General features: G+C 64.9%; 164 protein-coding genes, 3 tRNA genes, 2 pseudogenes and 2 riboswitches. Of the genes and pseudogenes, 77 read left to right on the plus strand and 92 right to left on the minus strand.

Going from position 1 to position 184822, the window contains the following annotated elements; translation table 11 throughout:
• The 11 genes from BHE01S_RS16850 to flhD form a co-directional block, all read right to left on the minus strand.
• Window positions 1–453, minus strand: a 453-nt coding sequence (locus BHE01S_RS16850; RefSeq protein ID WP_157025447.1) for a response regulator, incomplete at its 3' end; no start/stop codon positions are given.
• Window positions 450–1226, minus strand: coding sequence for a chemoreceptor glutamine deamidase CheD (gene cheD / locus BHE01S_RS16855; RefSeq protein WP_042265891.1), 777 nt, complete (start codon window positions 1224–1226; stop codon window positions 450–452). The genes BHE01S_RS16850 and cheD, both read right to left, overlap by 4 nt.
• Window positions 1223–2191, minus strand: a complete 969-nt coding sequence (locus BHE01S_RS16860) for a CheR family methyltransferase (protein ID WP_042265897.1) — start codon at window positions 2189–2191, stop codon at window positions 1223–1225. Before BHE01S_RS16860 ends, cheD begins: the two co-directional genes overlap by 4 nt.
• Before the next feature lie 222 nt (window positions 2192–2413).
• A complete protein-coding gene (locus BHE01S_RS16865) occupies window positions 2414–4279 on the minus strand; it encodes a methyl-accepting chemotaxis protein (RefSeq protein ID WP_042265899.1) in 1866 nt (621 codons plus the stop codon).
• Window positions 4280–4512: 233 nt separating this feature from the next.
• Window positions 4513–5049, minus strand: a complete 537-nt coding sequence (cheW, locus tag BHE01S_RS16870) for a chemotaxis protein CheW (protein WP_042265902.1) — start codon at window positions 5047–5049, stop codon at window positions 4513–4515.
• A gap of 57 nt (window positions 5050–5106) precedes the next feature.
• Window positions 5107–7383 carry a chemotaxis protein CheA gene (gene cheA / locus BHE01S_RS16875; protein WP_042265904.1) on the minus strand — a complete coding sequence of 759 codons (2277 nt, stop codon included), beginning with the start codon at window positions 7381–7383 and terminating at the stop codon, window positions 5107–5109.
• A gap of 57 nt (window positions 7384–7440) precedes the next feature.
• A complete protein-coding gene (locus BHE01S_RS16880) occupies window positions 7441–7815 on the minus strand; it encodes a response regulator (RefSeq protein WP_042265906.1) in 375 nt (124 codons plus the stop codon).
• Window positions 7816–7828: 13 nt separating this feature from the next.
• On the minus strand, window positions 7829–8905 hold the full coding sequence (motB, locus tag BHE01S_RS16885) for a flagellar motor protein MotB (RefSeq protein WP_042265909.1): 1077 nt from the start codon (window positions 8903–8905) through the stop codon (window positions 7829–7831).
• A gap of 10 nt (window positions 8906–8915) precedes the next feature.
• The gene (gene motA / locus BHE01S_RS16890) at window positions 8916–9776 is read right to left on the minus strand and encodes a flagellar motor stator protein MotA (protein WP_042265911.1); all 861 of its coding nucleotides are present in this window, start codon (window positions 9774–9776) and stop codon (window positions 8916–8918) included.
• A 361-nt stretch (window positions 9777–10137) separates the two neighbouring features.
• Window positions 10138–10680: a flagellar transcriptional regulator FlhC gene (gene flhC / locus BHE01S_RS16895; protein ID WP_042265914.1), complete on the minus strand. Its 543-nt coding sequence runs from the start codon at window positions 10678–10680 to the stop codon at window positions 10138–10140.
• 105 nt (window positions 10681–10785) lie between these two features.
• The gene (gene flhD, locus BHE01S_RS39560; RefSeq protein ID WP_042265916.1) at window positions 10786–11103 is read right to left on the minus strand and encodes a flagellar transcriptional regulator FlhD; all 318 of its coding nucleotides are present in this window, start codon (window positions 11101–11103) and stop codon (window positions 10786–10788) included.
• Window positions 11104–11700: 597 nt separating this feature from the next.
• On the opposite strand from flhD, the gene BHE01S_RS16905 reads away from it, so the two are divergent.
• Window positions 11701–12765, plus strand: coding sequence for a glycosyltransferase family 4 protein (locus tag BHE01S_RS16905; RefSeq protein WP_042265917.1), 1065 nt, complete (start codon window positions 11701–11703; stop codon window positions 12763–12765).
• Between the two features lie 189 nt (window positions 12766–12954).
• Here the strand turns inward: BHE01S_RS16905 and BHE01S_RS16910 are convergent, their stop codons facing one another.
• Window positions 12955–13251 (minus strand): H-NS histone family protein, encoded by a 297-nt coding sequence (locus tag BHE01S_RS16910; RefSeq protein WP_028203342.1) that lies wholly within the window; start codon window positions 13249–13251, stop codon window positions 12955–12957.
• A 286-nt stretch (window positions 13252–13537) separates the two neighbouring features.
• On the opposite strand from BHE01S_RS16910, the gene aqpZ reads away from it, so the two are divergent.
• Together aqpZ and BHE01S_RS16920 are read left to right on the plus strand one after the other, a co-directional pair.
• Window positions 13538–14284, plus strand: a complete 747-nt coding sequence (aqpZ, locus tag BHE01S_RS16915; RefSeq protein WP_042265918.1) for an aquaporin Z — start codon at window positions 13538–13540, stop codon at window positions 14282–14284.
• Between the two features lie 211 nt (window positions 14285–14495).
• Entirely contained in the window at window positions 14496–15230 is a 735-nt protein-coding gene (locus tag BHE01S_RS16920) for a histidine phosphatase family protein (RefSeq protein ID WP_245639765.1), read from the plus strand.
• Window positions 15231–15339: 109 nt separating this feature from the next.
• Here the strand turns inward: BHE01S_RS16920 and BHE01S_RS16925 are convergent, their stop codons facing one another.
• Both BHE01S_RS16925 and BHE01S_RS16930 read right to left on the minus strand, forming a co-directional pair.
• Window positions 15340–16161: a Cof-type HAD-IIB family hydrolase gene (locus BHE01S_RS16925; protein ID WP_042265922.1), complete on the minus strand. Its 822-nt coding sequence runs from the start codon at window positions 16159–16161 to the stop codon at window positions 15340–15342.
• 102 nt (window positions 16162–16263) lie between these two features.
• On the minus strand, window positions 16264–17160 hold the full coding sequence (locus BHE01S_RS16930) for a BadF/BadG/BcrA/BcrD ATPase family protein (protein ID WP_042265924.1): 897 nt from the start codon (window positions 17158–17160) through the stop codon (window positions 16264–16266).
• A gap of 179 nt (window positions 17161–17339) precedes the next feature.
• Here BHE01S_RS16930 and BHE01S_RS16935 point away from each other — a divergent pair, with 179 nt between their 5' ends.
• Both BHE01S_RS16935 and BHE01S_RS16940 read left to right on the plus strand, forming a co-directional pair.
• On the plus strand, window positions 17340–17936 hold the full coding sequence (locus BHE01S_RS16935; protein ID WP_042266133.1) for a DNA-3-methyladenine glycosylase I: 597 nt from the start codon (window positions 17340–17342) through the stop codon (window positions 17934–17936).
• 310 nt (window positions 17937–18246) lie between these two features.
• Window positions 18247–18705 carry a hypothetical protein gene (locus BHE01S_RS16940; RefSeq protein WP_042265925.1) on the plus strand — a complete coding sequence of 153 codons (459 nt, stop codon included), beginning with the start codon at window positions 18247–18249 and terminating at the stop codon, window positions 18703–18705.
• Between the two features lie 131 nt (window positions 18706–18836).
• Here BHE01S_RS16940 and rpsU read toward each other — a convergent pair whose 3' ends face one another.
• On the minus strand, window positions 18837–19049 hold the full coding sequence (gene rpsU / locus BHE01S_RS16945) for a 30S ribosomal protein S21 (RefSeq protein ID WP_004198205.1): 213 nt from the start codon (window positions 19047–19049) through the stop codon (window positions 18837–18839).
• A 386-nt stretch (window positions 19050–19435) separates the two neighbouring features.
• Window positions 19436–20377, minus strand: coding sequence for an aldo/keto reductase (locus tag BHE01S_RS16950; protein WP_042265934.1), 942 nt, complete (start codon window positions 20375–20377; stop codon window positions 19436–19438).
• Between the two features lie 371 nt (window positions 20378–20748).
• Between BHE01S_RS16950 and BHE01S_RS16955 the strand changes: the two genes are divergently transcribed.
• The 12 genes and pseudogenes from BHE01S_RS16955 (at window position 20749) to rffA (ending at window position 34088) form a co-directional block, all read left to right on the plus strand.
• A complete protein-coding gene (locus tag BHE01S_RS16955) occupies window positions 20749–21924 on the plus strand; it encodes a flagellin (protein ID WP_042265936.1) in 1176 nt (391 codons plus the stop codon).
• A gap of 145 nt (window positions 21925–22069) precedes the next feature.
• Window positions 22070–23653, plus strand: coding sequence for a flagellar filament capping protein FliD (fliD, locus tag BHE01S_RS16960; RefSeq protein ID WP_042265937.1), 1584 nt, complete (start codon window positions 22070–22072; stop codon window positions 23651–23653).
• A 23-nt stretch (window positions 23654–23676) separates the two neighbouring features.
• Window positions 23677–23976 carry a flagellar protein FliT gene (gene fliT, locus BHE01S_RS16965; RefSeq protein ID WP_042265938.1) on the plus strand — a complete coding sequence of 100 codons (300 nt, stop codon included), beginning with the start codon at window positions 23677–23679 and terminating at the stop codon, window positions 23974–23976.
• Window positions 23977–24252: 276 nt separating this feature from the next.
• Window positions 24253–26646 carry an O-linked N-acetylglucosamine transferase family protein gene (locus tag BHE01S_RS16970; RefSeq protein ID WP_042266135.1) on the plus strand — a complete coding sequence of 798 codons (2394 nt, stop codon included), beginning with the start codon at window positions 24253–24255 and terminating at the stop codon, window positions 26644–26646.
• A gap of 36 nt (window positions 26647–26682) precedes the next feature.
• Window positions 26683–26832 (plus strand): annotated as a pseudogene (locus BHE01S_RS39990) (IS701 family transposase); the annotation flags it as partial.
• A 69-nt stretch (window positions 26833–26901) separates the two neighbouring features.
• Window positions 26902–29139, plus strand: coding sequence for a glycosyltransferase family 4 protein (locus BHE01S_RS16980; protein ID WP_084068937.1), 2238 nt, complete (start codon window positions 26902–26904; stop codon window positions 29137–29139).
• A complete protein-coding gene (locus BHE01S_RS16985) occupies window positions 29136–29834 on the plus strand; it encodes a WbqC family protein (RefSeq protein ID WP_042265942.1) in 699 nt (232 codons plus the stop codon). Before BHE01S_RS16980 ends, BHE01S_RS16985 begins: the two co-directional genes overlap by 4 nt.
• 46 nt (window positions 29835–29880) lie before the next feature.
• The gene (locus tag BHE01S_RS16990) at window positions 29881–30705 is read left to right on the plus strand and encodes a phytanoyl-CoA dioxygenase family protein (protein ID WP_042265945.1); all 825 of its coding nucleotides are present in this window, start codon (window positions 29881–29883) and stop codon (window positions 30703–30705) included.
• A gap of 13 nt (window positions 30706–30718) precedes the next feature.
• Window positions 30719–31354, plus strand: coding sequence for a class I SAM-dependent methyltransferase (locus tag BHE01S_RS16995; RefSeq protein ID WP_042265946.1), 636 nt, complete (start codon window positions 30719–30721; stop codon window positions 31352–31354).
• On the plus strand, window positions 31351–32016 hold the full coding sequence (locus BHE01S_RS17000) for an acetyltransferase (RefSeq protein ID WP_042265948.1): 666 nt from the start codon (window positions 31351–31353) through the stop codon (window positions 32014–32016). The genes BHE01S_RS16995 and BHE01S_RS17000 overlap by 4 nt, the downstream gene beginning before the upstream one ends.
• The gene (locus tag BHE01S_RS17005; RefSeq protein WP_042265950.1) at window positions 32013–32945 is read left to right on the plus strand and encodes a glycoside hydrolase family protein; all 933 of its coding nucleotides are present in this window, start codon (window positions 32013–32015) and stop codon (window positions 32943–32945) included. Before BHE01S_RS17000 ends, BHE01S_RS17005 begins: the two co-directional genes overlap by 4 nt.
• 9 nt (window positions 32946–32954) lie before the next feature.
• On the plus strand, window positions 32955–34088 hold the full coding sequence (rffA, locus tag BHE01S_RS17010; RefSeq protein ID WP_042265952.1) for a dTDP-4-amino-4,6-dideoxygalactose transaminase: 1134 nt from the start codon (window positions 32955–32957) through the stop codon (window positions 34086–34088).
• A gap of 30 nt (window positions 34089–34118) precedes the next feature.
• Here the strand turns inward: rffA and BHE01S_RS37850 are convergent, their stop codons facing one another.
• Complete coding sequence (locus BHE01S_RS37850) at window positions 34119–34280, minus strand: hypothetical protein (RefSeq protein WP_157025449.1); 162 nt, start codon at window positions 34278–34280, stop codon at window positions 34119–34121.
• 105 nt (window positions 34281–34385) lie between these two features.
• Window positions 34386–34461, minus strand: a tRNA-Arg gene (locus BHE01S_RS17015).
• A 306-nt stretch (window positions 34462–34767) separates the two neighbouring features.
• Here BHE01S_RS17015 and BHE01S_RS17020 point away from each other — a divergent pair.
• Window positions 34768–35691: a c-type cytochrome gene (locus tag BHE01S_RS17020; RefSeq protein ID WP_042265954.1), complete on the plus strand. Its 924-nt coding sequence runs from the start codon at window positions 34768–34770 to the stop codon at window positions 35689–35691.
• Between the two features lie 90 nt (window positions 35692–35781).
• Here the strand turns inward: BHE01S_RS17020 and BHE01S_RS17025 are convergent, their stop codons facing one another.
• Window positions 35782–37872: a UvrD-helicase domain-containing protein gene (locus BHE01S_RS17025; RefSeq protein ID WP_042265955.1), complete on the minus strand. Its 2091-nt coding sequence runs from the start codon at window positions 37870–37872 to the stop codon at window positions 35782–35784.
• A gap of 285 nt (window positions 37873–38157) precedes the next feature.
• On the opposite strand from BHE01S_RS17025, the gene BHE01S_RS17030 reads away from it, so the two are divergent.
• The 8 genes from BHE01S_RS17030 to BHE01S_RS17065 all read left to right on the plus strand — a co-directional run bounded on the left by BHE01S_RS17030 (window position 38158) and on the right by BHE01S_RS17065 (window position 49629).
• On the plus strand, window positions 38158–39213 hold the full coding sequence (locus tag BHE01S_RS17030; RefSeq protein ID WP_042265957.1) for an oxidoreductase: 1056 nt from the start codon (window positions 38158–38160) through the stop codon (window positions 39211–39213).
• 178 nt (window positions 39214–39391) lie between these two features.
• Window positions 39392–39760: a hypothetical protein gene (locus BHE01S_RS17035; RefSeq protein WP_042265958.1), complete on the plus strand. Its 369-nt coding sequence runs from the start codon at window positions 39392–39394 to the stop codon at window positions 39758–39760.
• Window positions 39761–39975: 215 nt separating this feature from the next.
• Window positions 39976–40076: riboswitch (glycine riboswitch) on the plus strand.
• Window positions 40077–40133: 57 nt separating this feature from the next.
• A riboswitch (glycine riboswitch) is annotated at window positions 40134–40269 on the plus strand.
• Window positions 40270–40359: 90 nt separating this feature from the next.
• The gene (gcvT, locus tag BHE01S_RS17040; RefSeq protein WP_042265960.1) at window positions 40360–41478 is read left to right on the plus strand and encodes a glycine cleavage system aminomethyltransferase GcvT; all 1119 of its coding nucleotides are present in this window, start codon (window positions 40360–40362) and stop codon (window positions 41476–41478) included.
• Window positions 41479–41553: 75 nt separating this feature from the next.
• Window positions 41554–41934, plus strand: a complete 381-nt coding sequence (gene gcvH / locus BHE01S_RS17045; RefSeq protein WP_042265962.1) for a glycine cleavage system protein GcvH — start codon at window positions 41554–41556, stop codon at window positions 41932–41934.
• Between the two features lie 88 nt (window positions 41935–42022).
• Entirely contained in the window at window positions 42023–45007 is a 2985-nt protein-coding gene (gcvP, locus tag BHE01S_RS17050) for an aminomethyl-transferring glycine dehydrogenase (RefSeq protein WP_042265964.1), read from the plus strand.
• 325 nt (window positions 45008–45332) lie between these two features.
• Window positions 45333–46334 (plus strand): alginate lyase family protein, encoded by a 1002-nt coding sequence (locus tag BHE01S_RS17055; protein ID WP_157025461.1) that lies wholly within the window; start codon window positions 45333–45335, stop codon window positions 46332–46334.
• Between the two features lie 102 nt (window positions 46335–46436).
• A complete protein-coding gene (locus BHE01S_RS17060; protein ID WP_042265967.1) occupies window positions 46437–47825 on the plus strand; it encodes an L-serine ammonia-lyase in 1389 nt (462 codons plus the stop codon).
• A gap of 85 nt (window positions 47826–47910) precedes the next feature.
• Entirely contained in the window at window positions 47911–49629 is a 1719-nt protein-coding gene (locus tag BHE01S_RS17065) for a thiamine pyrophosphate-binding protein (RefSeq protein WP_042265969.1), read from the plus strand.
• Between the two features lie 123 nt (window positions 49630–49752).
• Here the strand turns inward: BHE01S_RS17065 and BHE01S_RS17070 are convergent, their stop codons facing one another.
• On the minus strand, window positions 49753–50901 hold the full coding sequence (locus BHE01S_RS17070; RefSeq protein ID WP_042265972.1) for a branched-chain amino acid ABC transporter substrate-binding protein: 1149 nt from the start codon (window positions 50899–50901) through the stop codon (window positions 49753–49755).
• A 95-nt stretch (window positions 50902–50996) separates the two neighbouring features.
• On the minus strand, window positions 50997–54941 hold the full coding sequence (gene putA / locus BHE01S_RS17075) for a trifunctional transcriptional regulator/proline dehydrogenase/L-glutamate gamma-semialdehyde dehydrogenase (protein ID WP_042266136.1): 3945 nt from the start codon (window positions 54939–54941) through the stop codon (window positions 50997–50999).
• Window positions 54942–55230: 289 nt separating this feature from the next.
• On the opposite strand from putA, the gene BHE01S_RS38420 reads away from it, so the two are divergent.
• Complete coding sequence (locus BHE01S_RS38420) at window positions 55231–55380, plus strand: hypothetical protein (protein WP_167337690.1); 150 nt, start codon at window positions 55231–55233, stop codon at window positions 55378–55380.
• An 85-nt stretch (window positions 55381–55465) separates the two neighbouring features.
• On the opposite strand, the gene BHE01S_RS17080 is transcribed toward BHE01S_RS38420, so the two are convergent.
• Window positions 55466–57721 carry a primosomal protein N' gene (locus BHE01S_RS17080; protein ID WP_042265973.1) on the minus strand — a complete coding sequence of 752 codons (2256 nt, stop codon included), beginning with the start codon at window positions 57719–57721 and terminating at the stop codon, window positions 55466–55468.
• A 417-nt stretch (window positions 57722–58138) separates the two neighbouring features.
• Window positions 58139–59230, minus strand: coding sequence for a uroporphyrinogen decarboxylase (gene hemE, locus BHE01S_RS17085; protein WP_042266137.1), 1092 nt, complete (start codon window positions 59228–59230; stop codon window positions 58139–58141).
• A gap of 236 nt (window positions 59231–59466) precedes the next feature.
• Between hemE and BHE01S_RS17090 the strand changes: the two genes are divergently transcribed.
• A complete protein-coding gene (locus BHE01S_RS17090) occupies window positions 59467–60279 on the plus strand; it encodes a transporter substrate-binding domain-containing protein (protein WP_042265975.1) in 813 nt (270 codons plus the stop codon).
• Window positions 60280–61015: 736 nt separating this feature from the next.
• On the opposite strand, the gene BHE01S_RS17095 is transcribed toward BHE01S_RS17090, so the two are convergent.
• The 27 genes from BHE01S_RS17095 to BHE01S_RS17225 form a co-directional block, all read right to left on the minus strand.
• Window positions 61016–62776: an AMP-binding protein gene (locus BHE01S_RS17095; protein ID WP_042265976.1), complete on the minus strand. Its 1761-nt coding sequence runs from the start codon at window positions 62774–62776 to the stop codon at window positions 61016–61018.
• A 331-nt stretch (window positions 62777–63107) separates the two neighbouring features.
• Window positions 63108–63533, minus strand: coding sequence for a F0F1 ATP synthase subunit epsilon (locus tag BHE01S_RS17100; RefSeq protein WP_042265978.1), 426 nt, complete (start codon window positions 63531–63533; stop codon window positions 63108–63110).
• Window positions 63534–63664: 131 nt separating this feature from the next.
• Window positions 63665–65059, minus strand: a complete 1395-nt coding sequence (gene atpD / locus BHE01S_RS17105) for a F0F1 ATP synthase subunit beta (protein WP_042265981.1) — start codon at window positions 65057–65059, stop codon at window positions 63665–63667.
• A gap of 78 nt (window positions 65060–65137) precedes the next feature.
• The gene (atpG, locus tag BHE01S_RS17110; RefSeq protein WP_028203312.1) at window positions 65138–66019 is read right to left on the minus strand and encodes a F0F1 ATP synthase subunit gamma; all 882 of its coding nucleotides are present in this window, start codon (window positions 66017–66019) and stop codon (window positions 65138–65140) included.
• A gap of 85 nt (window positions 66020–66104) precedes the next feature.
• Window positions 66105–67646, minus strand: coding sequence for a F0F1 ATP synthase subunit alpha (gene atpA / locus BHE01S_RS17115; protein ID WP_042265983.1), 1542 nt, complete (start codon window positions 67644–67646; stop codon window positions 66105–66107).
• Between the two features lie 67 nt (window positions 67647–67713).
• Entirely contained in the window at window positions 67714–68253 is a 540-nt protein-coding gene (locus BHE01S_RS17120; protein WP_042265985.1) for a F0F1 ATP synthase subunit delta, read from the minus strand.
• 2 nt (window positions 68254–68255) lie between these two features.
• Window positions 68256–68726: a F0F1 ATP synthase subunit B gene (locus tag BHE01S_RS17125; RefSeq protein ID WP_028213229.1), complete on the minus strand. Its 471-nt coding sequence runs from the start codon at window positions 68724–68726 to the stop codon at window positions 68256–68258.
• Window positions 68727–68866: 140 nt separating this feature from the next.
• The gene (atpE, locus tag BHE01S_RS17130) at window positions 68867–69136 is read right to left on the minus strand and encodes a F0F1 ATP synthase subunit C (protein WP_028203308.1); all 270 of its coding nucleotides are present in this window, start codon (window positions 69134–69136) and stop codon (window positions 68867–68869) included.
• 66 nt (window positions 69137–69202) lie between these two features.
• Complete coding sequence (gene atpB, locus BHE01S_RS17135) at window positions 69203–70054, minus strand: F0F1 ATP synthase subunit A (RefSeq protein WP_042265988.1); 852 nt, start codon at window positions 70052–70054, stop codon at window positions 69203–69205.
• 171 nt (window positions 70055–70225) lie between these two features.
• Window positions 70226–70807, minus strand: a complete 582-nt coding sequence (locus BHE01S_RS17140; RefSeq protein ID WP_084068940.1) for an ATP synthase subunit I — start codon at window positions 70805–70807, stop codon at window positions 70226–70228.
• 303 nt (window positions 70808–71110) lie between these two features.
• Complete coding sequence (locus BHE01S_RS17145) at window positions 71111–72226, minus strand: SLC13 family permease (protein WP_042266139.1); 1116 nt, start codon at window positions 72224–72226, stop codon at window positions 71111–71113.
• 102 nt (window positions 72227–72328) lie between these two features.
• On the minus strand, window positions 72329–73216 hold the full coding sequence (locus tag BHE01S_RS17150) for a ParB/RepB/Spo0J family partition protein (RefSeq protein ID WP_042265990.1): 888 nt from the start codon (window positions 73214–73216) through the stop codon (window positions 72329–72331).
• A gap of 20 nt (window positions 73217–73236) precedes the next feature.
• Window positions 73237–74007, minus strand: coding sequence for a ParA family protein (locus BHE01S_RS17155; RefSeq protein ID WP_042265991.1), 771 nt, complete (start codon window positions 74005–74007; stop codon window positions 73237–73239).
• 97 nt (window positions 74008–74104) lie between these two features.
• A complete protein-coding gene (gene rsmG / locus BHE01S_RS17160) occupies window positions 74105–74803 on the minus strand; it encodes a 16S rRNA (guanine(527)-N(7))-methyltransferase RsmG (RefSeq protein ID WP_042265992.1) in 699 nt (232 codons plus the stop codon).
• Window positions 74800–76767 (minus strand): tRNA uridine-5-carboxymethylaminomethyl(34) synthesis enzyme MnmG, encoded by a 1968-nt coding sequence (mnmG, locus tag BHE01S_RS17165; RefSeq protein ID WP_042265994.1) that lies wholly within the window; start codon window positions 76765–76767, stop codon window positions 74800–74802. Before mnmG ends, rsmG begins: the two co-directional genes overlap by 4 nt.
• A 196-nt stretch (window positions 76768–76963) precedes the next feature.
• Window positions 76964–77713: an ABC transporter ATP-binding protein gene (locus BHE01S_RS17170; protein ID WP_042265995.1), complete on the minus strand. Its 750-nt coding sequence runs from the start codon at window positions 77711–77713 to the stop codon at window positions 76964–76966.
• Window positions 77710–79497: a branched-chain amino acid ABC transporter ATP-binding protein/permease gene (locus tag BHE01S_RS17175; RefSeq protein ID WP_084068942.1), complete on the minus strand. Its 1788-nt coding sequence runs from the start codon at window positions 79495–79497 to the stop codon at window positions 77710–77712. The genes BHE01S_RS17170 and BHE01S_RS17175 overlap by 4 nt, the downstream gene beginning before the upstream one ends.
• A 4-nt stretch (window positions 79498–79501) precedes the next feature.
• Window positions 79502–80557: a branched-chain amino acid ABC transporter permease gene (locus tag BHE01S_RS17180; RefSeq protein ID WP_042265999.1), complete on the minus strand. Its 1056-nt coding sequence runs from the start codon at window positions 80555–80557 to the stop codon at window positions 79502–79504.
• A 256-nt stretch (window positions 80558–80813) separates the two neighbouring features.
• On the minus strand, window positions 80814–81983 hold the full coding sequence (locus BHE01S_RS17185) for an ABC transporter substrate-binding protein (RefSeq protein ID WP_042266001.1): 1170 nt from the start codon (window positions 81981–81983) through the stop codon (window positions 80814–80816).
• Between the two features lie 293 nt (window positions 81984–82276).
• Complete coding sequence (locus BHE01S_RS17190) at window positions 82277–83443, minus strand: ABC transporter substrate-binding protein (protein WP_042266003.1); 1167 nt, start codon at window positions 83441–83443, stop codon at window positions 82277–82279.
• A 678-nt stretch (window positions 83444–84121) separates the two neighbouring features.
• The gene (locus BHE01S_RS17195) at window positions 84122–85093 is read right to left on the minus strand and encodes a branched-chain amino acid ABC transporter permease (protein ID WP_042266140.1); all 972 of its coding nucleotides are present in this window, start codon (window positions 85091–85093) and stop codon (window positions 84122–84124) included.
• A complete protein-coding gene (locus BHE01S_RS17200) occupies window positions 85093–85977 on the minus strand; it encodes a branched-chain amino acid ABC transporter permease (protein WP_042266142.1) in 885 nt (294 codons plus the stop codon). The genes BHE01S_RS17195 and BHE01S_RS17200 overlap by 1 nt, the downstream gene beginning before the upstream one ends.
• A 117-nt stretch (window positions 85978–86094) precedes the next feature.
• Complete coding sequence (locus BHE01S_RS17205; RefSeq protein WP_042266005.1) at window positions 86095–87312, minus strand: ABC transporter substrate-binding protein; 1218 nt, start codon at window positions 87310–87312, stop codon at window positions 86095–86097.
• 110 nt (window positions 87313–87422) lie between these two features.
• Entirely contained in the window at window positions 87423–88193 is a 771-nt protein-coding gene (locus tag BHE01S_RS17210) for an ABC transporter ATP-binding protein (protein WP_042266008.1), read from the minus strand.
• Window positions 88190–88969 carry an ABC transporter ATP-binding protein gene (locus tag BHE01S_RS17215; RefSeq protein ID WP_042266011.1) on the minus strand — a complete coding sequence of 260 codons (780 nt, stop codon included), beginning with the start codon at window positions 88967–88969 and terminating at the stop codon, window positions 88190–88192. Before BHE01S_RS17215 ends, BHE01S_RS17210 begins: the two co-directional genes overlap by 4 nt.
• A gap of 369 nt (window positions 88970–89338) precedes the next feature.
• A complete protein-coding gene (locus BHE01S_RS17220; protein WP_042266013.1) occupies window positions 89339–91042 on the minus strand; it encodes a GMC family oxidoreductase in 1704 nt (567 codons plus the stop codon).
• A gap of 117 nt (window positions 91043–91159) precedes the next feature.
• Window positions 91160–92683 (minus strand): CoA-acylating methylmalonate-semialdehyde dehydrogenase, encoded by a 1524-nt coding sequence (locus tag BHE01S_RS17225; protein ID WP_042266015.1) that lies wholly within the window; start codon window positions 92681–92683, stop codon window positions 91160–91162.
• A 112-nt stretch (window positions 92684–92795) separates the two neighbouring features.
• Between BHE01S_RS17225 and BHE01S_RS17230 the strand changes: the two genes are divergently transcribed.
• A complete protein-coding gene (locus BHE01S_RS17230) occupies window positions 92796–93683 on the plus strand; it encodes a LysR family transcriptional regulator (RefSeq protein ID WP_042266017.1) in 888 nt (295 codons plus the stop codon).
• A gap of 205 nt (window positions 93684–93888) precedes the next feature.
• Window positions 93889–94413, plus strand: coding sequence for a class IV adenylate cyclase (locus BHE01S_RS17235; RefSeq protein ID WP_042266019.1), 525 nt, complete (start codon window positions 93889–93891; stop codon window positions 94411–94413).
• 58 nt (window positions 94414–94471) lie between these two features.
• On the opposite strand, the gene BHE01S_RS17240 is transcribed toward BHE01S_RS17235, so the two are convergent.
• Complete coding sequence (locus tag BHE01S_RS17240; RefSeq protein WP_028203286.1) at window positions 94472–94963, minus strand: Lrp/AsnC family transcriptional regulator; 492 nt, start codon at window positions 94961–94963, stop codon at window positions 94472–94474.
• 141 nt (window positions 94964–95104) lie between these two features.
• On the opposite strand from BHE01S_RS17240, the gene phhA reads away from it, so the two are divergent.
• Window positions 95105–95998 (plus strand): phenylalanine 4-monooxygenase, encoded by an 894-nt coding sequence (phhA, locus tag BHE01S_RS17245; protein ID WP_042266021.1) that lies wholly within the window; start codon window positions 95105–95107, stop codon window positions 95996–95998.
• Between the two features lie 86 nt (window positions 95999–96084).
• Window positions 96085–96438 carry a 4a-hydroxytetrahydrobiopterin dehydratase gene (locus BHE01S_RS17250; RefSeq protein ID WP_281177760.1) on the plus strand — a complete coding sequence of 118 codons (354 nt, stop codon included), beginning with the start codon at window positions 96085–96087 and terminating at the stop codon, window positions 96436–96438.
• A 79-nt stretch (window positions 96439–96517) separates the two neighbouring features.
• Here BHE01S_RS17250 and BHE01S_RS17255 read toward each other — a convergent pair whose 3' ends face one another.
• Window positions 96518–96748 (minus strand): DUF3717 domain-containing protein, encoded by a 231-nt coding sequence (locus BHE01S_RS17255; RefSeq protein ID WP_028203283.1) that lies wholly within the window; start codon window positions 96746–96748, stop codon window positions 96518–96520.
• A gap of 106 nt (window positions 96749–96854) precedes the next feature.
• Between BHE01S_RS17255 and BHE01S_RS17260 the strand changes: the two genes are divergently transcribed.
• Entirely contained in the window at window positions 96855–97541 is a 687-nt protein-coding gene (locus tag BHE01S_RS17260) for a response regulator transcription factor (protein ID WP_027815974.1), read from the plus strand.
• Between the two features lie 184 nt (window positions 97542–97725).
• Entirely contained in the window at window positions 97726–99294 is a 1569-nt protein-coding gene (locus BHE01S_RS17265; RefSeq protein ID WP_042266024.1) for a sensor histidine kinase, read from the plus strand.
• A 79-nt stretch (window positions 99295–99373) separates the two neighbouring features.
• Here BHE01S_RS17265 and BHE01S_RS17270 read toward each other — a convergent pair whose 3' ends face one another.
• From BHE01S_RS17270 to mnmC, 7 genes are all read right to left on the minus strand, one after another.
• A complete protein-coding gene (locus tag BHE01S_RS17270; protein ID WP_042266026.1) occupies window positions 99374–99880 on the minus strand; it encodes an SET domain-containing protein in 507 nt (168 codons plus the stop codon).
• A gap of 316 nt (window positions 99881–100196) precedes the next feature.
• The gene (locus BHE01S_RS17275) at window positions 100197–101309 is read right to left on the minus strand and encodes an NADH:flavin oxidoreductase/NADH oxidase (protein WP_042266028.1); all 1113 of its coding nucleotides are present in this window, start codon (window positions 101307–101309) and stop codon (window positions 100197–100199) included.
• 115 nt (window positions 101310–101424) lie between these two features.
• Window positions 101425–102153 carry a glutamine amidotransferase gene (locus BHE01S_RS17280; protein WP_042266029.1) on the minus strand — a complete coding sequence of 243 codons (729 nt, stop codon included), beginning with the start codon at window positions 102151–102153 and terminating at the stop codon, window positions 101425–101427.
• Window positions 102154–102416: 263 nt separating this feature from the next.
• Window positions 102417–103055, minus strand: coding sequence for a MarR family winged helix-turn-helix transcriptional regulator (locus BHE01S_RS17285; RefSeq protein ID WP_042266031.1), 639 nt, complete (start codon window positions 103053–103055; stop codon window positions 102417–102419).
• A gap of 776 nt (window positions 103056–103831) precedes the next feature.
• Window positions 103832–104947: a YbdK family carboxylate-amine ligase gene (locus BHE01S_RS17290; RefSeq protein ID WP_042266145.1), complete on the minus strand. Its 1116-nt coding sequence runs from the start codon at window positions 104945–104947 to the stop codon at window positions 103832–103834.
• A 55-nt stretch (window positions 104948–105002) separates the two neighbouring features.
• Complete coding sequence (locus BHE01S_RS17295; RefSeq protein WP_042266032.1) at window positions 105003–106208, minus strand: cation:proton antiporter; 1206 nt, start codon at window positions 106206–106208, stop codon at window positions 105003–105005.
• 930 nt (window positions 106209–107138) lie between these two features.
• Window positions 107139–109115: a bifunctional tRNA (5-methylaminomethyl-2-thiouridine)(34)-methyltransferase MnmD/FAD-dependent 5-carboxymethylaminomethyl-2-thiouridine(34) oxidoreductase MnmC gene (gene mnmC / locus BHE01S_RS17300; protein ID WP_042266147.1), complete on the minus strand. Its 1977-nt coding sequence runs from the start codon at window positions 109113–109115 to the stop codon at window positions 107139–107141.
• A 463-nt stretch (window positions 109116–109578) separates the two neighbouring features.
• On the opposite strand from mnmC, the gene BHE01S_RS17305 reads away from it, so the two are divergent.
• Entirely contained in the window at window positions 109579–109857 is a 279-nt protein-coding gene (locus BHE01S_RS17305; protein WP_027815965.1) for an HU family DNA-binding protein, read from the plus strand.
• Window positions 109858–109989: 132 nt separating this feature from the next.
• Here the strand turns inward: BHE01S_RS17305 and BHE01S_RS17310 are convergent, their stop codons facing one another.
• Together BHE01S_RS17310 and BHE01S_RS17315 are read right to left on the minus strand one after the other, a co-directional pair.
• The gene (locus tag BHE01S_RS17310) at window positions 109990–111327 is read right to left on the minus strand and encodes a GTP-binding protein (RefSeq protein ID WP_042266033.1); all 1338 of its coding nucleotides are present in this window, start codon (window positions 111325–111327) and stop codon (window positions 109990–109992) included.
• Window positions 111328–111493: 166 nt separating this feature from the next.
• On the minus strand, window positions 111494–111940 hold the full coding sequence (locus BHE01S_RS17315; RefSeq protein WP_042266034.1) for a lytic transglycosylase domain-containing protein: 447 nt from the start codon (window positions 111938–111940) through the stop codon (window positions 111494–111496).
• Window positions 111941–112449: 509 nt separating this feature from the next.
• Here BHE01S_RS17315 and gspD point away from each other — a divergent pair.
• Genes gspD through gspF form a run of 3 tightly spaced genes read left to right on the plus strand, consistent with a single transcriptional unit; the run spans window position 112450 to window position 117573 of the window.
• The gene (gene gspD, locus BHE01S_RS17320; protein WP_042266036.1) at window positions 112450–114804 is read left to right on the plus strand and encodes a type II secretion system secretin GspD; all 2355 of its coding nucleotides are present in this window, start codon (window positions 112450–112452) and stop codon (window positions 114802–114804) included.
• Window positions 114801–116297: a type II secretion system ATPase GspE gene (gspE, locus tag BHE01S_RS17325; RefSeq protein ID WP_042266037.1), complete on the plus strand. Its 1497-nt coding sequence runs from the start codon at window positions 114801–114803 to the stop codon at window positions 116295–116297. Before gspD ends, gspE begins: the two co-directional genes overlap by 4 nt.
• Window positions 116298–116355: 58 nt before the next feature.
• Window positions 116356–117573 (plus strand): type II secretion system inner membrane protein GspF, encoded by a 1218-nt coding sequence (gspF, locus tag BHE01S_RS17330; protein ID WP_042266039.1) that lies wholly within the window; start codon window positions 116356–116358, stop codon window positions 117571–117573.
• Window positions 117574–117618: 45 nt separating this feature from the next.
• Here the strand turns inward: gspF and BHE01S_RS17335 are convergent, their stop codons facing one another.
• The gene (locus tag BHE01S_RS17335) at window positions 117619–118032 is read right to left on the minus strand and encodes a hypothetical protein (RefSeq protein ID WP_042266041.1); all 414 of its coding nucleotides are present in this window, start codon (window positions 118030–118032) and stop codon (window positions 117619–117621) included.
• Window positions 118033–118286: 254 nt separating this feature from the next.
• Between BHE01S_RS17335 and gspG the strand changes: the two genes are divergently transcribed.
• From gspG to BHE01S_RS17375, 8 genes are read left to right on the plus strand one after another with little or no spacing between them, the layout of a single operon-like run.
• Window positions 118287–118721, plus strand: a complete 435-nt coding sequence (gspG, locus tag BHE01S_RS17340) for a type II secretion system major pseudopilin GspG (protein WP_110383239.1) — start codon at window positions 118287–118289, stop codon at window positions 118719–118721.
• A 21-nt stretch (window positions 118722–118742) separates the two neighbouring features.
• Window positions 118743–119267 (plus strand): GspH/FimT family pseudopilin, encoded by a 525-nt coding sequence (locus BHE01S_RS17345; protein ID WP_042266042.1) that lies wholly within the window; start codon window positions 118743–118745, stop codon window positions 119265–119267.
• Window positions 119268–119280: 13 nt separating this feature from the next.
• Entirely contained in the window at window positions 119281–119709 is a 429-nt protein-coding gene (gene gspI, locus BHE01S_RS17350) for a type II secretion system minor pseudopilin GspI (protein ID WP_042266151.1), read from the plus strand.
• Window positions 119687–120370, plus strand: coding sequence for a PulJ/GspJ family protein (locus BHE01S_RS17355; RefSeq protein WP_042266044.1), 684 nt, complete (start codon window positions 119687–119689; stop codon window positions 120368–120370). The genes gspI and BHE01S_RS17355 overlap by 23 nt, the downstream gene beginning before the upstream one ends.
• Window positions 120367–121488: a type II secretion system minor pseudopilin GspK gene (gspK, locus tag BHE01S_RS17360; RefSeq protein ID WP_042266045.1), complete on the plus strand. Its 1122-nt coding sequence runs from the start codon at window positions 120367–120369 to the stop codon at window positions 121486–121488. The genes BHE01S_RS17355 and gspK overlap by 4 nt, the downstream gene beginning before the upstream one ends.
• Window positions 121489–121522: 34 nt before the next feature.
• Window positions 121523–122911 (plus strand): type II secretion system protein GspL, encoded by a 1389-nt coding sequence (gene gspL / locus BHE01S_RS17365; RefSeq protein ID WP_042266047.1) that lies wholly within the window; start codon window positions 121523–121525, stop codon window positions 122909–122911.
• The gene (locus BHE01S_RS17370) at window positions 122887–123426 is read left to right on the plus strand and encodes a type II secretion system protein M (RefSeq protein WP_157025455.1); all 540 of its coding nucleotides are present in this window, start codon (window positions 122887–122889) and stop codon (window positions 123424–123426) included. The genes gspL and BHE01S_RS17370 overlap by 25 nt, the downstream gene beginning before the upstream one ends.
• A gap of 53 nt (window positions 123427–123479) precedes the next feature.
• Window positions 123480–124259, plus strand: coding sequence for a type II secretion system protein N (locus BHE01S_RS17375; RefSeq protein ID WP_042266048.1), 780 nt, complete (start codon window positions 123480–123482; stop codon window positions 124257–124259).
• A 60-nt stretch (window positions 124260–124319) separates the two neighbouring features.
• Here the strand turns inward: BHE01S_RS17375 and BHE01S_RS17380 are convergent, their stop codons facing one another.
• Both BHE01S_RS17380 and BHE01S_RS17385 read right to left on the minus strand, forming a co-directional pair.
• Window positions 124320–125909 carry an efflux transporter outer membrane subunit gene (locus tag BHE01S_RS17380; protein ID WP_042266049.1) on the minus strand — a complete coding sequence of 530 codons (1590 nt, stop codon included), beginning with the start codon at window positions 125907–125909 and terminating at the stop codon, window positions 124320–124322.
• A gap of 159 nt (window positions 125910–126068) precedes the next feature.
• Window positions 126069–126398: a hypothetical protein gene (locus BHE01S_RS17385; protein ID WP_042266156.1), complete on the minus strand. Its 330-nt coding sequence runs from the start codon at window positions 126396–126398 to the stop codon at window positions 126069–126071.
• Between the two features lie 228 nt (window positions 126399–126626).
• Between BHE01S_RS17385 and BHE01S_RS17390 the strand changes: the two genes are divergently transcribed.
• Window positions 126627–127151 carry a MarR family winged helix-turn-helix transcriptional regulator gene (locus BHE01S_RS17390; protein ID WP_042266051.1) on the plus strand — a complete coding sequence of 175 codons (525 nt, stop codon included), beginning with the start codon at window positions 126627–126629 and terminating at the stop codon, window positions 127149–127151.
• A 150-nt stretch (window positions 127152–127301) separates the two neighbouring features.
• Entirely contained in the window at window positions 127302–128858 is a 1557-nt protein-coding gene (locus tag BHE01S_RS17395; RefSeq protein WP_042266053.1) for a DHA2 family efflux MFS transporter permease subunit, read from the plus strand.
• Window positions 128859–128940: 82 nt separating this feature from the next.
• Here BHE01S_RS17395 and BHE01S_RS17400 read toward each other — a convergent pair whose 3' ends face one another.
• From BHE01S_RS17400 to ada, 4 genes are all read right to left on the minus strand, one after another.
• The gene (locus BHE01S_RS17400; RefSeq protein WP_042266055.1) at window positions 128941–129423 is read right to left on the minus strand and encodes a hypothetical protein; all 483 of its coding nucleotides are present in this window, start codon (window positions 129421–129423) and stop codon (window positions 128941–128943) included.
• 191 nt (window positions 129424–129614) lie between these two features.
• Entirely contained in the window at window positions 129615–131237 is a 1623-nt protein-coding gene (gene gshA, locus BHE01S_RS17405; protein ID WP_042266057.1) for a glutamate--cysteine ligase, read from the minus strand.
• 202 nt (window positions 131238–131439) lie between these two features.
• Window positions 131440–132462 carry a DNA-3-methyladenine glycosylase family protein gene (locus tag BHE01S_RS17410; protein ID WP_084068945.1) on the minus strand — a complete coding sequence of 341 codons (1023 nt, stop codon included), beginning with the start codon at window positions 132460–132462 and terminating at the stop codon, window positions 131440–131442.
• Entirely contained in the window at window positions 132459–133631 is a 1173-nt protein-coding gene (gene ada, locus BHE01S_RS17415; protein WP_042266058.1) for a bifunctional DNA-binding transcriptional regulator/O6-methylguanine-DNA methyltransferase Ada, read from the minus strand. Before ada ends, BHE01S_RS17410 begins: the two co-directional genes overlap by 4 nt.
• A 526-nt stretch (window positions 133632–134157) precedes the next feature.
• On the opposite strand from ada, the gene BHE01S_RS17420 reads away from it, so the two are divergent.
• The gene (locus BHE01S_RS17420; protein WP_042266061.1) at window positions 134158–134568 is read left to right on the plus strand and encodes a VOC family protein; all 411 of its coding nucleotides are present in this window, start codon (window positions 134158–134160) and stop codon (window positions 134566–134568) included.
• Window positions 134569–134585: 17 nt separating this feature from the next.
• Here BHE01S_RS17420 and BHE01S_RS17425 read toward each other — a convergent pair whose 3' ends face one another.
• Both BHE01S_RS17425 and sap1 read right to left on the minus strand, forming a co-directional pair.
• Window positions 134586–135140 carry a YaeQ family protein gene (locus tag BHE01S_RS17425; RefSeq protein ID WP_042266062.1) on the minus strand — a complete coding sequence of 185 codons (555 nt, stop codon included), beginning with the start codon at window positions 135138–135140 and terminating at the stop codon, window positions 134586–134588.
• A gap of 235 nt (window positions 135141–135375) precedes the next feature.
• Complete coding sequence (sap1, locus tag BHE01S_RS17430) at window positions 135376–135717, minus strand: surface attachment protein Sap1 (RefSeq protein ID WP_042266064.1); 342 nt, start codon at window positions 135715–135717, stop codon at window positions 135376–135378.
• Between the two features lie 483 nt (window positions 135718–136200).
• Between sap1 and BHE01S_RS17435 the strand changes: the two genes are divergently transcribed.
• From BHE01S_RS17435 to BHE01S_RS17440, 4 genes are all read left to right on the plus strand, one after another.
• Complete coding sequence (locus BHE01S_RS17435) at window positions 136201–136827, plus strand: LysE family translocator (protein ID WP_042266065.1); 627 nt, start codon at window positions 136201–136203, stop codon at window positions 136825–136827.
• Between the two features lie 196 nt (window positions 136828–137023).
• Window positions 137024–137188, plus strand: coding sequence for a hypothetical protein (locus BHE01S_RS38425; RefSeq protein WP_165822733.1), 165 nt, complete (start codon window positions 137024–137026; stop codon window positions 137186–137188).
• Window positions 137189–137240: 52 nt separating this feature from the next.
• The gene (locus BHE01S_RS37855; protein ID WP_157025457.1) at window positions 137241–137399 is read left to right on the plus strand and encodes a hypothetical protein; all 159 of its coding nucleotides are present in this window, start codon (window positions 137241–137243) and stop codon (window positions 137397–137399) included.
• Window positions 137400–137535: 136 nt separating this feature from the next.
• Window positions 137536–137925, plus strand: coding sequence for a hypothetical protein (locus tag BHE01S_RS17440; protein WP_042266068.1), 390 nt, complete (start codon window positions 137536–137538; stop codon window positions 137923–137925).
• 57 nt (window positions 137926–137982) lie between these two features.
• On the opposite strand, the gene BHE01S_RS17445 is transcribed toward BHE01S_RS17440, so the two are convergent.
• The 6 genes from BHE01S_RS17445 to mnmE all read right to left on the minus strand — a co-directional run bounded on the left by BHE01S_RS17445 (window position 137983) and on the right by mnmE (window position 142837).
• The gene (locus tag BHE01S_RS17445; protein WP_042266159.1) at window positions 137983–139008 is read right to left on the minus strand and encodes a S1C family serine protease; all 1026 of its coding nucleotides are present in this window, start codon (window positions 139006–139008) and stop codon (window positions 137983–137985) included.
• 262 nt (window positions 139009–139270) lie between these two features.
• Window positions 139271–139507 carry a hypothetical protein gene (locus BHE01S_RS17450; RefSeq protein WP_042266069.1) on the minus strand — a complete coding sequence of 79 codons (237 nt, stop codon included), beginning with the start codon at window positions 139505–139507 and terminating at the stop codon, window positions 139271–139273.
• Between the two features lie 145 nt (window positions 139508–139652).
• Entirely contained in the window at window positions 139653–139856 is a 204-nt protein-coding gene (locus BHE01S_RS38790; RefSeq protein WP_084068948.1) for a hypothetical protein, read from the minus strand.
• Window positions 139857–140278: 422 nt separating this feature from the next.
• Window positions 140279–140590 carry a DUF4148 domain-containing protein gene (locus BHE01S_RS17455; RefSeq protein ID WP_042266070.1) on the minus strand — a complete coding sequence of 104 codons (312 nt, stop codon included), beginning with the start codon at window positions 140588–140590 and terminating at the stop codon, window positions 140279–140281.
• Window positions 140591–140838: 248 nt separating this feature from the next.
• On the minus strand, window positions 140839–141156 hold the full coding sequence (locus BHE01S_RS36840; protein WP_084068950.1) for a DUF3761 domain-containing protein: 318 nt from the start codon (window positions 141154–141156) through the stop codon (window positions 140839–140841).
• 280 nt (window positions 141157–141436) lie between these two features.
• The gene (gene mnmE, locus BHE01S_RS17460) at window positions 141437–142837 is read right to left on the minus strand and encodes a tRNA uridine-5-carboxymethylaminomethyl(34) synthesis GTPase MnmE (protein WP_042266072.1); all 1401 of its coding nucleotides are present in this window, start codon (window positions 142835–142837) and stop codon (window positions 141437–141439) included.
• Between the two features lie 343 nt (window positions 142838–143180).
• Here mnmE and BHE01S_RS17465 point away from each other — a divergent pair, with 343 nt between their 5' ends.
• Entirely contained in the window at window positions 143181–143600 is a 420-nt protein-coding gene (locus BHE01S_RS17465; protein ID WP_042266074.1) for a helix-turn-helix domain-containing protein, read from the plus strand.
• A 135-nt stretch (window positions 143601–143735) separates the two neighbouring features.
• Here BHE01S_RS17465 and yidC read toward each other — a convergent pair whose 3' ends face one another.
• The 4 genes and pseudogenes from yidC to rpmH form a co-directional block, all read right to left on the minus strand.
• Complete coding sequence (gene yidC, locus BHE01S_RS17470) at window positions 143736–145415, minus strand: membrane protein insertase YidC (protein WP_042266075.1); 1680 nt, start codon at window positions 145413–145415, stop codon at window positions 143736–143738.
• A 30-nt stretch (window positions 145416–145445) separates the two neighbouring features.
• Complete coding sequence (gene yidD / locus BHE01S_RS17475; RefSeq protein WP_042266160.1) at window positions 145446–145676, minus strand: membrane protein insertion efficiency factor YidD; 231 nt, start codon at window positions 145674–145676, stop codon at window positions 145446–145448.
• Between the two features lie 203 nt (window positions 145677–145879).
• Window positions 145880–146302, minus strand: a pseudogene (rnpA, locus tag BHE01S_RS17480) (ribonuclease P protein component); the annotation flags it as partial.
• A 91-nt stretch (window positions 146303–146393) separates the two neighbouring features.
• Window positions 146394–146528: a 50S ribosomal protein L34 gene (gene rpmH / locus BHE01S_RS36845; protein ID WP_026120950.1), complete on the minus strand. Its 135-nt coding sequence runs from the start codon at window positions 146526–146528 to the stop codon at window positions 146394–146396.
• Between the two features lie 422 nt (window positions 146529–146950).
• On the opposite strand from rpmH, the gene dnaA reads away from it, so the two are divergent.
• From dnaA to gyrB, 3 genes are all read left to right on the plus strand, one after another.
• A complete protein-coding gene (gene dnaA, locus BHE01S_RS17490; RefSeq protein ID WP_042266079.1) occupies window positions 146951–148522 on the plus strand; it encodes a chromosomal replication initiator protein DnaA in 1572 nt (523 codons plus the stop codon).
• A 288-nt stretch (window positions 148523–148810) separates the two neighbouring features.
• Entirely contained in the window at window positions 148811–149914 is a 1104-nt protein-coding gene (gene dnaN / locus BHE01S_RS17495; protein WP_028203240.1) for a DNA polymerase III subunit beta, read from the plus strand.
• A 113-nt stretch (window positions 149915–150027) separates the two neighbouring features.
• Complete coding sequence (gene gyrB / locus BHE01S_RS17500) at window positions 150028–152502, plus strand: DNA topoisomerase (ATP-hydrolyzing) subunit B (RefSeq protein WP_042266080.1); 2475 nt, start codon at window positions 150028–150030, stop codon at window positions 152500–152502.
• Between the two features lie 81 nt (window positions 152503–152583).
• On the opposite strand, the gene BHE01S_RS17505 is transcribed toward gyrB, so the two are convergent.
• The 4 genes from BHE01S_RS17505 to adh form a co-directional block, all read right to left on the minus strand.
• Window positions 152584–153255: a SagB/ThcOx family dehydrogenase gene (locus BHE01S_RS17505; RefSeq protein ID WP_042266081.1), complete on the minus strand. Its 672-nt coding sequence runs from the start codon at window positions 153253–153255 to the stop codon at window positions 152584–152586.
• Between the two features lie 532 nt (window positions 153256–153787).
• Window positions 153788–154267: an AraC family transcriptional regulator gene (locus tag BHE01S_RS17510; protein ID WP_042266082.1), complete on the minus strand. Its 480-nt coding sequence runs from the start codon at window positions 154265–154267 to the stop codon at window positions 153788–153790.
• Between the two features lie 103 nt (window positions 154268–154370).
• Window positions 154371–154751, minus strand: coding sequence for a DUF779 domain-containing protein (locus BHE01S_RS17515; protein WP_042266084.1), 381 nt, complete (start codon window positions 154749–154751; stop codon window positions 154371–154373).
• Window positions 154752–154853: 102 nt separating this feature from the next.
• Window positions 154854–156374, minus strand: a complete 1521-nt coding sequence (gene adh, locus BHE01S_RS17520) for an aldehyde dehydrogenase (RefSeq protein ID WP_042266085.1) — start codon at window positions 156372–156374, stop codon at window positions 154854–154856.
• A 330-nt stretch (window positions 156375–156704) separates the two neighbouring features.
• On the opposite strand from adh, the gene BHE01S_RS17525 reads away from it, so the two are divergent.
• Together BHE01S_RS17525 and BHE01S_RS17530 are read left to right on the plus strand one after the other, a co-directional pair.
• A complete protein-coding gene (locus tag BHE01S_RS17525; RefSeq protein WP_042266086.1) occupies window positions 156705–156899 on the plus strand; it encodes a hypothetical protein in 195 nt (64 codons plus the stop codon).
• A 336-nt stretch (window positions 156900–157235) separates the two neighbouring features.
• Window positions 157236–157493 carry a hypothetical protein gene (locus tag BHE01S_RS17530; RefSeq protein ID WP_042266092.1) on the plus strand — a complete coding sequence of 86 codons (258 nt, stop codon included), beginning with the start codon at window positions 157236–157238 and terminating at the stop codon, window positions 157491–157493.
• 70 nt (window positions 157494–157563) lie between these two features.
• On the opposite strand, the gene BHE01S_RS17535 is transcribed toward BHE01S_RS17530, so the two are convergent.
• Window positions 157564–157639 (minus strand) — tRNA-Lys (locus tag BHE01S_RS17535).
• Window positions 157640–157914: 275 nt separating this feature from the next.
• Here BHE01S_RS17535 and BHE01S_RS17540 point away from each other — a divergent pair.
• Complete coding sequence (locus BHE01S_RS17540) at window positions 157915–158319, plus strand: PaaI family thioesterase (protein WP_042266093.1); 405 nt, start codon at window positions 157915–157917, stop codon at window positions 158317–158319.
• A gap of 48 nt (window positions 158320–158367) precedes the next feature.
• Complete coding sequence (locus BHE01S_RS17545; protein ID WP_042266096.1) at window positions 158368–159246, plus strand: patatin-like phospholipase family protein; 879 nt, start codon at window positions 158368–158370, stop codon at window positions 159244–159246.
• Between the two features lie 71 nt (window positions 159247–159317).
• Here BHE01S_RS17545 and BHE01S_RS17550 read toward each other — a convergent pair whose 3' ends face one another.
• On the minus strand, window positions 159318–160331 hold the full coding sequence (locus tag BHE01S_RS17550; protein WP_042266098.1) for a D-2-hydroxyacid dehydrogenase family protein: 1014 nt from the start codon (window positions 160329–160331) through the stop codon (window positions 159318–159320).
• Between the two features lie 428 nt (window positions 160332–160759).
• On the opposite strand from BHE01S_RS17550, the gene BHE01S_RS17555 reads away from it, so the two are divergent.
• A complete protein-coding gene (locus BHE01S_RS17555) occupies window positions 160760–162610 on the plus strand; it encodes a phosphoenolpyruvate carboxykinase (GTP) (protein ID WP_042266099.1) in 1851 nt (616 codons plus the stop codon).
• Between the two features lie 20 nt (window positions 162611–162630).
• Here the strand turns inward: BHE01S_RS17555 and BHE01S_RS37860 are convergent, their stop codons facing one another.
• A complete protein-coding gene (locus tag BHE01S_RS37860) occupies window positions 162631–162927 on the minus strand; it encodes a hypothetical protein (RefSeq protein WP_157025459.1) in 297 nt (98 codons plus the stop codon).
• Between BHE01S_RS37860 and BHE01S_RS17560 the strand changes: the two genes are divergently transcribed.
• Window positions 162926–164035: a LysR family transcriptional regulator gene (locus BHE01S_RS17560; RefSeq protein ID WP_042266100.1), complete on the plus strand. Its 1110-nt coding sequence runs from the start codon at window positions 162926–162928 to the stop codon at window positions 164033–164035. The two genes, BHE01S_RS37860 and BHE01S_RS17560, sit on opposite strands and share 2 nt — an antisense overlap.
• Window positions 164036–164158: 123 nt before the next feature.
• Here the strand turns inward: BHE01S_RS17560 and BHE01S_RS17565 are convergent, their stop codons facing one another.
• The 3 genes from BHE01S_RS17565 to dprA form a co-directional block, all read right to left on the minus strand.
• On the minus strand, window positions 164159–166819 hold the full coding sequence (locus BHE01S_RS17565) for a DNA topoisomerase III (protein ID WP_042266102.1): 2661 nt from the start codon (window positions 166817–166819) through the stop codon (window positions 164159–164161).
• A gap of 257 nt (window positions 166820–167076) precedes the next feature.
• Window positions 167077–167454 carry a thioredoxin family protein gene (locus BHE01S_RS17570; protein WP_042266105.1) on the minus strand — a complete coding sequence of 126 codons (378 nt, stop codon included), beginning with the start codon at window positions 167452–167454 and terminating at the stop codon, window positions 167077–167079.
• A gap of 95 nt (window positions 167455–167549) precedes the next feature.
• The gene (gene dprA, locus BHE01S_RS17575; protein ID WP_245639767.1) at window positions 167550–168800 is read right to left on the minus strand and encodes a DNA-processing protein DprA; all 1251 of its coding nucleotides are present in this window, start codon (window positions 168798–168800) and stop codon (window positions 167550–167552) included.
• A gap of 305 nt (window positions 168801–169105) precedes the next feature.
• Here dprA and def point away from each other — a divergent pair, with 305 nt between their 5' ends.
• From def to htpX, 4 genes are all read left to right on the plus strand, one after another.
• Window positions 169106–169609, plus strand: a complete 504-nt coding sequence (gene def, locus BHE01S_RS17580) for a peptide deformylase (RefSeq protein WP_042266108.1) — start codon at window positions 169106–169108, stop codon at window positions 169607–169609.
• A gap of 52 nt (window positions 169610–169661) precedes the next feature.
• Window positions 169662–170657, plus strand: coding sequence for a methionyl-tRNA formyltransferase (fmt, locus tag BHE01S_RS17585; protein WP_042266109.1), 996 nt, complete (start codon window positions 169662–169664; stop codon window positions 170655–170657).
• 112 nt (window positions 170658–170769) lie between these two features.
• On the plus strand, window positions 170770–171420 hold the full coding sequence (locus BHE01S_RS17590; RefSeq protein WP_042266113.1) for a LysE family translocator: 651 nt from the start codon (window positions 170770–170772) through the stop codon (window positions 171418–171420).
• Window positions 171421–171551: 131 nt separating this feature from the next.
• The gene (gene htpX, locus BHE01S_RS17595; RefSeq protein ID WP_042266165.1) at window positions 171552–172406 is read left to right on the plus strand and encodes a zinc metalloprotease HtpX; all 855 of its coding nucleotides are present in this window, start codon (window positions 171552–171554) and stop codon (window positions 172404–172406) included.
• Between the two features lie 48 nt (window positions 172407–172454).
• Here the strand turns inward: htpX and BHE01S_RS17600 are convergent, their stop codons facing one another.
• Complete coding sequence (locus tag BHE01S_RS17600; RefSeq protein ID WP_042266114.1) at window positions 172455–173639, minus strand: hypothetical protein; 1185 nt, start codon at window positions 173637–173639, stop codon at window positions 172455–172457.
• 234 nt (window positions 173640–173873) lie between these two features.
• On the opposite strand from BHE01S_RS17600, the gene rsmB reads away from it, so the two are divergent.
• From rsmB to BHE01S_RS17650, 10 genes are all read left to right on the plus strand, one after another.
• Window positions 173874–175412: a 16S rRNA (cytosine(967)-C(5))-methyltransferase RsmB gene (rsmB, locus tag BHE01S_RS17605; RefSeq protein WP_042266115.1), complete on the plus strand. Its 1539-nt coding sequence runs from the start codon at window positions 173874–173876 to the stop codon at window positions 175410–175412.
• Window positions 175409–176002, plus strand: a complete 594-nt coding sequence (locus BHE01S_RS17610; RefSeq protein WP_042266116.1) for a DUF4390 domain-containing protein — start codon at window positions 175409–175411, stop codon at window positions 176000–176002. Before rsmB ends, BHE01S_RS17610 begins: the two co-directional genes overlap by 4 nt.
• Entirely contained in the window at window positions 175992–178433 is a 2442-nt protein-coding gene (locus BHE01S_RS17615; protein WP_042266117.1) for a sensor histidine kinase, read from the plus strand. The genes BHE01S_RS17610 and BHE01S_RS17615 overlap by 11 nt, the downstream gene beginning before the upstream one ends.
• A complete protein-coding gene (gene esaR, locus BHE01S_RS17620) occupies window positions 178434–179135 on the plus strand; it encodes a response regulator transcription factor EsaR (RefSeq protein WP_042266118.1) in 702 nt (233 codons plus the stop codon).
• Between the two features lie 94 nt (window positions 179136–179229).
• Window positions 179230–179305, plus strand: a tRNA-Phe gene (locus BHE01S_RS17625).
• A gap of 303 nt (window positions 179306–179608) precedes the next feature.
• Window positions 179609–180340 carry a 7-cyano-7-deazaguanine synthase QueC gene (gene queC, locus BHE01S_RS17630; RefSeq protein ID WP_042266119.1) on the plus strand — a complete coding sequence of 244 codons (732 nt, stop codon included), beginning with the start codon at window positions 179609–179611 and terminating at the stop codon, window positions 180338–180340.
• 158 nt (window positions 180341–180498) lie between these two features.
• Window positions 180499–181131, plus strand: a complete 633-nt coding sequence (queE, locus tag BHE01S_RS17635; RefSeq protein ID WP_042266120.1) for a 7-carboxy-7-deazaguanine synthase — start codon at window positions 180499–180501, stop codon at window positions 181129–181131.
• A 31-nt stretch (window positions 181132–181162) separates the two neighbouring features.
• Window positions 181163–181606 (plus strand): 6-carboxytetrahydropterin synthase QueD, encoded by a 444-nt coding sequence (gene queD / locus BHE01S_RS17640; protein ID WP_157025463.1) that lies wholly within the window; start codon window positions 181163–181165, stop codon window positions 181604–181606.
• A gap of 232 nt (window positions 181607–181838) precedes the next feature.
• Window positions 181839–182621, plus strand: coding sequence for an HpcH/HpaI aldolase family protein (locus BHE01S_RS17645; RefSeq protein ID WP_042266123.1), 783 nt, complete (start codon window positions 181839–181841; stop codon window positions 182619–182621).
• Window positions 182618–183358 carry a tetratricopeptide repeat protein gene (locus BHE01S_RS17650; protein WP_084068956.1) on the plus strand — a complete coding sequence of 247 codons (741 nt, stop codon included), beginning with the start codon at window positions 182618–182620 and terminating at the stop codon, window positions 183356–183358. The genes BHE01S_RS17645 and BHE01S_RS17650 overlap by 4 nt, the downstream gene beginning before the upstream one ends.
• A 99-nt stretch (window positions 183359–183457) precedes the next feature.
• On the opposite strand, the gene rodA is transcribed toward BHE01S_RS17650, so the two are convergent.
• Entirely contained in the window at window positions 183458–184624 is a 1167-nt protein-coding gene (gene rodA, locus BHE01S_RS17655; RefSeq protein ID WP_042266125.1) for a rod shape-determining protein RodA, read from the minus strand.
• Window positions 184625–184822: the final 198 nt, after the last annotated feature.

Consider the following 184822-nt stretch of genomic DNA (forward strand, 5'->3'; position numbering starts at 1 on the left):
CGCGCCCGCCGGCGCCGTGGTGCTCGCGTGGTGCGCGCGCACGCGGGCGCGCGCGGCGGCGCGCACCTTGTCGGCGAGCTTCTCCGAGTATTCGAGCATGCCGTCGCGAATGCCGACCTTCGGCTTCGTCACGAAGTCGACGGCGCCCAGTTCGAGCGCGCGCAACGTGATTTCGTTGCCGCGCTCGGTGAGCGACGACACCATCACGACCGGCATGGGCCGCAGGCGCATCAACTTCTCGAGGAAGTCGAGGCCGTCCATGCGCGGCATTTCCACGTCGAGCGTGAGCACGTCGGGGTTGTGCTGCTTGATCAGCTCGCGCGCGACGAGCGGATCCGGCGCGGTGGCGACGACCGTCATGTCGGGCTGACTGTTGATGATTTCCGTCATCAAACTGCGGATCAGCGCCGAATCGTCGACGCAGAGAACCTTGATTTTTTGCACAGCGTTCACGCCTCCTCTACTGTCCTGGCGTTGTCTTGACCGGATGCGCGCAGCGCGGACGATACGCCCGAGCCGAACAGCTCGATGCGAGGGCGCGCGCCTGGCGGTTGGGATTGGGAATTTTGGGGTGCCGCACGCCCGGCGCTGCCGACGCCGAACAGTTCGACGCGCGCACGCGCACGCGCGAGCCGCTCGGCGCGCGCTTCGGCGGTTTGCGCGGCGAGCCGCTGTTCGCGCTCCGCCACGCTCGTCTCCTGCGAGAGGCGCAGCTTCTTGACCATCACCTGGCCCGTGCGCGGCAAAAACGCCACCTTGCGCGGATGCGAGCCTTGCAGGTCCTCGGCGACGATGCGGATGTTCTCGGTCGCGAGATAGCGGCGCACAAACGCGGCGTTGCGGTCGCCGATGTTCATCGTCGTCATGCCCGCGAGCACCGCCGCGCCGCCGAACACCTTGGCCTCGAAGCGCTCGCGCCGGCCGCCCGCCTTGATCAGCTCGTTGATGAGCACTTCCATCGCGTAGGCGCCGTAGCGCATCGCGTCGGAGGCGCCGGCGAGCGCGTGGGCGGAGTCCGCGCCGTCGTCGGGCAGCATGAAGTGGTTCATGCCGCCAATGCCGGCGGTGCGGTCCTGAATGCAGGCCGCCACGCACGAGCCGAGCACGGTGACGAGCACCATGTCCTCGCCCGTCGTATAGAACTCGTTGGGCAGCAGCTTCACGCCGGGGCGCTGGAAATGCGCGTCGAAATAGCGATTCGTCGCGATCGGGAGACTGGCGCTCATGCAGGCACTCCGAGCGCGTCGTTCGCGCGGCGCGGCGCGGCATTGGCCTGGGTCTGAGCCCGACTGCCGCGCGTGAGTTCGTACACCGTCTGGCCGCGCAGACGGAACGCTTGCGTGACGTAGGTGAAATTCTCCGAGTGGCCCGCGAACAGCAGGCCGTCCGGCTTCATGAGCGGCTCGAAGCGCGCGAGGACCTGTGCCTGGGTCGGCTTGTCGAAATAGATCATCACGTTGCGGCAGAAGATCGCGTCGAACGTCGTGCGCAAGCCGTAGTCCGCGTCGGTGAGATTGAGCTGCTCGAACTTGATCATCGCGCGCAGCTCCGGGCGCACCTTCACGAGTCCCGAGTGCGAGCCGGTGCCCTTGAAGAAGAAGCGCTTCAGACGCTCCGGCGACAGATGCTTCACCTGATCGAACGAATAGACGCCCGCGTCGGCCTTGGCGAGCACCTGGGTGTCGAGGTCGGTGGCAAGCACGCGCGCCTCGCGCGCGGCGCGCTCGCCGAGCGCTTCCACGAGCGTCATCGCAATCGAATATGGCTCTTCGCCCGTGGAAGCCGCCGAACACCATACCGAAACCGGCTGCGCACCTGACCCGCCCGCGCGGCGCTTCACGAAATCCGCGAGGATCGGAAAGTGATGCGCCTCGCGGAAAAACGCCGTGAGATTGGTGGTGAGCGCATTCGTGAACGCTTCCCACTCGGCCGCGTCGTTGCGCGCTTCGAGCTGGTCGAGATAGTCGCGAAAACTGTCGAGGCCGAGTGCGCGCAGGCGCCTCGCGAGGCGGCTGTACGCCATGTCGCGCTTGTGGTCCGAGAGCGAGATGCCCGCGCGGCGGTGAATGAGCGCGCGAATGCGCTCGAAGTCCGCCGGGGTGAAATCGAAATCGCGGTTGCTCTCGACGCCCTGAGTGCCCGTAGCGCCCGTCTCGCCGGCGTCCTGGCGCGTATTTCGCAGCGCTTTCATGCTGATGCTCCTTCGCATTGCGCGCCGCCCACTGCATGGGATACCGCGGCGCAGGACTGCTGCGCGCCGCGCCTGCCCGGTTGCAATGCGTGCGGCGCATGGGCGGCCTGCGCGACGCGCGCGGACCCGTGGGTCCGGCGCGGCAGGTCTTGCCGTTGTATAGCGCTCATGTGCATTGCAGTTGCTCGTGTTCAGTACTTCACTACTTTTCTGTGCGTTCGATCAGAACGTTTCCCAGTCCGAATCGTCCGAAGCGGATGCTGCCGTGCTCGCATACGTCTCGGCGCGCGCAGGCGCGGCCGGTTTCGCTGCGGGCTTTGCCGCCCCCCTGGCTGCCGGTTGCACCGCGGGCTTTGCCGCAGCCTTCGCGGTCTCCGCCGGTGTCGCGGCAGTTGCCACCGCAGGTGCGACCGACGTTGCCGCCGCCGCGGCCTTCGTCCCCGCCGCAGCCGAAGACGGCATCGTGCGTTTCGCGGCAACCGGCGTGGCCGGCATGACGCGAGGCTCGCTTGCCCCCGCGCTGCGCGCCGTTGCGCCGCCCGTCGTCCACGCGCCGAGCACATTCTGCAGCTGGCGCGTCTGCTCTTCGAGCGAGGCCGCCGCAGCCGCCGCCTGCTCCACCAGCGCCGCGTTCTGCTGCGTGACGGTGTCCATCTGCGTGACGGCGCGGTTGACCTGCTCGATGCCGCCCGACTGCTCCTCGGACGCCGCGCTGATCTCACCCATGATGTCGGTCACGCGACGCACGGCCTGAAGGATTTCTTCCATCGTCGTGCCGGCGCGGCCCACCAGTTGCGAGCCGCTTTGCACCTTCTCGGCCGAGTCGTTGATGAGTTCCTTGATTTCCTTCGCCGCGCTGGCGCTGCGCTGCGCGAGGCTGCGCACTTCGCCCGCCACCACGGCGAAGCCGCGGCCCTGCTCGCCCGCGCGCGCCGCTTCCACGGCCGCGTTGAGCGCAAGAATGTTGGTCTGGAACGCGATGCCTTCGATCACGCTGATGATGTCCACGACCTTCGCGGAACTCGCCGCAATGCCCTGCATCGTGTTCACGACTTCACCCACCACCTCGCCGCCGCGCGTCGCGATGTCCGAGGCGTTGACGGCCAGCTGGCTCGCCTGGCGCGCGTTCTCCGCGTTCTGGCGCACGGTGCCCGTGAGCTGCTCCATGCTCGACGCCGTTTCCTGCAGCGAAGCGGCCTGCTGCTCGGTACGCTGCGAAAGATCGGTGTTGCCCATGGCGATCTCGCGCGCGCCCACGTCGATCGAGCTTGCGCCCGTATGCACCGCGCTCACCAGCGTAACGAGGCTTTCCTGCATGCGCTTGATGCCGCCGAAGAGACGCCCGATCTCGTTTTCGCTGTAGACCGTGACCGGCTGCGAGAGATCGCCGTGGGCGATGCGCTCGAAGCACGCCACGGCGTCCGCGAGCGGCTGCACGATGAGGCCGCGCATGGCGAAGCGCAGCACCACCACGAGCACGAGCGCCACGGCGATCACCACGCCAATCGCGATGCGCATCACGGCGATCTTGTCGTGCGCGCCGACCTCGCGCGCCTGTGCGCTGTCTTCCAGCGCCTGCGCGAGCGGCTCGGCGACGCTGTCGTAGTCGACGAACATCGGGCTGATCTTCGTATCGGCGATGGCGTGATAGGCCGGTTGATCGTTTGCGCGCAGGGCCGCGAATTCGGGCTGCACGCCGTCCTGCATGAGCGTGGCGCGCTTCGCCGCGAGCGCGTCGAGCGCGGCGGCGTCAAGACCGCTCTTCGGCGCGTTCTGGAAGGCCTGCCAGGCTTCGTTGGATTTGCCGAATAACTCCTGGGCGCGATCGATCGCCTTCTTCGCATCGTCGGCCTGGCCTGCTGCCGTAAGCGCGCTGGCGCGGTCGATGGCGACGCGCGTGCGCAACAGGTACGACGATGAGTCGTTCAGCGCATGCATCGCCACGAGATCGCCTTGCACGATCTCGGTGAACGCGTCGCTCGCGCGCCCGAGCGCGACGAGCCCGAGTGCGCCGACCAGCACGGTCAGCGCAACCAGAATGAGCCCGACGCCCGTGAGCGTGGTGCGGATCGACCATCTTTGCAGCATCTCGTTTGCTCCTGTCCTGTGCGAATCGGGGCGGCCCATTGTGGCCGGACGCGGTCGGCTAGACGCGGTCGGCTAGACGCGGTCGGCTAGACATGGCCGGCCAGACGCGGCTCCGCCCAAGGCCCCGCACGAAGCGCGCGCGAGAACGAAGGCGGCTTGCCGCTCTTTGGCGGCGGCTTGTCCGCTCTCTCTCACGCCGGCCTCGCGGCCCCCCGGTTTTACGTCTGCGTACGTTAGACCAGCGCCTCGATCAGCGCCATTTCGCGGCTCGTCATCAGTTTTTCGATGTCCATCAGGATCAGCATGCGGCCCTCCACGGTGCCGAGGCCAGTGAGGTACTCGGTCGTGAGCGTCGCGCCGAATTCGGGCGCGGGCATGATCTGCTCCATCTGCAGCGTGAGCACGTCCGAGACGCCGTCCACCACCATGCCGACCACGCGATGCGCGACGTTCAGGATGATGACGACCGTCTGGTGGTCGTACTCGACGCGGCCCAGATGGAACTTGATGCGCATGTCGACGATCGGCACGATGATGCCGCGCAGGTTGATCACGCCCTTGATGAAATCGGGCGCGTTCGCAATGCGCGTCACGCTGTCGTAGCCGCGGATTTCCTGCACCTTCAGGATGTCGATGCCGTACTCTTCCGCACCGAGGGTGAAGACGAGGAATTCCTGGCCGCCTGCGTCGGCCTGCAGCGCGTCGCGGCGTTGCGCGCCGGCAAGTGCGCCGTGCGCGCCGTTGCCTTGAATCGATTGGACTTCTGCCACGTTAGCCCCTGAACGGTTGGGAGATGATGGATTGAGTGCGTCCGGTCTTCATCACGATTACGCGAATTCGGCGAACGCACCCGAATTTGCGCTGGCGCTGACGCCATGCGTGGCGCGCGTCTCGCGATTGAGCGCGGCCACGTCGACGATCAGCGCGACGCTGCCGTCGCCGAGAATGGTCGCCGCCGAAATGCCGTGCACCTTGCGGTAGTTCGTTTCGAGGTTCTTCACCACGACCTGCTGCTGGCCGACCAGTTCGTCGATCAGCATGGCGAAGCGACGGCCTTCGGTTTCCATGATCGTGACGATGCCCTGCGTCGGGTCCGTGCGCGCGCCTTCCACGTTGAACGCCTGGTGCAGCGCCACGAGCGGGAGATACTCGCCGCGCACGCGCACCACGCGGTCGCCGTTGGTGACCGTGTAGATGTCTTCGTGGCGCGGCTGCAGCGACTCCATCACGAAGTTCAGCGGCAGGATGAAGATCTCGTTGCCCACCTTCACCGACATGCCGTCGAGAATCGCCAGCGTGAGCGGCAGCACGATGCGCGTGGTGCTGCCCTTGCCTGCGTGCGAGGTGATCTCCACGTGGCCGCCCATCGCCTGGATGTTGCGCTTGACCACGTCCATGCCCACGCCGCGGCCCGAAACGTCGGTCACCTGCTCGGCGGTCGAGAAACCCGGCAGGAAGATGAGGTTCCAGACCTCTTCGTCGGACATCGTGTCGCTGACCTGCATGCCCTGCTTGATCGCCTTGGCGAGAATCTTGTCGCGGCGCAGGCCTGCGCCGTCGTCGCTCACCTCGATCACGATGTTGCCGCCATGGTGCGCGGCGGAGAGCACGAGCTGGCCCGTCGCGTCCTTGCCCGCGGCGCGGCGCGCTTCCACGGTTTCGATGCCGTGGTCGAGCGAGTTGCGCACGAGGTGGGTGAGCGGGTCGATGATGCGCTCGATCAGGCTCTTGTCGAGTTCGGTCGCCTGACCGAAGGTGACAAGCTCGACTTCCTTTCCGAGCTTCGCCGCGAGATCGCGCACGAGACGCGGGAAGCGGCTGAAGACGTAGTCCATCGGCATCATGCGGATCGACATCACCGCTTCCTGCAGGTCGCGCGCGTTGCGCTCGAGCTGCGCCATGCCGTTGTAGAGACGGTCGTGCAATGCCGGGTCGAACGTGCTGGTCGTCTCCGCCAGCATCGCCTGCGTAATGACGAGTTCGCCCACGAGGTTGATCAGCTGATCGACCTTTTCGACGCCCACGCGAATCGAGCTGCCTTCCGCCGACGCAGCGGCAGCGGCCGGACGCGCCTTGCGCTCGCCTTCGGCTTGCGCGGACGCGCTCGCGGGAGGGCGCGGCAATTCGTGTTCGGCTTGCGCAGCCGGTGTGCTCGCAACCGGCGCCGGCGCGGCGACGGGCGCAGCCGGTGCGGCGGAAGGCGCGGCCGGCGCCGGCGCTGCGTCGGGTTCTGCCGCCGCCGGTTGCGCGCCGCCCTGCGGCGCGGCGCCCCGGCCGATCGAAATCTGTTTCTCGTCGATCACGAAGCAGCACACCGCGATGATGTCGTCGGAGGTCACATCGGTTTCGAGCCACAGCGTGAGGTCGTCGCCGGTCTTCACCTGGCCGAGAATGCGGCCGAGGTTGCCGAGCTCTTCGACGAGCAGCTCCTGGTCCTTCGCGTCGACGGCACGCAGCGTGACGCGCAGGTGCGGACCTTCCGCTGCGGCCTCGCCGCCGGCAGCGGGCGCAGAGGCTGCCGCATCGATCGCCTCGCTCACGACGTGCTCGGGCGCGCCCGAGCCTGCCGCCGCCAACGTGCTGTGCATTTCGAAAGCGGCTTCGAGATCTTCTTCCGAATCACCCACGCTCGCGCCGGCGCTCGCCTGCGGGGCCGGCGCGGGCGCGGGGGCCGGAGCCGGCGCGGGTTCTGGCGCGGCCGCGGGCACGCCGCGGCTTTCCGCATACAGGCGCTCGAGCTTCGCGCGCACGGCCGCCGCCGCTTGCGCGTCGGGCTCGGCGCTCGCGCGGTAGGCGCCGAGCTGGTCGGAAAGCACGTCCTTCGTTTCGAGGAACGTGTCGATCATGTCCTTGCGCAGCACCAGCTCGTTGTTGCGCGCGCGGTCGAGCAGCGATTCGAGAATGTGGGTCGTCTCGGTCAAAGCCGTGAAGCCGAACGTCGCCGCGCCACCCTTGATCGAGTGCGCCGCGCGGAAGATCGCCGCCAGATCCTCGGGATCCGGGCGGCCGACGTTCAGGTTCAGAAGAAGCTGCTCCATCTGCGCGAGCAGCTCGTCCGCCTCGTCGAAAAACGTCTGATAGAACTGAGTGATGTCGAGAGTCATTGCTCTTTCACCGCGTTGATTGCCTGGGGGGTGCCTCGTCGCTCGCCGCGCGGCACCTCAAGGGTGGGCCTCGCCGAGCGCGCTCGCCAGATCGACGAGCAGCTCGGGGTCCACCGGTTTTTCGATCCAGCCGGTCGCGCCTGCGTCGCGTACGGCTGCCTTGAAGCCTTCGTCCGATTCCGTGGTCAGCACGAGAATGGGCGTTTCGAAGTACGAAGGATTCGCCCTCAGCTGCTTGATCAGGTCGAGCCCGCCCATGCGCGGCATGTAAAGGTCGGTGAGCACGAGATCGAAGCGCTGGGCGAGCGCATGCTCGAACCCTTCTTCGCCGTCGCACGCCACCGTCACTTCGTAGCCCGCCGAGCCGAGCGCCGCACGCAGGATCTCCCGCATGGACACCGAATCGTCGATCGCCAGAATGTTCCTGATCATCCGTTCCTCGTTGTCATTGCGCTGCCGGCGCGACGGCTGGGGCGAGCGCCGGCATGGCCGGCGCCACCGCTGTCGCCACCTTCGGGGCGATCGCCACCGGGGCCGGCGCCGCCTTGCGCGGCACGGCGTCCGGCGTGAGCGCGGGCAGGCTCTTGCCCGAACCCGCTGCGTCGTCGGAGAGCGTGGTGGTGGTCGAGTCGTCGTGCATGAGCGCGTCTTCGGACTTCTTGTTCAATACGATGATGCTGATGCGGCGGTTCTCCGGATCGAGCGGATCGGCCTTGTTCAGGTTCTGCGTGGAAGCGAGGCCGAGCACGCGCAACACCTTCGATTCGTCCATGCCGCCCGCGATCAGCTCGCGGCGCGACGCATTCGCGCGGTCGGCGGAAAGCTCCCAGTTGCTATAGCCCTTCTCGCCGCCGGCATAGGGCACGGCGTCGGTGTGGCCCTGCACGACGATGCGGTTGGGCACGTCGTTGAGCGTCTTGCCGATCGCCTGCAGGATGTCGCGCATGTACGGCTCGACCACGTCGCGCGCCGTCGCGAACATCGGGCGCTTCTGCGAGTCGACAATCTCGATGCGCAGGCCCTGCAGCGTGGAGTCGATGCGGATCTGCTGCTTGAACTGGCGCAGCACCGGGTTTGCCTCGATCGCCGCCATCAGCTTCACCTGCAGGTCGTGCAGGCGCACCTGCTCCTTGCGCTCGAGCGAGCCTTCGAGCTGCTTCGTGGCGTCGTCGTCGTTGTGCTTCGACTGGTTGCGCTCCGAGCGCTCGGTCGCGCCGTCGCTGCGGCGCGTGACGCCTTGATCCTGCGACGAGATGTCACGGCCACCGCCCTTCAGGATGCTCGAGTCTTCGGCGCTGCGGTCGCCGCCCCAGAGCGTGATCTTCAGCGGCTGGTTGAAGTAGTCGGCAATGCCGCGCAGCTGCACCGTCGACGCCGACGAAAGCAGCCACATCAGCAGGAAGAACGCCATCATCGCGGTCATGAAGTCCGCGTAGGCGAGCTTCCACGCGCCGCCATGATGGCCGGCCTTCTTCGGCGCGGCGCGCTTGACGACGATTGCGCGGTCCTTGTTGTTGCTCATGGGCCGTCCCTTACTTCGCCTTCACGCGGCGCACGTGCTCTTCGAGTTCCGTGAACGACGGACGCTCGGTCGAGAACAGCACCTTGCGGCCGAACTCCACGGCAATGGCCGGCGCGTAGCCGTTCAGGCTCGCGAGGATCGTCACCTTGATGCACTGGAACATCTTGGTCGACTCGGTCACGCGCTGCTCCGCGAGGCTCGAGAGCGGGCCGATCAGGCCGTACGAAAGCAGAATGCCGAGGAACGTGCCGACCAGCGCCTGGGCGATCATCTCGCCGAGCACCGCGGGCGGCTTGTCGGCGGACGCCATGGTGTGAACCACGCCCATCACCGCCGCGACGATACCGAACGCCGGCATCGCGTCGCCCACCTTGGCGAGCGCATGGGCGGGCGCCTCGCCTTCGGCGTGGTGCGTTTCGATTTCCTCGTCCATGAGGCTTTCGATCTCGAAGGCGTTCATGTTGCCGCCCACCATGAGACGCAAGTAGTCGGTGAGAAATTCGACGATGTGGTGGTCGGCCAGGATCTTCGGATACTGGGTGAAAATCGGGCTCTTCTGCGGATCGTCGATATCCGCTTCGAGCGTGAGCGTGCCTTCCTTTCGCGCCTTCGCGAGCAGGACATAGAGCAGCGCGAGCAGCTCCATGTACACGTCCTTGTTGTATTTGGCGCCCTTGAACAACGTGGGAAGCACGCGCAGGGTGGCCTTGATGGTCTTGATGCCGTTGCCGAGGATGAACGCGCCGACGCCAGCACCACCGATCATGAGCAGCTCCATCGGCTGCATGAGCGCGGCCAGATGGCCGCCCTCCAGTGCATAGCCGCCGAAGACGCAAAGGATCGTCAAGAGGGTTCCAACGATAATCAGCACTGCCGGGTCCTCACTAGAAATGCGCCGCGAACCGCCGTCGGCCCGCGCCCTTAGCTGGGTTTACGGCAACGGCGCGAAAAACTTTGGCTTTGAATGGGCGCGGATCGTAAGCCGGCCGGGCATCTGCCGCCGGCCTGGCATCGGCGTGACGGGAGAATCTGGGGCCGGTTCGCAAAGCCCCGCGGGAAGGGAGGCAGCTCGCGCCTGCGACTGCTTGTGACGATGCCGCCGCGCCGCGGCGGGGGCCGTCCGGCGGCGCTGCGCGGCCTTTGCGTCGGGACGGGCCGGGTTTATCCGGAGGCCCGGCCTGCACGGACGGCAGCAAGCGGCATCAATCGAGGTCAAGCCGCGTCGATCTGTCTCAGGCGGCGATCTGCGAGGCAAGCGCATTGCGCCGGGTGCGGCCCGCCCGCGAGGGCGGCTGGCACAGCCCGCAGACGAAGCCGCGCTGCGGGTCGTGCGCGTGAGCCACGTAACGGCCGCCGCAACGGCTGCACGGCGTCATCTGCAAGAGGCCCGACGAGAAATAGCGCACGAGCGTCCAGGCGCGCGTCAGGCTCAGTGCGGGCGTTTCGTCGTGCAGCCGCAGGTGCTCGAGATAGAGCCGGTAGCTCTTCACGATCGCGTGGATCGGCTCGCAGCGCGCGTGGCGGCTCATGAACATGAACGTGTTGTAGAACAGCGAGGAATGGACGTTGGGCTGCCAGGTCATGAACCAGTCTGTCGAAAACGGCAGCATGCCCTTGGGCGGCGACTCGCCCTTCACTTCCTTGTAAAGGCGGATGAGCCGGTCGCGCGAAAGCGAGGTCTCCGCTTCGAGCAGTTGCAGACGCGCGCCCAGTTCGATCAGCTCGATCGCGAGCGCGATCTCCTTGACCTCCTGCACCACACTCTTTGTCGCCATAGACACCCGTTGGAAGCCGCAATGGAATGCGCTTGCCCTCTGCCGCCGTTCAGGTAGCCGCAAGGGTGCAATGCGCGGCCGCGCTGCAGCGCGGGGCGAAGCGGTTCAGCCGATCTGCTCGATGTCCTGGCCCGCCATGATGATCGCCGAGTGGGTCAGCGCGATTTTGCCCTTGTCGGCAAGCGCGCTCAGGATGGCGTGGTCGTCGAACCGGAAGCGGCAAAGCAACTGGTTCGATGCGGCAAGGCGTACGGTCTGCGCGAAAGTGAGATTGGCGAGCACCTCGGCAGATTGCTCGGAGATGCCCATGCGGAACATGCCCGCCGACTTGTCCTCGCGCAAAAGACGTTGCGCGAGCAACAGGTACGACAAGTTCACTTCCTTGATCTCACCCAGCATGTCGCTGTGCGTCGTCGCGCTCATGGATTTCCCCGAATCAAATCGCGGCGGCTGGTCGGACCGCCCGCGGAAAACGTTTGCTCGCCCGGATACAACCCGAGTGCATCCGAACGGCCTGTTTATGGTCGTGGGTCCATTGTGGCCGGGGTGGGAACAAATGGAAATCGGACGGATGCCGCGACGCGTTGCGAGAAAAAGTTTCGCTAACGTGTAGGAATTTTTCTGACAAAGAGGCAGGAGCAGCGGCGGGGGGCGGTGCGCACCATGTCGCGCGCATAAGCCGCGAAATGGTGCGCCGATTATAGGCTTTTTCATGGATGCGTCACGCGTGCGTGCTAGCCGCCCTGCGCGCAGCCCTCACATGCCTGCCTTTTGACCCTTGTTCGGCCATCCAGGCACGCGGCTTGCGCAGTGCGCGCGCAAGCCGCGTCACGCTTTGCAATGGGCTCTTACACCTGCTGTATCCCGCTGTAACAACATTAAGCGTTTGCAAAACCGCGTGTATCGGGCCGCGAAATGGCCATAATCGCCCTCAGGGATAACCCGATACGTTGTACCGCCGCAGTGCCGCATCACAGCGTTTCGTTGCACACGCGGCTCTTTTGCCCAGGAGATCGAACAATGCGAATCGCACAAATTGCGCCACTTTATGAAGCCGTTCCGCCCAAGCTTTATGGCGGCACCGAGCGCGTCGTGTCCTACCTGACCGAAGCGCTGGTCGACCTCGGCCACGATGTGACGCTGTTCGCCAGCGGCGATTCGGTCACCTCGGCGAACCTCGAAGCCGCCTGGCCGCGCGCACTGCGTCTGGATCCGACGATCCGCGACGCACTGGCCCCGCACATGGTGCTGCTCGAGCGCGTGCGCCGCGTCGCGCACGAATTCGACGTGCTGCACTTCCACCTCGACTACCTCCCGTTTCCGCTTTTCACGACCATGGACGCGCCGTTCGTCACGACGCTCCACGGCCGCCTCGACCTGCCGGAGCTGCAACCGGTATTCGAGCAGTTCCCGAACGCCCCGGTGATCTCGATTTCGGATTCGCAGCGCCAGCCCTTGCCGCAGGCCGCGTGGCAGAACACGATCTATCACGGCCTGCCAAAGAACCTCCTCACGCCGCAGGCCGACCGCAAGCCCGAGTACCTCGCGTTCCTCGGCCGGATCTGCCCGGAAAAGCGCGTGGACACGGCGATCAGGATCGCCGCGCTCTCCGGCCTGCCGCTGAAGATCGCCGCCAAGGTCGACAAGGTCGACGAGGACTACTTCAAGACCGAGATCGAGCCGCTGCTTTCGCAGGCCCACGTGGAATTCATCGGCGAGATCAACGAAGAGCAGAAGCCCGCGTTCCTTTCGGGCGCGAAAGCGCTGCTGTTCCCGATCGACTGGTCCGAACCGTTCGGCCTCGTGATGATCGAGGCGATGGCGTGCGGCACGCCGGTGATCGCCTTCAACCGCGGTTCAGTGCCGGAAGTGATCGACCCGGGCGTGACCGGTTATGTCGTCGAGGACGTGCAAGGCGCCGTGGCCGCGCTTCAGAATATCGATTCGCTTTCGCGGGTGGCGATTCGCAACCAGTTCGAACACCGTTTCACGTCGCACATCATGGCCGGCAATTATGTCGACACGTATACGGCGCTGATCGAAGCGGCACAGCGTCCGGTACTGCGTCGCGTCGCGGCTGGCTGAGTGCGAAGCATTCCATTTTTCGCCGTCAATCCAGACGAATGCGCACCGTGAATCGTTTGCGAGTCGTCGAATAGCGCCATTGCGCGCTGATTACAGAAGACGCACAAAAAAGAGCCGCATGATTCGTGCGGCTCTTTTATTGCATTTGCGGTTGCGGCGGTATGGCGGCCGGGCTGTTCCCCGTATGCGTCAGGCGATCAGGTAGCGTTCGCGGTTCTTGCCGGCGATCCACTTGGGCGGCTTGCCGCGCCCGCTCCAGGTCGCGCCGGACTTGGGGTCCTGATAGCGCGCGGGCAGCGGCGCCTTTTTCGGCGGGCGCCCGCGGCGCGCGGCCTCGGCAAAGCCCAGATCCTGGGCGGAAAGGCCGTACTCGGCGATCTTTTCCCTGATCGTGGCGATGACGTCCGCAATCTCCGTGCGCCGCGCCTCTTCGGCCTGAGCCTGGAGTTTTGCGATCTGCGCCTTGATTTCCGTATATTGCGACATTTCCATTCCCCCTTCATTGCTCTTGAAACCGGCTCGATCGGAGATTAGACGCAAATAACGGAATTCGCAATCGCTATTATTACTGCCTTTTCACTCCATTCTTCAATTTAACGATCGACCGGCTCCAGCGCAATTGCGCGCACATCGATCGCAATAATTCGACCAATTACGTCGAAATTGACAATCCTTGACAGCATCGAAAAGGGCGACTGCATAGAATCTGGCATTTCCCGGTGCCGGCACTTTACGCGGCGCCGTCAAAATCGACTTTTCGAGGTGTCACGCAATGCACTTATCCAGGCGTCTCATTGCCGAGATGTTCGGCACTTTCTGGCTCGTTCTGGGTGGCTGCGGCAGCGCCGTGCTCGCGGCCAACTTCGCCGGCCCGGTTCACGGGCTCGGCATCGGCTTCGTGGGTGTGTCTCTCGCATTCGGCCTGACCGTGCTCACCATGGCCTTCGCCATCGGCCCTATTTCGGGCTGCCATCTGAACCCCGCCGTGAGCGTGGGCCTGACCGTGGCGGGCCGCTTCCCGGCGCGCGACCTCGTGCCCTATATCGCCGCACAGGTCCTGGGCGCGGTGATCGGCGCGTTCGTGCTCGCGCTCATCGCAACCGGCAAGCCGGGCTTCGACCTCGTCGCGAGCGGCTTCGCGACCAACGGTTACGGCGAGCACTCGCCGGGCCACTACGCCATGGGCGCCGCGTTCGTGTGCGAGGCCGTCATGACCGCGTTCTTCGTGTTCGTCATTCTCGGCGCAACCGACCAGCGCGCGCCCGCAGGCTTCGCGCCGATCGCCATCGGCCTGTGCCTCACGCTCATTCACCTGATCTCGATTCCCGTCACCAATACTTCGGTGAATCCGGCTCGCTCGACCGGCCCCGCGCTCTTCGTGGGCGGCGAGGCCATCTCGCAGTTGTGGCTGTTCTGGGTCGCGCCGATCGTCGGCGCCGTGATCGCGGGCATCGTCTACCCCGCGGTGGCAGGGCGGCGCGAAGTGGTCGCGGCTGTCGCCGCGTGCGAAAAGGCCTGACGCGTACTCACGCGCCTCGCCGGCTCGAACCGCGCCGAACCGCGGCACATTCACCGTGCAACGGCAACGGGCGCTTCGGCGCCCATTTGTCTTGCCGGCCCTGGCGCTGCAAGCGTGCCGCCCGTGCGCGGCTGAGCGGGGCCACGGCGCCCGCGCTGCTAGAATCAGGCGAATTTCCCACCGTCTCGTCACCTGGAGCATCACGCCCGGCATGAAGCGCCCACGCCCCCGGCCGGTCCGGCTCGCTCCGACGCTCGCCGCAGGTCTGAGCGCACTGTTATACGCCTGCGCGCCGCTGCCGCAGGCAAGCGCGCCCACGAATGGGGGCGAGGCAACGCAAACGAGCGCGAGCAGTGCGCCCGCCGCTCGCAATCCACAAGACCCGCGCAACGTCGAGACACTCATCTTCGTGAGGCATGGCGAAAAGCCGCCAGAGGGATTCGGCCAGCTCGACTGCAAGGGGCTGAACCGCGCGCTCGCGCTGCCCGCCGTGATCGCGGCCAAGTACGGCAAGCCCGATGCGATCTACGCGCCCGACCCCGGCGAGCAAAAGGAAGACAACGGCCATTCTTATTACTACGTGCGCCCGCTCGCGACGATCGAGCCGACCGCGATCCAGTTCGGCATGCCGATCCAGACGCCGTTTGGCTATTCGAAGATCGACGCGCTGCAAGCCACGCTCGTCGATCCGCAGTGGCGCGGCCGTACCGTGCTCGTCGCGTGGGAGCATCGGGAAATCGAGACGCTCGTGCGCCGCGTCGTCGCTGCACACGGCGGCAGCGCGAGCGACGTACCGCGCTGGGAGAGTGCGGACTTCGACAGCATCTATGTGGTGCGCATCGACTGGAGCGGCGCCGGCGCGCGCGCGCGTTTCTCGCATGAGCACGAAGGGCTCGATGGTCGTGCGGACGACTGCCCGTGCGCGCAACTGCCCGCCGCGCAATAACCGTCCCGCAGTAGCCGTCCCGCAATCACCGCGCGGATGGAATCGCGACAGCGGTGATAGCGCGATTTGCACCGCGCCTTTATTGCATCCGGTGATGGGCCCGTGCGGACTACGACGCGAGTTCGTCGTCGAGCGCGAAAAGCTTGCGAAGATGATGCGCGACTCCGGCTTCGAAGTTGTTGCCGATGCGCGGCACCCGAGGCAGACGCTTGATGAGATCGGGATTGGCGTTGTTCATCATGAACGGATGACCCGCCGTTTCGAGCAGATCGATATCGTTCATGTTGTCGCCGAACGCAACGCAACCGGCGGCGTCCACGCCGAGCCGGTCGAGCACGACACGCAGCGCACGGCCCTTCGAAACGCCGGCCACCATCACTTCGAGACAATCGGGCAGGGAGTAGGTGACATAGAGCGCGTCGCCGAACTCGCGCGCGAGATTTTGCGCGACGTGTGCGAGATCCGCCGGATCGCCAATATAGAGCGCCTTGGCAATGCCTGCGCCTGCGTAGTCGCGCAGATCCGCGACACGGTACTCGAAGCCCGAGTCCTGGTGATACGCGAGCAGTTCGGGCGCGTCGCGGTCGATGAGCCAGGCGTCGTCGGTATAGATGCTCACGATCACGCGACCGTGCCCGCCCGCGGTGTCGGCGGCAACGAGACGTTCGACCATGGGCGCGCCCAGATTGCTCGCGTGGATCAGCGTGTCGTCGGGCGCGTGCACGCGCGCGCCGTTCGCGGTGATGAGATATGGCCGGATGCCGAGCACGTCGCGAATGCCGGCCACGTCGCAATAGTGGCGGCCGGTCGCAATCACGAACGGCAGCCCCTGCGCATCGAGCGCGCCCAGCGTGGCAACCGTGAACGGATCGACCTGATGGTCGCTATTGAGCAGCGTTCCGTCGAGATCGGTTGCAATGACCTTGTACATGGTGATCGGACAGCTAGCGGGAAACGTTGAATCGTAGCATCTGCGGCGCGGCTATGCCGTCGGCCTACGTTCCCGACGTTCCCGCCCCTTCTCGCCTGCCGTTCAGCAGTGCGCGGCGGCGCGGGCCAGCCGCTGGGCCTCCATCTGCGCGAGCCGAAGCGCGCCGGTCGTGGAATCGGCGAGCGGCGCGCGCAGGCGGTCGCGCACCGCTTGCGGCACCCACTCGCGCAGCGGCTGCCCAAGGCCGCCCGAGAGCGCCGCCGGCAACTTGCCCGGAGGATCGAGGGCGGCAATGAGTTTCGCGATTTCCACGCCGGCTTCGGCGAGCAGCCTGGCGACGAACGGATGTTCGCGATGCGCGAGGACGACCGGAGCGAGGCTGGCATAAGCCGTCTGGTTGGCCGCGCACTGCCACACGATAAGACTGTCGCGATCGGTGGCCTGCGCGTGCGCGAGCAGGGCCCGTGCGAAGTCGTCCATGGGCACGCGTGCATCGAGCGCCTGTTGCGCCCAGACGATTGCGCGCAGGCCGAGCCAGGCGCCGCTCGCTTCGTCTCCGGAGGGAAAGCCAAAACCGCCCGCAATGCGGCACTGGCCGTCCTCACCGAGGGCCGCGGCGATGCTGCCGGTGCCAAGGGCGACCACCACGCCTGGCGCGCCGCCGTGCGCGCCCAGCAGCGTCGTGTAGGCGTCGCTTTCCACCGCGAGTCCGGCCACCGGGGGCGCGGCGGCGAGAAAGGGCGCCAGCCAGGCGGGGTTGTTGACGCCCGCGAGCCCGCAGCCAAGCACGCATTGCGACCAGTCGAACGCGAGCCCCGCCTGTCCAAACGCCGCACGGCAGCCTTCCTCGATCGACTGCCAGGCGCGTTCGATACCGAGCCCGAGCCCCGACGGCCCCGCAGACGCGCGCGCGAGTTCGACGCCATTGGTATCGCCAAGCGCGATGCGCGTGCCGGTGCCGCCGCCGTCCACGCCAATCAACCAGGTGTATTTCTGCATGATGTCCGCCGCGCCTCGCGCGCCTGTGAGTCCACTTCGAAAGCCAGAATTCTTGTCGTGCCGCAGAGACTAACGGCTTCCCCGGGTTCGCACAATCGGCCATCCGGCCAGGGTGGCGGCGCGGCGCCGTTCCGCTATGCTTGCGTGGCTCGAACGACGTCTCGCAAGGAGAACTTTCCGTGACACACCGCTGCAACTGGGTATCGGCCGGCGCGTCGCCGCAGTACGTGCAATACCACGACGAGGAGTGGGGCGTACCGTCGCGGGACGACCAGCACCTGTTCGAAATGATCGTGCTCGAGGGTGCGCAGGCCGGACTTTCGTGGTCCACGATACTCAACAAACGCGAAGGCTATCGCCGCGCTTTCGCCAACTTCGACATCGCCAAGGTTGCGCGTTTTACGCCCCGGCACGTCGAAACGCTCATGCAGGACGCCTCGATCGTGCGCAACCGGGCGAAGATCGAGGCTGCCGTCGCCAACGCCCGCGCCGTACAGCAGATCCAGGCGGAACACGGCTCGCTCGCGAAGTTCGTCTGGTCGTTCGTGAACGACACGCCCATCCAGAACGACCTCGCCTCGTATCGCGACGCACCGGCCTCTACCGAAGTCTCGGACGCCCTTAGCAAGGCGCTCAAAAAATACGGCTGCAAATTCGTTGGCACGACGATCTGTTACGCGTTCATGCAGGCTGTCGGCATGGTCAACGACCATGAGCGCGACTGCATGTGCCGCAAGACCTGTGCAGCGCTGGGCAAAAAGAAGCGCCGTGCCTGAGCGCAGCGAGACTCGCACGCATTCCCGCCATATCAGCCGCGAACGGGGAAAGTCCCGAGCGGGAGGACGCGCCCAACCCGCTGGCCGGCAAAGCTTCCGATATGCGAGGGCGCTCGCCCTCAACGCCAGCCGAGGCTATTTCTGATCGCTACCGTGCGCGGCCCAACGGTTTTCCACTGGCGTGCCGTTATAACGGGAAGTGAATGCAGGCGCGTCAGGGGAACGGGTAGTGATGTCGGCTGGAAGGCCGGCGGCGCCGCATTAGAAGGGAATTAACCTGTGCCCGGCACCTCGGCAACGGGGGGGTGAAATGAAAAACGTTCACTTCCTGAGTCATCAGGAGATCTTCGACCGCGCGGTGGCCCATCTCTTTGGCCAGGGGCGCGCGGCACTCCTTCCACGCGGCGGCGGCGCCTACCGGGGCGGCGGCTGTGGGGGCGGCTACGGCAGCGCACACAGCTACGGCGGATGCCCAGTCGGCAACTTTATCCGGCCACGCGACTATACGAGCGCCATGGAAGGCATACCCGTGCGCTACCTCGGCCGTAACGAAAACGACGTGCCGCTCTATATGGACGTGGGCGTCGCCGCGCTGAAAAAGGCACTACTGCGCGCCCATATCAACATCTACGATCCCGCGACGATCAATTTGTTGAGTTGCCTGCAGAACGTGCACGACGTGTTTGGCGTATGGGAATGGCGCGAACGCCTTTGCTCGATTGCGGCGCAGTTCGGGTTGTCGCCCGAGCAGCTGAAAGACGCCGCCTGAAACTGACCGGTACGCAGGTGCTACGCGCAAACACGGGCAAGCGCGCACCAGCACACACAAACGCAAACGGCGGCGCAGCTTCTTGCGAAGCATGCGCCGCCGTCAGACGGAACACCGAAAAGCGAAAAAGCTTAGTGGAGCTTCTTCGGCAGCATCTGGCTGCGCAGGCGCTTGTGCAGGCGCTTCACAGCAGCTGCCTTCTTGCGCTTGCGAACTGCCGTCGGCTTTTCGTAAGCTTGACGCTCACGCAGCTCGGCGATCAGGCCGTTTTTTTCGATTGCGCGGCGGAAGCGGCGAATCGCCACTTCGAACGGCTCGTTTTCCTTCAGAAGAATCGTCGTCATGTATTTCCTAACTCAAATCGCTTAATACGGTTCAAATGCGCGAGCGTCGAAGCCGCTCACGCGCCGGCCCTCCGGTCGTTCGCCACATTGGGGCTGAACGAGAGGCAAGGCGGCCACGGAGGCCGGAAAAGAGAAGTAGGGGGTTCACAGCGGAACGCGATCAGGTCGACCTTGCTGCAACACACCTGACCGCCGGTTTGCGGCCGCCAACAGTAACGAACACGGCAACAAAACAGGCAAAGATCTCAATTCACTCCTAATGATATCAGGAAAAGATCCGCCCGACCAGGGTTTCTTGATTCTAGTCAGTCACTTGCGCGGCGTGTCACAGCCGCCGCGCAAGCCCCGTCAATCAGGACACCTGGGTAAATGCCGTTTCCTGCTGGTCAGGCGCTCGCATCATTGAGCGCCTGAACGTCGGCCGGATCGAGTTTCAGCCGCACCGCCGCCGCAAGGCTCTCTAGCTGATCCAGAGAAGTCGCGCTCGCGATCGGCGCGGTAATGCTCGGGCGCGCGATCAGCCACGCCAGCGCAACGGCCGCGAGCGTGCTGCCGTGACGTTCGGCCACGTAGTCGAGCGCCGCAAGGATGCGGATGCCGCGGTGATCGAGGTACTTCTCGACGCGTGAACCGCGCGTGCTCTTCGCGAGATCCTCGCGCGAACGGTACTTGCCCGAGAGAAAGCCGCTCGCAAGGCTGTAATAGGGCACGACCGCGAGCTTCTGCGCCATGGCCACCGGTTCGAGATCGGCCTCGTAGCGGGCGCGGTCGTACAGATTGTATTCGGGCTGGATGATCTGGTACGCGGGCAGGCCGGCGTGCTTCGAAACCGCGAGCGCCTCCTCGACGCGCGCGCCCGTGTAGTTCGATGCGCCGATCACGCGCACCTTGCCGGCCTCGATCAGTCGCTGGTACGCGCCGAGCGTTTCCTCGAGCGGGACTTTCTGGTCGTCCTCGTGCGAGAAGTACACGTCGATGTAATCGGTCTGCAGACGACGCAGCGAATCTTCCACGGCAGCCGCGATGTTGGCGGCGGAAAGCCCCGGGCGGCGTGCGTCTTTTGCGACCTTCGTTGCGATCACCACCTTGTCGCGCTTGCCGCTCTTCGCGATCCATTTGCCGATGATCGTCTCCGATTCGCCGCCCTGGTTGCCGGGCACCCATGCGGAGTACACGTCGGCGGTGTCGATGAAGTTGAGGCCCGCGTCGGTGAAGGCATCGAGAATCGAGAACGAGGTGGCTTCATCAGCGGTCCAGCCGAAAACATTGCCGCCGAACATGAGCGGGGCGACCTGCAACGAGGATGTGCCGATCCTGCGTAGTTCCATGGGGCCTCCAGAAAAAGGGCGAACGGGGAACCGCTGAGCATACGCCGCCTCGCGGCGCGCTGCAGCCGGCACGGGCGCGCGGCCGCGGACGTGCTCTGACGGCGCTGCGCTAAACCACGCGCGATACCTGCCGTAAACACGCTTGCAAACTGCATTACGCAGTCGTAGGTGCGGGAAGGAGCGGCAAGCACACCGCAGCGCGACAGAATTTTTATGCGCTGCGCAATTGAGGTCTCGATTGTCTGTGCTTCCCCTCAAGTTTTTCTTACCCACGCCGACAACCTTCACTGAGGCGGCCAGCAATGAAAGATTGCACCCGCCGCGGCCATAGTGGCTTGTAACGGGCTTTCAGCCCGCTTAGGAGAATTTCCATGCTCGGAATTAACAGCAACATCAACTCGCTCGTCGCGCAACAGAACCTGACGGGCTCGGGCAGCGCGCTGTCGCAAGCGATCACGCGCCTGTCGTCGGGTAAGCGCATCAACAGCGCAGCTGACGATGCAGCAGGCCTCGCGATCTCGAACATCATGCAGACCCAGATCAACGGTCTGAATCAAGGTGTGTCGAACTCGAACGATGGCGTTTCGCTGGTTCAAACGGCATCGAGCGGCCTCTCGTCGCTGACGAGCAGCCTGCAGCGTATCCGCCAGCTGGCCACGCAAGCGGCCAACGGCTCGATGACCGCAGACGACCGCGCGGCACTGCAGCAGGAAGTCAACCAGCAAGTTTCGGAAATCAACCGTATCGCGTCGCAAACGACGTACAACGGCATGAACGTGCTGAACGGTTCGCTCGGTAACGTGTCGTTCCAGGTTGGCGCGAACGTCGGTCAAACGATCAGCCTGAGCCTGACGCAAAACATGTCCGCCGCTTCGATCGGCAGCGGCGTGCCGCAAGCTGGCCAGACGCTCGGCACGTTCAGCGGCCTGAGCCTGAGCTCGGCTGGTGCAACCGCCGCGGCCGGGGCGGGAACCATCACCTCGATCAACGTTGTCTCCGACGGCAGCGGCGGCTTCACGTTCACGGACCAGAACAACCAGGCAATCAATAGCACCGCAGTCAGCGCCGTGTTCGGCGCCGGAGTCACCGCCGACGCCAACGGCAACGGCGTCATTCTGGGCTCGGGCACCGCGGTCGCGCTCAGTTCCACCACCGTCATCGCGGATGCTGGCTCGGCCGGCTCGGCTGCTGCCACCGCTGTGGCGTCCCAGATCAAGGCCTACAACTCGCCGACGGATGTCGCAAACGTCGACATCAGCACGGCAAGCGGCGCAAGCATGGCCATGGAGTCGATCGACAACGCGCTGAACACCCTGAACAACCTGCAAGCAACGCTCGGCGCAGCACAGAACCGCTTCACGGCAATCGGCACGACGCAGCAAGCCCAGTCGACCGACCTGTCGACCGCCCAGTCGTCGATCCAGGACGCCAACTTCGCGGAAGAAACGGCGAACCTCTCGAAGGCGCAAGTGCTGCAGCAAGCGGGTATCTCGGTGCTCGCACAAGCTAACTCGCAGCCGCAGCAGATCCTGAAGCTCCTCCAGTAATACGAGCTTCTCTAGCCCAAGCGTTGCGTGCCCGGCCGCCATACCCGTGAGCGCAACGCAAGCCAATCGGGAGGATCGCCTCCCGATTGGCGTTTCCCAAAGCTGAATCGATTCACACTGCAACGCCGACGCACGGAGCCCCTTCATGTCCACCGTATCCAGCTCGACAGCCAGCACGATTGCAAGTAGCGTCGCCGCTACGACTGCAGCGAGCAATGCCGCTTTGCAGCAAGCCGCTCAGTCGATCGTCAGCGGTTCGACCGGCAACACGTCGATGGACGTGAATTCGCTCGTCACGGCGCTCGTCAACGCCAAGATCGCCGGCCAGGCCGCCACGATCAGTGCCGAACAGACGCAGGACAACACCGAAATCTCCGCGTACGGCGCGCTTTCCGCCGCGCTTTCCGCACTTCAGGCAGGCCTCTCGCCGCTCTCGGACGGCACGACCCTCAATGCGTTCAGCACGACGATGAGCGGCACGGGCATTACGGCCTCCGCGGGCAGCGGCGCGGCGGCAGGCACGTATTCGCTCGACGTCAAGCAGGTAGCGCAGGCTCAGGTGCTCACTTCGACGGGCTACGGCGCCACCACTGCGCTCGTCGGATCAGGGGGGGCGGCCACGATGACGCTTACCGTCAACGGCGCCAGCACCACGATTTCGCTTAATAACTCCAACAGCACCGTCGCAGGCATTGCGTCGGCGATCAACTCGGCGACCAACAATCCGGGCGTGACGGCAACGGTCGTCAACGGCGCCGACGGCGCGCACCTCGTGCTGCACTCGACGTCGACCGGTTCGCAGAACGGCATCAGCATCGCCATCAGCGATTCGAATTCTAGCGACGCAGTGAACAACCTCGCCGTGACGACTACATCAGGTACGGCGATCACGAGCTCGAGCGCGACTTCCGCGAACCTCACCGCCAACCAGTCGACGATCTCCAGCACGACCAACTGGACACAGTCCACGGCCGCACAGGACGCCTATTTCACGATCGACGGCACCGGTGCCACCAGTTCGACGAACACCGTGACTTCCGCATTGTCGGGCGTCACGCTGAACCTCACCGCAGCGGCCGTCGACACGTCGAGCACGGGCAGCGGGGCACAAACCCTCACGGTTTCGCAGAACACGAGCGCCGAATCCAGCGCGATCAACAATTTCGTCACGCTGTACAACACGCTCGTGACGACGATGGCCACGCTCACGTCGTTCAGCTCGACCTCGACGTCGCAAGGCGTGCTGCTCGGCGACTCGACGCTGAACATGATTCAGAACCAGCTCGCGACGATCGTGGCAACGGGCGTGAAGAGCGGCAACACCACGACGAGCCTTGCTTCGATCGGCGTCACGCTGAATTCCGACGGCTCGCTTTCGGTCGACAATGATACGCTGAACACGGCACTGCAGAATAATCAGTCGACCGTAGCGGCGCTGTTCAATTCGACCAACGGCGTGGCCGCGCAGTTGAACAACAACATCACGAGCTATACGTCGAGCACGGGCGTCATCACGACGCGGACCAACGCGATCCAGACCGACCTGACAAACCTTTCGACGCAGCAATCGAATCTCGCCGATTACCAGTCGCAGCTCACCAGCATGTACACCGCACAGTTCACCGCGCTCAACACGCTGATGGCGACGATGAACAGCAACCAGCAGTACCTCACGCAGCTCTTCGGCGGCACCAACAGCGCAGGCGCGCTGGCCACCAACAAGAGCTGAGCGCATCCAGCAGGAGAGACGACATGGAATTCGCAGCGCCCATCGATCGCATCTGGCAGATCACGAAGGACATCGAGCAGGCGGCAGCCGTTGGCGAATGGGAAAAGGCGGCCGAGCTTGCAGACGAGCGCTCTCCCCTTCTCATGTCGCTCTCAGCGAAGCAAACGGGCGCCGCGCTCGACGTGCTCAGGCAGGTTCACGCCATCGATGCGCGCGTCGCCGCAGCGGCAGAGTCGGCACAAAACACGCTCGGCGCCGAGTACCGGACGGCCATGCAGGCAACGCGCAACGTGAACCAGTATCAGCGCGTTGCGCAGTTCTGAAGTTCGGGCTTCGCAAAGCTTTACGAAATAACAACCAACCAATGCACCATCGGGGTGCATATGCGTACCTCGGCCCGCCTCGTGCGGGCTTTTCTTTTGGGCACCGTCTTCGCTCGCGTTCGGCCGCGATGTCCGGCCACCCCGCCCCCATCTCCGCCCCTCGCTTACCCCATCGAATTGGCGGGCGTTTTGACGTCAACTCGGCAATTCGTCCCGAGTGAGCGCCCTCGATAATTGGCCTACTTTCGTTACTTGCGGCGCAAGCACGCCTTCGTCATGACCGCTTTCCTCCCCTCGACCGAACCCACCGCGCTCGCCCCCCAATCGCAAATGCGGAGCGACATCCAGCTCGTCATGGAAGCCGGGATCGAACATCATCGCAAGCAGGAATACGACGAAGCCGAAGCGCTCTACAGCATCGTGCTGGAGGCGGATCGCGATCACGTCGACGCCAATTACCACATCGGCGTGCTGTATATGCAGACGGACCGGCCGGCCGAGGCCGTGCCGCACTTCGAAGCGGTGCTCGGCCATACGCCGAACTTCGCGCAACTCTGGGTCTACTACTTCAACGCCCTCACCGCGAGCAACCAGTTCGAAGCCGCGCGGATGGCACTCGACCTGGCGCGGCAAGGCGGCGTTCCCGCAGACGCCGTCGATACGTTGCGCGCTCGTCTGCCTCAGCGTGACGCCCTAGCAGCGCCAGAGCCCTCGCTTGGGGTGTCGCCCGCCGCCGCCACAACCGAAGATAAGCCGAAGCTGGACGCGCCAGACACGCCTGCAGCGAAATTCGACCCGCGCCGCGCAAGCGCGACAGAGTTGCGCAAGTTTTCAGATCTCTTCAACGGCGGAAAAACCGAAGCAGCGTTGAAAGTTGCCCGTCGCTTGGCGAAGCAAAACCCGTCGCACGGCGAATGCTGGACTATCCTCACGCACGCCTTGCGGCGCGCGGGCGAGTATGCGGAGTCCGTGGCGTCGGCCGAGCGGGCCGCCGCCCTGCTGCCTGACAATCTCCTCGCACAGATCATGCTGGCTGACGCGCTATATGTCACGCGCCAGTCCCAGCGAACCGTAGCCCACTGCCGCCAAGCACTCGAAAAGCATCCCGAGAGTGCAGCACTGCATCGCACAATGGGTGCCGCCCTGCTGACAATGGGCCGAGCCGGCGAGGGCATCCTCCAGATACGCCGCGCCGTGGAACTGGCACCAGATGACGCTCTCGAACTCGACGCGCTTGCAAATGCGCTGACCGAAGATGGCCAGTACGATGAGGCGCAACGTGCCTTTCGCAAGGCACTCGCACTCGCGCCAATGCAGGCGGCAACGCACAGCAACCTGCTGTTCTGCCTGATGCACCAGACCGATCTCGATGCCGCAAGCGCATTCGCAGAGTTCAGCGAATTCGGGAAACGCCAGGAACCCCCCCTGCGTGCGCAGCGTTCGGAGTACACCAATGTTCGTAATCCGGCGCGGCGTCTGCGGATCGGCTTCGTTTCGGGCGACCTGATCAATCACCCGGTCGCCTATTTCTTCCAGTCGATCATCGAGCATCTGGCGCGCGACACAAGCCTGTCGCTGCACGTCTATTCGAATTACGTGGTCACCGACGCTTTCACGAAGCAGATCCGGGAGCACGCGCACGGGTGGCACGCAATCTTCGGCATGACCGACGCCGCCGTCGCGCGGAAAATCCGCGATGATGGCATCGATATCCTGATCGACCTGTCCGGCCATACCGGCCGCAATCGTCTCGTGGCCTTCGCGCACAAGCCCGCGCCCGTCCAGGTAAGCTGGATCGGCAATCCGGCCACGACCGGCCTGACGTCCATTGACTATTACATCTCGGACCGATTTGTCACACCGCTCGAGCAGTTCGCCAGCCGTTTCACGGAAAAGCTCGTGTTCCTGCCAGCTCTCGCGCCATTCAAGCCGAACGAACAGGCGCCGGCCGTGAACGAGCTGCCTGCCTTGAAAAACGGCTTCGTGACGTTTGGCAGCTTCAGTCGCCTGGTTAAGGTCGGGCCGGAAGTCGTGGCGCTCTGGGCACACGTGCTTCGCGAGATACCGAATTCGCGCATGCTCATCGGCGCAATCACGTCGATCGAACAAATGAACAGAGTGGCCAAGCTGTTCGAAAGCGAAGGCACCGACGTGAGCCGCATCAGCTTCATGCAGCGCAAGGGTACCGATGTCTATTTGCAACAGCACCAGCAGGTTGATGTCTGTCTCGACGCGTTCCCATTCGCCGGGTCGACCACGACCATGCACGCCCTGTGGATGGGCGTGCCCACGGTGACCTTGCCCGGTGTTTCGATGGCAAGCCGTGGCAGCACGGGGTGGCTCTCGCACCTCGGGCTCGACGAGGCGTTCGTCGCGAGCGACAAGGACGACTTCGTAAGTAAGTGCGTCGCCCTAGCCAACGACCTCGACGCGCTCGCGACGGTACGCCGCGAACTGCGCGAGCACTGCAAACAATCGCCCATCATCAGCGCAAGCATGATCGCCAACGCCGCGTCGCGTGCGCTGCGCACCATGTGGCAGCGCTGGTGCGACGGGCTTGCGCCTGAGCATTTCGAGGTCGAGGCCAACGCCGCGCCCGCTGCCGTGAACGACCCGGTAAACATGTTGCCAGAGCAGTGCGCCACACTAAACGTTACGAACTCCGGCTAACGCAGCGGGCTTGGCGAATGCGTATCGTACCGTCGCATCAGCAAACACTTGATCCACCTTGGCTACTGCCAGTGCCTGCTGACGAGCGCAACCAACTGCATGCTAACCAATTTTGGCGAGCACGTTGGCAACGTGAGCCACGATGCCATCAACCGATTTTTGCCACGGGAGTACATGACGACTCGTCCGGCAGAAAGCCAAGCGCCTTTAGCGACCTTTTGATTGACACATGCCTTCCTGGCAAAGTAGAAACTCATGAATCGCCAGCTGCAATTATTTGCGAAACTCAATTCGCCGTACTATATCCATGCGCCGGCGTTCACATCGGCATCCGGCGGCATTCGTGCCATGCACTATCTGTGCCATGCACTCAATCTGGCAGGTGAGGAAGCGTACGTCACGACCGATACGGTTTCTCCCGGTCTGCGCACGCCCACGCTCTCCGTCAAGGACGTTGCGCGTCATCGCCTTGAAAATCGCGAGCCGATTACCGTATATCCTGAAGTGGTGAGCGGCAATCCTTCCGACGCCAGATGCGTCGTACGTTACCTGCTGAATATACCAGGCTTTCTGCACCAAAAAGAATATATGTGGGGCGCCGATGACCTCATTTATGCGCATGGAAGCTGTGTTGTTCCGCCTGGCATGCGTGTGGAGCTTCTTCAGTTGCCGCTCATCAATACGAGCGTCTATAACCGGGACGGCGTTGATGATACGAAGCGTTCCGGAAGTCTTCTATTCATTAACCGCTATTTGCGCCGTGGGGGACAACTCAGCCCAATAACGGAAGGATTTACTGAAATTTCATTTCGTGTGTTTCGGCGTACGCCGGAACAGCTCGCTGAGCTTTATCGGTCAGCCGAACTCCTCTACACGTATGAGCCCTCGACAGCCTGCTATGAAGCGATGCTATGCGGATGCCCGGTAGTTTATCTGCCGAATAATGTCATGCTTGACATGCTCCCGCCTAGCTACCTGACGGATGTCGGGTCCGCATGGGGCAATTCGCCCGAACAGATCGAACACGCGCGGCGCACGATAAACCGCGTCCCGGAAATTTACGAGCAGGTTAATCAATCGTTCCTGCGCGAACTTGAAGCATTCATCGATCGGACTCAGCAGCATGTGCGTAAAGCGGCTCCCCTGCAAATTACGCCGGTCACCAACGTCGAAGTGAAAAAGCGCGTTGTCTTGATGTCAGCTGATCCAGTGGGCGCCACCGCACCGCTCATGCGCATTATCAAGCCACTTGGCTTCGCACCGCAAAACTGGGAGGTCATCTCGGGTCTACAGGATGGCCAGGTAACGCTCGATTTGGAGAACCCACCTCAACTGATCGTGCTTCAGCGGGCAATCGCCGGCATATTCTCGATCGATACCTTGAAACAGTTGTTCGCTTTGGGCGCTCCGATTGTCTACGATACCGACACGCGCTTCGATGTCCCACCAGGTCGTCAAAGTGATAACTTCCAGACCTCGATCGAATATACGTTGCAGCACGCGGATGCAGTTATCGTAGCCAACGAGCAATTGGCCGAGGTCTATCGTTCACTATCCTCACGGGTGCATGTCGTACCCAGTTTGGTCGAATTTGAGCTATTCGAATGTCCCGTACGCGCTGCTACTCCTGCCGTTCGTATCGGCGTATTCGGTAACTCGCTTGAACCATCGAATTTTGCGTTGCTTGATAAGGTGATCCATAAAATTCAGGCTCGTTACGGCGACCGGATTAACTTCACGCTAGTGGGCGAGACGCCTCCGGCGGGTTGGGTTGCCTCGACTGGTGCCACGTTTGTCAAGATAGCGCCGACGCTTGAGTCGCGCGCCCGTCAATTGCGCGAACTTGAACTCGATGCCTGCCTGGTTCCGCTCGAAAATACGGCTTTTAATGAAAGCGGCTCAACGGTTGCGTATCTGGAGTTCTCCGCAGCCGGTCTCGCCACGATCGCGAGCGCACGCGCGGCATTTTGCGCCGTAATTCAAAACGGTTATGACGGGTTGTTGGTGAACGATACGGAACAAGACTGGGTTGATGCCATCGGCAAGTTGATTGAAGCACCGGTATTGCGTAGGCAACTGGCTTACACGGCACAAGCAAAAGTTCGCAGATTGCATGCATTGCGTGAATTGCCCGCGTCCCTGCAAAACGCGCTGGCGACGGCTTTGGGCGGGCAACCCACACCGCCGTCGCAAACGGCTAACGAGCTGGCGGTTGTGCGTGGCGTACTCATTCTCGATCCTGACGGACGTGGAAACCATATAGATCAGACTTTTGGTTATATCGACTCCACGCCCTACAAGGATTTGATCCGGGTCGTGCTCACTATGCAGCAGGACGCTCTGCCGGAATGGACTACAAAATTGAGGTACCTGAAAGCGGCCGATTTACAAGAATACGCGGCAGCAACGGCTCAACTACTTGCGCTGCCGACATTCGACTGGGCACTCGTGACAGAGGCGGGATCAGTTCAGGCAGGGATTCAACGTCAATGAAAAAGGTCGCCATCGTCCAATCCAACTACATTCCGTGGAAAGGATATTTCGACATGATAGCGGCCGTCGATGAGTTCATCCTCTACGACGACATGCAATATACGCGACGCGATTGGCGTAACCGCAACCAGATTAAGACACCACAAGGCGTTCAGTGGCTGACGGTACCCGTGCGCGTCAAGGGCCGCTACGATCAGAAAATCAATGAAACAGAGATCGATAGCGATACGCCATGGGCTGCCAATCATTGGAAAGCGCTAATGCAGAATTACCGCCGGGCTCCGCACTTCGGAGAAATTTCCCGCTGGCTTTCGCCGTTCTACGAGGAAAATTCCTTCGCAAGGCTATCGGACTTAAACAGAGGCTTGATAGGCGCGATTTGCAGATATTTGGGTATTGGAACTCATATTTCGAGTTCATCGGACTACGTCTTGGCGGACGGAAAAACTCAGCGACTCGCCGATCTGTGCATGCAAGTCAATGGTGAGACGTACATCTCGGGGCCTGCCGCGAGAGATTACATCGACGAGAGCTTTTTTTTGGACGCCGGCATCGAATTGCGATGGTTCGAGTATTCGGGTTATCCCGAGTATCCGCAGTTGTGGGGAAGCTTTACGCACGGCGTGACCATACTGGATCTGCTGTTTAACTGCGGAAAATCATCGGCTCAATACATGAAATATGTCTCAGTATGACGCGCAACTGTCGCGTCGCGCTGTTCTAAAACGGGAAAACTGAACCATGTTCGTCGAACGTACTGTACCCAACGCCCGTTATGGCATCCTGGAACAGGCCCAAGGGACATCCGAAGCAGAACTCGCAGCCGAGAGTATCCGCGAGCTAGGCTATGCCATCCTCGATGCGGGATACGACGAAGCCAGTCTGCAGGCGTTGCGAGCGGAATTCGAACGGGTTCGTCACGCCTACATTCAGCGTTTCGGCGAAAAGCATCTGCGTAGCCTGAACGAATTTCATACAGTGCGCTCGCCGCTTACGCACGATAGTCGGATATTCATCGATCTTGCCTTGAACGCAGCAGTGCTCGATACGCTCAAGTGCGCAATCAGCGGGAGGTTCATTCTGAATCAGCAGAACGCATTGGTGAATCCGCCCGGAGAAGCATACAGCCAAGCGGCATGGCACAGGGATCTGCCATATCAGCACTTTGTCGCTTCGCGCCCGGTCGCAGTCAATGCTCTATTTTGCGTTGACGACTTCACAAGCCAAAACGGCGCAACCTATATTCTGCCCGCATCGCACAAATCCGAGAAATTTCCGAGTGACGATTATGTGTGGCGCAACGCACTCCAGGTTGAAGCCAAAGCCGGTTCGTTCATTCTGCTGGACTGCATGCTGTATCACTGTGGTGGCATCAATAGTTCACCATTGCAACGACGCGCGGTGAATCATGTATTCAACATCCCGTACTTCAAGCAGCAGATCAATATTCCGGCCAATCTGGCTTCAGCTGTATTGACGCCACGTGAACAAGCGATCCTGGGATTCGATGATCAGGAGCCACCATCCGTCGACGCTTACCTAACGCGAAGAGAGTCGCGGCAGTAGCCAGGGGAAAGACATGAACAGTAGTAAAGATACGATTCACGCAGAAGTTGCGAACTACTACAGCAGGAAGCTAAGCGAACATGGCGAAAGCCCGCGCGGCGTCGACTGGAATGGCGAAGAAGGCCAGACCTTGCGATTCGTCCAGCTTTCCCGTGTCATCGACACCGGCCGCCCGTTCTCGATCAACGATATCGGCTGCGGATACGGTGCGTATTACGACTTTCTGTCGATGAAACATCGCGCTTTCAGTTATATCGGAACGGATATCTGCGACGACATGATTGGCGTAGCGCGGAGTCGACATTCCGAAGTCGACAATGCGAAGTTTCTGCTTTCCGACCGACCGGTCGAGCCGGCCGCATATAGCGTGGCGAGCGGAATTTTCAATGTGCGAATGCAACGCAGGGACGAAGAGTGGCTCACCTACATAAAGGCGACACTCGATATGATCGCTGAATCCAGTCGCGAAGGTTTTTCGTTCAATTGTCTTACGTCGTATTCCGACCGAGACCGAATGCGCGACTATCTCTATTACACCGACCCAGCTTGGGCGTTTGATTTCTGTAAACGTCGTTATTCCCCTCACGTTGCACTGTTGCACGATTACGGTCTGTACGAATTCACAATCCTTGTGAGGAAGAAAACGTGAAGAAGCCTTTGGTGATTTTTGGCGCCGGTGATATCGCTGAGCTGGCGCACTTCTACTTCACGAACGACTCGGATCGCGAAGTCGTTGCTTTTACCGTCGACGCGAACTGGATCGAACAGCCCGTGTTCTGCGGGCTCCCGGTGGTACCGTTCGAATCGCTGGCATCGACTTATCCGGCTGACCGGTACGACATCTTCATCGCATTAAGCTATTCGAAACTTAACGCGATTCGCAAAGAAAAATATTTGGCGGCGAAAGCCATGCGTTACGGAATCGCCAGGTACGTTAGCTCGCGTGCGTACGTGCCAGACCCAGATCGAATTGGCGAGAATTGCTTCATTCTTGAACACAATACGATCCAGCCGTTTGCCCAGATCGGAAACAATGTGACGCTTTGGAGCGGTAATCACATTGGGCATCACTCGCAAATTGGCGATCACACCTTTGTGGCGTCGCACATTGTCGTCTCTGGCGGCGTAAAGATCGGTGAGCAGTGTTTTATCGGCGTCAATGCAACGCTTCGCGATCATATTCAGGTCGGCGACCGATGCGTAGTAGGTGCCGGCGCGATCCTTCTGGCCGACGCCGAATCCGAAGGGGTCTACGTCGGCCAAGCGACGGAGCGCTCACGTGTTCCCAGCACAAGGCTGAAAAGCATATGAGCCGGCTCCTGCTACGTTGGGAGAAGCAAGGATTGATCTACTGCCCGCCAGAGAAGGGCGAGCATCCCAAACTACGTTCGCACGCAGCCAATCCGCTTCCGTTACGCTTGACCGGTGACGTCTATCGCATCTTCTATAGCGGCAGGGATGCGCAGAATCGCTCGTCTGTGGGGGCGGTTGATGTCGACGTCGTCCGGCGCGAGGTTGTTGCCACGCATCGAGAGCCATTCTTGACTCATGGCCCTCAGGGCAGCTTTTATGCTGCCGGAGTGAGCATCGGCAATTGCTACGTGGCCGACGGCATCCGCTACATGTTGTTCATGGGCTGGCAAATCCCTGAAGGCGGCCATTGGCGCGGGGATATTGGCAGGGTAGCCATCACAGATGATCTTTTTCTCGACGAGAGTCGAGTCGAAATGTTGATGGGCTCGGATGTCTGTGATCCGGTCAGCCTGTCATATCCTTGGGTGATGGAAGCCGAGGGCGGTCGGTTGCAGATGTGGTACGGATCGACTGTGACGTGGGATGCCGGTAACGGAGAAATGCTCCACGTTATCAACTATGCAACGTCCGACGACGGCAATCAGTGGACGCGTCACGGTCAGGTTCTACCTCATCAACTTGGTACGGCACAGGCATTTTCTCGTCCCACCGTGTGCATTGGCTCGCAAGGTGGCTATGAGATGTGGTTTTCCTATCGAAGCGGTAGCGGCACGCCGTACGAGATCGGATATGCAAAGAGCGCCGATGGAAAAAATTGGGCGCTCGCCCTCGATGAAGTCCGCATAGAGCCGTCATCTCAAGGTTGGGACGCCAACATGGTCGAGTATCCCTACGTATTTGATCATAAAAGCGAACGATACATGCTTTACAACGGCGACCGGTTCGGAGCGACTGGATTCGGACTCGCGATCTTGCGTCGAAACTAAAGTCACAAAATGAGAAAAATTCCGTTTAATCAGCCCCACATGAGCGGTAAAGAACTATTCTATATTGCTCAGGCACACATCAATGGAAAACTGGCCGGTGATGGCCCGTATACCAAGCGATGCCATACCTGGCTGGAAACAACGACAGGCAGCGATAAAGCGCTGCTTACCCACTCGTGTACTGCAGCGCTGGAAATGGCGGCGCTGTTGCTCGATATCCAGCCGGGTGATGAAATCATCATGCCGTCTTACACCTTTGTATCGACTGCGAACGCGTTCGCACTGCGTGGCGGTATTCCGGTGTTTGTCGATATCCGGGAAGACACGCTCAATCTGGACGAGCGCCTCATCGAGGCGGCGATCACGCCGCGTACGCGCGCGATTGTGCCGGTTCATTATGCCGGCGTTTCGTGCGAAATGGACGTGATCATGGCTATCGCACAGCGCCACAATCTGAAGGTTGTGGAAGACGCCGCACAAGGGGTCATGGCGACATACAAAGGTCGACCGCTGGGGAGCATCGGCGACCTCGGGACCTATAGTTTTCACGAGACGAAAAACCTTATCTCGGGCGAAGGCGGTGCGTTGCTGGTCAATCGGCCGGAACATGCCGAGGCCGCGGAAATCATTAGGGAAAAGGGTACCAATCGAAGCCAGTTTTACCGTGGACAGGTTGACAAGTACACCTGGCAGTCCATCGGTTCGTCTTTCCTGCCCGGAGAGCTCGTCGCTGCTTTTCTTTGGGCGCAACTGGAAGAGGCCGAGCAAATCACGACAACGCGCCTGGAGAGCTGGGCGCGGTATCACTCATTGCTGGAAAGATTCGAAGCGAGAGGCGTGCTAAGGCGCCCCATTGTCCCCGTGCACTGTCAGCATAATGCGCACATGTATTACGTGTTGGTTGATTCGCTGACCGAGCGACAGCGTATTCTCGATGGACTTCACCAAAGCGGGGTAGATGCTGTCTTTCACTATGTACCGCTACATTCCTCACCAGCGGGGCTGCGGTATGGGCGTAAGCATGGCTCGCTTGCGGTAACCGAGTCCAGGGCAAACCGGCTCATCCGGCTACCGCTCTGGTTTGGAATGGCAGAGAGCGATCAACAGAACGTAGTCAACATTCTCAAGAAAGCCGTGACCTGATACTGCTTCAGCGATATTTGTGCTGCATTCTCACTGCGGCAGGCCGCGAACGTCGTCGGGCTCGCCTGGCGTGACGGCCGCCTGATCGTCAATGAAGGCCCCGACTGCTACTTCACCGAAGCCGAAAAGCAGTGTCCGTACCACAACCTGATGCAGCGATACGCCCACCTGTCGGCTGACCACCTGGCGCATTGGGTGACGCCGCTGACGGAGCTGCCGGCACCGAAGTTAGCTGCAATCTAGCTGCAATGTCGGAGCTTGACGAAGAGGGGAAACCGCTGAAAGCCTTACGGCTATTGGCGCGCCCGGCTGGGATCGAACCAGCAACCCCTGCCTTCGGAGGGCAGTACTCTATCCATTGAGCTACGGGCGCGTTGACTTGCTGGCACTGCCGTCTGCCCGAAGAACTCGGGGAAAGCAGCGCCGAAGGGAGACCGAGAGAATAACCGGTTTCGATTAAACCGTCCACCGCACAGGTTATCAAGGGTCGCATCACTATCCGGCAAAACAGCGCAGGCCGCCGCCCTCCCGCTCCGGGTAAACGCCCGCTGAACTACGCCCACGGCCGCCCACCAGCCGCAAACCCTTCCGTCTATAATCGTCGGTGTTTGATCTGCCGCATGGCCATTGCCGTCCTGCTGTACCGCTCACCATAAAACCAACGGGAGTCGAGACAAGCATGAGCGAAGCACCCCACGGAGCCCCGATCAAAACGCCCGGCCAGCTGATCGCCGCTGTCATCGCCGGGTTTGCCGTCCCCATCGCCATCATCGTTCTGCTCGCCTACTACGTCGACAACACGACGCGCACCGGCGCGGGTACCGACGAACTCTCCGCCCAGCAGGTCGCCGCGCGCATCGCGCCGGTCGCGCAGGTCAACGTGCGCGACGCCAATGCGCCGCGCGTCTACAAGACCGGCGAGCAGGTCTTCCAGGCAGTCTGCTCGGCGTGCCACGCCTCGGGCGCCGCCGGCGCGCCGAAGTTCGGCAACTCGGGCGACTGGGCGCCGCGCATCGCCCAAGGCTTCGACACGCTCTGGAAAACGGCGCTCTCCGGCAAGGGCGCGATGCCCCCGCGCGGCGGCACGAGCCCCGACGACTACAGCGACTACGAAATCGGCCTCGCCGTCGCCTATATGGCGAACCATGCCGGCGCGAACTTCCAGGATCCGCCCAAGCCCGCGCCAGGCGCAGCCAATGCAGCCAATGCCGCTTCGGGCGCGGCGGCCGCTGCACCGGCCTCGGGCGCGTCGGCCGCCGACGCGAACGCCGCCCAGGCGCAAGCCGCTGCGGCGGCGATCGCGGCCATTCCGCAGGCCTCGTCCGCTCCCGCGGCAGGCGGCGGCGCGCAGAGCGCCGATGCCTCGCAAGCGGGCAAGGCGCTCTATCAGCAGGTTTGCCAGGCGTGTCACGCCGCGGGTGTGCTGGGCGCGCCGAAATTCGGCAACAAGGCCGACTGGGCGCCACGCCTCAAGGACCCGATGGACACCATCTACAACTACGCGCTGCATGGCAAGGGCCAAATGCCGCCCAAGGGTGGCTCGACCGCCTCGGACGCCGACGTGAAGGCCGCCGTCGATTACATGGTCAGCGCGGCGAAGTAGGCGACTCACGCGCGCATCGCGCAAAAACACGAAGGGCCGCATCGATTGTCGATGCGGCCCTTCGTGTTTTCGATCGGAGGATAGCCGGGCTCACCCCTTCTGCAACAACGCCTTCAAACTCGCCAGCCGGTCCTTCGGCGTCATCGGCGCTTCGTCAGCAGTCGGCGGCGGCGCATCGTCCAGGCCCATTTCCGGAATGAAGCGCGACGCCTCGCACACCACGGTCTCGCGCGCCCGCTTGCGCTTCTTGCACCAGTTCAGATGCAGGCTGCGTTGCGCCCGTGTGATCGCCACGTACATGAGGCGGCGCTCTTCCTCGATGCGCCCGTCGTCGATCACATCGTCTTCCGAGCCGCCGCGGTGCGGCATGATCCCCTCTTCCACGCCTACCAGGAACACGTGCGGATACTCCAGCCCCTTCGAGGCGTGCACGGTCGAAAGCCGCACGGCGTCCGGGTCCTCTTCCTTGCCTTCGAGCATCGACATCAGCGCGACCGTCTGGATCAGGCCCATGAGGTTCTTGCCGGTGTCGGCGAGACCGTCGGCGTTGTCGTAACCGGTCGCTTCGCTGTCCTCGCCAGGCTCCGGCTCGGGCTTCGTGCCCTTGCGCTTGAGCCACTCCAGGAATTCGAGCACGTTCTGCCACTTCGACTGCGCCTGGCGCTCGTCGAAGGCGTCGTAGAGATACGCCTCGTAATGAATCGCGTCCATGAGGTCGTCGAGCACGACCGTCGCCGGGTCCTTCTGGGCGCGCTCGGCGAGGCGCTGCATGAAGTCGCAGAACACGCGCATCGGCTCGACCTGGCGCGCGGAAAGCCGCGCCTCGATGCCGCCCATGTACACGGCCTCGAACAGCGACACCTTCGCCTGGCCCGCGAACGAGCCGAGCGCCTCGAGCGTCGTATTGCCCACGCCACGGCGCGGCGTGGTGATCGCGCGGATGAACGCGGGATCGTCGTCGTGATTGGCGATCAGGCGCAGGTAGGCGCAGATGTCCTTGATCTCGGCCTTGTCGAAGAACGACTGGCCGCCCGAGAGTACGTAGGGAATGCGCTCGCGGCGCAGCACCTGTTCGAAGATGCGCGCCTGGAAGTTGCCGCGATACAAAATCGCGTAATCGCGGAACTGCGCGCGCCGCTCGAACTTGTGCGCCGAAAGCCGGAACACGACCGATTCGGCTTCGTGCTCTTCGTCGTTGCAGGGCGTGACGGTGATGGTGTCGCCCATGCCGTGCTCGGACCACAGCTTCTTCTCGAACAGCTTCGGATTGTTCGCAATGACGTTGTTTGCCGCCGTGAGGATGCGCACCGTCGAGCGGTAGTTCTGCTCGAGCTTGATGACGTGCAGCTTCGGAAAGTCCTTGCCGAGTTGCGCAAGATTTTCGAGCGTGGCGCCGCGCCAGCCATAGATGGCCTGATCGTCGTCGCCCACGGCCGTAAACGCCGCGCGCGGGCCCGCCAGCAGTTTCAGCAGTTCGTACTGGCAGGCGTTGGTGTCCTGGTACTCGTCGACGAGCAGGTAGCGCAGCTTGTTCTGCCAGCGGTCGCGCACCTGCTCGTTCTTCGCGAACAGCTCGGCAGGCAGGCGGATCAGGTCGTCGAAGTCCACCGCCTGATAGGCATGCAACGTCGCCATGTAGTTGCGGTAGACGATGGCCGCCTGGTGCTCGTCCTCGTTCGAGGCCGTGGCCAGCGCCTCCTCGGGCATGACGAGTCCGTTCTTCCAGAGCGAGACGATCGACTGGATCTTGCGGATGAAGCCCTTGTCCGTCGAGCCCACCTGCTCCTGGATCATGGCGAAGCAGTCGTCGGCATCCATGATCGAGAACTGGGGCTTCAGGCCCAGGTGTTCCGCCTCCTGGCGCAGGATCTGCACGCCCAGCGAGTGGAACGTGCAGACCGTCAGCTGGTTGGTCGGCACCTTGCGGCCTTCCTTGCCGGGCGTCGTGAGCGTCTTGCCTTCGAGCAGCTTGCCCACGCGCTCGCGCATTTCGGCGGCGGCCTTGTTGGTGAAGGTGACGGCCGCGATGTGGCGCGGCTCGAAGCCTTTCGCTTCGATGAGGTGCGCGATCTTCTGCGTGATGACACGCGTCTTGCCGCTGCCCGCGCCGGCGAGCACGAGACAGGGACCGTCGAGATAGCGCACCGCTTCGTTCTGGGCGGAATTGAGGCCTGCGGACATCGTTGCTGGACTGGAAAAACGGATGGAATGGGTGGTACGGCCGGGAGGCGTGCGGCCGAGGCGCGTAGCCTTTCGTGACGCCGCACGGCGCGAGGCGTGCGAACGTCGCAGCAGCCTCTCACGCGGGAGGTGCGATGTTAACACGGCACAGCGCTACGCCGATGGCGCCCCCGATGTTCCTCTTGCCACGGCTTATCCGTCCCTCGCCTCGTTCCGCACGTTTTACGCGCCGTGCCACAATACCGGGCTCCCGCCACCCGCACTCGCTGGAAAAGGATGCGCTAAATGACTGCACCGCAACCGCTGCAAATCGGCCTGATGGGCTACGGCTTCGCCGGCCAGACCTTCCACGCCCCCGTGATCGCGCATAGCGGCGCCGCGCAACTCGCGGCCATCGCCACGAGCCAGGGCGAACGCGCCCAGGCAGACTATCCCGACGCCGCGATCGTGCCCGATCTCGACGCGCTGCTCTCCGTCGACGCCATCGAATGCGTCGTGATCGCCACGCCCAACGACACGCACTACGACCTCGCGCGCCGCACGCTCGAGCGCGGCAAGCACGTGCTGGTCGACAAGCCGGTCACGCTCACGGCCGAGCAAGCGCGCACGCTCGCGGCCATCGCGAAGCAGCGCGGCCTCGTGTTCGCGCCGTTCCACAACCGCCGCTGGGACGGCGATTTCCTCACCGTGCGCGAGCTGATCGCCCGCGGCGAACTCGGGCGCATCACGCACTACGAATCGCATTTCGACCGCTTCCGCCCGCAAGTCAAGCAGCGCTGGCGCGAAGACGCCACGCGCGGCGGCGGCCTGCTCTACGATCTCGGCCCCCATTTGATCGACCAGACGCTCGCGCTCTTCGGCGCGCCCGAGTCGATCACGGCGTTTGTCCACACGCGCCGCGACAACGCGAGCGCACCGGATTACGCGCACCTCGTGCTGCGCTACCCGCACCACGACGCCGTGCTGCACGCCAGCGCGCTCGCCGCGTACGCGCCGCGCTTCGCGATTCACGGCACGCGCGGCAGCTATCTGAAGAACGGGCTCGACACCCAGGAAGATCAGCTCAAGGACGGCCTGCGCCCGGGTCAGCCCGGGTTCGGCGCGGGCAACGAGATGGGCCGCCTGCACGTGCTGCGCGACGACGGCCAGGAAGCCGATCTCGAAGTGCCTAACGCCGCCGGCAATTACGCCGATCTGTACCGCGCGCTCGCCGCGGCGATCCGCGAAGGCAAACCGTTCCCGGTAAGCCCGCAGGACGCCATCGACGTCATGACACTCATCGAGCTCGCCATGCAAAGCGCGAAGGACGGTCGCACGCTGGCGTTCGTGCGCCAGTCCTGAGCGCGCCGGCACGCACTTTCGGCTGCGGCGTCGACCTTGCATTGCGCCGACGCCGCTGAAAGGTCCATACAAATGGTTACATCTGGTTGCCGCAGCGGGGTCATCACGCGGCAATCGCCGGACGTTTGTGGACATGCAGGACAAAAAAGCAGCAACGACAAGACAAAGGAGAGTCTGAATGACCCGCTACACCCACGCTCTACGCCTGATCGCCGCTGGCGCGCTCGTCTCGACGCTCGCCGCGTGCGTGGTCAACCAGCCGGCGCCGCGCCCCGCTCCCCCACCCGGCCCGAATCCGCATGAAGTCGCCGTCGATCGCCTGCATCAGGTCGACAGCCGCATCGACAACCTGGGCCGCCGTATCGACATGCGCGTGAGCCAGGGCTACTACCCGCCGCCCCAGGGCGGCGCGCTGCATCACCGCCTCGACACGATCCGCGGCGAAGCGCACGACATGGCCGCGCAGCATGGCGGCGGCATCTCGCCCGACGAGCAGCGCGTGCTGAATCAGGAACTCGACACCGCCGCTCGCGCCATCGGCGAATAAGCGTTACGCGCATTCGCCTCCCGGCACGGATCGCCCGCTCGCGGTTCGTGCCCCGCCTGACGGCCGCCCCGAACCGCCCCCGTTTTTCTGCGGCGCGCTGCACGGCGCGCCGCCGATCCGCGCAAGCCAATACCGGCAAGCCTCACGCCCGTTTGCTCGCGTCGCATGCAGAATTTTTCCGCATTGACATAGCCCCGAGGCGTCGCGCACAATCGCTGCGCGCGCCGGGAGAGCGCGCCGTTTGTCACCGCAAGTGCAACCGGCGCCGCCGAAGGGGCAACCCACAAACTCTCAGGCAAAAGGACCGTGCGCGCCGGACCGCCGATTTGCTGCACTTGCGCTTTTTGCGCGAGATGACGCGAAGCGGCATACAGTCCGCAACTCTGGAGAGCGGCAGTAGAACGGGCGGCGGAAAAGTAACCCCCACGCGTTCAGGCTGCCCACCGAAGGGGCGCGCGCCCGCCGCAACAGGGCGCAATCTCTCAGGTACCGAGGACAGAGGGGCCATGCAAGAACCGACCGCGGGCATCGTGCCTGCGGCGTTTCCTGCATGGCCTTTTTCGTTTTCGCGCGAATTTTCGCGTTTCGCCTGAGGCCCCATGACCGAACTCAAACGCACCCCGCTGAACGATACGCACCGCGCGCTGAACGCGCGCATGGTCGACTTCGGCGGCTGGGACATGCCCGTCAATTACGGCTCGCAGATCGACGAGCATCGCGCCGTGCGCACCGACGCCGGCATGTTCGACGTCTCGCACATGTGCGTCGTCGACTTTTCGGGCCCGAAGGCGCGCGAGTTCTTCTCCCGCGCGCTCGCCAACAACGTCGCCAAGCTCACCACGCCGGGCAAGGCGCTCTATTCGTGCATGCTGAACCCCGCAGGCGGCGTGATCGACGACCTGATCGTCTACTTCTTCGCCGACGACCAGTTCCGCACCGTCGTCAACGCCGGCACAGCCGAAAAAGACATCGCCTGGTTCGACAAGCTCAACGCCGAAGGCGGCTTCGGCCTCACCATCACGCCGCGCCGCGATCTCGCGATCGTCGCCGTGCAGGGCCCGAACGCGCGCGAAAAGGTCTGGCAGGTCGCGCCCTCGTCGCGCAGCGCCACCGAAGTTCTCAAACCCTTCAACGCCGCGAAGATCGAAGCCACGCCGTTCGGCGCGCTGATGATCGCGCGCACGGGCTACACCGGTGAAGACGGCTTCGAAGTCGTGCTGCCCGCAACCGCCGTGTGCGAGTTCTGGGACGCCCTGCAGCGCCAGGGCGTGAAGCCCTGCGGCCTCGGCGCGCGCGACACGCTGCGCCTCGAAGCGGGCATGAACCTCTACGGCCAGGACATGGACGACGGCGTCTCGCCGCTCGACGCCGGCCTCGCCTGGACCGTCGACATGAAGGAGCCGCGCGACTTCGTCGGCCGCGGCGCGCTGGAGGCAAACGGGTCGCGTTCGGCCTTCGTCGGCCTGATCCTGCAGAAGGAAAACGGCAAGGCGGGCGGCGTGCTGCGCGCGCACCAGAAAGTGCTCACGCCGCACGGCGAGGGCGAGATCACGAGCGGCACGTTCTCGCCGAGCATGCAGGAATCGATCGCCTTCGCGCGCGTGCCCCAGGGCGTGCAGCCGGGCGACGTCGTGCAGGTGCAGATCCGTGACAAAGCCCTTCCCGCAAGCGTGGTAAAACTGCCGTTCGTGCGCAACGGCAAGGTGCTCGCCGCCTGATCCGCGAGGATCCTGCCGCCGCGCACGCCCTCCCCCTTTCGAGCAACGAAAACCGAACCACGCACTGGAGCAACCATGAGCATCCCGGCCGATCTGAAATACACCGAATCGCACGAGTGGGTCCGCACCGAAGCCGACGGCACGCTGACCGTCGGCATCACCGACCACGCGCAGGAAGCGCTCGGCGACATCGTCTTCCTCGAGCTGCCCGAAGCGGGCCGCGCGGTCACCGCCGGCGACGCCGTTGCCGTGATCGAATCGGTCAAGGCCGCCTCGGACATCTACGCGCCGGTCGCCGGCGAGATCATCGAAGCGAACACGTCGCTCGTCGACACGCCCGACCAGGTGAACGGCGCGCCGTACGAGTCGTGGCTCTTCAAGATCAAGCCCGCCGCCGACGCCAGCCTCGACTCGCTGATCGACGCCGCCGCCTACGAAAAGGCGATCGGCGCTTAATCGGCAAACCCGCCTTTGTAACCGCAACGGCGCGGCGGCGCGCTCAAGATCCGCACCGCCCGCGCCGGCAGTAAAACCCGGAATCCCCATGAAGCTCGAACACCCGGATCGTCTGATGAACTCCCCGCTCTCGCTTGCTGCGCTCGAAGCGCACGACGCTTTCGCCGCCCGTCACATCGGCCCCGACACGGCCGACCAGCAGGCGATGCTCGACGCACTCGGCTTCGCCTCGCGCGCCGCGCTGATCGATGCGGTGATTCCGGCGAAGATCCGCCGCACCGAGACGCTGCCGCTCGGGCCGTTCTCGCAGCCGCGCTCGGAAGCCGAGGCGCTCGCCGGCCTGCGCGCGCTCGCGGACAAGAACCAGGTGTTCCGCTCGTATATCGGGCAGGGCTACTACGACACGCACACGCCGGCCGTCATCCTGCGCAACGTGCTCGAAAACCCGGCGTGGTACACCGCGTACACGCCGTACCAGCCGGAAATCTCGCAGGGCCGCCTCGAAGCCCTCCTGAACTTCCAGCAGATGATCACCGACCTGACGGGACTCGCGATCTCGAACGCGTCGCTGCTCGACGAAGCCACCGCCGCCGCCGAAGCGATGACGCTCGTGCAGCGTGTGGGCAAGTCGAAGTCGAACGTGTTCTTCGTCGCCGACGACGTGCTGGCGCAGACCATCGAAGTCGTGAAGACGCGCGCCAAGCCGATCGGCATCGAGGTGAAGGTCGGTCCGGCCGCCGAAGCGGCCGAATTTGCCAAAACCACAGGCGCCTTCGGCGTGCTGTTGCAATATCCCGGCGTGAACGGCGACGTGCGCGACTACCGCGCGCTCGCGCAAGCCGTGCACGCGGCCGGCGGCGCGGTGGTCGCCGCCGCCGACCTGCTCGCGCTCACCGTGCTCACGCCCCCGGGCGAATGGGGCGCGGACGTGGCCGTCGGCAACTCGCAGCGCTTTGGCGTGCCGATGGGCTTCGGCGGCCCGCACGCCGCCTATCTCGCGGTGAAGGACGAATTCAAGCGCCAGATGCCCGGCCGTCTCGTCGGCGTGACTGTCGACGCGCAAGGCAACCCGGCGCTGCGCCTCGCGCTGCAAACGCGCGAACAGCACATCCGCCGCGAGAAGGCGACCTCGAACGTCTGCACGGCGCAGGCGCTGCTCGCGATCATGGCGAGCATGTACGCCGTCTACCACGGCCCGCAAGGCTTGAAGCGCATCGCGCAGCGCGTGAACCGCGTCGCCGCGATCCTCGCCGCGGGCGCGAAGCAACTGGGCTACACGCTCGTCAACGATGCGTTCTTCGACACGCTCACGTTCGAGGCCGGCCCGCGCACCCAGGCGCTGCACGACGCGGCGCTCGCGCGCGGCATGAACCTGCGCCACGTGAGCGAGACGCGTGTGGGCGTATCCGTCGACGAAACCACCTCGCGCGCCGATCTGGCCGACCTGCTCGCCGTATTCGCGCAAGCCGCGTTCGCCGGCGAAGCGCCTTCGCTCGACAAGCTCGACGCCGAACTCACGCAAGCCGCCGCGTCGACGTTCCCGGCCGCGCTCGTGCGCGAGAGCACATACCTCACGCACCCGGTATTCAACCGTCACCATTCGGAAACGGAAATGCTGCGCTACCTGCGCAGCCTCTCCGACAAGGACCTCGCGCTCGACCGCTCGATGATTCCGCTCGGCTCGTGCACGATGAAGCTCAACGCGACCTCGGAAATGCTGCCGGTCACGTGGCCCGAATTCGGCCGCATCCACCCGTTCGCGCCTGCCGAGCAAACCGTCGGCTATCGCGAGATGGTCGATCAGCTCGAACAGATGCTCGTGGCCGCAACCGGCTACGCCGCCGTCTCGCTGCAGCCGAACGCCGGCTCGCAGGGCGAGTACGCGGGCCTGCTCATCATCCAGGCGTACCACGCCTCGCGCGGCGAAGCGCATCGCAACGTCTGCCTGATCCCCGCTTCGGCGCACGGCACGAACCCCGCATCGGCGCAGATGGCCGGCATGCAGGTCGTGGTCGTCGCGTGCGACGCGCAAGGCAACATCGATCTCGCCGACCTCAAGGCCAAGGCCGCGCAGCACGCGGCGAAGCTCGCGGCGATCATGATCACGTATCCGTCCACGCACGGCGTGTTCGAAGAGAACGTGCGCGAAGTCTGCGAGATCGTGCATGCGGCGGGCGGCCAGGTGTACGTGGACGGCGCGAACATGAACGCCATGGTGGGTCTCGCGGCGCCGGGCCAGTTTGGCGGCGACGTCTCGCACCTGAACCTGCACAAGACCTTCTGCATTCCGCACGGCGGCGGCGGCCCGGGCGTCGGTCCGGTCGCGGTGGGCGCACATCTTGCGCAGTTCCTGCCGAACCAGCTTTCGTCGGGCTACAAGCGCTCGACCGACAAGGGTCACGGCATCGGCGCAGTGAGCGCGGCGCCTTACGGCTCGGCGTCGATCCTGCCGATCTCGTGGATGTACATCGCCATGATGGGCGCGGCCAACCTGACCGCGGCAACGGAAAACGCGATCCTCAACGCCAACTACGTGGCGAACAAGCTCGCGCCGCACTTCCCGGTGCTCTACAGCGGCCCAGGCGGGCTCGTCGCGCACGAGTGCATTCTCGACCTGCGCCCCATCAAGGATGCCAGCGGCATCACCGTGGACGACGTGGCCAAGCGCCTGATGGACTACGGCTTCCACGCCCCGACCATGAGCTTCCCGGTGCCGGGCACGCTGATGGTCGAGCCGACCGAGTCGGAGTCGAAGGAAGAACTGGACCGCTTCATCGACGCGATGGTGGCCATCCGCGAGGAAATCCGCGCAGTGGAAGACGGCCGCGCGGACAAGGAGGACAACCCGCTGCGCCACGCGCCGCACACGGCCGCCGTGGTGGTCGCCGACGACTGGAAGCACGCTTATTCGCGCGAGCAGGCCGCCTATCCGGTCGCGTCGCTCGTCGCGCGCAAGTACTGGCCGCCGGTTGGCCGCGCCGACAACGCGTACGGCGACCGCAACCTGTTCTGCTCGTGCGTGCCCATGAGTGAATATTCGGGCGAACACGCCGACCAAACGGCCGGCGAATAGTCCGCTGCCAAGCCGCTGCGTTATCTTCGGTGAACGCAGCGGCGCTCATCCCTCTCACATTTGCCGCCGCAAACCGCTAACATCACACACCTGTCAGCCTTGAATCAGGGAGTCGCGCATGGCGCGGAAGGTGGGAACGGATCTACTGCGGGTTCCACTGCGGGACTCGGTGCGGGACTTGCCGCATACCGCAACGCGCCATTCGGTCCGGCAGACCCGGCACGCGCGCGGCAGGTTGCAACGCCGCCCGCAGCGCCTTGCCGCCGCGCTGGCGCTCGCCTGCGCGACGCTCACCGGCACCTTCGCCGGCTCGGCCCACGCGGCCATGAACTTCTGTGCGGCACCCGCGCTGCAATCGAGCGAGCGCACCAACTCCGATCCGGGCGTGAAGGCGCTCGTGGCCGAGGTGCTGACGCACGTGAACGACACGCCGCGTCCGCTGCCGCGCCTGCACACCGAAGGCACGCTGCCGCACGAGGGCATCTACGATCAGAGCGTCGAGGCCGCGAAGGAGCTCGACCTCATGCGCAACGCGGCGCTCGCGTGGCGCGCGACGAGCGACGAGCGCTTCCTGAAGCTCGTGGACCGCTTTCTGCTCGCGTGGGTCACCACCTACAAGCCGAGCTTCAATCCCATCGACGAAACGCGTTTCGAGGGGCTGATACTCGCCTACGACATGACCGCGAGTGCGCTGCCCGTGAAAACGCGCAACGCGACCATGCAGTTCCTGAACAGCTTCGCGACCGGCTACATCGCGCAAGTCGACGCGCAGCCGCGCCCGCTCAAGGGAAATTTCGCGAACAACTGGCAAAGCCATCGGGTCAAACTGATCGCGATGATTGCGTTCACGCTCGACAACCGCAAGATGATCGCGACGGCGCAGCGCCTGTTCGTGGAGCATCTCGGCGACAACGTCGCGCCCGACGGTTCGACACTCGACTTCACCGAGCGCGACGCGCTCCACTACGTGACCTACGATTTGCAGCCGCTCGTGACCGCCGCGCTCGCCGCGCGCCGCCACAACCGCAACTGGCTGACCGAACGCGCGGCCAACGGCGCCACGCTCGCGGGCGCGCTCGACTGGCTCACGCCTTATGCGCTCGGCCAAAAGACGCACGAGGAATTCGTGCATTCGAACGTGCCGTTCGACGCGAAGCGGCGCGAAGCGGGCCTGCCGGGCTACACCGGCCAGTGGGACCCGAAAAACGCCGCCGAACTGTTTCACCTCGCGGCGCGGCTCGACGGCCGCTTTGCGCCAGTCGCGCTGAAACTCGCGCCCACGCCGCCCGCGTGGCTCGCCGTCTGTCTGCCGTTGCCGGCGCGCTAAGCGCGCGGGTTGCGGCGGCGGCACGGAAATCACGATGCCGCGGAACGTGACTTCCGCGCCGCATCCCCGCAAACCCTCGTCAGACAAGCAGGAGCAGTACCCATGGCAGTCAGCGTTTTCGATCTCTTCAAAGTCGGCATCGGGCCCTCCAGTTCGCACACGGTCGGGCCGATGCGCGCGGCGCTGATGTTCGCCGAAGGACTCGAGCGCGACGGCCTGCTCGCGAGCGCCGCCGCCGTGAAGGTCGAGCTGTACGGCTCGCTCGGCGCCACCGGCAAGGGCCACGGCACCGACCGCGGCGTCATGCTGGGCCTCATGGGCGACGCGCCCGACACGGTCGACCCCGACACCATCGGCGAGCGTCTCGAAGCCGTGCGCACCTCGCGCCAGCTCGCTCTCCTCGGCCGCCATCCCATTGCGTTCGTTCCGAAGGAGCATGTGGCGTTCTACCGCCAGGCGCTGCCCGAACACCCGAACGGCATGAAGCTGCGCGCGCTCGACGCCAATGGCGACACGCTGCGCGAAAGCACCTACCTTTCGGTGGGCGGCGGCTTCGTCGTCACGGCCGGCGCGCCGAACACGAAGGTGCTCGCCGCCGCCCAGCAATTGCCGAATCCGTTCGGCACGGGCGCGGAGATGCTCGCGCTGTGCGCCTCGACGGGCAAGAGCATTGCGCAGCTGATGCTCGAAAACGAGCGCGTCTGGCACAGCGACGAGCAGATCCGCTCGGGTCTCCTGCACATCTGGAACGTGATGCAGTCGTGCGTGTCGCGCGGTTGCGGCATCAACAATCCCGACGCCGACGGCACGCTGCCCGGCCCCTTCGCCGTGAAGCGCCGCGCGCCGCAACTCTATCGTGCGCTGACGAGCAACCCCGAGCGCGCGCTGCAAGACCCGCTCTCGATGATCGACTGGATCAACCTCTACGCGATCGCCGTGAACGAGGAAAACGCCGCTGGCGGGCGCGTAGTCACCGCGCCGACCAACGGCGCAGCGGGCATCATCCCCGCCGTGCTGCACTATTACGTGCGCTTCACGCCGGGCGCGAACGAACAGGGCGTGATCGACTTCCTGCTCACCGCGGCCGCCATCGGCATTCTCTACAAGCTCAACGCTTCGATTTCGGGCGCCGAAGTGGGCTGTCAGGGCGAAGTGGGCGTGGCCTGCTCGATGGCCGCCGGCGCGCTCGCCGCCGTGCTGGGCGGCACGCCGCAGCAAGTGGAAAACGCCGCCGAAATCGGCATGGAGCACAACCTCGGCCTCACCTGCGACCCCGTGGGCGGCATGGTGCAGATTCCCTGCATCGAACGCAACGCCATGGCTTCGGTAAAAGCCGTGAACGCCGCGCGCATGGCGCTGCGCGGCGACGGCGCGCATTACGTTTCACTCGACTCCGTCATCAAGACGATGCGCGAGACCGGCGCCGACATGAAGACGAAGTACAAGGAGACCTCGCGCGGCGGCCTCGCGGTGAATATCGTCGAGTGCTGATTCGTTCGAGCGCTGTCGTCTTACCTGAAGCATCCGTACGTAAGCAGCCCGAAATCACGTAACGCTTGAAGGAGACTTGACCGCCATGCAGCAGCCGAACGCATCCGCCACCACCGAAGCCACCACGACCGGGGCCCGCCTCGTCGTCGCTGCGCTCGTCGCCAATGGCGTCGAGCGCGTGTTCTGCGTACCGGGCGAGAGCTATCTCGCGGTGCTCGATTCGTTGTCCGACGAAACCGCGAAGATCGAAACCGTGGTGTGCCGCCACGAGGCGGCGGCGGCGAACATGGCGGAAGCGATCGGCAAGCTCACGGGCAGGCCGGGCGTTGCGCTCGTCACGCGCGGGCCGGGCGCCACACACGCGTCGATCGGCGTGCACACGGCGTTCCAGGACTCCACACCGATGATCCTCCTGATCGGCCAGGTCGCGCGCGATCAGATGGACCGCGAGGCGTTCCAGGAGATCGACTATCGACGCATGTTCGGCCAGATGGCGAAGTGGGTCGCGCAGATCGACGACGCGCGCCGCGTGCCCGAATATCTGAGCCATGCGTTCCATGTCGCGATGTCGGGCCGGCCCGGCCCGGTCGTGCTCGCGCTGCCCGAAGACATGCTGAGCGGCGCGATTCCCGCGTCCGAAGCGCAGCCCCTCGCGCCGCCCGCGCAGCGCGTGCAGGCGTCGCCTTCCGCTGCGCAGATGGAGCGCCTGCGCGAGTGGCTCGCGCTCGCGCAGAGGCCGTTCGTGATCGCGGGCGGCCATGGCTGGAACCCGCAGGCATGTGCGGACTTCCAGCGCTTCGTCGAGAACTGGCAATTGCCGGTCGGCCTCGCGTTCCGCTTTCAGGACACGCTCGACAACGAGCACCCCAACTATGCGGGTGACGTAGGTCTCGGCGTGAATCCGGCACTCGCGAAGCGCATTCGCGAAGCCGACGTGCTGCTCGCGCTCGGTCCGCGTCTGGGCGAAGCCACGACGGGCGGCTACACGCTCTTCGATATTCCCAAAACGAAGCAAACGCTCATTCACGTGCATCAGGGCGCGGAGGAACTCGGCCGCGTCTACGCAGCCGATCTGCCGATCGTGTCGGGCCTCGCGGAAATCGCGGCGCTGCTCGCGCAACTGCCGGCGCCCGCACAACCCGCGTGGGCCGACAGCGCCGCGCAAGCGCACGAGGCGTGGCACGCGTGGCGCAAGCCGCTGCCGATGCCGGGCGACGTGCAACTCGGCGAAGTCATGCAGCAGCTGCGCGCGCGCCTGCCCGACGATGCGATCGTCACGAACGGCGCGGGCAACTACGCAACGTGGCTGCATCGCCACTTCGCGTATCGCCACTTCCGCTCGCAACTCGCGCCCACGAGCGGCGCGATGGGCTACGGCGTGCCCGCCGCAATCGCCGCGAAGTCGCTTTACCCCGCGCGCACCGTGGTCGCACTCGCGGGCGACGGCTGCTTCATGATGGCTTCGTCGGAACTCGCCACGGCGATGCAGTACGGTCTGAACGTCGTGTTCATCGTCGTGAACAACGCGCACTACGGCACGATCCGTATGCACCAGGAGCGCCACTATCCGAACCGCGTGCACGGCACGCAGCTCACGAACCCCGACTTCGCGGCGTTTGCGCAGTCGTTCGGCGCGCACGGCGAAGTCGTCACGACCACGGCCCAGTTCGCCCCCGCGCTGGAGCGCGCGCTCACGGCAGGCAAGCCTGCGCTGATCGAGATCCGCGTGACGAAGGAAGCGAGCACGCCTGCGGCGACGCTCGAGCAGATTCGCGAAGCGGGCAGGAAAATGCGCGGAGAATGACCGGAAAGGAATCCTGAACAAGCTCACCTTTGGCGCTGGATGCGCGATGGTGAGAGCACAAACAAAAGCCCCGCAGATCTTTCGATTCTGCGGGGCTTTTCACTTCAGCCGAAGCTCAGGCGCTTACTTGCCGCCCACGCTTTGCAGCGTCGTCCACTTGCCGTCGACAACCTTGTACAGCGTGATGCCGCCGTTCTTCAGGTCGCCGCGCGAGTCGTACGCGAGGTCCGCGGTCGTGACCGCCGGCATGCTGGTCTTCTCGAGGAACGGCAGGTACTTCGCCGGATCCGTCGAGTTGGCCTTCTTCATGGCGTCGAACATCGCCATGGCGCCGTCGTAGGCGTACGGCGAGTACGTCTGCACGTCTTCGCCGAAGCGCTTCTTGTACTTCGCGACGTAGTCCTTGCCACCCGGCATCTGGTCGAGCGGCAGGCCGGCGAGCGACGCCACCGTGCCGTTCGCCGCGTCACCCGCGATCTGCAGGAAGGTCGGCGTGTGCACCATTTCGCCGCCCATCAGCGGGGCCTTGATGCCGAGCGACTTCATCTGCTTGACCATCGGTGCCGCCTGCGAATCCGCGCCGCCGAAGTAGACCAGGTCGGGGTTCATCGCCTTCGCCTTCGTCAGCACCGACTTGAAGTCGACGGCCTTGTCGTTGGTGTACTCGCGGTCGATGATGGTGCCGCCAGCAGCCTTCGCCGCCTTCGAGAACTCGTCGGCGAGACCCTGGCCGTAGGCCGTGCGGTCGTCGATCACGACGATCTTCTTCATGCCCAGATTCTTCACCGCGAACGCGCCTGCCACCGAACCCTGCTGCGTGTCCGAGGTCATCATGCGGAACGTCGTCTTGAAGCCTTGCTGCGTGTACTCAGGCGCCGTCGCCATGGCGATCTGCGGGATGCCTGCGTTCGCGTAGATGCGCGAAGCCGGGATCGTCGTGCCCGAGTTGAAGTGGCCGAGCATGCCCTTGATGCCGTCGTCGACGAGCTTCTGCGCGACCGTCGTGCCCGTGCGCGGGTCGGCCTGATCGTCGGCCGAGTCGAGCACGAAGTGAACCGGCTTGCCGCCGATCACGGGCTTCGTCGCGTTCATCTCTTCGACTGCGAGCGTGATGCCGTTCTGGAAGTCCTTGCCATAATGCGCCTGCGCGCCCGTCATCGGACCGGCGAAACCGATCTTCACGTCTTCGGCTTGTTGTGCGTGCGCAGTCCCCGCCAGCGACAGGGCGGCAACAAGCGTTGCGCCTGCCAGCTGCTTCATCGTGTGTTGCATTGCTTCTCCTTGGTACCAGGTATCGAACGAGCGGCTTCGGATTCGTGAGCCTTGCCGCTTCCTTGTCTTGAGACGACCGACAGTATGGCTTGTGCTTAGCCGATCGTCATCAGATTTGCATTACCGCCTGCCGCTGCCGTATTCACGCTGACCGACCGTTCCGCGAGCAGCCGTTCGAGCGCGTAATCTTCATCGCCATTGGCAAGCGCGTGCGCCGCCACCCCTTGCACCGAGACGATCGGGCCAGGACGTTTGGCCACTTCCTTCACGAGTGCGAGCAGCTCGTCGCTGTCGCCTTCGAAGAGGACCGCATCGAAGTCGGCATCGGCCGTCTTCCTGATCGCCACGTGCGCCTTCAGTGCCGCCGGCAGTGCGCTCACGAGCGCTTCGCCCGCCGCGCCCTGGAACAGCGCGCGGTTGCCCGTTGCGAGCGCAACGGCGAGTTGTGCGCGTGCGCCCGTGGCCGTGGAGGGCACGCACAGCACCGTGCCGCGCGCCGAAAGCGTGTAGGTATTGCGCTCGCCCGTCGGGCCGGGCAGAACCGCCGTGGCGCCCGCGAGCACGTATTCGAGGTAGCCGTCGCAGCGCGCCGCGAGCGCGGGTTCGCGCTCGGCGATGAGCCAGTCGCGCAGCGTCGTGAGCGCAGCCTGTGCCGACTGCGGCGCGCCGTTGCCTTCGGCGCCTTGCGGCGCATCGACGACGAGCACATCGGCGAGCGACTTCGGCAAGCCGGCCGGACGCTTCGCGAGCAGGCGCGACAGATACAGCGCGCCACCCGCCTTCGGCCCCGTGCCCGACAGGCCTTCGCCGCCGAACGGCTGCACGCCCACCACCGCGCCGATCACGTTGCGGTTCACGTAGATGTTGCCCACGTGTGCGCGGCCGATCACGTGAGCGATCGTTTCGTCGATGCGTGTGTGAACGCCGAGCGTGAGGCCATAGCCCGTTGCGCGGATCTGCTCGAGCAGGCGGTCGAGCTGGCTGCGGCGATAGCGCAGCACGTGCAGCACCGGGCCGAACACTTCGCGCTTGAGTTCGTCGAGGCTGTCGAGTTCGATGAGCGTGGGCGGCACGAACGTGCCTTGTGCGCAGGTGTCGGGCGTCGGCATCTGCAGGACCTTGCGGCCCTTTTCACGCATGCCGGCGACGTGCGCATCAATACCGCGTTTCGCGTCGAGGTCGATCACGGGACCGACGTCGGTCGAGAGGCGGTCGGGGTTGCCCACCGCGAGTTCCTTCATCGCGCCGGTGAGCATTTCGAGCGTGCGGTCCGCCACGTCGTCCTGCAGGCACAGCACGCGCAGTGCGGAACAGCGCTGGCCGGCCGAGTCGAACGCGCTTTGCAGCACGTCGGCCACGACCTGCTCCGCGAGCGCCGACGAATCGACGATCATCGCGTTCTGGCCGCCGGTTTCGGCGATCAGCGGAATCGGGCGGCCTTCGGAATCGAGACGTTCGGACAGCGTCTTGTTGATGAGGCGTGCGACTTCGGTCGAGCCCGTGAACATCACGGCGCGCGTGCGGTGGTCGGCGACGAGCGCCGCGCCCACGGTTTCGCCGTTGCCCGGCAGCAGTTGCACCGCGCCCGCCGGCACGCCGGCTTCGCGCAGGATGCGCACGGCTTGCGCGGCGATCAGCGGCGTTTGTTCAGCGGGCTTCGCGAGCACCGTGTTGCCGGCTGCGAGCGCCGCGGCCACCTGGCCCATGAAGATCGCGAGCGGGAAGTTCCACGGGCTGATGCACACCACGGGGCCGAGCGGACGATGCGTATCGTTCGAGAACTCTTCGCGGATCTGCGTGGAGTAATAGCGCAGGAAGTCGATCGCTTCGCGCATTTCGGCCACGGCGTTCGGCAGCGACTTGCCCGCCTCGCGCACGATCAGGCCCATCAGCGTATGCATTTGCGCTTCGAGCAGATCGGCGGCGCGTGCGAGGCAATCCGCGCGCGCTTCGACGGGCGTGGCCTGCCAGATCGGCGCGGCGGCCACGGCGTGCGTGAGCGCGGCGCTCACGTGCTCGCTCGTGGCTTCCACGACGGTGCCGACGAGATCGCGATGATCGGCGGGGTTGCGCACGTCGCGTGCGGCGCCATCGGCGATATCGCTGTCCGCGAGCATCGGCGCGGCGCGCCACGGATGATGCGCACTCGCCAGCAGCGCCGACGAAAGCGACGCGAGACGATGCTCGTTCGAGAGATCGAGGCCCATCGAATTGAAGCGCTCGTTGCCGTACAACTCGCGCGGCAGCGGAATCTTCGCGTGCGGCGCGCCGAGCGGCACGACCTTGGCCGCGTCGTCGATGGGATTCGTGACCAGTTCGGCGACGGGTACGGAGGCATCGGCGATGCGGTTCACGAACGACGTGTTCGCGCCGTTTTCGAGCAGGCGGCGCACGAGATACGCAAGCAGCGTTTCGTGCGTTCCGACCGGCGCGTAGACGCGGCACGGACGGTTGAGCTTGCCCTGCGCGAGCGGGCCCGTGACTTCTTCGTACAGCGGCTCGCCCATGCCGTGCAGGCACTGGAACTCATATTGGCCGGGATAGTAGTTCTGCCCCGCGAGGTGATAGATCGCCGAAAGCGTGTACGCGTTGTGCGTGGCGAACTGCGGATACACGGCATCCGGTGCGCCGAGCAGCTTCTTCGCGCAGGCGAGGTACGACACATCCGTGTAGATCTTGCGCGTGTACACGGGGTAGCCTTCGAGGCCATCCACCTGGGCGCGCTTGATTTCCGTATCCCAGTACGCGCCCTTCACGAGGCGCACCATGATGCGGTGACGGCTGCGGCGCGCGAGATCGACGATGTAGTCGATCACGAACGGGCAGCGCTTCTGGTAAGCCTGCACCACGAAGCCAATGCCGTTCCAGCCCGCGAGTTCCGGATCGAAGCACAGCGCTTCGAGCAGGTCGAGCGAGAGTTCGAGGCGGTCGGCTTCTTCGGCGTCGATATTGAGGCCGATGTCGTAGCGGCGGGCGAGCACGGCGAGCGCGCGCACGCGCGGCAGCAACTCGCTCATGGTGCGTTCCTGCTGCGCGCGCGAGTAGCGCGGGTGCAGCGCGGAAAGCTTGATCGAGATGCCCGGGCCTTCGTAGATGCCGCGGCCGCCCGCGGCCTTGCCGATGGCGTGGATCGCCTGCTCGTACGAGGCGTAGTAGCGCTGGGCATCGGCTTCCGTCGTCGCGGCTTCGCCGAGCATGTCGTACGAGTAGCGGAAACCGCGCGCTTCGAACTTGCGGCTGTTGGCCAGCGCTTCGGAGATGTTCTCGCCCGTGACGAACTGCTCGCCCATCAGGCGCATGGCCATGTCCACGCCCTTGCGGATCAGCGGCTCGCCGCCCTTGCCGATCATGCGCGTGAGCGCCGACGACAGGCCGGTTTCGCTGTTCGTCGTGACGAGCTTGCCGGTGATCATGAGGCCCCACGTGGCGGCATTCACGAACAGCGACGGCGCGTGGCCCACGTGCGATTTCCAGTCGCCCTTGCTGATCTTGTCGCGGATGAGCGCGTCGCGCGTGGCGCGGTCGGGAATGCGCAGCAGCGCTTCGGCGAGGCACATCAGCGCCACGCCTTCCTGGCTGGACAGCGAAAATTCGTGGATCAGGCCTTCCACGCCGCCGCCCGTGCCCTTCGCGCGCAGCGTTTCCACGAGCTTCGTGGCGAGCTTCGTCACGTCGCCCGTGAGGTTGGCGGGCAGGCGCGCTTCGCCGATCAGGAACGGCACGCACTCCGGCTCCGGGCGGCGGTACGCGGCCGTGATCGCCGCGCGCAGCACCGACTGCGGTTGCACGTTCTGCGCGAATTCGAGGAACGGGTGCGATGCGGCTTCGTCGTCGTCAGCGGTAGCACCTTCGGCGAGATCGGTCGCACCGACATGACCATTGAGCTCGGGAGGCAGCTGGCCGTGCTCGATTTTCTCGAGATAGGCGAAGATGGCTTGCTTGATGAGCCAGTGCGGCGTGCGCTCGAGCCGCGTGGCGGCGTCCTTGAGGCGGGAGCGGAGGAGATCGTCGACCTTGACGCCAAGTGTGGTGCTAGCCATGTTTCCTTCGTATGCCGGCAGACCCGCACCGGCGGTGACCAAAAAGTTGGCGAATCGTAACCCTGCCAATAAAAAGGTGCAACCACTCCCTCAAAATGGTTGCACCACGACTGCGGCCTTGTGCAGCCTGCGTTTGCGGCCGATGTCCGCCCACCGGGCCGCGCGGGTTGCGCTTGGTATTTTCCCTGGTTCGGCAACACGCTGGACAACCCTAATCGATTCTGCGGCCGTGCCGTTATACAAACAAAGCGGGGTTGTTGATCACAAGAAAGTGCGAAGGGACCGGAAAATGGAAAAGCTGCTGGTAATCGCAGGGATCTGGACGATGTGCGCCACGTGCGCCGTGCTTTTCATTCGCGGCGCGACGGCGCCGGATGAACGGCGCATGAGCTTGAAGCGCGCGGCGCACAGGGACGTGGCCGACACCGTCGGCCAATGAGGAAGGAAACGCGAAGTCGATGCCGGGTGGCCCCGCCGTTGCCGCAGGGTGCACGTCTGCGGGGCCATGCCGGCTGCTGTTGCCGCTAGATATCGAGCGGATCGACTTCGAGATTCCAGCGCAGCACGCCGCGCAACGCGCGCAGCGCGGGCTGCCACGCGCGCAGGGTTGCCTGCAGCGCGGCACGCGACTTGCTTTCCACGAGCAGTTGCGCGCGATGCACGTTCATCACCTTCACGATGGTGAGCGGCACCGCGTCGTAGGCCATGACACGTTCGGCGCCCGGAATCGCCGCGAGTGCCTGCGCGGCCTGGGCGAGGAACGTCAGCGCCGCCTCCAGCGTGCGCCCTTCGGCGCGCAATAACGCCTGATAGACGAACGGCGGCAGATGCGCATCGCGCCGCTCCGCGATCTGCGTGTTCGCAAACCCCACGTAGTCCTGGCGCGCCAGCGCGTGATAGAGCGCGTGACGCGGATAGCGCGTCTGCACGAGGACCTCGCCGGCCAGGCCGGCGCGCCCCGCCCGCCCGCTCACCTGCATCAGCTGCGCGAACAGCCGCTCGCTCGCCCGGAAATCGTGCGAAAAGAGCGCATTGTCGGCGTTCAGCACGCCAACGAGCGACACGCGCTGGAAGTCATGCCCCTTCGCGATCATCTGCGTGCCCACCAGGATGTCGACTTCGCCCGCGTGCACGTCGGAGAAAAGCGCCTGTGCGCTGCCCTTGCGGCGCGTGCTGTCGGCGTCGATGCGCAGCACCCGCGCGCCCGGCACCGCGCTCGCGAGCGCCTCCTCGATGCGCTGCGTGCCGCGCCCCATCGGCGCGATGTCGACGTTGCCGCACTCGGGACATGAACGCGGAATGCGCGATTCCCAGCCGCAGTGATGGCAGCGCAGCGCGCGTTCGGGCTTGTGCAGCACGACGTACGCGCTGCAGCGCGGGCAACCCGCCACCCAGCCGCAGGCGTCGCACGCGAGCGTAGGCGCGTAGCCGCGTCGGTTCAGGAACACGAGGCTCTGCTCGCCGCGCTCGAGGCGCGCCTTCATCGCCGCGACCAAAGGCCCGGAGAGTCCTTCGAACGAAGCGCGGCCGCGCCGCCGCTCCTCTTCGAGATCGATCAGCTTGACGGTGGGCAGCACCGCGTCGGCGATCGCGCGGCGCGACAAGGTGAGGCGCGTGTAGCGGCCCTGCTCGGCCTGCCACCAGCTTTCGAGCGACGGCGTGGCCGAGCCCAGCACAACCGGCACGCCCAGTTGCTTCGCGCGCCATACCGCGAGGTCGCGCGCCGAGTAGCGCAGCCCTTCCTGCTGCTTGTAGGCAGGGTCGTGCTCCTCGTCGACCACGAGCATCGCGAGACGCGGCAGCGAGGCAAGCACCGCGAGCCGCGTGCCGAGCACGATGCGCGCGCGGCCCGTGTGCGCCGCGAGCCAGTTGCGGGCGCGCTCGCCTTCGGCGAGGCCGCTGTGAAGCGTGACGATGGCCTCGTCGGCAAGCGTGGCCGCAAAGCGCGTGCGAAAGGCCGCCTCGAACTGCGGCGTGAGATTGATTTCCGGGACCAGCACGAGCGCCTGGGCGCCCGGCTCGCGCTCGAGCAGCGCCGCGAGCGCGCGCAGATAGACCTCGGTCTTGCCGCTGCCCGTCACGCCGTGCAGCAGGAAGGGCGCGAAGCCGCTCGCCGCGCCGATGGCTGCCACGGCGTCGGCCTGCTCGTCGCTCAGGCGCGGGACGTCCACCACGGCGGCAGTCGGCGCGGCGCGGTGGGCCGCGCCTGCGGCCGCACCGAACTCGATGCACTCATGCTCGACCCAGCCGGCTTCGCACCAGGCTTCGAGCGTTGCAATCGCCTTGGGATGCAGCGCGCGGGCCGCGGCTACGTCGAGTTCGCCTGCATCGCAGAGCGCCTGCGCGAGACGGCGCAGCGCCTGGGCACGCGCCGGCAAGGCGTCGGGCAGCGCGGCGCGCCCTTGCGGCGACAGCCGGTAGCGCTCCTCGGGGGCGAGCAGGCGCGCCCAGCGCGACGGATCGCGCAACGCCTGCGGCAGCGCCGGCAAGGCGACCTCGCCCAGGCCCCGCTGATAATAGTCGGCGGCAAAGCCGGCCAGCGCGAGCCATTGCGCCGAAAGCGGCGGGCAGGCGGCGCACACTGCGCTCACGTCACGAATCTTGTTTGCGGGCACGTCGCTGTGAGCGTTCACTTCGCAGATCAGGCCGACCACGTCGCGACGCCCGAACGGCACGCGCACGAGCATGCCGGGCGCGGGCACGCTGTCGAGGCCATAGCGATAGTCGTAAAGCGCATCCAGCGGATGATCCAGCGCCACGCGCACGTACTGCCCTGTCATGCCTGACTCCCAGGGAAGTTCTGTACGCCGTCGCACAGACACGCAAACCTAAAGTAATACTTGAGATTTCGCGCTAAGTTTTGGATTCCGCAGAACAATCGCGCCCCCGAATCTGCGCCTGTGGATAACTTTGTTGAGAACTTGCCGGGCGCCGCCGCCGGGCTCCCGCGCACGGTCGCTATGTGGGATACCGCACAGAGCGCCGTGGAGCGCCGAAAGCCTTGTCTGTCAAGGGTCCGATTGATTCTGCCCAGACCCGGACAGGGCCCTGCGACAACCTTTCCCTCTTGCGCGCCGCAACGAGGCAAGTGTGTATAAGTCAAGTCTTGACAGGACCGCGATGGCGTCTGGATGGCCTCTTGAGCCCGGTCATACCCTGATGCCCGGAGCCCAGCTTGCTGCGACGCATCAAAAACGTCACGCACCGGCCGCGCGAATCGCGCGGCTGTGACGATGCACTTCGTCCACGAGTTCGGCCACGCTTTCGGGCGGCGTGAACTGCGAGATGCCATGGCCGAGATTGAACACGTGGCCAGGGTGCGCGCCAAAGCTGTCCAGTACCGCGCGCGCCTGTTCGCGAATCGCGGCAGGCGAGGCGAACAGCACGGTGGGATCGAGGTTGCCCTGGAGCGCCACCCGCTCGCCCACGCGCTCGCGCGCGCGCCCAAGATTGACGGTCCAGTCGAGGCCCACGGCGTCCACGCCCGAATCGGCGATTTCGTCGAGCCAGAGGCCGCCGCCCTTCGTGAACGTGATCACCGGCACGCGCTCGCCGTCATGCTCGCGCTTGAGCTGCGCGACCACCTGCGCGATGTACGCGAGCGAAAAGCGCTGGTACACGCCGTCCGCGAGCGCGCCGCCCCAGGTGTCGAAGATCATCACGGCCTGCGCACCGGCTTCGATCTGCGCGTTCAGGTAGGCCGCCACCGCCTGCGCGTTGACTTCGAGGATGCGTTGCATGAGGTCCGGGCGCGCATACAGCATCGACTTCACCGTGCGGAAGTCGTCCGAGCCGCCGCCCTCGACCATGTAGCAGGCGAGCGTCCACGGGCTGCCCGAAAAGCCGATCAGCGGCACGCGCTGGCGCCCGTCCGCATTGGTGAGGGCGCGGCGAATCTCGCGCACGGCGTCGGTCACGTAACCGAGCGTCGCGCCGATATCGGGCACGGCGAGCCGCGCCACGTCTTCTTCGGTACGCACAGGGTGCGCGAACTTCGGCCCTTCACCCGCCTGGAACGAGAGGCCGAGGCCCATCGCGTCCGGAATCGTGAGGATGTCGGAAAACAGGATCGCGGCGTCGAGCGGATAGCGCTCGAGGGGTTGCAGCGTGACCTCAGTCGCGTATTCGGGATGCTTCGCGAGGCCAAGGAAGCTGCCCGCGCGGCTGCGCGTCGCGTTGTACTCCGGCAGATAGCGACCTGCCTGGCGCATCAGCCAGACAGGCGTGTACTCGGTCGGCTGCCGCAGCAGCGCGCGCAGGAAGGTGTCGTTCAGGAGAGTGTGGGCCACGTGCTGGATGCGCGAAGTCGCGCCAGGGTTTCGGAAGCAAGCGGCCATTTTACCGGAGCGGCCGCCCACGCATGCCGCCTATGCCGCTGATGGGCGGGATCAGAAGCGCAATGCTACCGAAGTATAGGTCCTGCCTACCCAGGTAAGTCCGCGCTTATCTGCCACGTACGCGAGGGCTATCATCAGACGGCTTTCCAGAACGCTACATTTCAATCAAAACCCGATACGGAGATACGATGAAAAAAGCCGCTCTCGGCCTGACGTTCGTTAGCGCCGCTTTGCTGAGCGCGTGCGCCACCAGCCAGTCCGCCGGCACCCCTGCCAGCGGTGCGCAGACCGCCACCGCCCCTTCGCGCCTCGACGAGATCATTGCGCGCGGCACGCTGCGCGCCTGCACGACCGGCGACTACAAGCCCTACTCGTTCTACAGGCAGGACGGCACGTTCGAAGGCATCGACATCGACATGACGCAGTCGCTTGCAAAGTCGCTGGGCGTGAAGGCCGAGTTCGTGAAGACGTCGTGGCCGAACCTCATGAACGACTTCCTCGCGAAGTGCGACATTGCGGTGGGCGGCGTCTCCACGACACTCGAGCGCCAGAAGCGCGCGTTCTTCACCGAGGCCTATCAGGTCGACGGCAAGACGCCGATCGTGCGATGCGAAGACGTCAGGAAATACCAGACCATTGCGCAGATCAACCAGCCTTCTGTGCGCGTGATCATGAATCCGGGCGGCACGAACGAGCGCTTCGCGAAACAGTTCTTGCCGCATGCGAATCTCATCATGTATCCGGACAACGTGACGATCTTCAAGCAGATCCTCGCGGGCAAGGCCGACGTGATGGTGACCGACGCCTCCGAGACCATGCTGCAGCAGAAGCTCAACCCGGGGCTGTGTTCGGTGCATCCCGACAAGCCCTTTCAGTACGGCGAGAAAGCGTGGATGGTGCCGCGCGCAGATGTGGTGTTCCAGCAGTATGTCGATCAGTGGCTGCACCTTGCGCGAGCGAGCGGCGAATATCAGGCGATCTCCGACAAGTGGCTGAAGTGAGGTGTTGATTCGCGCCGCATTGTTATGACCCTTCGAATTGCTACGATGAGTTGCAAAAGACATCGTGACTCGAGGCGCGCAAAGCTTGCATTTCACGCACGAGCGCCACGCCGGCGCATTGCGCATGTGCGCAACCGGTAATTGCGTACCGGGCGCGGCTTGCACAAGAGGCCCATGCCGTGGGCCTTCCTTCATGCGAGACGAATCCTCGTGCGCGAGTGGCTGTCAAAGCTGTCAAACAGCCGCAAAAAATAGCGGTAAAAATGACTTCCTCAAATCGCCCAGGAAGGCAAAAAGAGCCGCAGAGCCTTATCCGACGGGCGTTACAACCTGAAACACTTTGTTACCGCGCACCTATCTTAATTCGCCCACAATGCCTTCAACGGTTTCAACACGGATGTGGCGCGGTGCCAGTGTGAGCGGACACAAAACACCAGCCGGTCGGCCCTACGCCGAAGCCCTCTCGAGGGGCATCCTTGTTGGAGCCGTGACCGGCGTCGAAGACGTTTCATGACCCGGCTCCTCCTTTGGTCTCCTCGCGCTAACCCCGTAGCGTGTGGTTTTTAGCGGGCTCCAGGCCCGCTTTTTTTTCGCCTGTGCGGTTCGTTATTCAACCGGCATCCTTCTGCGTCAACACCCCCATCGCCAGACAATCGTTCGGTTTCCCGACTATTTTTTGCGCGCTCTGAAAAGCCGCCGCGGGGCCGTGAACCGGCCGCGGCGGCGTCGCAAAGTGTCAAGCCGTCTTCTGCTCGCCGATCTTGAGTTCGTCGATCATGCGTGCGCGCATCACGAACTTCTGCACCTTGCCCGTCACGGTCATCGGCAGTTCGTCGACGAAACGGATGTACTTCGGGATCTTGTAGTGCGCAATCTGCCCCTGGCAGAACGCCTGAACCTCCTCTGCCGTTGCCGTTTCGCCTGGGCGCAACACGATCCACGCGCACACTTCTTCGCCATACTTCGCATCGGGCACGCCGAACACCTGCACGGACTGCACCTTCGGGTGGCGGAACAGAAATTCTTCGATCTCGCGCGGGTAGATGTTCTCGCCGCCGCGGATGAGCATGTCCTTGAGGCGGCCGACGATGTTGCAGTAGCCTTCGGCGTCGATCGTCGCGAGGTCGCCCGTATGCATCCAGCCGTCGACGATCGACTCGGCCGTCTTCTGCGCGTCGCCCCAGTAGCCCTGCATCACCGAGTAGCCCTTCGTGCATAGCTCGCCCGTTTCGCCCACGGGCACGATATTGCCGAGCGCGTCGACGATCTTCACTTCGAGATGCGGCTGAATCCGCCCCACCGTGGTCGTGCGCTTGTCGAGCGGGTCGGTGGTCGAACTCTGGAACGACACCGGGCTCGTTTCCGTCATGCCGTAGGCGATCGTGATTTCGGCGAGATGCATCTTCGAGACCACGCGCTTCATCGTCTCGATCGGGCACGGCGAGCCGGCCATGATGCCCGTGCGCAGCTTCGAAAGATCGAAACGCGCGAACTCCGGATGATCGAGTTCCGCGATGAACATCGTGGGCACGCCGTGCAGTGCCGTGCAGCCCTCTTCCGCGACGGCTTCAAGCGTCGCGCGCGGATCGAAAGCCTCGCCCGGGAACACCATGTTCGCGCCCACCGAAACGCACGCGAGCACGGCGAGCACCATGCCAAAGCAGTGATAGAGCGGCACCGGAATGCAGAGCGAGTCTTCTTGCGTGAGGCGCATCGCCTGGGCGATGAAACGCCCGTTGTTGAGCACGTTGCGGTGCGTGAGCGTCGCGCCCTTCGGATTGCCGGTCGTGCCGCTCGTGAACTGGATGTTGATCGCCTCATAGGGCGAGAGCGTCGCGTTGATCGCGTCGAGCCATGCCGTACCGTCGCGCGCAATGCGCTCGCGGCCCATTTCCACGAGTTCGCTGAAGCAGAGCATGCCGGGCGTGGCCGTGTCGCACATGCGCACGACCGCGCGCAGGTCGGGCAGGCGCGCAGCCTGCAACTGGCCGGGCATGGCGCTCGCAAGCTCTGGCGCGAGCGTCTGCAGCATCTCCAGATACTTCGAGGTCTTGAAGCTTTCTGCCGAGACGATCGCCTTGCAGCCCACCTTGTTCAGCGCGTATTCGAGTTCGGCCAGGCGATAAGCGGGATTGATGTTGACGAGCACCGCGCCGATACGCGCCGTCGCAAACTGGGTGAGGAGCCACTCGACGCGATTGGGCGACCAGATGCCGACGCGATCGCCCTTGACGATGCCTAGCTCGGCCAAGCCGGCTGCGAGCACATCGACTTCGGCGGCGAACTCGCGCCAGTTCCAGCGGATGCCCTGCTCGCGGAACACCACGGCAGGCCGCTCGGGAAAGCGCCTGGCTGTCTCCTGCAGGAACGTGCCGAGGGTCGCGTCGCTGAGCGGCATGTCGGTTGTGCCTCGCACGTAGGAAAGCCCGTCTCCCGGCGCGATGAGCGGCTCACGTACACCGGGCGCCGCGCGCGCGCCTGCTGCGTCGATTGCCATGATGGCTGTCTCCTGGGGAGCGTCACTCCCGCGTTTGAAATGAATTTGAAAACCATTGTGCCACCGGATTTTCCGGGGGCGGCATCAAGTGTTACCCGCAGTGTCCGGGCCGGCTGCGAACGCATGATTTGGCATTACCTTTCCGTAAACGTCAAGTATGCCAGAGCGTTTTTATCGGCCACCATGACTCATGGGCATTTATGCCGCGTTTTTTATCGCGATGCCATCGGGCCGTGCCCGCTCAGCGGCGCGCAAAGACAAAAAGGGCTCCCGGTTGGGGAGCCCTTTTCGCTTCGAACGCGGCGCCACGAGGGCGCGCGTAAGGAACCCGTTAATGCTGGTTCATCTTGCGCAGGCGCTGGATCGCCGCGAGCTGCGCGACCGCGTAGGCCAATTCGGCCTGGGCGGTGGCGTACTCGAGGTTCGAGCCCGCGTTCTGCAGCGTCTCTTCAGCGCGCTTGCGCGCTTCCGTGGCCTTCGCCTCGTCGAGATCCTTACCGCGAATCGCGGTGTCGGCGAGCACCGTGACGGCGCCCGGCTGCACTTCGAGAATACCGCCTGCGACGAACACGAACTCTTCAGCGCCGTCTTCCGCCACGATGCGCACCGCGCCCGGACGAATACGCGTGATGAGCGGCGTGTGGCCCGGCAGAATGCCCAGCTCGCCCGCCTCGCCCGGAAGCGCGACGAACTTCGCCTGGCCGTCGAAGATGCTCTCTTCGGCGCTGACGACGTCTACCTTGATGGTTGCTGCCATATGTGTCGACTCCTGTCGATCGGCGTTAGCGCTTTGGCGCTTATTCCGATCCCATGCACGGCCTTGGGGTCAATGGGTTGCTTCGGCGGGCAGGTAACGCGTTACCTGCCCGCCTGTTGGCAACTCGACCCTTACTGGATCTTCTTGGCCTTTTCGAAGGCTTCGTCGATCGTGCCGACCATGTAGAACGCCTGCTCCGGCAGGTGATCGCACTCGCCGCCAACGATCATCTTGAAGCCGCGGATCGTTTGCTTCAGCGGCACGTACTTGCCCGGCGAGCCCGTGAAGACTTCCGCGACGTGGAACGGCTGCGAGAGGAAACGCTGGATCTTGCGTGCGCGGGCGACAGTCAGCTTGTCTTCCGGCGACAGTTCGTCCATGCCCAGAATCGCGATGATGTCGCGCAGTTCCTTGTAGCGCTGCAGCGTTTGCTGCACGCCGCGCGTGATCGAGTAATGCTCTTCGCCGATCACGTTCGGGTCGATCTGGCGCGAGGTCGAGTCGAGCGGATCGACTGCCGGGTAGATGCCCAGCGAGGCGATGTCACGCGACAGCACGACGGTTGCGTCCAGGTGGCCGAAGGTCGTAGCCGGCGACGGGTCGGTCAAGTCGTCCGCAGGCACGTACACGGCCTGAACCGACGTAATCGAGCCCTTCTTGGTCGACGTGATGCGCTCTTGCAGCTTGCCCATTTCTTCTGCCAGCGTCGGCTGATAGCCCACTGCCGACGGCATACGGCCGAGCAGTGCCGACACTTCCGTGCCAGCCAGCGTGAAACGGTAGATGTTGTCGACGAAGAACAGCACGTCGAGGCCTTCGTCACGGAAGTGCTCGGCCATCGTCAGACCGGTCAGCGCTACGCGCAGACGGTTGCCCGGCGGCTCGTTCATCTGGCCGTACACCAGCGCGACCTTGTCGAGAACGTTCGAGTCCTTCATTTCGTGGTAGAAGTCGTTGCCCTCACGGGTACGCTCGCCCACGCCCGCGAACACGGAGAAACCGCCGTGTTCCTTGGCGATGTTGTTGATGAGCTCCATCATGTTGACGGTCTTGCCCACGCCGGCACCGCCGAACAGACCCACCTTGCCGCCCTTTGCGAACGGGCAGATCAGGTCGATAACCTTGATGCCGGTTTCGAGCAGTTCCGCCGACGGCGACAGCTCGTCGAACGCCGGCGCCTTCTGGTGGATCGAGCGCGTGTGTTCGCTCACGATCGGGCCGGCTTCGTCGATCGGACGGCCCAGCACGTCCATGATGCGGCCGAGCGTCGGCTTGCCGACCGGCACGCTGATGGGGTTGCCCGTGTTCTTGACCAAGGTGCCGCGGCGCAGGCCGTCAGCCGAACCCAGACAGATGGTGCGGACCACGCCGTCGCCCAGCTGCTGCTGCACTTCCAGGGTCAGTTCCGACCCTTCGAGAATCAGCGCGTCGTAGATCTTCGGCATGTGCTCACGCGGGAATTCCACGTCGATCACCGCGCCGATGCACTGTACGATCTTGCCTTCTACCAAAGCAGTTGTACTCATCGATTTTCCTTTAGATACCTGAATTCTTCACTCGCTCACCGGCATACACCGGCGCGGTTCGCAATCGGTTCACGCCTGTCAGACGGCGGCTGCGCCACCGACGATTTCCGAAAGTTCCTTCGTAATCGCGGCCTGGCGGCTCTTGTTGTACGAGAGCTGCAGTTCGTTGATGACCGTCTTCGCGTTGTCCGACGCCGCCTTCATCGCCACCATACGGGCCGACTGCTCCGACGCCATGTTTTCCGCCACGGCCTGATAGACCAGGGCTTCGACATAGCGCACCAGCAGTTCGTCCACGACGGTTTGCGCGTCCGGCTCGTAGATGTAGTCCCACGCCGACTTCGGCGTCGTGCCGTCGTCATTCGCTTCGAGACGCTCGGCCGACAGCGGCAGCAGCTGCTCGATCACAGGCTCCTGCTTCATCGTGTTGACGAAGCGCGTGTACGCGAGGTACACGGCGGAAAGCTTGCCTTCCGAGTACTGGTCGAGCTGCACCTTGATCGCGCCGATCAGCTTTTCGAGGTGCGGCGTGTCGCCGAGCTGCACAACGTTCGAGACGACCTTCGCGCGCAGACGGTTCAGGAAACCGAGGCCCTTGCTGCCGATCGCAGTGGCTTCGATCGACGTGCCGGATGCTTCCAGATCCTTGAACTTCTGCAGCGTCGCGCGCAGCACGTTGGTGTTCATCCCGCCGCACAGACCCTTGTCGGTCGTGACGAGAATCACGCCTGCGACCTTCGCACCGGTGTTTTCCACCATGAACGGGTGGCGGTACTCGGGGTTCGCACGGCTCATGTGCGCAGCGATGTCGCGGACCTTGTCGGCATACGGGCGGGCGGCGCGCATGCGCTCCTGGGCACGGCGCATTTTCGACGCCGCAACCATTTCCATCGCCTTGGTGATCTTGCGCGTGTTCTGCACGCTCTTGATCTTGCCGCGAATTTCCTTCATTCCAGCCATTGCTTTGCTCCTTTGTCGACCCGGGCGAGCGCTCGCGCGCCGCCCCCGGTCCCAGTCCGTTTATCGTGTCTGATTCCCGGACGGATCAATATGCGCCGGACTTCTTGAAGTCCTTGAGAGCCGCGTGGAGCGCGTTCTCGTCGTCCTTCGACAGGTCCTTCTTGTCCTCGATGCGCGCGACGAGGTCGGCGTGCTTCGACTTCAGGTATTCGCGCAGGCCCTTTTCGAACGGCAGGACGTCCTTGACGTCGATGTCGTCGAGGTAGCCGTTGTTCGCCGAGAACAGCGCAACAGCCAGTTCCCACACTTGCAGCGGCTGGTACTGCGGCTGCTTGAGCAGTTCCGTCACGCGGCGGCCGCGCTCGAGCTGCTTGCGGGTCGCTTCGTCGAGGTCCGATGCGAACTGGGCGAACGCCGCCAGTTCACGGTACTGCGCGAGGTCGGTACGGATACCGCCCGACAGCTTCTTGATGACCTTCGTCTGAGCCGCGCCACCCACACGCGACACCGAAACGCCGGCGTTGATTGCCGGGCGGATGCCTGCGTTGAAGAGGTCGGTTTCCAGGAAGATCTGGCCGTCGGTAATCGAGATCACGTTCGTCGGAACGAACGCGGTCACGTCGCCGGCTTGCGTTTCGATGATCGGCAGTGCAGTGAGCGAACCCGTCTTGCCCTTCACTTCGCCGTTCGTGAACTTCTCGACGTAGTCGGCCGACACGCGAGCCGCGCGCTCGAGCAGACGCGAGTGCAGATAGAACACGTCGCCGGGGTAAGCTTCACGGCCCGGCGGGCGGCGCAGCAGCAGCGAGATCTGACGGTATGCCCAGGCCTGCTTGGTCAAGTCGTCATAGATGATCAGGGCGTCTTGACCGCGATCGCGGAAGTATTCGCCCATGGTGCAGCCGGCATACGGCGCGAGGTACTGCAGCGCGGCCGATTCCGAAGCCGAAGCGGCAACGACGATCGTGTACTCGATCGCGCCCGTTTCTTCGAGCTTGCGCAGCACGTTCTGGATCGACGAAGCCTTCTGACCGATGGCGACGTAGATACAGATGAGGTCCTTGCCCTTCTGGTTGATGATCGTGTCGACGGCCACCGCGGTTTTGCCGCACTGACGGTCGCCGATGATCAGCTCACGCTGGCCACGGCCGATCGGCACCATCGAGTCGATCGACTTCAGACCCGTTTGCACCGGCTGCGACACGCCTTCACGCCAGATCACGCCCGGAGCGATCTTTTCGATCGCGTCGGTCATTTTGGCGTTGACCGGGCCCTTGCCGTCGATCGGGTTGCCGAGCGGGTCGACCACGCGGCCGATCAGTTCGGGACCGACCGGCACTTCGAGAATGCGGCCCGTCGTCTTGACGATGTCGCCTTCCGAGATGTGCTCGTACTCACCCAGAATCACGGCGCCGACCGAGTCGCGCTCGAGGTTCAGCGCGAGGCCGAAGGTGTTGCCCGGGAATTCGAGCATTTCGCCCTGCATCACGTCCGACAGGCCGTGGATACGCACGATACCGTCGGTCACGGAGATCACGGTGCCCTGATTGCGAACGTCTGCGCTCGCTTCAAGGCCCTGGATCCGGCTCTTGATCAGCTCGCTGATCTCAGAGGGATTGAGTTGCATTATTCGCTCCTGATGTTCAATTCTGTTGCGTGCCAGCCGCCGCGCCCGATCCTTGGGATCGAGGCGCTCAGGCGGTCAGAGCCGCCTGCATGCTGGCGAGCCGCGCGCGGACCGAGGTATCGAGCACTTCGTCGCCGACCGTGACGCGCACGCCGCCGATGAGCGACTTGTCGATCTCGACGGCCGGCTTCAGCTTGCATTTGAACTTGCGTTCGAGGCTGGCGACGAGGTCGTCCAACTGGGCGCCTTCGAGCGGGAACGCGCTGACGATCACTGCGTCAGCAGCACCTGCCCTGGCGTTCTTGAGCGCTTCGAACTGCGTCTGGATTTCCGGCAGCAGTGCCAGGCGATGATTCTCGATCAGCATCTGCACGAGGTTCTTCACCTCGGCCGATTCCTTGACCGGCGACTTCACCGCCGCGAGCAGCAGCTCGGCGACCTGGGCATGGCTCACCTTCGGGCTCGTCGCGACCGACTGCACCTCGGGCAAGGCCGCAACCTGTGCCAGCTCCGCAACGAGCGTGGACCAGGCGGCGGTGTCACCAGCTTCGGCCACGCCAAACAATGCTTCTGCGTACGGGCGGGCGATGGTTGCAAGTTCGGCCATGATCAGAGCTCGGCTTTCAGTTGATTCAGCAGTTCGGCGTGGGCCGACTGATCGACTTCGCGCTTCAGGATCTGCTCGGCGCCTTGCACGGCGAGGGCGGCGACTTCGGCGCGCAGTGCTTCGCGTGCCTTGACGACCTGCTGGTCGGCGTCGGCCTTCGCCTGAGCGATGATGCGTGCCGCTTCGGCGTGTGCCTGGGCCTTGATTTCTTCTGCGACGGCCAGTGCGCGCTTTTCAGCGTCGGCGATACGGCTTTGACCCTCGTTACGGGCCGTAGCGAGCTCTTCGCCGACGCGCTTGTGCGCCGCTTCGAGTTCCGCCTTGCCCTTTTCCGCAGCGGCGAGGCCGTCTGCGATCTTCTTCGAGCGCTCGTCGAGGGCGTTGATCAACGGCGGCCACACGAACTTCATCGTGAACCACGCGAGGATCAGGAACACGACCATTTGCGCAAACAGGGTTGCGTTGAGATTCACGGTGTTTCCTTAATCGTTGCTATTCCGGGGAATTGAAACGGCAAGGCGCTCATCGGTTGTGAAACTCGATCAGCGCCTCGTCTCCCGTTCCGCCATGCGCCCACTACCCGTTATAGGTCAGGCGCAACCTTCCAGGGAACTTAGCCCGCGAGCTTCGAGAGCAGCGGGTTAGCGAACGCGAACAGCATTGCAACACCAACGCCAATCAGGAACGCCGCGTCGATCAGACCAGCCAGCAGGAACATCTTCGTTTGCAGCGGGTTCATCAGCTCAGGCTGGCGTGCGCACGCTTCGATGTACTTGCCGCCCATCAGGCCGATACCGATACAGGCGCCGATTGCACCCAGGCCGATGATGATGCCGATACCGATGGCCGTGAAACCCTGGATGTTGGCGATGAAAGCTTGCATGATCACTCCTTATTGAGATTTTCTGGAACTGGGGATTTAAAACTGCAATTCTGGTTTGACGAGCACTTAGTGCTTGTCGTGTGCCTGGCCGATGTACACCAGCGTCAGCATCATGAAAATGAACGCCTGCAGCAGAACGATCAGGATGTGGAAGATCGCCCAGACGCTGCCCGCAATCACGTGGCCGATGAAGCCAAGCACCGTCGTGTCCGCGCCGAAGCTCCACAGACCGCCCAGCAGCGCGATCAGCAGGAACAGCAGCTCGCCTGCGTACATGTTGCCGAACAACCGCAGGGCGAGCGAAACCGTCTTGGCGACGAACTCGATGATGTTCAGTGCAAGGTTCGGGATCCACAAGAGCGGATGCGCGCCGAACGGGGCCGAGAGCAGCTCGTGTGCGAAGCCGCCGGGACCCTTGATCTTGAGGTTGTAGTAAATCATCAGCACGAACACGCCGAGCGCGATGCCGAACGTGCCGTTGAGGTCGGCAGTCGGAACGATGCGCTGGTGCGGCAGCACTTCGGACAGGCCGAGCCAGCCGATCACGCGCGTGGGCAGGTCGACGGGAATGAAGTCGAGCGAGTTCATGAGCGCGACCCAGATGAACACGGTCAGCGCGAGCGGTGCGATGAATGCGCGGTTGCCATGGACGATGGACTTGGACTGGTCCTCGACCATCTCGACCAGCATTTCGATGGCGCACTGGAAGCGGCCCGGTACGCCCGGGGTCGCCTTGCGCGCGGCGAGGCGCAGGATGAGGATCGTCACGACGCCGCACAGGATCGACCAGAACAGCGTGTCGATGTTCCAGACGCTGAAGTCGACGATCGACGTCTGGTGCGAGGTCGCAAAGTTCTGCAAGTGGTGAGCAATGTACTCGGACGGACCCGGTCCGCTCGTTCCTTCGCTAGCTGCCATATCGTGAATGCCACCCAAATTGTCGAAAATCGTTTTCGGCCGCTCCCGCCGCAATACTGTATTGCGGGAACGCACCGCCGTGGATCGTGTCTTATTCTCTTCGCATCGGCCAGCTAACTTCCACCGTCATCGCTTCGACGCCCTGACTTGAGGCGGCGCGATATGGGCGGGTCAGCGCCACGCGAGCGCGATCCAGTATGTCTTTAGTGCGATCAGGTACGTAACGAGCAGGGCAATCCACTGCACGTCGTGATACCAGAACGCGATGGCAACGAACATCGCAATCGTCGCCCCCATCTTGAAGGCTTCACCGAGCATCCAGTTCAGCACGGTGCCGCCACGGCTCAACTGCTTCAGGCGCGCCGCGAACAGCGCGCCGGGAACCCAGCAGACCGCTCCGCCCAGGAACGCCGACAACGCAGCACTGCCCGGCGGCTTATAAAACAGCCACCACGCCAACGTTGCAACCAGGGACAAAACCACTTGCGCCGCGACGACACGAAACGGCGTGACGCGCGATGGGCGACTCACCTGCGCGCCGAAAATCTGCTCGGCTTCGGCCCGGGTGAGCGGAACGATGTCGTTGTTATCTTGCTGGCTGGCGTCCAGCTCGTCCCAGCGCGCGTTGTGATCGACGCGTCCGGAATTTTTTGCCGCTGCACCCTGCCCCCGGCTGGATGCTCCGACTTCGCCCGGCGGTACATCGGGCCCTTCATGCGCCTGCGGCGCTTCGTCTGGCCTCTGACCCACCATCGCTTTATTCCGGAAATTCGCCTTGCACGCGCTTTATTACAGCGCACTTACAGCATCGCCAACCAAATAAATCCGGGCGATTGTAAGCGATAGTTGCAGGCAATTCAAGACTTTAGGCCCTTCAATAATACCTGTGAAACGCGACTTCATGATGCGGAAAAGGCCGCGCCGCGAAGGTGTGACCGGTAACTGTAAGGGACGCAGCAGGCAAAAAGCAATCGTGAGGATGACCAGGTAATTTCGAGACCATCTGGCGCGCAATTGACCATGCGGGCCATGCGCCAGATGTGGGATGGGCTGGCGTCAGAACAGATGCAGCAGCAGCGCGCCGCCCAGAAAGGCCGCGACCCAGAACGGCACGGCGATGAGGTGAAACGGCAGCCACACGCCACGCTCGCCGGAAAGACGCACGGCGATGAGATTCGCCAGCGAGCCGATGGCGACCCCGAAGCCTCCCACGCTCACGCCGAACGCAAGCGCGCGCCAGTCGTACGTAAAGCCCGCGAGCACGATGGCGGCCGGGACATTGCTGATAACCTGCGACAGCACCGCGCCTGCGGCAAAAGCGCGCATCGGCGTTTGCAGCGACAGCGACGTCAGCGCGTGATGAATGGCGGGCAGCGCGGCGACGCTGCGCAGGACGATGAACATCAGCACGAAGATCAGCAGCAGCAGCCAGTCGATCTTGAGCACGATGCGAATGCGCCAGATCACAAAACCCGCCGCGACGGCGGCCAGCGCGACGCCTGCGTGGTGCGCATCGGCGAGCAGCACGAACGCGACGAACAGCAGTGCCGCCACGCTCGCCAACGCGCGGTCGACGCGCTGCGGTACAGCGTCTTTCGAGAGATCGAGCGGTGTGGCCTTGAAAAGAAGCGCGGCAAGCAGGATCAGCATCGCCATCAGAAACGCGCAAAGCGGTGCGAGCCCGACGACGAAGCGTCCGAACGACACCCCGCTCACCTGCCAGAGAAACAGATTCTGCGGGTTGCCGAGCGGCGTGAGCACCGAGCCCGCATTCACGGCAAGCGCGATGAAAATCACGAGGCGTTTGAGCGGCAGCGGCGTGAGCTTGTGGAGCGAAAGCACGAGCGGCACCACGACGAAAAGCGCCACATCGTTGGTCACGATCATCGCGAGTATCGCGGCCAGCGCAACGAGCAGCAACGCGAGAGCGCGTTCCGAGTGAATGTGGTGGACGAGCTTGTGCGCGAGCCAGGTCAGCAATCCTGAATATTCGATGCCCTTGGTCAGAATGAGCAGGCCCGCGAGGGTCATCACCGTTTGCCAGTCGACGAGTGCGGGCAGCGAGGCGATCGGGCGAGGCGCATAAATCTGCAACGCCACGAACGCCACGACGAGGATCGCGAGCACCGGTTCCGAAACGGCAAATGCGCCGATACGGCGCAACAGGTTCATGGGCGCGCGCGCGCCCTGCTCCGATTTACGCACCTGTTTTATGCTCCAGCGCGCGCGTGCCGCGGCGACGCGCATCGCGTCCATAACCTTTACCACCCCCCATCACGCCGCCGTTTCCCCGCGCAAACGCAGCAGAATGCCGTCGAGCGCGTCGAGGTCGCCGAAGTCGACCGTGAGCTGCCCTCGCCCGCGCCGGCCGAGCTTGATCTTCACCGATGCCGCGAGCAGATCCGACAGCTCCTCTTCGAGGCGGCGCGTGTCGCGGCCGCCGTCGTGCGCGGCCTTCGCCTTCACGGCCGGGGCGGCCTTCGTCGTCGCCGAAACGAGCTTCTCCGTTTCACGCACCGACATGCGCTTGTTGACCACCTGGTTGGCCAGCGTGATTTGCGTCGCGGCGTCCACGGCGAGCAGCGCACGGGCGTGGCCCATGTCGAGGTCGCCGGCCAGCAGCATGGTCTGCACGGGCGCCGCGAGATTGAGCAGACGCAGCAGGTTCGACACCGCGCTGCGCGAGCGTCCCACGGATTCGGCCGCCTGTTCGTGCGTGAAGCTGAACTCGTCGAGCAGGCGCTGAATGCCCTGTGCCTCTTCCAGCGGATTCAGGTCCTCGCGCTGGATGTTTTCGATCAGCGCCATCGCGGCGGCGGCCTGGTCGGGCACGTCCTTCACGAGCACCGGCACCTCGGTCAGGCCGGCGATGTGCGCCGCACGGAAGCGTCGCTCACCCGCGATGATTTCGTAGCGCCCCGTCGCAACCGGGCGCACGAGAATCGGCTGCATCAGACCCTGCGCGCGGATGCTCGCGGCCAGTTCCTGGAGCGCGCCCTCGTCCATGCGCGTGCGCGGCTGGTATTTGCCGGCCTGCATCTGCGTGAGCGGCAGCGTGTTGGGCGCGCCGTCGATCTTCACCGCCTCGGTGATGTCCGCGCTGCCGCCGAGCAAGGCTTCCAGTCCCCGGCCCAGCCCCTTCTTCCGTGCTACTGCATTCATCGTGCTTCCCCAGTCTCTCGTCAGAGTGCGCGCACGCGCTCGATCACTTCCGCGCCGAACTGCACGTAGGCCTGTGCGCCTCGCGAGGCGCGATCGAACACCACGCCCGGCAAGCCGTAGCTGGGCGCTTCGGCCAGGCGCACATTGCGCGGGATCACGGCGTCGAACACCTTGTCGCCGAAGTGCTCTTTCAATTGCTCGGAAACCTGCTGCTGCAACGTGATGCGCGGGTCGAACATCACGCGCAGAAGACCGATCACCTTCAGGTCGCGATTCATGTTCGCGTGGACCTGCTTGATCGTGTTGATGAGATCCGAAAGGCCTTCCAGCGCGAAGTATTCGCACTGCATCGGGATCACCACGCCATGGGCGGCGCACAGGCCGTTAAGCGTGAGCAGTGAAAGTGCCGGCGGACAGTCGATGAGGACGAAATCGTAGTCGGCATCGACTTCGGCGAGCGCGGCCTTCAGGCGCCGCTCGCGCTGCTCGACCGTCACCAGTTCGACCTCGGCGCCGGCCAGCTCGCGGTTGGCCGGCAGCACGTCGTAGCCGACCTGCTCCGGCCGCGTGCGCGCGGCGTCCACCGTGACGCCGTCGACGAGCACCTCATACACCGTGTTCTCGCACGCGGCCTTGTCGATGCCGCTGCCCATCGTAGCGTTGCCCTGCGGGTCGAGGTCGATGAGAAGGACACGTTGTCCCTGCGATGCGAGGCTCGCGGCGAGATTGACCGTTGTCGTCGTCTTGCCGACGCCGCCCTTCTGGTTCGCAACGCAGAAGATTTTTGCCATCTTTCGTGTGTCCCTTTTACTGCCTTAAGTAGTTTGCTTACGTTACGACGCAACCGCTTCGCTTGCCATTCGGCCAATTGGTCGTCGCCGGACGGGCTCAGGCCGTGACGACCGGATCAACCGACACTTCGATCAGGTGGCGCTCCGCGTCGAGCATCGGCACGCTCAGGCGGAGCGTATTCAGCGCCCGGGTGCCGGCCGGCAAGCGTTCGATCTCGCCTTCGGGGTGCACACCCTTCATGGCCCAGATCGCCCCGCCGTCGGCAACAAGATGACGGGCCAGTGTAACGAAATCGGCGAGATCCGCGAATGCCCGAGACACGATCAGATCGAATTTTTTTGGTACTTCCACGCCGGGACGCAGTGATTCGACCCGACCGGTCACCACCGAGAGGTTCGCGAGTCCGAGTTCGGCCTTCGCCTGCGACTGGAACGCCGACTTCTTTTGCACGATGTCGTTAAGCGTGACCTGCCAGTCCGGACGCACGATCGCCAGCACGATGCCGGGCAGTCCGCCGCCGGAGCCGACGTCGAGCACCGTCGCGCCGGCGCGCACCGGCAGGTGCGGCACGATCGAAAGCGAGTCGAGAATGTGCTGGATCAGCATTTGACGCGGATCGCGGATCGCCGTGAGGTTGTAGACGGCGTTCCACTTCGCGAGCAGCGCAACGTAGTCGAGCAACTGCTCGTGCTGCCGCCCGGTGAGTTCAATTCCAAGCGCCGCTGCACCCTCTTTCAGCAGACGAGCCAGCGCATCACGGTCCGCGATGCCGGGTTGCCTCGAGCGGCCCGTCATTGCGCCACCGGCGTCGAGTCGGTGCCGCTTTCGTCAGCAGCGCCCGGATTCTGGCGACGGCGGCCAAGGCCACGCTTGAGGTGCACCATCAGCAGTGAGATCGCGGCGGGCGTAATGCCCGAAATACGCGACGCCTGGCCGATCGTTTCAGGCCGGAACTGGTTCAGCTTCTGGCGTGCTTCAAACGACAGGCCACGCACTTCCGCGTAATCGATGCCTTCGGGCAGACGGGTATTTTCTTGCGCGCCATTGCGCTCGATCTCGTCGGCCTGACGATCGATATAACCCTGATATTTGATGCCGATTTCGATCTGCTCCTTGATCTGGGCGAGCAGAACTTCGTCGCCGGCAAGCGGAGCTTCCGGTGCGCAGGCGCCTTCACGCAGACCGCAGACGCCGTCATAGCTCACGCCCGGACGACGCAGCAGATCTGCGAGGTTGTACTCGCGGTCGATCGACTTGCCGAGGAGCGCCGTTGCTTCTTCAGCCGAAAGCGTCTTGGGGTTCACCCATGTCGACTTCAGACGCTCTGTTTCACGTGAAACAGCGTCGCGCTTGCGGCTGAACGCGTCCCAACGCACATCATCAATCACGCCCAGCTCACGACCGATCTCTGTCAGGCGCATATCCGCGTTATCTTCCCGCAGGCTCAAGCGGTATTCGGCCCGGCTCGTGAACATGCGATACGGCTCGGAAACACCGCGCGTTACCAGATCGTCGACCAACACGCCGAGGTACGCCTGATCGCGGCGCGGACACCATGCGTCCTTCCCCTGCACATGCAGGCCAGCGTTCATGCCGGCGAGCAAGCCCTGCGCTGCCGCCTCTTCATAGCCTGTCGTGCCGTTGATCTGACCCGCAAAGAACAGACCGTTGATCACCTTGGTTTCGAGCGAAGCCTTGAGGCCGCGCGGGTCGAAGTAGTCATATTCGATTGCGTAGCCCGGACGCAGGATGTGCGCGTGCTCGAGGCCGCGCATGGAGTGCACGAGCTCGAGTTGCACATCGAACGGCAGGCTCGTGGAGATGCCGTTCGGGTAGAACTCGTTCGTCGTCAGGCCTTCCGGTTCGAGGAAGATCTGATGCGATACCTTCGACGCGAAGCGATGAATCTTGTCCTCGATCGACGGGCAATAGCGCGGCCCCACCCCTTCGATCACCCCCGTGTACATCGGCGAGCGGTCAAGACCGCCGCGAATAATGTCGTGCGTGCGCTCGTTCGTATGCGTGACCCAGCACGGAATCTGACGCGGATGTTGATCCGCGCGGCCCAGGAACGAGAACACCGGCACCGGATCGAGGTCCCCCGGCTGCTCTTCGAGCACCGAGAAGTCGATCGTGCGGCCGTCGATACGCGGCGGCGTGCCCGTCTTGAGACGGCCCTGCGGCAGCTTCAGCTCCTTCAGGCGCGACGAGAGCGTCACCGCGGCGGGATCGCCAGCGCGGCCGCCCGTGTAGTTGTTCAGGCCCACGTGGATCTTGCCGTCGAGGAAGGTCCCCGCCGTCAGCACGACTGCACGGCTGCGGAAGCGGATTCCCACCTGCGTGACGGCGCCCACGACACGGTCGCCTTCGACCATCAGGTCTTCCACGGCCTGCTGGAACAGCCAGAGATTCGGCTGATTCTCGAGGCGGCGGCGGATCGCCGCCTTATAAAGAATGCGGTCGGCCTGGGCGCGCGTCGCCCGGACTGCTGGACCCTTGGACGAATTGAGGATGCGGAACTGGATCCCGCCCTCGTCCGTCGCGGCGGCCATGGCGCCACCGAGGGCATCGACTTCCTTGACCAGATGGCCCTTGCCGATGCCGCCAATCGACGGATTGCAGCTCATCTGGCCGAGCGTTTCGATGTTGTGCGTAAGCAGGAGCGTCTTGACGCCCATGCGGGCGGCGGCAAGCGCAGCCTCGGTTCCGGCGTGACCGCCGCCGACGACGATGACGTCAAACTCTGTGGGATAAAGCATGGCGGGACCTCACGCATGGACGGAAACGACCGCGTGAGCCTTCTCAGAAAAAAGTGGTATGCGCGAATTATAACGGTTTCGGGTTTTCGGCCGTTCACACCCGAATTTTGTTCCCTGGATTCGGCCAGTGCGAAGCAAATAAAAGCGGCGTGTTTCACGTGAAACACGCCGCTCATTTCTACAGCGATAGACGAAGTCAGACCGGCTTCTTTGCCAGCCCGAGATACGTTTCAATCACGCGTGGATTCTGCGCCAACTCTCCCGCCGCCCCTTCTAGCGCCAGATCTCCGGTTTCCAGCACATAGCCGTAGTCGGAAATCTGCAGTGCAGCACGCGCGTTCTGCTCGATGAGCAGCGTCGCAACGCCGGTTTGTCTCAGCGCACTGATGATGTGGAAGATTTCCTTCACGATCAGCGGCGCAAGACCGAGGCTCGGCTCATCCAGCATCAACAGATCAGGCTTGCCCATCAATGCGCGGCCGACCGCGAGCATCTGGCGCTCGCCGCCTGAGAGCGTGCCAGCCGCCTGCGCCCGGCGCTCCTTCAGGCGCGGAAACAGCGTGAAAACCGGTTCGAGCTGATCGAGGAAATTACGTTCACCCGAGCGCTTGCGGCGGTATGCGCCGAGCACGAGGTTGTCCTCCACCGTCATCGAGGCAAACAGCTCGCGCTTTTCCGGCACGAGACACATGCCGCGCGCCACCCGCCGCTCGATCGGCAACGCGCCGATCTCTTCGCCCATATAGGCGATGCGGCCGCTCGCGTGCCCCGTCACGGGCAGCGCGCCCATAATGGCGTTGAGCAGCGTGGACTTGCCCGCGCCGTTCGGACCGATCACGGAGACGATCTGCCCCGCGCCCACCTTGATCGCCGCTTTGTGCAGCGCCTCGATCTTGCCGTAGCGAACCGCGAGTCCGGAAACTTCCAGTACGGGAGCCTTCATCATTCCACCCCGCCCAGATACGCTTCCAGCACGGCCGGATCTCTCTGTACCTCTTCCGGCAGCCCTTCTGCGATGCGCGTGCCGAACTCCATCACCACGAGGCGATCGGTGAGATTCATCACGAAATCCATGTCGTGTTCGACCAGCAGCACGCTCATTCCCTCTTCTCTCAGTCTGCGCAGCAGTGCCGCCAGCTGTTGCTTTTCCTGGTAACGCAGGCCAGCCGCAGGCTCGTCGAGTAGCAGCAAGGTCGGATCGCAACACAGCGCGCGAGCGATCTCCAGAATCCGTTGCTGGCCGAGCGCGAGGCTGCCCGCTTCGTCATACATATGCTGTTCGAGGCCCACGCGGCGGATCTGCTTCGCCGCCTCGCTCATGAGCTTCCCTTCTTCCGCCGCATTGAGCTTGGCCACACTGCGCAGCACGCCCGCGCGGCCACGCAGGTGCGCACCGATGGCGACGTTCTCGAGCACCGTCATCGTCGGCAGCAACTTGACGTGCTGGAACGTGCGGCCAATGCCGCGCGCGACGATTTCACGTGAAGTCAGACGGTCGATGCGCTCGCCGCGGAACGTGATCTCGCCGCTCGTCGGCTGAAGCACGCCGGTCACGAGATTGAAGGTCGTCGACTTGCCCGCACCGTTGGGACCGATCAGGCCAATGATCTGCCCCGCCTTCACTTCGAAGCTCACATCGTTCACGGCCACGAGGCCGCCGAACTGTTTGCGCGCCTTGTTCACCGTCAGCAGCATTTCGCCGGCGGTCGGCTTGCTGCGCTGCGGCAAAGGCTCGGCATGCTCGGGCACATGCGCCTGCGGAGCGCGCGGGAAGAAGCGCGCCACGAACGGCCAGACGCCGCGGCGCGCGTATTGCAGCAGCAGCACCATCAGAATGCCGAACACGATGATCTCGAAGTTGCCGTTCTCGCCGAGCAGCTTCGGCAGCAGCGTTTGCAGCCAGTCCTGCAGCACGGTGAGAATCGCCGCGCCCAGCACCGCGCCCCAGACGTGCGCCACGCCGCCCACCACGGCCATGAACAGATACTCGATGCCGTGATTCAGACCGAACGGCGTCGGGTTCACTGCGCGTTGCAAATGCGCGTACAGGAAGCCCGAAACGGCTGCGAGCACGGCCGCATAGACGAAGATCACCACACGCATCCAGCCGGTGTTCACGCCCATTGCCTCGGCCATCATGCCGCCGCCGCGCAGCGCGCGAATCGCCCGGCCCATGCGGCTATTAAGCAGATTCTGAACAGACACCACGGACACAAGCACCACGACCCAGATCAGGTAGTAGATATGACGGCCCGATTCGAGGTCGATGCCCAGCACGTTCAGCACGGGAATGCCGTTGATGCCGTCGTACTTGCCGAGCATGTCGAGGTTGCCGAACAGGAAGAACAGCGCGAGGCCCCAGGCGATCGTGCCGAGCGGCAGGAAATGGCCCGACAGACGCATCGTGACGAGCCCCAGCACGAGCGCCACGAGCCCGGTGATCACCACGCCGACGATCAGCGCGAGCCACGGCGAAACGCCGTACTGCGTCGTCAGATAGGCGCTCGCGTAAGCACCGAGCCCGACGAATGCCGCCTGCCCGAAGCTCGTCATCCCGCCGATGCCGGTGAGCAGCACGAGCCCGATCGCGACGATCGAATACAGGCCGATGTAGTTGAGCAGCGTGATCCAGTACTCGGGCACATGCACCGGATGCGGCAGCACCGGCAAGGCGAACATCACCACGAGGAACAGCCAGAAGAAGCGGTTGTGCATGACCAATCGTTTCATTGCGTCACTCCTCTTCCTCTTCGGCGTGCGGCGTCGCGAGCGAGCGCCACAGCAGCACGGGGATGATCAGCGTGAACACGATCACTTCCTTGTAAGCGCTCGCCCAGAACGACGAGTACGACTCCAGCAGGCCGACGAACACGGAACCTGCCGCAGCCAGCGGATAGCTCACCAGGCCGCCGATAATGGCGCCTACGAAGCCCTTGAGGCCGATCAGGAAGCCCGAGTCGTAGTAGATGGTGGTGAGCGGCGCGACGAGAATGCCGCACAGCGCGCCGAGGCCAGCGGCGAGCGTGAACGCGAGCCGCCCGGCCTGGGTGGTGCCGATGCCGACGAGCCGAGCGCCGAGCCGGTTCACCGAGGTCGCGCGCAGCGCCTTGCCCGAAATCGTGCGATCGAAATAGAGATACAGCGCGACGATCAGCACGGCGGCCGTGCCGATCACCCAGAGGCCTTGTCCCGAGATCGACAGGCTGCCGATGTTGAACGTGGCGTCGGAGAACGCGTTCGTCCGCGAGCCTTCCGCGCCGAACATCACGAGCCCGAGGCCCACCATCGCGAAGTGCACGGCCACCGCCACGATCAGCAGCAGCAGCGTGGTCGCCTCGGCGATGGGCTCATAGGCAAGGCGATAGATGAAGGGGCCCATCGGCACCACGATCGCGAGCGTGAGCGCAATCTGGACGAGCATCGGCAGCGGCTGGCTCGCTACCCCGCGCGTCAGCGCGTAGAGCGCGATGGGAAAGAGCAGATACTTGCCCGCAAGCGTCACGAGCGTGCGCGCCGCATGACGCCGCCGTTCGGCGTGACGCACGAGAGCGGCGGCCTCGACCACGAAGCATGCCGCGCCGAGCGCGACGAGCAGCCAGCAGGTGGCCGGAAACTTCTGCGATTGCAGCGCGGCGAGCGTGAGCGCGCCATACGAAACGAACTCGCCCTGCGGGATGAAGATGACTCGCGTGACGGAGAACACCAGCACCAGGGCAAGCGCAAGCAGCGCGTAGATCGCACCGGTGGTGATGCCGTCCTGCGCGAGGATCGCGGCGATCGATAAATCCATACTCCCCTCTTCCTGAAACCTTCTGGAACCCGGAAAAACAACGACGTCGAGAAAACGGCAATGCTGGCGTGAACCGTCGGAGGCGCGGTTCGGACTGCACGTGTGAAATGCCGGCGCGCGGCGACGAGGCCGCACGCCGGACATGCCTGTTCTTGCTTGCTTTTGCTTGTGCTCGATTGTCAGTGGCCAGAATGACGCCGTGACACGCGTGCATGTTTCACGGGAAAACGCGCCGCGCTTTCCCGTGTGCCGCACGTTATTCGCTCTGCAGCTTCCACTTGTTGTTGACGATCTCGACGATCACGCGCGCGCGCTGGTCGAGGCCCGCATGATCCGTCGCGCTCATGTTGAAGATGCCGTGCGCGCCCGCCACGTCCTGCGAGTTTTCGAGCGCGGCGCGCAGCGCCACGCGGAACGCCTCGGTGCCGGGCTGGCCCGCCTTCAGCGCGACCGGAATCGCGCGCTGGAGCAACTGGCCGGCGTCCCACGCATGACCGCCGAAGGTCGCCACCGTGCCCACGCCATAGGCCTTCTCGTAGGCCGTCTTGTAGGCCAGCGCCGACTTCTTCACGGGGTTCGAATCGGGCAGTTGGTCGGCCACGAGAATCGGGCCCGCGGGCAGCAGCTCGCCTTCGCAATCCTTGCCGCACACGCGCAGGAAGTCGTTATTCGCCACGCCGTGCGTCTGGTAGACCTTGCCCTTGTAGCCGCGATCCTTGAGCGTGGTCGCAGGCAGCGCCGCAGGCGTGCCCGAGCCGGCGATCAGGATCGCATCGGGGTTCGCCGACATCAGCTTGAGCGCCTGGCCCGTCACCGACGAATCGGTGCGGTTATAGCGCTCGCTCGCCACGATCTTGAGGTTGTGCTTCGCGGCCGCGCTGGTGAACTCCTTGAGCCAGCTGTCGCCGTAGGCGTCGGTGAAGCCGATGAAGCCCACCGTCTTCACGCCCTGCTTCTCCATGTAGCTCGCGAGCGCGTCGGCCATCAGGCTGTCGTTCTGCGGCGTCTTGAAGGCCCACTGACGCTTCGCGTCGATGGGCTCGACGATCGCGGCGGAGGCGGCGAGCGAGATCATCGGCGTCTTGCCCTGCGCGACGACGTCGAGCATCGCGAGCGAGTTCGGCGTGACCGACGAGCCGATGATCGCGTCCACGTGGTCTTCGTCGATCAGCTTGTGCGTGTTCTGCACGGCCTTGCTCGTGTCCGAGGCGTCGTCGAGCACGATGTATTGCACGCTCTTGCCCGCGATCTCCTTGGGCAGCAGCGCGATGGTGTTCTTCTCGGGAATGCCGAGCGACGCGGCCGGCCCCGTTGCCGAGAGCGTCACGCCAATCTTCACCTGCGCGGCGGCGATGCCCGCCGTGCCCATCAGTGCCGCTGCGAGTGCGGCACTCATCGAGCTCAAAACCCACTTCTTCGTTTTCATTGCGCGTCTCCAAACGCCTGGTCTGCGTGTTGTCGATTGATCCCGCGCCGATTACTAGGATGTTCGTAAATCGACGCCGGCCTTTGAGTGTAGTAATCGGGATCGCGCATGTAATGCATGGTTTTCCCTGCCTGCGGCGCCGCACAAGCCGCCGCGCGTCAGGGCGCGCTCTCCGCTTTATCGACTGCCTGACTCCCTGCTCACCTGCTGCTGCAAAGCCGTTGTAACGGCAACAAAAAAGGCACCTCAACCGAGCGTGCCTTTTGGTGTTTCGCGCGTCATGCAACCGGCGCTCAATCGCCGGCGAGTTTCCACTTGCCGCCGGCGATCTCCACCATCACGCGGGCGCGCTGGTCGAGACCCGCGTGGTCCGTCGCGCTCATGTTGAAGATGCCGTGCACGCCTGCCACGTCGTGCGAGTTTTCGAGCGCGGCGCGCAGCGCATCGCGAAAGGCCTTCGAGCCCGGCTGACCGGCTTTCAGCGCGACCGGGATCGCGCGCTGGAGCAGGAGGCCCGCGTCCCACGCGTGGCCGCCGAAAGTCGAGATCGAGCCCGCGCCAAAGGCCTTTTCATACGCTGCCTTGTACGCAAGCGCCGATTGCTTCGCGGGATTCGAATCGGGCAATTGATCGGCGACGAGCAGCGGCCCGGCGGGCAGATACGTGCCGTCGCAGTCCTTGCCGCACACGCGCAGGAAGTCGTTGTTGGCCACGCCGTGGGTCTGGTAGTACTTGCCTGCGTAGCCGCGCTCCTTGAGCGTTTTCTGCGGCAGCGCGGCCGGCGTGCCCGCACCCGCGATCAGCACCGCGTCGGGGTGCTGCGAGATCATCTTGAGCACCTGGCCCGTGACCGATGCGTCGTTACGCGCGAAGCGTTCGTTCGCGACGACCTTGATGTTCTGTTTGGCGGCAGCCGCGCTGAACGCCTTGTACCAGCTCTCGCCATAAGCGTCCGCGAAGCCGATGAAGGCCACCGTCTTCACGCCGTGCGCGGCCATGTGCTGCGCGATGGCGCCGGCCATCAGCGCGTCATTCTGCGGCGTCTTGAAGACCCACGCGCGTTTGGCATCCATCGGCTCGACGATCGAAGCCGCTGCGGCCATCGAGATCATCGGCGTGGATGTTTGCGCAGCCACGTCGATCATGGCGAGCGAGTTGGGCACGACCGTCGAGCCGATCAAGGCGTCGACGTGATCTTCGCTCGTGAGCTTGCGCGCGTTCTTCACCGCTTGCGTGGAATCCGTGGCGTCGTCGAGCACGATGTAATCGACCTTCTGGCCCGCGATCTCCTTCGGCAGCAGCGCCACGGTGTTCCTTTCCGGAATCCCGAGCGAGGCAGCCGGCCCCGTAGCCGACAGCGTCACACCGATCTTCACATCCGCATACGCCCCGCCGGCCGTCGCCGCGAGCACCCCGGTCGCGACGCAGGCCGCCCCCATCCAGCGCAAAACCAACTGCATCTCCACTCCTTCGATATTCGTTTTCTTTATTGCCACGCAATTGCGCCGCGGCCGACGACCTCACAGACAAATCGATAATCGGCCGCGGAAAATCAACGCAAAAATGCTGACCGCATGGTCGGTGATTGGCGAGTGTAGCGGCCTGTGTATTCAGATGGCAAGCGCTTTCCATCAGCTTACAGCGCCAAAGCGTGCGCGCTCGCAATGCGCAAACGCTTGTGCAGCGGGCGAAGCCGGCCGGGCGGCCCGATTTGCGTAACCTGGGAAGGGATAGCCGGTGCGTCCGAAGGTGCGTAAGTCGAACGCTTCGCAGTGGAAGAAATAATCGGTTCGCCGTTGAAAACAGGCGAGCAGAAATATAAAAAGCGCTGTTGGATTCTCATCCAACAGCGCTTCCTTGTCCGGGCACTTGGTGCCTCAGTTGTCTCCTCGTTCTCCACCTGCAAATTCGGTGCATCAGAACTAGGTGAAACTTTAAACTTCACCCCCCTCAGCAGCAACTAGCATTTACCCTAGTGGTGCAGTGCGGCACCGAAATGGGGCGCGGCGCCACCGAATTGTCGCATGGCGGCCGCCGTGGCATGCCGCAACGCGACATCGTTGCGTGCGCTACGCCAGCCCGAGCCGGCGGGGCCACTATTCTATCGTAGTCCGCAGCAGTCCTCGCACGCCCCGCCGTCACGCGCGCAGGGGCCGCACGCGCGCCACGATCTCGCCAACAATGCCGCGCCGGAACGCCAGCACGCAGGCAATGAAGATGATGCCCGTGACGATTGTTGTGGACTCACCGAGCGAGCGGAACCACTCCACGCCCGTCCCTCTTGCGAGCGCCGTGCCGATGTCGCCCAGCCGGTCCTCCAGCGCGACGATCAGCGTCGCGCCGAGCAGCGGCCCGAACAGCGTGCCCATGCCCCCCACGAGCGTCATGAGGATCACGAGGCCGGACATGGTCCAGTACGCGTCGCCGAGCGTCTCGAAGCCGAGCACGAGTACCTTGAGCGCGCCGGCCAGTCCCGCGAGCCCCGCGGACAACACGAACGCGAGCAGCTTGAAGCGGTCGGTGTCGTAGCCGAGCGAAACCGCGCGCGGCTCGTTCTCCTTGATCGCGATGAGCACCTGCCCGAACGGCGAATGCACGATGCGCACGATCAGACCGAACGCGAGCACCAGCACGACCAGCACGACGTAGTAGAGCGCGAGATCGGAATCGAGCGAAAGCACGCCGAACAGCTTGCCGCGCGGCACGCCTTGCAGACCGTCTTCGCCATGCGTAAACGGCGCCTGCAGGAACACGAAGTAGACCATTTGCGCGAGCGCGAGCGTGACCATCGAGAAGTAGATGCCCTGCCGGCGAATCGCGAAGATGCCGACCACGAGTCCGAGGAGCGTGGCCACCGCCGTGCCCGCGACCACGCCCGCCTCCGGCGTGAAATTGAGCGACTGGATCGCGTAGCCGGCCGTATAGCCCGCGCTCGCGAGAAACATCGCGTGGCCGAACGAAAGCAGGCCCGTGTAGCCGATCAGCAGGTTGAACGCCGCGGCGAACAAGGCGAAGCACAGCACCTTCATCACGAAGAGCGGATAGGCGCCGGCGAACGGCGCGGCGATCAGCCCGATCAGCAACAACCCATAGAGCGCTTTTCTTTGCATCATCGTTCCTTGCCGAAGAGGCCAGCGGGGCGAATCAGCAGCACGATCGCCATGATTACGAACACCACGGTCGCGGAGGCCTCGGGCCAGAATACCCGCGTGAAGCCTTCGATCACGCCGAGCATGAGGCCGGTGAGGATCGAGCCCATGATCGAGCCCATGCCGCCGATCACGACCACGGCGAACACGGTGATGATCATCGGCTGGCCCATGAGCGGCGAGACCTGGATCACGGGCGCGGCGAGCACGCCCGCGAACGCCGCGAGCGCGACGCCAAAGCCGTAGGTGAGCGTGATCATGAGCGGCACGTTGATGCCGAACGCCTCGACGAGCTTGGGGTTCTCCGTGCCCGCGCGCAGATACGCGCCGAGGCGTGTCTTCTCGATCACGAACCAGGTCGCGAAACACACGGTAAGGGAAGCCACGACCACCCAGGCGCGATAGTTGGGCAAATACATGAAGCCGAGATTCGTCGCGCCGGCGAGCAGGTCGGGCACGTCATAGGGCTGCCCCGACGAACCGTAGATCGACCGGAACACGCCCTCGACCACGAGCGTGAGGCCGAAAGTGAGCAGGAGTCCGTACAGATGATCGAGCCGGTAGAGCCAGCGCAGCATGGAGCGCTCGATGAAGACGCCGAACAGGCCGACCACGAGTGGAGCGACGACGAGCATCGCCCAGTACGGCAGATCGAAGTACGCGAGCCCCATCCACGTGAGCATCGCGCCCAGCATGAACAACGCGCCGTGGGCGAAGTTGATCACGTTGAGCATGCCGAAGATCACCGCGAGACCGAGGCTCAGGATGGCGTAGAACGAGCCGTTCACGAGCCCAAGGAGCAACTGGCTCAGCATTGCCGGAAGCGGAATGCCAAAAATCGTCATGAAAGCCGCCCATTGACGCATTAACGCATTAACGGATTACGCAATCATGCCGCGCCCGCCGCACCCACCTCGGGGCGCCGGGCGCGGCATCCGACTACAGCATTGACGCGCGTGCGCTCACTTCCACAGCGCGCACTTGCTCTCCTGCTTCGTCGTATAGGCCTGCTCGCCCGGGATCGTCTGCAGCACCTTGTAGTAGTCCCACGGCCTCTTCGACTCGGACGGCTTCTTCACCTCGACGAGATACATGTCGTGGATCAGCACGCCGTCCTGGCGGATGTAGCCGCCCTTGGTATAGAAGTCATTGACCTTGGTCTTCTTGAGCTGCTCCATGACCTTGTCGGAATCCGTCGTGCCGGCCGCCTGCACCGCCTTCAGATACGTCGTCACCGCCGAATAGTCGGCCGCCTGCAGTTCCGACGGCATCTTCTTCGTCTGCTCGAAGTAGCGCTGCGCCCACTTGCGCGTGTCGTCGTTCTGGTCCCAGTACCACCCGGTCGTGAGCACGAGGCCCTGCGTGGTGTCGAGCCCGAGGCTGTGCACGTCGGGCAGGAACATCAGCAGCGCCGCGGTCTTCATCGTCTTGTTGATGCCGAATTCCTTCGCGGCCTTGATCGCGTTGACCGTGTCGCCGCCCGCGTTCGCGAGGCCGAGGATCTGCGCCTTCGAGGCTTGCGCCTGCAGCAGGAACGACGAGAAGTCCGACGCCGAGAGCGGATGGCGCACTTCGCCGAGCACCTGGCCGCCGTTCGCCTTCACGACGTCCGCCGTGTTCTTCTCGAGCGACTTGCCGAACGCATAGTCGGCGGTCAGGAAGAACCAGCTCTTGCCGCCCTGCTTGAGCACCGCGAGGCCCGTGCCCTTCGCGAGCGCCACCGTGTCATAGCCGTAGTGCACCGTGTACGGCGTGCACTGCTCGTTCGTCAGGGCGTCCGTGCCCGCGCCCGTATTGAAGTACACCTTCTTCTTTTCCAGGGCGACCTGGTTCATCGCCAGCGCGGTCGCCGAGTTCGTGCCGCCAAGCAGCATGGTGAGCCCGTCACGGTCGAACCATTCGCGCGCCTTCGAAGCGGCGATGTCGGCCTTGTTCTGGTGATCGGCGTACTCGATCTGGATCGGCTTGCCGAGCACCTTGCCGCCGAAGTCCGCGACCGCCATCTTGATCGCCGTGAGGCCGCCCGGGCCGTCGTCGTCGGCGTAAAGGCCGGACATGTCGGTGATGAAGCCGATCTTCACCGCGTCGTCGGCGGCCTGCGCGCTCCCCGCGCTGAACGCCATCGCAGCTGCCGAGGCGGCAAAAAGGCCCGCGAGCCGCGCGAACGTGGTTTTTCTCATTGCAGTCTCCTTCCTTGGTTGCGTAGTTATTCAGGAACACTCCATGAACACCGGAGGCAAAGCGATTCGCGCGGCACCGTTGCGTCGCGCGGCAAAACAGAAACCGAAAATTAAACGCCCAGCAGGTCGTGCAGCACCGGCATCTTTCCCTCGAGCTCGGCAGTGCCGAAGTGCTCGACGATGCGCCCGTGCTCCATCACGTAAAAGCGGTCCGCGAGCGGCGCCGCAAAACGGAAGTTCTGCTCGACCATGACGATCGTGTAGCCGCGCGACTTGAGCGTGAGAATCATGCGCGCGAGCGTTTGCACGATCACCGGCGCAAGGCCTTCCGATATTTCGTCGAGCAGCAGCAGGTTCGCGCCCGTGCGCAGGATGCGCGCCACGGCCAGCATCTGCTGCTCGCCGCCGGAAAGCCGCGTGCCCTGGCTGTTGCGCCGTTCGGCGAGATTGGGAAACATCGTGTAGATCTCGTCGAGCGACATGCCCTCGGCCAGCTTCGCGCCTTTCGCGCCGATGTGCGGCGGCAGGAGCAGATTTTCTTCGCACGAGAGGCTCGAGAATATGCCGCGTTCCTCGGGGCAGTAGCCTACGCCGCAATGCGCGATGCGATAGGTCGGCATCTGGATCGTCTCGTGCCCGCCAATGCGGATCGAGCCCGTGCGCCGCCCGGTGAGCCCCATGATGGCGCGCAGCGTCGTCGTGCGCCCCGCGCCGTTGCGCCCGAGCAGCGTCACGACCTCGCCGCGCCCGACGGACAGATCCACGCCGTGCAGGATGTGCGACTCGCCATACCACGCCTGCAGTCCCGCAATCTCCAGCGCCATCGCGCTCCCGGCTGCGCCGGCGGCCGCCGCCGTCTCGCGTTCGGTGACCGTGTTCATGCGTGCGCCCCCGTCAGCGCCGCGTCCGCACTGCCCATGTAGGCCTCGGCGACGAGCGGATTCTTCGAGACTTCGGCGTAGCTGCCTTCGGCGAGCACCTCGCCGCGCTGAAGCACCGTGATGGTGTCGGAGATGCCGGCAATCACGTTCATGTTGTGCTCGACCATGAGGATCGTGCGCCCGCTCGATACCTTCTTGATGAGCGCCGTCACGCGGTCCACGTCTTCGTGGCCCATGCCCTGGGTCGGTTCGTCGAGCAGCATCAGCTCGGGCTCCATCGCGAGCGTCGTGGCGATTTCCAGCGCGCGCTTGCGGCCATACGCGAGCTCGACCGTGGGCACGTCGGCGAAATCGGTGAGGCCCACCTGGGTGAGCAGGTCCATCGCGCGGTCGTTGAGCTCCGCGAGCGTGCGTTCGCTCTTCCAGAAGTGATAGGCGGTGCCGAGCGAGCGCTGCAGCCCCACGCGCACGTTCTGCAGCGCCGTGAGGTGCGCAAACACGGCCGAAATCTGGAACGAGCGGATGATGCCGCGCCGCGCGATCTGCGCGGGCCGCTCATGCGTGATGTCGATGCCGTTGAAGACGATGCGCCCCGCACTGGGCACGAGGAATTTGGTGAGGAGATTGAAGCAGGTGGTCTTGCCGGCGCCGTTCGGTCCGATCAGTGCATGGATCGAGCCGCGGCACACGCGCAGGTTCACGCCGTTCACGGCCGTGAAGCCCTTGAACTGTTTCGTGAGGCCGCGCGTCTCCAGAATGGTGTCGCCGAGAATCATGTCCCCTTCCGAGCGTGGTAAGGCGTAACACTGCAGACCGTCCGTGACTCGTGGTACACGGTGAGGTCCGGCGCGGACGTGGCGGCGCGCCTCCCGATGCGCGCAACGCGCGCCTGCCGACTTCGCGTCATTGTCTCGCCAATGATGCAGCGCAATCATTGGGATTTGCACTTAAGGGAGCGCCACAATGACAGCAAACATTACAACCCACAGTTGACGGACGTTAGACGAAAGATACGCGCACGTTATACACACGATCGACGCAAATCCGCATCCCGCAGGCGTGCGGAAACACGCGCGTGGAAGCGCTTGCGCGCGCGTGCCGTCCCGTCATCGAATCGACGCAATCTTGCGCGTCGCTCCCTACCCTCAGGCGGTCGTCAGCGTGGCACCGGCGGCAGCCGCCGTTTGCGCACGCGCCCCCGCGCGACGGTCGGCGCGCAGCATCTCGGCGGCGCGCTCCGCGATCATCAGCGTCGGCGAATTCGTGTTTCCCGAGGTAATGGTCGGCATGATCGAGGCGTCCACCACACGCAGGCCCTCCACGCCACGCACACGCAGACGCGCGTCGACCACGGCGTCGGGATCGTCCGCGCGGCCCATGCGGCACGTGCCGACCGGATGAAAGATCGTCGTGCCGACGTTGCCGGCCGCCTCGCGCAGCTGCTCCTCGGTCTGAAACGCGAGCCCCGGCAGGATCTCGTGCGGCGCGTAACGCGCGAGCGCGGCAGACGCCGCGATGCGCCGCGTGAGCCGTATCGAGCTGGCCGCCACGCGCAGGTCGTGATCGGTCGACAGATAATTGGGCGCGATCGCGGGCGCCTGCGACGGGTCCGCCGAAACGGCGTGGATACTGCCGCGCGACGTGGGCCGCAGGTTGCACACCGAGGCCGTGAACGCGTTGAAGCGGTGCAGCGGCTCGCCGAAGCGGTCGAGCGAAAGCGGCTGCACGTGATACTCGAGATCGGGCCGCGTGAGCGCGGAGTCGCCCGGGTCCGATTTCGCGAACGCGCCGAGCTGCGAGGGCGCCATCGACATGGGCCCGCTCTGGAAGAGCGCGTACTGCATGCCGATCATCAGCTTGCCCCACCAGTGCGCGGAGGCCGTGTTGAGCGTACGCACGCCGTTCACGCGAAACGCCATGCGCAACTGCAGATGGTCCTGGAGATTCTCGCCCACGCCGCGCAGATCCTGCACGACGCCAATGCCGAGCTGCGCGAGCCGCGCAGCGTCGCCGATGCCGGAAAGCTCGAGCAATTGTGGCGAATTCACGGCGCCGGCGCTCAGGATCACTTCGCAACGCGCCCGCGCGACGTAATCGACGTCGCCGCGATATTCCACGCCCACGCAGCGCCTGCCTTCGAATATCACGCGCTGCGTGAGCGCGCCGGTCACGACCGTGAGGTTGGGCCGCTTCATCGCCGCGCGCAAGAACGCCTTCGACGCGTTCCAGCGCACGCCGCGCTTCTGGTTCACCTCGAAATAGCCCACGCCGCTGTTGTCGCCGCGATTGAAGTCGTCGGTTGCGGCAATGCCCTGCTCTTGCGCGGCGTGCGCGAACGATTCGAGAATCTGCCAGCGCAGGCGCTGCTTCTCCACGCGCCATTGCCCGCCCGCGCCGTGAAATTCGCTTGCGCCGCCGTGATGGTCTTCGCTGCGGCGAAATACGGGCAGCACACTGTCCCACGACCAGCCGGAGTCGCCCGTCTCGCGCGCCCAGCCGTCGTAGTCTTCGCGCTGGCCGCGCATGTAGATCATGCCGTTGATCGACGACGAGCCACCCAGCACCCGCCCGCGCGGGTAGGACAGCGAGCGGCCGTTGAGGCCTTTTTCGGCGGCGGTCTTGTAGAGCCAGTCCGTGCGCGGATTGCCTATGCAATACAGGTAGCCCACGGGAATGTGGATCCAGTGATAGTCGTCGGTGCCGCCCGCCTCGATGAGCAGCACCGAGACGTCCGCGTCCTCGGTCAGGCGGTTGGCAAGCACGCAGCCTGCGGTGCCGGCTCCTACGATCACATAATCGAATTCGCCTTCGAGGCGGCGCGCGGCCTGAGCTTCACCCGGTGCAGGCATGATGTGTCTCCAGCGATGACTGCTTTCTTTATGTTGTAGTTCCTGAACTGCGATTACTGCGGGCCGGTGGCATCGAACGTTTCGGATTCCTTTCGAATCGCCCGGCTTGCGCCCCGCCTACTTCGCTACCGGCATGGTGAACTCCGCGCCCTTGGCGATGCTGTCGGGCCAGCGTTGCATGATGCTCTTGTAACGCGTGTAGAAGCGCACGCCTTCCTCGCCGTAGGCATGGTGATCGCCGAACAGCGAGCGCTTCCAGCCGCCGAACGAGTGCCATGCCATCGGCACCGGAATCGGCACGTTGATGCCCACCATGCCCACCTTGATCTGGCGTGAGAAGGCGCGCGCGACGCCGCCGTCCGAGGTGTAGCACGACACGCCGTTGGCGAATTCGTGCGCGTTGATCAAGTCGACGGCGCTCGCGAAATCGGGCACGCGCACGACCGAAAGCACTGGGCCGAAGATCTCTTCCTTGTAGATCGTCATGTCGGTCTTCACGTCGTCGAACAGCGTCCCGCCGAGGAAGAAGCCGTCCTCATGACCTTGCACCTCGTGGCCGCGCCCGTCCACGACAAGCCTCGCGCCCGCGGCCACGCCCGCTTCGATATAGCCCTGCACTTTCGCGCGATGTCCGCCCGTGACGAGCGGCCCCATCTCCGAGGCGCCGTCCATGCCGCTGCCGATCTGCAGCGCCTTCACGCGCGGCGTGAGACGCTCGACGAGTTCGTCGGCGATATGGCCCACGGCCACTGCCACCGAAATCGCCATGCAGCGCTCGCCGGCCGAACCGTAGGCGGCGCCGATCAGGGCATCGACGGCCTGGTCGAGGTCCGCGTCGGGCATCACGACGAGGTGATTCTTGGCGCCGCCCAGCGCCTGCACGCGCTTGCCGTGCTTCGTGCCTTCCGTATAGAGGTATTCGGCGACCGGCGTCGAACCGACGAACGACAGCGCGGTGACATCGGGATGTGCAAGCAGCGCGTCCACGGCCACCTTGTCGCCATGCACGACGTTGAAGACGCCGTCGGGCAGCCCCGCTTCCTTGAGCAGTTCGGCGAGCCGCACCGAAGCGGATGGATCGCGCTCCGAAGGCTTCAGCACGAACGTGTTGCCGCACGCGAGCGCGATCGGGAACATCCAGCACGGCACCATCATCGGGAAGTTGAACGGCGTGATGCCCGCCACGACGCCCAACGGCTGGCGCAGATTCCAGTTGTCGATGCCGCCGCCGATCTGGTCGGTGAAATCGGTCTTCAGCAGATTGGGAATGCCGCACGCAAACTCGACCACCTCGATGCCGCGCATCACCTCGCCCTTCGCGTCGGAGAACACCTTGCCGTGTTCGCGCGTAATGAGTTCGGCGAGTTCGTCGTGATGCTGGTCGAGCAGATCCTTGAACTTGAAGAGAATGCGCGCGCGCTTGATCGGCGCCGTCTCCGCCCAGGCGGGAAACGCGGCCTGCGCAGCGGCAACGGCGGCATCGACCTCCGCCACGCTGGCGAGCGGCACGCGTGCGCTCACTTTGCCGAACGCCGGATTGAAGACGTCGCCGTAACGCTCGCTCGTGCCGGCCAGTGCCTTGCCGTTGACGAAGTGCGTCAGCGTGCGTACGCCCGCCTCGCTCCGATGTGTCTCGCCCATGGGTGTGCCTCTTCTGTCGTGAAGCCTCGATTCACCTAGCGTAATCGGGAGGCCGGGGCACGATCCAATGATTAATGCTCAACAGCGATATAAGGCGGTTTAATATCAGGATATGGACCTGACCTTGCTCCGGGCGTTCGTCACGGTCGCGCGCGAGGGCAACCTCACGCGTGCGGCCACCCATCTGCATCTCACGCAGCCGGCCGTGAGCCTGCAGATCAAGCATTTGCAGGAGACGCTTGGCGTGGCGCTCTTCACGCGCACCTCGCACGGCCTCGCGCTCACGCGCGACGGCCAGGCGCTGCTGCCGCACGCCGAACGCGCGCTCGCCGCCGCGGGCGACGTGCAGCGCGCCGCTGCCGCGCTGCGCCATGAAGTACGCGGGCGCTTGCGCATCGGGACGATCCTCGATCCGGCATTCCTGCGCCTCGGCGGCTTCCTGCGCCAGCTCGTCGAAACCTGGCCGCAGATCGAAACAGCGCTGCGCCATGGCATGTCGGGCTGGGTGCTCGACCAGGTGCGCTCGCGCGAGCTCGACGTGGGCTACTACATCGGCCAGCCCGCGCCGGACCCCGACACCTTCCACGCCATCACGCTCACGCGCTTTCAGTACCGCGTGCTCGCGCCCGCGGGCTGGAAAGACCGCGTGAAGGATGCGCGCGACTGGCGCGCGCTCGCCGCGCTGCCGTGGATCTGGACACCGCCCGCCTCCGCGCACAACCGCCTGCTCACCACGCTGTTCGAGGCCGCGCACGCGAGGCCCGTGAAGGTGGCCGAAGTGGACCAGGAGCCGTCGATGCTCGATCTCGTGAAGTCGGGCGTGGGCCTCACGCTCGCGCGCGATTCCACGGCCCTCGCCGAAGCGCACGCGCACGGGCTCACCATCGTCGAAGGCGTCGCGGTGCCCACGGAACTCACCTTCATCACGCTCGCCGCGCGGCGCGACGAGCCCGCCATCGCAGCGGCGCTCAAGTCGATCGAAACGCAGTGGGCGATATGAGCCGCCCTCATGAAGACGCGCGTGCGCCGTTCATGTCTGACGTAAGCGCAGGCCTGGTCGCGTAACAGCGCTGTCACACAAGTTTTGATAGATTGGGAATTCGCTCCGCGTTTTCGGCACGCCCTCCGGTGTGTTCACCCTGCGCGGCGCGTTACCAGCCTCTCCCATCGTTCCCCTTGTTCCCTTCGTTCGACAGGAGCCTTGCATGGCCCGCAACATCGAAATCAAAGCCCGCGCCCGTCAATTCGACACCCTGCGCGACCGCGCTTCCCAGCTCGCCACCGAAGCGCCGCTGATCTTTCGCCAGCAGGACTTCTTCTACGACGTACCGCGCGGCCGCCTGAAGCTGCGCCAGTTCGACGACGGCACGCCACCCGAGCTGATCTTCTATCAGCGCGACGACCGCGACGGCCCGAAGGCCTCCTACTACACGCGCAGTCCGGTCACCAATGCCGAAGCCATGCACTCGCTGCTCGCCACGGCGCTCACCACGCGCGGCATCGTCTCGAAGGAGCGCCACGTGTATCTGGCGGGCCGCACGCGCATCCACCTGGACCGCGTGGACGGTCTCGGCGACTTCGTCGAGCTGGAAGTGGTGCTCGGCCCCGAGGACGACGAGCAAGGCGGCGAAGCCGAAGCGCACGCGGTGTTCGCGAAGCTCGGCGTGGACGAAAGCGATCTCGTCGCCGTGGCTTACGTGGATCTGCTCAATACGGCCACCGCGGCCTGATGTCTGTCGTCGGCGAGGCGGGCCCTTGCGGCCCGCTGCGCCTTCCCGCCCATGCCACTCATGCCGCCGGCGCGCCCGGCTCCAGATGCCCGAGCGGCAGCGGCCCGTTGCGCTTGAACGTGGTGAGCACGATGTTCGAGCGCACGCTGTCCACGCCGGGCACGCGCATGAGCTTCTTCATGACGAAGGTCGAGAGCGCGTTCAGATCTGGCGCGACGATACGCAGCAAATAATCGGCGTCGCCCACCACGGCATGGCATTCGAGCACTTCGGGCAGCACGTCGATCTGCTGCTGGAACTGCTCGATGATCGAGTCCCCATGATGCTTGAGCTTGAGGCTCGTGAACGCGGTCACGCCCAGCCCGAGTTTTTCGGGCCGCAGCACCACGCGATAGCCGTCGATCACGCCCGACGCCTCGAGGCGCTGCAGCCGCCTGCCGATCTGCGAGGGCGACAGCGGCACCTGTTCGCCAAGCTGCTGATGCGTGGCGCGGCCAAAGCGCTGCAGCACGTCGAGCAGCGCCAGATCGAAATGGTCGAGTTCAAGCATGAATGAAATCCGCATTAATTAGCAATTTTGCGATCGATTATTGCATACACAAGATGCAAATCGTGAAGTACGCGCACATGCCGCGCGCAGACCGCTCTAGACTTGCATCACAGCAAGCCTTTTTAGTGGAGCATTACGAACATGGCCGCCGCCACCGCGAAACTGCAGGAGCAGTTCGACGCGGGTCTCATCACCCGTTCCGATTTCACGATCGACCAGCCGCTCGAACGTTACGGCGCGGCCGATCACGCCGTCTGGGACCGGCTCTACCGGCGCCAGCGCGCCCTGCTCGAAGGCCGCGCCTGCGATGCCTTCCTGGAGGGTGCGTTGCGCATCGGCCTGAATGTCTCCCATGTTCCGTCCTTCGCCCAGGTGAGCGAATGCCTGATGGCCGCAACCGGCTGGCGCATCGTGGCCGTGCCGGGGCTCGTACCCGAGCGCATTTTCTTCGAACACCTTGCGAACCGGCGCTTTCCGGTCACCTGGTGGATGCGCCGCGCCGATCAGCTCGACTATCTGGAGGAACCCGACTGCTTTCACGACCTGTTTGGTCATGTCCCGCTGCTCACCAACCCCACTTTCGCCGATGCGATTCACGCTTATGGCCGCGCCGCGCTCGCCGTCGAGGAACGCGCATTGCCGTTGCTGGCGAGGCTCTACTGGTACACGGTGGAGTTCGGCTTGATGCGTGACGCGAACGCCCCCGACGGCGTGAAGATCTACGGCGCCGGCATCGTCTCGAGCAAGGGCGAGACGCTATACAGCATGGAGAGCGCAGCGCCCAACCGGCTCGCCTTCGACCTCGACCGCGTGCTGCGCACGCGCTATCGCATCGACACGTTCCAGAAGACCTACTTCGTGATCGATTCGTTTGCCCAGCTTTTCGAAGCGCTGGGCGCGGGCATCGCTTCGCGCCTGGCCGATCCGGCGGCGCTCGTCGCGGCGCCGCCTCACGCGGCAGGCAGCGTGCTGCACAGCGACACGATCATCACGCGCGGCACGGGCGCGGGCTGGCTCGACGGCGGCGACGTCTGAACGGCACGCGGGCATTGCGCCGCAGCACGCGCGCGTTCCTTGATGCGGACGCGCGCACGCCTGCCCCATACGTGAAAAAATGGCTGATCGGCTCACGGCGCCCGCCCGGCCTCAAGTTCAATACAGGTGCAACGATGATCAACCGACTCACATCCGAAGAACGCGCATCGCAACTCGCCGACCTGCGCGGCTGGCAGGCCGTCGCCGGCCGCGATGCGATCCAGCGCCATTTCCGCTTCGCCGACTTCAACGAAGCGTTCGGCTTCATGACGCGCGTCGCCATCAAGGCGCAGGAAATGAACCATCACCCCGAGTGGTTCAACGTCTACAACCGTGTGGAGATCACGCTTTCCACTCACGAAGCCGACGGCCTCACCTCGCGCGACATCGAACTTGCGCGCTTCATCGATTCGATCGCACCGGGACCGCTCAGCGCATAAGCAGCGGCACCACGCACGGGCAAGCTGTGCGCACGGCGCGCCGCGAAAGCATAATGCAGGGTGCCGGGCCTTCAAACCTTCAGCTTTGAAGGCTATTCTTGATGGATACGTAAGACTCCCAGGCAGCGCGGGCAATCGGGTCTAAACGTTCCGGCGATATGGCGTTCTGACGCTGTACAATCAGCAGCGCATAAGGCTTGGAGAGCGCACTCGCCTCCTGGCACAACGCAAGTTCATCGCCAATCGATGGCGAGCGGTTGCGCCAGAAGTTGATCGCGGCTTCGAGTTCGGTGATCGAAATATCGGACATGTGGATCGTGATCGCGCAACCGTCGGGCTGTGCCGCGAGGCCAGCAAGCGACGCTTCGCGAACTGCGTGCCTGAACGCTAAAACCCATTGTACTTGAGCGAATTCCATGCGACTCCTTCTGATCGAAGACGACCGCCCTATCGCACGCGGTATCCAGTCCAGCCTCGAACAAGCCGGCTTCACCGTCGACATGGTCCACGACGGCATTTTCGCCGAACAGGCCCTCACGCAAAATCGCCATGAGCTCGTGATCCTCGATCTGGGGCTGCCGGGCATCGACGGCATGACGCTGCTTTCGCGCTTTCGTCAAAGCAACCGGCATACGCCCGTCATCGTGCTCACCGCGCGCGACGAACTGAATGACCGCGTCCAGGGCCTGAATTCCGGCGCCGACGACTACATGCTCAAGCCGTTCGAACCGGCCGAGCTCGAAGCGCGCATTCGCGCCGTCATGCGCCGCAGCGGCCCGCACGGCGACGTGCCGCGCCCCGAAGTGTCGCTCGGCGGCGTGCGCCTGTCGGGCGTCGATCGCCGCATCTTCAACGACGACAAGCCGCTCGAACTTTCGCCGCGCGAATTCGCCGTCCTCGAAATGCTGCTGCTGCGCCACGGCCGCGTGGTGAGCAAGGCGCAACTGCAGGACCACCTCACGCACTTCGGCGGCGACCTCGGCGACACCGCGATCGAAGTCTACGTGCACCGCGTGCGCAAGAAGCTCGAGAACTGCCGCGTCGAGATCGTCACGGTGCGCGGCTTCGGCTATCTGCTGCAGGAAATCCGCCAGGCGGCCTGATCCGCCCCGTTTTCCGGGCCAGCCAGCGGCGGCGGAGCAATCCGCCGCCGTTTGCGCTTGATGGCGCCGGTTTTGGCGCCTCACCGGCACTTCAGCCGCCGCGCCCGCGGCCCGCGTACAATGGATCGGTCCCGTGCAGCGCAAGCCGCCGCACCCACGATTCATCATTCGCCCTGAAGCCATCATGTCCTCACCTGCCGCAACGAGCCTGCGGCGCACGCTACTACGGCGCCTCGCCGCCCCGCTTTCGCTGCTCGCGCTGATGAGCGGCCTGATCGCCTATTGGCTCGCCTGGCAGTACACGCAGCACGTGGTCGACCGCTCGCTCGCCGACCTCGCCACGGCCATCTCCCGCCAGATCCAGATCGCCGGCGACGATGCCGCCAGAACCGTCCCGCCGCTCGCGCAGGCGATGTTTTCCGACCCCGTCGAGCACCTCGTCTATCGCATCAGCAACGGCGAAACGGAAATCGCGGGCGACCACGACCTGCCGCTGCAGGGTACCAACGTGCGCCGCATGCATTACGCGTACGTGTTCGAAACGATCTATCAGGGCGTGACCGTGCGCGTCGCCCAGGTACGCGTGCCGCAGGCGCATGGCAATCCTATCGTCGTGGAAGTCGGTCAGCCTGTGCATCACCGCTTTCGCATCGCGGCCGAATTTCTCGTCGCGATCATGATGCCGTTGCTGCTCCTGCTGCTCGCCGGCTGGGTCATTGTGTGGCGCGTGGTCAACCAGCAGCTCAACCCGCTCACCGCGCTCGCCGACTCGCTCAACCGCCAGACGCACACGTCGCTCGAACCCGTCGACGAGACCTACGTGCCCGTCGAGATCCGTCCGCTCACGGGCGCGCTGAACGCGCTGCTCGGCCGCCTGAAGACCGCGCTCGACGCGCAGCGCAAGTTCATCGCCGACGCCGCGCACCAGCTGCGTACGCCGCTCACCGCAGTGAAGCTGCACGCCGAGCAGGCCGTGAACGCACGCGAACCGCAAAAGGTCAACGACGCGGTGCGCGAGTTGCGTGCCGCGGCCGATCGCGCGGTGCGTCTGTCCAATCAATTGCTCTCGCTCGCGCGCGCGGAGCCGGGTGAACAGGCCGCGCGCTTCGTCGATATCGACATGGCCGCACTCGCCTTCGAGACCGGCGCCGAATGGGTCCCGCGGGCGCTGGCGAGCCACGTCGACCTCGGCTTCCAGCGCCTCGACGATCCCGAAAACGACACGCCGTTGATGGTGCGCGGCAACCCCGTGCTGCTGCACGAGGTCGTCGCGAATCTGCTCGACAACGCGCTTAAATATTTGCCGCCCGCGCGGCTCGAAGGTGCGCGCATCACCGTCACCGTTTCGCAGTCCTGCGTGCAAGGCGTGCCGATGGCCGAGATCGTCGTGGAAGACAACGGCGGCGGCGTGCCCGCTTCGCAGCAGTCGGATCTCTTCAAGCGCTTCTTCCGCGGCGACGGCCAGAGCGAAAGCGGCGTGGATAGCGGCGCGGGCCTTGGCCTTGCGATCGTGCACGACATCATGACGCTGCACCGGGGCAGCGTGCATTACGAAGATGCGCCGGAAGGCGGCGCACGTTTCATCGTGCGCGTGCCGCTTGCGCATCGCGGCGCGCCCGGCGGCAAGGCCCCCAAAGACCGCAAGGACAACAAGGAGGCCGCCGCCTTCGAGACCGCACATCTGGGTACGGCCGACGCCGGCGAGCCGTCTCGCGAGAAGAAACCGACCCACCAGGCGAGCATCGATCTCTGACGCTGCGGGTGCCAGGAAAACGACAAGGGCCGCTCATGCGGCCCTTGTGCTCGATACCTGGCAACGCGCGTTGCGCCGCTTACTTCTTCTTTTTGCTCTTGCCTTTCGACGCTTTCGCGCCCTTCGCGGACGTGTCGCCGTCGGGCGGCGCGAGCATCGTGCCGCGGCACTTGCGGGCGCCGCAACGGCATTCGTATTCGCGCTTGAGCTTCTTCGTCTGCTTCGCGTCGATCACGAGGCCGTAGTCGTAGAAGAGCTCCTCGCCCTCGGCGATATCGCGCAGCGCGTGAATGTAGACGTGTCCTTCGATTTCCTCGGCTTCGCAGTTCGGCGCACACGAATGGTTGATCCAGCGCGCGCTGTTGCCCTTTACCTTGCCGTCGATCACGTCGCCGTCGTCGAGTGCGAAATAGAACGTGTGATTCGGTTCGTCAGGATTGTGCGGATGACGCCGCAGCGCTTCCTTCCAGGAGATGCGCTCGCCCTTGTATTCGATCAGTCGTTCGCCGGTTGCAAGCGGGACCGCCGCAAACACGCCCTTGCCGTGCACGCCCGACTGGCGCACGACGATCCTGCGTTCACTCATTGAATGAATCCTTGTGAAGTACTGGGGGAGACTGTGCCGGTCATGACAGGCGGCGTGGAACATGCCCTCCCGCGCGCCGCCTGCGGCTCTCTCATGAAGCCGTGCCCGGCCGGTCTGCCTGGCCTTGCGTCGGCCCCTTGCATCCAACTCTCGCGTCCCGGCTCGTCGCGCTGCGTACGCAAACGCGGCGCCCGAATGGGCGGATTGGGCGCCGCGCTCATGCGACGCCCGGCGCGCCACAGACGGCATCGTACACGCTCGCGCCTCTTTCGTTCAACCCATATGCGCCGTGAGAAACCGCGCCGCGCCGCGTGTTTCAGCGCTGGCCGAGCGTCGTCTCGCCAAACAGCTTCTTCAACTCGCGCGGTTGCGAACGCCAGTATTGCGGCGGCGCGCTCACGCTCGCGCCGAGTTGCGCCGCGGCGTGCCACGGCCAGCGCGGATCGTAGAGCATCGCGCGCGCCATCGCGATCATGTCGGCTTCGCCGTCTTCGACGATCTGGTTGGCCTGCAAGGCGTCGGTGATGAGGCCCACCGCAATCGTCGTCATGCCGGTTTCTGCCTTCACCTTGCGCGCGAACGGCACTTGATAGCCGGGTTCGAGCGGGATCTTTTGCAGCGGCGACACGCCGCCCGACGACACGTCGATCCAGTCTGCGCCGCGCGCCTTGAGCGCCTGCGCGAAGACCACGGTGTCGTCAGGCGTCCAGCCGCCGTCAACCCAGTCCGTTGCCGAAACGCGCACGCCGACCGGGCGATCGGCGGGAAATTCGGCGCGTACGGCGTCGAACACTTCGAGCGGAAAGCGCATGCGGTTTTCGCGCGAGCCGCCGTACTCGTCGCTGCGCTGGTTCGCGATCGGCGAGAGAAATTGGTGCAGCAAATAGCCGTGCGCCGCGTGGATTTCGAGGGCGTCGATGCCAAGACGCGCAGCGCGGCGCGCCGTGGCCACGAACGCATCGCGCACACGATTCAGACCCGCGACGTCGAGCGCGAGCGGCGGCGCTTCGCCCTCCTTGTGCGCGAGCGCCGAAGGCGCGTGCGGCACCCACCCGCCTTCGGCGACGGAAATCAGCTGGCCGCCTTCCCAGGGCACATGACTCGACGCCTTGCGCCCCGCGTGCGAAATCTGCATGGCGACGCGGATAGGCGAATGGCGGCGGATGGCGGCGATCACGGGCCCGAGCGCGGCTTCGGTCGCGTCGTCCCACAGGCCGAGACAGCCCGGCGTGATACGGCCGTCGGGCTCCACAGCCGTCGCTTCGATGCAGAGCATCGCCGCGCCAGAAAGCGCCAGATGGCCAAGATGGATCATGTGCCAGTCATTGGCTTCGCCGCGCTCGGCGGAGTACTGGCACATCGGCGAAACGACGATGCGATTGGCGAGCGTCACGCCACGCAGTTCGAGCGGAGTGAAGAGCTTGCTCATGGGAGGTCCACGGACGGTTGGCAGAAGCGTCCGAGAATAGCACGCGCGCTATTCACGCGTTCGACAAGGAACAGGACGCCCGCACGAGGTGGATCAAGCCGGGTTCAGGCGCGGATCAGGGTTGGCGCGCGGCCGTCTGTGCGTCGACGGCATCGAGCCATTCGCCGAACATGCGGCTCGCCTGTGCTTCCAGTTGAGGCCCGTGGCGCGACGTGTCGTCGCGCAGCGCGTTCACGTCCACCCCCGCGCCGGCGAGTTCGGCGGCATGACCGATCAGCCAGGGCTCGAAGCGGTCGGCGCGCACTTCGGGATGGCACTGCAGGCCGAGCACGTGCTCGCCCCATGAAAACGCCTGGTTCTCGCAGGGCGGCGTGGAAGCGAGACGCGTCGCGCCCTGCGGCAGATCGAAGGTATCGCCATGCCAGTGCAGCATGGAGGTCTCCGCGCCGTCGAGGTGCCGCAGCGGCGAGGCACGGCCGGCGTCGGTGAGCGTGAGCGGCGTCCAGCCGATCTCGGGCTGGAGCCCCGCATACACGCGAGCACCGAGCACGCGCGCAATCAGTTGCGCGCCGAGGCAGATGCCGAGCGTAGGCAGACCGGCCGCGATGCGCTTTTCGATCATCGCGGCAAGGGGAACGAGTGTGGGATAGCGCGCATCGTCGCACGCGTTGATCGGGCCGCCGAGCACGACCATGAGCGACGCCGACAAGGGATTGAGCGCGCCGACACGGGCGAAGCCGACGTCGACGTAGCGCACGGGGCGGCCACGGTCGCCGAGCACGCGCTCGAAGCTGCCGAGGTCCTCGAAATAGACATGGCGCACAGCCAATACTTCGCGATTCATCGGCAAATTCCCGGGTCGGCTGTGGGCGGCATGCACGTCACCGCTTTTTCACGGCGCGTGCGAACATTCGCGCCAACGGTTGTGGCAATCCACTTCCGGCAATACTTGCGAGAACTACACAAATTGCCAGGCACGCGTCTGATATACGCGAAGTCAGACACGCAAAGTGAGCACGCCATCGACAGCGCGACGCTTTGCGTTACCGCGCGTTACATACATGGCGCGCACCGCCCGCCCATGAGGGCGGCGGCGCAGCTTCAGCCTTAAACCGCGAAGATCTTCCAGTTCTTCTTCTGGGTCGTCACGTCGGCCTGTTCGTAGACCGAGCAATCGAGACGCAGATCCGTGTCGGCCATGTCGATGTTCAGCAACTGGCAGTGATGCGGCGTCTTCTTCGGGTTCTTGCTCGGCTCGAAATGCGAGCAGGTCAGGCACATGCGGTGTTGCGGGCTGGTTTCCTGCGATTCGAGCAGATAAACCGTCTTGAGCAGCGTGCGATACAGCGTGGACTGCTCGTCCGCCTTCAGCGTGCCGACCGCCTTCGACAGGAAGTCGGGCCACTGCGAGGCCTTTTTCGCCGCCGTGCGGCCGCGCGAGGTGAGACGCACCGCAAGTGCGCGGCCGTCGTCGAGCGCACGGCGCTTTTCGACCAGGCCCTTGGTTTCAAGCGTGCTCACCGCGTCGCTCGTGGTCGCGGCCGTGAGGGCCGTTTCGCGCGCGATCTCGCCGAGGCGCATCGGCCCCTTACGCTGCATCAGCAGCACGAGAATCTCGCCCTGGGTAGGCGTGAGTCCTGCCCCTTCGGCCCAGTCCCACGCCTGGCTCCGCATTGCCGTGCTAAGTCGCAGCAGGCTATGGGTCACCCGCCCGGCTGCCTGCTCTCCGTATACGCCTTCGCTCATAGTCTTTCGCTGGTTATTGGCAGCTTGCGCTGCATCGTCAGCCGCCGCTTTGACCGACGGCCTGTGGGAACGCTGGCGCCCGGTTCCCCGAGCGCCGCACCATCTCAAAATATTCCTGCAACGCCTACGCAATCGTATGCGTTGCACTGTCATGTTTCTTGCCGCAGGTCCCGGAAACTTCCTTCAAGTCCCGGCGCCGGTGCAGCAAACCGACATTCTATGCGAGAGCGGCAAATCGCACAGCTAACTTATCCAACGTGAATTGTGGATAACCCGTTGATAAGCAGGCTATTGCCTTGTGTACAGGTTCCTGGCTGCTCCCCTTCGTCGCCCCGTGACCCATGCAGGTTATCGCGGATTTCTGTCTCGAACGCAACTGGAATCTGCCCGATTGTGCCTAACCAATCATTACGTAGTCCATTGAGTTTGCAGGGAAAACGAAGGTTACCCACAACGGCGCGGGTCATTTGATCATGAATATGGACCATGTCGGAACCCTGGTCAAAAAAATAAGAACCCCCAGGTACCTCGAAGTCAGCAAAAAAATTTGCGTCCACCTCGAAAAAAGTGGCGTCCGGAACCAACGCGCCCCGTATTTGGCCCGCTTTTCACACGCTTCTCACCCGTTTTCCGGTGCCCGAAAACACCAAGGGCAGCCCGAAAGCCGCCCTTGCATCCTCTTTTGCCCGCGCGGGGCGCGCTTCAGACACCTCTGGCACCCCGCGAAAATCGGTCAGTGGTCCTGTGTGTCCGCCGGCGCCCCCTTGCGATTCCCGTCAGGCGCGCCAGCGCAGGCACTGCTGCCGCACCGCCTCGTGCAGCGACTTTTCCTCGGCCACCACACTGCGCAGCCACGTGGCATCGTTATTCTGCGCCCGGGCGATCGTGCCGATTTCGGTGAGCGCGCGCGTCGAGCCGAGCACCTCCCCGTGCGGCGCAATCCGCTCGAGCGTGTCGAGAATGTCTTCGGAAATCGTGCGGCGCTCGCCCGTTTGCGGATTCACGCAGGTGCCGGCGAGGCCGAAGCGGCACGCCTGGAAGCGGTTGAACGTGTACACGAGATAGTCGTCCTCGAGCGGCGCGATCGGTCGATCGGTGAGCAGATGGCGCGCGAGCGTCTGGATGTAGCAGGCGATCGCGGCGGCGCGCTCGACCGAAAGCGGCGTGTCCATCACGCGCACCTCGATCGTGCCGAAGCCGGGTTTCGGGCGGATGTCCCAGTAGAAGTCTTTCATGCTGTTGACAACGCCCGTGTGCACCATCTTCGAGAAGTACTCCTTGAACTCCTCCCAGCTCAGCACGAACGGCGCGCGGCCCGACAGCGGAAACGCGAACACGGAATTCAGTCGTGCCGAATGAAATCCGGTGTCCACGCCCTGCACATAGGGCGACGACGCCGAGAGCGCGATGAAATGCGGGATGAAGCGCGAAAGCGAGTGCAGCAGGAAGAGCGCGCTGTCCGCATCCGGGCAGCCGATATGCACGTGCTGGCCGAACACTGTGAATTGCTTCGCCAGGTAGCCGTACAGCTCGGACAGATACTGAAAGCGCGGCGTATCGACGATGCGCCGGTCGCTCCACTGCTGGAACGCGTGCGTACCGCCGCCGCACAGACCGACGTTGAGACGATCGGCCGCAGCGACGAGCACGTCGCGAATCTTGCGCAGATCGGCCACGGCCTGCTCGTGATTCGTGCAGATGCCGGTGGAGAGTTCGATCATGCTTTCGGTGATTTCGGGCGTGATATTGCCCGGAATCTCCTGATCTTTGACGAGGCGCATGAGATCGCTGCCCGCCTTGGTCAAATCGTAGTCGTGCGTGTTGACGATCTGCATTTCGAGTTCGACGCCGAACGTGAACGGCTTCGAATCGACAAATGTTTCAAGTGACATGGCGTTTCCTGTCGGGGCGCCGCGCGCGAGCCGCCGGCCGCGCGCGACGCGAGATTCATTTTTCGCCGCGTTCGCCGACGAGCGCAAGCGCGCGATAGACCACCCAGGGTCCGAAGAGCTGCAGCACGACGATCGAGCACAGAATGATCGCGCGCAGGCGCGGATCGAACGTCGGGTAAAGCTCGTAGGTGTCCTCGACGAGCAGCAGCGCGAGCGCCGACATGGGCGTCAAGGCGATGCCGAGCGCCATACCCTGCTTCCAGTGCAGCCCGCTCGGTTTGGCGAAGATCAGCACGCCGACGAGCTTGGCCACGAGACGGGAGACAATCAGCCCCGCCGCCGCCGCGCCGCCCACGAGAATGTCGTGCCACTCGAAGGTGGTGAGCGTGAGCACGAACAGAATCACCGTGAGCAGCCATCCGGCCGTGCCGAAATGCTGCGGCCACAGCTGCGGACGCGGCTCCAGATTCTTCACGATGATGCCCGCGGCAAGCAGGCTCAGGATCGTCGAAAGCTTGAGCAGGTGCGCAACGGCGATCGCCAGCAGCACGAGGCCGAACAGCGCGACGAACGAATGCTCGTCCTGCGGGCTCAGCCGACGGTAAAACAGCGTGCACGCCCGGGCGAGCACGAACGCGAGAATCAGCGAGCCGATCAGCAGATAAAGCGGCTGCAGGATCGTCGCGAACACGTTGCCGTACATTTCCTGATGCAGCCAGGTCGAGGCGAGCTTCTCCACGATCACCGCATACATGCTGTTGAGCGCCGTGAGCGTCAGCAGGCGCTGCGTGACCTGGCCTTCCGCGCGCAGCTCGGTCTTGAGCTGGATCACCATGGCAGGCGACGTCGCCATGGCGATCGCGGACACGACGAGCGCGATCATCGTCGGCACGGAAAGGAACAGCAGCACCGCGAGCACGAGCACGAAGGTGAGCGAGGACTCGGCAAGACTCGAAAGGATCAGCCAGGGATTGCGGCGGATCCAGCGCAGGTCGAGACGGCTGCCCAGTTCGAACAGCAGCAGGCCGAGCGCGACGTCGAGCAGCGGCCGCGCGGCCGTGCCGACATCGGCGTCGATCACGCCGAACCCGGCCGATCCGGCAATGAGCCCGATCACCCCATAGCCCGAGATCCGCGGCAAGCGCCACGCCCGATAACAAAGCTCGCCGCACAAACCGGCGGCGAGCAGCGCGAGCCCGGCCCAGAAAATACCGTCGAGCTGCAACGGCCAGGCGGGAAAAAACGAAAACGCCGACTTCATCGTGGTGGCTTCTCCTTGGCAACGACATCTTGCGTGGGATCGAATCCGGCTGTCCGACGTTAGATCGACATACGACTGGCCAACAGGCAAGCCGCGTGCCGCACGAGGCGAATGACACCTCGACTCCCCGTCCGTTGTCTGCCAGCCCTGCGCAACAATCCAGGGAGCCGGCTGGCCCGACGATACGACGATTGGGCGAGCTGGCGCCGATATGCGCTTCCTGCGGCGAGTGCGGGCAAACAGTGTGCGGCAAAACGCTGCGGCCAAGCAGTGCGCCGGCACACGACGGTGCGGCGAACAGCCGGTACGGGCGCTTTGCGTGTGGTGTGGCTGCGCCCGCGTTGGATGAACGAACGCTGCCGTCTACCCTGAGCACTCAGATTCAGGATGAGGGGCAACCGTTCCTTGGGTACGTCGGCCGTCTGATGCGGCATTTGACGCGGAAAGAACGGCGATTGTGCCATAGCTTTTTTGCAATTGCCCCACCGCCTCGAAAGCATCGACAAAGACGGTAATAGCGTCCTCATTGTGCACTTTTGACGACGTATGCGGAAAAAATGACCGCATCGGGCAGGCCGCTTTCGTCAGGGGATTCAAGCTCCGGCTGGATCGTGCTTGCCGGCAGCGATGGCGTCAGCTTGGGGTTTACGGTTTACCGTATGTATACGTAGTAGAAGTTAACAAGGGCCTGGATTTCCTGTGGATAACCGGAGTTTACCGAGAGGAATCCGCGAGTTGGCGCTCGCACAACCGCGCGCAAAGCATGTGCGGTCCACGCGCGCTTCGAAGAGTAACTTTTGGGCCTGGAACGGGGCGTGCTGAGTTACCCCGTTTACGTCCACACCGGTTCCACACCCGATTCGCCGGCAATTCGCGCGGTTGTCCACAGCGTTGTGTGGACAACCTGGGCTCTTTTTCCGTGTGCCGCGCTCAAAGACTGCGCTGGCGCAAGGCGCGCTGCAGGAAGCGCGCCGGATCCAGCTGGTCGGCGAGTTCCCGCTCGAGCGGCCAAGGCTCGCCTTCCAGCTGGGACGCGATCAGCTCCGCCCCCAGCCCCGCCCACACGAGCCCGCGCGAGCCAAACGCATACGCGCCGTAGAGGCCGCTTGCGCGCGGCAGGTCGAGCGGCCATGCGCCGGCCAGACGCGGGGCGTCGCGGCGGGCGGCGTCTTCGTCGGCGAGGGGGCCGAGCATCGGCATGCGGTCGCTGGTGACGCAGCGGAACGCCACGCGGCCCGCGAAATCGCGCTCGCCCTGGGCCGCGGCAAGCTCGGGGAGCATGTGCGCGACGCGTTCGATGTTCTCGGTGTGACCGGCGGCGCGCAGCGCGTCGTCGGCGTCGTCGACTTCGTAGGTGGCGCCCGCGAGCGTGACGCCGCCGTCGAGTGGCACCGCATAGCCCTCGCCGATCACGGGCACGCGCAGGTTCGCGAGCGGGCTGGGGTCGACGAGCGTGAGCTGGCCGCGCACGATGCGCGTGGGCGCATGCGCGAGCGCGGCGGCCCGCGAGGCGTCCTGGGCGTTGGCGAAGACCACCGCGGCTGCCTGTGCGACGAGCCGGCCGGCGTCGTCGAACACCTGCCATTCGTCGGATTCCCGTTCGCCGGCGCGCGCAATGCGACCGATACGCACGCCGAAACGTGTCTCGACCTGCGCGCCGGGCAGCGCGGCGGCGAAGGCGCATTGCGCACGGCAGAGCATTGCCGGGTCGATCGCGCCGCCCTGCGGATAGAACCACCCGCCTTGATGGAGTGCAACGCCGGCCAGCGTCTGCGCTTGCTCGCGCGTGACGGCGCGCACGAATTCTTCGGGATAGCCGAACGATTCGAGGGCGGCGGCGACGGCGCGCGACTCGTCGTCGGTGACGAGATGGAGCAAGCCGGCATGTGAGCGCCTCGGCGCATGGCCGGCGGCTTCGAGCGCGGCCCAGCGTTGCAGCGCGTAGAGGAACCCCGCGCGCGTGATGCGCGACGCGCTGCTGTCGTCGCGTGAAATCAGCGGATGGAACACGCCGGCCGGATTGCCCGATGCCTCGAGCGCGGGCGCGGCGTTGCGCTCGACGAGCGTCACGCGCCAGCCGCGCACGGCCAGCCGCTCGACGAGCGCGCAGCCGGCGAGGCCCGCTCCCACGACGATGGCGTGCCGCTCGCGCAGTGCAAGGGGCAGCGGCGGCTCGTAGCGGCGCACGCGCCAGCGCGGCGCGAAGCGTCCGACCAGCATCGCCCACTTGCCGTTGAAGCCTTGCACCTTGCGGTATTCGAAGCCGTTTTGCTCCAGCGCGCGCTTGACGTTGCCCGAACTGCTCCAGGTCGCGAAGGTGGCGTCCTCGCCGGCGATGCGCGCAAGCGCCTTGAAAATGGCCGGCGACCAGAGATCGGGATTCTTCGCCGGGGCGAAGCCGTCGAGGTAGATCGCATCGGCGCGCATCCACATTTTGGGAAATACCTCGAGCGCATCGCCGAAAACGAGCGTGAGCGTGACGCGGCCGCCGTCGAATTCCAGGCGGTGGGTGCCCGGCAGGAGCATCGGCCAGGCGTTCACGAGTGCGCGCGCGAGCGGTGCTTCGCGTGTGTGCGCAACGACTGTGTCGAGTGCGCTTTGCAGGTCGTTGCGCGCGAACGGATGTTTTTCCACCGAAACGAAATGCAGGCGTTCGCAGCGCGCCGGGTCCTCGCGCCATGCCGACCACGTGGCGAGAAAGTTCACGCCCATGCCGAAGCCGGTTTCGACGACGGTGAAGACTCGCCGGTCTCGCCAGCGCTGCGGCAGCGCGTTGCCGTTCAGAAAGACGGCTTGGGCCTGTGCGAATGCGCCCCCCGTGCTGTGATAAATGTCGCCATAGAGGGGCGAAAACGGCGTGCCGTCTTCCCGGAAAGCGAGCGTGGCGGGTGTCAGGGTGGCGGTCATGAGGAACGCGAAGCCAGAGGTGAGGAGAAAACAGGCAAGCCGCGAGGCTGGAAAAAGCGTGTGGCGAAGGCCGGTTGCGCCGCCGCAAACGCTTGTCGGGCCGGCGTTTGCGCGCATGCTGCGTTGGCGCGGCGCAACGCGTGCCGCGGGAAAAACGTCGCACGCGGGGGGATTTGCAGGGGTGGACACCCCAAAAAGGTCTAACCGCTCCAAAAAACCCGCATGTCCCGCGCGAAATCTTCGAAACCCTTGTCGTTATTGGGTTTGCGCTGCGCTATCATAGCAAGCGCCGCCCAGGGAAGCGGCAGCACGGACGTTGCGGCATCAGACACATGCGAGTCGCCGCAACGCGAAAACGCCGGGGTGCTCCGGGTCCGTCGCTGCTCGACGGCGCGGCACGCGTCCGTATAATCGGCGCGTTCGCGCTGTTCGTGTCAACCTAAACACAGAAAGGAACTTCTCAATGAATAAACAGGAACTGATCGACGCCGTCGCAGCACAGACGGGCGCTAGCAAGGCACAAACCGGCGAGACGCTGGACACGCTCCTCGAAGTGGTCAAGAAGGCTGTGTCGAAGGGTGACGCGGTTCAGCTGATCGGCTTCGGCAGTTTCGGTTCGGGCAAGCGCGCAGCCCGTACGGGTCGCAACCCGAAGACCGGCGAAACCATCAAGATTCCCGCTGCCAAGACCGTCAAGTTCACGGCTGGCAAGGCGTTCAAGGACGCCGTCAACAAGCGCTAAGGCGTTGCCGCTTTAAGTTGACACCCGCCCCCTGGCGGGTTTTTTTTCGCCTGCGCCTCATCCATCGCAGGGACGAAAGCAAACGGCGCCGCATTTTTGCGGCGCCGTTGTTCGTTGAGCGCGTCGTCCGGGTCAGTCGGGGCGGTGGACGATTTCGTCGTGACCGCTGTGATCATGATCGTGATCGTCGTCGTCGAGTTCCCAGGACGGGAACGGATCGGCGTAGCCCAGCCAGGCTTCGGGGCCTGCCGAATATTGCGCATCGGTCAGAAGGCATCCATCGAGCTTCGCGCGCCATGCATCATGGTCGAGATTCACGCCGATCATCACCAGCTCCTGGCGGCGGTCGCCGACGCCGGGGTCGTCGAGATCGCCCTGCCAGTCGGCGGCGATTTCCTTTTCGAGTTCGGCGTCCTGCGGCCATTGCTCGCGCGGCAGCGCCGCCCACCACGTGCCCGCGGGACCGTGACGGCACACGCCGCCCGCCTGCGAGAGCATGCCCGTCACGTCGTTGCGCGTAGCAAGCCAGAAGAAGCCCTTCGAGCGCAGCACGCCCTTCCACTCCTGGTTGAGCAGCGCCCAGAAGCGCTCGGGATGAAACGGGCGGCGCGCGCGATAAACAAAGTTGCTGATGCCGTACTCGTCGGCCTCGCTGCGCGATGTATGCGTATGCGCCGGATCGTGGCAATGCGCCGGGTCGTCGCAATGATCATCGTCATGGTCATGCAGCGACGCGAGCCAGCCCGGCGCGCTCGACGCCGCGTCGAAATCGAAGCGGCCGGTTTTGATCACTTCCTCGAGCGGCACGTTGCCGAAGCGGCTCACCACCTGCACCGCGCGCGGATTGATGCGCGCGAGAATGTGCTGCAGGCGTGCGAGTTCGTCGTCGCTCACGAGGTCGGCCTTGTTGAGCACGAGCACGTCGCAGAATTCCACCTGATCGACGAGCAGTTCCACGATCGCGCGGTCGTCTTCCTCGCTTGCGGCCACCCCGCGCTGCGCGAGCTGGTCCGCGCTCGCGTAGTCGCGCAGGAAGTTGAACGCGTCGACGACGGTGACCATCGTGTCGAGACGCGCGAATTCATCGAGCGCGATGCCGTCGTCGCCAGCGAACGTGAAGGTTTCCGCGATCGGCATGGGTTCGGCCACGCCGGTCGATTCGATCACGATGGCGTCGAAGCGCTGGCCGGCATTGGCCGGCTCGGCGAGGCGCTGGATCTCGGTGAGCAGGTCGTCGCGCAGCGTGCAGCAGATGCAGCCGTTCGACATTTCGACTACGCGCTCTTCCACGCGCGAGAGCGCCGAGGCGTCGCGCACGAGCGCGGCGTCGATGTTCACCGAGGCGAGGTCGTTGACGATCACCGCCACGCGCAGGCCCGCGCGGTTCGACAGGATATGGTTGAGCAGCGTGGTCTTGCCCGCGCCCAGAAAACCCGAGAGCACGGTGACGGGCAGTGGCGGCTGGTTCATCGCAGTTGTGGTGCAGAAAGTGAGTCGGAAGAAACGCTGCAGGCAAGGATCGAAATCCTCGTAAGGGTGCGGCGCCAGCCAGCATTTTGCACCATGCGCGCGCGCCGCGCAGGGCATGCGTGCCGCCGCATTCAGGGCGCGAGCACGTGGTGAGCGCGCGAGCGCGCTACTGCATGAGATGCCACTTGCGCAGAATGTCGGCGATCTGCTGCGCGTACTGGTCGCGCAGCGTCGGCGTTTCGGAATGGTAAGCGCCGACGGCAGCCCACGTGTTGCCGTACTTGTTCATCTTCTGGCGCAGATGCCACGCGGCGATATAGACGTTCTTGCACGGCTCCATGAGCGTGCTTTGCGAAATGCCGTACTGCGAGAGCACGGGCAGATGCACGGAATTGATCTGCATGACGCCGTAGTCGATCGAACCGTTCGCATTCCTGTGTACTGCGTCGGGCCGGTTGTGCGACTCCTGCCAGGCAATGGCGCGCAGGATCAGCGGATTGACCTTCTGGTAGCGCGCGGCCTCGTCGAAACAGTCGGCGTGTGCGAGCGTGCTGACGCTCGCGGCGACGAGCACCACGGCGGCGGCAAGCGTAGCGGACCCGATGTTCGGCATGGCGACTCACGCGGAAGCTGACGAAAGAGCAAACGAAAAGACAAGCGAAAAGACAAGCAAGGAGGCGAACCGTGCACCTGAAGGATGCCGCAATCTCTCGCTGACCGGCCTGTTTTCTGGCGCGCAATGCGGGAATTCCCACATAAGGAAGCGCCGAAAGTGCGTTGGCCATCCTTCGGGCCGCTCGTATGATACCGGTCACCGATGACGCGTCAAGCCAGCCGCACGGACAAGACGCCCTCATGCTTACAAACGGCTTGGGATTGACGGCTGGCGCGGCTCGGGGATTAGAAGAATTCCCCGGAGAGCCATTTTTTGTGACAAATTCGACACGAAAAACTGCTACTGTTCCATCTTTTGTTGACTGGCGGACGTCCCGGCTGAGGAGAGCCGGCGCCGGCACCCGTCAGGAAAACACAGGCGAGCCGGCCCCACAGCCGTACGTCGAGGACGAATAGCCGCGCGCGTCTGCCGCCGGCTTCGATAAGACACCCATGAGAAGAAATCGTATGGCTTTGCGTCGCGTCGCCACGGCGTTGCTCGTGAGCGGACTCATTACGGCACAGCTTGCCTATGCGCAGGTCACGCTCAATTTCGTCAACGCCGACATCGACCAGGTGGCGAAGGCAATTGGCGCCGCCACCGGCAAAACGATCATCGTCGATCCCCGCGTGAAGGGGCAGCTCAATCTCGTCTCGGAGAACCCTGTCCCTGAGGATCAGGCGCTCAAGACCCTGCAGTCGGCGCTGCGCATGCAAGGCTTCGCGCTCGTGCAGGATCACGGCGTCCTGAAGGTCGTGCCGGAAGCCGACGCCAAGCTGCAGGGCGTGCCCACTTATGTGGGCAATACGCCCACGGCGCATGGCGACCAGGTGGTGACCCAGGTGTTCACGCTCAGGCACGAGTCGGCGAACAACCTGCTGCCGGTGTTGCGCCCGCTCATCTCGCCGAACAACACCATTGCCGCCTACCCGGCCAACAACACGCTCATCGTGACCGACTATGCGGACAACGTGCGCCGCATCGCCTCGATCATCGCGGGCGTGGACTCGGCCGCCGGGCAGCAGGTGCAGGTGGTGCCGCTGCACAACGCCAATGCGCTCGACATCGCGCCGCAAATCGCGAAGATGCTCGACCCGGGCGCGATCGGCGCCTCGGACCCGTCGCTGAAGGTTTCGGTCGTCGCCGACCCGCGCACCAACTCGCTGATGCTGCGCGCCTCGAACGCGCAACGCCTTGCCTCCGCAGTCCAGCTCTCGAAGCAGCTCGATGCGCCGACCAGCATGCCGGGCAACATTCACGTCGTCCCGCTGCGCAATGCCGACGCCACGCAGCTCGCCAAGACGCTGCGCGGCATGCTCGGCAAGGGCGGCAACGACACGTCGTCCTCAGGCAACGCGAATGGCTTCAACCAGGCCGGCAACAGCGGCGGCGGCGGCGGCAGCACGTCGACCGGCACCGCCGGCACGCCGCCGCTGCCGTCGAGTTCGCTCGGCGGCGGCACGTCGATGGGCAGTTCGCTCGGCGGGGGCAGTTCATATGGCAGCGGCGGCAGCGGCAGCAACGAAGCCCCGTTCCTCGGCGGCGACAAGGACAAGGGCGACGAGAACCAGCCAGGCGGCATGATCCAGGCCGATCCGGCGACCAACTCGCTGATCATCACCGCGCCGGATGCGGTGTACCGCAACCTGCGCGCCGTGATCAACCAGCTCGATGCGCGGCGCGCGCAGGTCTATATCGAGGCGCTGATCGTCGAGCTGAACTCGACCACCAACGCCAACCTGGGCATTCAGTGGCAGGTCGCGAGCGGCAACGTCTACGCGGGCACCAATCTGGCCACCGGCAGCGGCAACAGCATCGTCAACCTGACGGCTGCCGCCGCCGCCGCCGCGAGCACCGGCGGCCTCGCCAACGCACTTGGCTCTTCCGGCCTCCAGCAGGGCCTGAACGTAGGCTGGATCAAGAACATCTTCGGCGTGCAGGGGCTTGGCGCGTTGCTGCAGGCACTCTCGCAAACCGCCGACGCCAACGTGCTGTCCACGCCTAACCTCATCACGCTCGACAACCAGGAAGCGAAGATCGTCGTCGGTACGAACGTGCCGATCCAGACGGGTTCGTATTCGAACCTCACGAGCGGCACGGCGAGCACGGCGTTCAATACCTACGATCGTGTGGACGTGGGCCTGACGCTGCACATCAAGCCGCAGATCACCGACGGCGGCATCCTGAAGCTGCAGCTGTATACGGAAGACTCGGCGATCGTGACGGGCACGACCAACGCGACGACCAATCCGGCCGGCCCCGAGTTCACCAAGCGTTCGATCCAGTCGACCGTGCTGGCCGACAACGGCGAGATCATCGTGCTCGGCGGCCTGATGCAGGACAACTACCAGGTCGCCAACAGCAAGGTGCCGCTGCTTGGCGACATTCCGTGGCTCGGCCAGCTGTTCCGCTCGGAAAACAAGACGCGCGAGAAGACCAACCTGATGGTGTTCCTGCGTCCGGTGATCATCAACGACCGTGATACGGCGCAGGCGGTCACGTCGAATCGCTACGACTACATCCAGGGCGTGACGGGTGCGTACAAGTCCGACAACAACTTGATCAAGGATCGCGACGACCCGGTCGTGCCGCCGATGCCGCTCGGTCCGAGCGAGGGCGGATCCGCGCTGAACCTGTTCGATCTCGACCAGATGCGGCGTCAACAGGCGGTGGGCGTGCAGCCCGCGGCGCCTGCCAATCCGGCGAGCGCCGTGCAAGTGCAGCCCGCTGTACCGACGCAAAACGCGCCCGTGCAGACCGCGCCGGTGGAAACCACGCCGGTGCAGCAGGCGGCGCCTGCCACGACACGGGTGCAGCCGTGAGCACGCCGCACGCGCCTGCGGCCACTGGCGGTGCGGACCGCGAGCCGCCCTCGCCGCTCGCCGCGCGTCTCGTGCCGTACGGCTTCGCGCGCAGCGGCCAGATTCTGGTTGCCCAGCAGCGCGCCGAAGGCCTCGAAGTGTGGATCAGCGAGCGCACCTCGCAGGCCGCCATCGCCGAGGTCGCGCGCAACTTCGGCGCGTTCGCGCTCGTGCGCGTGCCGGCCGACGAACTCGCGCAGGCCATCAACCAGGCCTACGCGCGCCAGGACGGCAGCGCCGCGCAGGTGGTGGGCGAAGTGGAAGGCGAAGTCGACCTTTCGCGCCTCATGCAGGACATTCCCGAAGTGGAAGACCTGCTGGAGTCCGAAGACGACGCGCCGATCATCCGCATGATCAACGCGCTCCTCACGCAGGCCGCGCGCGAGCAGGCGTCGGACATTCATATCGAGCCGTTCGAGAACGCCTCGGTCGTGCGCTTTCGCGTGGACGGCACGCTGCGCGACGTCGTGCGCCCGAAAAAGGCGCTGCATGGCGCGCTGATCTCGCGTATCAAGATCATGGCGCAGCTCGACATCGCCGAGAAACGCCTGCCGCAGGACGGCCGCATCACGCTGCGCGTGGGCGGGCGTCCGGTGGACGTGCGCGTTTCCACGCTGCCCACGGGCCACGGCGAGCGCGCGGTGCTGCGTCTGCTGGAAAAGGACGCGCAGCGCCTGAACCTCGAAGCGCTCGGCATGGCCGGCGACACGCTCGGCAAGTTCGACCAGCTGATCGCAAAGCCGCACGGCATCGTGCTCGTGACCGGCCCGACGGGCTCGGGCAAGACGACCACGCTCTACGCGTCGATGTCGCGGCTCGAAACGGCCACGACCAACATCATGACCGTGGAAGACCCGATCGAGTACGACCTCTCGGGCATCGGCCAAACGCAGGTGAACGAGCGCATCGGCATGACGTTCGCGCGCGCGTTGCGCTCGATCCTGCGTCAGGATCCGGACATCATCATGATCGGTGAAATCCGCGACCTCGAAACCGCGCAGATCGCCGTCCAGGCATCGCTCACGGGCCACCTCGTGCTCGCCACGCTCCATACCAACGACGCCGCCTCGGCGGTGACGCGTCTGACCGACATGGGCGTCGAGCCGTATCTGCTCGCATCGTCCCTGCTTGGCGTGCTGGCGCAGCGGCTCGTGCGCCAGCTCTGCCCCGTGTGCAAGGAAGAACGCGTGGAAGACGACGGCAGAAAGCGCTGGCATCCGGTGGGCTGCGATCGCTGCGGCCATTCGGGCTATGCGGGGCGGCGCGGCGTGTACGAACTGCTGCTCATCGACGAGCCGATTCGCGCGCTCATCCACCGCAACGCCGCCGATGCGGAAATCTTCGAGGCCGGCCGCGCGCAAGGCATGCGCACGCTGCGTGAAGACGGCGAGCGCTGGGTCGAAGCGGGCAGGACGTCGCTCGAGGAAGTGCTGCGCGTGACGGGCGGCGCGTGATGGGCCGCAACATGAACCCCCAGATGGACGCTCAATAAAAGCGAGGGCGATCAGCAACATGCCGGCATTTCGCTTCGAAGCCATCGACGCCACGGGCAAAGCGCAAAAAGGCGTGCTCGACGCGGACAGCGCACGCGGCGCACGAGCGCTGCTGCGCGGCCAGGGCCTCACGCCGCTCGTGGTCGAACCCGCCGCGAGCCGCACGCGCGGCGCGCGAGCGCAGCGGCTCGCGCTCGGGCGCAAGCTCTCGCAGCGCGAGCAGGCGATCCTCACGCGCCAGCTCGCGAGCCTGCTGGTGGCGGGCCTGCCGCTCGGCGAGGCGCTTGCGGTGCTCACTGAGCAGTCCGAGCGCGACTACATTCGCGAGCTGATGGCGGCCATTCGCGCCGAGGTGCTGGGCGGCCATTCGCTCGCCAGCGCGCTCGAGCAGCATCCGCGCGACTTCCCCGACATCTACCGCGCGCTCGTGGCCGCGGGCGAGCACACCGGCAAGCTCGGCATCGTGCTGTCGCGCCTCGCCGACTACATCGAGCAGCGCAACGCGCTCAAGCAGAAGATCGTGCTCGCCTTCACGTACCCGACGATCGTCACGATCATCGCGTTCGGCATCGTCACGTTCCTGCTCAGCTACGTGGTGCCGCAAGTGGTGAACGTGTTTGCGAGCACGAAGCAGCAGCTGCCCTTGCTCACCATCGTGATGATGGCGCTCTCGGGCTTCGTGCGGCAATGGTGGTGGGCGGTGCTGATCGCCGTGGCCGTGGTGGCGTGGATCGTGCGCTCGACCTTGCGCCGGCCCGGCCCGCGTCTCGCATTCGACCGCTGGATGCTCACCGCGCCGCTCGCGGGCAAGCTCGTGCGCGGCTACAACACCGTGCGCTTCGCGAGCACGCTCGGCATTCTCTCCGCGGCGGGCGTGCCGATCCTGCGCGCGCTGCAGGCGGCTGGCGAAACGCTCTCGAACAAGGCGATGCGCACGAACATCGACGAAGCCATCGTGCGTGTGCGCGAAGGCACCTCGCTGTCGCGCGCGCTGGGCAACACGAAGACGTTTCCGCCCGTGCTCGTGCACCTGATCCGTTCGGGCGAGGCGACCGGCGACGTGACGACCATGCTCGACCGCGCGGCCGAAGGCGAGGCGCGCGAACTCGAGCGGCGCACGATGTTCCTCACGAGCCTGCTCGAACCGCTCCTGATCCTGGCGATGGGGGGCGTCGTGCTCGTGATCGTGCTCGCGGTGATGCTGCCGATCATCGAGCTGAACAACCTCGTGCAGTAAGGCGTGCGAACGGCACGAGGTCGCAGGAAGGCGGACGCGCGGAACTCAGCGCACGTAGATGGTGGGACCGGCTGCGTTGGGCGGCAGGAAGATTTCGGAGTGCACGCCGTGGCGGTCGATGACGATCGAGCGGGGGCGCACTTCGAAGAGTTTCGAGTTCTGGTCGATCGGGCCGCCGAGCGAGATGGCCCGCGGCGGTTCACCGCCCACGCTGACAATGGCCGCTGCGCCTTGCGAGAGCGCGAGGATGCCGAAGAGGTGAATGTCCTGCACGGGGTTGCGCTCGAGCCTGCCGCCGAACAGCGTGCCGGCCTGGTCGAGCGAAACGGGCGCGCGGGCGGCGGCGGCCTGCACCGGTGCCGCGTGGTTCGTGGCCAGGGTGATCGCCCACCACGTGGCCGTGGCGCAGAACACCGCAAATGCGGCGAGGGAAAGTAGACGGATTTGCAGTGGGTTCATGCGCTCATTGTACGAAGGTTTATGAAATTTTTGATGTACGCGTTTGCCATGCCCGCGAGGCGTCGGAAAGGCGTCATCGTGTGACATTACAATGACCCGTCATGCGTGCGGGGACCCGGCCTGCCCAAGGCGGCGGGGTCGATTGCAGGCGCGACGAAGCGCGGCGCACAGGCGTGTACCGCAACCATATCCAGCGAGGGAGGAAAGAACTCATGTCCATGCGGGCCAAATTGTGGAGCCGGCGCCGTGCCGAAATGGAGGTCACGCGCGCGCGCCGTCAACGCGGCTTCACGCTCATCGAAATCATGGTCGTGATCGCGATTCTCGGCATTCTGGCCGCGTTGATCGTGCCGAAGATCATGAGCCGTCCCGATGAAGCGCGCCGCGTCGCCGCGCGCCAGGACATCGGCACGATCATGCAGGCGATGAAGCTCTATCGCCTCGACAACGGCCGCTATCCGACCCAGGACCAGGGGCTGCAGGCGCTCGTGCAAAAGCCGACCACCGACCCCGTGCCGAACAACTGGAAGGACGGCGGCTATCTGGAGCGTCTGCCCAACGACCCGTGGGGCAATGCGTACCAGTACCTGAACCCGGGCGTGCACGGCGAGATCGACGTATTCAGTTACGGCGCCGACGGCAAACCGGGCGGCGAAGGCAACGACGCCGACGTCGGGTCCTGGCAGTAAGTCGTCCGCCCCGCCGCATCCATGCACCCGAGCCGCCTTGCCCCTTGCGGGGACCGCCGATCGCCACGCACCGCGCGCGCGGGCATGCGTTCGCGCGCGGCGGGCTTCACGCTGCTCGAAATGCTCGTGGTGCTGCTGATCGCGGGGATTCTCATCTCGCTCGCTTCGCTCACCCTCACGCGCAATCCGCGCACCGACCTGAACGAAGAAGCGCAGCGGCTCGCGCTTTTGTTCGAGTCGGCGGGCGACGAGGCGCAGGTGCGCGCCCGGCCCATTGCATGGCAGCCGCTCGCGGGCGGGTTCCGCTTCGACGTCCATACCGAGGACGGCTGGCGCCCGCTGCGCGACGACCTGCTCGGACCGCGCCAGTGGGAAGGCGGCGTGACCGGCGTGGCGATCACCTACCCCGGCAGCGACGACACGCAGGCTAACCGGCTCATTTTCGGCACGGAAGCCGTGGACGTGCCGGTGCAGGTCACGCTCTTCTCGGCAGCCGGCCGCGCGACGATCGTCGGCACCGGCACTGGCCGCTTCGAGGTGCGCTGAGATGCGGCTCCCGATGCGTAGCGAAAAGCGCGGCCACGGCGCTCGCCTGTTTCGTGCGGCTCGGCCGCTGCGCGAGCGCGGCTTCACGATGATCGAGGTATTGGTTGCGCTCGCAATCATCGCGATTGCGCTGGCCGCTTCGCTGCGCGCCGTGGGCAGCCTCGCCGCGAGCGAAGCCGATCTGCACGACCGCCTGCTCGCGGGCTGGAGTGCGGACAACACGCTTGCGCAACTGCGTCTCGCGCACGCATGGCCGGACCTTGGCGAGAGCCGCTTCGACTGCTCGCAGGGCAATCTGCGGCTGACCTGCACGCAGCAGGTCGCGACGACGCCCAACCCCGTTTTTCGGCGCGTGGAGGTGTCGGTGACGACGCCCGGGCGTTCCGGCAATCTCGCGCAACTCGTCACGGTGCTCGCCAATGAGACGAACCGCTCGTTGTGACCGCGCGCGCGCCGCCGCGTCAGCGCGCGGCTTCACGCTGATCGAGCTGCTCGTGGCGATCGCCATCATGGCCGTGGTGGCGATCCTCTCGTGGCGCGGCCTGGACGAGATCGTGCGCGGCCGCGAAACCATCACGCGCTCGATGGCGGAGGAACGCGTGTTCGCGCAGATGTTCGACCAGATGCGCATCGACTTGCGCGAAGCGACCTCGGACGACGAAGCGGGCGGCATCGCCATCTCGCTCGACGGCGGCGCGCTGCAGATCGTGCGCGCGTTCGCGGTGCCGCCGGGCGCGGCGCCGCGCCTGCAAGTGGTGCGTTACCGCGTGTCGGGCGGCCAGGTGGTGCGCTATGCGTCGCCACCGCTCGCCAATCTCGGCGAATTGCGGCGCGCGCTGCGCGGCGGCGAAGGCGACAACTGGAGCGCGTTGCCGATGATGAGCGGCGTGGACGTCATCAACGCACGCCTGTATGTGCCGAAGACGGGCTGGACGGCGAACATGCAGGACGTGCGCTCGCAGGTGAGCGGCAACAACAACGATCTCAAAGTGCCGCAGCTCGGCAACGCGCCGCTGCCGCGCGCGGTGACGGGCGTGCAGGTGAGCGTGGGCTCGCATTCGCTCGAGCGGCCGGTGACCCGCGTGTTCATGGTGGGGGAATGACGTTGCGCACACAACGAACTTCCACCCGGCGATCTGGCCGCTCCACGCGCGCACGGCGCGGCGCGGCCATCATCAGCGCGCTGCTCGTCGTGGCGCTCTCGGCGATCCTCGTCTCGGGCATGTTGTGGCGCCAGCAGGTGCAGTTGCGCCGTATCGAGAACCAGCGGCTGCTCGCGCAGGCGCAATGGGTCGCGCGCGCCTCGCTCGACTGGACGCGCCTCGTGTTGCGCTCCGAAGCGGATACGTCGGCGGGCGTCACGTATCTCGGCGGCGCGTGGGGCGTGCCGCTCGCGAGGACGCGCCTGTCCGACTTTCTCGGCCAGATCGGCGAGGCGCACGCGCAACAGGGCGCGGACACCTGGCTCTCGGGTTCGATCGAAGACGCCCAGGCGCGCTTCAATCTGCGCGATCTCGTGGCGAGCAACGCGCCGGGTTCGCTGCAGCTGAACCTCACGGAGATCGAGGCATTCGCGCGCCTGTTGCAGATTCTCGGCATCGACCAGCAACTCGCCAGGAACACCGCGGTGTATCTGCGCTCGGGGCTCGCTTACTCGGCAACGCGCTTCCAGACGCAAACCGCCACGACGAGCGGCACCTCGCAAACCGAGGTGCTCGCGGGCGGCGGAACGACTGGTGGCGGCAACGACACCGACAACCCCGGCCTCGCGGACGCCGACAGCAACAGCAGCGTCGCGCCGCTCCTGATGACGAGCGTGGATTCGCTGCTCGACGTGCCCGGCTTCACACCCGACGCCGTCGCGCGGCTGCGTCCGTTCGTGACGATCCTGCCGACCGTCACGCCCGTGAACATGAACACGGCGAGCGCCGAGGTGATCGCCTCCGTCGTGACGGGCATGAGCCTGTCGAATGCACAGGCCCTCGTCGCGCGTCGCCAGAGCGTGTTCTTCCGCAATGTGAGCGACGTGCAGCTCGCGCTCGAAGGCGTGGGCGTGAAGCAGGCCTCGATCGACACGTCGCAGATCGACGTCAACACGAGTTATTTTCTCGTCCATGGGCGCGTGCAGCACGAGCGCGCCGAGGTGGACCGCACGACGCTTGTCTGGCGCGACCCGCTCACTCATACGACGCGCATCGTGCGCGTTCGCGACGAACCATGAATCCGTCCCCGACCAACATCGAAAAGAGGTGCGTTTGAGCACGCTGATCGTTCTCATGCCGCCCCGCGACCCGGCGGTCCACTCGCAGGAATGGCAGCTGCCGGAGCTGCCGTTCGTGCTGCTCGACAAGGCGGGCAACACGCAGCGCGCGGGCCGGTCGGCACTCGGGCTGCTGCCGAAGGCCTCGGCCACCGTCCTGATGATCGCCGCGCGCGACCTGCTCATGCTCGCCACGGCCGTGCCGCCGCTCAAGGGGCCGCGGCTGCGTCAGGCGCTGCCGAACGTGGTCGAGGATCATCTGATCCAGGATGCGCAGACCTGCCATCTCGCGCTCGATCCCAGACGTCTGGCCGATGGCCGCCAGGTGGTGGCGGCCATCGATCGCGGCTGGTTCCGCTTTCTGCTGGAAGGCTTCACCGCCGCCGGGCACCGCAACCTGCGGGCCGTGCCGGTGGCGCGCTGCCTGCCGGCGGCGCAGGCGGTGGAAACCGTTCAGCAGGTTCAGGTGACCGAACCTGCCGGGCCGGGCGCAGCGCCCGACGGCGCGGCTGCCGGGACGCCCGCGACCGAACCTGCGGCCGAACCCGTGACCGCGTGCGTACTCGGCCATGTCGTCGCGACCGCGCCCATGCTGTTGCCCGGCGTCGCACCCGAGCCTGCGGCCGCCACGGCGCAGGCCGCGCTCGAACTCGCGATCGTGCGCGGCGCGCTCGCCGAGGGCTTCGCGGTGCCTGCCGCGAGCATCGCCGCCACCGTCACGGCGCTTGCCGGCGGCGCGCCCGTTTCGGCCTACGTCCTCACCAATCTGCCCGGCGAGCCCGTGAGCGCCGCCGCGCGCGCGTCGCTCGCCGCAGCGTTGCCGGGTGCGCAGACGCTCACGTTCGAGGCGCTCGCGCGCCGTGCGCTCGCCTGCCGCTTCGACCTTTGCCAGTTCGAGTTCGCTTCGCAGCCGTGGCGGCTCGACCGCGCGACGCTGCGCCGTCTGCGCGTGCCGATCGTGCTCGTGGCGGCGTCGCTCGTCGTGGCGGTCGTCGGCGCGAATATCCAGTGGCTGATGATGGCGCGCCAGCGCGACGCGATCAGCGCGCAGATGACCGAGCTGCTCCTCAACGCGTTCCCGAAGACGACCGTCGTGCTCGATCCCGCCGGACAGATGGCGCGCCAGTTGCAGCAGTTGCGCCTCGCCGCGGGCGAGCCTTCGCCCGACGACTTCCTCGCGCTCTCCGACGGTCTCGCGCGCTCGCTCGGCCCGGTGCCCGCGAACGGCATCGCGGCCCTCGACTATCACGACCGGCGTCTGGACGTGACCTTCAAGCCAGGCGTCAACGTCGACGCCGATCTCGCGAAACGCCTCGCGGGCAACGGCCTTGCGGGCACCGTGGATGCCAGCACGGGCAAATGGACCATCAGGAGCGCATCGTGAAGACAACGGCTATGAGCGGCGCGTGGGCCGAGGCCTGGACGGACTTCTGGGAGGCGCGCACGACGCGCGAGAAGACGCTGCTCACGTGGGGCGGCGCGGCGCTGGCGCTGGCGATCGGCTGGTCGGTGCTGTGGCAGCCTGCCGCCGACGGCCGTGCGCGCCTGCGTGAGAGCCTGCCCGGCATGCAGCGCGAACTCGCGCAGATGACGGCCGAGGCCGACGAGGCGCGCTCGCTGGCCGGCGCTGCGGCGAGCGTGGCGCCGGGCGGCCAGGCGCTCAAGGACGCGGTCGCCGCCTCGCTCGCCGATCATTCGCTCGCGGGCGCGCAGATTCAGCTGATCGGCACGACGGTGCAGGTACAGATGAAGAACGTGTCGTTTCCGGCGTGGACCGCGTGGCTCGACGACGTGCGCAAGCAATTCAAGGTGCAGGTGGTCGAGGCGCACATCACCGCGCTGAAGGCCGATGGCCAGGTCGACTTGACGGCCTCGCTGCAACCGGCGAATACGCATTAAGAAGAAAAAGCGCGTATGGAAAAGCGCACTGGGAATCGCCGGAGAAATACGCAATGAGTTACTGGATGCGGCGCCTGCGTGCCGCGTTGCCCTGGCTGATCGTGGGCGTGCTGTCGAGCGCTGTCGTGCTGCTCGCCCGCCTGCCCGCGGCCTGGATCGCGCCGCAGTTCGCGCGTGCGACTCAGGGGCACGTGAATCTGATCGATCCGCAAGGTTCGCTCTGGCACGGCTCCGCTACGCTGATGCTTGCTGCGGGCGAGGACGCACGCGGCGCGACCTTGCTGCCGGGGCGCATCGTCTGGCGTACGGCGTTCTGGCCGCTTTTCGTCGCGCGCGTGCGCATGCAAATGCTGCAGACCGAGGCGATGCCCGACGCGGTCACGGTGGATGCGTCGTTGCGCGGCGCGAACGTGAGCGCGGGCACGATCGACGTGCCGGCGTCGCTGCTCGCGGGCCTAGGCGCGCCCTTCAACACGCTCGATCTGGACGGCAAGGTGCGGCTCGCGTGGAGCCCGTGGCGCGTGTTCGGCACGGATGCGTTCGGACGACTGACCGTCTCGCTTGCCGACATGAGCTCGCGCGTTTCGCTCGTGAAGCCGCTCGGCACGTATCAGGTGGTGCTGCAGGCGCAGGGGGCGACGTCGACGCTCGATCTCTCGACGCAGAAAGGGCCGTTGATGCTCGAGGGGCGCGGCTCGTTCTCGCGGGCGTCGGCATCGTTCCAGGGCACCGCGAGCGCGGCGCCGGACCAGCGCGACAACCTGGCGGGCCTCCTGAATCTGCTGGGCCGGCCGGTTGGCCCCGGAACCGTCGCGCTGACGTTCATGCGCTGACGGACATGCACGGGAGGTTCGTAGTCTGAACCTGCGCCCGGCTGCGCGGGGGCGGGCGCATTACTGCGGCTGGGCGGCCGTCGTCGTCGCTGCCGCCGGGGCCGAAGCTGCCGAAGCCATTGCCGGCGCAGCGACGCTGCCGGTCTCGCGATCCATCTGCGAGGCGTCCCAGCCGCCGCCCAGCGCCTTCACGAGGCCCACCGACGACACCATGCGCTGCCCGCCGATGCTCACGAGCTTCTGCTGCGCGGTAAAGGCCGTGGCCTGCGCGGAAAGCACGTTCTGGAAATCGGTCGTGCCCGCCTTGTACTCGTTCGTCACGATCGCGAGCGCATGCTGCGCCGACTCCACCGCCTGCTGCTGCACGACGACCTCCTGCCCGAGGATGCGCTGCGAAGCGAGGTTGTCTTCCACATCCTGGAACGCGGCCAGCACCGTTTGCCGGTACGCGGCCACCTGCTGGTCGTAGGCGGCGCGCGCGGCCTCGGTCTGCGCGTGGCGCAGCCCGGCGTCGAAGATCGTGCCGGCAAGCGAAGGCCCGAGCGTCCAGAAGCGCGAGGGCAGCTGCAACAGCTGCGACATCACCGAGTTTTCGAAGCCGCCGCTCGCGGAAAGCGTGAGCGTGGGGAAGTACGCGGCGATGGCGACGCCGATCTGCTCATTGGCGGACGCCGCCTTGCGCTCGGCCGAGGCGATGTCGGGCCGGCGTTCGAGCAGCGCCGAAGGCATGGCGAGCGGCACCGTGGGCGGCGTGGCGGCGAGCGGCGACGGCGGGATCGAGAACGTGGAGGCGGGCTGGCCGACCAGCACGGCGATCGCGTGCTCGTCCTGGGCGCGCGCCACCCCGTTGTCGATCGCGGCAGCCTGGGCGGATTGCAGCTGGGTTTGTGCCTGGATCACGTCGGCGCGGCCCGCCACGCCTTGGGCGTACTGATTCTGCGTGAGCTGCAGCGACTTCTGGTACGCCACGACCGTGTCGTCGAGCAGCTTCTGCTGTGCGTCGAGCGAGCGCAGCGTGAAATAAGTCTGCGCGAGCGTGGCCTGGGCCGACAGGCGCGCGTTCGCCAGATCGGCGGCGGCGCCCTGCTGGCTCGCCTCCTGCGAGCCGACCGTGCGGCTCACCTTGCCCCAGAGATCGGGTTCCCAGGTGGCGTCGAGCCCGAGGCTCACGTTGTTGTTGATGCTGCCGCTCGACAATCCGCCGCTCGAGTTGGCCACGCGCGTCGGCGTGTACGAGCGCGTGCCCGCGAACGAACCGCTGATCACAGGGAAGTAGGCCGCCCGCGCCTCGCCCACGAGCGCGCGCGCCTGACGGTAGGCCGCGGCAAATTGCGCGACCGTCTGGTTGCTCGTGTTGAGCTGGTCCATGAGCGCATTGAGCTGCGCGTCGTCGTAGATCAGCCACCAGGCGCCGCGGTCGGCGGTATCGGCGGGTTGCGCGACCTTCCAGCCTTCGGGCGCCTCCTTGAACGAAGCGGGCACGGCGGCGCTGGGCCGGTGATAGTCGGGGCCGACGGCGCAGCCGGTCAACTGGAAGGTAAGGACGGCGGCCGCGCAGAGCGCCAGGGCGGAAAGCGGCTGGGGCGCGCGGCGCGCCACGGACCTGGCGGATCCAGCGGTCGCGCCGGAGCGGACGAAACGGCAAGGCATGCAAGGATTCCTGTCGATGCAACCGGCGCACGCTCAGGCGGCCGGGCGCACGGGGTTGTCGCGTTGCGGCAATGGTAGCGCACGCGCCAGTCATCGCACGGAATCCGAAAGCTTACGCGTTGGAAGGGTTGGCGGGTGTTACGGCGTGAGGCGCGCAGGTTACGCGTCGTTACGACGGCGCTTCGGTGCGCGGCAGGCGGGCTGGCCGCCACCGCATGCGGGCGCATCCGCTGCTGTTGTGGCCGCCGCTGCGGTCGCGGAAGCGGCCGGCACGACAGCGCTTGCCGCTGCGGGTTCGGGCTGCGCGCGGCGACGCTGCGCCCACACCACGGCCACCACCGCGATCGAGCCGCCCGGCAGCGCGAACATGGCCGCATACAACGCGAGCTTGCGCCAGCGCGACGGCTCACCGGCCTTGGCGAAAGCAAGGCGGACGGTCTCGCTAACCGAGCGGCCAAGGCCGCCAAGCGCGTTGATCAGGAAAAGCATGATGCGCAAACGGATGGAAGTGGAAGAATGAAACTGATTGCCTGTCATAATATTGACTATGCAATCAAATCACAACATACTTTGCGGCGCATCAATGCAACTGTTGTTTTTACGTCCCGATCGCGGCGACAGAAGCGGTCGCGATGGGCTATCCGATTTATCTGCCTGAGCAGCGAAATTACCCGTTATAATCCGGTCGTTTTTTGAGATGCTGCAAAGCGAACTGCCATGAGCGACGGTCCTTTCGTCCCGGCCGGGCTGGGCGTCGAGCCAAGTCTCGGCTATTTCCTTTCGACTGCGCGCAACGTGCTGGCCGGACGCATGGACCGCGCGGTCGCGCCGCTTGGACTCACATCATCGCAAATCGGTGTGATCCTTTTATTGTGGTTCGAGCGCGCCAGCACGCCGAACGAGATGTCGCGCGCGCTCTCGTACGACACCGGCTCCATGACGCGCATGCTCGACCGGCTGGAGAAAAAGGGCTTTCTCGAGCGGCAGCGCAGCCAGGCGGACCGCCGGGTCGTGGAACTCGCCCTGACGGATCAGGGCCGCACGGCGGCGCAGCAATTGCCCGGCCTGATCGCCGCGGAGATGTCCGAGCAGTTGCGCGGCTTCTCGTCCGAAGAAGTCGTCATGCTGGTTCATTTGCTGCAGCGCTTCATTGCCAACAACGGCTCGACCATACCGCTGTGCGGATCGGTGGAAGGCGCCGGCAAGAATGCAGACGCACCGGCACAGGAGGACGGCGACTAGCCACGCCGCACGCTGCGCCGCAGCGCAACAGGCGGCGTAGTTCGATCCATTCACTGTCTGGGCAGAAAATGCACAGACATGAAATGACAAGCTGCCGTGCACGGCTCTTTGCGTGCAGCGGCAACAGCCTACCCAACAAGGACACGGAACATGGCAGCTTCTCCCGCGGTGCCCGCGCAGGCCGAACCCGCACCGTTTTCCGGCGGCACGCTCGCGCTCCTCACAGTCGGGCTCGCGCTCGGGACCTTCATGGAGGTGCTCGACACCTCGATCGCCAACGTGGCGGTGCCGACCATCTCGGGCAACCTGGGTGTCGCCAACAGCGAAGGCACGTGGGTCATCTCGTCGTATTCGGTCGCCTCGGCCATTGCGGTGCCGCTCACCGGGTGGCTCGCGCGCCGCGTGGGCGAAGTGCGCCTCTTCACGCTCTCCGTGCTGCTGTTTACGCTGGCCTCGGCCGCATGCGGCTTCGCCACGAACTTCGAGACGCTCATCGCATTCCGTCTCGTGCAAGGGCTCGTTTCCGGTCCGATGGTCCCGCTCTCGCAGACCATCCTCATGCGCTCCTACCCGCCCGCCAAACGCGGCCTCGCGCTCGGGCTCTGGGCGATGACCGTGATCGTCGCGCCCATCTTCGGACCGGTGATGGGCGGCTGGATCACCGACAACTACACGTGGCCGTGGATCTTCTATATCAACGTGCCGATCGGCCTCTTCTCGGGCATCTGCGCGTACCTGCTGCTGCGCAGCCGCGAGACGAAGACGACGAAGCAGCGCATCGACGCCGTGGGCCTCGCGCTCCTCGTGATCGGCGTGTCGTGCCTGCAGATGATGCTCGACCTCGGCAAGGATCGCGACTGGTTCAACTCGACGTTCATCGTCACGCTCGCCATCATCGCGGTGGTCGCGCTCGCGTTCATGCTTGCGTGGGAGGCGACGGAAAAGGACCCCGTGGTCGATCTCTCGCTCTTTCGCGACCGCAACTTCGCGCTCGGCGCGATGATCATCTCGTTCGGCTTCATGGCCTTCTTCGGCTCGGTGGTGATCTTCCCGCTCTGGCTGCAGACCGTCATGGGTTATACGGCGGGCCTCGCGGGCCTGGCCACCGCGCCGGTGGGCCTGCTCGCGCTCGTGCTCTCGCCGCTCATCGGGCGCAACATGCACCGGCTGGATCTGCGCATGGTCGCGAGCTTCGCCTTTATCGTGTTCGCGCTCGTCTCGCTCTGGAACTCGACGTTCACACTCGACGTGCCGTTCGACCATGTGATCCTGCCGCGTCTCGTCCAGGGCATCGGCGTGGCCTGCTTCTTCGTGCCGATGACGACCATCACGCTCTCGAGCATTCCCGACGAGCGGCTCGCGAGCGCCGCGGGCCTCTCGAACTTTCTGCGTACGCTCTCGGGCGCGATCGGCACGGCGGTGAGCACGACGTTCTGGGAAGATGCCGCGATCTATCACCATGCCGTGCTGTCGGAATCGGTGACCCAGTACTCGCCGAACACCGTCGCCTACAAGGACGCGCTCGCGAATCTCGGATTCGCGGGGCAAAGCCTGACCGCCCAGCTCAACGACGTCGTCACCACGCAAGGCTACATGATGGCCACCAACGACTTCTTCCGCATTTCCTGCGCGATGTTTGTCGTGCTCGCCCTGCTGGTATGGGTGACGAAGCCGAGAAAAGGCGCGGGACCGGCAATGGGTCATTGAGGCTCCCGCGCAAGGCCGCCCGGGATACGGGCTCCTCTATCCCTCCCTCAATCGGACAATGTCCAAAGCCGGCCATCGGCGATCAATGCGCGCTCGACGCCGGCTCCGCCACAGCTGCGCCGCTCACGCCAGCCGTGTCGCCGCCCGCGCCGGTGGTGGTGTCGCCGGGGTTCGGCGCATCGACGCCGGTTCGCACGTACTGCTTGAACGCTGCGCCTGCCGACCACGGGTTGGGCTTGCAGCCGAGCGAACTGTCGCAATGCGCGGCGAAGCCGATCGTGGCCGTGCCGTCCGGGTTGCCCGACTTCGTGATTTCATAGGCGAGCAGACGCCGGCCGCCGCCCGGGCCCGACGTCTGGATCAGCGTGTCGGTCACGGTCTGCACTTCGTACTTCGAATGACTGCGCACCCAGTCCTGGGCGCGTTGCCACCAGAGATCGCATTCCGCCTTGTTCGAGCAGGTAAGCGGCGCGGTCGCGATCTGCATGACGTCGGGATTGACCTGCCCGCGCGGCGCGCAGGCCGCAGCCGTCGCGCAGAGCAGGATCGCAAGCATTCGTTTCATCGCGTGGATTCCTCCCGGAGTGAGCCGCATGGCGCGCGGCCCGTGCATTCTTGGTGTTTTCAGCTTCGTTCGTCCGGCGCCTGGCCGCGCGCTTCGGTAACGCGGCGCCTACCCTGGTTGGACCGCATCTGCACGCTCGCGTTGCGCGCAAATGCGGTGCCCGGGACACTTCGATGGGATGGAGGCGCGGCTCAGACGCTGAAGCGGTTGAGCGTATAAGCGCGATACGCGGCGACGAATGCGTCGAACGAGCCGACCTCGTCGCGCTCGAGTTGCGCCTGCTCCGCGAGCGATTCGCGCGCGAGTGTTTCGAACCCGGCCGTGGCCGCGGCGTCGAGCGGACGCGCGAGGAAGTGCACCGCATGGCGCTCGCTTTGTGCGCGCGCGAATTGCAGGAAGGACTGCTGGCTATCGCGCATGGTCTGCAGCACGCGCGCCGACGGCGTGAGCGACGGGTTGGCCAGCTTCGCGCGCTGCGCCGCGAGCGAGCGTGCATGCTCGTCGCCGCCGTGCGCCGCGTCGAGCACGGCAGCCGCCTGGCCGATCTTCCCGAATAGCGCTTCGGCCCACTCGTGCATCGGCACGTCCTTGCCGTCGCGCTTGAGCGAGAGGCCCGGCCGGCGCCCTTCTTTCGTCACCAGGCCGAAGTTTTCGTTCGATTCGGCGTAGGCGTCGGCAGGCAGGAACGGGCTTTCATCGAGCGCGCAGGCGAGTAGGTAAGCGTCGAGAAACCGTGCGGTTTCGAGCGAGATGCCGGTCGGCTCGAACGGGTCGATGTCCATGCAGCGCACCTCGACATACTGCACGCCGCGCGCGGCGAGCGCATGCAGAGGCCGCTCGCCCGGATGCGTCACGCGCTTCGGACGGATCGTGGAATAGAACTCGTTTTCGATCTGCAGCACGTTCGTGTTGATCTGCACCCACTCGCCGTCGCGATGCGTGCCGATCGCCTCGTACGGCGGATACGGCTGGCTCACGGCCTGCGCGAGTGCGTCGAGATAGCCTGCCAGCGTGTCGTAGTCGGCGCGCAAGGCGGACTGGCCCGTTGTGTTCGAGTAGCCGAGATCGCTCATGCGCAGGCTTGTCGCGTACGGCAGATAGAGCGTGTCGGCGTCGAACGTTTCGAGCTTGTGCTCGCGGCCGCGCAGGAAGCGCGCGTCGAGTGCGGGCGAAGCGCCGAACAGGTACATGAGCAGCCAGTTCGTGCGGCGGAAATTGCGGATCAGCGCGAGGTAGCGCTCCGACTGATAGTCGGTGAGCGAGGCCGTGGACTGATGATGCGCATGCAGCACGCGCCACACTTCCTCGCTCAGTGAATAGTTGTAATGGATGCCGGCGATGCACTGCATCGTGCGGCCGTAACGCAGCGCGAGGCCCATGCGGTACACGTACTTGAGGCGGCCGATGTTCGAGCTGCCGTAGCGCGCGATGGGAATGCCGTCGTCGCTGTCGGGCAGCAGGCCCGGCATCGATTCGTTCCAGAGCATCTCGCCGTCGCGCGCGAGTACCGCATAGACGTAGCGATGCAGCTCGTCGAGCTTCGCGAGCGTGATCGATGCATCGGGCTCGGCAGGCGTGATGATCTCGATCAGCGCTTCCGAATAGTCGGTGGTCAGCGACGGATGCGTGAGCGCCGAACCGAGCGCTGCCGCGTGCGGCGTCATGGCGAGACGGCCGTCGCGCGTCACGCGCAGGCTCTCCTTCTCGATGCCGCGCAGACCGCGCGTGAGCGCGCCGCGATGTGGCCCGTCGCCCAGCACGGAAAGGCGCTGCGCGAGAACGTCGTTCGTGCGTGTAGAGGTCGTGTCTGACATTGAGGCAAGTCGGGCTCGGGCCGGCGGCGCAGTGCTGCGCGTAGTGCTGCTGACGTTCGCCGGCCGGGATTCTTTTCGGTAGCGGGCACTTTAACATCTCGCCGGAAGACCTGCTTGGGCCTGCCTCGGACGGGGTTTGGGCCTGTGGACGCGTACTGCTCGCGGCGATGGCACCCCATTCCTCGCGCTGCCTTCCCCTGCCCTAGCCGCCGCGCGCCGCGCCCGCGCGATCGGCGATTTCGTTCCACAAATGCATGGCCGCGTACGCGCGCCAGGGACTCCATGTATCAGAGCGGGTGCGCTGCTGGGTCGCGCGCGCGAGCGACGGGTCACGCGCCGCGATGGCCTGCATGAGCACGAGATCAGTCGCAGGCCACGCGTTCGCGTCGCGCCATGCGCGCATCGCGACGTATTCCACGGTCCACGGCCCGATGCCGGGCAACGCGAGCAGCGCGGCGCGCATGGCGTCCAGATTGGCGGGTTCTGGCGCGATAGCGTCAAATGGTCTGCTTTGACGCTTGCCGCGCGGATTGCCTTGATCCTTCTGCGCGTAGTCGCGTTCGATGATCACCGCGCCGCTCGCCACGGCCTGCGCGAAGCCCTGCAGCGCGGCGACCCGCTTGCCCGGCATGCCGATGCCCGCGAGATCGGCGGCGGCGAGCGCGGCGGGCGTCGGAAAGCGCCACGCGGTACGCGCGTGCGCGTGGTCGTCGATGCGCTTGCCCACGCGTTCGACGAGGCGCCCGATGATCGTCGTCGCCGCTTTCACGCTGACCTGCTGGCCCACGATCGCGCGCACCACGAGCTCGAAGCCCGACCACGCGCCGGGCACGCGCAGCCCCGGCACGGCCGCGACGAGCGGCGCGAGCCACGGGTCGCTGCGCAGATGCGCGGCGACGGCGGCGGGATCGGCATGCAGGTCGAACATGCGCGAGAGCGGTGCGGCGAGCGCCGCCGCGTGCGCACTCACGGGTCCGTCGATCTGCACGACGAGGCAATGCTTGCGCGCGTGCCGGCGCACGGCGAGCGTGCCGCTCGCGCCGTTGAAATCGATCGCGCGCAGCCACGCGCCGCCCTCCACTGCCTCGACGCCCGGCGTCGCGCGGCCGCTGAAAAAGCGCAACACGCGTGGCCAGTCGTAGGGCGCGCGAAACGGCAGTTCGAGTGTGGCGCGGTGCGTCGGCGCCTCGGTTTGTGCTTCGGATTGCGAGGCGATGGCGCTCAAGTGGCGGTCTCCGGCGTGTTGGCGCGTCTCGAGGTCGAACGGGTGCTTTTCGGGCCTTTTGCGCCGTCTTGCGCAGTTCGTGATGCGCGAGCTTCGCCGTCGAGCAGCGCCGCCTTGCGCTCGAGCCCCCAGCGATAACCCGCGAGCGAACCGCCCTTCTGCACGACGCGATGGCACGGAATCGCCAGGGCCACCGGATTCGACGCGCACGCACTTGCCACGGCCCGCACCGCGCGCGGCGCGCCGAGCGTTTCGGCGATCTGCGAATAGCTGCGCGTCTCGCCGTAAGGAATGCGCTGGAGCGCGTCCCAGACGCGCTGCTGGAACGCGGTGGCGGCAATGTCGAGCGGCAGATCGAAACGCTCGCGCCGGCCGTGCAGATACGCGTCGATCTGCGCGGCGAACGGCGCGACCGCGGCCTTGTCCTCGATGCACTGCGCGTTGGCGAAATCGGCCGTGAGTGCGGCGGTGAGCGTCGCGGCATCGTCGCCGAACGCGATCCGGCAAATGCCCTTTTCCGTTGCGGCGATCAGCACGAAGCCGATCGGCGTGGGCGTGGCGGCGTAGTGGATCGTCAGCCCCGCGCCCTTGCGGCGATAGGCGGAAGGCGCCATGCCCAGCTCGCCCGGCACGCTGTGATAGAGCCGCGACGATGAGCCGAAGCCGGCGTCGGCGCTGGCGCGCGTGACGTCGGCGCCCTCGCCGAGCGCGTCGCGCAGCACGGCCCCGCGCCGCGCCGCCTGGTATTGGCGCGGCGACACGCCCAGTACGCGCTTGAAGAGGCGCTGCAGGTGAAACGGGCTCAGGTGCACGGCTTCGCCCAACTGCGCGAGCGTGAGCCGCTCTTGCGGGTCGGCGTCCAGCGCCGCACACGCACGCCGCACGATTTCCAGCTCGCGCGGCAGGCCGCCCGGACGACAGCGCTTGCATTCGCGATAGCCGGCGGCGCGTGCGTCGTCGGCCCCGGCGAAGAATTCGATGTTCTCGCGCCGCGGCAGCCGCGACGCACACGACGGGCGGCAGAACACCCCGGTGGTGCGCACGGCGTAGAAGAACGCGCCGTCGGCGCGGGCGTCGCGCGACGTGACGGCTTGCCAGCGGTCGTCGTCGTTCGCCCACTCGCTGTCTGGTGTTTGCCTGGGTTTGGCGGGTTTCATCGCGGGTTTCATTGCAGGGACGGCGCTCATTTGAGGGCTCCTCGAAGTGCCTGTCTGGATGCCCTTACTCTAACTTCGCGTGCGGACGACGGCGCGCCGGATCTTGCGCTGTCATTGCAGCCGATATGTGCCGTGAACGCATCATGGTCTGGCACTAATATGGCCTTCGGTGAATCCCTGGTGGCGCTTTGCGGATTCCCGTGCGACAAAATGGCAACTTTGCGGGTTTTCCCTTAAAAAGTTGTTGCGTCGCGTCAGCCGACTCGGTATAGTGGTTCCTGTCTCCTCCATGTCTCCTCCTGATATGGATTAAGCCCGCTCACAGTAGCGGGCTTTTTTTCGTCCAGCGTTTCCATCCGTCAACTCGCCGCACCCGCGCCGCGCCCGTGTTTTCCGTCCTTTCGGCTATTTTCCGCCGGTTCCCACGGTTGTGCTGCCGGCGGTTCCGGTTTGCGAATCTCACGCCAATGCGCGCATTCTGCGCAGCCCCGCGTCCACGGGTTCATCATGACAAGCCCTGCACGAACTCGAGGACGCCATGCGGATTCAGATTCGCGAGATCGATCACGTCGTTATCCGGGCGGCCGATGTGGCCGCCATGACGCGTTTCTATTGCGAAGTACTTGGTTGCCAGCCGGAGCGTGAACAGCGCGATCTCGGCCTCGTGCAGTTACGCGCGGGACGCTCGCTGATCGATCTCGTGACGATCGGCGGCCCGCTCGACCGGGGCGACGGCGCACCGCCTGCCGGCGCGGGCGGCAACATGGATCATCTTTGCTTGCGCGTGGAGCCGTTCGACGCCGAGGCGCTCGCGTCGCATCTGACGCAGCATGGCGCGCGTCCCGGCAATGCCGTCGAGCGCTATGGGGCGGAGGGCCTGGGGCCGTCGCTGTATCTGTTCGACCCGGAAGGCAACATGGTGGAACTCAAGGGGCCGCCGCGCGCCTGAACACGCGCCGCCTGCTTTCACACGTTTTCGGGCGCCTTGAACACGTTCCATTCGACGGCCACTGGTTCGGCGCTCGTGTTGCCGATCCACGCCGCGCCGTCCTGCACCGTGCATTGCAGGCGCATGGTGCGCTCGGCCAGCGCGCCGAGCGACGCGGCAACGCCCTCGCCCAGCGACCAGACCGTGACGTTGCGCAGGCGCTCGACCTTGTTGCGCACGCCTTGCCACCAGATGTCGGAGGTGCGCCCGCCGTAGGCGATCACGATGACCTCGCCCGCGCGGCCGCTTGCCTTGGCGATGCGGCGCTCGTCGGGCTGGCCGACTTCGATCCACGTTTCGATCGCGCCCGTGTAGTCCTTGCACCAGAGGTCGGGCTCGTCCGTATCGGAGAGGCCCTTGCAGAATTCGAGCCGCTCGCCCGCAAACAGCGCGAATGCCGCGATGCGAACCATCATGCGGTCGTCGGTTTCGGACGGATGGCGCGCGATCGTGAGCGCATGGTCGGCGTAATAGTGCCGGTCCATGTCCGCGATCTGCAGTTCTGCCTTGTAGATGGTCGATTTGAGTGCCATACCGAATTCCGGTCGCGCGAAAGCCGCACATGATAGCGAAGTTTCTAGCAAGCGACGTGCCGGTCGAGTCGGCACGCGGCCCAATGCGGATGGTCTGACGGGAGAATGACGGCGGTTTGACAGCGGCGCGCAACGCGTTGCATCACGTCACGGCCGCGCGTCCGGCAAGCACGATGGCCCGGCGCATGTGCGTCGGGCCATGTCGATGGCGAGAGGCGCGTTGGAAGATGCGGCCTTACTGCTTGATGAAGCGGTCCGTGGTCCAGAGACCTTGCTCGTCGGTGTTCGCGGCGTTGACGAATTCGACGTCGTGGCCCACCACCTGGACGACGCGGAACGACTGGTTGTCGGGCGTGGACAGACACTGGAATCCCGAGAAGTATTCCTGCATCTGCTGATGCTCGCCGGCCTGCTCGTGAAGCGCGACGGCGTCGAGCTTGTCTTTCGTGAGGCAGCCATAGGAGCCCGGCTTGAACTGCACCGTTTGCTGCGGCTTGACGCTCGCGTCCTGAGCTTGAACCGCAATGGCGCAAGCAAGGCTGGCCGCCGCGACGACCACACCGGATAGCATTTTCATGATTGCCTCCTGCGGGTTTTGACTCAGATTAGCTATGTATTTAACTCTCATGCCGCACCCGCGTTGTTAAACATAGAAAACTGCCGGAAGACTGCAAGCCCGACTTGTGTGCGCTTGCAACAGTCGTGGCGGTTTGCAGCGTGATGTCGAGCGCCGCGCTACCGTCCAGCCTGGGTCTGCCGGGCGTTCAGGAGCACTCCGAAGCATCGATTACATAGTCTCGCGCCTTATCCAACAAGGCGCTGCCGGTTATAGAGGGAATAGGACAATCGAACCTGTTTTGATTTAAACGGTTTAATAGATCGCCGGCAGCCAATGACGCGGCGCATCCAAAGTCGCATCAGCGCCAATTGGGAGCGCGTGCATTAATGGATTGGCGACAGAATAAAAACGATGCCAGGCGCCCATGAGGCTCTCGAAACGAAGCCGCTTGCACAGCGCAAAAGTTCGTGGATAAATCGGGCTTCCCAATGGAGGAACCCCATGACTTTCGCTCACTGGCTGGCGTTCGCGATTGCGTCTGCCATACTCGTGGCCATTCCCGGCCCCACCGTGCTGCTCGTCGTTTCCTACGCGCTCGGCCATGGCCGCCGCTACGCGCTCGCAACCACGGCCGGCGTCGCGCTCGGCGACTTCACGGCCATGACCGCTTCCATGCTCGGACTCGGCGTGATCCTCGCGGCTTCCGCCACGCTGTTCTCGGTGCTGAAGTGGATCGGCGCCGCCTATCTGCTCTATCTGGGCGTGAAGCTCTGGCGCGCGCCCGTTGGCGAAGGCGACGCACCGGATACCTCCGAGACGCGCACCGGCCGCATCTTCGCGCATGCGTACGCCGTCACCGCGCTTAACCCGAAGAGCATCATTTTCTTCGTCGCCTTCGTGCCGCAGTTCATCGATCCGCGTGGGGCCATGACACCGCAGATCGTCGTGTTCGAAGCCACCTTCCTCGCGCTCGCGACGCTCAACGCGTTCGCCTATGCGCTGCTCGCGGCGGCCGCGCGCAAGGTCGTGCGCAGCCCGCGCGTGCAGCGCGTCGTCAATCGTACGGGCGGCACGCTGCTCATCGGCGCCGGGCTTTTTGCCGCCGCGTGGCGAAAGTCGACGGCATAGACGGCGCATTCGGATCGATGGCGACCTCGCGCAGCGCACGCTCCGGCGCCGCGCGGACCGGGCACGCAGGCTGCTCGACCCGGGGTTGTGAGGGTTGGCGAACATTGTTTTCAAGCTTCAGTGCGCGCCCGATGGGCAAACTGTCGCGTCCTGGCTACAATGCAATTGCAAACCGCTTGACAACCAGGAGTCAATCGTGATCGAACACGTAATACTGGGCGCGTTTTTGGTGATCCCCCTTGTCATTGTCGTCTTCCTGTTTTCCGACGAAATCCTCGAGGAGCATCGACAGCGCGTGGAAGCGGGAGACGGACATCATATCGACTGGCGTCATCCGCTACGCAGTCTTCTGCATCACTGAGCGGGAGCACGAATCGCGCGGATGAACGCGGCAAAACACACGGGTGGCACTCGTGGATTTCGAGTCCTCCTGGATGCCGTACTTCGGCGCCTTGTTCGTGCTGATGGCGCTGTCCATCGCGCTCACCCTTCTCCGGCCGTCCGCCGGGCGGCGCGGCAGCACGCCGCGCGCACAAGAGGCGGGCGCGCACGACGGCCAGCACGCACGCTGACGGGATTCGCTCCCGGCCAGCGCGCGCCGGCAAACCACACCCTCCGGTAATTCGGCGTTACCACTTGCAGCACCTGTATCCGGCAAGCAGGCCGACAATCGCTCGCATGTTTTCAAAGGTTCTCAGGGAGAACGACATGCGAAAGATGGCAGCCGTTTTTGTGCTGGCGGGGTGTGCGCTGTCGGCAGGCCCCGCGAGCGCGCACGATCACGGCGGTGACGTGGTGGGTGCGCTGGTTGGCGGCGCGTTGATTGGCGCCGCGGTGGGCGCCGTGCTCAATAGCGGCCCGGCGGTGGCCTACCCGGCTCAGCCGGCCTATGTGCAGCCCGAGCCCGTGTATGCCCAGCCGGCGCCGGTTTATGCCGCCGCCCCGGCCGGCGCGGCGTGTTACGACCAGTATTCGGGCCGCTACGTGCCTTGCGCGCCGGCCCAGCCCGCGCCGCCGCCGCAATATGACGACGGCTACGCGCAGCCCGGCTACTACGGACAGCAGCCGGTTTATGCCCAGCCAGGCGGCGGCTGGTAATGCATGAAGCGGCGCACGCCACAGTGCGCCGCCCGGCATCGCGGCTGCTCCTCGCGCCTAGTTCGTCTGCTCGACGGGCGTCACGCTCAGGATGAGTCGCTGCGTCAAGCGGATCACACCAATTTCCACTGCGCGATCAATGCGCGACACGTCGAAGAGACGCTGCAGCGTGTCGATACCGTCCACCGCCATACCGTCGATCGTCACGATCGTGTCGTCCACGCGCAGCCCGCCGAGCGCAGCGGGACTGCCCTTGACGATTTCCATCACCCGCACGCCGGTTGTCGCGCTCAGGCCGAAGTAACGCTGCACCTTGCGCGCGATCGGCACCGTGGTGCCGGCAATGCCGATATACGCGCGCCGCACCCGGCCGTGCGCGAAGAGCTGCGTGATGACCCATTTTGCCGTGTCGATGGCCGTAGCGAAGCAGATAGCCTGCGCGCCCGGAATGATCGCCGTATTCACGCCGATCACCTGACCCGCCGAATTGATGAGCGGCCCGCCCGAGTTGCCCGGATTGAGCGCGGCGTCGGTCTGGATCACGTCGTAGATCATGCGGCCGGACTCCGAGCGCAGCGAGCGGCCTAGCGCCGACACGACGCCCGTCGTCACCGTTTGGGCGAGGCCGAGCGGGCTGCCCACGGCGATGGCGATTTGCCCGACGCGCAGGCCCGCCGAATCGCCGAACTGCGCGTGCGGCAGCGCCTCTGCCGCGCCGATACGCAGCACGGCGAGATCCGTGCTCGGGTCGTCGCCGACGAGGTCGGCGCTCTGCGTCGTGCCGTCCGCAAGCGTCACGCTCAGCTTGCTTGCGCCGTGCACGACGTGGCTGTTCGTCAGCAGGTAGCCGTCCGGCGTGAACAGGAAGCCCGAGCCGCTGCCGCCGCGCGCGGGGGCCTGGCCCGCTGCGCGGCGCTCGACGGCAATGTGCGCGACGGCCGGCTGCACGCGCTCCAGCGCGCCGATCACAGTCCGCGAATAGGCGTCGAGGAGCGCGTCGTCGTCGAAGCCCGGGCGCTGGCCCGCGCCGTCGGACGGGGCGCCGCGAGCCAGATCGTCAATGAAGGAAGGTCGTCTGCCCACGATCTGAATCTCCGAAAAAGTGGGCTCTACATGCAGGGGGCGCGCGACGTTTTCAAGAGCGAGCGCCACGTCGGCCGAAACGTCGGGCTCCTGATCGCCGCAACTGCTGCGGTGCTTATTTCGTCTGCCAGCCCGCCGGCGAGCGCTCCGGAAAAGAAAAAAGCCCGCTCGCGCGGGCTAATCCATGCTCGGGTGACATGGCGAGGTTAATCGGGAATTCGCGGCGCCGGGCGCGCGCGAAGCCAACGCGTGAACGGGTGAATCAGGCGGCCAGCGCCTCGCGCACCGCTGCGCCGGGCGCAGGCCGCCGCGATTCGAGCTCGACCATGAGCGCGTCGACTGTGCGGAACTGGGACGGCGTGATCTGGGCAAGGTCAAGCACTGCGCACAGGCGCTCGTACCAGTAATCGAGTGAAAAGACTGCCGGCGTCGTGCCGGCCGATAACGAGGGCACCATTGCGCGCGTGATATGCGCGATCTCGTCGTCGATGAATCTCATGGTTGCCCCCGTGCGCCGGTCCAATGTCTTGTGAAAACGTGTCTCGCCACTTTAGTTCGGTGGTGGCGCGTGTCCAGCTATCACATCGGATAGGTCAAGTTCATCAGTCAGAGATCAAGCTTTCAGAAGGCTTGTTATGGTTCCCTTAATGTCGCCAGCCGTGGCCGTAGCCATGGCCGTAGTAGCCACCCACGCCAACCCCGATATCCACCGCCGGCGCCGCATAGTAGCCCGGTGCATAGCCGTAGGCTGGCGCAGGGGCGTACGCGTACGGCGGCGCTACCACACAACCCGTGAGGCCGGCCGACAAACCAACGAGAGCAATTACGCAGAAGAGTGTTTTCATCATCGTTCTCCTATACCGCTGATTGTCGGCGAGCCACGCGCAAGCAAGGGTTTGGAAAAGCAACGATGTGTGTCCACAAATTACAGCCGCACCCAGCGGCCGCTGGGCGTTGGTGGAGGCAGCGAGAGGCGCCTTGGCGGGCGCAAGCGTCGAAGCGCTCGCAAGACAGTCGCCTGCTTGTGAACGCATGGATTGATCGCACTACGAATTAAATGACGTCGCAGTTAGCTCGTAGTGCGCTGAAGTGAGGCTGAACGAGCTTTGTTTTTCAGCAGAGTCGCCGATTCACTCGACGGCCGCTGGAAAAAGCGCCCAGGCCAGAAGGCCCGAGCGAAGCCGTCGCGTCAACGACGGCGGAGGTATTCGTTTAGTTATACGAAACGCCTGCGCGGGATCATCACAGGCGTTTCAACAGTATTGCCGTGTTACGGATGGTTATACATCGCGTTCCAGTCGGCCTTGGACACCGCCGGGCGGCCTGCATCCGAATTGCCGGCTGCCACACCGCCGTAGCCGCTCGTTGCGCCGTTCGCGGCGGCCACCTTGGCTTCGGCTGCGAGAAGATCGTCGGGGTAGTGCGGGTCTGCCCCTGCGCCCGGATGCCAGCCCACCTTCGCGAGCTGCTCGAGCTCGGCGCGTACCTGGGCGCGGGTCACGGGTGCATTCGATTGCGCGAACGATGCCATCGGCACCACGAGTGCAACGGCAACGGCTACGGTCTGGATCAGGGACTTCATGCTAACTACCTCCTTTGGCTTTTTGATTCGGCGCGACAACGTGTCTGCATCCGATGAGAGACAGTCTAGGAGGATTGCCGCCGAGGGTTAACCCTCAGGCATCGAAGGGATTGTTCCAGGCTGAAGAAGAATGGGGTAGGGCGCTGGCGCGCTTGCGGGTCGATACAGAGCCTCGTGAAGCGGGCACCAACGCCGGAGTCGCGACGATACCCGTCACTCCGCGTTTCGTTGCCGATCGCGGTCTCTCGTTATTCCCACTCGGCGACGCCGTGATGACGCGAGCACGTCCCCGAGCGGTGCTGGCTGAAGCTGTATGTCCCGTCACCACACCTCGCGGTGGCGCCGATCGGCGCGGAGCCGTTTCGGGAGTGCGCTGGCGCATGCACGAGGTGCCCGTCGTGGTTCACGTAGTGGCCGTGCTCTTGCAGTTGTGACTCGTCGGGGGAGGAGGGCTGATAAGCGTGGGCGGCGCCTGTGAGTGCGACGAGTGCCACGAGACTGCCGCATCGCGATACGGCCAATACACGCGCGGCAGTACGACTGCGACTCAAAAGAATTCCCGACATCCCCGGCCTCGTTCTGATTCTCCATAGTGCCCGATATAGGGCAGTTTGAGCGCCATGCTACACCGGGTCGCGTTGCTGGATGGCGCAACCTGACCATCGCGCTGCAAGAAAGAACTCGATACCGATACCAGGATCTTACGTCCGACACTCGCCTGCAAGGAATCGCGGAAACATCTCTTGTGATGTGACTCGAAGAGCCACCAAGGTTGGCGGGCGCTCGATAGCACGCTCAATAGCCATTGCTCAACCTCGCTACAGGTTTCGCGCGCCGGGCGACTGGTTATTTTCCGATACAAAACCGGCTGAAAATCACGCCCAGCAGGTCATCGGATGTGAACTCGCCGGTGATCGAATTCAGCGACTCCTGTGCGAGCCGCAACTCCTCGGCGAACAGATCGAGCAGTTGCGAATTCTGGTCGGCGTGCGCCGCCGCTTGTGCGAGATGCTCGCGCGCCGCGCGCAGCGCGATGAGATGCCGCTCGCGCGCGAGATAGACGCTCTGCGCGTCCGCCTGCCAGCCCGCAATGCGCAGCAGCTCGGCGCGCAGCAGCCCAACGCCATCGCCCTGTTTCGCGGAAAGACGCAATTCGCAGATTTCGCTGCCGTTCACGGCACGACGCTTCGCCACCTCGGGCGGCACACCGGTCAGGTCGGTCTTGTTCAGCACGCGTACGACCGGCACACCGGCAGGAAAGCGCGCGGCGATCACCTCGTCCCCGGCGTTCATGCCCGTGCGCGCATCGAGCAGATGCAGCACCACGTCTGCGCGGCCGATCTCGCTCCACGTCCGCTCGATGCCGATCTTTTCGACCTCGTCCTCCGTGTCGCGCAAGCCCGCCGTATCGATGATATGCAGCGGAATGCCTTCGACCTGGATGGTTTGGGAAATCTTGTCGCGCGTCGTGCCCGCAACCGGCGTCACGATCGCGAGTTCCGCACCTGCCAGCGCGTTCAAAAGCGACGACTTGCCCACGTTAGGCTGTCCCGCGAGCACGACCGAAAGTCCCTCGCGCAGCAGCGCGCCCTGGCGCGCTTCGGCGAGCACGTGGTCGAGCTGCTCGCGAATGCGTGCGAGCTTGCCGCGGGCGTCCGCAGCCTCGAGGAAGTCGATCTCTTCTTCGGGGAAATCGAGCGTCGCCTCCACGAGCATGCGCAGCGTCACGACGTCGTCTACGAGCGCGTGGATGTCGCGCGAGAACGCGCCGTCGAGCGAGCGGCCGGCCGAGCGCGCCGCCGCTTCGGTGCTCGCCTCGATCAGGTCTGCGACGGCTTCCGCCTGGGCCAGATCGAGTTTGTCGTTGAGGAACGCGCGCCGGGTGAATTCGCCGGGTTCGGCGAGGCGCAGCCCGAACTCGCGGCCGGCTTCGATGCAGCGCTGCAAAACGAGTTGCAGCACGATTGGGCCGCCGTGGCCCTGCAGTTCGAGTACGTGCTCGCCCGTGTACGAATGCGGCGCGGGGAAGGACAGCGCAATACCCCGGTCGAGCACCGCGCCGGCGCCGTCGAGGAAGGGGACGTAGCTCGCGTGGCGCGCAACCAGGTCCTGGCCCGTGAGAGCCTGCATCAACGCGACGGTCGCCGCCGCGCCCGCGCGGCCGGCCGAGACGCGTACGACACCAATCCCGCCGCGTCCTGGCGCAGTGGCAATGGCGACGATGGGATCGGAATCGGTGGCAAGCATGATGGGCGTGGAACGTAGGGCAGCGCTGGAATTGGGATGCAGTGCGAACACTCGCAAAATGCGAGGCATTGTAACGCGCCAGTGAAGGTGCTTTTCGGCTGGAAACCCGGCTGAGATTCGTCCCGCCTTATCTTAAATTAGCTAAGATTGGTCTCAAGGAATTCTGTCAGATTTCAGTGAATTCGAGCGCCAGATCCCACCAACGTCTTGCCATAAAGGAATTCGTGGAGATCTCGATCGAAATCATACGGCAGCCAGAAGCAGGTGAATTATCGCTTATATACGCTAAATATAGCCTAACTGGTTGTCATCTTCGGCGATTTCGGGTTGCACAATCTGGCCCATGCCGACCCCCAATGAAAAAGCCGCCTTTGCCGAACGTCTCAAGTTCGCCATGAAGCGCGCGCCCGAAAAACTGCGCGGCAGCACCGACCTGGCAAACAAGTTCAACCTGCGCCATCACGGCGAGCATCCGGTTTCGCCGCAAACCGCTCACAAATGGCTGAGCGGCCGCACCATTCCCACGCAGGACAAGCTCGAGACACTGGCGAACTGGTTCGACGTGGACATCCACTGGCTGCACTACGGTCCTCCTGGCAACGCGGGCGCGAGCGTGCCGCGGCCGCGCAAGCCTGACGGCAAATATCCGGTTTCCGAGGAAACGCTCGAACTGGCCTCGAAAATCGAGTCGCTCAGCGCCCATCACCGCTATCTCGTGCAGGAACTGGTCGCCCAATTCTACGGCGACGCGGACAAGAACTAACGCGCGCACACGAAAGCCGCGCTCCGCGCCGTCAAGGAAATGCCGCTCCGCTCATGCAAAAAGCCGTCCGGCTCACACCGGACGGCTTTTTTTCGAGCCTTGATTCAGCTGGCGGCATCACTGCCGCCCCGGCCTTCAGGCGGCGGCCTTCTTCTTGCCTTTGCCCATCATGCGCGTGATGTAGTACTGCTGCGCGATCGAGAGCACGTTGTTCACGACGTAGTACAGCACGAGGCCCGCCGGGAAGAAGAAGAACATGACCGAGAACGCGATCGGCATGAACATCATCATCTTCGCCTGGACCGGGTCTGGCGGCGTCGGGTTCAGCTTGGTCTGCACGAACATCGAGACGGCCATCAGCACCGGCAGGATGAAGAACGGGTCCTGCTGCGAGAGGTCGTGAATCCACAGAATCCACGGCGCGCCGCGCATCTCCACCGACGAGAGCAGCACCCAGTACAGCGAAATGAACACCGGAATCTGGATCACCACCGGCAGACAGCCGCCGAACGGATTGACCTTCTCCGTCTTGTAGAGCTCCATGAGCGCCGCGTTCATCTTCTGCGGGTCGCTCTTGAAGCGCTCGCGCAGCGCCTGCATGCGCGGCGTGATTTCCTTCATGCGCGCCATCGACTTGTAGCTGGCGGCGGAGAGCGGGAAGAACACGGCCTTGATGAGCAGCGTGAGCAGCACGATCGACCAGCCCCAGTTGCCCACGTAGCCGTGGATCTTCTCGAGCAGCCAGAAGAGCGGCTTCGCGATGATCGTCACCCAGCCGTAGTCCTTCACGAGCTCCAGACCCGGCGCGATGCCTTCGAGCATGCGCTCTTCCTGCGGACCTGCGAAGAGGCGAGCCTGCACGGTATCCGTCGCACCCGGTGCGATCGTGCCGAGCGGCTGCTTCACGCCCACGCGGTAGAGCGAGTTGTCGAACTTCTCGACGTAGATGCTGCGTTTGACGCCTTGCTGCGGAATCCACGCGGTCGCGAAGTAGTGCTGCACCATCGCGATCCAGCCGTTGTCGGCCTGGGTCACGAAGTCGGCCTTGTTCTTGTCGATGTCGCCGAACGTGATCTTCTGGAAGTGATGCTCGTTCGAGTACACGGCCGGCCCGATGAAGGTGTGCGAGAAGCGCGGCGTTTCGACCGGTTGGCTGTCACGCACGATTTCCATGTAGAGCGTGGGCGAGACCGGCGCGCCGCTGAGGTTCTGCACCTTCCAGTCCACTCCGATCACGTAGCTGCCGCGCGTGAACGTGTAGGTCTTGGTGACCTTCACGCCGCCTTTCTCGGGCGACTGCAGCGCGATCTGGAATGAGTTGGCGTCGCCCGTCAGCTCGCGCGGGCCTTCGACTGCCGTGAACACGTCGTTGTGGTTCGGGAAGTCGCCGCCGAGCAGACCGCTGCGCGCGAGGTAAGTGTGGTCGCTCGTGTGGTCGAACAGCGTGATGTACTGGTCGGGACCCTTGCCGTCGGCGCTTTCCTTCAGGAGCGAAAGCTTCACGAGCGTGCCGCCGCGCGTGTCGATCACGCCGTCGTAGACGTCGGTGCGAAAGTGAACGAGCTGGGCTGCGGCTGCAGCCGGCTGGGCGGTGTTCGTCGGCGCCTGGCCCGCGGCGGCGGCGGCCGTCGGCAGGTCGGACGCGCCATTGGCGGCGCTAGCCGGCGCAGGGCCGCCCGCGGCGGTTTGCGTCTGCGTTTGCGTCGCGTTCGGGAAGAACATCGACTGGCGTCCATGGTCGCGCTGCCAGTTGTCGTACAGCATGACCGCTGACATGAAGAAGATGACCCATAGGACGGTGCGTTTGATATCCATGCGTTGTCTCTGTGTCGATGGAATGGCGCGTCAGCGCTTTTTCGGAGATGCAGGCGGGACGAGGTCGATGCCGCCCGCCGAAAACGGATGGCAGCGGCACAGCCGCCGCGCGGCGAGGTAAGTCCCACGCGCGGCGCCATGATACTGGATTGCCTCGCGTGCGTAATCCGAACAGGAAGGATAAAAACGGCACCGGCTGCCGAGGAGGGGACTCACGGCAAGCTTGTAGAAACGCAGCAGTGCGATCAATACCGTTTGCATGGCGTTGCGGCCTGGCTGCGCCGCGTTCGATGACGAACCCCGTGCCGCTTGCGCGGCGGCTACGTCGGATATGCCGGACTCGCGCGCCCCGCTCATGATGCGCGGGTCTTGCTCTCGTCCGGCGGCAAATCTTTGCCGGCCTCGGCACGCGCCGGTTGCCCGGCTGCCTGCCCATCTGTTGCCGCAGCCTGCGTCGCGCAAGAGGTGCGCGCAGATGTCACAGGCGCAGCGCCGCAGCGCCGCGTGACTTCGCGCGCGGCCTTTTCGAGCAGCGTCTCGATCTCGCCGCGGCACAACGCCTTGAGCCCCGACGAAGACGCGCCCGGCAGCGCCTTGCGGTCGAACTTCGTATGCAGGCGCAGCAGCAGGTCGAAACCGTCGAACTGCGCACGGCGCACACGAAACGCTTCGCGGGCAATCCGGCGCACCAGGTTGCGCGTGACCGCGCGCGGCGCGTACTTCTTGCCGATCACGAGCCCGAGCCGCGCCTCGTTGCCGGTGGGCCGGCCGTACACGACGAAGTGCTCGGTGCGGCGCCAGGGGCGCAAACGAAAAACGGATGAGAACTCATCCGTTTTCAGTAGCCTTGCGGCTTTCGGAAAAGCGGCTTGCGTTCGCGACGGCATGACGCCCCGATCAGTTACCAGGTTCGTCCTGTTCGCCGTGCTCGCGAGCGGGCCGCTACCCGTGAATTCGCTGATAGCGATGCTGCCCGACTTAGACGGCGAGGCGCTTGCGACCCTTCGCACGGCGTGCGTTGATCACTTTGCGGCCACCAGCGGTCTTCATGCGCACGCGGAAACCGTGGGTACGCTTGCGACGGGTAACGGAAGGTTGGAAAGTACGTTTCATGTTGCTCTCACTGTTGAGTTTTGACCGCGGCGAGCATCGCGGAAAAAGGCAATGGCCGGTGGTACTAGGGATTGGTTTTCGAGGAACCCGCTATTTAAGCCGGTTTTTCGTTGGCCGTCAATAGGTTAGGCAATCGAACCTTCCGGAACGGCCAAGCGGCTCTGCCTCGGCCGTGGCGCGGGCACGAACGAGCGTGCGTTGATCCGTCCCTGTGGATAACTTCCTGGTGAGGGGATTTCGGCGTTAGAATCTCGCCTATCCCAAGAATCCTGCATGCCGCTCCGGCCCGCCTGCTTGCCGCAAGACCTTTGCCGCGCGGGCTTCCGGAGCCATTGCCGTCGCCTCGTCAGGGCCTCGTCGCGTATGTGCGGCAAGAGCGGGGCGACAGACATGCATGCAAACAAAACGACCACAGCAACTCGATGAACGAATTCTGGCAACACTGTTCCGCACTGCTGGAGCGTGAGCTAACGCCCCAGCAGTACGTGACGTGGATTAAACCGTTGGCCCCGGTTGCCTTCGATGCTGCGGCGAACACGCTGCAGATAGCCGCTCCCAACCGTTTCAAGCTCGACTGGGTCAAGAGCCAGTTTTCGGGCCGGATCGCCGATCTGGCGCGCGACTTCTGGCAGGCCCCGGTCGACGTGCAGTTCGTCCTCGACCCGAAGGCGGGCATGCGCGCGCCCCACGTCGCACCTGCGGCCGCGTCGCGCGCGCCGCTGGCTGCCGCACCTGCGTCGGTCGTGAGCGCCGCCGCCGCGCCGCAACCGGCCGCCGTGAATGGGGGTACGGGCCTCGCCGGCATGGTGCAAGCCGCGTCGGCCGCCGCCGCGCAGGCCACCGCCGAAGACGCCGCCGACCTCGACCTGCCCAGCCTCGACGCCAACGAAGCCGCCGCCGGCCGCCGCACATGGCGCCCGGGCCAGGGGGCGGCTGCGGCCGCTTCGAGCGGCGAGCCGGACCCGACCTACGAGCGCTCGAAGCTCAACCCGGTGCTCACGTTCGACAACTTCGTGACGGGCAAGGCGAACCAGCTCGCGCGCGCGGCCGCGATCCAGGTCGCCGACAATCCCGGCATCTCGTACAACCCGCTGTTCCTCTACGGCGGCGTGGGCCTTGGCAAGACCCACCTGATCCACGCGATCGGCAACCAGCTCCTGCTCGACAAGCCGGGCGCGCGCATTCGCTACATCCACGCCGAACAGTATGTGTCCGACGTGGTGAAGGCCTACCAGCGCAAGGCGTTCGACGACTTCAAGCGTTACTACCACTCGCTCGACCTGCTGCTGATCGACGATATCCAGTTCTTCTCGGGCAAGTCGCGCACGCAGGAAGAGTTCTTCTACGCGTTCGAGGCGCTCGTCGCCAACAAGGCCCAGGTGATCATCACGAGCGATACGTATCCGAAGGAAATCTCGGGTATCGACGACCGTCTGATCTCGCGTTTCGACTCGGGCCTGACCGTGGCGATCGAGCCGCCGGAGCTCGAAATGCGCGTGGCCATTTTGATGCGCAAGGCGCAATCGGAAGGCGTCAGCCTGAACGAGGACGTGGCGTTCTTCGTCGCGAAGCACCTGCGCTCGAACGTGCGCGAACTCGAAGGCGCGCTGCGCAAGATCCTCGCGTACTCGAAGTTCCACGGCCGCGAGATCTCGATCGAGCTGACCAAGGAAGCGCTCAAGGACCTGCTGACGGTGCAGAATCGCCAGATTTCGGTCGAGAACATCCAGAAGACGGTGGCGGACTTCTACAGCATCAAGGTCGCCGACATGTATTCGAAGAAGCGCCCGGCGAATATCGCGCGCCCGCGCCAGATCGCCATGTATCTGGCCAAGGAGCTCACGCAGAAGAGCCTGCCGGAAATCGGTGAGCTGTTCGGCGGCCGCGACCACACCACGGTGCTGCACGCCGTGCGCAAGATCGCCGACGAACGCACCAAGGACGCCCAGCTCAATCACGAGCTGCACGTGCTCGAGCAGACGCTGAAGGGGTAACACGCATCAGGCGACGGCGCTGGAATGGCGGGGCTCACGGTCGCATTCCGAAGGATTTGCCCTGTTTATTTCGCGGATCGCCCCCAATTTAGGGAAGTGGTCCGTTTTCAGGCACAATATGGGTTTAACCGCCCGGCGGTCCGGGGCGGGAACCACGCCGCGGCCTGTGCTGCATCCACCGCCTGAGCGGCGCCAAAGTCGCCGGGCGCACCCGCAGATTCGTGGGGGCGCGTCGGCAATACCGGCGCCAGGCGGGCGCGCAGACCGTCACATCAACGAAGGAACTCTATGCAACTGGTCAAGACCGAACGCGATAACCTGCTGAGGCCGCTGCAAACGGTGAGCGGCATTGTCGAACGCCGCCACACGTTGCCGATCCTCGCCAATCTGCTGATCACCAAAACCGGTTCCGACGTCTCGTTCCTGTCGACCGACCTCGAGTTGCAGATCACCACGACCGCCGATTTCGGCGTCGGCAACGACCAGGTGGCCACGACGGTCGCGGCGCGCAAGCTGCTCGATATCCTGCGCGCCATGCCCGACGGCCAGGTCACGCTCACGCTCGCCGACAAGCGCCTCACGGTGCAGTCGGGCAAGAGCCGCTTCGCCCTGCAAACGCTCGCCGCGGACGAGTTCCCCACGGTGGCGCAGGCGAAGGACTTCGGCGCGAACCTCGCGGTGCCGCAGAAGACGTTCCGCCAGTTGCTCGGCATGGTGTATTTCGCCATGGCGCAGCAGGACATCCGCTACTACCTGAACGGCATGCTGCTCGTCGTGGACGGCGACCAGCTCATGGCAGTCGCGACCGACGGCCACCGCCTCGCGTTCTCGTCGATGAAGATCGAAGGCTCGTTCGCGCGCCAGGAAGTCATCATCCCGCGCAAGACCATTCTCGAACTGCAGCGCCTGCTCGAAGATATCGACGACGTGCTGAAGATCGACATCGGTTCGACGCAGGTGAAGTTCACCTTCGGCCAGGTCGAGCTCGTCTCGAAGCTCGTGGAGGGCAAGTTCCCCGACTTCCAGCGTGTGATCCCGAAGGCGCACAAGAACACCTTCCAGATCGGCCGCGAAGAACTGCAGCGCTCGCTGCAACGCGCGGCCATTCTCACGTCCGACAAGTTCAAGGGCGTGCGCTGCATCATCGAGCCGGGCCAGCTCAAGATCATGTCGACCAACGCCGACCAGGAAGAGGCGCAGGAAGAACTGGAAATCGCCTACCAGGGCGACACCATCGACATCGGGTTCAACGTCACGTATCTGCTCGACGTACTCGCGAACCTGAAGGTCGACACGCTGGAAGTGAGCCTCGGCGACGCCAGTTCCAGCGCACTCATCACGATTCCCGAGAACGAGGAATTCAAGTACGTGGTGATGCCGATGCGCATCTAAAAAGCGCGACAGAAGAAGAACACCAGGGGGCGCTGCGCCCCTTTGGCGTTTTTATGGCTTTTTGAAAAAGTCTCGAGCAGTAACACAGGCAGTACGCAGAACCGGAAAATTCCATGACTGATACGAACAACGCGCAACCCGACAACAGCAGCTATGGCGCCTCGTCGATCCAGATCCTCGAAGGTCTGGAGGCGGTGCGCAAGCGGCCCGGGATGTACATCGGCGACACGTCGGACGGCACCGGTCTGCACCATCTCGTCTTCGAGGTGCTGGACAACTCGATCGACGAAGCCCTCGCCGGCTACTGTAACGACATTCACGTGGTGATCCACGCGGACAACTCCATCTCGATCACCGACAACGGCCGCGGCATTCCCACGGACGTGAAGATGGACGACAAGCACGATCCGAAGCGCAGCGCCGCCGAAATCGTGATGACCGAGCTGCACGCGGGCGGCAAGTTCGACCAGAACAGCTACAAGGTCTCGGGCGGCCTGCACGGCGTGGGCGTGTCGTGCGTGAACGCGCTCTCGAGCTTCCTGCGTCTCACGGTGCGCCGCGACGGCAAGAAGCACTTCATGGAATTTCACCGCGGCGTGCCGCAGAACCGTGTGATCGAGGAGCGCGACGGCCACGCGGTCTCGCCCATGCAACTGCTCGGCGAAACCGAGAATCGCGGCACCGAAGTGCACTTCATGGCCGACGAAACCATCTTCGGCAGCGTGGAGTACCACTACGACATTCTCGCCAAGCGTATTCGCGAACTTTCGTTCCTGAACAACGGCGTGCGCATTCGCCTGACCGACCAGCGCACCGGCAAGGAAGACGATTTCGCTTTCGCGGGCGGCGTGAAGGGCTTTGTCGAGTACATCAACAAGGCCAAGCAGGTGCTGCACCCGAACATTTTCTACATTCAGGGCGAGAAGGACGGCGTGGGCGTCGAAGTGGCGATGCAGTGGAACGACAGCTACAACGAAAGCGTGCTGTGCTTCACCAACAACATCCCGCAGCGCGACGGCGGCACGCACTTGACCGGCCTGCGCGCGGCGATGACGCGCGTGATCAACAAGTACATTGCCGACAACGAAATCGCGAAGAAGGCCAAGGTGGAAACCTCGGGCGACGACATGCGCGAAGGGTTGTCGTGCGTGCTTTCCGTGAAGGTGCCGGAGCCGAAGTTCAGCTCGCAGACGAAGGACAAGCTGGTTTCCTCGGAAGTGCGTGCGCCGGTGGAAGAAGTCGTGGCGAAGGCGCTTGAAGAGTTCCTGCTGGAAACGCCGAACGACGCGAAGACGATTTGCGGCAAGATCGTCGACGCCGCGCGGGCTCGCGACGCCGCGCGCAAGGCGCGCGAGATGACGCGCCGCAAGGGCGTGCTCGACGGCGTGGGCCTGCCGGGCAAGCTCGCGGACTGCCAGGAAAAGGATCCGGCGAAGTCGGAAGTCTATATCGTCGAGGGCGACTCGGCAGGCGGCTCGGCCAAGCAAGGCCGCGATCGCAAGTTCCAGGCAATCCTGCCGTTGCGCGGCAAGGTGCTGAACGTCGAAAAGGCCCGCTACGACAAGCTGCTGTCTTCCGAGCAGATCGTCACGCTCATCACCGCGCTCGGCTGCGGCATCGGCAAGGACGACTACAACCTCGACAAGCTGCGCTATCACCGCATCATCATCATGACCGACGCGGACGTGGACGGCGCGCACATCCGCACGCTGCTGCTCACGTTCTTCTATCGCCAGATGCCGGAGATGATCGAGCGCGGCTACGTGTATATCGCGCAGCCGCCGCTGTACAAGCTCAAGGCGGGTAAGGACGAGCGTTATCTCAAGGACGATTCGGAGCTCAACGCACATATGCTGCGTCTCGCGCTGCAAGGCTCGGAGCTCGTGCCGAGCGAAGGCGCGACGCCGATCTCCGGCGACGCGCTCGGCGAACTCGCGCGCTCGTACCAGCTTGCACGCGGTGTGGTGGATCGTCTGTCGCGTCTGTATGACGAGCGCGCGCTCGAAGCGATCATGGACGGCGTGGCGATCGACCTGTCGAGCGAAGCGTCGACCGAGGCTTCGGCGCGTGCACTCGAAGCGCAGTTGCGCGACGATCCGCTCAAGCCTGAGGTGAGCGTGGTGCCGATGTACGACCAGGTGCGCGAGCAACGTTCGCTGCGCGTGGAGCGCCGCCATCACGGCAACGTGAAGGTCTCGGTGATCGACGAGGAGTTCCAGCTCACCGCCGACTATCAGCAGCTCGTGAACACGGCCAATACGTTCAAGGGCTTGATCGGCAAGAACGCCGTGATCAAGCGCGGCGAGCGCAGCATGGCCGTGAACGACTTCAAGAGCGCGATGAAATGGCTGATCGCCGATGCCGAGCGCAACGTGTCGAAGCAGCGCTATAAGGGGCTTGGCGAGATGAACCCCGAGCAGCTGTGGGAAACGACGATGGACCCGACTGTGCGGCGTCTGCTGCGCGTGCAGATCGAGGACGCGATCGCCGCAGACGGCATCTTCACGACGCTCATGGGCGACGATGTCGAGCCGCGTCGTGCGTTTATCGAAAGCAATGCGTTGCGGGCGGGGAATATCGACGTTTGATCGTTGGTTCTGATGCCTTCATCGAAAAACAAACGCCCGGTTTCCGGGCGTTTGTTTTTTTGTCCTGCCTCACGCCTCGACTCAAACCGGAAAGCCCACTGGAATGACATAGACGACGCTCTGCCCGGAAGGCAAACCGAGCGCCTGGGCTGCCTGCGGCCCATCGACCGCGCCCACGGGCACAGCGACAAGCCCGAGCGCAACGGCCTGCAGCAGCAGGTTCTGGGCGGCGTGTCCGGCCTCGAGGTCGCTATACACACTGGCTCTCGCCCCATACCTCTGGGTGAGACGGCCGGGATCGGCAGCCACCACGATCAAGGCCGGCGCCGCCCCGACAGACGCTTGCCCGAGTGCGAGCGCTTGCAGCCTGGGGCGCAGATCGGGCGTCGCTCGCGTCTGCGCCCGGTGGCCTTGGGGCACGTAGTGCATTACCTCCGCTGCGGTCACCATGTAGAGTTCGAGCGCATACAAAGCCCCGGCCGAAGGCGCTGCGCGCTTGCCGTCCGGGCTAGTGATGCCCTGGCCAGCCCACATCAGCTGGCCGACGGTCTCGACAGGCAACGGGTCGGAGCGGAACCTGCGCACGGACCTGCGCCGCTGGATGGCATCCTCCAGCGAGACCGTGCCGGACACTTTGGGTTTGGGCAGCGCGATCTCACTGGTGTACTTCGCCGGCCTCTCCTGCGCCTGGCCGGTGGAAACCTGGGTCATTGCGCCCGCAGCCAGTGCGGCCAGCAGTTCACGGCGTTTCATCCGGCGCCTCCATGAGTGACGGCGCAGGCCCGCATGGCCTTCGCGATTCTCGCTATTTCATATTTTTGAGCGGCACTCGGGCCATGGCGCAATTTGATCAACAATCGCGTGCCGGCCCACTCGCAGAAGTTATAGACCGTAAATTCGAGATTACGAGGTCCGATTTGACGTCGCGATTTTCTTCCCCCGCTATCCACAGCCCCCAGCGGATAACTCTCGGAAAACCCCTGGAAATCACTGTGCATGAATCGGGGATAACTTCGGCCGCGCGCAAACTGCGGAAAAGTTGCCAGCAGCTGCCTCGCGTTGTCCCATGAGCGCCCGCAAGGTTATGTTTTTCCCACACCCTTGTTTACTCAATGGTTTTCCGGGGTTATCCACAGAATACCCAGGGGCTTGTTAACTATTACTACGTTTACGTATACATACGTTATTAAAACCCTGGAACCCTCGCATCGGAAACGAAGATGCCGCCATGAGACGTCCTGGCGGCATCGTTCAAACCACGTTCAAACCGTACGGATCAAGTGCTTTATGCGAGCGGGATATAAAGCTCCGTCTTCAAGTCGTCCGGCGCCGCCTCATCGGGCGTATTCAGATAAATCTCGAACGACGGCGCCGAAAAGTCCGGCGTGCGTCCGAGCTTCTGCAATCCCTCGTTGTAAAACCACGTCCACGCCTGGCCCAGCCCCTGATACGGCCCCTTGTGCAGCATCATCGCGTGCTCGCCGCCACGCAGCCGGAACTTCTCGACAGGCGCCACGATTTCCACATCGGTTTCCTGCCCCAGATGCAGCGCCGCCTTTGAGCGCAGCTTCGATTCTTCGACCGTATTGGGATCGTCGTAATAGATGCCGACCATCTTCGACCCCGACGTGCGCACGTTACGCTCGCCGAGCCATTGCGCGAGCGTGTAGAACGCGTCGCCGATCTTCATGTACGGACCCACGTGGCTGACGGCGAGCAAGTCCATCGGCTCGAGGGTGACAAGGTTCACGTCGTGCTTTTTCATGATGGCGTCTCCTGGTGCGATGGCCGCGCGATTGCGCAGCGCCTGCGAACCAGGATAGCACCACGCTCCGTGCGGTGCCCCTGGCGTGCCGGGGGCACGCGCCTCACAAACCCACGCGCGTCACCGGATGCGCCTCGAGCCACGTGTTCTCTTCATCGTCGTAGAGCCGCGAGCGCGTGAGAAAGCGCAGGCCAGTAGGACGTTCGAGCGAAAACATGCCGCCGTTGCCTGGCACGACGTCGATGATGAGCTGGGTGTGCTGCCAGTACTCAAACTGCGCCTGGGTCATATAGAACGGCATCCCGCCGATTTCTCCCAATTGCACGTCGGCATTGCCGACCATGAACTCGCCGACGGGAAAGCACATGGGCGCACTGCCGTCGCAGCAGCCGCCCGACTGATGAAAGAGCAGGGACCCGTGCTCGCGCGCCAGCTGCTCGATCAGCGCGAGCGCGGCCGGCGTGGCGGTAACGCGTTCGACCATGTCGTGACGCTCCTCTCAAGAGGCAAAGAAGGAGGCGTCGCGCGCGGCTGCCGCCTGCGAACCGCAAACCGCCGCGCGCGACGCATAGGGCACACCGTGCGATCAGAAGAATCCGAGCGGCTGCTCGCTATAGCTCACGAGGAGGTTCTTCGTCTGCTGGTAGTGGTCGAGCATCATCTTGTGGTTTTCGCGCCCGATGCCAGACTGCTTGTAGCCGCCGAACGCCGCGTGCGCCGGGTAAGCGTGGTAGCAGTTGGTCCACACGCGCCCCGCCTGGATCGCGCGGCCGAAGCGATAGGCTCGCGTGCCGTCGCGCGTCCACACGCCCGCGCCGAGGCCGTAGAGCGTGTCGTTGGCGATTTCCAGCGCTTCCTCTTCTGTCTTGAAAGTCGTGACCGACACGACGGGTCCGAAAATTTCCTCCTGGAAGATGCGCATCTTGTTGTGGCCGCGGAAGACGGTGGGTTTCACGTAATAACCGTCGCCGAGTTCGCCGGTGAGTGTGTTGCGCTCGCCGCCGATCAGGCATTGCGCGCCTTCCTGCTTGCCGAGGTCGATATACGAGAGGATCTTCTCGAGCTGCTCCTGCGAGGCCTGCGCGCCGATCATCGTTTTCGTGTCGAGCGGGTGGCCCTGCTGGATCGCCGCTACGCGCTTGAGCGCGCGCTCCATGAAGCGGTCATAGATCTTCTCGTCGATCAGCACGCGCGACGGGCACGTGCACACCTCGCCCTGGTTGAGCGCGAACATCGCGAACCCTTCGAGCGCCTTGTCGAAATAACTGTCGTCGTGGTCGAGCACGTCGGCGAAGAAGATGTTCGGGCTCTTGCCGCCCAGCTCCAGCGTCACGGGAATGAGGTTCTGGCTCGCGTACTGCATGATGAGGCGGCCCGTGGTCGTTTCGCCCGTGAAGGCGATCTTGGCGATGCGCTTGCTCGAGGCGAGCGGCTTGCCGGCTTCGAGCCCGAAGCCGTTCACCACGTTGAGCACGCCGGGCGGCAGCAGGTCCTGGATCAGTTCGGTGAGCACGAGGAACGACGCGGGTGTTTGCTCGGCGGGCTTGAGCACCACGCAGTTGCCGGCCGCGAGCGCGGGCGCGAGCTTCCAGGCGGCCATGAGAATCGGGAAGTTCCACGGAATGATCTGGCCGACCACGCCCAGCGGCTCATGGAAGTGATACGCGACCGTGTCGTGATCGATCTCGGAGATGCCGCCTTCCTGCGCGCGCACGCAGCCCGCGAAATAGCGGAAGTGGTCGGCGGCGAGCGGGATGTCCGCGGCGAGCGTTTCGCGCAGCGGCTTGCCGTTGTCGATGGTCTCGGCCACGGCGATCTTGTGGAGGTTCTGCTCGATGCGATCGGCGATGCGGTTGAGAATGTTGGCGCGCTCGGCGGACGAGGTCCTGCCCCATGCGGCTTTCGCTTTGTGTGCGGCGTCGAGCGCGAGTTCGATGTCGGCTTCGCGCGAGCGCGCAATGGACGTGAACGCGTGGCCCGTGATGGGCGAGATATCGTCGAAATACTCGCCGCCGAGCGGCGCCACCCACTCGCCGCCGATGAAGTTGCCATACTGCTTCTTGTACGGGAATTCCGTGGTCAGGAATTGCATGTCCGCGTGATTCATCTGCGTGCTCCTCAATGTTCTCGATCTCGATATGGACGGGCGCAGCCAGGCTGCGCTACCGCGGCACGCTAACGCGAGAACCATGCCAGCGCGCCGGCGCAGTGGCGCGCTGCCGGGCAGTCGCGGCTCAGCGCGTCCATGCATTCCGGAATGCGCGGCGCGCGGGCCTGCGGGGCGGAGAAACGATTGCGTCAGGCCGGAACAGAGGCGCGGCCAACTGCTCAAGAAGTGAACAGCCCGGGCGCGCAACAGTGGCGGGGGTCGAAGATTTGCCGCGCGCGGGCCTCACTTGCGGTAGGCTTTGCACCCGTAACAGTCAGGAGAGTCTGCATGTCGAGTACATTCGTTTGCCGCAACCAGTCGTGCGGCACCCCGTGGGATCAGAGCGAGGTCGTGATCAAGAACGAAGGGCAGGGGCCCTTGTTCCGGTGTCCCTTGTGCGGCGCCCGCAACTACCTGGAACAGTTCGAGGACGACGACGGGAACGTCGTTTATGAACAGGTGGACGGCAAGCCGTTCCTCTGAGCGCTGGCGGGTGGACGATCTGGACTGCGCGCCTGATGCCGGCGGGAGTCCGAAAAGCTGGGCACCCGGACCTCAGTTCAATCGTCTGGATCCCGAAGTTTTTCGCCGCCGTCCGTGCGGTTGCAGACATGGACGGCGTGGCAAGTGCCTGAGCGGCCTGCCGCTGCACGGCGAAGCGTGAGAGCCGGCCAGCGAGGTGCCGCTTTCAGCGGCGTCCATCTCCAATTTAGTCGGACTATTTGTTACCTATCCATACGGGTAGGCTGGCGAGCGCCCCGGAGCGTCCTACAGTACTTCATACGATAAGAAACCACGGCGGGACCAACGGGGAAAGCCATGACATTCGTCGAACAGGAAATCGCGCACATCGCGCGCGTGATGCCGCCGTCGCTGGCTGGCGATTTCGAGATACCGGTGATGGGTGTTGCGTACTGGCGCAAGCGCCTGCACGCGCTTCTGAGGCAAAACCATCTGACTCACGTTCAGCTTTCGACCGTCGACACGCTGCTGCGCCAGCTCGACGGCTTCGAGGCGCTCGGCCGCTGGCTGCCGCGCCCGAAGCAGGCATCGCGCCACGTGAGGCGCGTGAAGTAACCCAGGCCAGTGGCCGCGCAGAAATGCAAAAAGCCCGATCGCAAGGATCGGGCTTTTTGGCTGAATTCGCTGGTGGGGCGTGAGTGACTCGAACACTCGACCTACGGATTAAGAGTCCGCTGCTCTACCAACTGAGCTAACGCCCCCAACAGAAAAAAGATTATGCAGGACTTTTCTGAGCTTGGCAAGCTCTCCCTGCAAATTTTCCGAAAATAGTTTGTCGAGGCTGCGGCGCAAACTTCGGCTGCCCAGGCGTTTGTACCTTTACCGCGAGGGCCGTCCCGGCCCGGTATGATGTCGCCACTGCCTGGCCTCGGGCCAGCTTTCAAGCCAGTCGCTGTGCACCGCCTGTTCGCCGAAGCTGGCAGCGGACGGCCGCAATCGGCTGGAATCGTCGCACGGCAATCCACAAAGGCAAACGATGGACGACAACGCAATCGACGCGCTGCTGGAGCGCGTGCTGGCCCCGTGGGTGCGCGCGCTCGGGATGAAGCCCGTCGAGGTCTCGGAAGACAGCGCCACCCTGCGCCTGCCGTTTTCCGGCGAGTTGCGGCATTCGGGCGGCGTGATCTGCGGCCAGGTGTTCATGGCGGCGGCGGACACGGCCATGATCGTCGCGATCACGGCCGCGCTCGGCGGCTTCAAGCCCATGACGACCGTTGCGCTGAACACCAGTTTCATGCGCGCGGTGCGCAAGGGCGACGTGCTCGTGACGGCCCGCGTGCTGCGCACGGGCCGCAATCTGGTGTTCGGCGAAATAGAACTCTACGACGAAGACGGCCGGATGGCCGTTCACGCAACCTCGACTTACGCGCTGCTCGATTAAGCTTGGCGCTTCCGATCGTTTTCGGTCGCTTCGAAGGACGTAGAAGGCATGTTCGATCAGGTGGTTTTCGCCGGCGGCGGCAATCGCTGCTGGTGGCAGGCGGGGTTCTGGGACATCGTGCAGCCCGAGCTGCGCATTCGCCCGCGCGTCATTACGGGCATCTCGGCGGGCGCGGCCACCGCGTGCATGCTCTACACGCGCGACGCCGACTGGGTCATGCGCTACTACGAGGAAGCCCTGCGCCACAACAAGCGCAATGCCTACTGGGGCAATCTGCTGCGCGGCGAGTCGGTGTTTCCGCATTACCGCATCTATCGCCAGGCGCTGCTCGACATCTATGGCGAGCCGTTCACGCAGCTACAGGATGCCCCTGAGATCCGCATCGGCGTGTCGCATGTACCGCGCTGGCTCGGCGCGCGCAGCGCCGTGGCAGCGGGTCTCATTGCGTACAACATCGAAAAGCACATCCGCAAGACGCTGCATCCCACGCTCGGGCGTCGGCTCGGGTTCCATCCGGAGTTCGTGACGGCGCAGGAGTGCGCGAGCGTCGAGGATCTGGCCGATCTCATCCTGCAGTCGTCATGCACGCCGCCGTTCACGCCGGTGCTGCGGCGCGACGGCCGCCCGGTGCTCGACGGCGGCATGGTCGACAACGTGCCGGTCGGCGCGCTCGACGACTCGCCTGGCAACGTACTGGTGATGGTGACGCGGCTCTATCCGCGTCCGCAGATGTTCGTGGTGCGGCATCAGGCGATACAGGGTGTGCAGCAGCGCCTTTACGTGCAGCCGTCGGCCAGGGTGCCGATCTCGAGCTGGGACTACACGAGCCCGCAGCAGATGCAGCACGCCTACAACCTCGGCCGCGTGGACGCAGAGCGTTTCCTCGCGCGTTTGCCCGAGGTCATGGAAGCGGCCGCTAACGCCTGAGCGCACGCGGCCGCATCGAAATCACACAAAGTCCCGTGAAGGGCGGCGCACGCCGCCCCGCGCAACTGCGCTTACTTGCGGCGGCCGCCTTGCAGCGCTTCGGGGTTGGCGACGTTCGCGTGATCGCCCGAGTCGAACGCGAGGATGTTGCGGAACGCGGCGCCGAAGTACAGCTCGTAGCTCTCGCGCTCCACATAGCCGATGTGCGGCGTGCAGATCACGTTTTCCATGCGCAGCAGGCTGTAGCCCTGCAGGATCGGCTCGCTCTCGTACACGTCGATCGCGACCATGCCCGGCCGGTTGTGCGAAAGCGCGCCGAGCAGCGCGTTTTCTTCCATCAGCTCCGCGCGGCTCGTGTTGACGAGCAGCGACGTGGGCTTCATGCGCAGCAGATCTTCCTGCTTGACGATCCCGCGCGTGTCATCGTGCAGGCGTAAATGTAGCGAGAGCACGTCGCTCTCTTCGAAAATCGCCTCGCGGCTTGCGGCGGCTTCATAGCCGTCGGCGCGCGCCGCTTCGAGTGAATGCTCGCGGCCCCATACCAGCACGCGCATGCCGAAGGCCTTGCCGTAGCCGGCCACGAGCCGGCCGATCTTGCCGTAGCCCCAGATGCCGAGCGTCTGACCGCGCATCACCTGGCCGAGGCCGAAGTTGGGCGGCATAGCCGAGGTCTTGAGGCCCGACTGTTGCCACGCGCCCTGCTTGAGGTTGGCGACGTACTGCGGAATGCGGCGCTGCGCGGCCATGATGAGCGCCCACGTGAGCTCGGCGGGCGCGACCGGCGAACCGGTGCCTTCGAGCACGGCGATGCCGCGTTCGGTGCAGGCCTCGATGTCGATGTGCGGACCGGCCTTGCCCGTCTGGCTGATCATGCGCAGATGCGGGAGTTTGTCGAGCAGTTGCGAGGTAATGCGCGTGCGTTCGCGAATCAGGACAAGCGCGTCGACTTCGGCGAGGCGGCTGGCGAGCTGGCCGAGGCCGCGCACTGTGTTGTTGAAAACCTTGACCTCGTGGTCGGCGAGCAGTTGAAAGCAGTCGAGCTTGCGGACGGCGTCCTGGTAGTCGTCAAGGATGGCAATTTTCATGGCGGCGGGTTGTTTTGCGTGTTTTGCATCGCGCCTTTCGTAGCGCGACTTCGGTGTTTATCTGGTGGTTATCCCACTATGCAGCGCCGGGAAGGCTGGTATGAATATGGGGAGCCTTCACGTCGCTCGCCGCGTGCAGCAGCAGGTATTGCAATTGCGCAAACCCGAGGCTACGCACGCAGGTTTTTGACGCGGCAATCAGCCGCGAATCTGCAACTTTTAACAGCTTGTCGGGCTCCGATGCAAGCCGCTTTACAGACGGTTTCGAACCCCAGGCCAAAGGACCTTGACGACCTGCCCAACTGCGCGAATCGGTTCATGTGTCGATCTGCCAGTCGACATTCGGTTCGCATGAGTGGCGCCTCTCGCATGCAGCGTCGAAAAGGGCCGATTTCTTTTTTACAGCCCTAAAAAATGGAGACAGCTCGATGAACCATCCCGACTACCAAGCCCAGGCCGCCGCGCAGGTGCCAGCCTGGGTCAGGCACCGGAAACTGATCGACTGGGTGCAGAAAATCGCTGCGCATACGCAGCCGGATCGCATCGTGTGGTGCGACGGCTCCCAGCAAGAATACGACCGCCTGTGTGCGCAGATGGTCGAGGCCGGCACGATGCGCCGCCTCAATCCGCAGAAGCGTCCGAATTCGTATCTCGCGTGCTCCGACCCCTCGGACGTCGCGCGCGTCGAAGACCGGACCTTCATCTGTTCCCCGAATCAGGAAGATGCCGGCCCCACCAACAACTGGGTCGCGCCTGCCGAAATGCGCGCGACGCTCGATGGCCTGTTCGCAGGCTCGATGCGCGGCCGTACGATGTATGTCGTACCGTTCTCGATGGGCCCGCTCGGCTCGCCCATCGCGCATATCGGCGTGGAGCTGTCCGATAGCCCCTACGTCGTCGCGAACATGCGCATCATGACGCGCATGGGCCGCGCCGTGTACGACGTGCTCGGCGAAGACGGCGCATTCGTGCCGTGCGTGCACAGCGTGGGCGCGCCGCTCGCGGCAGGCGGGAAGGACGTGCCGTGGCCGTGCAACACGACGAAGTACATTGTCCACTTCCCGCAAACGCGCGAGATCTGGAGCTATGGCTCGGGTTACGGCGGCAATGCGCTGCTCGGCAAGAAATGCTTCGCGCTGCGCATCGCATCGACCATGGGCCGCGACGAAGGCTGGCTCGCAGAACACATGCTGATTCTCGGCGTGCGTTCGCCGGAAGGCCGCAAGTACCACGTCGCGGCGGCGTTCCCGTCGGCGTGCGGCAAGACCAATTTCGCCATGCTGATTCCGCCGCCCGCCATGAACGGCTGGGAAATCACCACGATCGGCGACGATATTGCATGGATCAAGCCCGGCGCCGATGGCCGCCTCTACGCGATCAACCCGGAGGCGGGCTACTTCGGCGTGGCGCCGGGCACCGGCGAGAAGACCAACTTCAACGCCATGGCGACGCTCAAGGAGAACGTGATCTTCACAAACGTCGCCCTGACCGACGACGGCGACGTCTGGTGGGAAGGCATGACCGACGAGCCGCCCGCGCACGCGATCGACTGGCTGGGCAACGACTGGACCCCCGCCATCGGCAAGGAGACCGGCCGCAAGGCCGCGCATCCGAACGCGCGCTTCACGGCGCCCGCGTCGCAGTGCCCGTCGATCGATCCCGAGTGGGAAAACCCCAAGGGCGTGGCCATCGATGCGTTCATCTTCGGCGGCCGCCGTTCGACCACGGTGCCGCTCGTGACCGAGGCGCGCGACTGGACCGAGGGCGTGTACATGGCCGCGACCATGGGCTCGGAAACCACGGCTGCGGCCGCGGGGCAGCAGGGCGTGGTGCGCCGCGATCCCTTCGCGATGCTGCCGTTCTGCGGCTACAACATGGCCGACTACTTCGGCCATTGGCTCGACGTGGGCGAACGCCTTGCCAGGAGCGGCGCGACGGTGCCGCGCATCTTCTGCGTGAACTGGTTCCGCAAGGGGCCGGACGGCAAGTTCGTATGGCCGGGCTTCGGCGAGAACATGCGCGTGCTCGAGTGGATGGTGCGCCGTATCGAGGGCAAGGCCACGGGCGGCGAGCACGCATTCGGCGTGTCGCCTCGCTACGGCGACCTCGACTGGAGCGGCCTGAACTTCAGTGAGGCGCAGTTCGAGCAGGTGATTTCGATAGACGCCGACGCCTGGCGCGCCGAACTCGCGCTGCACGCCGAACTGTTCGACAAGCTGGCTCATGGCTTGCCGCAAGTGTTGAAGGACGCCCGCAAGGCGCTGGAAACACGCCTGTGAGTATGTGATGTGAGCGCTCGCTAACCAAATGGCCGCCCTCGGGCGGCCATCTTCATTTTCGGGGTCGAATGTGTTGATGCGATGCAGAGGCCCGTCTGTTTGGTGGTTGAGCGGCTATTTCGCTGCAACGCGCAAAATTGTTTCTTCTGCGGTAACAATTGGACCCCCGTTAATGCATTTTGGGGTGCAGTCGAAGAATTCGTAAAGAAAATAAGGGCTTCGGAGGCAACTTCTGCAGGATTTCCGCTGTCGTAGGAGAATTCGCGGTTTCCTCCGCTGATTAACAGCGGGGTAGCAACAGGCAGGAGTTGTCTCATGGATCATTTGCAGTCGATGCGAGTATTCGTCAAAGTGGCCGACCTCGGCAGTTTCGCCCGGGCCGCTTCTGCGATGGATATCTCCAACGCGGTTGCGACGCGGCATGTTGCCGACCTCGAAGGTCGGCTCGGCACGCGTTTGCTCAACCGCACGACCCGCAGTCTCTCCCTGACCGAATCGGGTCAGGTCTATCTCGAGCGCGCCCGCCAGATTCTCGATGAACTCGAGGATGTCGAACAGATGGTCGTCGCGCGTAATCACGAGCCCGTCGGCACGCTGCGCATCGTCGCGCCGGTCGTGTTCGGGCTCCACAATCTCGCTCCCGTGCTGCAGACGTACACGCAGCGCTATCCGCAGGTCATTCCCGACGTCACGTTGGTGGACCGTCAGGTCGATCTCGTCGAAGAGGGCTTCGATCTGGGCGTCGTGACGGCGCGCCAGATGCGCAGCGCCAGCATCGTCACGCGCCGGCTCACCACGGGCTGCATGACCGTGTGCGCCACCCCGGCGTACCTCGAAAAGCACGGCACGCCCACGCGCCCCGAGCACCTCATGGAGCATCCGAGCCTCTCGCTGCCCTCCGAATACTGGGGCGACGAGCGCGTTTTCACGGGGCCGGACGGCGAAGTGCGCGTGCGCCCGACCAACGTGATCGTGGCGAACAACACCGAGATGCTGCGCCAGTTCGCGCTGCTCGGCATGGGCATCGCGATTCTGCCGAGCTACCTGATCGGCCGCGACATGACGCGCGGGCGCCTCGTGCGGCTGCTTGGCGACTATCGTCTGCCGCAGGTGGAGATCAACGTCGCGTATCCGAGCCGCCGTCACCTGCCGGCCAAGGTGCGCACGTTTATCGACCATCTCGTCGAGCACTTCAGCCAGACGCCCAACAGCCAGCTTGGCGAGCAGTGGGTCAAGGACGGCCTCGCGCGCCCGGCGGTGGCGGCACGCAACGGCGTTGCGAGCGACGACTACGATGGCGTGCAGCCTGCGCCGGGCGGGAGCCTGCACGACGGCGAGCGCAACGGCATGGACGGCGAGCGCGCACCGAAAGCCGCGCGCGCTTCGGCGGCACGTACCCGGACATCGGCAATTTCGCCGCTATGAGCCCGATATCCCTGCTCATCGGTCGATAAAAAAGGCGCAGCTTCGTGAGAAGCTGCGCCTTTTTGCTTTGCTGCGCCTGAGGCCGGTGACGGCCCGCGCAAGGCGCGCTTTGGACCCTGTCGCTTAGGACCCTGTCTTACGCGTCGGGGTCTTGCGGGCGGCGGTTTTGCGCGCCGGTGCGGCTTTGGCGGCCGCCGTCTTGCGCGCTGGCTTCGCCTTGCCTTCTTCTGCCGAATCCGCCGCGTCGTTCGCGGCATCGACGGTAGCCTCGGCCGCTGCGGCCGACTTCTTCGCGACAGTCCTGGCCGCCGCCGTCTTTGCGCTCGGCTCCTTCTTCTCGAACTCGAAGCCGATCTTGCCGTCCGGCTGCTTGACGAGGAAAGCCTTGAAGTTGCGGCCCGTACGCGAAGACTTGAAGTTGGCCAGCAAGTCCGTGCGGCCTTCAGCCAGCAGTTTCGCCATCTGCTCGCGCGCAATCTCCTGCTGCAGGATCACCTTGCCCGAACGGAAGTCGCAGGTCTTCGGATTCGCGACCGAGTGCTCGCACACGTAGCTCATGCCGTGTTCGTACACGCGTGCCTTGCACTTCGGGCACGCGCCCACCGGTTCCTGCTGCGAGAAGTCGGGCGCTTCGCCGTCTTCCGCGCCGGAGTCCTGGCCAAAATCGAACTCGAGCTTGTAGTTCTTGATTTCGTCGTCGAACGAGAGCTTGAGGATGGCCGAGAACGGCCGGCCCATCTTGCTGCGGAAGCCCGAGAGCGGGCCGATCGTCTTGTTCTGCAGCAACTCTTCCACTTCGGGGATTTCGAACTGACGGCCGCCCGGAATCTTCGAGATCGAGAACTCGCACTTCGTGCATGCGAAGCGGCGGTAGTTTTCCTTCACCTGGCCACCGCAGTTCGGACACGGCGTTTGAAGCGTCGCGTAGTCGCCGGGGATCGTGTCCGAGTCGTATTCCTTCGCGCGCTTCACGATGGTCTGCGTCATGCGGGCGATTTCCTGCATGAACGCGTCGCGCGGCAGCTTGCCGCGCTCCATCTGCGAAAGCTTGTACTCCCATTCGCCGGTGAGTTCCGGCGCGGTGAGCTCTTTCACACCGAGACCGCGCAAGAGCGTCATGAGCTGGAAGGCCTTGGCCGTCGGGATCAGTTCGCGGCCCTCGCGCACGAGATACTTTTCGCCGAGCAGACCTTCGATGATCGCCGCACGCGTGGCCGGCGTGCCAAGGCCCTTGGCGGCCATGGCCTCGCGCAGCTCTTCGTCGTCCACGAGCTTGCCCGCGCCTTCCATGGCCGAAAGCAGCGTCGCTTCGTTGTAGCGCGCAGGCGGCTTGGTCACGAGCTGGTGCGCCGCGATCTTGTCGGTCTTGACCTTCTCGTCCTTCTTCACCGGCACGAGGTTGGCGTCGTCGCCGCCCGCGTCGCGGCCATAGACCTGCAGCCAGCCCGGCTCGACCAGCACCTTGCCTTCGGTCTTGAAGTGATGTCCGGCGACTTCGGTGATACGCGTGGTGACGCGATATTCCGCCGCCGGGAAGAACACGGCGAGGAAGCGCTTGACGACGAGGTCGTACAGCTTCTGCTCGGGTTCCGAGAGCGATTTCGGTGCCTGCAGCGTGGGGATGATGGCGAAGTGGTCGCTGATCTTCGAGTTGTCGAAAATGCGCTTGTTCGGCTTCACCCAGCCCTTGTCGAGCACCTGCTTCGCGTGCGGCAGGTAGTTGTTGCTCTCCTTGAGCATTTCGAGCGTTTCTTTCACCGTGCCCATGTAATCCTCGGGCAGCGCGCGCGAATCGGTACGCGGGTAGGTGAGTACCTTGTGCTTTTCGTACAGCGCCTGGGCGAGGCCAAGCGTGTTCTTGGCCGAAAAGCCGAAGCGGCCATTGGCTTCACGCTGCAGGCTCGTCAGGTCGAAGAGCGCGGGCGAGAGCTGGGTGGACGGCTTCGATTCTTCGGTGACCGTGCCTTCGCGGCCATGGCAGGCCGCGACGATGGTCTCGGCTGCCGGCAGGCTCCAGAGGCGCGAATCGCGCTTTTCCGGATCGAACTCGTCCTTCTTGAATTTCGGGTCAAACCAGCGGCCTTCGTAGAAGCCGTTTGCGCAGACGAACTCCGCACGCACTTCCCAATAATCGCGCGGGATGAATCGGCGGATTTTCTCTTCGCGTTCGACGACGATCGACAAGGTCGGCGTCTGAACGCGGCCAACCGTCGTGAGGAAGAAGCCGCCGCCCTTGCTGTTGAAGGCGGTCATCGCGCGCGTGCCGTTGATGCCGACAAGCCAGTCGGCTTCCGAGCGGCAGCGGGCCGCGTCGGCGAGCGGCTGCATGTCGTGGTCGCTGCGCAGGTTCGCGAAGCCGTCGCGGATCGCCTGCGGCGTCATCGACTGGAGCCACAGGCGCTGGACCGGCTGCTTCGCCTTCGCGTGCTGCGCGATCAGGCGGAAGATCAGTTCGCCCTCGCGCCCCGCGTCGCAGGCGTTGATGAGCTGCGTGACGTCCTTGCGCTTCATCAGCTTGTTGAGCACCTTGAGCCGCGACTCGCTCTTGGCGATCGGGTTCAGGTCGAAGTGCGGCGGGATCACGGGCAGGTGAGCGAAGCTCCATTTGCCGCGCTTGACCTCGTATTCTTCCGGCGCTGCGATTTCCAGCAGATGGCCGACCGCCGACGAGAGCACGTAGTCGTCGCTCTCGTAGTACTCGTCATGCTTGGTAAAACCGCCCAGCGCGCGCGCGATGTCGTTCGCGACGGATGGCTTCTCGGCGATGATCAGAGCTTTGGACATGACTGGTTGCTTGTGGGTGTATCCGGTTGGCGCCCCGGGGCCGATGCCGCCTGAATGGGCGCTTGGGCGCGATGCCCTGCGTTGCTGCCCCGCTCGGGGGGCCGTTCTCGACCGCTTTATAGCACATGGCGCGTCGGAGTCGATTTTTGCGTCATCTCATGACGACACCGGCGCAAGCGCCAGGGCGCCCAATCATAAGGGCGCGCCAGGCCGCGCGGCAAGCGCCGTGCCTGATCGGGGTCGGATGCAGGTTGCGCTCAGACCGCGCTGAGGGCGGGGCGCAGCTTGGGCGCGTCGGACACACCCGGTAGCGCGGAGAGGTCCGAGAGCATGCGCTCGACCACGGCGGCGTGCGGCAGGACCGTGCCGAAAAAGCGCGTGGCGTGACCGTCTTCGATCAGGATGGTCGGGAAGTTTTCGACATCGAGGTCGTCGAAGCGGTCGGCATGGGTTTCGATGTCGATGTACGCGAAGCAGACGTCGGGATGCGCCTCGGCGATGCGGTCGAACGTGGCACGGTAGTCGCGGCACGTGCCGCACCACTGCGCGCACAGGCACGCGACGAACAGCGTGTCCTGATTGCTGACGCGCTCGGCGATCTTGTCGGCGTCGGTGTCGAGGTCTAGCGCGGGCATGGTCGTTCCTTGCGTTCTCTTATATATAGAGCGGAGTATTTGGCGCGAATGTATCATGGCGGCGCGCGGGCGGTGTTGCCCCCCAATCCGCGGCATCAGCCGCGCGACGCCCGCACGAACCAGCCGCCCGGCAGGGCGTCGAGGTGTCCCGCGAGTTCGAGTTGCAGCAGCGTGCCTTGCAGCACCGCTTCGGCCATGTCGGTGCGCTGCGCGAGAATTTCAACCGTGGCCGGCGCGTGACCGAGCGCTTCGAGCAGGCGCCGGGCTTCGGCGCCCAGGCTGGCGGGCGATTTTCGTGCTTCAGCGCGATGCACAGGCGGCGGCTCGGGGCGTGGGAATTCGAGCGCCAGCTGTGGCGTTTCGTCTGTGCCTTCGCGCTGCATGCGCTCGAACGGAACCGGGATTTTCCGGCTTTGGCGGCGTCGTTCCCGCGGCGACGCGCTCGCGCGCCCAGTACCCGGGGGCGGCTCGACATTGAGCGCGTCGAGCACCTCTTCGGGCGATTCGACCAGCTGCGCCCCCTGCTTGATGAGCCCGTGGCAGCCGCGCGTGAGCGGCGCGTGAATCGAGCCGGGCAGCGCGAACACGTCGCGTCCCATTTCGTTGGCGAGCCTCGCCGTGATGAGCGAGCCGGATCGTTGCGCGGCCTCGACCACCACCACGCCTTCGACGAGCGCGGCAATCACGCGGTTGCGCTGCGGAAAGTTCGCGGAGCGCGCCGGGGTGCCGAGCGGCCATTCGGAGACGAGCGCGCCATGTGCGGCGATTTCCATGGCGAGCGGATGATGGGCCGGCGGATAGACGAGATCCGCGCCGGTGCCGATCACGGCGACGGTGCCGCCAGGCTCGTGGAGCGCGCCTCGATGCGCGGCGCCGTCCACGCCGAGCGCGAGCCCCGAGACGACGGTGAGACCCGACGCGGCGAGGGTGCGTGCGAAGCGCGCTGCGTCCTCCAGCGCCTGCGGCGTGGCGTTGCGGCTGCCCACGACGGCGACGGCGCGTGCGTGGAGCAGTTCGAGACGGCCCTTTGCGTAGAGCAGCGGCGGTGGATCGGGCGTGTCGAGCAGGCGGGCCGGATAGGCCGGATCGGCAAGCGTGATGAGCGCGTTGCCGGGAGCCGCTCGCCACGCCTGCAAGGCTTCGAGTTGTGCCGCGAAGTCCGGCCGGGGCGCGGCGAGGACGGCGTGTGCGGCTTGCGCACCCGCCACCGCGGCGAGCGCAGCGAACGGCTGGGACAGCACGCTTTGAGGCAGGCCGAACGCGCCGAGCAGCGCCCGCAGCGCAGCGGGCCTCAAGCCGCGCGCGAGGCCGAGGCGCAGCCAGGCGGCCGGTTCCCCGGCCGACATGGGCAAGGCCGCCGGCATGGCGTTCCCCGGGCGCGGACGGTTTGCCGCACCTCGTGATAAAATTTTCACCATCCGAAATACACCGTGGCGTCCTTGCCCGTGGCCTTGCGCGCACCCACCTTCGGGGGCAGCGCGTCCGCACGGGCGATAAGCGTGTTCAACGTTGAATTGCGGCCCTTTCGTCCGAATATGAAGGGATATCCTCCGTTTCCGGCGTGGGACCCGCAAGCTGGCCGAATGGCCAGGCCGCGCATCGTTCCCTGTGTCTGGCTCTTTCAGGCGCCCAACGAGAAACCCGTCAAATCATGGCTCTACTGAATATTCTTCATTACCCGGACAAGCGTCTGCACAAGATCGCGAAGCCGGTCGAGGCGGTCAACGACCGCATCCGCAAGCTGGTCGCCGACATGGCCGAAACCATGTACGCCGCGCCGGGTGTCGGTCTGGCGGCCACCCAGGTCGACGTGCATGAGCGCGTCGTGGTGATCGACGTTTCCGACATGCACGACGAGCTGCGCGTGTTCATCAACCCGGAAATCATCTGGTCGAGCGACGAGCGCGAAGTGCATGAGGAAGGCTGTCTTTCCGTGCCGGGCATCTACGATGAAGTCGAGCGCGCGGAAAGGGTGCGCGTGCGCGCGATGAACGAAAAGGGCGAGACTTACGAGGTGGACTGCGAAGGGCTGCTCGCCGTGTGCATCCAGCACGAAATGGATCATCTGATGGGCAAGGTGTTCGTCGAGTACCTGTCGTCGCTCAAGCAAACGCGCATTCGCAGCAAGATGAAGAAGCTCGAACGCGCGATGTAATCGCGAACTGACCGTCTCTTTCTTCATCCACCTGCCGCCACACCGAGCGCCCATGAGCCACACCCTTCGCGTCATCTTTGCCGGCACGCCGGAATTCGCCGCCGCGGCGCTCGCGGCGATTCACGAAGCGGGCTTTGCCGTGCCGCTCGTCCTGACCCAGCCCGACCGCCCGGCAGGCCGCGGCATGAAGCTGCAGGCAAGCCCGGTCAAGCGCTATGCGCAGGAGCACGGCATGGCCGTCGCCCAGCCGCCGTCGCTGCGCCGTACCGGCAAGTATCCGCAGGAAGCCGCCGCGGCGCTGGACCTGCTGCGCGCCACGCCGCACGACGTGATGGTGGTCGCAGCCTACGGGCTGTTGCTGCCGCAGGAAGTGCTGGACATCCCGCCGCGCGGCTGCATCAACATTCATGGATCCATCCTGCCGCGCTGGCGCGGCGCGGCGCCGATCCATCGCGCGATCGAAGCCGGCGATACCGAAACCGGCATCACGCTCATGCAGATGGACGCGGGGCTCGACACCGGCCCGATGATCTCCGGGGTGCGTACGCCGATCGCGCCGGGCGACACCACGGCGACGCTGCACGACCGCCTGGCGCAGCTCGGCGCGAAGCTGATCGTGGACGGGCTCGTCGCGCTCGAGCGCGACGGCGCGCTGCCCGCCACGCCGCAGCCGGCAGAGGGGGCAACTTACGCCGAAAAGATCGGCAAACAGGAAGCCGCGCTCGACTGGCGCCGCTCAGCGCTCGCGCTCGCGCGGCAGATTCGCGCCTTCGACCCGTTCCCGGGCGGCGCAGCCACGCTCGATGGCGCACAGCTGAAGCTGTGGGCAGCCGAGCCCGTAGCGCGTTCGGCGGGCGGCGCCGCCGAGCCTGGCGAGATTCTCGAAGTGAGCCCGGCGGGCGTAGTGGTGGCCTGCGGAGAGGGCGCGCTGCGCCTCACGCAGCTGCAAAAGCCGGGCGGCAAGCGGCTGCCCGCCCGCGAATTCCTGGCCGGCATGCCGCTGGCGGCGGGGCAGCGTTTTCAGTTGCCCGAGCCTCCTGCGGCCTGAGCCGGGGCTTACGCCAGCGCCCGAAAAGGCGCCGCCAGGCCAAATGCCGCGCGGTTCCCGGCGCGCTAGAATCAATGGCGTATGAAGCGCGTTTTTCGATTTTGAGGTTGTCATGCCCGGCATCACCCATTTCGGTTTCTTTCTCGTCGCCGTATTTCTGCTGAACGTGACGCCGGGACCCGACACGGCCTATATCGTCGGCCGCAGCGTCGCGCAGGGCCGCGGCGCGGGCCTCGTTTCCGCACTGGGTATCTCGGCGGGCTGCTGTGTGCACACGCTCGCCTGTGCGTTCGGGTTGACCGCGCTGCTCGCGGCGTCGGCCACGGCGTTCACGGTCATCAAGATCGTCGGAGCGATGTATCTCGTGTATCTGGGCGTGCGGCTCGTCCTCACGAAACACGAGGTCGGGCCGGTCGAGGGCGCTGCGCAAGCCGCGCCGCCTGCCGCCGCCCCGCGCCCGCTGCGCCAGCTCTTCGTGTCGGGTTTCTGCACGAATGTGCTCAACCCGAAGGTGGTGTTGTTCTTCGTGTCGTTTTTCCCGCAGTTCGTGACCACGGGGACGGAGCATAAAGCGCTCGCTTTCCTCACGCTCGGCGCCGTGTTCGTCGTGATGAGCACGGTCTGGAACAGCTTCGTCGCATGGGTGGCGGGCAGCGTCACGCGGCGCTTTGCGGGCAAGGCGGGCGTGAAGAAGTGGCTCGACCGCACGGTCGGCTCGGCGTTTGTCGGCTTGGGCCTGAAGCTCGCCACGGCCACCCGCTGAGGTTGAATTTTTCGCATCGGCCCATATCTAACAAATCGCTTACAATGCGCTTCGCCTGGCGCCAGCTGACCGGCTGGCGGCGGGCGTTCAACGATCGATTTGATCCCCTGGTGGGTGAAGGAGCACAGCACATGTTCAACTGGGTCAAAACCGCGATGTTGATGGCCGCGATTACGGCCCTTTTCATCGTGATTGGCGGGCTGATCGGCGGGCATCGCGGGATGGTGCTGGCGCTGTTCTTCGCGCTCGCCATGAACTTCTTTTCGTACTGGTATTCGGACAAGATGGTCCTGCGCATGTATAACGCGCAGGAAGTCGACGAGACCACGGCGCCGCAGTTCTATCGCATGGTCCGCGATCTGGCCACGCGGGCTGGCCTGCCGATGCCGCGCGTCTATCTCATCAACGAGGACGCGCCCAACGCCTTCGCCACGGGCCGCAACCCCGAGCACGCCGCGGTCGCGGCGACCACGGGCATCCTGCGCGTGCTGTCCGAGCGCGAGATGCGCGGCGTCATGGCGCACGAACTGGCGCACGTGAAGCACCGCGACATCCTCATCTCGACCATCTCGGCCACCATGGCCGGCGCGATCTCGGCGCTCGCCAACTTCGCGATGATCTTCGGCGGTCGCGACGAGAACGGCCGGCCGGCGAATCCCATCGCGAGCATTGCCGTGGCGTTGCTCGCGCCGATCGCGGGCGCGCTGATCCAGATGGCGATTTCGCGTGCGCGCGAGTTCGAGGCGGACCGCGGCGGCGCGGAGATTTCGGGCGATCCGCAGGCGCTCGCCTCGGCACTCGACAAGATCCATCGCTATGCGCAAGGCATTCCGTTCCCGGCGGCCGAAGAGCATCCGGCCACGGCGCAGATGATGATCATGAACCCGCTGTCTGGCGGCGGCTTGCAGAACCTCTTCAGCACCCACCCGTCCACGGAGGAGCGCATCCGCCGCTTGATGGAGATGGCCGCGGGCGGCCGACGCTAAAGCGGGAACCGGCAACGGAATCAACGCCTCTTCGGAGGCGTTTTTTATTCAGCCCGTCGCCGCAGCGTCGCTGTTCACCTGCCGGGCGCCCGCTCGGGCGCAAACCCGCAACGCCCGTTGACGCAGGGAAACCACGAAGAACACGAAATAAACGCCGATGAACCAGGACACGTCGAGCGCGTAGTACACATGCCCGAACTTGACGGCGATCCAGGCGCCGATGAACGCCAGCGGTACGGCGTAGAAAAACACGCGATCCATCCGGTGAGCGTCGTTGCTGCTCTGGAAGAGCGAAACGTAGCAGCACGCGAAAAACGGCGCGATGTCGTATTCCTTCATTCTCGGGTTCAGCGCCAGACAGAACGCGAGCACGTAGAACAGCCTGCCCGGCACATTTTCGTTTTCGGCAACCATGAGCCGCCGCCCGCGCAATGGATTGACCGCGTACATGAACAGCGCCAGGACCACCAGTTCGTAGCACAGGACGTCTTCCAGGGGCGATAACGTGCGCACGTGCTGTTCGAGTATCCCGAACAGCACGAGGCCGGAATCGTTCTGGGCGAGCATCTGCCAGCGCAGCAGGGTTTCGAAGCCGGTCCACAGGCGCGGTTCCAGCGCGAGCTGCGCGAGGGTTGCGAGCGCAACGCACACGGGCACGGCGAAGCCATAGCGCATGCCTTTGGGGACAAAAAAGAACACGACGGCGTACGTCAGGAAATAGATCTTGATGGAGGCAAACAGGGCGATGAAAAAAGCCAGCGCGCAATACTTTGCCGCTGCGTTGCCGCCTCGCTGCGACGCATGCGGAGCGGCTTCCTGCGAAGCCGCATAAAAAAGCGCAATGATCAGCAGGTGGGCGAAGATCGCGAAATTCCCCGTGAGGATGCCGCCCACGCCCGCACCGCCGGTCAGAAACCCCAACGCACCGGCGACGACGAAGTCCGCATGCCTGATGCTGTACGCGAGATAGATCAGCGACGCGGCAACGAATGCCGGATAGAGCCAGTGAAACGGCACGCGCGAGAACAGATTCAGGAAGATGGGCGGATAGACGAAGGGGAATCCGTGCGGGATATAAGGATTCGCACCGCGCCTGAACTGATCCAGCGCGTACGCGTACACCTTGTAGTCCCAGAAGGGCGAGAACAGCTTACCGAGCCCCTGCTGGTACACGGAAAAAAGCGCAACGAAGGCGAGGAACGCGAAGTCGTTTTTCTTCCCGAGTAGTTTCATGATGGCCGCTATGACGCAGGGGGACGCGCGTTTTCTGTCGCCATCATGCGGCGGGCCGTTAGTCGGTATCCGCCAATATGTATCCCTGCGCTTTTCGCGACTCCTCGGCCTGCGGGCGCGGTGCCGTCAACGGGAATCGCGCCGGCCGGCGGTGTTGCGCGCTCGCCACGCTACAATGGCTCGCTTGTGCATCCTTGACGCCGCGATTGCCTGCGGCCCGCATCCGGTTTCTCCATGACATCGAGCCCATCCCGGCGACCCAGCAAGCCGTCTCCCGGCAAAAAGCGCTCCGCATCGCCCGCGCGTCAGCAGGGCGCGGCGCCGACGCGCAGCCAGGCCGTGCACCTGGCCCCCGATTCGCTGGGCTTTGCGCTCGACCAGGCCGCTCAGGCGGTCGGCGCGGTGCGCGCCGGTGCGGCGCTGCCCGCCGCGCTCGCAAGCGCCTTCGCCGCCTTGCCCGCCGACTTCGCGCCGCAGGCTCGCGGTGCCGTGCAGGACATCGCGTATCGCACCATGCGGCGGCTCGGCACCGCCGACTGGCTGATCCGGCAGCGCGTGAGCAAGGCGCCGCCGCCGCACGTCGCGAACGTGCTGGCCTGCGCGCTGGCGTTGCTCGCCGAAGACGAGGCGAGCGCCGCCTACACCCCGTTTACGGTCGTCGATCAGGCCGTGCGCGCCGTGGCCGCGCGCCGCGAGGCCGCCTTCGCGAAGGGGCTGGTCAACGCGGTGCTGCGCGGCTTTTTGCGCGAGCGCGAGACGGCGCTGGCCGCCGCCCAGGCCGATGAAACCGCCCGCTGGAACTATCCGCGCTGGTGGATCGACGCGGTGCGCGCCGCGTGGCCCACGCAGTGGCAGGCGATTCTCGCCGCGGGCAACACGCAGGGTCCGCTCACGCTGCGCGTGAATGCGCGCCGCACGAGCGCCGCCGAATACGTCCAGCGGCTCGCCGCCGAAAACATCGCCGCCACGCAGATCGGCGAGCACGCCGTGCGCCTCGCCGCTGCGTTGCCGGTCGATCGCATTCCCGGGTTCTTCGCGGGCGACGTGTCCGTGCAGGACGCCGGCGCGCAAGTGGCCGCGCAAATCCTCGGTGTGCGTGACGGCATGCGCGTGCTCGACGCGTGCGCGGCGCCCGGCGGCAAGAGTGGCCATCTGCTCGAGCTGGCCGACATCGACCTGATTGCGCTCGAAAGCGACGCGACACGCGCCGCACGCATCGGCGAGAACTTCGCGCGCCTCGGTTTCGCGCGGGACGACCCCGCGCATCCCATGCGGCGTGCACAGATCGTGGTCGGCGACGCGGGCAATCCTGCCGGGTGGCGCGACGGCGCAGGCTTCGATCGCATCCTCGCCGACGTGCCGTGCTCGGCCTCGGGCATCGTGCGCCGCCACCCGGACATCCGCTGGCTGCGCCGCGAAAGCGACATCGCGGCGCTCGCCGCCGAGCAGCGCCGCATCGTCGATGCGCTGTGGCCGCTCGTGAAGCCAGGCGGCGAACTGCTTTACGTGACCTGCTCGATCTTCCCCGTGGAAGGCGAGGCGCAGGCGCGCTGGTTTGAAAGCACCCACGCGGATGCGGTACGATTGGACGCCCCGGGGCAACTGCTGCCCGAGGCGTTCGGCGCGCCGGCCCGGGGGCCAGAAGATGGCGCAGCCGGCGAAGAGCGGCACGATGCCGCTGCAAAGGCCGAAGTGACGACAACTGTCTTTCCCGTTCCCGATCGCACCGCAGATCACGACGGATTCTTCTACGCGCGCTTTCAGAAACGGTGACCATCAAACGCTTCTTCCCGCTGCGCTTCGCGGCCCTGATCTGGCTGGTGCTTGCCGTCGTCGGCTTCGTCGCCGCCGCGCCGGCGCGCGCCGACTCGATCTCGGTTCAGCGCGCGTCGCTGCAGGCCGACAGCAACGGCTGGAGCCTCGACGCCCGCTTCGATTTCGACCTCAACAGCAGCCTGGAAGACGCGGTCAACAAGGGCATCCCGCTCTACTTCACCACCGACTTCGAACTCACGCGCGCGCGCTGGTACTGGTTCGACGAACAGCCGGTGAGCGTTTCGCAAAGCATTCGCCTGTCGTTCCAGCCGCTCACGCGCGAGTACCGCGTTTCGAGCGGCGGCCTGCAGCTCGGCTTCTCGACGCTCGCGGACGCGCTCGCGGTCATCAAGCACGTTACCTCCTGGCACGTGATCGACCGCAACGACGTGCATCCCGGCGAAACCTACACGGCCTCGGTGCGCATGCAGCTCGACGTCGCGCTGATGCCCAAGCCGTTCCAGATCGACGCCGTGAACAACCGCGACTGGAACCTCGCTTCCGACTGGAAGCGTTTTAACTTCACGGTGACCGAACGTGCTAAATAAAGTGCGCCGCGCCACCAGCTTCAGCAGCGTCGTCGTCAAGCTGCTCGTTTCCACCGTCGCGTTCACCGCGACGCTGCTGCTCGTCCTGCTCGCCGCGGCGAGCGCGAACACCGAGTTCTTCGACCGCTACTACGGCTGGCTCTACGCGGCCAATATCGTCGTCGCGCTGATCTTCCTGTCGGTGGTCACGGCGCTCATGATCGTGATCGTCGTGCGCCTGAGGCGCGGCAAGTTCGGCACGCGGCTGCTCGCGAAGCTCGCGTTCTTCTTCGCGCTCGTGGGCGTGGTGCCGGGCGGCATCATCTATATCGTTTCGTATCAGTTCGTCTCGCGCTCGATCGAGTCGTGGTTCGACGTGAACGTGGAAACCGCGCTCACCGCAGGCCTCAATCTCGGCCGCGGCATGCTCGACGCATCGCTGTCCGACCTGCAGACCAAGGGTCGTCTGATGGCGGAGCAGATCGCGAGCGGCGACGCCGCGGGCACGACGCTCACGCTCCTGCGCGCGCGCGACCAGTTCGGCGTGCAGGACGCGATGATCGTCGAGCCGGTGCGCAGCATGTCGGGCGCGGCGCCCGACATGCACGTGGTGGCGCAGGCGTCGAGCAACTTCTCGTCGCTCATGCCCGCCGACATGCCCACGGCGCTCATGATCGATCAGGCGCGCGGGCGCGGCTATGCGGCGATCGAAGGCGAAGTGGACGGGGACCCGCATCAGCTTGGCCCGAAGGGCGCGCTTCGATTGCGCGTGGTCACGCGCATACCCGATGCGAACACAACGGATCTGCAGCCGGTCGAGCGTTTCCTGCAGCTCGAGCAGCCGGTGCCGGCCGCGCTCGCCCGCAACGCCGACGCCGTGCAGCGCGCGTATCGCGAGTATCAGGAGAAGGCGCTGGGTCGCACGGGCCTGCGCAAGATGTATATCGGCACGCTCACGCTCGCGCTCTTTCTGGCCACCTTCGTCGCGATGATGCTCGCGCTCGCGCTCGGCAACCAGCTCGCGAGGCCGCTCTTCCTGCTCGCGCAGGGCACGAAGGAAGTGACCGAGGGCGACTACACGCCCAAGCGCGAAATCAAGTCGCGCGACGAACTGGGCTTCCTCACGCAGTCGTTCAACGCGATGACGCGCCAGCTTTCCGAAGCGCGCCAGGCCGTGGAGAAGAACCGCGTCGCGCTCGAGCACTCGAAGGCCTACCTCGAAAGCATTCTCGCGAACCTCACGGCGGGCGTGTTCGTGTTCGACCGGCAGTTCCGCCTCACGACGGCGAACCCGGGTGCGGAGCGCATCTTCCGTCAGCCGTTCCAGACGCAGCTCGGCGTCGCGCTCGATCATATCGGCGCGCTCACGGAGTTCGGCGCGATGGTGCGCAAGGCCTTCGCCGATCAGGAAGCGGCGCGCACGGATCGCGAAGGGGGCGATCGCGATCGCGGCCACTGGCAGCAGCAGTTCTCCGTGCCGATTCCGGGCGAGACCGATCCGCTCACGCTGCTCGTGCGCGGCGCGCGCCTCGTATCCGACACGGGCCGCGACGCGGGCGACATGCAGACCTCGGGCTACGTCGTGGTGTTCGACGACATCTCCGACGTGATCTCGGCGCAGCGTTCGGTGGCGTGGGGCGAAGTCGCGCGGCGTCTTGCGCACGAGATCAAGAATCCGCTCACGCCGATTCAGCTCTCGGCCGAACGCCTGCAGATGAAGCTCTCCGACAAGCTCGCGCCAAACGACGCCGAAGTGCTCAAGCGCGGCGCGACCACCATCGTCAATCAGGTCGCGGCGATGAAGCAGATGGTCGACGACTTCCGCGATTACGCGCGCACGCCGCCTGCCGTGCTCGCGAGCCTGCAGCTCAACGAGCTCGTGAGCGAAGTGCTCACGCTCTACGGCGCGGAAGAAGGCAAAAGCGCGATCAAGGTCGAGCTCTCCGACTTGCCGGTGATACGCGGCGACGCGACGCAGTTGCGTCAGGTGATCCACAACCTGCTGCAAAACGCGCAGGACGCGGTGGCCGACACGCAGAATCCTCGCGTGACGCTCGAGACCCGCGCCGTAGAATACGGGGACCCCGACGCGCAAGGCCGCACGCGCGTGGCGGTGCGTCTCACGGTATCGGACAACGGGCCGGGTTTCCCGGCGCGCATTCTCACGCGCGCGTTCGAACCCTACGTGACGACCAAGGCCAAAGGAACAGGACTCGGGCTTGCGATGGTCAAGAAGATCGTCGACGAGCACGGCGCGCGCATCGACATCCGCAATCGGATGAAAGCGGGCGATGTGATCGAAGGTGCGCAGATCTCGATTCTCTTTCTCCAGCTGGCGGATGACATCCCCCCGGATGCCGCCATGCCCGGACCCGGCCGGTCCGGGGAAGAGCAGGCGCGTGCCGAAGCGGAGCAGGGATCAAAAGCAACAGTGCAGACAAGGGCAGCGTAAATGGCAACCATCCTGGTGGTAGATGATGAAATGGGCATCCGGGAATTGCTCTCGGAGATCCTCAGCGACGAAGGGCACGTCGTGGAGCTCGCGGAAGATGCGCAACAGGCGCGAGAATTCCGGCAGCGCCACGTACCGGACCTCGTGCTGCTCGATATCTGGATGCCGGACACCGATGGCGTGACGCTGCTCAAGGAATGGGCCGCGCAGGGCCATCTCACGATGCCGGTCATCATGATGTCGGGGCACGCGACCATCGACACGGCTGTCGAGGCGACGAAGATCGGCGCGCTGAACTTCCTTGAAAAACCGATCGCGCTGCAAAAGCTGCTGAAGGCGGTCGAGCAGGGGCTCGCGCGCGGCACGGCCGCGCCGGTCGCGCCGGCCACGGCGGCGGCGGCGGGGAAATCGGCGACGGGCGGACCCGCGGTCGTGGCATCGGCGGCGGCGCTGCCGGTGCTGGGCGCCGACGGCGTTCATGGCATGCAGACGGGCGCGGCCACGCAAACGGCATCGATCTCGTTCGACATCCCGCTGCGCGATGCGCGCGATGCATTCGAGCGCGCCTACTTCGAGTACCACCTCGCGCGCGAGAACGGCAGCATGACGCGCGTGGCCGAGAAAACGGGGCTTGAGCGCACGCACCTGTATCGCAAGCTCAAGCAGCTCGGCGTGGACCTCGGCAAGAGCAAGGGCGAATGAACGGGTGCGGGTGAGCGGCGCGGCCAGACGCATCAATTTTGCGAAAGCCACTTGGCAAAGGCCGATTTCATCGCTATAATCTTTTTTCTTCGTTGGCCCGGTAGCTCAGTTGGTAGAGCAGCGGATTGAAAATCCGCGTGTCGATGGTTCGATTCCGTCCCAGGCCACCAGAATGCAGCCCCAGGAGATCGTTCGATTCCTGGGGCTTTTTCGTTGCGTGCGCGTGGTGCGCCTTGTCCTGCGGCTCCAGTTCGAAACATCGCGAGACATCGACGGTATCCAGGGTATAAGGGCGCGCCGATGCCCGTGCAGGTGCCCCGGCCTATACTGCATGAGCCGGCGCGGGGGTTGTCCTCGCCGGTCCGCCCGGGCGCATCGAGCAACGCAGGCAGTAATGCAGGCAGCAACGCAAGCCGCATCGCGGCGAGGCAACGAACGCATTCGCGCGGAAACCTCATACACGGAGTTTCACGGTGACTCGAACAGAAGCGAAGGGCGCGCTCGTACTGTTTTCCGGCGGCCAGGATTCGGCCACGTGCCTCGCGTGGGCGCTCGACCGCTACGAGAGCGTCGAAACGCTCGGCTTCGATTACGGCCAGCGTCATCGCGTCGAACTGGAGTGCCGCGAGGGTTTTCGCGCGGCGATTGCCCGCACGTTCCCCGAGTGGGGCGAGCGTCTCGGCGACGATCACATGATCGATCTCTCGGTGCTCGGCTCGATCAGCGACACGGCCATGACGCGCGAGATCGAGATCGAAACCGCCGCGAGCGGCCTGCCGAACACCTTTGTGCCGGGCCGCAACCTGATGTTCATGCAGATCGCCGCAGCGATCGCTTATCGTCGCGGGCTCAAGGTGCTCGTGGGCGGGATGTGCGAAACGGACTTCTCGGGCTACCCCGACTGCCGCGACGACACGATGAAGGCGCTGCAAGTGGCGCTCAATCTCGGCATGGACACGCGCTTCGTGCTGGAAACGCCGCTCATGTGGCTCGACAAGGCCGACACATGGCGGCTCGCCGAACAGCTGGGCGGCGCAGCGCTGGTGGACATGATCCGCGTGGAAACGCACACCTGCTACGTGGGCGAGCGCGCCGAGCTTCACGCGTGGGGCTTCGGTTGCGGCGAGTGCCCGGCGTGCAAGTTGCGCAAACGCGGGTACGAAGCGTATCTCGCCGGCGAGAACGTGACGGAAGCCCCGGTCTGAGCATGAGCCTCGGGCCGCGCGCGTGGCTTTCGCAGTGACGAACAGGGCCCCCGGGCCGCGCACGGGCGGCGCGCCCGGTGGCGACACGATGATTTCGCGCCCGAGACCAACCGGCTTTGCACGCGCGTTGCGCGCATGAGCCAGAACCAGGCTGCACGATGACTTACGCGGTAAAGGAAATTTTCTACACGTTGCAGGGCGAGGGCGCGAACGCCGGGCGTCCGGCCGTGTTCTGCCGGTTCGCCGGCTGCAATCTCTGGTCGGGCCGCGAGGAAGATCGCGCGCAAGCCGTTTGCCGCTTCTGCGACACCGACTTCGTCGGCACCGACGGCGAGAACGGCGGTAAATTCCGCACGCCGGAAGAACTCGTCGCGAAGATCGCCTCGCTGTGGCCGGAAGGCGAGGGCAACCGTTTCGTGGTCTGCACGGGCGGCGAGCCGATGCTGCAGATCGACCCGCCGTTCGTCGACGCCCTGCACGCCGCCGGTTTCGAGATCGCGATCGAAACGAACGGCTCGCTGCCGGTGCTCGATACCATCGACTGGATCTGCGTGAGCCCGAAGGCCGACGCGCCGCTCGTCGTCACGAAGGGCAACGAGCTGAAGGTCGTCGTGCCGCAGGAGAATCAGCGCCTCGCCGACTACGCGAAGCTCGATTTCGAGTATTTTCTGGTGCAGCCCATGGACGGCCCGTCGCGCGACCTGAACACGAAGCTCGCCATCGACTGGTGCAAGCGCCATCCGCAGTGGCGCCTGTCGATGCAGACCCACAAATACCTGAACATTCCCTGATTCACGCGAATTTTTCTGAAGAAGCGCCGTGCTGACGATCACCCGAAAACTCGAATTCGACGCGGGCCACCGCATCCCCGACCACCGCAGCCAGTGCCGTAACCTGCACGGCCATCGCTACGTGCTCGAAATCACGCTGCAAGGCGACCTCGTCGAAACCGAGGGCGCGCCCGATCGCGGCATGGTGATGGACTTCGCCGACGTGAAGTCGCTCGCGAACCAGCATCTCGTCGATCTGTGGGATCACGCGTTCCTCGTCTTTTCGGGCGATACGCAGGTGCGCGGCTTCCTCGAAACGCTGCCGGGCCACAAGACGGTCGTGATCGACCGCATTCCGACCGTGGAAAACCTCGCGGCCATCGCGTTCGATATTCTCGCGAACGTGTACGACGCGCACTATGGCGTGAATCTGCGCCTGCACAAGCTGCGCCTGTACGAGACGCCGAACTGCTGGGCCGAGGTCACGCGCGACTGACGCGCGCGAGCTCCGCCTCACCCTCGCTCCGACGACCCGCGCAAGGCGGGTTTTCCGTGCCGGCCGGCAAATTTTTGTCGCGGTATGATCATTGCCGCAAGGCCTGCGCATCCCCGCGTGCGGCCCGACAAACACATAACGGAGCGAGACCTGCCGGCTGCCGCGCTGCCGGGCGGATAAACCCGCCCGCGCCAGGCGCATGCGCCCGCGCAGCCTCGCCGGGAGCACGGCGATGAGCACCTTCACCAATCCCCTCAAGGAACGCCTCAAGGAGGCGGATCCGCTGTTCGGCCTATGGCTTTCGATGGGCAGCGAAACCGCCGCCGAGGCGCTCGCGCACGCCGGCTTCGACTGGCTGCTGATCGACATGGAGCACACCCCCAACGACAGCGCCGACACGATCGCCCAGCTGCGCGCCATCGCTGCGGCGCATATGCCCACCGAGCCCGTGGTGCGTCTGCCCGACAGCGAGCCGTGGCTCGTGAAGCACGTGCTCGATGCGGGCGCGCGCACGGTGATGTTCCCCAACGTGGCCTCGGCTGAGGAGGCCGCGCGCGCCGTGAGCCTCACGCAATACCCCGACGCGCGCACGCCGGGCGGCCAGCGCGGTGTGGCGGGCGTGGTGCGCGCGGCGGCCTATGGCATGCGGCGCGATTACCTCCAGGGCGCGAACGCGCAGATCGCGACGATCGTGCAGATCGAGTCGGCGGCGGCGCTGGACGAAGTCGAGGAGATCGCGAAGGTGCCGGGCGTCGACTGCCTGTTCGTGGGCCCCGCCGATCTCGCGGCGAGCCTCGGCCATCTCGGCGACTCGAAGCATCCCGACGTGCTCGCCGCCATGCGGCGGGTCGTGGCCGCGGCACGCGACGCGGGTGTCGCGTCGGGCATTTTCGCGATGGATCCGGCTGGCGCGAAGCAGTATCGCGAGATGGGCTTCAGCTTCATCGCGCTCGCCGCCGACGTGATCTGGCTCGTGCGTGCAACGCGCCAGGCGCTCCAGGAGGCGAGATCATGAAGCGTCCGAAAGCGCTTTTCGAGCGGCTTTTTGAACGGATCGCGCGCACGCTCGCCGTTGGGTGTCTGGCGGGCGCGGCGCTCGGCGTGAGCGGCGTCGCCGCCGCAGCCGACGCCGCTAGCGCCGCCACCGGCGCCGAATCCGATCCGCAGACGGCCAACGCCGTTGCCGACTACAACGCGGGCAATCTCAGCGCGGCGCGCGCCGAGTTCCAGGCGGCGGCCGAGCGCGGCAACCGGCTGGCGGAGTTCAACTACGCGATGATGCTCGTGAACGGCGAGGGCGGCGCAGCCGACGTGGGCGAAGGCCGCAAGTGGCTGCGCAAGGCGGCGGACGCGAACATGTCGCACGCGCAGTACGTGTACGGCAAGATGTACGACGACGGCGACTTCGTCGAGCGCGATCCTGCGCAGGCGCACCAGTGGTTCCTCAAGGCGGCGAAGCAGGGCCATGTGCAGGCGGAGCTTGCGCTCGCGAACCAGTACCTGGACGGGCGCGGCACCACGCGCGACAACAAGCAGGCGTTCTACTGGTACAAGAAGGCCGCCGAGGGCGGCGACATGACGGCGCAATACGTGACCGGCTCGTTCTACGAGCGCGGCGGCGACGGCGTGGCGAAGAACCTCAATGTCGCGCGCGCGTACTATGCCGCCGCGGCGGCCCAGGGCGATCCCGTGGCGCGCCTGAAGTACCAGCAGTTGAGCGCACAGCTGATGAAGTCGGCGCCCACGCAGTAAGCGCGGCAAAGCGACCGCCGAAACGAAAACGCGCCGGACCATGCCGGCGCGTTTTGCTTTGCTGCCGCTATCGAGCGGACATCGCCGCCCGCCGCGCCATCAACCCTGCATCAGCCGCTTCTGGCGTCCCACGCTCATGATGAGCCCGATCGCCACGCCGAGCGTCGTGAGCGCCGTGCCGCCGTAACTCATGAACGGCAGCGGTACGCCCACCACGGGCAGGATGCCGCTCACCATGCCGATGTTGACGAACGCGTAGGTGAAGAACGCCATCGTGAGCGAGCCGGCCAGTAGCCGCCCGAAGAGCGTCGCGCCGTTCGCGGCGATATAGAGCCCGCGCGCGATCAGACACATGTAGAGCGTGAGCAGCACGAGGCCGCCCGCCATGCCGAACTCCTCGGAGAACACCGCGAAGATGAAGTCGGTGTGCTTTTCGGGGATGAACTCCAGGTGCGACTGCGTGCCCTTCAGCCAGCCCTTGCCGAGCGGGCCGCCCGAGCCGATCGCGATCACGGCCTGGATGGTGTGGAAGCCCTTGCCGAGCGGATCGGAAGTCGGGTCGAGCAGCGTGCAGATGCGGTGCTTCTGGTAGTCGTGCATGAGCGGCCAGTTCACCTGCGGCTGGCAGATCTTGTCCTGGAACGCCGCGATCGAGGCGACGGCGATCACGCCCGCGATCAGCACCGGCACGATCAGCTTGAACGAGAGCCCCGCGAAATAGATGACGAAGAGACCCGACGCGAACACGAGCACGGCGGTGCCGAGGTCCGGCTGCTTGGCGATGAGCCCCACGGGCACGAGCAGAATCACGAAGCCGACGACGAAGTCGTACCAGCGCATCACGCCTTCGCGGCGCTGGTAGTACCAGGCAAGCATGAGCGGCGTGGCGATCTTGAGGATTTCCGAGGGCTGAATCACGACGCCCACGTTGATCCAGCGCTTTGCGCCCTTGCGCGTGAGGCCGAATAGCGCCACGGCAACGAGCAGCGCGATGCCGAAGGTATAGACCGGCACGGCGAAGCGCATGAGCGTGTTGGGCGGCACATTGGCGAGCGCCCACATCAGCACGAACGTGAGCATGATGTTGCGCAGCTGGTCTTCCACGCGGCCCGGTACGTCGAGGCTCGCGCTGTACAGCGTGACGATGCCCACGCACAGCAGCAGGAACACGGTGAGCGCGAGCGGGCGGTCGAAGCCGAGGAACATCTTGCGCAGCGTGTCGAGCACCGCGCGCTTGTCGATCTTGTCGAACTGAAGGAAAGGCATTGTGTCTCCTGTCGATCCGGAGTTGACGCCTCAGCGCTGACTCCGGTCCCATGCAAGGTACTTGCTCACTCGTCGATGCCGCCCGTAGCGGGCTTGGGCGGCGGTGCGAGCGTGGCCGCGTCGCTCGCGCCGGCGGGGCGGCGCGGGCGATGGGGGCCGGGGCCGAAGTGGCGGGGCTCGGAGGCCGGCGCGGGGCGG

Source organism: Paraburkholderia heleia NBRC 101817, assembly GCF_000739775.1.
Taxonomy (GTDB): domain Bacteria; phylum Pseudomonadota; class Gammaproteobacteria; order Burkholderiales; family Burkholderiaceae; genus Paraburkholderia; species Paraburkholderia heleia.

Bases quoted from the DNA above. Each gene is read 5' to 3' on its own strand.
- cheD (WP_042265891.1), bottom strand. From the start codon at position 1,226: ATGAGCGCCAGTCTCCCGATCGCGACGAATCGCTATTTCGACGCGCAT.
- BHE01S_RS16860 (WP_042265897.1), bottom strand. From the start codon at position 2,191: ATGAAAGCGCTGCGAAATACGCGCCAGGACGCCGGCGAGACGGGCGCT.
- BHE01S_RS16865 (WP_042265899.1), bottom strand. From the start codon at position 4,279: ATGCTGCAAAGATGGTCGATCCGCACCACGCTCACGGGCGTCGGGCTC.
- cheA (WP_042265904.1), bottom strand. From the start codon at position 7,383: ATGACTCTCGACATCACTCAGTTCTATCAGACGTTTTTCGACGAGGCG.
- BHE01S_RS16880 (WP_042265906.1), bottom strand. From the start codon at position 7,815: ATGATCAGGAACATTCTGGCGATCGACGATTCGGTGTCCATGCGGGAG.
- motB (WP_042265909.1), bottom strand. From the start codon at position 8,905: ATGAGCAACAACAAGGACCGCGCAATCGTCGTCAAGCGCGCCGCGCCG.
- flhC (WP_042265914.1), bottom strand. From the start codon at position 10,680: ATGGCGACAAAGAGTGTGGTGCAGGAGGTCAAGGAGATCGCGCTCGCG.
- flhD (WP_042265916.1), bottom strand. From the start codon at position 11,103: ATGAGCGCGACGACGCACAGCGACATGCTGGGTGAGATCAAGGAAGTG.
- BHE01S_RS16905 (WP_042265917.1), top strand. From the start codon at position 11,701: ATGCGAATCGCACAAATTGCGCCACTTTATGAAGCCGTTCCGCCCAAG.
- BHE01S_RS16910 (WP_028203342.1), bottom strand. From the start codon at position 13,251: ATGTCGCAATATACGGAAATCAAGGCGCAGATCGCAAAACTCCAGGCT.
- aqpZ (WP_042265918.1), top strand. From the start codon at position 13,538: ATGCACTTATCCAGGCGTCTCATTGCCGAGATGTTCGGCACTTTCTGG.
- BHE01S_RS16920 (WP_245639765.1), top strand. From the start codon at position 14,496: ATGAAGCGCCCACGCCCCCGGCCGGTCCGGCTCGCTCCGACGCTCGCC.
- BHE01S_RS16925 (WP_042265922.1), bottom strand. From the start codon at position 16,161: ATGTACAAGGTCATTGCAACCGATCTCGACGGAACGCTGCTCAATAGC.
- BHE01S_RS16930 (WP_042265924.1), bottom strand. From the start codon at position 17,160: ATGCAGAAATACACCTGGTTGATTGGCGTGGACGGCGGCGGCACCGGC.
- BHE01S_RS16940 (WP_042265925.1), top strand. From the start codon at position 18,247: ATGAAAAACGTTCACTTCCTGAGTCATCAGGAGATCTTCGACCGCGCG.
- rpsU (WP_004198205.1), bottom strand. From the start codon at position 19,049: ATGACGACGATTCTTCTGAAGGAAAACGAGCCGTTCGAAGTGGCGATT.
- BHE01S_RS16950 (WP_042265934.1), bottom strand. From the start codon at position 20,377: ATGGAACTACGCAGGATCGGCACATCCTCGTTGCAGGTCGCCCCGCTC.
- BHE01S_RS16955 (WP_042265936.1), top strand. From the start codon at position 20,749: ATGCTCGGAATTAACAGCAACATCAACTCGCTCGTCGCGCAACAGAAC.
- fliD (WP_042265937.1), top strand. From the start codon at position 22,070: ATGTCCACCGTATCCAGCTCGACAGCCAGCACGATTGCAAGTAGCGTC.
- fliT (WP_042265938.1), top strand. From the start codon at position 23,677: ATGGAATTCGCAGCGCCCATCGATCGCATCTGGCAGATCACGAAGGAC.
- BHE01S_RS16970 (WP_042266135.1), top strand. From the start codon at position 24,253: ATGACCGCTTTCCTCCCCTCGACCGAACCCACCGCGCTCGCCCCCCAA.
- BHE01S_RS16980 (WP_084068937.1), top strand. From the start codon at position 26,902: ATGAATCGCCAGCTGCAATTATTTGCGAAACTCAATTCGCCGTACTAT.
- BHE01S_RS16985 (WP_042265942.1), top strand. From the start codon at position 29,136: ATGAAAAAGGTCGCCATCGTCCAATCCAACTACATTCCGTGGAAAGGA.
- BHE01S_RS16990 (WP_042265945.1), top strand. From the start codon at position 29,881: ATGTTCGTCGAACGTACTGTACCCAACGCCCGTTATGGCATCCTGGAA.
- BHE01S_RS16995 (WP_042265946.1), top strand. From the start codon at position 30,719: ATGAACAGTAGTAAAGATACGATTCACGCAGAAGTTGCGAACTACTAC.
- BHE01S_RS17005 (WP_042265950.1), top strand. From the start codon at position 32,013: ATGAGCCGGCTCCTGCTACGTTGGGAGAAGCAAGGATTGATCTACTGC.
- rffA (WP_042265952.1), top strand. From the start codon at position 32,955: ATGAGAAAAATTCCGTTTAATCAGCCCCACATGAGCGGTAAAGAACTA.
- BHE01S_RS37850 (WP_157025449.1), bottom strand. From the start codon at position 34,280: ATGCGCCAGGTGGTCAGCCGACAGGTGGGCGTATCGCTGCATCAGGTT.
- BHE01S_RS17020 (WP_042265954.1), top strand. From the start codon at position 34,768: ATGAGCGAAGCACCCCACGGAGCCCCGATCAAAACGCCCGGCCAGCTG.
- BHE01S_RS17025 (WP_042265955.1), bottom strand. From the start codon at position 37,872: ATGTCCGCAGGCCTCAATTCCGCCCAGAACGAAGCGGTGCGCTATCTC.
- BHE01S_RS17030 (WP_042265957.1), top strand. From the start codon at position 38,158: ATGACTGCACCGCAACCGCTGCAAATCGGCCTGATGGGCTACGGCTTC.
- BHE01S_RS17035 (WP_042265958.1), top strand. From the start codon at position 39,392: ATGACCCGCTACACCCACGCTCTACGCCTGATCGCCGCTGGCGCGCTC.
- gcvT (WP_042265960.1), top strand. From the start codon at position 40,360: ATGACCGAACTCAAACGCACCCCGCTGAACGATACGCACCGCGCGCTG.
- gcvH (WP_042265962.1), top strand. From the start codon at position 41,554: ATGAGCATCCCGGCCGATCTGAAATACACCGAATCGCACGAGTGGGTC.
- gcvP (WP_042265964.1), top strand. From the start codon at position 42,023: ATGAAGCTCGAACACCCGGATCGTCTGATGAACTCCCCGCTCTCGCTT.
- BHE01S_RS17055 (WP_157025461.1), top strand. From the start codon at position 45,333: ATGAACTTCTGTGCGGCACCCGCGCTGCAATCGAGCGAGCGCACCAAC.
- BHE01S_RS17060 (WP_042265967.1), top strand. From the start codon at position 46,437: ATGGCAGTCAGCGTTTTCGATCTCTTCAAAGTCGGCATCGGGCCCTCC.
- BHE01S_RS17065 (WP_042265969.1), top strand. From the start codon at position 47,911: ATGCAGCAGCCGAACGCATCCGCCACCACCGAAGCCACCACGACCGGG.
- BHE01S_RS17070 (WP_042265972.1), bottom strand. From the start codon at position 50,901: ATGCAACACACGATGAAGCAGCTGGCAGGCGCAACGCTTGTTGCCGCC.
- putA (WP_042266136.1), bottom strand. From the start codon at position 54,941: ATGGCTAGCACCACACTTGGCGTCAAGGTCGACGATCTCCTCCGCTCC.
- BHE01S_RS38420 (WP_167337690.1), top strand. From the start codon at position 55,231: ATGGAAAAGCTGCTGGTAATCGCAGGGATCTGGACGATGTGCGCCACG.
- BHE01S_RS17080 (WP_042265973.1), bottom strand. From the start codon at position 57,721: ATGACAGGGCAGTACGTGCGCGTGGCGCTGGATCATCCGCTGGATGCG.
- BHE01S_RS17090 (WP_042265975.1), top strand. From the start codon at position 59,467: ATGAAAAAAGCCGCTCTCGGCCTGACGTTCGTTAGCGCCGCTTTGCTG.
- BHE01S_RS17095 (WP_042265976.1), bottom strand. From the start codon at position 62,776: ATGGCAATCGACGCAGCAGGCGCGCGCGCGGCGCCCGGTGTACGTGAG.
- BHE01S_RS17100 (WP_042265978.1), bottom strand. From the start codon at position 63,533: ATGGCAGCAACCATCAAGGTAGACGTCGTCAGCGCCGAAGAGAGCATC.
- atpD (WP_042265981.1), bottom strand. From the start codon at position 65,059: ATGAGTACAACTGCTTTGGTAGAAGGCAAGATCGTACAGTGCATCGGC.
- atpG (WP_028203312.1), bottom strand. From the start codon at position 66,019: ATGGCTGGAATGAAGGAAATTCGCGGCAAGATCAAGAGCGTGCAGAAC.
- atpA (WP_042265983.1), bottom strand. From the start codon at position 67,646: ATGCAACTCAATCCCTCTGAGATCAGCGAGCTGATCAAGAGCCGGATC.
- BHE01S_RS17120 (WP_042265985.1), bottom strand. From the start codon at position 68,253: ATGGCCGAACTTGCAACCATCGCCCGCCCGTACGCAGAAGCATTGTTT.
- atpE (WP_028203308.1), bottom strand. From the start codon at position 69,136: ATGCAAGCTTTCATCGCCAACATCCAGGGTTTCACGGCCATCGGTATC.
- atpB (WP_042265988.1), bottom strand. From the start codon at position 70,054: ATGGCAGCTAGCGAAGGAACGAGCGGACCGGGTCCGTCCGAGTACATT.
- BHE01S_RS17140 (WP_084068940.1), bottom strand. From the start codon at position 70,807: ATGGTGGGTCAGAGGCCAGACGAAGCGCCGCAGGCGCATGAAGGGCCC.
- BHE01S_RS17145 (WP_042266139.1), bottom strand. From the start codon at position 72,226: ATGAACCTGTTGCGCCGTATCGGCGCATTTGCCGTTTCGGAACCGGTG.
- BHE01S_RS17150 (WP_042265990.1), bottom strand. From the start codon at position 73,216: ATGAATGCAGTAGCACGGAAGAAGGGGCTGGGCCGGGGACTGGAAGCC.
- BHE01S_RS17155 (WP_042265991.1), bottom strand. From the start codon at position 74,007: ATGGCAAAAATCTTCTGCGTTGCGAACCAGAAGGGCGGCGTCGGCAAG.
- rsmG (WP_042265992.1), bottom strand. From the start codon at position 74,803: ATGACGGGCCGCTCGAGGCAACCCGGCATCGCGGACCGTGATGCGCTG.
- mnmG (WP_042265994.1), bottom strand. From the start codon at position 76,767: ATGCTTTATCCCACAGAGTTTGACGTCATCGTCGTCGGCGGCGGTCAC.
- BHE01S_RS17170 (WP_042265995.1), bottom strand. From the start codon at position 77,713: ATGATGAAGGCTCCCGTACTGGAAGTTTCCGGACTCGCGGTTCGCTAC.
- BHE01S_RS17175 (WP_084068942.1), bottom strand. From the start codon at position 79,497: ATGAAACGATTGGTCATGCACAACCGCTTCTTCTGGCTGTTCCTCGTG.
- BHE01S_RS17180 (WP_042265999.1), bottom strand. From the start codon at position 80,557: ATGGATTTATCGATCGCCGCGATCCTCGCGCAGGACGGCATCACCACC.
- BHE01S_RS17185 (WP_042266001.1), bottom strand. From the start codon at position 81,983: ATGAAAACGAAGAAGTGGGTTTTGAGCTCGATGAGTGCCGCACTCGCA.
- BHE01S_RS17190 (WP_042266003.1), bottom strand. From the start codon at position 83,443: ATGCAGTTGGTTTTGCGCTGGATGGGGGCGGCCTGCGTCGCGACCGGG.
- BHE01S_RS17195 (WP_042266140.1), bottom strand. From the start codon at position 85,093: ATGCAAAGAAAAGCGCTCTATGGGTTGTTGCTGATCGGGCTGATCGCC.
- BHE01S_RS17200 (WP_042266142.1), bottom strand. From the start codon at position 85,977: ATGACGATTTTTGGCATTCCGCTTCCGGCAATGCTGAGCCAGTTGCTC.
- BHE01S_RS17205 (WP_042266005.1), bottom strand. From the start codon at position 87,312: ATGAGAAAAACCACGTTCGCGCGGCTCGCGGGCCTTTTTGCCGCCTCG.
- BHE01S_RS17210 (WP_042266008.1), bottom strand. From the start codon at position 88,193: ATGAACACGGTCACCGAACGCGAGACGGCGGCGGCCGCCGGCGCAGCC.
- BHE01S_RS17215 (WP_042266011.1), bottom strand. From the start codon at position 88,969: ATGATTCTCGGCGACACCATTCTGGAGACGCGCGGCCTCACGAAACAG.
- BHE01S_RS17220 (WP_042266013.1), bottom strand. From the start codon at position 91,042: ATGCCTGCACCGGGTGAAGCTCAGGCCGCGCGCCGCCTCGAAGGCGAA.
- BHE01S_RS17225 (WP_042266015.1), bottom strand. From the start codon at position 92,683: ATGGGCGAGACACATCGGAGCGAGGCGGGCGTACGCACGCTGACGCAC.
- BHE01S_RS17230 (WP_042266017.1), top strand. From the start codon at position 92,796: ATGGACCTGACCTTGCTCCGGGCGTTCGTCACGGTCGCGCGCGAGGGC.
- BHE01S_RS17235 (WP_042266019.1), top strand. From the start codon at position 93,889: ATGGCCCGCAACATCGAAATCAAAGCCCGCGCCCGTCAATTCGACACC.
- BHE01S_RS17240 (WP_028203286.1), bottom strand. From the start codon at position 94,963: ATGCTTGAACTCGACCATTTCGATCTGGCGCTGCTCGACGTGCTGCAG.
- phhA (WP_042266021.1), top strand. From the start codon at position 95,105: ATGGCCGCCGCCACCGCGAAACTGCAGGAGCAGTTCGACGCGGGTCTC.
- BHE01S_RS17255 (WP_028203283.1), bottom strand. From the start codon at position 96,748: ATGTCCGATATTTCGATCACCGAACTCGAAGCCGCGATCAACTTCTGG.
- BHE01S_RS17260 (WP_027815974.1), top strand. From the start codon at position 96,855: ATGCGACTCCTTCTGATCGAAGACGACCGCCCTATCGCACGCGGTATC.
- BHE01S_RS17265 (WP_042266024.1), top strand. From the start codon at position 97,726: ATGTCCTCACCTGCCGCAACGAGCCTGCGGCGCACGCTACTACGGCGC.
- BHE01S_RS17270 (WP_042266026.1), bottom strand. From the start codon at position 99,880: ATGAGTGAACGCAGGATCGTCGTGCGCCAGTCGGGCGTGCACGGCAAG.
- BHE01S_RS17275 (WP_042266028.1), bottom strand. From the start codon at position 101,309: ATGAGCAAGCTCTTCACTCCGCTCGAACTGCGTGGCGTGACGCTCGCC.
- BHE01S_RS17280 (WP_042266029.1), bottom strand. From the start codon at position 102,153: ATGAATCGCGAAGTATTGGCTGTGCGCCATGTCTATTTCGAGGACCTC.
- BHE01S_RS17285 (WP_042266031.1), bottom strand. From the start codon at position 103,055: ATGAGCGAAGGCGTATACGGAGAGCAGGCAGCCGGGCGGGTGACCCAT.
- BHE01S_RS17290 (WP_042266145.1), bottom strand. From the start codon at position 104,947: ATGTCACTTGAAACATTTGTCGATTCGAAGCCGTTCACGTTCGGCGTC.
- BHE01S_RS17295 (WP_042266032.1), bottom strand. From the start codon at position 106,208: ATGAAGTCGGCGTTTTCGTTTTTTCCCGCCTGGCCGTTGCAGCTCGAC.
- mnmC (WP_042266147.1), bottom strand. From the start codon at position 109,115: ATGACCGCCACCCTGACACCCGCCACGCTCGCTTTCCGGGAAGACGGC.
- BHE01S_RS17305 (WP_027815965.1), top strand. From the start codon at position 109,579: ATGAATAAACAGGAACTGATCGACGCCGTCGCAGCACAGACGGGCGCT.
- BHE01S_RS17310 (WP_042266033.1), bottom strand. From the start codon at position 111,327: ATGAACCAGCCGCCACTGCCCGTCACCGTGCTCTCGGGTTTTCTGGGC.
- BHE01S_RS17315 (WP_042266034.1), bottom strand. From the start codon at position 111,940: ATGCCGAACATCGGGTCCGCTACGCTTGCCGCCGCCGTGGTGCTCGTC.
- gspD (WP_042266036.1), top strand. From the start codon at position 112,450: ATGGCTTTGCGTCGCGTCGCCACGGCGTTGCTCGTGAGCGGACTCATT.
- gspF (WP_042266039.1), top strand. From the start codon at position 116,356: ATGCCGGCATTTCGCTTCGAAGCCATCGACGCCACGGGCAAAGCGCAA.
- BHE01S_RS17335 (WP_042266041.1), bottom strand. From the start codon at position 118,032: ATGAACCCACTGCAAATCCGTCTACTTTCCCTCGCCGCATTTGCGGTG.
- gspG (WP_110383239.1), top strand. From the start codon at position 118,287: ATGGAGGTCACGCGCGCGCGCCGTCAACGCGGCTTCACGCTCATCGAA.
- BHE01S_RS17345 (WP_042266042.1), top strand. From the start codon at position 118,743: ATGCACCCGAGCCGCCTTGCCCCTTGCGGGGACCGCCGATCGCCACGC.
- gspI (WP_042266151.1), top strand. From the start codon at position 119,281: ATGCGTAGCGAAAAGCGCGGCCACGGCGCTCGCCTGTTTCGTGCGGCT.
- BHE01S_RS17355 (WP_042266044.1), top strand. From the start codon at position 119,687: ATGAGACGAACCGCTCGTTGTGACCGCGCGCGCGCCGCCGCGTCAGCG.
- gspK (WP_042266045.1), top strand. From the start codon at position 120,367: ATGACGTTGCGCACACAACGAACTTCCACCCGGCGATCTGGCCGCTCC.
- BHE01S_RS17370 (WP_157025455.1), top strand. From the start codon at position 122,887: ATGGACCATCAGGAGCGCATCGTGAAGACAACGGCTATGAGCGGCGCG.
- BHE01S_RS17375 (WP_042266048.1), top strand. From the start codon at position 123,480: ATGAGTTACTGGATGCGGCGCCTGCGTGCCGCGTTGCCCTGGCTGATC.
- BHE01S_RS17380 (WP_042266049.1), bottom strand. From the start codon at position 125,909: ATGCCTTGCCGTTTCGTCCGCTCCGGCGCGACCGCTGGATCCGCCAGG.
- BHE01S_RS17385 (WP_042266156.1), bottom strand. From the start codon at position 126,398: ATGCTTTTCCTGATCAACGCGCTTGGCGGCCTTGGCCGCTCGGTTAGC.
- BHE01S_RS17390 (WP_042266051.1), top strand. From the start codon at position 126,627: ATGAGCGACGGTCCTTTCGTCCCGGCCGGGCTGGGCGTCGAGCCAAGT.
- BHE01S_RS17395 (WP_042266053.1), top strand. From the start codon at position 127,302: ATGGCAGCTTCTCCCGCGGTGCCCGCGCAGGCCGAACCCGCACCGTTT.
- BHE01S_RS17400 (WP_042266055.1), bottom strand. From the start codon at position 129,423: ATGAAACGAATGCTTGCGATCCTGCTCTGCGCGACGGCTGCGGCCTGC.
- gshA (WP_042266057.1), bottom strand. From the start codon at position 131,237: ATGTCAGACACGACCTCTACACGCACGAACGACGTTCTCGCGCAGCGC.
- ada (WP_042266058.1), bottom strand. From the start codon at position 133,631: ATGAAACCCGCGATGAAACCCGCCAAACCCAGGCAAACACCAGACAGC.
- BHE01S_RS17420 (WP_042266061.1), top strand. From the start codon at position 134,158: ATGCGGATTCAGATTCGCGAGATCGATCACGTCGTTATCCGGGCGGCC.
- BHE01S_RS17425 (WP_042266062.1), bottom strand. From the start codon at position 135,140: ATGGCACTCAAATCGACCATCTACAAGGCAGAACTGCAGATCGCGGAC.
- sap1 (WP_042266064.1), bottom strand. From the start codon at position 135,717: ATGAAAATGCTATCCGGTGTGGTCGTCGCGGCGGCCAGCCTTGCTTGC.
- BHE01S_RS17435 (WP_042266065.1), top strand. From the start codon at position 136,201: ATGACTTTCGCTCACTGGCTGGCGTTCGCGATTGCGTCTGCCATACTC.
- BHE01S_RS17440 (WP_042266068.1), top strand. From the start codon at position 137,536: ATGCGAAAGATGGCAGCCGTTTTTGTGCTGGCGGGGTGTGCGCTGTCG.
- BHE01S_RS17450 (WP_042266069.1), bottom strand. From the start codon at position 139,507: ATGAGATTCATCGACGACGAGATCGCGCATATCACGCGCGCAATGGTG.
- BHE01S_RS38790 (WP_084068948.1), bottom strand. From the start codon at position 139,856: ATGATGAAAACACTCTTCTGCGTAATTGCTCTCGTTGGTTTGTCGGCC.
- BHE01S_RS17455 (WP_042266070.1), bottom strand. From the start codon at position 140,590: ATGAAGTCCCTGATCCAGACCGTAGCCGTTGCCGTTGCACTCGTGGTG.
- BHE01S_RS36840 (WP_084068950.1), bottom strand. From the start codon at position 141,156: ATGTCGGGAATTCTTTTGAGTCGCAGTCGTACTGCCGCGCGTGTATTG.
- mnmE (WP_042266072.1), bottom strand. From the start codon at position 142,837: ATGCTTGCCACCGATTCCGATCCCATCGTCGCCATTGCCACTGCGCCA.
- BHE01S_RS17465 (WP_042266074.1), top strand. From the start codon at position 143,181: ATGCCGACCCCCAATGAAAAAGCCGCCTTTGCCGAACGTCTCAAGTTC.
- yidC (WP_042266075.1), bottom strand. From the start codon at position 145,415: ATGGATATCAAACGCACCGTCCTATGGGTCATCTTCTTCATGTCAGCG.
- yidD (WP_042266160.1), bottom strand. From the start codon at position 145,676: ATGCAAACGGTATTGATCGCACTGCTGCGTTTCTACAAGCTTGCCGTG.
- rpmH (WP_026120950.1), bottom strand. From the start codon at position 146,528: ATGAAACGTACTTTCCAACCTTCCGTTACCCGTCGCAAGCGTACCCAC.
- dnaA (WP_042266079.1), top strand. From the start codon at position 146,951: ATGAACGAATTCTGGCAACACTGTTCCGCACTGCTGGAGCGTGAGCTA.
- dnaN (WP_028203240.1), top strand. From the start codon at position 148,811: ATGCAACTGGTCAAGACCGAACGCGATAACCTGCTGAGGCCGCTGCAA.
- gyrB (WP_042266080.1), top strand. From the start codon at position 150,028: ATGACTGATACGAACAACGCGCAACCCGACAACAGCAGCTATGGCGCC.
- BHE01S_RS17505 (WP_042266081.1), bottom strand. From the start codon at position 153,255: ATGAAACGCCGTGAACTGCTGGCCGCACTGGCTGCGGGCGCAATGACC.
- BHE01S_RS17510 (WP_042266082.1), bottom strand. From the start codon at position 154,267: ATGAAAAAGCACGACGTGAACCTTGTCACCCTCGAGCCGATGGACTTG.
- BHE01S_RS17515 (WP_042266084.1), bottom strand. From the start codon at position 154,751: ATGGTCGAACGCGTTACCGCCACGCCGGCCGCGCTCGCGCTGATCGAG.
- adh (WP_042266085.1), bottom strand. From the start codon at position 156,374: ATGAATCACGCGGACATGCAATTCCTGACCACGGAATTCCCGTACAAG.
- BHE01S_RS17525 (WP_042266086.1), top strand. From the start codon at position 156,705: ATGTCGAGTACATTCGTTTGCCGCAACCAGTCGTGCGGCACCCCGTGG.
- BHE01S_RS17530 (WP_042266092.1), top strand. From the start codon at position 157,236: ATGACATTCGTCGAACAGGAAATCGCGCACATCGCGCGCGTGATGCCG.
- BHE01S_RS17540 (WP_042266093.1), top strand. From the start codon at position 157,915: ATGGACGACAACGCAATCGACGCGCTGCTGGAGCGCGTGCTGGCCCCG.
- BHE01S_RS17545 (WP_042266096.1), top strand. From the start codon at position 158,368: ATGTTCGATCAGGTGGTTTTCGCCGGCGGCGGCAATCGCTGCTGGTGG.
- BHE01S_RS17550 (WP_042266098.1), bottom strand. From the start codon at position 160,331: ATGAAAATTGCCATCCTTGACGACTACCAGGACGCCGTCCGCAAGCTC.
- BHE01S_RS17555 (WP_042266099.1), top strand. From the start codon at position 160,760: ATGAACCATCCCGACTACCAAGCCCAGGCCGCCGCGCAGGTGCCAGCC.
- BHE01S_RS17560 (WP_042266100.1), top strand. From the start codon at position 162,926: ATGGATCATTTGCAGTCGATGCGAGTATTCGTCAAAGTGGCCGACCTC.
- BHE01S_RS37860 (WP_157025459.1), bottom strand. From the start codon at position 162,927: ATGAGACAACTCCTGCCTGTTGCTACCCCGCTGTTAATCAGCGGAGGA.
- BHE01S_RS17565 (WP_042266102.1), bottom strand. From the start codon at position 166,819: ATGTCCAAAGCTCTGATCATCGCCGAGAAGCCATCCGTCGCGAACGAC.
- BHE01S_RS17570 (WP_042266105.1), bottom strand. From the start codon at position 167,454: ATGCCCGCGCTAGACCTCGACACCGACGCCGACAAGATCGCCGAGCGC.
- dprA (WP_245639767.1), bottom strand. From the start codon at position 168,800: ATGTCGGCCGGGGAACCGGCCGCCTGGCTGCGCCTCGGCCTCGCGCGC.
- def (WP_042266108.1), top strand. From the start codon at position 169,106: ATGGCTCTACTGAATATTCTTCATTACCCGGACAAGCGTCTGCACAAG.
- fmt (WP_042266109.1), top strand. From the start codon at position 169,662: ATGAGCCACACCCTTCGCGTCATCTTTGCCGGCACGCCGGAATTCGCC.
- BHE01S_RS17590 (WP_042266113.1), top strand. From the start codon at position 170,770: ATGCCCGGCATCACCCATTTCGGTTTCTTTCTCGTCGCCGTATTTCTG.
- htpX (WP_042266165.1), top strand. From the start codon at position 171,552: ATGTTCAACTGGGTCAAAACCGCGATGTTGATGGCCGCGATTACGGCC.
- BHE01S_RS17600 (WP_042266114.1), bottom strand. From the start codon at position 173,639: ATGAAACTACTCGGGAAGAAAAACGACTTCGCGTTCCTCGCCTTCGTT.
- rsmB (WP_042266115.1), top strand. From the start codon at position 173,874: ATGACATCGAGCCCATCCCGGCGACCCAGCAAGCCGTCTCCCGGCAAA.
- esaR (WP_042266118.1), top strand. From the start codon at position 178,434: ATGGCAACCATCCTGGTGGTAGATGATGAAATGGGCATCCGGGAATTG.
- queE (WP_042266120.1), top strand. From the start codon at position 180,499: ATGACTTACGCGGTAAAGGAAATTTTCTACACGTTGCAGGGCGAGGGC.
- BHE01S_RS17645 (WP_042266123.1), top strand. From the start codon at position 181,839: ATGAGCACCTTCACCAATCCCCTCAAGGAACGCCTCAAGGAGGCGGAT.
- BHE01S_RS17650 (WP_084068956.1), top strand. From the start codon at position 182,618: ATGAAGCGTCCGAAAGCGCTTTTCGAGCGGCTTTTTGAACGGATCGCG.
- rodA (WP_042266125.1), bottom strand. From the start codon at position 184,624: ATGCCTTTCCTTCAGTTCGACAAGATCGACAAGCGCGCGGTGCTCGAC.